The following is a 230,686-nucleotide window of genomic DNA, read 5'->3' on the forward strand; positions in this document are numbered from 1 at the left end:
CATCGTGCCCGCGGTCCGCAGCGGGGTGCGGGTGCCGCCGCGCTCGGCCAGGACGCCGACGACCGCGGCCGCCACGACGAAGCCCACGACGTAGCCGAACGACGGCGCGGCCACCCCCGAGGACCCCTCCGCGAACCACGGCAGGCCCGCAGCGCCGGCGACCGCGTACAGCAGCATCGCCAGCACACCGCGCAGCGAGCCGAGGGCCGCCGCGGACAGCAGCACCGCGAACGTCTGCCCGGTGATCGGGACCGGCGTGAACGGCAGCGGGATGGCGATCTGGGCGGACAGTCCGACGAAGACCGCGGCGCCGACCACGAGGGCGACCTGGCCGAGCCAGGCGCGGGGGACGACGTCGGCGATGACCCGGGGAGCGGGGGCGGTGATGGCCATAGCCCGAACCGTACCGGGTCCGGGACCCGGCCGAGCGGGCCGGTCGGGACCCAGCGCGACCTAGAACCGGAACGGCTTCGGCGGGGGGTTGAGGCTGGCGCGGGGGCAGTTCGCCAGGTCGAGGTTGCCGAACCCGAGGGCCTCGTCGCACAGCCGCACCACGGTCCAGCCCTGCTCTGTGCCGTAGCGGGTAATGGTCGCCCGGTACAGCGTGATCTCGTAGCGGGTGGGGGTCCCGTACGCGACCTGCATGGTGCCGATCAGCTGGGACTCGCCCGGGTCGTCCGGGCCCTGCCAGGGCAGGTCGTAGCGGGCCCAGCGGGACGGGTCGGACAGCCACAGCCCGCCGTTCTGCACGTCCCGGATGGCCAGCTCCACCAGGACGGCACGGGCCGCTTCCTCGGGCACGATCGCGGCCGGGCGGATGACCTCGGTGACGACGCCCTCGTCGTACATCTCGGTCATGAAGATCTCGGAGTCCGACACCGCCACCCCCTCGGTGGTCCCGACCGGCCGCGCGCGGGCCGGTCGCCTGCAGTAGACCGTACGCCTGTGGTGGGCCCGGTCGCAGCGGGACATCGGCAGCGGGGACGCGCGTCTTGACCGGATCGGACCCGGACCGGGCGAGTGCCGCGACGCGCCCGGGCCGGTCGAGGTGCTGGTACGGGTGTGACGGCTGGGGCTATCCTCCGGGCACGGCCGGGTTCGCGCCCGCCGACCGCTCGCTCGCAGGCCGCTGGGGAAGGCGCCCCTCGAGCGAAGGAGGTCGACGGTGCCCGTGCCCGCCACGACCGACCGCGCCACGCAGGCCCGTGGCGTGGTCTTCGTCCATGCCTGCCCCCGGGCGCTGAGCCCGCACGTCGAGTGGGCCCTGGCCGAGGTGCTGCGCCAGCACGTGGCGCTGGACTGGAGCCCGCAGCCGGTCGCGTCCGGTCAGGTGCGCTGCGAGCTGAGCTGGACCGGCGCCCCCGGCACCGGCTCCCGGCTGGCGTCCGCGCTGCGGCCGTTCCCCCAGCTGAGGTACGAGGTCACCGAGGAGCCGACCCCCGGCCGCGAGGGCGAGCGCTACTCGGTCACCCCGACGCTGGGCCTGTTCCGCGCCACCATCGGCGTCCACGGCGACGTGCTGGTCCCCGAGGACCGGCTGCGCGCCGCCGTGGTCGACAGCGCCGCGACCGGCCGCCCGCTGGAGGTGGCCATCGGCCGGCTGCTCGGTGCCGACTGGGACGCGGAGCTCGAGCCGTTCCGGTACGCCGGCGACGGCGCGCCGGTGCGCTGGCTGCACCGGGTCGGCTAGCACCCGCCACGAACCACTGCCGCCTCCGGTGGCGACGACCCCGGTCCGATCGGACCGGGGCCGTCGTCGTGGGCTACAGCGGGATGTTGCCGTGCGCGCCGCGCACCCCGGGGGTGTCGTGGATGACCCGGGCGACCGTGCTGCGGGTGACGTCGGGGGCGACGACCTCGTCGACCACGCCGATCTCCAGCGCGCGTCCGATGCCGCCGGAGATGGCCTCGTGCTCGGCGGCGAGCTCGAGCTCCACCTGGGCGCGGGAGTCCTCGGGCACCTCCGCGAGTCGGCGCCGGTGCAGGATGCGGACCGCCGCGACCGCGCCCATGACGGCGACTTCGGCGTCCGGCCAGGCCAGCACCCGGGTGGCGCCCAGGGACCGGGAGTTCATGGCGACGTAGGCGCCGCCGTAGGCCTTGCGGGTCACGACGGTGACGCGGGGGACGACGCACTCGGCGAAGGCGTGCAGCAGCTTGGCGCCGCGGCGGACGACCCCGTCCCACTCCTGGCCCACGCCGGGCAGGTAGCCGGGCACGTCGACCAGCACGACCAGCGGCACGGCGAACGCGTCGCACATCCGCACGAACCGCGCCGCCTTCTCCGCGCTGGCGGAGTCCAGGCAGCCGCCCAGGCGCAGCGGGTTGTTGGCGACGACGCCGACCGTACGGCCGCCCAGGCGACCCAGCGCGGTGACGATGTTGGGAGCCCAGCGCGGGTGCAGCTCGCGCACGGTGCCCTCGTCCAGGAAGCCCTCGACCAGGGGGTGCACGTCGTAGGCCCGCCGGGCCGAGTCGGGGAGCAGGGCGCCGAGGTCGCGGTCCTCGACCCGGTCGAGCCGCAGCGACCCCTGCCGGCCGAGCAGCGAGGCCAGCGCCCGTGCCTCGTCCAGGGCGCCGCGCTCGGTCTCGGTGACCACGTGCACCACGCCGCTGCGCCGGCCGTGCGGCTCCGGGCCGCCGAGGCGCAGCATGTCCACGTCCTCGCCGGTGACCGAGCGGACGACCTCGGGACCGGTGACGAAGATCCGTCCCTCCGGTCCGAGCACGACGACGTCGGTGAGCGCGGGCCCGTACGCCGCACCGCCGGCGGCCGGCCCCAGGACCACGGAGATCTGCGGCACCCGGCCGGACGCGCGCGTCATCGCGGCGAACACCCGGCCGACCGCGTCCAGCGAGGCCACGCCCTCGCGCAGCCGGGCCCCGCCGGAGTGCCAGATCCCCACCACGGGGGAGGAGTCGGCAAGGGCTCGGTCGTACGCGGTCACGATCGCGCGGCAGCCCTCGATGCCCATGGCCCCGCCCTGCACGGTGGGGTCGGTGGCGAACGCCACCACCCGGCCGCCGTCGACCAGGCCGACGGCGGCGATCACACCGCGGTCGTCCTCCGGCGTGATGGTCTCCATCGTCCCTGCGTCGAAGAACGCGGCGAGCCGGACCAGCGGGTGGCGCGGGTCGGCCGGGGGCTCGACGACCACCCGGGGGGTGTCGGTCACGGTCACGGGACGCTCCGGAAGGCCAGGGCGACGTCGTGGCCGCCGAATCCGAACGAGTTGTTCAGCGCGGCGATCGGCCCGTCCGGCAGCGGCCGCGGCGTGCGCGCCACGACGTCGAGGTCGATCTCGTCGTCGGGGTCGTCGAGGTTCGCGGTCGGCGGGACGAGGCGGTGGTGCAGCGCCAGCACGGTGAACACCGACTCCACGGCGCCCGCGCCGCCGAGCAGGTGCCCGGTCATCGACTTGCTGCCGGTCACCAGCGCGGCGTCGGCCGCCGGTCCGAGCGCGGACCGGATGGCGACCGCCTCGGCGACGTCGCCGAGCGGGGTGGAGGTGGCGTGCGCGTTGACGTGCGCGATGTCGGCGGGCGTCAGGCCCGCGTCCGCGAGCGCGGCGGTGATCGCCCGCGCCGCGCCGCGGCCCTCCGGCTCGGGCTGCGCGATGTGGTGCCCATCGGAGGTCATGCCGGCGCCGGCGTACTCGGCGTACACCCGGGCGCCGCGTGCCGCCGCGTGCTCGGCCGACTCCAGCACCAGGACGCCCGCGCCCTCGCCCATGACGAACCCGTCCCGGCCCTTGTCGTAGGGCCGCGAGGCGCGCTCGGGCTCGTCGTTGCGCGTCGACAGGGCACGCATCGCCGCGAACGAGGCGAGCGTGAGCGGGTGGATGCAGGCCTCCGTGCCGCCGACGACGACCAGGTCCGCCCGCCCGTCCCGGATCATCCGACCGCCCACGGCGACCGCCTCGGCGCCGGACGCGCAGGCGCTCACGGGGGTGTGCACCCCGGCGCGCGCCCCCGCCTCGAGACCGACCACCGCGGCCGGTCCGTTCGGCATGATCATCGTGATGGTGTGCGGCGACACCCGGGACGCCCCGCGCTCGCGCAGGGTGTCGTAGGAGTCCAGCAGCGACAGCACGCCCCCGACGCCGGTCCCGACGACGGTGCCGATCCGCTCGGGGTCCACCTCCGGGGAGCCCGCGTCGGCCCACGCCTCTCGGTGGGCGATCAGGGCGGCCTGCTGCGAGCGGTCCAGGCGCCGGGCCTCGTGCCGCTCCAGCACCTCGCCCGGCTCCACCGACAGCGTGGCGGCGATCCGGGCCGGCAGCTCCTGCGCCCACGGCTCGTCCAGGGCGCGGACGCCGGAGCGGGCCGCGAGCAGGGCGTCCCAGCTCGACGCCACGTCGCCCCCGAGGGGGGTGGTGGCGCCGAGGCCGGTGACGACCACGGTGCGGGGGCTGGTCATGGGTCTCCTCGTGGCGTGCGGCGGTGCTTCGTCAGCCGGCGCCGGTCAGACGGCGGCCTTCTGGATGTAGGCGACTGCGTCGCCGACGGTGCTGAGGTTCTTGACCTCGCTGTCGGGGATCTTCACGCCCCACCGGTCCTCCGCGGCCATCACGACCTCGACCATGGACAGCGAGTCGATGTCGAGGTCGTCGGTGAAGGACTTCGCGGGCTGCACGTCGGCCACGGGCACGCCCGCGACCTCGTTCACGATCTCGGCGAGGCCGCTGAGGATGTCCTGCTCGCTCATGCTGTGTCTCCTGTGGGGTGGTGTTCGGTGTGCGGTGCGGTTGCCCGCCGGGGCGGCGGGGGACTAGGGGAGGGTGACGACCTGGGCGGCGTACGCCAGCCCGGCGCCGAACCCGATGAGCAGCGCGGTGTCCCCGCTGCGGATCTCGCCGGCCTGCAGCATCCGCTCCATGGCCAGCGGGATGGACGCCGCGGAGGTGTTGCCGGTGGTCTCGATGTCGCGGGCGACGGGGACCCGGGCGGGCAGCCGCATCGCGCGGACCATCGCGTCGGTGATGCGCATGTTGGCCTGGTGCGGGATGAAGGCATCGAGGTCGTCCACCGTGACCCCGGCGCGGTCGAGCGCCTCGAGGGCGACCTTCGACATCTCGCCGACCGCCCAGCGGAAGACCTGCTGTCCCTGCATCTGCAGGGTGGGGAACCGATCGCCGCCGTGCCGGCGGTAGTCGGTCATGGACTGGGTCATGGTGATCGCGTCGCGCTGCGCGCCGTCGGCGCCCCAGACGACCGGACCGATCCCGGGCTCGTCGGACGGTCCCACGACAGCTGCCCCCGCCCCGTCGGCGAAGATGAACGCGGTGCCGCGGTCGGTGGGGTCGACCCAGTCGGTGAGCTTCTCCACCCCGACGACCAGGACGTGCTCGGCGGTGCCGGCCCGGACCGCGTCGCTGGCCAGCGCCAGTCCGTAGCAGAAGCCGGCGCAGGCGGCGCCGATGTCGAAGGCCCCGGCGCGGACGGCGCCGATCCGGTCGGCGAGCTCGGTCGCCGCTGCCGGGGTCTGGTACGGGTGCGTCACGCAGGCGACCACGACCATGCCGATGCGGTCCGCGGCGATGCCCGCGGCGGCGATCGCCTTCTCGGCCGCGACCTGGGCCATGTCGACGACCGTCTCGTCCTCGGCCGCGTAGCGGCGCTCGACGATCCCGGACCGTTCGCGGATCCACTCGTCGGTGGAGTCGATCCGCTCGCACACCTCGGCGTTGGTGACGACCCGGGCCGGCCGGTAGGCACCGACGGACAGGATCCGTGCGTGCGGCGCTCCGATGCTCGGGCGGAGGGCGGCGGTCACGCGGTCAGCTCCTCGTCGGCCCCGACCGGGTGCAGCCGGACCAGCGGCTGGCCGGGGGCCACCGGGTCGCCGTCCTCGACCAGCCACTCGACCACGACGCCGCCGTGCGGCGCGAGGACCGGGCGCTCCTCGCGCAGCGAGGCGACGACGCCCACCGGCTCGTGGTCGGCCAGCGCGGCGCCGGCCTGCGGCCGGTCGGCGGCCCGGAAGACGCCCTTGATCGGGGAGACCAGTAGCCGCCAGGTCGGGGCGGTGTCCAGCGGGCTCGGCACTCCGTGCCGCTCCACCAGCTCCCAGGCCCGGGGCAGGTCGTCGGGGGTCTTCAGCGCCAGCGTCTCGACGCCCGGCAGCACCCGCTTCACCAGCCCGGTCAGGGTGCCCGCGGGCGGGATCTCGATGACGGCGGTCACACCGAGGTCGGCCATGGTCTGCATGCACAGGTCCCAGCGCACCGGCGCGCTCACCTGGGTGACCAGGCGGCGCAGCACGTCGCGGCCGTCGTGGACCACGGCGCCGTCGGCGTTGGAGATCAGCCGGGTGCGCGGGTCGTGGGTGCTGATCGCGCGGGCGTAGCGCGCGAGAACGTCGACGGCCGGCGCCATGTACGGGGTGTGGAACGCGCCGGCGACCTGCAGCGGCCGTACCCGGGTGCCGTCCGGCGGTGACGCGGCGAAGGCCTCCAGGGCCTCGGTCGGACCGGCCACGACGACCTGCCCCGCACCGTTGCGGTTGGCGGCCACCAGCCCCGCTGCCTCGGCGGCGGCGGCCACGTCGTCGGCGTCCCCGCCGAGGACCGCGGCCATGCCGGTCGGCGTCTGCGCCGCCGCGTGGGCCATCGCCCGGCCGCGCTCGCGGACGAGCACCATCGCCTGCTCGGCGGAGATGACGCCGGCCGCCGCGGCGGCGGTGATCTCGCCGACGGAGTGCCCGGCGCCGGCGGCCACGCGGCCGAACGCCTCGGCGGGTTGGGGGAACAGCGACAGCAGCGACACCAGCCCGGCGCCGACGAGCAGCGGCTGTGCCACCGCGGTGTCCCGGATCGTGTCGGCGTCGGAGATGGTCCCGTGCCGGACCAGGTCCACCTCGGCCGCGGCGGACAGCCAGTGCAGTCGGTCCTCCACGCCCGGCAGCTCCAGCCAGGGCTCGAGGAATCCGGGGGTCTGGGCACCCTGACCGGGGGCGACGAGGATCAGCACGCGCCCAGCCTTCCCCGCCCCTGGGTCCTTCGACCCTGGGGACGCATCCAACGTCCTCGTCCGGTTCTTGTGGGATTCCTACAACTACGGGTCGGTCGCCTCGTGGTCGCCCCCCTGCGCTGCCGCGAGCCGTCCGAGCACCAGGCCCAGCCGCAGCGTCAGGGCGCCGCGCGGCTCGGTGGGCGGGTAGCCGGTGATCTCGGCGATACGACGCAACCGGTAGCGCACCGTGTTGGGGTGCACGAACAGCAGCCGGGCGCACGCCTCCAGCGACGAGGCGCGTTCCAGGTAGGTGGCGGCGGTCTCCAGCAGCGCCGGTTCGGCGACGAGCGGCTCGTGCACCGAGTCCACCAACCGGGAGATCGCCTCGGCGTCACCGGCGAGCGCCCGCTCGGGAAGCAGGTCGTCGGCCGCGACCGGGCGGGGCGCGTCGGGCCAGCCGGGCGCGGCGGCCAGGCCCGCCATGGCCTGCCGGGCCGACGGCGCCGCCGCGGCGAGGTCCTGCGCCAGCGGCCCGAGCACGACCGGACCGGGGCCGAAGTGGGGGACCAGGTGCCGCGCGGCCCGGACCGGGTCACGGGCACCTCCGACCACCGCGACCAGGACCGAGCCGTGGATGCCGGTGAGCAGGTCCAGGCCGTGGTGGTCGGCGGCCCGGCGCAGGATGTCCAGCGAGGCCTCCGGGTCGCCGGTGGGCGCTCCGCCGGCCAGGACCAGCACTCGGCCCACGCTGCCCCAGCCCAGGGCGGCGGCGCGGCTGGCGACGTCGTCGTCGACCTCGTCCCGCAGCAGCGCGTCGATGACGAGCGCCTCCAGCCGGGCGTCCCAGGCGCCGCGGGCCTCCGCAGCCCGGGCGTAGACCTCCGCCGCGGCGAAGGCGATCTCGCGCGAGTAGCGCAGCAGCGCCTCCCGCAGGTGGGCCTCGTCGCCGGGCGCGGCCAGTTCGTCGACCCGCTCCTCCACGACCGTGATGGTCGCGCGCACCATCTCGACCGTCTGCTGCAGGCTCACGGCACGGACCAGCTCCCGCGGCGCGGTCCCGAAGACGTCGGCGGTGATCGCGTGCGGCGCGTCCGGCGTACGGAACCAGGTCACGAACGCGGCAATGCCCGCCTGGGCCACCAGCCCGACCCAGGCCCGCTGGTCGGCCGACATCTGTCGGAACCACGGCAGGGTGGAGTCCATCCGGGCCGTGGCGGCGCTCCCGAGGCTGCCCATCGCGCGCTCCAGCCGGCGCGCGGTGGCGGCGTGGGCGCGAGCGGCGGCGGACACCTGCGCATCCTGCCGCACCGGGGAGGCAGGTTGGGGGGCCGATCAGATCCCGGTGTGCGCGGTGACCCGTCCCTCCCTGGTCGCCGTCACCAGCGCCTCGTAGTCGCGCTGGTTCTGGTCGGCGTAGGCGTTCGCGAAGCGCCGCATCGCCTTGTCGAACGCATTCGGCTTGTCCGCCGGGTCCTCGATCCCGGCGTACGCCGCGATCGCGATCCGGTCCCCGGTCCGGGCGTGCGCCTTCGCCAGTGTGCCGCCGCAGAACAGCGCGTAGGCCGTCATGGACTTGGGGTTCATCGTCTCCACCTCTGCGGACAACTTCCAGTCGCGCAGCTGGCGGAAGTAGTAGTCACGCTGGACTCCGTCCACGTCGGCCAGGCGCGTCCAGCCGAGGAAGATGTCGGAGCTGGACTGGATGAGTCGCTGCCCCTCGACGACCCGCTCGGCGTGGTTGGACCACACGCTCGGCCGCGTGAAGTCCTCCAGCACCGAACGATCGGCCTCCTTGAACTGAAGCAGCATCAGGTCGTTCTCGTCGCGGCCGGTGAGCAGCAGGATCCAGCAACGCGTCCCCACGCTGCCCACGCCGACGACCTTGCGGGCCAGGTCGACGGAGCGGAAGCGCTCCAGCAGGTGGCGGCGGTCCGGCTGCAGGGAGTGCCGGTAGCCCAGGAACGCCTGCTTGATGTTCTCGACGGTGGCCTCGATGTCGAGGTCGTGCTGGGCGGCCAGGTCGCGTGCCGGCACGACCAGGGGCGGGGTGCTCGCGATCTGCCGGTCGCCGTCGACCACGGTCGTCAGCTTGCCCACCGCCTGCAGTGCGCTGTGCCGCTGGGCCGTGGCGATCGCGGCATCGACCTTCTTGGCCGCCTTGCCCGACTTGCGGTCCTGGGACTGCCGCAGCGTGTCCGCCAGCGCCTGCACGTCGACGGTCTGGTACCAGACCTCCAGCTCACCGAGCCGGGCCATCTGCGCCATGGCGACCCGGTACGCCGCCGCCGCCGTTAGCACCACCCGGCGGCGCTGCTTCTCGGTGAAGTTCAGGACGCGACCCGCGATCTCGAAGCTGGTGACGAGGCGCTTGAGGTCCCACTCGAAGGGGCCGGGGTTGGTCTCGTCGAAGTCGTTGACGTCGAACACCAGCCGCCGTTCGGCGGACGCGTAGGCGCCGAAGTTCGACAGGTGCGCGTCCCCGCACAGCTGTGCCTCCAGCCCGGTTCGGGGCGTCGCATTGAGGTCCGAGGCCATGACCAGGGCCGCGCCGCGGTAGAAGGCGAACGGGTTGTCCACCATCCGCCCGTAGCGGATCGGCAGCAGCTCCTGCAGCCGCGACTGGCCCTGGGACTCCAGCAGCGCCACCGGGTCGGGACGATCCGGGGCGGGCTGGAACTCGGCCAGGTCCGCCCGCGAGGTGACGGAACGGGCGTCGACGCCCGCGGCGACCCGGTCGGCGGGGCTGCGGTACGGGGGTGCGGGCGCCGGCGGCAGGGGCGCCGCGGCCTTCGGGCGGGCGGGAGCGCGGCGGGCGGGAGCCTTCCGAGCGGGCGCGCTCTTCTTCGCCGGTGCTGCCTTCTTCGCCGGTGCTGCCTTCTTCGCCGGTGCCGGTCGTGCGGTCCGACGGGTCGAGGGGCTCAGCGAAGTCGAGCCGTCCGTCGTCGGCGTCTCGTCCTGGCTGCCGGGCATAGTGCCTCCTCCGGCCGCGTACGCACGACCGTCCGCTGAGATGTGCCGGTCAGTGAACCACGATCACCAGGGGATGGGTCGCCGGTCGCGGAACAACCCGCCGGACGGGCCGTCCGGGGGAAGCGTCGCGGCCCAGACGATCCCGTCGGCACCGGTGGCCAGGTCGCGCGGAGCGCCCTCGCCGCCCATGTCGGTGCGCACCCAGCCGGGGCACACCGCGTTGACCTTGACGTCGCGGGCGGACCGGACCTCTCGGGCGACCGATCGGGTCAGCGCGTTGAGCGCGACCTTGGACACCCCGTACGTCCCGAGGGTGGGTCCGTCCTCGCCGAACGAGCCCGCCCCGCTGGTCACGTTGACGACGCGTCCGTAGCCTCGCTCCACCATGCCGGGCACGAGGGCTCGCAGCAGCAGCCACGGGCCGAAGACGTTGGTGGAGAACGTCCGTCCTAGGTCCTCCTCCGCCACCGTCAGCGGTCCGTCGTCGATCAGGACGGCGGCGTTGTTGACCAGCACGTCCACGGTGATCCCGTCGGCGGCCAACGCGGACACGCAGCGGTCGATGCTGGCGGGGTCCGCGACGTCGAGCAGGTACGCCGCCGCACCGAGCTCGTCGGCGACGTCTCCGCCGACGTCGGGGTCGCGCACCCCCAGCACCACCCGCAGACCGCGGTCGCGCAGCGCCGCTGCGACCTCCCGGCCGATGCCGCGGGCACCTCCGGTGACCAGGGCCGTCCGCACCACGTCCATCTCGTACCCTCCGACGACTCGGCGACCCGTCCGACCTGCCCGCCGCGGGGCCCCGACTGCGCCAGGCTAGCCACCAGCCCGCCATCCGCTGGGCGTCACCTGAAGGAGACGAGAGGAACCATGGCCGACCGCCCCCTGACCGTGCTGTTCATGCCGGAGTCGGCGTACGGACCCACCAACCAGTGCATCGGGATCGGTGCGGTGCTGCGCGACCGCGGGCATCGGGTGGTGTTCGCGGCCGAGGCCAGCTGGAAGGGCAAGCTCGAGGCCCTCGGGTTCGAGGAGGACCTCGTCGACCTCGCGCCGCCCGCGGAGGACGCGGGCGAGCAGGACGCCGGGCAGTTCTGGAAGGACTTCATCCGGGAGACGGCTCCGGAGTTCCGCAAGCCCACCATCGAGCAGCTCGACACGTTCATGAAGCCGACCTGGCAGGCGTTGATCGACGGCGCGGTCTACTGCGAGCCGCACCTGCGCGAGATCGTCGCGCGCGTGAAGCCGGACGTCGTCGTCGAGGACAACGTGCTGTGCTTCCCCGCCCTGATGACCGCCGGGGTGCCGTTCGTGCGGATCGTCTCGTGCAACCCGTTGGAGGTGAAGGGGTCCGAGATCCCGCCGCCCTACTCCGGGCTGCCGATGGACGACCGGTCGGAGTGGGACGCGTTCCGCGACGAGTACGACCGTACGCACCGGAAGATGTGGCAGAAGTACAACGACTGGGTCGTCGAGTGCGGCTCGCCGGCACTGCCGGACCTGGAGTTCATCCACGAGTCCGAGCACGCGAACCTGTACGTCTTCCCGGAGGAGGTCGACTACACCGACGCGCGACCGCTTCCCGACACGTGGCACCGGATGGACTCCAGCGTGCGCGAGACCGACGAGCCGTACGAGCTGCCGGCCGGGGTCGCGGACCGGCCTGAGGGCAGTGCGCTGGTGTACCTGTCGCTGGGGTCCCTGGGCAGCGCCGACGTCGACCTGATGAAGCGGCTGGTCGACGTGCTCGGGCGCACCCCGCACCGCTACGTCGTCAGCAAGGGCCCGCAGCATGCGGAGTACGAACTCGCGGACAACATGGTCGGCGCGGAGTTCCTGCCGCAGACCCGGGTCATCCCGGAGGTGGACCTCGTCATCACGCACGGAGGCAACAACACGACCACCGAGGCCCTGCACTTCGGCAAGCCGATGATCCTGCTGCCGCTGTTCTGGGACCAGTACGACAACGCCCAGCGCATCGACGAGCTGGGCCTCGGGGTGCGGCTGCCCACGTACATGTTCACCGACGAGCAGATGACCGACGCCCTGGACCGGCTGCTCGGGGACGCCGATCTGCGAATGCGGCTGGCGGACATGGGGGAACGGATCCGGTCGCGGAACGGCATGCGGCACGGTGCCGACGTCATCGAGCAGGTCGGGCGCCGGTCGGCCGAGGCGCGGTGACCCGGCGGGTCGCCGCCCGAGACGCGCTGCCCGGCCGGTGGGACCGGGGCGCCCGGGCAGTGGCCGGTGACCTCGCCGTGGTCGCGGAGCTGCCCCTCGACGACGGCCTGGTCCTCGCCGTCCTGGTTGCCGAGGACGGGCGTCGCTTCGCAGCCCCGCTCGTGGTCGGCTCTCCGGCGTGGCGCCGGGCCGTCCCTGGCGACGGCGCCGCGGAGGCACTCACGCGCCTGCTGGCCCGGGCTGCGCAGGGCGAGCCGGGCACCGGCGACGACGTCACGCTGGTGTCATGGGGCGCCCGCCCGGTGGTCGGCGAGCGCCCGGTGGACGTCGACCAGACCCACGAGTCGGTCGTGGTCGGTGATGCGGCGGTCGTGAAGTGGGCCGTCGAGCTGACCCCGGGTCCGCACCCCGCGCCGCAGCGACTCGCGGCTTTGGTGGCCGCGGGGTTCGACGCGATGCCCCCTCCCTGGGGGCTGGTGGAGTGGCACGACCCCGATACGGGCGGAGCGGCGGTGCTCCTCGCCACGGTCGCCGGCTTCCTGCCGGAGGCCACCGACGGCTGGGAGTGGGCGGTCGGCGACCTTCGCGCGGCCGCGGCCGACGGCAGGCCGCTGCACGGGGCGACCGCGGCCCCGCGGGTGCTGGGCGCGACCACCGCGCGGCTGCACCTCGCCCTGTCGGCGGAGGGCGCCGTGCCGGCCTCGCCGCGCTGGGCCCAGGACCTGGCCGACGCCTCGATCGGGGAGGCGCGCCTCGCCCTCGACGAGGTGGACGGGATGGAGGGGGCGCGGCTGCGGGCCCGCGGGGAGGTGCTGCTGCGCGAGCTCGCCGGCCTGGGCGACTGCGCCGGCACGCCCTTGGCCCCGGTGCATGGCGACCTGCACGTGGGCCAGGTCCTCCGCCACCGGGCCGCGGACGGCGGCTGGGCGTACGCGATCACCGACTTCGACGGCAACCCGGTGGCCGACCCGGCCGAGCGGGCGTCGCCGCAGCCGCCGGCGCGGGACGTGGCCGGGATGCTGCAGTCGCTGGACCACGTCGGCCGGGTCGTGCTGCGACGCACCGACGGGGTCGACGCGGCGTACGTGACGGCCTGGATCCCCGCGGCGCAGCGGGAGTTCCTGTCCGCGTACGCCGCCACCCTCGACCGGAGCGGGCGGCCGGAGCTGCTGGACCACCGGCTGCTGCGCCCGCTGCGGCTGCTGCAGGAGGTGCGCGAGTTCCGCTACGCCGTCCACCACCTGCCGCACTGGCGCTACGTTCCCGACGGTGCCCTGCAGGACCTGATCCCCCTGACCGACGAGGACTGACGTGGACCCGACGCTGTTCGCCGACGACCTGGCCCGCAAGCCGGAGGTGCTCGGCCGCCTCGCCGACCGCCTGGTCGCCGACCCGGACCCGTGGCACGGCTTCGCCACGCAGGCGCCGCCGCCGCACCTGGTGCTCATCGGAATGGGCTCCTCGTACTTCGCGGCCGCGGTCGCCGCCGCCCGACTGCGGGCTGCCGGTGTCGACGCCGTCGCCGAACGGGCCGGATCCGGCCTGCTGCCCCGGCCGCGGGAGGGGACCCGGGTGGTCGCGGTGTCCGCCGGCGGTGGCTCGCGGGAGACCCGCTGGGCAGTCGGGCGCTACCACGGGCACTGCCCGGTGGCGCTGCTCACGAACACCCCCGACTCCCCGATGGCCGGGGAGGTCGACCTGGTCGTGCCGATGCACGCCGAGACCGAGGTCGGGGGAGTGGCCTGCCGGTCGTACCTGCACACCCTCGTGCTGCTGCTCGCGCTGGAGCGCGGGCTGACACGGTCGCCGGTCGACCTGGTCGGGACGCTGCGACGCAGCGCCGGGGCGATCGCGGACCTGCAGGACCGGGTCGGGGAGTGGTGGGACCCGGTGACCGAGCTGATCGCGGGTCGCGACGGCACGTACGTCGTCGCACCGGCCCGCCGGCTGTGCTCCGCGGAGCAGTCCGCGCTGATGCTGCGCGAGGGGCCGCGGCGTGCCGCGGTGGCGTGCGAGACCGGCGACTGGAGCCACGTCGACGTGTACCTGACCAAGACCCTGGACTACCGGATGCTGCTGCTGGCCGGCTCCCGGTGGCAGGACGAGCTGCTGCGGTGGACCGCCGAGCGCGGGTCCACCGTCGTCGCGGTCGGCGCGGACGTCGACGGGGCGGCGTACTCCCTGCGCTACGCCGGCGACGAGGACGACGACGTCCGGCTGCTGGCGGAGACGACGGTGGCCGAGCAGGTCGCTGCCGGCCTGTGGGCGGACGCCACTCCCGCGCCGGCGGAGCCCGGGTAGACCGTGACGACCGGACGAAGGGTCCTGCATTCTCTCCGACGGAATGAGTCCACGCGTCGCTAGGGCGCCCCGAAACGTGTCCTCAGCAACGCGGGGACTCATTCCGTCGCGGAGGGGGGTGTGGGTCGGTGCTAGCCGGAGCCCTCGGTGCTGCCGGCGTCGGCGGCGGCGGGGTCCCACAGCCGGTAGCGGTCGATCGCCTGCCGCAGCACCGCGTGGTCGACCTCGCCGCGCCGGGCCAGCATCGTCAGGGTCTGCACCGTGATGGACTCCGCGTCCACCAGGAAGTGCCGGCGCAGCGCGCCGCGGGTGTCGGACATGCCCCAGCCGTCGGTGCCGAGCGACGTGAAGTCCTGCGGCACCCACTCGCGGATCTGGTCCTGCACCGCGCGCATGTAGTCCGACACCGCCACCACCGGCCCGGGCCGGCCGTCCAGCCGCTGCCGCACGTACGGCACCCGCTGCTCGGCGTCCGGGTTGAGCAGGTTGTGCCGGTCGGCGTCCAGGCCGTCTCGGCGCAGCTCGTTCCACGACGTCACCGACCACACGTCGGCCTGCACGCCCCAGTCGTCGCGCAACAGCTGCTGGGCCTTCAGGGCCCAGTTGACCCCGACGCCGGACGCGAGCACCTGCGCCCGCGGGCCGGGTGCATCCGCCGGCGCGGGGGCGAACAGGTGCATCCCGCGCAGGATGCCCTCGATGTCGGCGCCCTCGGGCTCGGCCGGCTGGACGTACGGCTCGTTGTAGACGGTGAGGTAGTAGAAGACGTTCTCCGCGTCCTCGCCGTACATCCGACGGAGCCCGTCGCGGACGATGTGTCCGACCTCGAACGCGAACGCGGGGTCGTACGACCGCACGGCGGGGTTCGTCGACGCAAGCAGGTGGGAGTGCCCGTCCTCGTGCTGCAGGCCCTCGCCGTTGAGGGTCGTGCGTCCCGCTGTGGCGCCCAGGACGAAGCCCCGGGTGAGCTGGTCCATCGCCGCCCAGAACGAGTCGCCCGTCCGCTGGAAGCCGAACATCGAGTAGAAGATGTAGATCGGGATCATCGGCTCGCCGTGGGTGGCGTACGACGTGCCCGCCGCGATGAGCGACGCCGTGGATCCGGCCTCGTTGATGCCCTCGTGCAGGATCTGCCCGGACTCGCTCTCCTTGTACGACAGCATCAGCTCGCGGTCGACCGACAGGTAGGTCTGCCCCATCGGGGAGTAGATCTTCGCCGTCGGGAACAGTGAGTCCATCCCGAACGTGCGCGCCTCGTCCGGGATGATCGGGACGAACCGGTGGCCGATGTGCTCGTCCTTCATCAGGTCCTTGAGCAGGCGGACGAACGCCATGGTCGTGGCGACCTGCTGCCTGCCCGAGCCGCGACGCACCACGTCGTAGACCGCCTCGCCGGGCAGGGTCAGCGGCTTGGAGCGGTCCCGCCGCTGCGGCACCGAGCCGCCGAGCCGACGCCGGCGGTCCAGGGCGTAGCGCACGGTCTCGTGCGTGGGCCCGGGGTGGAAGTACGGCGGCAGGTACGGGTCGATCTCGCTGTCCGGGATGGGCAGGTGGAGGGTATCCCGGAAGGCCTTGAGGTCGTCGACCGTCAGCTTCTTCATCTGGTGGGTGGAGTTGCGGCCCTCGAAGTGCGAGCCCAGCGTCCAGCCCTTGATGGTCTTGGCCAGGATCACCGTCGGCTGGCCCTTGTGCTCGGTGGCCGCCTTGTACGCGGCGTACAGCTTGCGGTAGTCGTGCCCGCCGCGCTGCAGCCCCCAGACCTCCGTGTCGCTCCAGTCCGCCACGAGTTCCGCGGTCCGCGGGTCCCGGCCGAAGAAGTGCTCCCGGACGAAGGCGCCGTCCTCCGCCTTGTACGTCTGGAAGTCACCGTCGGGCGTGCTGTTCATCAGGTTCACCAGCGCGCCGTCGCGGTCCTTGGCCAGCAGCTCGTCCCACCGGCGGCCCCAGATGACCTTGATGACGTTCCAGCCGGCGCCGCGGAAGATGGACTCCAGCTCCTGGATGATCTTGCCGTTGCCGCGGACCGGGCCGTCGAGGCGCTGCAGGTTGCAGTTGATGACGAACGTGAGGTTGTCCAGCTCCTCCCGCGCGGCCAGGCCGATCGCGCCCAGCGTCTCGACCTCGTCGGTCTCGCCGTCGCCGAGGAACGCCCAGACCCGCTGCTGCGTGGTGTCCTTGATGCCGCGGGCGTGCAGGTACTTGTTGAACCGCGCCTGGTAGATCGCGTCCAGCGGGCCGAGGCCCATCGACACGGTCGGGAACTGCCAGAACTCCGGCATCAGCCTCGGGTGCGGGTACGACGACAGGCCGCCGCCGGGGTGGGACAGCTCCTGCCGGAACCCATCCATCTGCTGCTCGGTGAGCCGGCCCTCGAGGAACGCCCGTGCGTACATGCCGGGCGAGGCGTGACCCTGGAAGAACACCTGGTCCCCGCCGCCGGGGTCGTCGGGGCCGCGGAAGAAGTGGTTGAAGCCGACCTCGTACAACGACGCGGACGAGGCGTAGGTGGAGATGTGGCCGCCGACGCCGATCCCGGGCCGCTGCGCGCGGTGCACCATGATCGCGGCGTTCCACCGGTTGATACGGCGGATCTCCTTCTCGATGTGCTCGTCACCGGGGAACCACGGCTCGCGCTCCGGCGGGATCGTGTTGATGTAGTCGGTGCTGCGCAGGCTGGGCACCCCGACGTTGCGTTCGGCGGCGCGGCGCAGCAGCGACAGCATCAGGTAGCGCGCGCGGTACGGACCCTGCTCGTCGACGACCTGGTCGAGGGAGGTCGTCCACTCGGCCGTCTCCTCGGGGTCGACGTCGACGTACTGGGTGGGCAGGCCGCCGGCCAGCAGCGGCTCGCGTTCGCGTCCGGGTGCCACGGGGAACCCTTCGGTCGGGGCGCGCGCGGGGTCGCCGCCGCGCCGGAGGCTGGGTGTGTCGACCCATCCTCGCCTACCCGGGGCCGAGCCGCGCCGTGAACGGGGGGAGCGCGGGTCCCGGCGGCTCCACGGCCTGCCACGCTGTCCGGGTGGACAGCGTGGAGATCCGGGTGCGCACCGGCGACGCGGAGACCGTCAGGGACATCACCGGCGAGTGCGCCAGGTTCGTCGGGACGGCCGCGGCGGGCGGCGACGGGCTGCTGCACGTGTGGGTGCCGCACGCGACCGCCGGTGTCGCGGTGCTCGAGACGGGGGCGGGCAGCGACGAGGACCTGCTCGCGGCCCTGCGGGACCTGCTGCCCCCGGACGGCCGGTGGCGGCACCGGCACGGCTCGCCCGGCCACGGTCGCGACCACGTGCTGCCGGCGCTCGTCCCGCCGTACGCGACGGTGCCCGTCCTGGGCGGCCGGATGGCGCTGGGGACCTGGCAGTCGGTGTGCCTGGTGGACACCAACGGGGACAATCCCGAGCGCCGGGTCCGGCTGTCGTTCCTCGCCGGGTAGGGCCCGGGTGCTTGCGCGAGGCGGTGGGGTCCGCTGGACTAGGCGCCACGGTCCCGGGCGGGGCCGCCCGGGCAGAGGGGGTCGGTTGGCCCCGCGACGACACGGAGGGTGTTCGTGACCGCGACCGCGGACCACGCGGAGGGCCAGCGGGACGCCGCGGCCAAGCTGGGCGTCAAGGCCGGACACACGGTCCAGGAGATCGGCTTCGACGACGACTGCGACGCCGACCTGCGCGCCTCCGTCGAGGCCGCCTGCGGCTCGGAGCTGCTCGACGAGTACGCCGACGACGTCGTCGACGTGGTGCTGCTGTGGTGGCGCGACGAGGACGGGGACCTCGGCGACGCGCTGGTCGACGCGATCGGGCTGCTGGCCGAGAACGGCGTGGTCTGGCTGCTCACCCCCAAGCCCGGCCGCGATGGCCACGTCGACTCCGAGGACATCGCCGAAGCCGCGCCCACGGTCGGCCTGCAGCAGACCAGCACCGTGAGCGCCGCGCGCGACTGGCAGGGCACCCGGCTGGTCTCGCCGCGCCTCGGCCGTCGCTAGCCCGCAGCGGGCCCGACCCCGCAGCCCCGCCGAACGTCAGCGTCTGCGGCCGAACGGCAGCCGCGCCAGCGTGCCGCCCACCGCGTCCATCACCGTGATCGCCCGGCGCAGCGCGGTGCCGCCGGGCAGCCCCGGCACCGCGTCGACCACCCGGCCCATCCGCATCAGCCCGGTCAGGTCCGACACCCGCAGCGCGCCCGAGGCGTACAGCGCCGGCACGGCGGCCCGCCCCGAGGTCACGTCGAGCACCACCCGGACGTCGGCCTGGATGGCCGGTCCCACCTCCGCCTCGTCCGCGGGCAGGTCGGCGGTGCGCCAGGCGCTGCCGTCCGCACCGGTGCCGACCCGGGCCTGCGGTGTCAGGGCGGCCAGCGAGGCGGTCACGCCGGCGCGCCCGGCCAGCGCCCCGGCGGAGTCGACCAAGGACCGCAGCCCGCGCACCAGCAGGTCGTCGGGCACCTCGGCCCCCGCGGGCGCCAGGTCGAGGGCGGCGACCGACAGCTGGTAGGCCGTGGCATGCACCAGGGTCGCCACCGGCAGCGGTCCCAGCAGGGACGGGCTGACCAGGACCGCCTCCGCCGCCAGGTCCGGGGACGCGAACCAGGTCGCCGCCTCCTCCCGGGCGCGCCGCACCATGGCCAGGGCCTCGTCGTACGGGGCGGCCCCGTGGCGGGCCAGCAGTCGCTGCACTATCGCGTCGTGGTCCTCCGTCGTGGTGCGGCCCGCGCGGGCGTCGGCCAGGATGTCCGCCAGCCGGCGGCTGTCGTCCCACGCGCCGACGTGCACCACGACCTCGCGCACCGTCCACCCCTTCGCCCGGGCCGGCGCGTCGGGGTCGAGGCGCTCGACGGTGCCGAGGAACAGGTCCCACGCCGCGACCGTCGCCGCACCCAGCGCGGCGAGGTCGGCCGACAGCAGTCCCTGCTCCCCGGCCACCGGGGTCAGGGACGGGGGCAGCACGGGCACGACCGGCATCCTGCCGGTCCAAAGACCAGCGCACGAAACGGAGACGACATGGTCGAGATCGGTGAGGTCGCCCCGGACTTCGAGCTGCGGGACCAGCACGGGCAGACCGTGCGGCTGTCCGACCACCGCGGCCGGCACGAGGTCCTGGTGGTGTTCTTCCCGTTCGCCTTCACCCCCACCTGCACCGGGGAGCTCGGTGAGCTCCGCGACGAGCTCGCCGCCGCCCTCGACGACGGCACCGCGGTTCTGGCGGTCAGTTGCGACCCGGTGTCGGCGCTGCGGGTCTTCGCCGAGCAGCAGGGCCTGCAGTACCCGGTGCTGTCGGACTTCTGGCCGCACGGGAAGGTGTCTCGTGCCTACGGGGTGTTCCTGGAGCACCTGGGGTTCGCCACGCGGGGCAGCTTCCTGGTCGACCGTGCGGGCGTCGTGCGGTGGCGGGTCGTGAACGGCCCGGGGGAGGCCCGCAGCCTCGACGAGTACCGGTCCGCGATCGCCGCTCTGCGCGGAGGGGATGCGCGCGACGCCGAACGGGTGTGAGATATCCCTGGCCGCGGTCGCCGGAGGCCCGAGACTCCGGCGGCCGCGGCTCCTCATGTGGCGGCCCGGTAGGGTCCCGGCTGCAGCCGGACCCGTAGCTCAGTTGGCTAGAGCGGCTCCCTTACAAGGAGTAGGTCGCCCGTTCGAGTCGGGCCGGGTCCACCCGTCAGCCCGGCTCCCCGTCGGCCCGGCTGCCCGTCGGCCCGGCTCCCCATCGGTGGGGCCGCGCCGGTCGGTAGCCTCGGCGCCGTGCCCCACCCCACCGTCGCCGACGTCGTGGCCCTGCTGGAGCGCCGCTACCCGCCGCAGCTCGCGGAGTCCTGGGACGCCGTCGGCCTCACCTGCGGTGACCCCGCGGCGACGGTGCGTCGGGTGCTGTTCGCGGTCGACCCCGACCCGGTCGTGGCCGACGAGGCGGTCGGCAGCGGCACCGACCTGCTGGTCACCCACCACCCGCTGTTCCTGCGCCCGGTGCACTCGGTCGCCGCCACCGACGCCAAGGGTCGCGTGGTGCAGCGGCTGCTGGAGCACGGCTGCGCCCTGTTCAGTGCGCACACCAACGCCGACTCGGCCCGGCCCGGGGTGTCCGATGCGCTGGCCGACGCGCTGGGGGTCGTGGACGCCGAGCCGCTGCAGGCGCTGCCGGGCGACCCGGTCGACAAGGTCGTGGTGTTCGTCCCGCACGCCGACGTCGAGCGGGTCCTCGCCGCGATGGCGGCCGCCGGCGCCGGCGGGATCGGTGCGTACGAGGACTGTGCGTACGTGCTCGAGGGCACCGGTCGCTTCCGTCCGCGCGCCGGCGCCCGTCCCCACGTGGGCGAGGTGGGTCGCCTGGAGACCGTCGCCGAGCAGCGGGTCGAGATGGTCGTGCCCCGGTCGCGCCGCTGGGCGGTGGTCGACGCACTGCTGGCCGCCCACCCGTACGAGGAGCCCGCGTACGACGTCTACGAGCGCGCGCTGCCGCCCTCGGACCGGGGGCTCGGGCGCGTCGGCGACCTACCGCAGGAAGTCCTGCTGGGGGAGTTCGCGGCCACTGTCGCCACCGCGCTCCCGGCAACCAGCCACGGGGTCCGCGTGGCGGGCGACCCGGACCGCACGGTCCGCCGGGTCGCGGTGTGCGGCGGGGCGGGCGACTCGCTGATGGGGGCGGCCGACGCGGCCGGCGCCGACGTGTTCGTCACCGCGGACCTGCGCCACCACCGGGCCCAGGAGCACCTCGCCGACGGCGGCTGCGCGCTCGTGGACGTGGCGCACTGGGCCAGCGAGTGGCCGTGGCTGGACCGGGCTGCTGCCGCACTGGTCGAGGACCTCGCGGGCAGCGGCACTACGGTGGAGACCCGCGTCTCCACCCGGGTCACCGACCCGTGGAGCCTGCACCTGAGGAGCCCCCGCTGAACGTCGACCCCTTCGCCCAGCTGCGCCTGCTCGACCTGCAGGCCCTCGACACGCGCGCGGACCAGCTCGCCCATCGGCGCCGGTCGCTGCCGGAGGCGACCCGGCACGCGGAGCTGGAGCAGCGTTCCGCGGTCCTCGGCAACGAGATCGTGGCGGCGCGCACGCTGGTGTCGGACCTGGAGCGGGAGCAGGCGAAGGCCGATGCGGACGTGGACCAGGTGCGCCTGCGGGCCGCCAAGGACCGCGACCTGCTGGACTCCGGGACGGTCGGCTCGGCCAAGCAGCTGGAGAGCCTGCAGCGCGAGCTGGAGTCGCTGGCGCGGCGCCAGTCCGACCTCGAGGAGGTCGAGCTGGAGGTGATGGAACGCCTCGACGCGGCCCAGAAGGACCTGGGCCGGCTGAACGCCGAACGGGAGGCGCTGGACACCGACATCGCCGCGGTCGCGGCGGCGCGGGATGCGGCCTACGGCGACATCGACGCCGAGCTGGCGACCGTGACCGGCGAGCGGGCGTCGGTCGCGGGGGAGCTGCCCACCGACCTGGTCGCGCTGTACGAGAAGCTGCGCGGCGCCCACGACGGGGTCGGCGCCGCTGCGCTCTACCGCGGGCGCTGCGAGGGTTGCCGGATCCAGCTGACGCCGGTCGACATCGAGCGGATCAGGGCGGCGGCGTCGGACGAGGTCCTGCGCTGTGAGGAGTGCCGACGGATCTTGGTGCGGACCGCGGAGTCGGGCCTGTCGTGAGGCTGCTCATCGTCGAGGCCGACGGGGGCTCGCGCGGCAACCCCGGGCCGGCCGCCTACGGGGCGCTCGTCCGCGACGCGGAGACCGGCGAGGTCCTGGTGGAGCTGGCCGAGCACATCGGCGTCACCACCAACAACGTGGCCGAGTACCAGGGGCTCGTGGCGGGGTTGCGGGCCGCCCATGAGATCGACCCGGGGGCCCGGGTCGAGGCCCGGCTGGACTCCAAGCTCGTGGTGGAGCAGATGAGCGGCCGGTGGTCGATCAAGAACGCCACGCTGCGCGCGATCGCGCTGGAGGCCCGTGAGGTTCTGCCGTACGAGCGGGTCTCGTACCGGTGGGTGCCGCGCGAGCAGAACATGGCCGCCGACCGATTGGTCAACGAGTCGCTGGAGGCGATCGAGCGCGGCCGGTCCGGCTCGATCCGGCGCTGCCCGGAGGCGGCCCCGCCGCCGCTGGACGTGGTCGGTTCCGCGGAGGAGGACGAGGCCCGCGCCGAGGCGGCCGCCCGGCCGGCCAACAAGGTGCTCGGCTGGGCGCCCGACCTCGGGCCGCCGATGCTGACCCTGCTGGCCCGGCACGGGGCGTCGGAGTACAGCCTGGAGAAGCGTTTCTCCGGCCGTGGGGGAGTCGACGTGCCGCTGGCCCCGGTGGGCCGGGAGCAGGCGGAGGCGCTGGCGGTCGAGCTGGAGCGCCGCGGTGGTGCGGACGTCGTGGTGACGTCGCCGCTGCTGCGCACCCGTCAGACGGCGGGGATCGTCGCGCGCCGGCTCGGGCTGCAGCTGGAGGTCGAGGACGGCTTCGCGGAGTGCGCCTTCGGGGAGTGGGACGGCCGGACGTTCGCCGAGGTGCGCGACGGCTGGCCGGTCGAGCTTGAGGCCTGGCTGGCGTCCGCGGACGTCGCCCCGCCCGGGGGCGAGTCGTTCGCCGAGGTCCGTACGCGGGTGGACGCGGCCCGGCGCCGGCTGCACGAGCGGCACCCGACGCGCCGCGTGGTGGTGGTGTCGCACGTGAGCCCGATCAAGCTGGCGGTGGGACTGGCCATCGATGCGCCGCTGCACAGCCTGTACCGGATGGAGCTCGCGCCCTGCTCGCTGACGTCGGTGGCGTGGTACGCCGATGGCAACGCCTCGCTGCTCGGCTTCGCCGAGTCCGCGCACCTGCGCGACGTGCCGGTGCCCGACGGGGTCTAGGGGACGGCGGGCTCAGGTCACCAGGTCGAGGGTCCACGGCCGGTCCGCCCGGGCCGGGGCGGTCAGCTCGGCGTGGAACCCCAGCGCGCCGCACAGCCCGGCCAGGTCGTCCGGGGTGCGCGGGTCGTCGCCGGTCGTGACCAGCGCCCGGGCCAGCAGGCCCTTGGTGTGCTTGTTGTGGTGGCTGACGACGGTCCGGGTCCCGTCCCGTTCCTGCAGCACGCGGGCCACGACCGTGCGCGCCGCCCACGGTGCCGCCGGCGGGGCCAGGGCCACGTACGCCGACGAGCGCAGGTCCAGCACGACGCCGCGGCCGGCCGCCTCGCTGATGGCCGCGGTGAGGGGTTCGCGCCAGAGGCCGGTGAGCGTGCCGAGCGGGGGCAGCCGGGTGCCGCCGGACAGCCGGTACGCCGGGATCCGGTCGTTCGGGCGTAGCAGGCCCCACAGCGCCGAGGCGACCGCCAGCCGGCGCCCGGCCCGCCGCTTCGCCGCCGCGTCCAGCGTCGCGGCGTCCAGCGCCTCGTACAGGACCCCGGTGTAGACCCTCAGGGCCGGGGCGGCCGGGGCCGTCATCAGGTCGGCGTCCCGGGCCACCTCGTCGGCCTGACCGGCGGACAGGCCCAGGGCCGCACGGGCCGCCTCGGGTTCGCGGACGCACAGCGACACCAGCGCGTCCAGCACGGTGCGCCGCGCGTCGGTGAGGCCGGGGAACGACAGGGTGGCGAGGTCGACCGGCCGGCCGCGGCCGGGGGCCCGCTTGCCCTCGCTGGGCGGGAGCAGGATCAGCACGGACCCGATCCTGCCGGTCGCCGGCGCCATGATCGTCGCGAGGTCGCAGTCGTGGCGCGGTGGACCCGTGCTCCGCGCGCCACGACTGCGCTCTCGCGGTGATCTACCCTGGTGTCCGGCGGACGAGCCGGCCGGGCGACCGCGGCATCAGCCCCTCGTGGCGGGTGTCGAGGAAAGTCCGGACTCCACAGGGCAGGGTGGTGGGTAACGCCCACCCGGGGTGACCCGCGGGACAGTGCCACAGAAAGCAGACCGCCGGCGCGAGCCGGTCAGGGTGAAACGGTGGTGTAAGAGACCACCAGCGGCCGGGGTGACCCGGTCGGCTCGGCAAACCCCACCCGGAGCAAGACCAGGAGGGCGACGCGGCGACGCGGCGCCTGCGCAGGAGGGCGGCCCGCCCAGGTCCTCGGACCATCCTGCGGGTAGGTCGCATCAGGCCATCGGCAACGGTGGTCGCAGAGGGATGGTCGCCGCCCGGCTCCGGCCGGGCACAGAATCCGGCTTACAGGCCGACTCGTCCGCCCCACCCCCTCCGACTTGCGGAGCCGCGTCTCGGCGGCCTCGTGAGTCCGCACGGTCCCGGTTGGGGCGTTTGACTTCTTCACGGCGCCCTGAGGCCGCGCCGGATGGATCGCGGAAGGGTGGGAGCGGGCCGGTCAGGTGAAGGGCACTCGTGGAAGACGCATGGGCTCAGGACCCTGGCGGTCACCTCGGTGAACGGTGATCATCGAATTGGGGAGGCAGCGCGGCGAGGGGGGTGGCGTCGGTGACGCTGTGGAGGAGTGCCCCGCATACGCAAACCACCGGGCAGTTGGTGATCGTGGTGCTGGTTCTGGGTGCGATGGTGGCGGGCTTCTGGACCTTGTTCGTGGCCGGGGAGATGCTCAGCGACCCGGGCGGGTGGTACGGGCTGGGCCTGGTGCTCGCGTGGGTCGTTCCGATGCTCGGACTGGGTGCGCTGGCACTGCTGCGCCCGGCCTGGGCGGCCCCGTTGCTGATCGCCCTGGTCGCGCTGTGGGCTGCCGCCTCGGTGCTCACGGTCGTGTACGCGTCGACGTGGCAGGAGTTCGAGGACACCCACGGCCCGGTCGGCCTGATCGTCATGGTGGCGCTGTGCGTCCCGCTGGTCGCGCTGGGGCGCACCCGCTCGTTGCTGGCGGGAGTCCTGCTGCTGGTCGTCCTGGTGATACCGATGCTGGCCGGGGTGGCGTGGGTCGTGACCGGCGCGGGGCTGGGTGGGACGCTGGCCCTGGTCACGGTGGGGATGCCGTTCCTGGTGCTCGCCGGGCTGCTGATCATCGTCGGCGTCCTGGACCGGCGCAACCCGCCCGGTGGACTGCCCGCGCAGCCGCAAGTGCCCGGGCCGCTGGCACGAGGTTGACGCCGGCCGAGAACTGGCTGTCAGTCCGCTTGTCGCGTCCGGAGCTGCGTCAACGTGGTGTCGGCACCGTGTCGGGCTGGCCGGACGCCTTCAACGTTCCCCCGGTGCCGCACGGCACCGCCACCGCCAATGCAGAGGCCCCGCCTCGAGCGGGACGCTCAAGGCAGGGCCTCCTGGGTCTATCCGGCCGTCACGCGCTCTTGCCCAGCCAGCAGTAAGTCTCCGCGAGGTTGCCCTCGTTCGAGACAATGATGCTGTTAAGAATAGAGGTGTCCCAGCCGTCCGGCGCGCTCAGCAGGCACGCGGCAGTGGCCGCAGCGTACGCCGCGCGATACTCGGCCGTGAGGTTCCCTGAAGCGTCCGTGTAGGGGATCGCCAGCCCGACGCATCCCAGCCCCGTCGCTTCGGGGTAACGCGGGACCGGCCCAACCCCGGTGTAGGTCCCGCCGGCGCTCTTGCACCACTGCTGGTACGGGCTGCCCGGCGGCTCGTCGAGGATGACCCCGCCCTGCGCCCCGTAGGACACGCACTCGTCCTGGTTGGCGAACGTCGACCCGTCCTCCCGGTACAGAGACTCCCAGCCGCCCTTCTGACACAGCTTCGCGTTGCCGCTGTTGCCGCCATTGCCGCCGCCGGGTGCGGCCGACGCGGGCGCGGCCAACCCCAGCCCTGCCACCAGCGTCACCGCCGCCAACGCCGCGAGTGCGCGGCCTCGTACACGTCCACCCATGGAGTCCCCCTTGGAGGGCTGGTGCCCCGGTCCCTCACCGGGGCGAATCTCCGGACGTTAGATCCCGTCGGACGGCGTCCGCATCGGGCAACTGCCCTATGTGGCGTGGGGAGCCGGTGCGCCCCCAGCCGGTCGCCGTCACTGGCTCATGCGTGCTCTGCTCCGCCCACCGGTTCGACCGCGGGACGGACCGCGGTCACCGAGCCGAGGGCGGCGGAGGGCGGGCCCATGGGCTCCAGCGGCTCCGGCTCGAGGCCAGCCTCCCGGAGCTGGCCGACGAGCACCTCGGCGGCGGGCAGCTCCATGCGACCCTCCTGGGCCCGGAGGACCAGGTCGAGATGGCGGCTGAAGAACTGCGGCCCGGAGAACGTCGTGACGATCACGAGCGCACCCCCAGGACTCAGCAGTCCCGCGATGGAGCCCAGCAGCTCCACCCGCTCGTCCACCGGCTCGTAGTAGATGACGTTGGCCATCAGGGCCACGTCGATGCCGTCACGGAGGGCTGCCGGATGACCCGTGGCCAGCGCGGTCCGGAGGTCGGCGGCTGCGACCGTGGCCCGCCCGGCCTGGCCGCGATCCCTCAGGGTGCGCTCGGCCAGAGCCGCAGCGTCGGCGTCGGCATCCAGGCCGATCCCGGTCGCGGTCGGCGCCGCCTCCAGCATCGCCGAGAGGTACTGCCCTGTGCCGCAACCGATGTCGAGCACCCGACGTGGTCGACGCTCGTTGACGGTGCGGACCACACGGTCGCGGATGAACGGGGAGATGGCGGCCGACAGCCGTGCGATCACCTCGCCCTGCTCAGTCGTGTCGCGACGCCTGGGGCCACCGCGCAGCACCGGCGCCATGTCTCGATAGACGTCGGTGTGGTAGCTGCCGAATCCCTGGTACGACGCACGGACTGCGTCGTCCTCGACGACCGCCCGCCCGAACCGGGTCAACTGCCACCGGCCGTCCCCGGTGACCAGGCCGGCAGCGGCCAGGACCCGGAGGTACGCGTCCAACAGGTCGAGGTCCGCCACACCCAGGCGGCGGGCCAACTCCGCCGTGCTGCCCGCGCCCCCGGCCACCGCGTCGAGCAGCCCGATGTCGATCGCGGCGGCGATCGCCTGGACGCGGACCGCGGTGAGGCCGTCCCGTGCCGATCGCATCCGTGCGCGGAGATGCCCTCCGCGCATCAGCTCCGCGAGCACCCGCGGACTGGGAAGTCTCGCCATGGGCGCCTCCTCGTCCCGAGGGGCGGACGCCCTCCGTACCCGCCGCCTCGTCCCGGTGTCGGAGCACAGCACCGGTCCCCTCAGCCTGCCCCACGATCCGGCCTCGGCGGAACCCCGGACGCGCGCGCGGCGCGGTGGGGGGAGCACGGAAGGAGCAGCACGGCTCCGCGGAGAGCGAAGTGGATCTTCCGCGGAAGATCCACTTCGCGCGTCGGTCCCAGTGGGCGTGCCCCTCGCGCGGGAACCGCCGCCGGAGAGGCGCGATCCCGTACGAACGGGTGAGTCGTGCGCGGACCTTGTCCTCTGACCGAGGGCGGCGACGAACGCGAGCCTGACCGTGTCACGGCCCGCTCGTCCCGGTCGCGGACGCGGCCGCGCGGGCCGTCGGGAGCCGACGATGACACGACGGCGCGGTCGCCTGCTGCTGGCCCTCCTCCTCCCCGCACTGCTCCTGGTCCCGCTGGCGGCCGCCCCGGTCTCGGCCGCCGGTCGCTACGTGGCCTGCACGTGGTCGGCGTCGGACCACTCGGACTGGAAGTGCGGGAAGGCGTTCTCGTCCCTCGGCGCGGCGACCTACTCCACCTGCTGGAAGCACCGCCCCAGCAGCGCAAGCTACATCCAGGCGCGCTTCGGCGGTCGGTGGTACACCCAGACCGAGAACGCCACGGTGCGCATCTCCCGCAGTTCGACCTGCTCCAGCAGCTACCCGTGGCTCACGAAGCTGACCGTGGGGGTCGTGGCCGACGACCTGTACGCGAAGCAGGCGTACCGGCTCGTCATGCCGGCCACCTCGCAGTACACCCGCACGCTGTACCGGTTCTACGTGTGCGTCCTGCCCGCCAACTCCGACGGGACATGCTGGTAGGGGTGGTCGTGGCCGGCAGCGCTCGGCCACGCGGCGGCCCGTGACCTTCTCGGCGGCCGGGTGCTTCTTGCGTCGACACCTCCCGCCGAGCGCATCGCGAGCGTAGCGTCGTGGCCGGGGTCGGGAATCCGGCCTGTGATCACAAGGAGCACGCATGACCAACCTACGCAAGAGGCGCGGCGTCGCCGCGGCCGCAGCTGCGGTCGTCGTGGCCGCACTGATCCCGTTCACGGCCGGTCCCGCGTCCGCCGCGGTCACCCTCACCGGCCCGACCAACCCGGCAATTGACACGGGGCAGGTCTACGTGTTCAACACCGGGGCGAGCTTCATCATCGAGCCGGGCACCTACTGCCTGGCGGCGACCCCGTCGTCGCCCAGCCCCCTGGTCGCCGTACCGGCCACAATTCCGGCCAACCAGACATCGTGGAATCTCGTAGCGGCGTTCCCCGACCCGGGGACCTACACCATCGGCATGGTGCCGGCGTTGCTGGGTGGGACCCCCTGCCCGGGTACCGCGGATCAGTCCGAGTTCGTGTCCAGCGCGTCCTTCACCGTCAACCCGGTGACGACGATCGGCAACATCACGGTCACGCCGGTCCGTCCGACCCAGCCGGTCGGCGGCGTGCAGAGCTTCTCAGTCGCGGTCACCGGCCCGACCGGCACCGCCCTTCCGGGACGTCCCGTCGCCATCGGCTACTCCGGACGCGGGGCCGGGGTCCTTCCGGGCGGGTTCACCAACGCCGGTGGGACATACGTCTTCAACTTCCCCGACCCGAATCCGGCCAACACGACCAACTACTCGGCGACTCTGACGATTCAGAGCTCGGACGGCGGCGGCAACCCGATGGTGACGCAGGCTTACGTCACGTACGTCCCCACGGGGTCGATCACCGTAACTCCCACGACTGCAAGCGCTGCGCCGGGCGGCACGACGGGGTTCACCGTCACGGTGAAGGACCAGGTCGGCAACCCGGTCAACGGCGCCACGGTCTACGTCGCGTCCACGGGCCGTAACGTGTACGGCGCACGGGCTGTGGGCGTCACGAACGCCATCGGGCAGCTGGCCTACACGCAGACCGACACCGCCGGCGCGAGTTCGACGGTCTTCCAGGACACGCTGACGTTCAGCTCCAACGGCAAGTCCGTCACGGCGACGATCAACTACACCGGAGCGGGCACGCTGACCGCGAACCCGGCGACGGCCTCGGTGGCGTTCGGGGCATCGCAGCAGATCACCGTCACGCTGCTCAACGGCTCAGGCACCGCCGTGTCCGGCGCCGCCGTCACCGTGGCGGGGACCGGGCGGAACGCGTTCGCCTCGACCAGCGCCGGGACGACGAACGCGTCTGGCCAGGTGGTGTGGACGCAGAACGACGCCGCGGGCGCCGGGACGACCACGCCGGCGCAGTCGGTGCTGACGTTCACCGCGAACGGCCTCACCGCCTCGTCCACGCTGAACTACGGGGCGCCCACGGCCACGGTTACGGTCACGTCGCCCGCCGCGAGTGGTTCGCAGATCTCCAGCAACGGCTACTTCGGGGTCTCGGCGACGAGCAGCGGGGTTCCGGCGGGTACGACCGCGTACGTCACGCTGAACGGCGCCGCCAAGGCAAGCACCACCGTGCAGGCCGGAGGCAACATCCGCTTCGACGGCACCAGTATCGGTGGCGGGCAGTGGATCCCCGCCGAGGCCGGCAACTACGCCGTCCGCATCGGCGGCGGGGGCAGCCCGGTGCTGGCCACCAGTAGCACGTTCTCGCTGGTGATCATCCCGTTCGGGCTCAACGGTCGCTCTGGCAACCGGTTCAGCGTTCAGCCGGGCAACTTCTCGCCCGGGACCACGGTGTACCTGACCAGGAACTCCGCGACGGTGGCGTCGGGCAAGGTCCAGGTGAAGGAGCAGGCGTTCACCATCAAGGGGCCGATCACGCCCGGCACGTACCAGGTCTGGGTCGCGTCTAACCAGGGCCGCGTCTATGGCGACCACGCGGGAGTCATCACGATCCCTTAGCAGGCGGTTCGAGCACGACCCCGCGACGCACGGGGGCGTCACCCGGCTTTCGGGTGGCGCCCCCGTCGTCGACCCGTCGAGCGGTCTGGATGAGGGGTGTCCCCGAAGGACCCTGGGGGGAAGCCCCTGATTGCCTGCCCACTTCGGGGAAGTCCGCTGAGGCACACGGCCGACGCACGTAGGGTCCGGGGATCGCCGTCGTGGGGTGCGGGAGGGCTCCCCACGCGGTGCGGGGAGGTCCCATGGACGCCTGCGCGCACGTCGACGACCTGCCGGTCGTGACCCCGTCGAGCCTCGGTTGCGAGGACTGCCTGCGTACCGGGGGCACGTGGGTCCACCTGCGGATGTGCATGCACTGCGGGCACGTCGGGTGCTGCGACTCCTCGCCGTCCCGGCACGCTCGCGGCCACTGGACCGAGGTCCCCGACCACCCGGTGGTCCGGTCGTACGAGCCGGGCGAGGACTGGTGGTACTGCTTCGCCGACGACCTCCTGTTCGAGCTGGACGGGGCCGCGCCGGCTCCCTCGTACCGCTGAGCGTCGACCGGGACGGAGACGGGGACGTGTCGGAACGAGGCCTGGTCCACCTGGTGGTCGACCAGCTGTCGACCGCGGCGGAGCTGCGCGAGGTCCTGGAGGACGCCCACTACACGGTGCGCACCGTGCCCGGCCGGCCGGAGGACGTGCTGTCCGCGGTCGCCGATCAGCCGGACCTGCTCGTCGTCGACGCGTACCTGGACGGCGTCGACGCGTTCGACCTCGTCGCCCGGCTGCGGGACCACAGCCACGTGCGGGACCTGCCGGTGGTGTTCGTCGCGTCGGAAGGGGACTCCGACTCGCGCGTGCGCGGCCTGGAGTCGGCGGACGACTTGATCGTCACGCCGCTCGACCCTCGCGAGGTGCTGACCCGGATCGAGCGCCAGGTGACCGTGTCGAAGGTCCGGATGGCGCTGCGCGAGTCGGAGGCGAAGTTCCGCTCGGTCATGGAGTCCGCGATCGACGCGATCATCTCGGCGGACTCCGAGGGTGTCATCCGCAGCTGGAACTCGGCGGCCGCGGCGCTGTTCGGTCGGACCGAGGCCGAGATGGTCGGGCAGCCGATCGAGCTCATCATCCCCGACCGCTTCCGGGGGGCGCACCGCGCCGGCGTGCACCGGGTGACCTCGGGTGGCCCCACCCACGTCATCGGGCAGACCGTCGAGCTGAGCGCCCTGCGGCAGGACGGCTCCGAGTTCCCGGTGGAGTTGTCCCTGGCGACCTGGTTCCTCGACGAGGACCGCTACTACACCGGGATCATCCGCGACATCAGCGAGCGCAAGCAGGCGGAGCAGAAGTTCCGGTCGGTCACCGAGTCGGCGATCGACGCGATCATCTCGGCCGACCACGTCGGCGAGATCGTCACCTGGAACTCGGCGGCCACCCGGATCCTGGGCTACACCGAGGAGGAGGCGGTCGGACAGCGGCTCGAGCTGGTCATCCCCGAGCGCTACCACCAGCTGCACCGGGACGGCATGGCACGGTTCACCGCGACCGGTGAGCCGCACGTCATCGGCACCACCGTCGAGCTCTCCGCCCGGACCAAGGACGGCGAGGAGATCCCGATCGAACTGTCGCTGTCGACCTGGACCGTCCGGGAGGCGCGGTTCTACACCGGCATCATCCGCGACATCGGGGAGCGGAAGGCGGCCGAGGAGGCCCTGCGGCAGAGCGAGCAGGCGCTGCGGGAGAAGAGTGAGGAGCTGCACCGCAAGAACGCCGACCTGCAGGGGACGCTGGACAAGCTCAGCCAGATGCAGGACCAGTTGATCCTGCAGGAGAAGATGGCGTCGCTCGGCCGGCTGAGTGCGGGGATGGCGCACGAGCTGAACAACCCCGCGGCAGCCGCACAGCGAGGGGCGGCGCAGGCGTCGCACATCTTCACCCAGCTGCAGGAGAACCAGTTGCGGCTGGGACAGCTGCAGCTCGATAGCGAGGAGCGCATCCGGCTGGCCGAGTTGGATCGGATGGCGCGCGAGCGCTCCCGGGAGCCCGCCGAGCTGTCACCGGTCGCGAGGGCCGACCTGGAGGCGGAGTTCGAGGAGTGGCTCCAGGCGCACGGTGTCCGGGCGGTCGGCGACTTGGCCCCCGCGCTCGTCGGCCTGGGCTTCCGTCCCGACGAGATGGTGGAACTGGGACATCCCTTCGACGGGGCGGCGCTCGGGACCGTCGTGGAGTGGATGGGACTGAAGTTCCTCATCTACAGCGTCTTCGCGGAGATCGCGGTGGGCACCAACCGGATCGCCGAGCTCGTGAAGGCGATGAAGACCTACACCTACATGGACCAGGCGCCGGTCCAGGACGTCGACGTCCGCGACGGCCTCGACAACACCTTGATCATCCTGCACAACAAGCTCAAGCGGGGCGTCACGGTGAGGCGCGAGTACGACGACGACCTCCCGCGGATCCAGGCGTACGCGAGCGAGCTCAACCAGGTCTGGACGAACCTGATCGACAACGCGATCGACGCCATGGGGGGGACCGGGGTGCTCACTGTCCGGGCGCGACGGCACGACGACGCCGTGCAGGTCCATATCGAGGACGACGGCCCCGGCATCCCCCCGGACGTCGCCTCCAAGGTCTTCGACCCGTTCTTCACCACCAAGCCGCCCGGCGAGGGCACCGGTCTGGGCCTGAACATCTCGCGCAACATCGTGGTGAAGAAGCACCGGGGGACCATGACGGTCGAGTCCGAGCCGGGCCGGACCAGGTTCGTGGTCACGCTTCCGGTCGGGTCGATCGCCGACTCCGTCGAGTCCGACCCGGTCGCAACGGAGGCAGGATCATGACCACCGCCCCGGTGCTGCTGACGGTCGACGACGAGCCGCACGTCCTCAACGCGATCACCCGGGACCTGCAGGCCCGCTACCGCGAGGACTACCGCATCGTGCGGGCCGGCTCGGGCCAGGAGGCGCTCGACGCGGTGGAGGAGCTGGCGCGGCGCAACACTCCCATCGCCCTGTTCCTCGTGGACCAGCGCATGCCGGGGATGAGCGGGACGGAGTTCCTCGCCAAGGCGCTCAAGGTCTACCCCGAGGCCAAGCGGGTCCTGCTCACCGCGTACGCCGACACCGATGCCGCGATCACCAGCATCAACACGCTCAGCCTCGACTACTACCTGATGAAGCCGTGGGACCCGCCCGAGGAACGGCTCTACCCCGTCCTCGACGAGCTCCTCGACGACTGGCAGGCCGCCGCGCCGGCCCCTTACGACGGGATCCGCGTGGCGGGCACGCTGTGGTCGCCGGCCTCCCACGCCGTCAAGGACTTCCTGGCTCGCAGCCAGATCCCGTACCAGTGGCTGGACATCGAGAAGGACTCCGCGGCCAAGGAGCTCGTCGAGTCCTCCTGGGACGGGCCGGCTCGGCTGCCCGTGCTGTTCTTCCCGGACGGGACGACGCTGGTCGACCCCGACCTGCACGAGCTCGCTGCAAAGGTGGGACTCAGCGCCGCGCCGCAGCACCCCTTCTACGACCTGGTCGTCGTCGGCGCCGGGCCCGCCGGACTGGCGGCCGCGGTGTACGGCGCCTCCGAGGGCCTGCGCACCGCCGTCGTCGAGCGGGAGGTGCCGGGCGGCCAGGCGGGCACGAGCGCCCGCATCGAGAACTACCTCGGCTTCCCCAACGGCATCGGCGGGGCGGACCTGGCCCGCCGCGCCGTCGCCCAGGCCCGACGGCTCGGCGCGGAGATCCTGGTGGCGCAGCAGGTGTCCCGGCTGCGGGTGGAGGGCCCGTACAAGGTGGTCACCCTCGACGACGGCAGCGAGCTGCGCAGCCGCGCTGTCATCCTCGCGACCGGCGTCAAGGTGCGCACGCTCGACGTTCCGGGCGTCGAGCCGCTCCTCGGCGCGTCCGTCTACTACGGCGCGGCGTCCTCCGAGGCGGTCAACTACACGGACAAGACCGTGGTCGTCGTCGGCGGCGCCAACTCCGCCGGCCAGGGCGCGATGTTCCTGTCCCGCTTCGCCCGTGAGGTCGTCGTCCTGGTGCGGGGGGACTTGCTCACCAGGACGATGTCGCGCTACCTCATCGACCAGATCGAGGCCACGCCGAGCATCTCCGTGCGCACGCACTCCGAGGTGACCGCCGTGTCGGGGACGAACCACCTGGAGTCCGTCACGGTGCGGGACGCGCGGACCGGCGAGGAGGAGATCGTGCCCGCCGACGCGGTCTTCGTGTTCATCGGGGCGCAGCCCTGCTCGCAGCTCGTGCACGGGGTAGTCGAGACCGACGAGTCCGGCTTCGTGCTCACCGGTCAGGACCTGGTGCACGACGGCCGCCGCCCGAAGGGCTGGCGGCCGGCCCGCGACCCGTTCCTGCTCGAGACCAGCGTCCCGGGGATCTTCGCCGCGGGTGACGTGCGGCACGACGTCATCCGCCGGGTGGCCTCGGCGGTCGGCCAGGGGTCGGTCGCCGTCAGCCTCGTGCACAAGTACCTCGAGACCGTGTGACCGCCGTGCCCGCCGACCTGCCCGCCGACCTGCTGGCGGCCGGCACCGAGGTGCCGGCGTACCTCGGTCCGACCGCGGCCCTCGTCGTCGCCGCGGCCGTCATCGGCTACCTCGCGGTCCGGCTCCGGGTGGTCCCGATCGTGGGGTTCCTGCTCGCCGGCGTGGTGATCGGGCCGGCCCAGCTGGGCCTGGTGCCGCAGGTGGACACGGTGGTGGCTGCCGCCGACATCGGCGTGATCCTGCTGCTGTTCACCATCGGCCTGGAGTTCTCGCTCGAGCGCCTGGCGCGGCTGCGCACCTGGATCGTGGTGGGCGGTGGCCTGCAGGTGGTCCTGACGTCCCTCGCCGTGGCCGGCATCGCCCTGGCCCTCGACGCGACCGCAGCCGAAGCCGTGTTCACCGGCCTGCTGGTGTCCCTGTCGTCGACGGCGATCGTGCTGACGCTGCTCAGCGGGCGGGGGGAGTCGGGGAGCACGCGCGGGCGGATCTCGTTGGCCGTACTGCTGTTCCAGGACCTCGCGGTCGTCGTGATGGTCCTCGTGGTCCCGCTGCTCGGGCCCGAGTCATCGGGCGGATCACCCGCCCTCGACCTCGCCGTCGCCCTGGCGAAGGCGCTGGGGATCATCGCCGTCGTCCTCGTCCTGGCCCGCCGCGTGATGCCGCCGCTGCTGGAGCGGGTCGCGCGTACCTGCTCCACCGAGGTCTTCCTGCTGACTGTCCTGGCGATCTGCCTGGGGACGGCCTACCTCACCGCCCTGGCGGGGGTGTCGGTGTCGCTCGGGGCCTTCCTCGCCGGGCTGGTCGTCAGCGAGAGCCGGCACTCCACCCATGCGCTCGGCGAGGTGCTGCCGCTGAAGGTCCTCTTCACGGCGGTCTTCTTCGTGTCCGTCGGGATGCTGCTCGATGTGTCCTTCGTACTGGCGAACCTGGGCGGCATCGTCATCGCCGTGCTCGCGGTGCTCGTCGTGAAGGCGGTCCTCGGGGCGACCGCGGTCGTGGCCGTACGGCTTCCGTTCGGACTCGCGGTGGGGACCGGGCTGCTGCTGGCCCAGATCGGTGAGTTCTCCTTCGTCCTCGAGGGCGTGGGACGGCAGTCCGGGCTGACCCCGCTCGGCCTCGGCAGCGACGGCGTCCAGCTGTTCATCGCGGTCACCGTCCTGCTGATGATGGCCACGCCGGCGCTGTCGTGGGCGGGATCGCGGGCCGAGGCGGCCCTGTCCGGCCGGGCTCGGCGCCGGGGGTCCGGGTCCGGCGCCGACGTGCCGTCGGCCGGGATCCCCGAGCTCCCGGCCCTCGGGGCGGACTCGGACCTGCTCACCGGAGGTTCCGGCTCCGGCCTGGTCGTCGTCTCGGGATGGGGCCCGGTGGGACGCGACGTCGCCGACGTGCTGCGGACCGCGGGGGTGCGGGTGACCGTGGTGACCCTCAACCCCGACGGTGCCCGGGAGGCGGAGGCGGAGGGGCATCGCGTGGTGATCGGTGACTCCACCCGCCAGTCGGTCCTCGAGCACGCCGAGGTCCCCGCGGCACTGCTCTTCGTGGTGGCGGACGACGAAGAGGAGCAGGCCGCCCGCATCGTCGCCGCCGCCCGTCCCCTGGTCCGCGGGGACGTGGTCGTGCGCGTCGTCGACGAGGCGGATCCGGGGGACCTGGCGATGCTGGGGGCCGACGCGGTCATCGACGCGGAGCGGGGCGCACTGCTGGCCACGGTGCGGTCGGTGGTCTCGGGCCTGGGCCGCTCCGGGCCCGCGCCCCACCCGGACCCGTGGGCCCCGGTGGTCCTCGTGGCCCCCGACCCGGGCTGCCCGCACGTTCCGGCGCGCGCGACCGTGATGCCGAGCAGTGACGGGTGCGATGCATGCCGACTGGCCGGGCTCACCTGGGTGCACCTGCGGATGTGCCTCACCTGCGGCCGCGTGGGGTGCTGCGACTCCTCACCCGGTCGCCATGCCCGGGCGCACGCGGAGCACACCGGACACGACGTCATCGCGTCGGCGGAGCCGGGCGAGACCTGGGTCTACTGCTTCGAGGACGGGACGACGACACAGGCCCGACCGGACCTGCAGCGGGACTCCGACGCGTCCCGGATGTAGCCGGCGATGCGGGGAGTCCGTCACGACCCCGGGGGCTCGGGGACGTTGTACTCGATCGCGCCGATGAGCGGCGGGCCCTCCCAGGTGACCACGTAGTAGATCTGCTCCTGGGGCCCCCCGCCCCAGTCCTCCTCGACGGTGACCGCGACCGAGTCGCCGGCCGGCTCGGCATTGAGGATCCGGTACGACCGGATGCGCTCGGTCAGCGGACCGAGGGCCCCCATGTCGAGGAACTCCTGGGTGCAGAATCCCCACGCGGCCTCGAGGTCCCCCGCCTGCAGCGCGCCGAGGAAGCCGTCGACGACGGTGGCGGCGCGGCCCAGCTCGGCCGGGAACGTCGGTGTCGCCGCTCCGGTGGCGGACTCGCTCGACGGCGGTGTGGGCTGGGTCGTCGGCTCGGGTGCCGAGGAGGTCCCCGGGCTCGACGGAGGAGTGCTGGAGTCGGTTGTGGGGGTGTCGCTCGCCGACGGAGTCGCGCTCGTCGCCGCCTGGTCCGGGATGGCCACCCGGGTGCCGAGCCAGTAGGCACCGCCGGCCACCGCGACCGCGACGACGGCCGCGACCACCAGCCAGACCCAGGTACGCGGCCCCGGCGACCCACCGCTCGCGGGGGCCCCCGGGGTCGGCGCGCCACCCGTGGTCGGCACGCTTGCGGGCGGTGCCTGCGGCACCCACCGGGTGCCGTCCCAGTACAGCCACTGCTGTCCGTCCCAGTACGGCTCCGGGGTGCTCATCGGACGTGTCCCTTCCCGGGCGCCGTCCGGCCGCGGGTCGACGCCCGTCACACCCAGGGTAGGAGCCGTGATGCCCCGGATGCGCGGTGGCGCAGACGGTTACGCGGCCTGCGTCGCCACGGGGCAGGCCCCGTCGGCCAGGTGCCCGGTACGCGAGTCCCAGTGCCACGACCGTCCCAGCGCCGTGTGGGTCGCCGTGGCGCAGAACCAGTCCTCGGAGCCGGAACCCGTGGTGGGACCGCTCTGCGCCGTGCCGTCCGAGGACGTGTCGGGGCCCTCCGGCGTCACCGCCGTCTCGGGTGACGCGGGCGTCGCCGGGGTGGCCGGGGTGGCCGGGGTCGCGGGCGTGCCGGGGGTGGCCGGCGTGGCTGGCGTCGCAGGCTGCTGGGGCTGCTCGGTCTCGACGTAGGGGCGCCTCGGGACGTCGATGTCGCGCCGGGTCGAGTAGCCGAGGGCCGCGAGCTCGTCCTTGTCGAGCTCGTCGCCGCGCTCGACCTCTACCGTCACCTGGCGCAGCCGCTTCTTGCCCTTGTAGGTGTAGGTCTCCCAGTACGAGAACACGACGGTTCCGTCCTCGGTGTACGTGCAGGTGTTGGGGGACACCACGCCGGAACGGCAGAAGTCCAGGAACGCGAGGAACTCCTCGCTCGCGTCGGTGGAGCCGGTGCGCAGCGACGCCTGCTCCAGCACGACGGCGGACGTCCCTGCCGCGACGGCAACGTCGCGGCACGCGGCTGCGCCGGACGGGTTGTCCGCGGTCGCGATGTGCATGGACACGTCGGGAGAGCAGGCCAGCCCGTCGGGAGCCGACGGGTAGCGACCGGCGTCGGTGCGCCCGGACTCCATCGCGATGGCCGCCGACCGCAGGTCCGACTCGGCGGCGGCCTGCATCGCCGACTCCCGCTGGTGCAGGTACACCGGGATCGCGATCGAGGCCAGGATCCCCAGCACGATCACGGTGACCAGCAGTTCGACGAGGGTGAAGCCGTGGTCGGCGGTTCGGTTCCGGCGGGGCATCGGGTGGTTCCTCCGGGCAGTGGGGACGGCGGGCAGGCGCGGCGAACTCGAGAGTGCCGGGCGGTGGCGGCCGCTGAGCACCCACGAACGGGCTGCCTCCGCGACGGTCCGGGCCACCGGGACTCGACCCGGGTGCCGCGCGCGCTGGTCCGAAGGTGCCGGTGGTGACCCCGGGCGGGTGACGAGCGTCGCGAGGGGTGAGTACCCCCGTACCGTCCGTAGCGGTCCGGACCGGACCGGTCCGGACCGCGTCGACGTCCCCGGGTGCGCGCTCGCGTCATCTCGGCCACCCTGGGCGGGTGCCCCCGTCGACCCCGTCCTCTCCGCGTCCGTCCGCCGCGGCCCACGTCGCGTCGTCATCGCCCGCCGCAGTGTCGACTCGGGTGACGTCGACCCTGATGACCCGGGAGGTCCTCGGGCAGGGGTCCGCCGACGGTCCGGCGCGGCGGTGGCCGTGGGTCGTGGCCGCCGTGCTCGCCGCGCTGCTGGGCGCGGGCTGGTACGCCGACGGCGCCGCCCGGGACCGCACGGCCGACGCGCTCGTCGCCGCCGCACTCAGCGGCGAGCAGGTGGCCGACGCGGCCGACCTCGAGGTCGGCGCCGCCATCGCCTACTCCCAGCCGCTGCTGCTGTCCGCGGCCGCGCCGGCCGACGTGTCCCGTGACCTCGACGCGCTGGTCCGCTCGGCAGCGGACCGGGCCGCACCGCGAGCCGCCACGGCCGCCACCACGGTCGAGGAGGTCCGGGTGCTGCCCTGGCACGGGTCCCTCGCCGACGCGCGGGACGCCCTCGCCGGCTACCTCGCCGCCCGCGCCGCGCTGCTCGATCGGGCCTCCGCCGACCTGTCCTCGTACTGGGTCCCGCGCGACGACCAACTGGTGCTGCGCGAGCGAGCCGCCACCGCGTTCGCCGTCGCCGGAGCCGACGTCGGCCGACCGGGCCTCGCCGAGGAGGCCGGCCTCGCGCCGTAGCGCCCGGGCCGAGGACCCTCCTCAGCCCTCGTCGGCGAGCGGCTCCGCGACGATCGCGCTGGCCTCGCCGAGCGCGGCGAACTGCTCGTCGGTGAGCCGGTCCACGAGGTGCCGACGGACGCTGGCCACGTGGTCGGGCGCCGCCTCGACGAGGGTGTCGAAGCCGTGCTCGGTCAGCACGGCCCAGGCGCCTCGACGGTCGACGACGCAGTGCTCGCGGACCACCAGCCCGTCCCGCTCCATCCGGTCGATCTGGTGGGACAGCCGGCTGCGCGAGTTCAGGGTGGCCTCGGCCAGGTCGCCCATCCGCATCCGGCGCCCGTCGCTCTCGGACAGGCGCACCAGGATCTCGTAGTCATGGATCGTCAGGCCGTGCGTCTCCTGCAGGTCGCGGGAGAACCGGTCCATGAGCAGCTTCGACGCGGCGAGCCAGGCGCGCCAGTGGCGCTGCTGCTCGTCCGTGAGCCAGTCGGTCACGGGCTCAGGATAGGCAGCCGGGTCAGATGTCCAGCTCCCAGATGCGGACCCCGCCGATGATGCCGGCCGTGTTGGGCACGATCGTGGCGTCGTGCCCGAGGTCGGCGACCGTGAGGTGCTTGGCGTTGCCACCGCCGATGTAGATGTGGTCGAAGTAGAGCATCTCGTGGAACGCGTCGATCGCCTTCCGGACCCGTCGGGCCCAGCGCTCGTTGCCGACCTTCTTCCGGGAGGCGTTGCCGAGTTGGATGTCGAACGACTCGCCCTTGCGGAACGGCCCGTGCGACAGCTCCAGGTGCGGCAGCAGGTGCCCCTCGTTGAACAGCGCCGTCCCGACACCCGTACCGAGGGTCATGACGAACTCCATGCCCTTGCCCTGCGCGACGGCGCAGCCCTGGACGTCGGCGTCGTTGGCGACCTTCACCGGGACGTGCAGCACCTGCGCCAGCGCGTGCGCGAGGTCGAACCCGTGCCACCGTGACACCAGCGCCGGGTCCGGCGGCCCGCCGTAGACCGCCCGGGACAGGGACGGCACCTCGATCACGCAGCCGCCGCGCACCAGCCCGGGGAACCCGACCGACGCGCGGTGGTAGCCGCTGAACCCCGACACCAGGTCGTGCAGGGACTCCACGAGGGTGTGCGGAGGGCACGGGTACGGCGTCTCGACCCGCACCCGGTCCTCGACCATCTGGCCGTGCGGGTCGAGCACGGCCGCCTTCAGGCCCGTGCCGCCGATGTCGATCGACAGCGTCTGGACGTCGTGCGGCCACGTGGTGGGGTGGGCCCCGTGGCCGGATGCCGTGGTCATGCGTTCCTCCCGGTCGTCCCGGACGGTGGGGACGGCGCCCAGCCTGGCACGCGGACTACGGCAGCGTGAGGATCTCAGCACCCGAGTCGGTCACCAGGACCGTGTGCTCGAACTGGGCCGAGCGACGCCGGTCCTTCGTGACCACCGTCCAGCCGTCGTCCCACAGGTCGTAGTCGTAGGTCCCCAGGGTCAGCATCGGCTCGATGGTGAACGTCATCCCCGGCTCGAGCGTCAGGGTCAGGGAGGGGTCGTCGTAGTGCGGGACGATCAGCCCGGTGTGGAACGCGGTCCCGATCCCGTGCCCGGTGAAGTCGCGTACGACGCCGTAGCCGAAGCGTCGGGCGTAGCTCTCGATGACGCGGCCGACCACGCTGAGCGGACGTCCCGGCGCGACCGCCTTGATGCCCCGCATGGTCGCTTCGTACGTGCGCTCCACCAGCAGGCGCGACTCCTCGTCCACGTCCCCGACGAGGAAGGTCCGGTTGGTGTCGCCGTGGACGCCGCCGATGTAGGCGGTGATGTCGACGTTGCAGATGTCCCCGTCCCGCAGCCGGGTGCTGTCGGGGATCCCGTGGCAGATGACCTCGTTCAGCGACGTGCACAGCGACTTCGGGAAGCCGCGGTAACCCAGGGTGGACGGGTAGGCGCCGTGCTCGACCAGGAAGTCATGGCCGACGGCGTCCAGCTCGTCGGTCGTGACGCCGGGCCGGACGTGCCGCCCGACCTCGTCCAGCGCCTGGGCGGCGATCCGACCCGCCACGCGCATCCGCTCGATCGTCTCGGGGTCCTTGACCTCGGGGCCGTCATACGGCCGGGGGCCGGGGCGGCCGACGTACTCGGGTCGCGCGATCGACGGGGGGACGGTCCGCTCGGGGCTGAGGGTCCCGGGGGAGAGGGGCATGCGCGGATTCTAGGTGGGACGACCGCCCGGCACCTCCGCAGCGAATCAGCCGCCGCGTGCTGGCACGATGGGCACAGGAACGCGACGGCAACGCCGAGGAAGGGCGACGCGATGAGCTGGTACTACTGCCTGGTGCATCAGCGGGTGGAGCCGGAGGAAGGCTGCGCCAACGCCGAGCGCATGGGCCCGTACGACACCGAGGACGAGGCGGCGCACGCGCTGGAGCGCGCGGCGGAGCGCAACGAGCAGTTCGACGCGGACGAGGACGACTAGCAGCAGCGCAGACGACGAGGGCGGTCGCACCCGGTGGTGGGTGCGACCGCCCTCGTCGTCTGCTGAGGTGGATCAGGCCTTGCGGGCGGTGCGACGAGCCGGCGCCTTGCGGGCGGGAGCCTTCTTGGCCGGTGCTGCCTTCTTGGCGGCGGTGCGCTTGGCGGGTGCGGCCTTCTTGGCCGGTGCGGCCTTCTTGGCGGCGGTGCGCTTGGCGGGTGCGGCCTTCTTGGCCGGTGCGGCCTTCTTGGCGGCGGTGCGCTTGGCGGGTGCGGCCTTCTTCGCCGGTGCGGCCTTCTTGGCGGCGGTGCGCTTGGCGGGTGCGGCCTTCTTCGCCGGTGCGGCCTTCTTGGCGGCGGTGCGCTTGGCGGGTGCGGCCTTCTTCGCGGGTGCGGCCTTCTTGGCGGCGGTGCGCTTGGCGGGTGCGGCCTTCTTCGCGGGTGCGGCCTTCTTGGCGGCGGTGCGCTTGGCGGGTGCGGCCTTCTTCGCGGGTGCGGCCTTCTTGGCGGCGGTGCGCTTGGCGGGTGCGGCCTTCTTCGCGGGTGCGGCCTTCTTGGCGGCGGTGCGCTTGGCGGGTGCGGCCTTCTTGGCCGGTGCGGCCTTCTTCGCGGGTGCTGCCTTCTTCGTGGCGGCGGCCTTGCGAGCCGGCGCCTTCCTCGCGGTGGTCTTTCGTGCGACCGCCACTGGTGCCTCCTAGGTGTCGTCTCCCGGTCCGGTGGCGGGAGCTGGTCGTGTCCAACTGCCGCACAGCGTGCCAGAAACGACGCGAAACGTCGCGCTCTGCCAAGCGATCGCAGGTCGCGCGCGCTGCCGTCGACGACATCGCAGTTCGCGGCCGGTCGCCAACGCGTCCGGGCTGCTTCGGATGCTGCACTTTCGCACTCCCGCCGGTATGCACTGCGCGGCAACGACTACGGTGTCTCGACTGCTGATCCGTCAGCGAGTGCCGAGCGACGTGCGCGTTCGCGCACCGCGTTCGGATCGGTGCGGTCGTCGTACTTCCACAGACTCGGAAGACACGCCGCGAGAACGCCACTGGCGACCACGCACAGCACGCCGCCGCTCGCGAGCGACATGCGCAACGACGTCAACTGAGCGACGGTGCTCGCGCGCACCTGACCCAGCAGCGGGCCGATGGAGTAGCTCAACAGCTCCACTCCCGCGAGCCGTCCGCGCATCTCGTCCGGGATCGTCTGGTTCCACATCAGCAGCCGGAACTGGCCGCTGACCATGTCCGCCGCACCGGCCACGACCAGGAAGCCCAGCACGAACCAGATGGTCGGTGACAGGCCGACGGCGGCGATGGCCAGCCCCCACACCGCGGCGGCGAGGACGATGGCACGTCCGTGTCGATGGACCCGTGGCACCCAGCCGCTCGTGGCCGTGATGAGCAGTCCGCCGACGGCGCCCGCGGCATACAGCAAGCCAAGCGACCACGGCGCGTCGAACTCCGCGGCCACGAAGGGGAACAGCGCGTAGGGGAACGCGAACGTCATGGCCGCGATGTCCACCGCGTAGGTGCCGAGCAGGTCGCGGCGACCGGCCGCGTAGCGCAGGCCCTCGGCGATGTGGCGCAGCGACGGTCGTTGCGTCCGGTCGGCCGTCGGCGGGACCGGCCGCAGCCGGAGCAGGAGCGCGAGGGACAGCGCGAAGGTGACGGCGTCCACCGCGTAGACCGATCCGACCCCGATCCAGGCGATGAGCAGCCCGGCGACGGCCGGCCCCAAGATGCTGCCGGTGTTCCACTTCAGGCTGGACAGGATCCCGGCGGCTGCGAGCTGGTCGTGCCGCACGACCCGCGGAACGATCGCCTCAAGCGACGGGCGCTGCAGGCCATCGACGACGGCGAACAGCATCGCCACCACATACAGCAGCAGCAGCGAGGGTGACGGCAGGGCGGCGTTGAGCAGCAGGACGAGTGCGAGCAGCAGGGCGCCGAGCTCGGTGATGACGGCGATCCGCCGGCGGTCCACCGAGTCGGCGAGCGCGCCGCCGTACAGCCCGAAGGCGACCAGCGGCACCAGCTCCGCGAGACCGATCAGACCCACGGCGACGTAGGAGCCCGTCTGCTCGGCGACCTGGAAGGGCAGCGCGACCATGGTCATGGTCGAGCCCAGGTAAGTGACCATCCCGCTGGAGAACAGCAGCCGGAAGTCGCGCGACGTGCGGAGGGGTGAGACGTCCACACCCCAGCGGCGCAGCAGCGAGCGGGAGGCGATCGACACGGGATCCCATGCTCGGCATCCGCAGCTCGCCGTGCAACGGCGATTCCGACCGGACGGGCCGGCGGGGGGTCTCAGTCGCGGTCGGCGGGACCGCCCTGGAGTCCGTCGAGCAGACGGGCCAGCCGGTCCCGGAAGCCTCGTCGCGCCTGCCCGTCGGCCCCGATGGTGACGCGTTCGACGTCGCCCGCCGCGGACGACACCAGGTGCTGCACCACGTCGAAGGACACCGCGGGGGTCTCCAGGTCGACGCGGCCGAGGTCGCGCCACACCGGCAGTGCCAGCCCCGACGGTTCGCCCGGGGCGGTGATGCCCTCGGCGGGCACGACGAGCGACTCGTGCGCCAGGCCCGAGAGCTCGCCGTCGCCGCAGTCGAGGGCGAAGACGGTCGCGCCGACGCGGCGGGCGTCGTCGACGCGCTCCAGCAGTGGCACCGGGGCAGCGTCCTGGGCGACGACGAACAGCGTCTCCCCGCGCCGGGCCGCCTCGAGCCGCTGCAGCCCGACGGACAGGTGCGCGGGCGCCCCCGGCGGCGGGTCCCAGCGGACCAGCGTCGGGCTCAGCCCCGGGAGACCGGAGTAGCGGGACTCGTCGTCGAGGTGCGCGGCCAGGTGCCAGGGCTCCTCCTCGGGAGTCCCGACCAGCAGCAGCCCCTCCTCGTTGCTGGTCGAGCGCCGCAGCCCGCGGCCGAACTCCCGGGTGCGGTCGACCCATCCGGTGCCGGCGAGCAGGTCGCGCAGCAGGGCAACCCGGGTCTGGTCCACGGGCCCATCGTGCCGGACGCGGCCCCGGCTGCCAGGATTGCCGGTCATGACCGAGCCGACGCGTCGCGACCCGTACGACCTGCCCGACGTCTCCGGCCTGGTGGTCGGCGTCCTTGGGGGCACCGGCGACCAGGGCCGCGGCCTGGCGGTGCGGCTGGCCGGTGCCGGCCAGCGCGTCGTCATCGGGTCTCGCAGCCCGGACCGGGCCGAGAACGCCGCCGCCGAGGTCGGCCACGGCGTGACCGGCGCGTCGAACGAGGACTGCGCGCGGTCGTGCGACCTCGTCATCGTCGCAGTCCCGTGGGAGGGGCACGGCGACCTGCTCGCGCAGCTGCGCGAGCCGCTGGCCGGCAAGGTCGTCGTCGACTGCGTCAACCCGCTCGGCTTCGACAAGCAGGGACCGTTCGCCCTCCGCCCGGAGGAGGGCTCCGCGGCCGAGCAGGCGGCGTCGCTGCTGCCCGACAGCCGGGTCGTGGCCGCGTTCCACCACGTGTCGGCCGTCCTGCTGCTCGACCCCGAGATCGCCGAGGTCACGACCGACGTGCTCGTCCTCGGCGACGACCGGGACGCCACCGACCAGGTGCAGGCCCTGGCGGCCCGCATCCCCGGCATGCGCGGGGTGTACGCCGGCCGGCTGCGCAACGCCCACCAGGTCGAGTCCCTCACCGCCAACCTGATCGCGGTGAACCGGCGCTACCGCGCGCACGCCGGCCTGCGCGTCACCGACGTCTGACCGGGCCCGACGTCTGACGGAGGACCGTCCCCCTCAGGGTCCGATGACCCTGACCGGCGACCAGGTCGCCGCCTAGCGTCCTTGACGACGGGCCCGTGGCGGGCCCGTCGTTGAGGAGGTACGGCGTGACGGCGTCCGACGGGTCCCGGTGGGCCTGCATCGACGGCAACGAGGCGGCGGCGCTGGTGGCGCACCGCCTCAGTGACGTGTGCTCGATCTACCCGATCACGCCGGCGTCACCCATGGGCGAGCTCGCCGACGCCTGGAGCGCGGCCGGACGGACCAACCTGTGGGGGGCCGTCCCCGAGGTCGTGGAGATGCAGTCCGAGGCCGGGGCGGCGGGTGCGCTGCACGGAGCGGTGCAGAAGGGCGTGCTCGCCACCACCTTCACCGCGTCCCAGGGCCTGCTGCTCATGCTGCCGAACATGTACAAGGTGGCCGGCGAGCTCACCCCCGCGGTCATCCACGTCGCGGCCCGCGCGCTGGCCACGCACGCCCTGTCCATCTTCGGCGACCACAGCGACGTGATGGCCGCCCGCAGCACCGGCTGGGCGATGCTGTGCGCGTCCAGCGTCCAGGAGGCGCACGACTTCGCCCTCGTCGCGCACGCGGCGACCCTGCGCTCCCGGGTCCCGTTCCTGCACTTCTTCGACGGCTTCCGCACCTCGCACGAGGTCGACAAGGTCGCGCTGCTGTCCGACGACGACCTGCGGGCCCTGGTCCGCGACGCCGACGTCCTCGCGCACCGCACCCGGGGGCTGTCGCCCGAGCGACCGGTCCTGCGCGGCACCGCTCAGAACCCGGACGTGTTCTTCCAGGCGCGCGAGGCCGCGAACCCGTTCTACGACGCGCTGCCCAAGGTGGTCGCGCGCTGCTTGGCCGACCTGGGCGAGCGCACCGGACGCCACTACGGGCTGGTGGACTACGTCGGCGCCCCCGACGCGGAGCGGGTCATGGTCATCATGGGCTCCGGTGCCGGTGCCGCCGAGGAGACGGTCGAGGACCTGGTCGCCCGCGGCGAGCGCGTCGGGCTGGTCAAGGTCCGGCTGTACCGGCCGTTCCCGGCGGCCGCGCTGGCGGCGGCCATCCCAGCGACCGCCCGTCGGGTCACCGTGCTCGACCGGGTCAAGGAACCGGGCGCCCCGGCGGAGCCGCTGCACCTCGACGTCGTCAGCGCGCTGTCGGAGTACCGGCTCGGCGACGGCACCCCGTACGACCAGGGTGACCGGCGGACGCCGCCGCTGGTGGTGGGCGGCCGCTACGGACTGGGCTCCAAGGAGTTCACCCCCGCGCACGTCAAGGCGGCGTTCGACGACCTGGCGGAGGAGCGTCCCACGCCGCGGTTCACGGTCGGCATCACCGACGACGTGACCCACCTGTCGCTGGCGGCGGACCCCGACTACCGGATCCCCGGACGTGCGGTGCAGGCGGTCTTCTTCGGGCTCGGCAGCGACGGCACCGTGGGCGCGAACAAGACCTCGGTCAAGCTGATCGGCGAGCACACCGACCAGTGGTCGCAGGGCTACTTCGTCTACGACTCCAAGAAGTCCGGCTCGGTGACCGTGTCGCACCTGCGGTTCGGGCCCGACCCGATCCGTTCCACCTACCTGGTCGACCACGCCGACTTCGTCGCCTGCCACCAGTTCGGGCTGCTGGAGAAGATGCCCGTCCTGGACGGCGCCCGTGAGGGCGCCACCGTGCTGCTGAACAGCCCGTACCCGGCGGCGGAACTGTGGCAGCACCTCCCGGTCGAGGTGCAGCAGCAGATGATCGACAAGCGGCTCGAGGTGTGGACCGTCGACGCCGGGCGCGTCGCCCGCGAGGTCCGCCTGGGCAACCGCATCAACACCGTGATGCAGCCGTGCTTCTTCGCGTTGTCCGGCGTGCTTCCGCAGGAACACGCGGTCGAGCTGATCAAGGCGAGCGTCGAGAAGACCTACGCCAAGCGCGGTCGCGTCGTCGTCGAGCGCAACCATGCCGCCATCGACAAGGCCATCGAGGCGATGGAGCGCGTCGTCGTCCCCACCGCGGTGGTCGGGGACATCCACCGGATGAGGCCGCTGCCCGACGATGCGCCGGACTTCGTCCGCACGGTCACGGCGCGCATGCTCGCCGGGGAGGGCGACCTGCTGCCGGTCAGCGCGCTGCCCGTGGACGGCACGTTCCCCACCGGCACCGCGCGCTGGGAGAAGCGCGAGCTGGCGAGCGACATCCCGGTCTGGGACCCCAGCCTGTGCATCGACTGCGGCAAGTGCGCCGTGGTGTGCCCGCATGCCGCGATCCGGATGAAGGCCTTCCCCGAGGACGACCTGGCCGGGTCGCCGTCGGGGTTCAAGAGCAAGCCGTACGGGGGCAGGGACCTGCCCTCGGGCACCCGGCTCACCGTGCAGGTCGCGCCTGACGACTGCACCGGCTGCGGCATCTGCGTGGACGTGTGCCCCGCGCGCAGCAAGGAGGAGGTCAAGCACAAGGCGATCGACCTGCTCCCCGCCGCCGAGCACCGCGACACCGAGCGGCCCTGGTACGACTTCTTCCTGCAGATCCCCGAGATCGACCGCGCGACGGTCCGGCAGAACACGGTCAAGGGATCGCAGCTGCTCGAGCCGCTGTTCGAGTTCTCCGGAGCCTGCAGCGGCTGCGGCGAGACGCCCTACGTCAAGCTGGTGACCCAGTTGTTCGGCGACCGGATGGTCGTGGCGAACGCGACCGGCTGCTCGTCCATCTACGGCGGCAACCTGCCGACGACGCCGTGGGCGGCCAACGGCGCCGGTCGCGGCCCGGCCTGGAACAACTCGCTGTTCGAGGACAACGCCGAGTTCGGCCTCGGCATCCGGCTGGCCGCCGACCAGCAGCGCGAGGATGCGCGGCGACTGCTGCACGACCTCACCCACGAGGTCGGGGAGGGGCTGGCCCGCTCGCTGCTGGACGCCCAGCCCGGTCCCGAGGACGAGACCGGCGTCGCGGAGCAGCGGGTGCGCATCCAGCACCTGCGTGAGCGGCTGGAGACGGTCGACGACCCGCGGGCGCGGCAGCTGGAGTCGCTCGCGGACGCCCTGCTGCCGGTGACCGTCTGGATCATGGGCGGCGACGGCTGGGCCTACGACATCGGCTTCTCCGGCGTCGACCACGTGCTGTCCAGCGGCCGGGACGTCAACCTGCTGGTCCTCGACACCGAGGTCTACTCCAACACCGGAGGCCAGGCGTCGAAGTCGACGCCGCGCGGCGCCGTCGCCAAGTTCGCCTCTGGCGGAAAGGCCACCCGCAAGAAGGACCTCGGCGCGCTCGCCCGGGCCTACGGCAACGTCTACGTCGCCCAGATCGCACTGGGGGCCAACGAGACCCAGACGGTCCGCGCCCTCCGCGACGCTGCCGCGTACCCGGGCCCGAGCCTGGTCATCGCCTACTCCACCTGCATCGCGCACGGCATCGAGATGTCGACGTCGATGGCGCACCAGAAGACCGCGGTGGCGTCCGGGTACTGGCCGCTGTACCGCTACCACCCGAGCCCGGAGCTGGGCACGCACCCGTTCAGCCTGGACTCCAAGCGGCCGACCGTGCCGCTGCACGACTTCACCCAGCACGAGACCCGCTTCGCGATGCTCGCCCGCACCGAGCCGCAGCGCGCGGAGCACCTGCTCGCCCTGGCCCAGGCCGACGTCGACGAGCGCTGGCGCTACTACGAGCAGCTGGCCGAGGTCGAGCGCAACGTGCCCCACGACCCGGGAACCGTGGACGACGGTGACGGCGAGGACGCCGGCCCCGAGGGGAAGGAGTAGCCGTGAGCGACCTGACGACGTCGTACCTCGGACTGACGCTGAGGTCCCCGATCGTGGCCTCGCCGTCGCCGGTCACCGGGCGGCTGGAGTCGCTGCGGGCGCTCGACGAGGCGGGCGTGGGTGCGGTGGTGCTCCCCAGCCTGTTCGAGGAGGAGGTTGAGTCGGAGTCCCTCACCCTCAACGACCGGCTGGAGGAGGGCGCGGGGGTCTTCGCCGAGGCGGCGGACTACTTCCCCGACCTCGACTTCGGCAACCTCGGGCTGGACCGGCACGTCCGGCTGGTCGAGCAGGCCGCCGAGGAGCTGTCCGTGCCGGTCATCGCCAGCGTCAACGCGCGCACCGTGGGCGGCTGGCTGGACTACGCCCAGATGATGGTCGACGCGGGCGCCGAGGCCATCGAGCTCAACATGTACGACGTCGCCGCCGACCCGGACCTGTCCGCCGCGGACGTCGAGCAGGGCTACCTGGACCTGGTGGCGCAGGTGAGCGCGTGCATCTCCGTGCCGCTGTCGGTCAAGCTGTCGCCGTACTTCTCCTCGTTCGGGCACATGGCGCGCGAGGTCGTCGACGCGGGTGCCGACGGGCTGGTGCTGTTCAACCGCTTCTACCAGCCCGACCTGGACCTGGAGAGCCTCGACGTGACCCCGCGGCTGGAGCTGTCCACCTCGGCGGAGCTGCGCCTCCCGCTGCGCTGGATCGGACTGCTGCGTCCGCATCTGGCGCACACCAGCCTGGCGCTCACCAGCGGCGTGCACGACGGGCTGGACGTGGCGAAGGGCCTGCTGGCCGGTGCGGACGTGGTCATGGCCGCGTCGGCGCTGCTGCACCACGGACCCGACCACGTCCGGACCATGACCGAACAGCTGCAGGGCTGGCTGCAGGAGCACGAGTACGTCTCCGTCGACCAGCTGCGCGGCAGCGTCGCCCGGCACGCGGCCGCCGACCCGTCCGCGTACGAGCGCTCGCAGTACCTGCGGGTGCTGTCGTCCTGGCGGCGGTAGCCCGCGGTAGGTGGCGCGCGTCAGCGGTAGGCGTGCTCGGGACCGGGGTAGGTCCCCGCGACGACCTCCTCGGCCCACTCCTGGACCGCGGACGTCAGCACCCCGCGCACGTCGGCGTAGCGCTTGACGAACTTCGGGCCCGGGCCGGGGGTCAGCCCGGCCATGTCCTGCCACACCAGGACCTGCGCGTCGGTGGCGGCGCCGGCGCCGATCCCGATCGTGGGGATCGACAGCATCGCGGTGACCCGCTCGGCCAGCTCGGCCGGCACGACCTCGAGCACCACGGCGAACGCGCCCGCGGCCTCGAGCGCCTTGGCGTCGCGCATGAGCATCTCGCCGGACTCGCCGCGACCCTGGACCCGGTAGCCCCCGAACACGTTGACCGACTGCGGGGTGAGCCCGAGGTGGCCCATGACGGGGATGCCGGCGGACACCAGCGCCTCGACCTGGGGCAGGACGCGGGCCCCGCCCTCCAGCTTCACCGCGTGCGCCCCGGACTCCTTGAGGAAGCGGGCGGCGGTGTGCAGGGCCTGCTCGGGGGAGGCCTGGTACGAGCCGAACGGCAGGTCCGCCACCACCATCGCCCGCTGCGAGCCGCGCACGACGGCCCGGGTCAGCGGGATGAGGTCGTCGACGGTGACGGGGACGGTGGAGTCGTAGCCGTAGACCACCATCGCGGCGGAGTCGCCGACGAGCAGCACCGGGATCCCGGCCTCGTCGAAGACGCGCGCGGTGAGCGCGTCGTAGGCGGTGATCATGGGCCAGCGCTCGCCGGCGGCCTTGGCGGCGGCGAGGTCGCGGACGGTGACGCGACGGCCGGTGGCCCCGCCGTAGAGCGTGGGCTCCGGAGCGCCCGAGGGGCGCGCGGACAGGTCGGACATGGTGGTTCTCCCATCTCGAGGCTCCCTGGCGGAGTCCCCGGACGGGTCCATGGTGACATGCGGCACCTCCCGGCGCGCGGCTGCGTCCCGTCGGCGGGACAACGAAACGGAACGGTTGCGTTTCGGATTAGGGCGACCTAGCCTCGGCGACCATGACCCCCGCCACCACCGACGACCACCGCTGGATGACCTCGGGAGAGGGACACCCGCGGCGCTGGGCGATCCTCGGCGTCCTCGTCGTCAGCCTGCTCGTCGTCGTCCTCGACAACACCGTCCTCAACATCGCGCTGCCCACGATCCAGCGCGACCTGGAGGCGACCCCCAGCGAACTGTTGTGGGCGGTCGACTCCTACATCCTGGTCTTCGCGTCACTGCTGTTCACCTGGGGCGTCCTCGGCGACCGCTTCGGCCGCAAGCGGGTGCTCGTCGTGGGCCTGGTGGTCTTCGCGGTCGCGTCGGCGGTGTGCGCCTTCTCGGTCAGCTCGGCCATGCTCATCGCGTTCCGCGCGCTCATGGGCGTCGGTGGCGCCGCGGTCCTGCCCGTGACGCTGGCCATCATCACGGTCGTGTTCCCCCCGCACGAGCGGGGCAAGGCCATCGGCGCCTGGGCCGGGGCCGTCGGCGCCGCCGTCGCACTCGGCCCGGTCCTCGGCGGCCTGCTGCTCCAGAACCCGCAGTGGTCCAACTGGCTGACCGGCAACGACTGGGGCTCGGTCTTCCTCATCAACCTGCCGATCGTCGCGATCGGCCTGCTCGGCATCTGGCGCGTCGTCCCGGAGACCCGCAACCCGCACCCGCAGCGACTGGACCTGACCGGCCTGGTCATGTCCGCGGTCGGGCTGTTCCTGTTCGTGTACGGCATCATCCACGCCGCCTCCACCAAGGACTGGCTGGCGCCGTCCGTGATCGGGCCGATGGCCGCCGGCGTCGCGTTCATCGTGCTGTTCCTCGTGCTCGAGGCCCGAAGCGACCACAAGAGCTTCGACGTGTCCCTGTTCCGCAACCGCGGCTACGCCGTGTCGCTGACCGCCGTCAGCCTGGCGTTCTTCGCGCTGTCCGGGATCACGTTCACGCTGCCGTTCTACCTGCAGATCCTCCGCGGCTACGACACCCTGCAGGCCGGGCTGTGCTTCCTGCCGTTCGCCATCGGTCAGATCCTCGCGGCGCCGCGCAGCGCCGCCATGGTCGTCCGGTTCGGCTACCGGCCGGTGATGGGCGGCGGCCTGCTGATCGTGGGCGTCTCCCTGATCGGGCTGACCAACCTCGCGCTGGACTCGCCGCTGTGGCTGATCCTCACGACGTTCTTCTTCTTCGGCTTCGGCATGGGCAACGTGATCGCCCCCGCCTCCACGGTGATGCAGAACGTGCTGCCGCTGGCCCGCGCCGGCGCGGGGTCCGCGGTGCAGAACACCGTGCGCCAGGTGTTCGGTGCGCTCGGCGTGGCCATCATCGGCACGGTGCTGGCCAACCAGTACGCCCGCAACCTCGCCCCCGCCCTCGACGCGCTGCCCCCTCAGTTCCCGGCGGGGGCCAAGGACGTGGCGTCGGAGTCCATCGTGTCCACGGTGGGCGTGCTGCAGCAGGCGACCGAGCAGGGCCTGCCGGCCTCGGTCGCGGGCCAGGTCCAGGCGGGGGCGTACGACGCCTTCCTCACCGCCTCCCACCTGACCTCGATCGTGTCCGCCGTGATCGTCTTCATCGCGGCGGCGGTCGTGATCTTCGTCCTGCCGCACATCGACCCGCCGCGCAAGGACGCCCCGATGGCCCCGCCGGCCGACGCCGCCGACGCGCTGGTCAAGGAGCACGAGACCACGTACGCCGACGAGCTCCTCGAGGAGCTCGGGAGTGAGGACGAGCTCGGGACGGAGAACGAGCCCGCCCCCGATAAGACGACCCCGGCCCCGTCATGACGTCCGGAGCGGTCGTCCGGGCGCCGGGTCGGCCCCGCAGCGAGCGGGCCGACCGGGCGATCGTCGACGCCACTTTGGACCTGCTCGCGGAGGTGGGACCCAGCGCGTTGACGGTGGAAGAGGTCGCCAGCCGCGCGGGCGTCGGCAAGGCGACGATCTACCGGCGCTTCTCCGGCAAGGACGAGCTGGTCCTGGAGTCGTTGGTCACGCTCAACGACGACCTCGTCGACGTGGACGACGCGCTGACCACCCGCGACGCGCTCGTGCTGCTGCTGGAGCAGATGCTGTCCCAGCAGGCCTCCTGCCACTGGGGCCGGATCCTGCCGCGCGTCATGGGCCACGCGCGCAGCCATCCGGAGCTGTTCGGGGCCATCTACGACGCGGTGATCGAGCCTCGGCGCGAGCGCTTCCGCGCCGTGCTGCGGCGTGGGGTCGGGCGCGGTGAGATCCGGCCCGACGTCGACGTCGACCTGGCGGTGACCCTGCTCGTCGGCCCGGTCCTCTACCGCTCCATGGTCGCGGCCGGTGGGCGCGACCCCGCTCCGGCCGTCACCGTCGCGGACGTGGTGGACACCGTGATCGCGGGCCTCAGACCAAGCGGTCGCTCGACCGGCGGCTGAGCCCTCAGCCATCCGGGCGCCCGGGCCGTCAGCGGACCGTCTCCCGCCAGCGGTTCGTCACCGGCAGCCGGCGGTCCCGGCCGAACGCGCGGAACGAGATCTTCGTCCCCGGCGGGTACTGCCGCCGCTTGTACTCCGCGGCGTCGGTCATCCGCAGGATGCGCTCCACCAGGTGCGGGTCGAACCCGGTGGCCACCAGGTCCGCGGCCCCCCGGTCCTGCTCGACGTAGTCGTCCAGGACGTCGTCGAGCAGCTGGTAGTCCGGCAGCGAGTCGGCGTCCAGCTGACCCGGCCGCAACTCCGCCGACGGCGGCTTCTCGATGCTGGACGGCGGGATCGGCCCGGTCCCGCCCTGCTCCTCGGCACACGCGTTGCGCCAGCGGGCCAGGCCCCAGACCAGCGTCTTGGCCACGTCCTTGATCGGGGCGAACCCGCCGACCGCATCGCCGTAGATCGTGGAGTAGCCGACCGAGAGCTCGCTCTTGTTCCCGGTGGCCAGGACCAGCTGGCCCTCCTGGTTGGAGATGCCCATCAGGGTCGTGCCCCGCACCCGGGCCTGCAGGTTCTCCTCCGCGAGGCCGGTCAGGTGCAGCTGGGCCTGGTAGGCGTCGACCATCGGCGCGATGGGGACGGTGCGCAGGTGCAGCCCGGTCCGTTCGGCCAGGTCCCGCGCGTCGTCCCGGGAGTGCTGCGACGAGTACGCGCTGGGCATCGAGACGCCGAACACGTGTTCCGCGCCGAGCGCGTCGCACGCGAGCGCCGCGACCAGCGCCGAGTCGATGCCGCCGGACAGCCCGAGCAGGACCGAGGTGAAGCCGTTCTTGCGCACGTAGTCCCGCAGTCCGACGACCAGGGCGGCGTAGACCTCGGCCTCGTCGCCCAGGCGCGGTGTCAGCACCGGCAGCAGCGGGTCGCGCGGGGCGGGCGGGTCCGTGGCGACCACGACGACCGACGTCCCGTCGGGCAGGGTGTCGGACCCGTCGGACTCCGGCAGGTCGACGTCGACGACCAACAGGTCGTCCTCGAACTGCGGTGCGCGCGCGAGCAGCGTGCCGTCCGCGGCCACCACCAGGCTGTCACCGTCGAAGACCAGCTCGTCCTGACCCCCGACCATGTTGACGTACGCCAGCGCGCAGCCGGCCTCGGCCGAGCGTCGCGCGCACAGGTCGAGCCGGACGTCATCCTTGTTGCGCTCGTACGGCGACCCGTTGAGCACCAACAGGAGCCCCGCGCCGATCCGGGCCACCTCGGCCACCGGGCCGCCGTCCTGCCACAGGTCCTCGCAGATCGCGAGCGCGACGTCGACCCCGCGGACCCGGACGACGCAGGACCGCGAGCCGGGGACGAAGTAGCGGAACTCGTCGAAGACGCCGTAGTTGGGCAGGTGGTGCTTGGCGTAGCGGGCCACCACCGCGCCGCGGTGCAGCACCGACGCGGCGTTCAGCGGCGCCCCGCGCGGCCGGCCCAGGCGGTCGGCATCGTTGTCGAGCCGGTCCAGGTGGCCCAGCACGACCGGCAGGTCGCCCAGGCCCTCGGCGACCAGCGTCGCGGCCAGCGCGTGCAGCGCCTCGCGCGAGGCCTGTTGGAAAGAGGGCCGCAGCGCGAGGTCCTCGACGGGGTAGCCGGTGAGCACCATCTCCGGGCACGCGAGCAGGTCGGCGCCCGCGGCCGCGGCCGCGCGGGCGGCGTCGACCACCAGGGCGGCGTTGCCGGACAGGTCCCCGACGGTGGGGTTCACCTGGGCGAGGGCGAGGCGCAGCGTCGGCACGCGCGCGAGGCTACCGGCCGGCATCGGGGGGTCGGGCCGCGCGGGCGGCGCACGGGCGGCAGGATGCCCTCATGGACAAGCAGACCGAGTTCGTGCTGCGCACCATCGAGGAGCGCGACATCCGGTTCGTACGGCTGTGGTTCACCGACGTCCTCGGCACGCTGAAGTCGGTGGCGGTCGCCCCGGCCGAGCTCGAGGGCGCGTTCGCGGAGGGCCTGGGCTTCGACGGCTCCGCGATCGAGGGCTTCACCCGGGTCTACGAGTCGGACATGCTCGCCAAGCCGGACCCGTCGACGTTCCAGGTGCTGCCCTGGCGGGCCGAGTCGCCCGGTGTCGCGCGGATGTTCTGCGACATCCTGATGCCGGACGGCTCGCCGTCGTACGCCGACCCGCGCTGGGTGCTCAAGCGCACGCTGGGGAAGGCGGCCGACCTCGGGTTCACCTTCTACACGCACCCCGAGATCGAGTTCTTCCTGTTCCGCAACCACCCCTCGGACGGCTCCGAGCCGGAGCCGATGGACCGGTGGGGCTACTTCGACAACTCGCCCAGCAACGTCGGCTACGACTTCCGCCGCCAGGCCATCCAGATGCTGGAGTCGATGGGCATCTCGGTGGAGTTCAGCCACCACGAGGGCGGCCCCGGCCAGCAGGAGATCGACCTGCGCTACGCCGACGCGCTGACCACCGCCGACAACATCATGACGTTCCGCCTCGTGGTGAAGGAAGTCGCGCTGGAGCAGGGCGTCTACGCGTCCTTCATGCCCAAGCCGTACCGCGACCACCCCGGCTCCGGCATGCACACCCACCTGTCGCTGTTCGAGGGCGACCGCAACGCGTTCTACGAGGCGGGGGCGCCGTATCAGCTGTCCGCCGTCGCGCGCAGCTTCATCGCCGGCCTGCTGCAGCACGCGCCGGAGATCACCGCGGTCACCAACCAGTGGGTGAACTCGTACAAGCGGCTGGCCGGTGGCGCCGAGGCGCCGGCGCAGATCTGCTGGGGGCACAACAACCGGTCCGCGCTCATCCGGGTGCCGATGTACAAGCCGTCCAAGGGGAACTCGACCCGGATCGAGTACCGCGCCCTGGACAGCGCCACCAACCCCTACCTCGCGTTCGCGGTGCTGCTCGCGGCCGGCCTCAAGGGCGTCGAGGAGGGGTACGAGCTCCCGCCCGGCGCGGAGGACGACGTCTGGGCGCTGACCCAGGCCGAGCGGCGGGCGCTGGGGATGAAGCCGCTGCCCAGCAGCCTGAACCAGGCCATCAAGGAGATGGAGCGCTCCGAGCTGGTGGCGGAGACGCTGGGGGAGCACGTCTTCGAGTTCTTCCTGCGCAACAAGCAGGCGGAGTGGGAGGACTACCGCCGGCAGGTCACCCGGTGGGAGCTGGACCGCTACCTCCCGCTGCTGTGACGCCTACCCTTCCGGGTGTGCCCGACTCGACGACCGTCCTCGCGATCCAGAGCGACCCGACCGACCCGCCGGGCCTGGTCGGGGAGTGGCTGGCGGAGGTCGGGATCGCGGTGACGGTGGTCCACGCGCACGCGGGCGAGCCGGTCCCGTCGACGGTCCCCGACGGGATCCACGGCCTGCTGCCCCTCGGCGGCGCGATGGCCGCGTGGGAGGACGAGGTCGCCCCGTGGCTGCCGGACACCCGCGCGCTGCTCGCGGACGCAGTGGACCGTGGCGTGCCGGTCCTGGGCCTGTGCCTGGGCGGCCAGCTGCTCGCCGGCGCCACCGGTGGCCGGCTGGGCGTCGCGCCGGTCGCCGAGGTCGGCGTGGTGACGGTCGGCCCGACGGCCGACGCCGCTGCCGATGAGGTGTTCGCCCGGGTCCCGGGGTCCGGCGACCCGGCCACGCGACTGCCGGCTGCGCAGTGGCACGGCGACGCCATCCTCGACCTGCCCGACGGCGCGGTGCTGCTGGCCACCAACGAGGCGTGCCCGGTGCAGGCGTTCCGGGTGGGGGATAGCGCCTGGGGGCTGCAGTTCCACCCCGAGGTCGACGGGGCGATCATCGGCTCCTGGGTGGGGGACGACGACGGCCCGCTGCTGCGCGCCGGCAGGGTCGGTGTCGACATCGGTGCGGAGGTCGACGACGCCCTTGCCGGGCTGGTGCGCGCGTGGCGCCCGCTCACCCACGCCTGGGCCGACGTCGTCCGGCGCTACGCGGCCGGCCGGGAGGCGCGGCCGGCGTGACCGAGGGCAGCCCGCCGCGCGGCCAGTCGTCCCGAGGGCGGCTGGTCCGGGCCGGGTTCACCGACGCCACCCGGGCCGAGCGGCTGCTGTCGGACCCCGCGCTCGCCGCGGTGGCCGACGACGACGAGGTGCTGGAGTCCCTGGGGTCCGCCGCGGACCCCGACCGGGCCCTGCTGCTGCTCCTGCGGGTCGTCGAGGCCGCGACCCGGTCCGGCGCGGCCGACGAGGCCCACGCGATGCTGGCCGCGCTGCGCGACGACCCGGCCGTGCGGGACCGGCTGCTGTCCGTCCTCGGGGTGTCCGAGGCGCTCGCCGAGCACCTGGAGCGGCACCCGGACCAGTGGCGCGTCCTGGCGGACCCCGAGGCGATGACCGGCCGCCGGGGGCGGGACGAGCTGCGCGCCGCCCTGCTGACGGCCGTGGGCGCCGACCCCGACGACGAGGCCCCGGTGGCGCGCGGGCACGGCCCGGAGGTCCTGGTCGACCAGCGGGTCGCCTACCGCCGGGCTTTGCTCGCCCTGGCGGCCCGTGATCTCGAGGGCGTGCTGGCCTTCGAGGACGTCACCGGCGAGCTGTCCGACCTCGCCGACGCGGTGCTGGAGGCCTCGCTGGCGATCGCCCGCGCCGAGGTGCCCGAGGCCCGGGACGCCTGCCGGCTGGCCGTCATCGCGATGGGCAAGTGCGGCGGACGGGAGCTGAACTACATCAGCGACGTCGACGTCATCTTCGTCGCCGAGCCGATGCCGGGTGCCGACGAGGCACCGGCGCTGGCCGCCGCGACCCGGCTGGCCACCGCGCTCATGCGCGCCACCAACGCGAGTACCCCCGAGGGGACCATCTGGGAGGTCGACCCGAACCTGCGCCCGGAGGGCCGGCAGGGCGCCCTGGTCCGCACCCTGGCCAGCCACCTCGGCTACTACGACCGCTGGGCGACCACCTGGGAGTTCCAGGCCCTGCTCAAGGCGCGTGCCGCCGCGGGCGACGCCGACCTCGGCGCGGCGTACGTGGACGCCGTCGCGCCGCTGGTGTGGGCGGCGGCCGACCGCGACGGGTTCGTCGAGGACGTGCAGGCCATGCGCCGGCGGGTGGAGGACACCATCCCCAGCCGAGAGGCGGACCGGCAGCTGAAACTGGGCCGCGGCGGGCTGCGGGACGTGGAGTTCTCCGTGCAGCTGCTGCAGCTGGTGCACGGCCGCAGCGACGTGCTGCTGCGCAGTCCCACCACGCTGCCGGCGCTGGAGGCGCTGGCGACCTGGGGCTACGTGGGCCGTGAGGACGCCTCGACGCTGGGCGCCGCCTACCGGTTCCTGCGCACCCTGGAGCATCGGATCCAGCTGCAACGGCTGAGGCGGTCGCACCTGGTACCCGACGACGAGGCCGACATGCGGCGGCTGGGTCGGTCACTGGGGTTCCGTACCGACCCGGTGGGCGAGCTGACGGCCGAGTGGCGGCGGCACGCGCGCGAGGTGCGCCGCCTGCACGAGAAGCTCTTCTACCGGCCGCTGCTCAATGCGGTCGCGCGGCTCGGCGCCGGCGAGGCGCGGCTGACGCCCGAGGCCGCGCAGGAGCGGCTGGAGGCCCTGGGGTACGTGGACCCGGCCGGCGCACTGCGCCATCTGGAGGCGCTGACCGCCGGGGTGAGCCGACGGGCGGCGATCCAGCGGACCCTGCTACCGGTGATGCTCGGCTGGTTCGCCGACGCCCCGTCCCCGGACGCGGGGCTGCTCGCGTTCCGTCAGGTGAGCGACGCCCTGGGGGCGACGCCGTGGTACCTGCGGCTGCTGCGCGACGAGTCGGCGGCCGCGGAGCGGATGGCCCGGGTGCTGGCCAGCAGCCGCTACGCCTCCGCGCTGCTGCTGCAGGCGCCGGAGGCCGTGTCGATGCTGGCCGACCCCTCGGAGCTGGCGCCTCGACCGGTGGAGTCGCTGGAGTCCGAGGCGCTGTCCGCGGTCGGCCGCAGCACCGATGCCGAGGCGGCGGTGCGCGCGGTGCGCGGCATCCGCCGGCGCGAGCTCTTCCGCACCGCCGTCGCCCAGATCCTCGGCCTGCTCGAGGTCGAGGAGGTCGGGGAGGCGCTGTCCGACGTCACGACGGCCACGATCCGCGGTGCGCTGCAGGCCGCGGTCCGCTCGGTCGCGCAGGAGCGCGGCGGCAAGCTGCCCACCCGGTTCTGCGTGGTCGCGATGGGTCGTTACGGCGGGGCCGAGCTGGGCTACGGCTCCGACGCCGACGTGATGTTCGTGCACGACCCGTTGCCGGGTGCCGACGAGAAGGACGCCGCCGACGCCGCGCTCGCGGTCGCCACGGAACTGCGCCGGCTGCTGATGGCTCCGTCTGCGGACCCGCCGCTGGAGATCGACGCGGACCTGCGGCCCGAGGGCCGGCAGGGCCCGCTGGTGCGCACCCTCGCCTCGTACGCCGCGTACTACGCCCGCTGGTCCTCGCCGTGGGAGGCGCAGGCACTGCTGCGGGCCCGACCCGTGGCGGGCGACGGTGAGCTGGGGGAGCGGTTCGAGGCGCTCGTGGACCCGCTGCGCTACCCGTCCGACGGCGTGGACGAGGCCGCGCTGCGCGAGATGCGCCGGCTGAAGGCCCGGATGGAGTCCGAGCGGCTGCCGCGCGGGGCCGATCCCGCGCTGCACACCAAGCTCGGCCGCGGCGGCCTGACCGACGTCGAGTGGGTCGCGCAGCTGCTGCAGCTGCAGCACGCGCACGACGTCCCCGCGCTGCGCTCCACCCGCACCGTGCCGGTGCTCCGCGCCGCCGCCGCGGCAGGGCTGCTGGACCCGGCAGACCCGGACGTGCTGGCCTCCGCCTGGCGCACCGCGACCCGGGTCCGCGACGCCGTGATGCTCGTCCGCGGGCGAGCCGGGGACCAGGTGCCGGGCGACGTCGTCGAGCTGGCCGGGGTCTCGCGCCTGCTGGGCTACCCGCCGGGCGGGTCCGGGCGCCTGGTGGAGGACTACAAGCGCGTCACCCGCCGGGCCCGCTCCGTCGTGGAGCGCGTCTTCTACGGGGAGTAGCGCTCGCCCGGGAGGGTCCTTCGCTACTCGTGGCGGGCGAGGATCTGGAACGAGTCCCGCTTGTAGCGCAGCAGGAAGCGGTCGCAGCCCTCGAGGATGCTCGGGTCGACCTTGTGGCACACCGGCGCCCCCGACTCGTCGTGGGAGAAGTAGAACCCCGCGGTCCACCAGTTGTTCATGTCCAGCGTCATCGCCCGCTGCACCCCGGCGCTCACCAAGGTGTCCGCCAGCCCTCCGGCGGACAGGTAGGGCGACCCGATGTAGACCAGGCTGCCGTCGGCGCGGACCCCCACGGCCGAGCGCCAGGCGAGGCTCTCGCCGTCGGTCGTGGCTCCCCACTGCCACGAGTCGGAGGCGTTGGTGACCTGCGACCGCCCCTTGTCCACGATGAGCTGCAGGTTCTGCCGGACGACCTCGACGTGGGGCGTCATCCGCAGGTCCCGTCCCCATTCGCCGATGTCCAGCCGGCCGTCGTCGTAGAACACGGCGGTGGCCACACCGTCACGCAGAGGGGCGACCGTCGTGCCCCCGTAGTAGTAGCCGCCACCACTGTCCTGCAGGCGGAACGCGCCGTTCCAGTTCGCCAGGACGTCCGGCCAGTACTTCTCCGGCAGTGCCCCGTCGTACGGGTTGGGGCCGCCCGGTTCCTGGTAGCCGGGGACGAACAGGGCGCGCGTCAGGGAGGTGTCGACCCACAGCAGCGACGCCAGCACCGAGGTGTGCACGTCGTCGGCCCGGACCCGGGTCATGTACAGCGCGGGCATGCCGTCCACCGGGAAGCCCACCGGTTGCCAGACCCCCTCCTTGGGCAGCGGGTCCGACACGGGGGACACCAGGCGGGCCGGGGGGTCGAGGTGCTGCCGCCCGGGGGCCGGACGGGGCGTCGGGCTGCCCGCCGCCACCGGCACCGTCGTGGCCGTGGCGGACGGCGGTGCGGTGGTGGGTGATGCGGTCGCGCTGGGTGTGCCGGCGCCGCGTCCCGTCACCGTGGTGGACGTCCCCGCCGGGACCGGGCTCGCGGTGAACCCGCCCTCGGCGGACAGGTCGGTGCTCAGGGTCGGCGTGCCCCCCACCGGCGCCCGGTCGAGCACGCGGTAGTAGACGTCCTCCGCCCGGGCGACGAACCAGCCGAGGCCGTGGTCACGGCCCCAGGTCGCGACCAGCACCTCGAACGGCTCGCCGTCGGACTCGCGCACCGTCCGGGCGAACGTCCAGCCCGCGGCGAAGCTGAGCCCGCCGAGCACGGCGACCACGACCCACGCGACCACGCGAAGGACCGGTCGCGACGAGGTGGCCACGTGGCTCATCGGGGGCACCGTACGCCTCAGTCCCCGCCCCGACGGTCAGCGACGCCCGACTCGCTGCGCAGTCTCCTCGGGCGACCGATCGAGGGCGGACCGCTCGCGATCCACCGTCGACGCCCGGGGCAGCTGCACCGACACGCACGCACCCTGGCCCGGTGCTGAGACCAGGTCGACGCTGCCCCCCCTGGGCGAGCACGAGGGCGCGGACGATGGGCAGGCCCAGTCCCGATCCGCGGGTCCCGTCCGCCGAGCTTCCGCGCCAGGCGCGGTCGAAGGCGTGGGGCACCTCCTCCGGACGGAATCCCGGGCCGGTGTCGCAGATGTCCAGCCGGCCGGCTCCCTGGTAGGGGCTGACCCGGACCGTCACGCGATCCCCACGACGGCAGTACCCGGCGGCGTTGGCCAGCAGGTTGCCCGCGACCTGCTGCACGCGGTCGGGGTCTGCGTGGACGATCACCCCCGGTGAGAAGTCCCGTACGACCTCGAGTCCCGCCGCGTCGAGAGCGCCCTGGTAGGCGCGCACCGCTCGCTCGGCGATCCTCGCGAGGTCCACGTCGCGCAGCTCCAGCTGCAGGTCGGGCGACTCGGCCGCAGCCAGCTCGGACAGGTCGTGGACGACCCGGCTGAGGCGGCGCACCTGGTCGTGCAGCGAGGCCAGGATCGCGTGGTCGGCGGCGACATGCCCGTCGCGCAGCTCCTCCAGCGTCGCCTGCAGCACGGTCAGGGGTGTCCGCAGCTCGTGCGCGATCTCGGCGGTGAGCTGCCGGCGGGCCTGCTCCGAACGGTCGATCTCGTCCGCCGCCACGGTCAGCGCCTGGGCGAGGTCGGCCAGCTCCGGCGGTGTCGGGCCGCTCGGACGGACCGAGTGGTCGCCCGCGGCGAACCGCTGCGCGGTGTCGATGTAGTCGTCGAACGGACGGGTGATCCGCCGTGCCATCGCCCACGCCAGGACCACGGCGGTCACCGCCGCGACCGCCGTCGCGGTGAGGAGCCAGCCGGTGGAGACGGCGTCCTCCGGGCTCGGCGGGACCGCCAGCAGGTGGGGCACGACGGTGCCCACGAACAGCACCGCGAGGGACAGCCCGGTCACCAGCAGGATGGCCCCGGCCAGTCGTCGGGCGAGCCGGTTGAGCCGCCAGTTGTTAGTCGCCATCGCGGTCGAGTCCCAGCCGGTAGCCGAAGCCGACCACCGTCTCGATCACCTCGTGCCCGTCGGGGCCGAGCTTGTGCCGAAGGTTCTTCACGTGCGAGTCGATCGCTCGTTCGTACCCGTCGAAGGTGTATCCGTTGACCCGCTCGATGAGCTCGCCGCGGGTGAAGACCTGGCCTGGGCGGCTGATCAGCGCGAGCAGCAGCTCCCACTCGCCCGGGGTGAGGTTCAGCTCCGCCTCGTCGAGGACCACCCGGTGACGGGCCTCGTCGACGCGCAGTCTGCCGGCGCCGAAGGACTGCACCGTGGGCTGTGCGCGGGGTCCGCGGGCCAGGATCGCCTGCGCCCGCAGCACGACCTCCGTCGGGCTGAACGGCTTCACCACGTAGTCGTCGGCGCCCATCCGCAGCCCGGCGATCCGGTCGTCGAAGCCGGACCGCGCGGTGAGGACCAGCACCGGTATCGACGGGACCGTGGCCGCGAGGACCTCGGTGCCGTCGATGTCGGGAAGCCCCAGGTCGAGCAGCACCAGGTCCGGTTGGTCCTCCTCGATGATGCGCAGTGCGGCGGCCCCGGTGGCAGCGGTCAGGACGGACAGGCCCTCGCGCTCCAGGTAGCGGCGCAGGACCTCCCGAATGTCGACCTCGTCCTCGACCACGAGAACGGTTCTCACACATACAGTTTCGGGTCCCGCGCACCCGAGTGCCAGGGACCTAGGGACCGCTGCGGGGTCGGCCGAACGGGCCGACCCCGCAGCGTAGACACCTGTTCTACGGACGGTGTCCGCCACCGCCACCCCCGCCTCCGCCGCCCACCGTGATGGTGAGGGTGAGGCTGTGGCCGTCGAGGCTGATGACACCCGCGTCCGCTCCGCTGAACGTCACCCCCGGGAACGTGTACGTGATGTCGTAGTCACCCGGCTCGGTGACCCGCAGGTTGTAGCCGTACACGACGCGCCCCGTGGCGTTGATCTCCGACCGAGCGGCCGGCTCCACCAGCTCTCCGTCGATGGTGAGGCTTCCCGGGGCCGCCACCCGTGTCTCGGGGTACGGCGTGGCCGAGACCGCCTTGAAGCCGCCGGCCCCGTCATCGACCGCCAGCGTGCCGTAGGCGGACTCGCGGTCCAACTTCGACGGCTCGAGCTTCATCACGCTCCAGCCGGTCATCTCCGGCACCGTCATGATCGCGGCGTCCGGGAAGAGGCCGAGCTCCACCCGGATCGGGCTGCCGGCCTTGAGCTTCGCGTCACCGGTGAGGTTGTCGCCCCATGCCCCGGTCACGGTGGCCGACGTCAGGCCCTGCACGCACCCGGCCTGCCACTTGTGGATGCCTTGGACGTAGTAGTAGTTCGCATCGATCTCGTATCCGGCCAGAGGGGTGCCGGACGGTGGGACTGAGGTCACGCCGTCGCAGGTCAGACCAGTGATTGCCGGGCCGACGAACAGCGTGGGGACCGACAGGCTGTTCGACGTGGTCTCCTCGCCGGGACCACCGCCACCGCCGCCGCCACCTCCACCACCTCCACCACCACCGGGACCGCCACCTCCACCGCCACCGCCGGGACCGCCCCTGGCGAAGGCCGCCCCGGGAGCGGCGAGGACCGCCGCTGTCGCCACCGCTGCGATGCCGACCAGGACCCGCCTCACACTCCGTGCAGTCATCGCAACTCCTTTCCCCGTCACCGCTACCACCTCCACTGTTCCGCGGGGCGATGGCCGGAATGTGGTCGCGGTGTGGGGATCTGGTGATGACGGCCCGGGACGGGCGAAGGCCCCGGCACCGACGGGCGCGTCGGGTACCGGGGCCTCCGCTTGCGAGGCGATCCACCGGATGACTCCGGTGCCTGACGGACCGAGGTGGGTCCGCAGGTCCTGTGGGCCTCGCGGGTGATCCCTGCGGATCAGAGTCGCGACTCAGATGTCGTAGTAGAGCTCGAACTCGTGCGGGTGCGGGCGCAGCCGGATCGGGTCGACCTCGTTCGACCGCTTCCAGTCGATCCAGGTCTCGATCAGGTCGGCCGGGAAGACCCCGCCGGCCTGCAGGTACTCGTTGTCCTTCTCCAGCTCGTCCAGGACGGCGCCGAGCGAGCCGGGCACCTGCGGGATCGCGGCGTGCTCGTCCGGCGGCAGCTCGTACAGGTCCTTGTCGACCGGTGCCGGCGGCTCGATCTTGTTCTTGATGCCGTCCAGACCGGCCATGAGCATCGCCGAGAACGCCAGGTACGGGTTGCTCGACGGGTCCGGCACCCGGAACTCGATCCGCTTCGCCTTCGGCGAGGTGCCGGTGACCGGGATGCGGATGCAGGCGGAGCGGTTGCGGGCCGAGTAGACCAGGTTGACCGGCGCCTCGAAGCCGGGGACCAGCCGGTGGTAGGAGTTCACCGTCGGGTTGGTGAACGCCAGCAACGACGGCGCGTGGTGCAGCAGGCCGCCGATGTACCAGCGGGCCAGGTCGGACAGGCCGCCGTAGCCGAGCTCGTCGTAGAACAGCGGGTCCCCGCCCTTCCACAGCGACTGGTGGCAGTGCATGCCGGAGCCGTTGTCGCCGAACAGCGGCTTGGGCATGAAGGTCACGGTCTTGCCGTTGCGCCAGGCCACGTTCTTGATGACGTACTTGAACAGCATCACCTGGTCGGCGGCGTGCAGCAGGGTGTTGAACTTGTAGTTGATCTCGGCCTGCCCGGCGGTACCCACCTCGTGGTGCGCGCGCTCGACCTCCAGGCCGACCTGCTGCAGCGTCTGCGTCATCTCGTCGCGCAGGTCGGCGTAGTGGTCGACCGGCGGGACGGGGAAGTAGCCGCCCTTGTACGGGGTCTTGTAGCCCAGGTTCGGGCCCTCGTCCCGACCGGAGTTCCACTTACCCTCGATCGAGTCGATGTAGTAGTAGCCGGCGTTCTGCTTGGTCTCGAACCGGACGTCGTCGAAGATGTAGAACTCGGCCTCGGGGCCGAAGTACGCGGTGTCCGCGATGCCGGTCGACTGTAGGTAGGCCTCGGCCTTGGCCGCCACCGTGCGCGGGTCGCGGGAGTACGGCTCACCGGTGAACGGGTCCACGATCGAGAAGTTCATGACCAGCGTCTTCTCGGTCCGGAACGGGTCCAGGTAGGCCGTCACGGGGTCCGGGATGAGCTTCATGTCCGACTCGTGGATCGCCTGGAAGCCGCGGATCGACGAGCCGTCGAACATCAGCCCGTCATTGAACGCGGCCTCGCCGAACGATCCGGCCGGCACGTTGAAGTGCTGCATGACGCCCGGGAGGTCCACGAACCGGACGTCCACGAACTGCACGTCGTTGTCCTTGACGTACCCCAGCACCTCGTCAGCGTTGCTGAACATCACACCTCCACTGGTCCCCGCGTCCCACCTCGGACCGACCGGGGTCGCTATCGCCTCGCCGGCGGCCGACTGCCGCCCACGTCGGGGACGCTAGGGAGGGGCGATTTCTCGACGGTGTCCCGATTGTTTCCGCCGTGTTACGCGGGTGACGCCGCGCCGGCAGGTGCCCCCGGAGGCGGGTGTGGGCACCCCGGATACGGTGACTCGCATGGCCGACCGGCGTGCTGACCTCGGCGCGGACGAGCCGCGCGGGGTCCGGCTGGGGCTGCCGGCCGAGGGTCCGGGCGCGGTCGCCGGCCTGGGCCGACGGTTCGCCGCGCTGGCGGTGGACTGGATCGCGGCCATCCTGCTGTCGCGGCTGTTCTTCCCTCAGTTGGAGTACGGCGGGCCGGAGAGCGCGGCGGCGATCCTCACCATCTTCGGCGCCGAGGTGTTCCTGCTGACCTGGCTGACCGGGGCGTCCTTCGGCCAGCGGATCCTCGGGGTCGCGGTCATCCGGGTGCCGGTCATGGCGCCGCGGGATCCGTCGGGCCAGCCGGTCCGTCACCTCGGCGTGGGCCGAACGGCGCTGCGCACGCTGCTGCTGTGCCTGGTCATCCCGGCCGTCGTGATCGACCGGGACGGACGCGGCCTGCACGACCGGGCCGCCGGCTCGGTCGTGGTGCGGGCACGGTCCTGACGGCTCCCTCGCGGATCGGAGCCCTCCGGTTTAGTCCTGGTGGTCTCGGCTCCCCGGGCCGACCACGATCACCGGGCACCGGGCGTTTCGGACCAGGTGGTCGGCGACCGAGCCCAGCAGGGCGCGCCTCAGCGACCCTCGTCCCCGGGTCCCCGCGACCAGGACGCGGGCCGAGACGTCGTCCGCGTGCGCGCACAGGGCCGGGCCGGGATCTCCCTCCAGCGCGACCGTCTTCAGGTTCCCCCCGACGACCGGCCTGAGCGCGTGCGCGGTCGCGTCGAGCGCCGCTCGTGCCCCCTCGTCCCGCTCGGCCTGCATCCGGCGTTGCTCCTCGGACGACGTCAGGACATGCTCGAGGCCGCTTCCGTCGTAGGGGACCGGAAGCCGGAGCGGGGCCACCACGGTCGCGATCTCCACCGGTACCGCTGTGAGCAGCGGGATGCTGACCCCTCCTGCGTGCAGGGCGAGGTCCGAGCCGTCGGTGCAGAGCACGGCCGGTCCGATCCGGTCGTGCTCTGCGTCCGGCCCGACGGTCAGCACCGGGCACGGCGCGTTGCGTACGACATGGTCGGTGACGGAGCCCAGGACCGCTCGCGCGACGCCCCCGCGACCGCGGGTACCGACGACGATGAGGCCCGCGTCGGAGTCCCGGGCTGCGTCGCACAGCGCTGGTCCGGCGGGCCCGGTCAGCACGAGGGTGTCGACCGACGGGAGACCGAGCTGTTCGCGTGCCGTCTGCAGGAGGTCCGCGCCGGCAACCCGCGATGCGCGGACGTCCTCGGCGTACTCCTCCTCGGTGAGGACCCTGCCCGCGAAGCCGGCCCCGGTCACCAGCGTGGGGTCCGGCTCGGGGACGGCGGTCACCAGGACCACCCGGGAGCGGTCGAGGTCGAGCAGAGCCAGCCCCGTGGAGATCGCCCGGAGGGACGCCTCCGATCCGTCGGTGGCGCACAGCACCCTGATCACGGCGAACCCGTCCCCGTGCCCGCCGGCCTCAGGGCCGCGGGGTCTTGGGCATCCGGGCGTTCTTGGGCAGCGGGCCCTTGGGCACCGGCAGCGGGGCCTTGGTGACGGCGTCCAGCCGCTGCCGCACCGCGGTGACCTCGCCGGGACGCAGCGCCTTGGGCATCTTGGTGAGTTCGCGCTGGAGCTTCTCCAGCGGGACCTGGCCCTCCTCGTTGCCGACCTGCACCTCGTAGATCGGGGTCTCGGGCAGGAAGCGGGCGGTCTTCTTCCGCTCGTTGGCCAGCAGGTGCGTCACCCGGCTGCTCGGGCCCTCCGACACCAGGATCACGCCGGGGCGGCCGACCACGCGGTGCACCAGGTCCTGGCCCTTGGTCACGGCCACCGCGGGGGAGACAAACCAGCCGCCGCGCAGGCTCTGTACGACGGCGGCGGCGGCACCGGGCTGGCCCTCGATCTGCCGGTACGCGGCCCGCATCGCCCGCCGGCTGAAGATGTAGGTCGCCGCCAGCAGGCCGGAGGGGATGGCCAGCAGGATCGCGGTGGGCCAGTTGAGCAGCAGGCTGATCGGGACGAAGACCAGCGCGCCGACGCCCACGAGCCAGGCCAGCAGGATCCACCCGATCCGCGGGTCGGACTCCCGCGTCATCCGGTAGTTCTCCATCAGCTGGCTGATCCGCCCGCCGCCGGAGCGACGGCGGCGCCGCTTCGTGGGGGCGCCGCTGTCGGGCGCGTTCGTCTTCGCGGGGTCCTCGGCCATGGCGGTCAGCCTAGGACGCGGGCAGGGCCGCCCGGAAACCGCGCCGGACCACGGCTGCGGCCGGGGCTCGGTGGGTCAGGCGTGCGGGAGCCGGACCTCGATGCCGTCCCCGGGGCGCACCGGGCCCGGGTGCTCGACCCAGCCGGTGACCCCGCGCAGGCCCATCGCCGCCTTGGGGAACGCCTCCGGCCGGGTGCCGTAGCGCTCCGACACCATCGCGCCGGCGATGGTGCAGGGCGTGTTCTCGCCCCACAGGAGCAGGACCGCGCCGCTGGCGAACACCAGCCGGGTCAGCGGCGGGAGGCCGGTCAGGTCCGGGATGCCCTCGGTGTAGACGTTGTCCGCGATCAGACCCGGGTCCATCCGGGGGATGCCCAGCGCGGCCGCGACCCGTTCCATCTCCGCGGCGTCGACCAGCGACACCTGGCGGTGGTTGCGGATCTCGGTGCCGCGTTCGTAGTGCTCGCGTTGCCGGCTGTCCGAGCGCATGGTGAGGCCGTGGTGCCGATCCCCGACCGGGCCGCCCCAGTCCAGCTCCAGCGGGTCGGCCGGGACCGGGACGTCCGCGCCGGAGGGCCACACGTGGGTGGCGACGACCCGGGCCGTCCGGTGCGGACTCACCGGCTCACTCGCCGGCCGGGGACATGGCCCCGACGGTGATCGTGGCCGCACCGCCGGACTCCCGGGCGGCCAGGGCCTGACGGTAGAGCCGGCCGGCGCGGTACGAGGAGCGGACCAGCGGGCCGGACATGACGCCCGCGAAGCCGAGTGCCGTGGCGGTGTCGGCGAGCGCGACGAACTCCTCCGGCCGGACCCAGCGGACCACCGGGTGGTGTCGGGGGGTGGGTCGCAGGTACTGGGTGATGGTCACCAGGTCGCAGCCGGCCGCGTGCAGGTCGGCCAGCGCCTGCTCGACCTCCTCCGGCTCCTCGCCCATGCCGAGGATCAGGTTGGACTTGGTGACCAGGCCGACGGCGCGGGCCTGGGTGAGGACGTCCAGCGACCGCTCGTAGCGGAAGGCCGGCCGGATCCGCTTGAACAGCCGGGGCACCGTCTCCAGGTTGTGCGCCAGCACCTCCGGGACCGAGTCGAACACCTCGCCGAGCAGGTCCGGTTTCCCGGAGAAGTCGGGGATGAGCACCTCGACGCCGGTGCCGGGATTGAGGTCGTGGATGCGCCGCACGGTCTCGGCGTACAGCCACGCGCCCTCGTCCGGCAGGTCGTCGCGGGCCACCCCCGTGACGGTCGCGTACCGCAGCCGCATCGACGCCACCGACTCGGCCACCCGGCGCGGCTCGTCGCGGTCCAGTGGCGCGGGCCGGCCGGTGTCGATCTGGCAGAAGTCGCAGCGACGGGTGCACTGCTCGCCGCCGATGAGGAAGGTGGCCTCGCGGTCCTCCCAGCACTCGTAGATGTTGGGGCAGCCGGCCTCCTGGCAGACCGTGTGCAGGCCCTCGCGGGTGACCAGGTCGCGGATCTCGCGGTACTCCGGGCCGGTGCGCAGCCGGGTGCGGATCCACTCCGGCTTGCGCTCGATCGGGACCTCCGCATTGCGTGCCTCCACCCGCAGCAGCCGGCGGCCGTCGATGCTGGCGCCGGTGTACGGGGAGGCGGGGTCGGTCACGAGGGACGAGCCTACGCCGGACCGGTGCGGACCGCGTCCGCGGCGGAGCCGGGGGTACGGGGTGCCGCGGCGGGTCCGAACACCTCGGCCAGATGGCCCCGCACCAGAGGCAGCGCCTCGGCGACGGTGACCCGGCGGCCCAGCTCGGCGGTGAGCGAGGTGACCCCGGCGTCCGCGATACCGCACGGCACGATCCGGTCGAACCAGGTCAGGTCGCAGTCGCAGTTGAGGGCGAAGCCGTGCATGGTGACCCCGCGGGACACCCGGACCCCCACGGCGGCGACCTTGCGCTCCGGACGGCCGGGGCGGGCGACGCCGATGCCCGCGGCGATCCGGGGCGCGCTCGGGGCCGTGTCGTCGGCGGGCACCCACACCCCGCTGCGCCCGGCGACCCGCTCGGTGGCCAGTCCCAGGTCGGCGCAGGTCCGGATCAGGACCTCCTCCAGCCGGCGCACGTGCGCGACGACGTCGACCGGCTCGCCGAGCCGCACGATCGGGTAGCCGACCAGCTGGCCCGGCCCGTGCCAGGTGATCCGGCCGCCGCGGTCGACGTCGACGACCGGCGTGCCGTCCGTCGGCCGGTCGCCGGGCTCGGTGCGTCGACCGGCGGTGTAGACCGGCGGGTGCTCCAGCAGCAGCACGGTGTCGGACTCGATCCCGTCGGCGACCGCCGCGTGCAGACGGCGCTGTTGCTCCCAGGCGTCCTCGTACCCGACCGGGTCGGGCCCGAGCGGGACGATGCGCAGCGGCGGCATGGCGCCAGCGTAGGCGTCAGCCGACCGGGCCCACCGGCAACCGCGTCTCGACGACCTCGGCGCCGACCCGCTCGACCCGGTACGCGGCCGGACCGCTTGCCGGATCCGCCGCGTCCCGGTCGGACAGCACGGCGACCGGCTCGGTGCCCTCGTACAGGATCCCGACGCCGTCGTCCGTGGCGTACGACGTGGGGAGCGTCCCGTCGCCGACCAGGCCGTGCAGCAGCGGGCGGCGTTGCTCCTCGGAGTCGTAGTGGACACCGTTGCCGTACGGCAGGAACGCCAGGGCGTCGGTGACCGCGCGCAGCTGCGGGCCGAAGGAGTCGGTGGTGCCGCCGACGTGCCAGCAGATCGAGCCTGCGGACACGCCTGCGAGCACGGCGCCGCGCTCCCACGCCGCTCGGAGTGCGGTGTCCACTCCGTGCAACCGCCACAGTGCCAACAGGTTCGCGACGCTGCCACCACCGACCCACACCACGTCCGCGGCCGCGATCGTCGCCTCGACGTCCGCGTTGGGCTGCGGGAAGAGGGCCAGGTGCGTCACGTCGCAGGACAACGACGACAGCGCGGCGTAGCTGCGGGCGAGGTAGGCAGGATCGTCCCCGGCCGCAGTCATGACCAGGCACACCGTCGGTCGCTGGGAACCGCTGAGCCGCAACGCCTCCCGGATGAGTCCGCCGGGCGCGGCCACCCCCCATCGATCCGTGGGGACGAACCCTCCGCTGGTCGCGAGGATGCGTCGGGTCGGTGCCGTCATGCGGGTGCCTCCGTGGTTCGAGGTGACGCCGAGGACCCGTGCGGGACCCGGAGGTCCGCGAGGACGGCGTCCGCCGTGCGGCGGCCGCTGACCAGGGCGCCCTGGATCGACGCGGTGTCGCGGTGGTCGCCCGCCACGTACACGCCGTCGCCCAGCCTGACCTCGCGTCGCACGTCCAGCGGCGGCGTCATCGCGGGCAGCGCGTACGGGATCGGGTAGCGGGCGACCTGCTCCCACCGTGAGGTGTCGACGCCGTACAGCAGCGACAGGTGAGCGCGCACCGCGAGATCGTCGTCGGGCGAGTCGTGCAGCCCCAGCGCGGACGACGACACCAGCACCCGGCCGTCGGAGGCGTAGCCCGGTGCGGCGTTGGTCACCACGACGGTGTTGACCAGTGGGCCCCGCCGCTGACCGTCCACCACGAGGATGCCGCGGCCGCCGGTCAGGTCGCCGGGGTCGGTGTCCGCCAGGTGGTACCAGGTGGTGACGGGGTGCCCCTCGGGCACGTCGAGTCCCGGCAGCAGTGCACCCGCGGTCGCCGGGTCGGTGGCGACAACCACTGCGTCGCAACGGATCTCATCGCTCTCGGCGGGTCGTACGACACCCGCTCCGACGGACTCCACCGGGACGCCGAGATGGACTGTGCCCTCGGGCAGGGCGGCAGCGATCTGCGCCGGGATCGCGCCCATCCCGTCCGCGGGGACCGAGGGGACGCCGCGGACGAATGACCGGAGCACCAGGTCCAGGAACCGTCGCGACGTCGCCAGCTCGTCCTCGAGGAAGACCCCGGCCAGGAACGGACGCAGCAGGCGATCGACGAGTGCATCGTCGGCCCCGGCGCGGCGCAGCGCGGTGAGCGCGTCCACGTCGGGCTCGGTGCGCAGGTGCGCGAGGCTGCTGCGGGCGCGGGACGCGGCGTACGCGGCGAACCTCAGCCGGGCGACCGGGGAGCCGACCGGGGCGAGCGCGCCGTCGAGGGCCCAGGTCGGTCGGCGGCGGGGGTCCGCCAGGCGGTGCCGCCGGTCCCCGAGGGCCACCTCGACCCCGGGCTCGAACGGGCGCAGCGACAGCGCCTCGTGGTCCAGCAGCCGGGCACCCTCGGGGTAGGCGGGGTTGTAGAGCTGGAACCCCCTGTCGAGCAGCAGGCCGTCCACGGTGTCGGTGCGCACCCGGCCGCCGACCCCGTCCGAGGCCTCGAGCACGCGGACGTCCACGCCGTGGATCGCGAGCTGGCGGGCGGCGGCGAGCCCGGCCAGGCCGGCCCCGACGACGACGACCTGCGCGGAGGTGGGCGGTTCGGGCACGGGAGGACGCTACCGGCCGCTCGGTGTCAAGGCCTCCGGGCGCAGGCTGTGGACGAGCCGGGTCTGTGGACGGGCCCGTGCGCGCTCCGCCCGGCGGGGCGCAGCATCGGCCGCATGCGCCCGCCCGCCACCGCGTCGTCGCCGGGTCCCCGCGTGACCCGCCTGCTGCCCCAGCCACCGGACCTGGTCGCTCGCGACGCACTGCGCCGCCGGCTGCGACGGCTGTCGCGCACCAGTTCGCCCGGACTGCCGCGGATCGTGGGCGTCGGCCTGGACCCCTCGGGGGTGACCGTCGAGTACGAGATGCCGCGCGACCCGGTCCACGGCGCGTCCCTGGCCGTCGCGCCCGGTGGCCCGGGCGAACCGGTCCGCGACGTGGCAGCATCGGCTGCCGCGGTGGCGGCGGTGTCGTCGGCCCTGGCCGCGGTGCATGCGGCGGACCTGCACCTCGGGGGGCTGGTGGCCCCGGCCGTGCGGGACCTCGGGCACGGCGCCGTGCTCCTGCTGCCGGACGGGCTGCGGCCCCAGTCCGACGACGCGACGGCCGCGCGGACCGAACGGTCCACCGACGTCACCGCGCTCGCCCGCTGGTCCCTCGGCGTCCTGCCGGCCGGGGGGCTGCAGGACGACGACGACACCGCGCTGCTGGTGGACCTGCTGCTGCGCGGACGGCGTCCGGGCACGACCACGGCGGCCGACCTCGCCCAGGCCGCGATCGCGGTGGCCGCGCGCTACCGGGCGCCGACCCGCGTGGTCGGCGAGGCGACCCCGGCGGCGCGTGCGGTCCCGTCACCGCCAGCGTCGCCTCCTGCCCGGCGTGGCAGCGGCCGCGGTCCCGAGGGTCCGGTCGACCCGTCCCGACCCGGTGACCGGTCCGGGACCTCGCGCCCCGGGGTCGTCCGGACGGACCGGCCGCCCCGCACGCGGGCCCGCTCCACCCGGGCAGCGACCGCGGACCCCGGGCCCGGGCGTCGCTGGCCGTGGCTGCTGCCGCTGGCCCTGGCCTTCGTCGTGGTCGCGGTCGCCGGCGCCGCGCGGGTCAGCCGCGACGCCACCCAGGAGGCTGCCACTGAGGAGATCGCCGCCCCGGGGGCAGCCGACGCGGCACGGTCCGCTGCGGACGTCGCGGCGCCGCCACCCGCTCCACCCGTGCCGGCGTCGGCGCAGCCGCTGCCCGCACCGGAGTCCCTGGCGGCTGCCGAGGCCTGGGTCACGGAGACGGCACCACCAGCGCCGACGACCGCGCCGACGACCGTCGCGCCGGCAACGCCTCTCACGACGGTGGCCCCGACCGCGGCCACGACCGCGGCGGTGTCCACGGCCCCGTCCCGTGCCGGCGAGTGGAGAGCGGTGCTCGAGGAACTGGACCGGGCGCGGCTCGCGGCGTTCGCGGCCGCGGACCCCACCCTCCTCTCCGGCGCCGATGCGCCCGGCTCCCCGGCCTGGGACCGCGACCGGACCGCGGTGCAGGACCTGGCCCGCCGTGGCCTGTCCGTGGCCGGCCTGTCGACCCGCCTGCTCCGGGTGTCGCCGGTGCGGTCCGGGGTCGGCACCGACCGGGTCCTGCTCGAGGTCCGGGACCGCCGGTCGGCGTACGCCCTGGTGGACGAGCTCGGCACACCGGTGGTCCGCCGTCCCGCGGGGCCGCCGCGCGCCTGGCGCGTGACGCTGGTGCGGACCGGGGACGGGTGGCGCTACCACGATGCCGTCCCCGCCTGACCACCGCGCGTCCTCAGCAGTGGATCTTCCGCGGAAGATCGACACGAGCGAGTACTACGATCTACTACGATGTAGTGCATGGCCGGTCCTCGCTCCGTGCGGTTCGACCCTGCGACCGAGTCGCGTCTGGAGTCGTTCGTGTCGCGGCGCCCCGGCCTGACCCGGTCGAGCGCGGCGGCCCTCCTCGTCGAGGAGGGTCTGCGCATGGACGCGCATCCGGGTGTCCTGTTCCGCGACGGTCCCGCGGGGCGACGCGCGGTGCTGGCGGGGGGGCCGGACGTCTGGGAGGTCGTGCAGGCGATCCGGTCCGCGAGGCAGGCCGAGCCGGGGCTGACGTCACAGGAACTGCTGGCGCTGGTGACGGAGACCGCCGCGGTGCCCCTGCGGCTGGTGCAGGTGGCGGTCAGCTACTACGCCGACTACCCGGACGAGATCGACGACCTCGTGGACGGCGCGGACCGTGCGGAGGCCGACGCTGCGCGCGCGGTCCAGCGCCGGCGCGATCTGCTCGGCGCCTAGCCGGTGCTGCTCCTGGACGAGATGCTGTCGCCCGTCATCGCGGACCGGCTGACCGAGTCCGGCTGCGACGCCCTCGCGATCAGTTCCAGCCCGGACCTGCGCGGCGTCCCCGACGTGGACGTCCTCGCGCTCGCGGCCGAGCACGGCCGGGTCCTGGTCACCGGCAACATCCGGGACTTCGTCCCGCTCGCCTCCTCCTGGGCGGCGCAAGGCCGCACCCACCCGGGGATCCTCCTGGTGAGCAGCAAGACCTTCCCCATGTCGCGGGGCCGGTCGGGCCGGATCACGGCGGCGCTGCTGACCCGGTTCCGCGCCGGATCCTGGCCCGCGCCGGGCCAGGTCGACTTCCTGCGCCCGTGACCGACGGCAGGGGCTTGTCAGGCGGCGGCGAGGGCGGACTCCAGGGCCTGGTCGATGGTGGGGTCGCGCCACACGAACCCGGCCCCCTCCAGCGCCCGGGGGAGCACCCGCTGGCTGCCGAGGACGTCGCCCGAGAACTCCCCGAGCACCGCCTTGAGCGCGAGCGACGGCACCGGCAGCAGGGTCGGGCGATGCAGCACCCGCCCCATCGCCGCCGTCACCTCGGCGTTGGTGACCGGGTTCGGGGCGGTGAGGTTCACCGGGCCGGCCAGGTCGTCACGGTCCAGCAGGAACTGCAGCGCCCGTACCTCGTCGCGCAGCGAGATGAACGACCAGTACTGCCGTCCCGACCCCAGCCGGCCGCCGCCGCCGAGCTTGAAGATCGGGAACAGTCGGGCCCAGGCGCCCCCCTCGGCACTGACGACCAGGCCGGTACGCGGGTGCACGACGCGGATGCCCGCCTCGCTGGCCGGGTCGGCGGCGGCCTCCCACTCGCCCACGAGCTCGGCGAGGAACCCCGATCCCTGCGGCCCGGACTCGTCCACGGCGCGCTCGCCGGTGTCCCCGTAGTAGCCGATGGCCGACCCCGACACCAGCACGCCCGGCCTCGGGGAGAGCCCGGCCAGCGCGGTCGCGAGCGTCCGCGTGCCCAGCACCCGGGAGTCCCGCAGGACCTTCTTGTACGCGTCGGTCCAGCGCCGGTCGCCGACGCCGGCACCGGCCAGGTGCACGGCGGCGTCGACCCCGGCCAGTGCCGCGGTATCGACGTAGCCGGCCGCCGGGTCCCAGCGGACCTCGTCCGGGGTGGACGGGGCACGGCGGACCAGGCGCAGCACGTCGTGCCCGTCGGCGCGCAGCGCGGGGACGAGCGCGGACCCGATCAGCCCGGACGCCCCGGTGACGGCGATCCTCATGCGGACATCCTCACGGGGGACATCGTTCTCATGGGGACATCGTCGCCGGACGGCACCGCCTCGGCCACTCGGGAGGAGCCGCTGCTACGGCGACGGCGTGGGCACCGGGACGACGGACTCGTCCGGAGCGTCGGCGGTGTCGGACGGCACCGGTGACGGTGTGGCGGCCTGCGACGGCAGCGCGAGCCCGATCAGCTCGCTCGGCACCCACCGCACGGTCACCGCCTGGTCCGGCAGCGCGACCCGCAGCCCCTCGATCAGGCCGGTGGCGTCCGGTGCGGTGGGTCCGACCAGCGTGACCAGCACGCCGCCGTTGCGGACGTCGACGTCGAGGACGGCGACCCCGGGGACGGTCTCGGCCCACTGCCTCGCGGTCTGGTCGGCAACGGCCAGCAGGTCCGTCGTGCCGTCGCCCGGGGCCTCCGCCAGGGTCCAGGACAGGCTGATCCGCGGGCGGACCCCCACCGCCGCCTCGACCGCGTCCTCCAGCGTCACCGGGTCGCCCGGCGCCACGGGGCCGACGGCCTCCACCACCAGCGCGCCGTCGGCGTACGACAGTCCCACCAGGGTGAGCGACTGGGGGGCCAGCCACTCCTCGACCACCGGGCGCACGGCGTCCAGCGGCACCGGCGCCGCGATCGGCTCCTCGTCGGCCCCGTTGCTCACCGGGGTCCAGCGGACCGCCACGGTGACCGGCCGGCCAAGGGCGGCGGTCAGCGCCTCGGTGAGTTCCTGCGCCGGCGGCGGCGGGGTGGGGCCGTTCACGTTGACCTCGATGGTGTCCCCGACGAGGGTCACCGGGCCCAGTTCGTCGCCGGACGCCGGGGCCAGCCAGGCCAGCGCGGTCTCGGTGGCGGTGCGCAGCGTGCGCGCGTCCTCCGCGGTGTGCGCGAACCGGATCGAGAGCAGCACCGCCAGCGCCAGCACCGGTATGGAGATCACGACCATCGCCGCGACGATGGTGGGCCGGGCGCGCTGCCGGCGCCGGGTCGGGACGAACCCGGTGATGAGGAACACCACCGCCGCGGCCAGCAGGATGCCGAAGAGGTTGGCCGCGAACAGCAGCCCGGCGCCGCGGGCCAGGTCCGGCTGCCCCAGGCCGAGCAGCACGCCGACCGCCGCCAGCGGCGGTACCAGGGCGACCGCCACGGCCACGCCGGGCAGCGCCCCGGAGACGTCCTTGCGCACGGTCGCGTACGCGCCCGCGGCGCCGGCCGCGAGCGCCACGACCAGGTCCCGGATGTCGGGGCTGGAGCGGGCGATGGCCTCCTGCGGCAGCACCGAGTTCGCCACCGGGATGAACCGTGCCAGCGCCCAGGACAGCGCGATCGAGCCGGCGATGGACAGGCCGACGATGATCGAGGTGTTGAGCAGCCGGGAGCCCCAGCCCATGACGATGGACGCGGCCATGCCCATGATCGGAGCCATCAGCGGCGCGATCATCATGGCGCCGATGACGACGGCGGTGCTGCTCTGCAGCAGCCCCATGGTGGCGACGATGATCGACAGGGTGAGCAGGACCGCGTAGCGGTTCTTGGAGTGCAGGGTCGGCCGCAGCATGAGCGCGTCCATGGCCGACCGGCGGTCCTCCGCCGACAGGTGCAGGCGGTGGAGGCCGCGCGCGGACGCCGGAGGCCCCTCGCGCGGCAGCGTGCCCACCCCGCCCTCGGTCACCGGCTCAGCCTGCCGCACCGCACCGCCCGCCGCGGGCAGGACCCGCGGACGGCCCGCGCCGGTGCTACAGGCCCAGGTCTGCGTCGAAGGCCGCGTCCTCCAGCCGGGCCTTCAGCGTCGCCAGGAACCGGGCCGCGTCCGCCCCGTCGACCAGGCGGTGGTCGTAGGTGAGCGCGAGGTAGACCATCGACCGGATCGCGATCACGTCGGCGCCGGCGTCGTCGCTGATGACGACCGGGCGCTTGACGACCGCGCCGGTACCGAGGATGCCGACCTGCGGCTGGTTGATGATCGGGGTGTCGAACAGCGCGCCCCGGCTGCCGGTGTTGGTGATCGTGAACGTGCCGCCGGACAGGTCGTCCGGGCTCACCTTGTTGGTGCGGGTCCGCTCGGCCAGGTCGGCGATGCGCCGGGCCAGCCCGGCGATGTTGAGGTCACCGGCGTCCCGGATCACGGGGACCAGCAGTCCCCGCTCGGTGTCCACGGCCACGCCGAGGTGCTCGGCGTCGTGGAACGTGACCGTGCCTGCCTCGGCGTCGATCGACGCGTTGACCATGGGGTACGCCTTGAGCGCCTCCACCGCGGCCTTGGCGAAGAACGGCAGGAACGACAGCTTCACGCCCTCCCGTGCCTCGAACTCGCGCTTGACCCGCTGCCGCAGGGCGGCGATCCGGGTCACGTCCACCTCGATGACCGTGGTCAGCTGCGCGGAGACGTGCAGCGACTCGACCATCCGGGTCGCGATGACCTTGCGCAGCCGGGACATCGGTTCGGTCCGCCCACGCAGCGACGATGCGGGCGCGGCCGCAGGGCGGGCAGCGGCGGCGGCGGTCGGGGCGGGCGTCGCGGGCGGAGCCGCAGGGGTCGCTGCGGGGGTCGCCGCAGCCGCGCGGGCGGCCGTGGCCCGCTCGGCCGCGGCGAGCACGTCCTGCTTGCGGATGCGGCCGCCCACGCCGGTACCGGTCACGGTGGTGAGGTCGACGTCGTGCTGCGCGGCGAGCTTGCGCACCAGCGGGGTGACGTACGGGCCCGACTCGCCCTCGTCCTCCTCGGCCGCGGCCGGCGCGGGTGCGGCCGCAGGAGCAGGAGCCGCGGGTGCCACGGGTGCGGCCGGCTCGGCGGCAGCGGGCGGCGGGGTCGCGGGAGCGGGTGCGGGGGCGGGGGCGGCAGCCGCCGGCTCCGGTGCGGGCGCGGGAGTGGCAGGGGGAGCCGGCGCGGGAGCGGGCGCGGCGGCGGCACCGGCGGACCCGATCACCGCGAGCTCGGCACCGACCTCGACGGTCTCGTCCTCGCCGACCCGGATGGCCACCAGGACGCCGGAGACGGGGGCGGGGATCTCGGTGTCGACCTTGTCGGTGGAGACCTCGAGCAGCGGCTCGTCGGCGCTGACGGTGTCGCCGACCTGCTTCAGCCAGCGGGTGACCGTGCCCTCGGTGACGCTCTCGCCGAGCTGGGGCATCGTGACCTGGACCGACATGACGGGGCCTCGGCTCCTCGTGTAGTTCGAGTGACTCGTGCTGTTCGGTGGCTCGGGGGTGCCAGTCTCGCGCGTCAGGCGTGCGCGTGCAGCGGCTTGCCGGCCAGGGCGAGGTGGGCCTCGCCGAGCGCCTCGTTCTGCGTGGGGTGGGCGTGGACCAGCGCCGCGACGTCGTCGGGGTAGGCCTCCCAGTTCACGATCAGCTGGGCCTCGCCGATCTGCTCGCCGATGCGGGAGCCGACCATGTGCACGCCCACCACGGGACCGTCCTTGACCTGGACCAGCTTCACGAACCCGGTGGTCGCCAGGATCTGGCTCTTGCCGTTGCCGCCGAGGTTGTACTCGTAGACCGCGACGTTGTCGGCCCCGTGCTGCTCCTTGGCCTGCGCCTCGGTGAGGCCGACCGAGCCGATCTCGGGCTCGCAGTAGGTGACCCGGGGGATGTTGATGTCGAGCACCGGGTGCGGGTCGAGGCCGCCGATCTGCTCGGCGACGAAGATGCCCTGCGAGAAGCCGCGGTGCGCCAGTTGCAGGCCGGGGGTGATGTCGCCGACGGCGTACACGTTCGGCAGGTTCGTGCGCTGCCGGTCGTCCACGAGCACCCAACCGCGGTCCATCGCGACGCCCTGCTCCTCGAAGCCCATGCCGGTGGCGTTGGGGCCGCGGCCGACCGCGACGAGCAGTAGGTCGGCGTCGAAGGTCTTCCCATCCTCCAGCGACACGTGGACCCCGGAGTCGTCCTGGGTGACGCCGGCGAACCGGACGCCCGTGCTGAACGCGATGCCCCGCTTGCGGAACGCGCGCTCCAGCGCCTTCGAGCAGGCCTCGTCCTCGGCCGGCACCAGCCGAGGGAGCGCCTCCACGATCGTCACGTCAGCGCCGAACGACTTCCAGACGCTGGCGAACTCCACCCCGATGACGCCGCCGCCGAGCACGACGACGCTGGAGGGGATCCAGTCCAGCTGCAGCGCCTGGTCGCTGGTCATCACCCGGCCACCGATCTCGAGGCCGGGCAGGCTGCGGGCGTACGACCCGGTCGCCAGCACCACGTTGCGGCCGGTGTAGCGGGTGCCGTCGACCTCGACCGTCGTGGGGCCGACCAGCCGGCCGGTGCCCTCGACGTAGGTCACCGCGCGGCTCTTCACCAGCCCCTGCAGACCCTTGTAGAGCCGGCCCACGACGCCGTCGCGGTAGGCGTTGACCTTGCCGATGTCGATCCCGTCGAGGGTCGCGTGGACACCGAACGACTCGCTCTCGCGGGCGGTGTCCGCCACCTCGGCCGCGTGCAGCAGGGCCTTGGTCGGGATGCAGCCGCGGTGCAGGCAGGTCCCGCCGAGCTTGTCCTGCTCGATCAGCGCCACGGACAGGCCCAACTGGGACGAGCGCAGCGCGCAGGCGTAGCCGCCGCTGCCGCCGCCGAGGATGACCACGTCGTAGACGGTCTCGGACACGGGCCACTCCTGTCGGTGCTCGGGAACCTGATGCTCGGATGCCGGGCACATCCTTCCATCGTCCGGCGCGGCGCGGGCAAGCGCGCCGCAGCACCCGTCCGGCGCGGCGCGGGCAGGCGCGCCGCAGCGCCCTCGCCTACGGTGGGAGCCCGGAGGTGGGTGGTGGGCTGGTTCCGCAGGAAGCGGTCGGCGTCCGGCGGCGGGTCGTCCGCGGGCCGTGGCGCGGCCGCGATGGACCGCGGCGCGACCAAGGACGACGTACGGCACCTCGAGGAGTTCGTCCGGACCCGGCACGGGGTCGAGGCGTTCGTCGAGCCGCAGACGATGGCGACGCAGACGACGGTGGTGCTCGTCGCCGCGGACGGGGAGTGGACCCGGCGCCGCGTCGACAGCGCTCGGGAGGCGCACCGGCTGGCCGAGAAGTGGGCGATCCCCGCCTACGACGCGGCCGTCGTCGGCTACCCGCAGCGGATGCGGGACTGGACCGCCCGGCAGAAGGGCCAGCGCCCCGAGGTGTGACAGGACCGCCGACCCGCGCGGCCCGCGCGGATCAGACCTCGAGCTCCCCGGTGGCCAGGTCCTCCGCGACCTGGACCAGGGTGCGCACTCCGGCCCCGGTGGCGCCCTTCGGCGTGTAGCCGTAGGCCGCCGACTCGTTGAACGACGGCCCGGCGATGTCGAGGTGCACCCACGGCTGGTCGCCGTCGACGAAGTCGCGCAGGAACAGCCCGGCGGTGAGCATGCCGCCGTTGCGGTCGCCGATGTTGGCGATGTCCGCGACCTGGGAGTCCAGCGAGGCGCGCAGGTCGTCCGGCAGCGGCATCGGCCACATCGACTCCCCGGCGCGGCGGGAGGCCTCCCACACGCCGTCGCGGACGTCGTCGCCGTTGCCCATCACGCCGGAGGTACGGCTGCCCAGCGCGACGATCTGCGCGCCGGTCAGGGTGGCGATGTCCACGATCAGGTCCGGGTCGTCCTCGGCGGCGCGGACGAGGGCGTCGGCCAGGATCAGCCGCCCCTCGGCGTCGGTGTTGAGCACCTCGACGGTCGTCCCGCCGTAGATCGTGATCACGTCGCTGGGGCGCTGGGCGGTGCCGCTGGGCATGTTCTCCGCCGACGGCGCCCACCCCGTGACCTGCACGGGCAGGCCCATCCGCGCGATGGCGGCCACCGCGGCGATGACGGCGGCCGCGCCGCCCATGTCCGACTTCATCGCCTCCATGGCCTTCGGCGGCTTCAGCGACAGGCCGCCGGAGTCGAACGTGATGCCCTTGCCGACCAGGGCCAGGTGAGTCGTGGCGCCCCGGGGCCGGTAGGCCATCCGGACCAGCCGCGGCGGGTTCGCCGACCCCTGTCCGACGGCGAGGATGCCGCCGAAGCCGTCGCGGCGCAGCGCCTTCTCGTCGAGCACGTCCACGGTGACCGGCAGCCCCTTCATCGCGGCCCGGGCGGCAGCGGCGAGGTCGGCCGGGTGCAGGTGCGACGGCGGCGTGTTGACCAGGTCCCGGGCCCGGTTCACCTCGGCCGAGACGATCTCCGCGCGGGTGGCGGCGTCGCGCAGCGCCCGGTCACGAGGCTTGCCGACCACGACCGTGACGGCCGCGACGGGCGCCTTGCGGTCCTCCGCGGTCGTCCCGCGGAAGCGGTCGAACGCGTACGCCCCGAGCAGTGCGCCCTGCGCCACGGCCTCCACCTCGGCCGGGGTCGTGGCCGGGAACGACAGCGCGACCCGGCGGGTGCCTGCCAGGTCCCGGACGGCGGCACCGGCGGCCCGTCGCAGGCTCTCGGCGTCATGCGTCCCGCGGCCCGTGGGCGCGCTCCCCAGTCCGACGGCGACCACCAGCGGTGCCTTCACCGCGCCGCCGCCGGGGACCCGGACCACCTCGCCGGCCTTGCCGGTCGCACCGACCGCGGCCAGCGTGTCCTCGAGGGCCGTGCGGGCGGCGGGGGCGAGGCCGCTGTTCGGCGCGGCCACGGACACCGGCCGCTTGCCCGACCCCTGGGTGGTGCCGACGACGTACGCGTCGACCGTGAGCGAGCCGGCGGGGGACGAGGACAGCGAGAGCGTGGTCACGGCGTGCACAGTAACCCGCGGGGTGTCCCCGGCCGGTACCGTCCCGACCCATGACGCAGACCGACGCGGCCGCCCTGCGGCGCACCCCGCTGTACGACCGGCACGTCGCCCTGGGAGCCAAGACGGCGGACTTCGGCGGGTGGGACATGCCGATCGAGTACGCCGGGGGCGGCGTGGTCGCCGAGCACACCGCGGTGCGCACCGCGGTGGGGCTGTTCGACGTGTCGCACATGGGCAAGGTCCGGGTCCACGGACCGGGCGCCCGGGACTTCCTGAACGGCCTGCTGGCCAACGACCTCGGCCGGATCGGACCGGGCCAGGCGCAGTACACGATGCTCTGCGACGGGTCCGGCGGGGTGCTCGACGACCTGATCGTCTACCTGGTGGCCGACGACGAGCTGATGATCGTGCCCAACGCCAGCAACGCCGCGGCCGTGCTCGCCGTCCTGCGCGAGGAGGCGCCCGACGGCGTCGAGGTCCAGGACCTGCACACCGACCTGGGCATCATCGCGGTGCAGGGTCCGTCGTCGGCCGCACTGCTGGACGCGATGGGGCTGCCCACGTCGCAGGACTACATGGCGTTCGCGTCCACCGAGTGGGGTGGCGGGCCGATCTCGGTGTGCCGCACCGGCTACACCGGGGAGCACGGGTACGAGCTGATCGTGGACTCCGACCGGCTGGGCGCGGCGTGGGACGACCTGCTGGCGCTGGGGCGGCCGTACGGCGTGCGCGCGGCGGGGCTGGGGGCCCGGGACACCCTGCGCACCGAGATGGGCTACCCGCTGCACGGGCAGGACCTGTCGCTGCAGATCAGCCCGGTGCAGGCCCGGCTCGGCTGGGCGGTCGGCTGGGGCAAGCCGTCCTTCCGCGGTCGCGAGGCCCTCGTGGCCGAGAAGGAGGCGGGGCCGCGACGGCGGTCGTGGGGCCTGCGTGCCGTGGGCCGGGGCATCCCCCGCCCGCACATGGCCGTGCGCGCGCCCGGGTCCGACGAGGACCCGCTCGGTGGCGCGTTTCTCGGTGAGGTGACCAGCGGCACGTTCTCGCCGACCCTGCGGACCGGGATCGGGCTGGCACTCCTGGACCCCTCGGTGGCCGAGGGTGACGAGGTGGTCGTCGACGTCCGGGGCAGGCCGGAGCGGTTCGCGGTCGTCAAGCCCCCGTTCGTACGGCCGTCGACGCGCTGACGGGTCGCTCCGCGAGGTCGGTCTCGGCGCGCAGCAGCTCGGCCGCCCGGGCCGCGTCGACGGGGGTTCCGAACAGGAAGCCCTGCCCGAGCCGGAACCCGACGTTGACGAGCTCCTGCCGCTCCTCCGGCGTCTCCACGCCCTCGATCACGACGCCGATCCGGAGCGCCTCGGCGAGGTGCTGCACCGCCCTCAGCACCTCCCGCTGCTCACCGGCCTGCTCGGCCAGCGGGGTCACGAAGCTGCGGTCGAGCTTGATGAAGTCGACCGGCAGCTGCCGCAGCTGGGTGAGCGACGAGTACCCGGTGCCGAAGTCGTCGAGAGCGACGCGGACTCCGACCGACCGCAGCCGGTCGAGCGCCTGGTGCGCGTCGGCCCCCTCGATGAGGGTGTGCTCGGTCAGCTCCAGGATGAGCGCCTGGGGCGGCACGTCGTACGCGACCAGGGCCGACAGGACGTCGTCGTGGAACCCCGGGTCGTGCAGCTGGCGGGCGGCGACGTTGACGGACACCACGCGGTCGCCGGCCACCCCCTCGTCGCGCCACCGGGCGAACGTGCGCAGCGCCTCCTGGAGGACCCACCGGCCGATGTCGACGATCTGGCCGTTCTCCTCGGCCGTCGACAGGAACGAGTCGGGCATCGAGATCCCGTCCGTGGCCCGGTCCCAGCGGACGAGCGACTCGAAGCCGGAGATCCGGTCCTGGTCGGACATCCAGACCACCGGCTGGAACTCCAGGGTGAGCTCCTGCCGCTCCACGGCACGGCGCAGCGCGGAGTCCAGCTCCAGCCGCCGGGCGGCGGCCACCTCCATGGCGTGGTCGAACACCGCCCACCCGTGGCCGGTCCCACCCTTGACGGAGTACATGGCCAGGTCGGCGTCCCGCAGCAGCGACGCGGCGGTGCCGCCGGGCCGGTCCGCCATCGCGATCCCGATGCTGGCCCCCACGAACACCTCGCGGCCCTCGAGCGCGAACGGCTCGCGGAACGCGGCGACGACCCGCTGGGCGAGGTGCTCGGCGCCACTCCGGCCGCCGACGGAGCGGCACAGGACCGCGAACTCGTCGCCCCCGAGCCGTGCCACGACGTCACCCTCCCGGGTCTGGCCGCGCAGCCGCTCGGCCGCCTGGCGCAGCAGGCGGTCCCCGGCCTTGTGCCCCAGGGAGTCGTTGACCACCTTGAACCGGTCCAGGTCGCAGAAGAGCACGGCCACCTGCTCACGCTCGTCACCGGCCATCGCCAGGTCGAGGTCGCGCAGCAGCGGCGTCCGGTTGGCCAGCCCCGTGAGGGGGTCCAGCTCGGCCCTCTCCACCAGCTCGCGGGACGACCGGTCCCGGTCCACTCCGATCGTCGCGAGGTCGACGCACCGACGCAGCACGCGCACCTCGTCCTCGGACAGGGGCAGGCGGTCGGCGCCGAGAATCTCCAGGTGTCCGTGCGGCTGGCCGTCCGTGCCCGGTCCGAACGGCCAGGTCCACAACGAGACGCACTCGGCCGCGGGCGGCAGTCCGGCGGAGTCGGGGGGGTCGACGCGCAGCATCCCGTCCGCGCAGGCGACGACGGTGCGGCGGCCCGTGGCGAGCGCGGCCAGCCGGGCGACCGCCTCGCACACGTCCGGCAGCGGCGCGCCGGTGGCGATCAGTTCCAGCACCTCGGACTGGCCGCCCTCGAGCGCGGACGCCGCCCGCAGTGCCCGGCGGTGGCCGTCCAGGGCCACTCGCTCCTCGGCCAGCAGCCGGCGCCCGACCCGGTGGGCGCGCGCCACCGTCCAGGACACCCACAGGCCCAACGCGAGTCCGACCAGCAGCACGAGCACGATGACGGCCAACTGCCGCTCCTCGGTCGTGCGGCGCTGCTGGGAGGCCGCGGCGGCCGCGTCCGACGCCGACCGCTGGTAGTTCGAGATGACCGACCGGGTCTCCCGGGCGAAGTCGGCGAGCAGCGGGGCGAGGCGGGCCTCGTACGCGGCGGCCCGGTCCGCCGGGACGGGCCCCTGCGGGAGCAGAGCAAGTTCCTCGTCCAGGGCCCGCAGCGACGACAGGTACAGGGGTCCGGCCGCGTCGGCGGCATCCCCGCCGGTCGCATCCCGTACCGCGAGCCGCTGGGCCAGCAGGGCGCGCGCCAGCTGGACGTCCCGCCGACTGCTGCGGCCGGACAGCCACGAGTCGACGGCCGCCGCCAGCCCGACGGACTCGGTGTACGTCGAGACCGCGTTCGACTCCTGGCTCTCGTGCCCGTCCAGGACCTGGGCGTACTCCGCCTCGACCGCCAGCCGCTGGAACACCGACACGGCCAGCAGGCCGAGCAGCAGCGCGAGCACCGCCGCCAGCACGGCCTGGCCGAGGAGGAGCGCCCGCGGCGGCTCCCCGGGCTGCGGGGGCCCGTCGGCCCTCATGCCTGGCGGACCTCGGCCAGCGACCAGTTCCAGGCGTCGAGGTTCGTCGCCAGGGCGCTGCCGTCGGGGAAGACCAGCCGGATCGGGCCGCCCTGGTCGAACGGGATCGCCGCCCCGTCTCGGGACGTCGCGATGAGGGCGTCGGACCCGACCAGGTCGGCGACCGTGTCGGCGTACTCGTAGTCGTTGAGGGCCCGCGTGACGACCTCGGCGGACGCGGGGATGCCGGCCTGCTCGACCACCGTCGCCAACGGCACCCCGGTGAACTCCTGCCGCTGGTGGACGAACGGCTCGTCGAGAGTGACCGAGCGGGTCCCGAGGGACTCCAGCTCGGCCATCGTGAGCGCGACCTCCGGACCGGAGGACGGGATCACCACGAGCACGGCCTCTCCCGGCCCCGGCGGGTCCACCGGCGCGCCGCCGTACGGGTTCTCCGTGGCGGTGGCGGTCGCCACGGGCGTTGCGGTCGCGGTGGGGGAGTCGGTGGCGGGTGGGCTGGCGCACGACGCGGTCGCGAGCGCGGCGACCAGGCCCATCAGCGCCGCGGCCCCGGCCCGGGCTGCGCGTGGGTACATGAGATCGGACGATCCCGGCCGCACCTCAAGCGCGGCTCAAGTCAGGCTCAGGACCGGCTCACCGGAGGGCTCCGGCTCAGGCGCAGGCCAGGACGAGCAGGGCCGCCAGCGTCGCCGTCTCCACCACCGCCCCGAGGACGTCGCCGCTGATGCCTCCGAGCCGACGACGCGTCCGGCGCACCAGCAGCACCGCGGCGACACTGCCGGCCAGGACTGCGAGCGGGGCGAGGACGAGCAGCCGGGTGCTGGCGTCGTCGTCGAGGGACGCGACGGCGAACGCCACTGCGGCGAGGAGCGCCGTGGCCGCGGCGGCGGCGGCGACGGGCACCGTTCCGGCGACGCCGGCGCCGAGCCCGTCGGGGCGGGCCGCGGGCACGCCCCGACGGCAGGCCCACGCCAGGCCCAGTCGGCCGGCGGCGACGGCGACCACGGCGGCCGTGGTCCCGTGGTGGTCGGCGGCGGCCACCGCCAGCGCCGCCACCTGGGCGAGCAGCACCAGGACCAGCGTCGCCACCCCGGCCGGCCCGATGTCCGACCGGCGCATCACGGCGAGCGCCTGCTCCCCGCGCCGGCCGCTGGCCAGCCCGTCCGCGGTGTCCGCGAGCCCGTCGAGGTGCAGGCCCCGGGTGGCCCAGGCCACGGCACCCAGCGCGAGCGCCGCGGCGAGCAGGTCGGTGAGGGCGACCGCGGGGGCGGCGCCGGGGGTGCCCACGACCTCCGCCGCGGGGCCGGCCAGGGTCCGTACCGACCACAGCACCACCGCGGCCACCACGCCGAGGGCCACGCCGACCAGGGGAGCCGACAGCATCGCCGCGCCGGCGGTTCGGCGCGTGACCGCGCGCGGGGCGGGGACCGGCAGCGCGGTGAGGGTGCCCACCGACAGCCGAAGCCAGTCGGGCACTAGGCCTCGTCCCGGTCGCTGACCCCGGCCTCGCCGAAGGTGGCCATCTCCCGCAGGGTCGCGCCCGCGGCCCGGAGCACCGGCAGCGCGACCAGCGCGCCCGTGCCCTCGCCCAGGCGCATCCCGTAGTCGACGACGGGGTCCAGCCACAGCCGCTCCAGCGCGAGGGCGTGGGCGGGCTCGGTGGACCGGTGCCCGGCCCGCCACCAGCCGCGCGCCCGGAAGGCGATCCGGTCGGCCACCAGGGCTGCTGCCGCCGTCACCGTCCCGTCCAGCAGCACCGGCGTCCGCCGGGCGGCGGCACCGAGGACGAACCCGGTCATCGCCGCCAGGTCCGGACCGCCGATTCGGGCGAGGAGGACCAGTGGCTCCGAGCGCACGGTGCGCCCGCGGCGCATCGCGTCCCGCACCGCGCCGGCCTTGCGCATCCAGCCGGCGTCGTCGATCCCGGTGCCCCGGCCCACGACGAGCGAGGCGTCCTTCCCGGTGAGCAGGCCGACCAGCGCGGACGCGGGGGTCGTGTTGCCGATCCCCATGTCCCCGGGGATCAGCAGGTCGGCACCGGCGTCGACCTCCTCGTCGGCGACGGCCACCCCCGCCCAGAACGCGCGCTCGGACTCCTCCAAGGTCATGGCGTCCTCGCGGTCGATCGAGCCGGTGCCGCGCCTCACCTTGTGCCGCAGCACCTCCGGCGCCACCTCGGCGACGTACGAGTCATCGGCGTCCACGCCGAGGTCGAGGACGCGCACGCCCGCGCCGACCTCCCGCGCGAGCACGTTGACTGCCGCGCCGCCGCGGACGAAGTTGAGGACCATCTGCGCGGTGACCTCGGGCGGGTAGGCGGACGTGCGCGCGGTGCGGGCGACGCCGTGGTCGCCGGCGAAGATCACCACGCGGGGACGTTCGAGGGGACGCGGCGGGCAGGCGCCCTGCACCGAGCACAGCCAGCCGGCCAGGTCCTCCAGCCGGCCGAGGGCGCCGGTGGGCTTGGTGAGCGTGAGCTGCCGCGCCGCCGCGGCGGCCTCCGCCGCCTCGTCCGGGACCACGACACGGTCGGCGAGCTCGGACAGGTCGGAGACCTCGGACAGGTCGGTCACGGTGCCCTCCGGGCGACGTCGGGGGCCGCGCCGGTCGGGTCCGTCAGCGGCAGCAGGCGGCCGGCCACGACGAGCACCACCTCGTCGCAGGCCGCCGCGACGGCGGTGTTGAGCCGGCCGAGCAGGTCGCGGTAGACGCGGCCGGACGTCGTCGCGGGCACGACGCCGGAGCCGACCTCGTTGGTCACCAGCACCACCCGGGCGCGAGTGGCGCGCAGTGCGGCGGTGAGGTCCTCGGCGAGCTTCTCCACGAGGGCGACCGCGGCCGGGTCCACGTCCGCGACATCGTCGCCGGCCTGCGCGTCGCCGGCCGGCCAGGCGCCGGCGATGTCCAGGGCGTCGGCGAGCCACAGCGACAGGCAGTCGACCAGCAGGGTGCGACCCGGGCGTGCCTCGGCCACGAGGCGAGCGAGCGCGGTCGGGTCGCCGGCCGTCTCGACCGTCGCCCAGCCGGCCGGGCGCCGGGCGCGGTGGGCCTCCAGCCGCCCGACCCACTCCGCGTCGTCGGGCCGCGCGGGCGCGGTCGCGACGTACACGACGTCGGGGTCGCCGGCGCAGCGGCGCTCCGCCTCCGTGGACTTCCCGGACCGTGCCCCGCCGACCAGCAGGGTGCGCCGCGCGGCCCGCGCGGGGGCGCCGTCGGCCGCGCCACCGCTCACCGTGAGCACGGTCAGGTCGGGGACCGCGCGTGCGCCGACCCGCGCCAGCCGGCGGTCGAGGTCGGGCGGCGCTGGGTTGTGGTGGCCGAGGTGGACGGCGACCACGTCGATCCGCTCGTCGATGGCCCCCACCGCCCGCAGGCGGTCCAGCTCCCGCGGGAGGGAGGCGAGGTCCAGGTGGTCGCTGGGGCCGCCGTCGGCGTCGCCGAAGGTCTCCTCCACCAGCAGCAGGCCGAGCGGGGTGCCGCGCAGCGCGTCGACCGTCGGCTGCGGAAGTGGTCCGGTGTCGGTGGCCAGCAGCAGCGCCTCGCCGAGCGGCCCGGTCACCCGGTACAGCAGCGCGTCCCGCGGGTGCGTGGCGGCCAGGGCGAGCACCCGGTAGTGACCGCGGTCGGTGACCAGCCCCACCTCGTCGCCGGGGGCCAGCGGACGAAGCGTCACCGGGTCGTCGGGCCCGATCCACGCGGCGCAGGCCTCGACCGCGGACGCCGGGCCCCAGACCGTGAGCGGCGCGCGCGCGCCCGCCCAGGACCGCCACAGCAGCGCGATCGGGCCGAGGTGGTCGGGGTGGTCGTGGGTGAGCAGGAGGTGCCGGACGCCCCCGAGGCGGCGGCCGGCCCGGGCTGCCGACCGGGGGGCCTCCGGCCCGCAGTCCAGCAGCAGCACGTCGTCGACCAGGGCCGCGGTCTGGCCCCGGGTCTGTCCCTGCGACCGCATCGCTGCGCAGGACTTGCAGTCGCAGAACGGGTTCGGCCATCCGTCGGCGGACCCCGTGCCGAGCAGCAGGACCTCCATCAGGCCCGTCCCGCCGGGTCGAACCGGACCGCGGCGTCGAACGCTGCCCGCCGGACCGCGCGCCGCAGCGCGGCGAGCACCGGCCGGCCGGCGACCAGGACGAGCACCGCCGTGAGCAGCGCGCGGGGGAGGTCGTAGCCCAGCGAGGTCGTCAGGGAGAACAGCAGCCAGTGGCCCAGGTTCTCGGTGACCGCCGCGCCGGGGACGAAGGCGACCTGGCTGGCCAGTCCAGCGGTGAACGGCCAGAACCACAGGTTGAGCAGCAGGCCGTACGCCAGCGCGGCGGCGCCCCCGTAGCCCGCGCACAGCCACAGCTCGCGCCGGCCGGTGGCGCGCGGCAGCAGCCCGGCGCCGAGCCCGACCCAGGCGGCGCCGAGCATCTGGAACGGCAGCCACGGTCCGACTCCGCCGGTGAGGAGTGCGGAGGCGAACATCGACACCGAGCCGAGCGCGAACCCGAACCCGGGCCCGACCGCTCGGCCGGCCAGCACCAGCACGGCCCACATCGGCTCCAGCCCGGCGACCCCGGCTCCCAGCGGCCGCAGCGCGGTGATGACCGCCGACAGCACCCCCAGCAGTGCGACCGCCTTGGCGTCCATGCCCCCGTCGGACAGCGACGCGAGGACGACCCCAAGGACCAGCGGGAGCAGCGCCGCGAACAGCCAGGGTGCGTCGGTGGCGTGCGACACCGCGGCCGAACCCGGGTCGGCCACGAACGGCCAGAAGAAGGCCGCCAGGCCCACCGTCGACGCCAGCGCGACGGCGACCAGGGTGCGCGGCCCCAGCCGCACCGCCCGGACCCTGCGGGGTCGGCGTGCGACGGGGACCGTCGCCGGGGCCGTCACCGGGTGCCCGCCAGCGCGTCGGCGACGGCGGAGACCGTCAGCCAGGGCTCGGGCGCCAGCACCTTGGCCACCTGGGGGGCGAACATGGGCGAGGACACCACGACCTCGGCGGTGGCGCCGTCGGCGACCACCTCGCCCTCCGCGAGCACGACCACCCGCGTCGCGACCTCGGCCACGAGCTCCACGTCGTGGGTCGCGAGCACGACCGCGTGCCCGCGGGTCGCGAGGGCCCGCAGCGCGTCCACCAGCCGGGACTTGGCGCTGTAGTCCAGGCCCCGGGTGGGCTCGTCGAGCAGCAGCAGGGGCGGCTCGCCGGCGAGCACCACGGACAGCGCGAGCGCGAGCCGCTGGCCCTCGGACAGGTCCCGCGGGTGCTGGTCGTCGTCGACCTCCGGCGCCAGCAGGGCCAGCAGCGCCCGGGTGGTGCCGGTCGGCACGCCCGCGTCCCGGTCGGCGGCGCGGCACTCCTCGGCGACGCGGTCCGCGTAGAGCAGGTCCGTCGGGTCCTGCGGGACCAGGCCGACGCTGCGCACCAGCTCCGGACCGGACAGCGAGGCCGGCTCGCGGCCGCCGACGCTCACCCGCCCGGAGGAGGGCCGGCGCAGCCCCACGAGGGCCGAGAGCAGGGTCGACTTGCCCGCGCCGTTGCGGCCCATGACCGCCACGACCTCCCCGGCGCGCACGTCCAGCGACGCCTCCCGCAGGGCCACCAGGTCGCCGTACCGGACCACGAGCCGGTCGGTGGCCGCGACCGGTCCGGCTGCGGGCGCCTCGCCGGGGACGCTGCCCGGATCGGGGTCGGCCGCCGCCGGGGCGACCGCGTCGGCCAGCGCGGCTCGCAGGTCGCCCGCGGCCCGGCGGGCGTCGCGTACCGACAGCGGCAGCGGCGTCCAGCCGAGCAGCCGGCCGAGCTGCACGACCGGCGGCGCCACCGGCGCATCCCGCATGACCGCCTCGGGGTCGCCGACGACCAGCGGCGCGCCCCCGCCCGGCACGACGACGACGCGGTCGGCGTACTGCACCACTCGCTCGAGCCGGTGCTCGGCCAGCAGGACCGTCATCCCGAGGTCGTGCACCAGCCGCTGCAGCGCTGCCAGCACCTCCTCGGCCGCACCGGGGTCCAGCGCGCTGGTCGGCTCGTCCAGGACGAGCACCCGCGGGTGGCTGGTGAGCACCGCACCGATCGCGACCCGCTGCCGCTGGCCGCCGGACAGCGACAGCAGCGGGCGGTCGCGCAGGTCGGCCAGGCCGAGCAGGTCCAGCGTCTCCTCCACCCGGCGGCGCATGACCGCGGGCGCGACGCCGAGGCTCTCCATGCCGTACGCGAGCTCGTCCTCCACGACGTCGGTGACGAACGCGCTCATCGGGTCCTGGGGCACGACGCCCACGAGGTCGGCCAGCTCGCGGGGCGGGTGGGTGGCGGTGTCCCGACCGCCGACCGTGACCCGGCCGGTCAGCGTGCCGCCGGTGAAGTGGGGGACCAGGCCGTTCACGGCGCCGAGGAGGGTGGACTTGCCGCTGCCCGTGCGGCCCACGACCAGCACCAGCTCGCCCTCGGGCACGTGCAGGTCGACGTCGCGCAGGACCGGCGCGGACGCGTCCGGGTACGTGATCGACACGCGGTCGAAGGTGATCACGCGGCGACCTCCTCGAGCGGGGTGGACCGGTCCGGCCGCGCAGCACCGGCACGTGCCAGCGGGCGGGGGACCGGGGGAGCGACCAGGGCGGGTAGCAGGGCCACGAGCACGGCCAGTGTGGGGACGGCCGGCAGCGTCGGCCACGCCGGGGGGTCGACCGGGCCGACCAGCCCGGGGACGGCGGCCACCGCGGCCGCGACCAGCACCGCGGCCGGCACGACACCGGACGCGGACACCAGCCACTCCGGCAGCCGCCACGGGTCGGGGCGGTAGCGGGTGCGGACCGATCGCCGGCCGGACAGCCCGACCCCGACGACCGCGGCGGTCAGCCCGACCAGCAGCGCCGGCAGTCCGAGCACGCCGGGCGACCCGGCGTCGAGCAGCCCGTAGACCCCCAGGCACACCCCGAGCAGGCCGCCGAGCACCAGGGCCTGCGTCACCCGGCGGGTGCGCCGCGGCACCGCGGCCGTCCGGCCGTAGCCGCGGGAGTCCATCGCCGCGGCCAAGGTCACCGACCGCTCCAGCGCCCCCTCGAACACCGGGACCGCGGCGCCGGCGATGCCGCGCACGCCGGAGGTGGGCCTCCCGCGCAGCCGCCGCGCGGTGCGCACCCGTCCGACGTCGGCGACCAGCTGCGGGGCGAACGTCATCGCCACCACGACCGCCACGCCGACCTCGTACAGCGCGGCGGGCAGGGACTTGAGCAGCCGGCTCGGCGAGGCCAGCGAGTTCGCCGCGCCGACGCAGGCCAGCAGGGTGGCCAGCCGCATGCCGTCGTACAGCGCGAACAGCAGCGACTCCAGCGTCACGTCCCCGCCGAGCCGCACCCCCGCGGCCCAGTCGGGCAGCGACACCGACGGCAGGCTGAGCAGCACGGTGTCGCCGCTCGGGGCTCCCAGCAGGACCTGGAACAGCACCCGGATCGCAATGACCACCAGGCCCAGGCGCAGGAACAGCGCGAACGAGCGCGACCACGGGGCATCCGGCCGACGCGCGGCCACGACGACTCCCGCGACCGCGACGATCAGCGCGAGCAGCAGCGGGTTGGTGGTGCGGCTGGCGGCGGTGGCCAGCCCCAGCGCCCACAGCCACCAGGCGCCGGCGTGCAGCCAGCGGGGGAGGCGGTGCGCGGTCCCGGTGCGGGGGAGAGCCGCGGGTCGCGCGGTCACGTCGACCGCCGGGCCCGGGTCAGGCCCACCGCGACCGCCGCCAGCGCGGCGACGGCGGCGACGCCGAGGACGAGCGGCAGCGGTGAGCCCGAGTCGCCCGCGCTCGTCGGCGCCGCCGCGTCCGCCGTGCTGGACGACGCCGGTGCGGCCGCACCGGTCGTACCCGCTGCGGCGGGCGCGTCCTCGACCAGGACCGCGCACTCGCCGGCCGGGTAACCGTCGATGCCGCACACCAGGCCGTTCTCGATCCGTACGTCGGCGACGGCGCGCAGCAACTCCCCGCCGTCGGCGTCCGGCTCGGCGACGACGCAGACCGTCCGCGCTGGTCCGGGCGCCTGGCCCGGCGGTGCGGCCTCCGGGACGCCGGGGTCCAGCACCATGGCGACGCGCTTGCGGCCCGCCTCCGCCGGCGATCCCGCGCAGGCCGCCTCGAACGCGTCGGCCGGGTCCTGCCGCGGGGCGTCGGTCACCGAACCGGCCTCGGTGGTGACCGCGAAGCGCCAGCCCTCCACCGACCCGTCCGGCGGGGTGCGGAACGCCGGACCGCTGGACGCGAACACCCACTCCCCGTCCGCCACCGTCCAGTAGGTCCAGTAGCGGTACGCGGCCGCCTCGGCGGCCGGCGCGGCCATGACCGCGCCGACCAGCACGGCGCAGACCAGTCCCGCCAGCGCGGGGAGCGCGGCACGCGGGATGGTCATCGGATCGGTCCGGTCGGGTCCGTGGGCGTGGCCGGCTAGGGCCGCTCGGTGGCGCGCAGCCGCGCGACCAGGTCGGTGCCGCCGAAGCGCCGCGGGTTCACCCCCGTGGCCCGGGCCACCAGCAGCAGGGTGCCGAGCGCCGCCGGCCGGTCCCGCCCGGAGTCGTCCACGACGTACGCGTTCACGTTGCGCTGCAGGGCCGTCGTCGCGGTCCGCACCGCCGAGCGGCCCCACCCGGCGCCCACCAGGGCCAGCACCGCGGTGGCGGTGGCGTTCCAGTCGTCGCCGGGCCCGAACGCGTTCGGCAGCCGCCCGTCCCGACCCAGGGCGCGGGCCAGGAAGCCGGACGCCGCGGCCGTCATCGTCAGGGGACGCGTCTGCCGCCCGTTCGAGCAGCGCATCGTCGGGCTGGTCGCCGACGGGGTGCGGCGGGCCACCGGGAGCCCCGTCACCGAGCCCAGCAGGCCCTGCGTGGTGGCAAACCCGTTGGCCTGCAACGGCTTCTGGTACGACAGCGCCCCGCGGTCCGCGGTCTTCGCGGGGCAGCGCAGCTGCAGCGACGACACCAGGGTGACGCCCGTGCGCCGCTGCGCGCTGCGCACGGTCCGCGGGTTGATGCCGACCGTGCGCAGCGCGGCCATCACCAGGCCCGTGGAGTTCGCGTCGGAGGGTGCGCCGGTGACGTAGCCCCAACCGCCGTCGGTGTTCTGGGCGCGACGCAGCCAGCCGATCGCCCGCGCGGCCTCCGCCCGCCGGCCGACCCGGTGCAGTGCCATCGCCGCGGTCGCGGTCGAGTTCGTGTCCTCGCCGGTGAACGCGCTGACGTCCGTGGGGGAGCAGAACGCCCCGCCACCTGCGCGGTACGCCTGGAACCCGCCGTCCGGGCACTGCTGGCCCAGCAGCCAGGAGACCGCCGACGCCGGGACCCGGCTGCCGACGGCCCGCAGGCCGAGGATCGCGGTCGCCTGCCGGTAGACCCCGTCGTAGGTGGGGTCCTGGACCCCGTACAGGCCTGAGCTGGCGGTGGCGGCCGGCCGGACCGTCGGGGCCATGGCGGGCACGGTGGTGGGGGAGGCGGGCGTGGCGGAGGCGGCCGGGAGCCCGGCGGCGAGGGTGGTGGCCGCGGTGACCGCGGCGGCGAGGGCGGTGAGCGCGCGACGACGCCCCGCGCTCCGGCTCGAGGTGGTCCTCGAGGTGATCATGGGTACCCCAGGTGGTGAGCGGTCCTACAGAGGGAGCCGTGGGTGGGTACCCGCGCCCCGTCCCGCAGACCTCGACGGATGGAGCCGCTCGCGTCCGCCAGGTGCTCCGGCTCGCCGCGGGACGGACCATCGGTCCGCGCGGCCTACGGTTGCGGGTCAGCGCCGGGATTCGACCGGCTTCCCCTGGACTCGGGCGCGTCGATTCAGTTGTGCGCCTGGCAGGCTATCGCCCGCGCGGGGGCATCCGGAACGGGAGGTCGCGGTGGACTGGACCTGGCGGTACGAGCGCGCGGACGGCACGGTCGTGACCGACCTGCCCGAGGCCGCGGTGACGGAGGGCTTCCCCAACCAGAGCGAGGCCGAGTCCTGGGTCGGCGAGACCTGGCGGGACCTGCTCGACGGCGGCGTCGACGCCGTCACCCTGCTGGAGGGCGACCGGGTCGTCTACGGCCCGATGAGCCTGCACCCGCCGCAGGCCTGACCGGGGCGTCGGCCTACGGCCGCTGTGCCCCTTGGGCGGCCTACGGCCGCTGTGCCCCTTGGGCGGCCTACGGCCGCTGTGGGGGCGAGACGGTCTTCGCCGGGTCGCGCTCCACCACCGGGTCCAGCGCCTCATCGATCGCCGCCAGCGCCTCCGGCGGCAGGCTGACCCCGGCGGCCCGGACGTTCTCGGTGACCTGCTCCGGCCGGGACGCCCCGATGATCGCCGCGGAGACGTTGGGGTTCTGCAGCACCCAGGCCACCGCCAGCTGGGACATGGTCAGGTCCAGGTCCGCCGCGATCGGCCGCAGCAGTTCCACGCGCTCCAGCACCTCGTCGCGCAGCCAGCCCTGGATGAAGTTGGCGCCCTCACCGCCCGAGGCGCGCGAGCCCTCCGGGTGCGGCTGCCCGGGCCGGTACTTGCCGGTGAGCACCCCCTGGGCGATCGGGGACCACACGATCTGGCCGACGCCGAGCTCCTCGCTGGTGGGGACCACCTCGGCCTCGATCACCCGCCACAGCATCGAGTACTGCGGCTGGTTGGACACCAGCCGGTCGAACCCCATCGAGTCGGCGATGTCGACCGCGGCCCGGATCTGCTCGGCGGTCCACTCGGAGACGCCGACGTAGAGCACCTTGCCCTGCCGGACCAGGTCGTCGAAGGCCCGCATCGTCTCTTCGAGCGGCGTCTCGTAGTCGAACCGGTGCGCCTGGTACAGGTCGACGTAGTCGACGCCCAGCCGGCGCAGCGAGCCGTGGCAGCCCTCGATGATGTGCTTGCGGGACAGGCCCCGGTCGTTGCGGCCCGGGCCGACCGGCCAGTACACCTTCGTGAAGATCTCCAGGCCCTCGCGCCGCTGCCCGCGCAGCGCCCGGCCGAGCACTTCCTCGGCCTGCGTGCCGGCGTACACGTCCGCGGTGTCGAAGGTGGTGATGCCGCCGTCGAGCGCGGCATGGACGCACGCCCGGGCGGCGTCCTCCGCCACCTGGCTGGCGTGCGTGATCCAGTTGCCGTACGCGATCTCGCTGATCTTCAGGCCGCTGCGGCCGAGGGCGCGGTGCTCCATGCCGACGACCCTACGGCCGCACGGGTGGATGCGCCGCCCGGGTCAGCGCCGCGGCTTCTTGGGGGCGACCGGCTTGCCGCCGGCCTTGACCTTCGGCGGGGGGAGCCGCAGGCGGCGGATCTGCAGGCAGCGCAGCACCGCGTAGAACGTGGTGCCCTTGCGGTCGGCCTTGTCCGGCCACTGCTGCTTGAGGGCCCGCTGCAGCCGCCACATCAGGTAGACGGTGTCGAGGATGATCAGCGCGGTCATCGCGAACCAGGTCAGCGACACGGCCACCTGCAGCTGCGGGTTCTGCACGAACCCGAGCAGGAGCACGCCGAGGGCGATGAAGACGAAGTACTCGGCCAGCGTGCGCCTGCTGTCGATGAAGTCGCGGACGAAGGCCCGGACCGGGCCCTGGTCCCGCGGGGGCAGCGAGCGCTCGTCGCCGGCCAGCAGCCCCGCGCGCTGCTCGGCGCGCGCCTGGCGGTCCCGCTCCCGGGCCGCCTTGCGGGCGGCCTTGGGGTCGGACGGGATCTTCAGCGACTGCTTGCGGGCGGCCTCGGCGTCGCGCCGGGACGGCGTCGGCCGCCCCTTGGTCGCCTTCGGGTCGGGGGCCTCGTCGGCGCCGGGCGTGGCGGCGGCGCCGGCCTTCGCGGCAGCGTCATCGGAGGAGGAACGTCGGAACACCATGGTGGGCGGAAGCCTAACCCGGGGGAAGGGTCGCCCCCGGCGGCACGGGCACCCTAGGCTCGTCCCCAGGAACCGGGTCCCCGAGAAGGAGCGAACGGATGGGTCTCTGGCAGCGCTTCACCATGATCTTCAAGGCGAAGGCCAACAAGGCCCTCGACAAGGCGGAGGACCCGCGCGAGACGCTGGACTACTCGTACGAGAAGCAGCTGGAGCTGCTGCAGAAGGTCCGGCGCGGTGTGGCCGACGTGGCCACCAGCCGCAAGCGGCTGGAGCTGCAGATGCAGGGCCTGCAGCAGCAGTCCGACAAGCTCGAGGGGCAGGCGCGCGCCGCGCTGGCCGGCGGCCGCGAGGACCTGGCCCGCGAGGCCCTGACCCGCCGCAGCGGCCTGCAGCAGCAGATCGGCGACCTGCAGGTGCAGTTCGCCCAGCTGCAGGACCAGGAGGAGAAGCTCACCCAGGCCTCCCAGCGGCTGCAGGCCAAGGTCGAGGCGTTCCGGACGAAGAAGGAGACCATCAAGGCCACCTACTCCGCGGCCGAGGCGCAGACCAAGATCAACGAGGCCTTCTCGGGGATCTCCGAGGAGATGGGCGACGTCGGGCTGGCGATCCAGCGGGCCGAGGACAAGACCGCGCAGATGCAGGCACGCGCCGGCGCCATCGACGAGCTTCTCGCATCCGGCGCGCTGGACGACCAGAGCGGGCTCACCAAGGACAACCTGACGCTGGAGCTGGAGCGGATGGCCAGCTCCACCGACGTCGACTCCCAGCTGGCGGCACTCAAGGCCGAGGTCACCGGGGCCCCCGCGGCGCCCGCGATCGAGTCCACTCCCGCGCCGGCCGCGCCGGCCGAGTCCGCCACCACCACCGAGCAGCAGCCGAACGCCTGAGGGGTCGTCATGATCGTGCGCATCCAGGGCGAGGGGCAGTTCCGGCTGCCCGACGAGACCCTCGACGAGATCAACGTGCTGGACGCGGCGCTGGAGGCGGCGCTGGAACAGACCGACGAGGCCGTGTTCGCCGCGGCGCTCGACGCCCTGCTCGACCGGGTCCGCGTGGTCGGCGTGGCCCTGGACCCCGAGGAGATCGTGGAGAGCGACGTCATCCTCCCGGCGGCCGACGCCACCGAGGAGGAGGTGCGGTCGATGCTGACCGAGGAGGGCCTGCTCCCCGGCTGACCGGGTCGACCGGCCGGTCGCGCGGACCGGCCGGTCCGCGGAGGCGCCCGGGTCCCGCCCGGGTGAGAATGAGGCATGGCCAGGACGAGGTACGCGCCCGACCGCGGGCTGACGGTGCGCATGGTCGGGACGATGTTCGGTCTCGGTGTGCTGTACGTCATCTTCGCGGCGGTGCTGCTGGCGCTGGGCGTGTCCGCGGTCTTCGTGCTCGTGATCTCCGCGGGCATGCTGTTCTTCCAGTGGTGGTTCTCCGACTCGCTGGCGATGCGGTCGATGAGGGCGGTGGTCGTCACCCCGGAGCAGGCACCGCAGCTGCACGGGCTGGTCGACCGCCTGGTCGCGCTGGCGGACATGGAGAAGCCGCGGGTGGCGATCGCCGACACCGACGTCCCCAACGCGTTCGCGACCGGGCGCAGCCACAAGCGCGCCGTGGTCGTGGTCACCACCGGGCTGCTGAAGCGGCTGGACCGCGACGAGCTCGAGGGCGTCCTCGCGCACGAGCTGTCCCACGTGGCGCACCGCGACGTGACCGTGATGACCATCGCCTCGTTCGCCGCGATCGTGGCCGGCGTGCTGGCCCGGACCCTGATGTGGGGCGGGCTGTTCCGCGACCGGCGCGACCAGAACACCGCGCTGGTGTTCCTGGTCGTGCTCGCGGTGACCGCGGTCGTCTACGTCCTGTCCTTCCTGCTGACCCGGGCGCTGTCGCGCTACCGGGAGCTGGGTGCGGACCGGGGCGCCGCGCTGCTCACGGGCCGGCCGACCGCCCTCGCCTCGGCGCTGCAGAAGGTCACCGGCGAGGTCGCCCGGATCCCGACGAAGGACCTGCGCGCGATGGAGCCGGTGAGCGCCTTCGCCTTCGCGCCCGCCCTGGGTGCCGGCCGCGGGGTGGACCTGGCCCACCTGTTCTCGTCCCACCCTCCGCTGGAGCGCCGGCTCGAGCAGCTGGCCCAGATCTCCGCCCAGCTCGGGCAGCGGTAGCCGGCGGTGGGCTTCCTCGACGGCATCCTCGGCCGCCGCAAGGCGGTGGCACCGGACCTGGACTCGCTGTTCGCGCTGCCCGCGGCGGCGCTGACCCTGCAGGCGGCGCTGGACCTGGTCCCGACCGGGCGCGGCGCGGTGGCCTTCCGGGTGGCCGAGGGCCGCGCGTTCGCCGACGTGGAGGCGGAGGTCCGCGGCCTGCTGGAGGCCGGGGGAGGGCCGCCGGTCGAGGTCGCCGGCGACGAGTTCGGCTTCACCTGGCTGGTCGTGCGGACCGAACCGGCGGACCTGCCGAAGGTGGTCACCGACCTGCACGCGGTGAACATCACCCTGCAGGAGCACGGGTTCGGTCCGCTGCTGCTGTGCTCCCTGGTGTCGTTCCGTGGTCCCTCCGACCGCCCGGTCGCGCTGGTGTACCTGTACAAGCAGGGCACCTTCTACCCGTTCGCGCCTGCCGCCGACGGGTCGCAGAACCGCGACAACGTGTACGAGCTGCAGGTGCGCGACACCCTCGGGAGCGACCTGCGGGTGGAACCGGAGCTGTCCCGCTGGTTCGCCCTCTGGGGCGCCCCCGGCCTCTAGCCCCCAGTTCCCTCACACGTGTGGTGCCGCTTTCGTGAGCCCTGGCTCACGAAAGCGGCACCACAGCAGGAACGCCCGCCCCCCGGACCCAGGGAGCGGGCGTTCCAGGAACTCTGTGGATCAGGGCGTCGGCAGCGGGTACACCTTCCCGTTCACCCTGCTTCCGGCGAAGACGTCCACGGTGTCCTTGCCGGCGCCGGTCACGACCTTGTCCGCGTCGCCGTTGCCCCAGATGCTGTCGTCACCCGAGCCCCCGAACAGCGCGTCGACCTTCGAGCCGCCGTAGATCGCGTCGTTGCCGCCGAGGCCGTAGATCCGGTTGGGGACGCTGTCCAGCCCGCAGATCGTGTCGTTGCCCCGGTAGCCGTGGATGACCACCTGGACGAGGGTCACTCCCTCCGGGAGCGGCGCAGGAGCAGCCACGATCACGTCGTCGCCCTGGGTGCCGCGGATCCGCAGGACGGCCGTCTTGTCGTCCCGGACCACGACCCGTGACGTCACCCCTCCGGAGGAGGAAAGCGCTGCCGGACAGGGGGTGGCACTGGTCACGACGGCGACGGTGTTCCTGACCGGCTTCGGGGGCTTGTGGGGCTTGGGGCCATTCGGCTTGGCCAGGGCGGGTGAGGCGGCGGCGAGCAGGCCGGCCGCCAGCCCGACGGCGACGGTCGCCGCGAAGGCGCGCCTCGTGGTCGTGGTCCTCGTCATCGTGATTCCCTCACTCCTCACCGGTCGGCCCGAGCAGGCCCGGCGCGGACGGCGGAGCCCCGCGCACGTCTCATGCGTCCCGTACGCCTCCACGGTGTCACGCGGACACGGCCCCGCGCAGCGGACCACCGGCCCCTCCCGCCGGAGTTGGCCCGATCGGGTGACCCCACGCGCCAGTGGAACGTACGACCAGCGCGGAGCCCGTGGCGAGTGGCGGGGCGTTCCACCGGGGGTGACGGGTGGGGCCGGTGAGCCCCGTGGTTCGGGTGGGTGCGCGGGGTCGCACTCAGTCCTTGGCGCCGACGCCGGGGAGGGCGAGCATCCGGTCCAGCGCGACCTTGGCCCAGTGCGCGACCTCGGGGTCCACGCTGATCCGGTTGACGACGCGGCCGTCGACCAGTCCCTCCAGGGCCCACACCAGGTGCGGCAGGTCGATCCGGTTCATCGTGGAGCAGAAGCACACGGTGTCGTCGAGGTAGGTGATCTGCTGGTCCGGGTGCTGCAGCGCCAGCCGCTTCACCAGGTTGAGCTCGGTGCCGATCGCCCAGGCCGTGCCGGGCTCCGCCTCCGCCACGGCCTTGATGATGAACTCGGTCGACCCCACCAGGTCGGCCTTGGTGACGACCTCGTACTGGCACTCCGGGTGCACCAGGACCTTCACCCCGGGGATCCGCTCGCGGACCTGGTCGACGTTGTGCGGGGTGAACCGCCCGTGCACCGAGCAGTGCCCGCGCCACAGGATGACCTTCGCGGCCCGCAGCTGCTCCGGCGTGAGGCCGCCGGACGGCTTGTGCGGGTCGTACAGCACGCAGTCGTCCAGGGACAGCCCCAGCTGCAGCACGGCGGTGTTGCGGCCCAGGTGCTGGTCGGGCAGGAACAGCACCTTCTCGCCCTGGGTGAACGCCCACTCCAGCGAGCGCTGAGCGTTGGACGAGGTGCACACGGCGCCGTCGTGCTTTCCGACGAACGCCTTGATGTCGGCCGAGGAGTTCATGTACGTGATCGGGACGGTGACGTCGGCGACTCCCGCGTCGGTGAGGACGTCCCACGCGTCCTCGACCTGCGCAATGGCGGCCATGTCCGCCATCGAGCAGCCGGCGGCGAGGTCGGGCAGGACGACCTGCTGGTGGTCGCCGGTGAGGATGTCCGCGCTCTCGGCCATGAAGTGGACGCCGCAGAAGACGACGTACTCCGCCTCGGGGTGCGCGGCGGCCTGCTGCGCCAGCTTGAAGGAGTCGCCGGTGGTGTCGGCGAACTGGATGACCTCGTCGCGCTGGTAGTGGTGACCGAGGATGTAGACCCGCTCGCCGAGGGCCGCCTTCGCGGCCGCGGCCCGGGCCACCAGGTCCGGGTCGGATGCCGCCGGGAGGTCGCCCGGGCACTCCACGCCGCGCTCGCTGTCCGGGTCGGACCGGTGTCCGAGCAGCAGCAGCGCCAGGGGGGTCGGCTCCGGCTCGACGAACGTGTGGCTCATACCGGGCAGTCTCGCATGCGACGGCCACCCTCACATCGGCGCGAGCCCGGCCGACGACAGCCCCCAGACCGCCATCCAGAACAGCACCGCCGCGTACACCAGGGGCATGCCGATCGACAGCAGCGGGTTGCGGGTGTAGGCGGCGCCCTTGCGGCGCCGGTCGAGCACGTGGACGAGCGTCGCCCCGGCCATGTACGTGCCCATCGTCACCAGGACCGCGACCTGGGCGCCGACCCCCCAGTCGAGCAGCCCGGTGAGGACCGCGGCGACCGCGATGGCGAGGTTGGCGAACCCGACCTCCCACATCCACGACGGGTCGGGGGTGGCGAAGCCCAAGCGGGCCGAGTCGCCCCGCCAGAGCAGCACGTGCCGCACGAACCCGGCCACGGTCGGACCGCCCACGCCGAGCAGGACGGCCCACTCCAGCGAGGGCGGATCCAGCAGGCCGGTGAGGAAGAAGCCGACGCCCGCGACGGCGTACGACACCCCCATCAGCAGGGCGGACCAGTGCTGCTGCCGGGCCACACCGGCGTCGACGGTCGTCATGCCGCCATCGTCCTGCCACGGGGTCGGCCGTCGCGCGGTGACGAGGCGGTCCCCACGAACGGCCTCGGCTACCGTCCGGGGATGCGCGTCGTGGTGGCCCCGGACAAGTTCGCCGGGACCCTGTCCGCAGACGAGGCCGCGCGGGCGATCGCGGCCGGGTGGCACCGGACCGCCCCCGACGACGAGGTCGACCTGGTGCCCCTGTCCGACGGCGGCCCGGGGTTCGTCGAGGTCCTGCACACCGCGCTGGGCGGCGAATGGGCGGAGGTCTTCGTCACCGGGCCGCTCGGGGAGCCGGTGCCCGCCCGGGTGCTGCTCGTCCCCGGGGACGGGGGGCCGACCGGGTACGTCGAGTCCGCCCAGGCCTGCGGGCTGCACCTGCTCGCGCCCGACCGCCGGGACCCGACGCGGACGACCACCTACGGAGTGGGCGAGCTGGTCGCCGCCGTGGTCGACGCGGGCGCCCGCCGCGTCGTGGTGGGCCTCGGCGGCTCCGGTACGAACGACGGGGGCGCCGGGATGCTGGCCGCCCTCGGCGCCACCGCCCGCTCCGGCGACGGTGCCGACGCGACGGCCCTGCTCGCGCGGGGCGGCCGCGCGCTCCGCGAGGTCGCCTCCGTCGACCTGGGACCCGCGCGCGAGCGGCTGCGCGGGGTCGGGCTGGTGGCCGCGACCGACGTCGACGTGCCGCTGCTGGGGCTGCGCGGCGCTGCGAACGGCTTCGCCCGGCAGAAGGGCGCGGACGACGCGGCGGTGATGGCGCTCGAGGGTGCCTTGGAGGGCTGGGCGCGCGCCGTCGGGCGCACGGCCGACGGCAAGGATCCGGCCGTCGCGCTGGGCGCGGGCGCCGCCGGGGGCCTGGGCTACGCGCTGCTCGCCCTGGGAGCCACCCGGGTCCCCGGCGCGGAGACCGTCCTGCGCACCGTGCGGCTGGCGGAGCGGGTGGCCGTCGCCGACCTGCTCGTCACCGGCGAGGGGGCATTCGACTGGCAGTCGCTGCGCGGCAAGGTCGTGGCGGGGGCGGCCGCGGCCGCACTGGCCAGCGCCCGGCCGGTCGTGGTGCTCGCCGGCCGGGTCGAGGTGGGCCGCCGGGAGTACGTCGCGATCGGGGTCACCTCGGCCTACGGCGTCGTCGACCCCGAGGAGCCGGAGGCGGCCGGACCGGACCCCAGCGCCGACCACGCCGCCCGGCTGGCGGACCTCGCCGCCCGGGTGGCGAGGTCCTGGTCGGCGTGACCGGCGCGCGGGGTCACCGCTCGCCGCCCGAGTCGGGGCTGTGTCACCATGGGGCAGCACGAGGGACGTTCGGAATGCGACGAGGGCCGCGCCGGTTGTAGCCAGCATCGGCCCGTGCGCCCAGACCGGGACCCTCGGGCACGGCCAGGATCCGTCCGACATCGATGGGGAGCACCGCATGACCGCAGACACGACCGCCAGCGAGACCCAGACCAGTGGGGTCGTCCTCACCGACACGGCGGCCGCGAAGGTCAAGGGCCTGCTCGACACCGAGGGCCGCGACGACCTCGCGCTGCGCGTGGCCGTGCAGCCCGGCGGCTGCTCCGGCCTGCGCTACCAGCTGTTCTTCGACGACCGCAGCCTCGACGGCGACACCCGGCTGGACTTTTCCGGCGTCGCGGTCGTCGTCGACCGGATGAGCGCCCCGTACCTCACCGGCGCCGTCATCGACTTCGTCGACACCATCGAGAAGCAGGGCTTCACGATCGACAACCCCAACGCGACCGGCTCCTGCGCCTGCGGCGACTCGTTCCACTGAACCTCCGCTGATCCCGCTACCGAAGGCGGCCGCCCCTCCGGGTCGGCCGCCTTCGGCGCGTCCGGGCGCCGGTATCCTCAGCGCGCCCGTCCGCCCCGTACCGGAAGGCCAGACCGTGCGCCTGTGCGTCACCGGCTCGATCGCGACCGACCACCTCATGACCTTCCCGGGGCGGTTCTCCGACTCCCTGGTCGCGGACAAGCTGGACAAGGTCAGCCTGTCGTTCCTGGTCGAGGAGCTGGAGATCCGCCGCGGCGGGGTCGCGGCCAACATCGCGTTCGGGCTCGGCTGCCTCGGGCTGCGGCCGGTCCTGGTCGGTGCGGTCGGGCCCGACTTCGCCGACTACCGGTCGTGGCTGGAGCGGCACGGCGTCGACACCGACTCGGTCCACGTGTCCGACGTGCGGCACACCGCCCGGTTCGTGTGCACCACCGACGAGGAGCAGAACCAGATCGCGTCGTTCTACCCCGGCGCGATGAGCGAGGCCCGGGACATCGAGCTCAAGCCCGTCGCCGACCGCCTCGGCGGCGGCCTGGACCTGGTCGTGATCGGCCCGAACGACCCCGAGGCGATGATGCGGCACACCGACGAGTGCCGCTTCCGCGAGTACCCGTTCGCCGCGGACCCCTCCCAGCAGCTGGCCCGGATGGACGGTGCGGAGATCCGGCTGCTCATCGACGGCGCGGCGTACCTGTTCACCAACGAGTACGAGGCAGCGCTCACCGAGCACAAGACCGGCTGGTCGTCCGAGCAGATCGCCCGCCGGGTCGAGTGCCGCGTGACGACGCTGGGGCCCGACGGTGCCCGGGTCGAGCGCCGCGGCGAGCCGCCGCTGGTCGTCCCCTGCCCGGAGGAGGAGCTCAAGGCCGACCCGACGGGGGTGGGGGATGCGTTCCGCGCGGGCTTCCTCGCCGGCGTGGCGTGGGGCCTGTCCGACGAGCGGTCCGCCCAGATCGGCTCGCTGGTGGCGACGTACGTGATCGAGACGGTGGGCACCCAGGAGTACGAGCTGGCCCAGAAGCACTTCCTGGAGCGGGTCGGGCGCACCTACGGCGACGACGCCGCCGCGGACGTCGAGCCGCACCTGGCCTGCCCGCGGCCCTGACGCCCCGCGCGACCCGACCGCTGCCGTGCCGGCGCTCCCGCCGCCCACCGCCTGGGCCCTGCCGGACCCGGCGGACGCGGAGCCGGGCGAGGAGCTGCTGGCCGTCGGCGCGGACCTCGAACCCGGGACCCTGCTGGCCGCGTACGCCCGCGGGCTGTTCCCGATGGACGTCGGGCGGCGCGGCCCGGTGGGCTGGTGGTCGCCGGACCCGCGCGGCGTCGTGCCGCTGACGCAGTTCCGTCCCAGCCGCTCGCTGCGCCGGTCGATGCGTCGGTACGACGTCACCGTGGACACCGACTTCGCGGGGGTGGTCGCCGGCTGCGCGGACCCCGGGCGCCCGCACGGGTGGATCACGCCGGCGTTCGCCGCCGCGTACGGCGAGCTGCACCGGCTCGGGTGGGCGCACTCCGTCGAGGTCCGGGACGACGACGGCCGGCTCGTGGGCGGGTTGTACGGCGTGGAGGTCGGGGGCCTGTTCGCGGCCGAGTCGAAGTTCCACCGGGCGACCGACGCGTCGAAGGTCGCGCTCGCCGCCCTGGTGGCGGTGATGGCCGGGGCGGGGGATCCCGCGGACCGGGTCCTGGACGTGCAGTGGGTCACCCCGCACCTGGCCTCGCTGGGCGCGGTCGCGATTCCGCGACCGGAGTACCTGCGACGGCTCGCGGTGGCCCTGCGGCTGCCTCCGGCGGTGGCCGGTCTCGCCGGTCAGGGGGCACCCGGGGGGAGCCGGACCAGGTAGGCGGTGCCCGGGCCGCCGTCGCGCGGCGCAGTCGTGCCGAGCAGCTCGGCCCCCTTCAGCCGGCACCACGCCGGGACGTCGGCCTGCGCGCCCGGGTCATCGGCGACGAGGGCGACGACGCTGCCCGGCGGGTAGGCGCGGCGGGCCCGCGCCAGCGTGACGATCGGGATCGGGCAGCGCTGGCCGCGCTGGTCCAACCAGGCGACCGGCCGGTCGCCGGCCGTCGGGCCGCCCGCCGGGGAGTCGGTCACGGGACACCTCCGGGGTCGATGCTGGCGCGGACCTCCGCGACCACGCGCGGCAGGACGTGGATGAGCCGGTCGACGGTCTCGACCGGGCAGCCGTGGGGGAGGGACACCCGTAGGTTCCCCTGGGTGAGCGCCCCCATCGCGGCCAGCACGTGGCTGGGCCGGCGGGTGTCGGAGACGCAGGCCGACCCGCTGGTCACGGCCAGCCCCTCGCGGTCCAGCGCCAGGACCAGCGACTCGCCGTCGGCGTACAGCACGGAGAACGTGACCAGGTGGGGGAGGCGGTGGACGGGGTCGCCCAGCAGGTCCACGTCGTCGATCGCGGCCGGGACCGCCGACCGGAGCCGGTCCACCAGCGCGGACAGCCGGGCGGACTCGGCGTCGCGGTCGCGATCGACGTCCTCCAGTGCCGCCGCTGCGGCGACGATCAGCGGCACGGGCGCGAACCCGGGCACCCGACCGCCCTCCCGCTCGTCCGCGGTGCCGTCGGCCCGCCACCGGACCCCGGTGCGTACGGCCAGCACGCCCACGCCGGGCGGCCCGCCCCACAGCCGCGCGGACGCGGTCAGGGCGGACCAGCCCGCGGCGACCGGGACCCGGCCGACGGCCTGACCGGCGTCGACCAGCAGCGGCACCCCGCGCTCCCCGAGGAGGCCGCCCACCTCCGCCACCGGCTGGGTGGTCCCGACCTCATGGTTGGCCTGCTGCAGGCACGCGGCCGCGGTGCCCTCCCCGCAGGCGTCGACGAACGCGTCGGCGTCCACCCGGCCGAGGCGGTCCACGCCGACCGTGGCCACCTCGCCGCCTGCCGCCGCGTGGACGTCGGCGGCCCGCAGCACCGCGGAGTGCTCCACGGCGGACACCACCAGGCGCCGGCCGGCCCTGATCCGGCCCCGCAGCAGCCCCTCCACGCCGCGGTGGATCGCCTCGGTGCCCGAGGCGGTGAAGCTGACCTCGTCGGGCCGGGCACCGATCCGGGCCGCCACCGACTCGCGGGCGGCGTCGAGCAGGGCCCGGGCCCGCCGGGCGTCCCGGTAGAGGCGGGCCGGGTCGGCCCAGCCGGCATCCAGTGCGGCCAGTAGTGCGTCCCGCCCCGCGGGACGCATCGGCTGTCCGGAGGCGGCGTCCAGGAAGCCGTCCGGGGCCGCGAACCGGGGGTCCGACATGCCCCGAAACGTACCTGTGCCCCCGCCCGTACGGCACCGCTCCGCTGCGCTAGTCTCACCCCGACGTCCGGCCCGCCCGGAGGAGGGCGAGCGTGCTTGGCACGCCGATTCCCTCCTTCACGACACCCCCGGAAGGCGACACGTGGGTCCCACCCGTACCGCTGCCCCCCGCACCCGGCTGCGCCGACGTGTGGGCGTGGGTGCCGCAGCGGCGCTCGTGCTCCTCACCGCGACCGGCTGCACGGCCAACGAGGCCTTCTTCTTCGACCTGCCGGACCCGGCGTCGGAGCAGGCGCCGATCACGCAGAACCTCTGGAACGGCGCCTGGATCGCCGCCTGGGCCGTCGGGGTCCTGACGTGGGGCCTGATGCTCTTCGCGTTCTTCGTCTACCGGCGTCGCAAGAACTCCCCGGAGCTGCCGGAGCAGACCCGCTACAACATCCCGATCGAGGTCCTCTACACCGTTGTCCCGCTCATCCTGATCATCGGGCTGTTCTACTTCACCGCCCGCGACCAGGCCGAGCTCACCGCGGTCCGCAACGACGAGGACCTCACGGTCAACGTGGTCGGCTGGCGGTGGAGCTGGGGCTTCAACTACCTCGACGAGGACGTCTACGAGGCCGGCACCCCCGGCGTCCCGCCGACCCTGGTCCTGCCGGTCGACGAGAAGGTGCGGTTCGAGCTGACCTCGCCCGACGTCATCCACTCCTTCTGGGTCCCGGCCTGGCTGTTCAAGATGGACGTCATCCCCGGGCGCACCAACGTCTTCGAGGTGACCCCCAACAAGATCGGGACCTTCGCCGGCAAGTGCGCGGAGCTGTGCGGGGTGGACCACTCCCGGATGCTGTTCAACGTCAAGGTGGTGGAGCGCGCCGAGTACGACGCCTTCATCGCCGAGCTGAAGGCCAAGGGCCAGACCGGCCTGCTCGAGACCGGCCGCACCACCGATGAGGGCATGACGGAGCAGGAGAAGCAGCTGTGACGATCCTCAACGAGCGCCCGTCGACCTCGGAGCCGGCGCGCGCGCCGCTGCCCCCGCCGACCCCGAAGCTGGGGCGGATCATCGTCAACTGGGTGACGTCGACCGACCACAAGGTGATCGGCCACCTCTACCTCATCACGGCCTTCGTCTTCTTCGTCATCGGCGGCGTGATGGCGCTTGTCATCCGCGCCGAGCTGGCGGTGCCGGGCCTGCAGATCGTGTCCAACGAGCAGTACAACCAGCTGTTCACGATGCACGGCTCGATCATGCTGCTGCTGTTCGCGACGCCGCTGTTCGTCGGGTTCGCGAACGTGCTGATGCCGCTGCAGATCGGCTCCCCGGACGTCGCGTTCCCGCGGATGAACATGCTGGGCTACTGGCTGTTCCTGTTCGGCGGCATCATCGTCATGACCGGGTTCTTCACCCCCGGCGGCGCGGCGTCGTTCGGCTGGTTCGCCTACACCCCGCTGTCCGACGCGGTGAACTCCCCGGGCGTCGGCGCCGACCTGTGGCTGCTCGGCTTCACCCTCGGTGGCCTGGGCACCATCCTCGGTGGCGTCAACTTCATCACCACGATCTTCTGCATGCGCGCGCCGGGCATGACGATGTTCCGGATGTCGATCTTCACCTGGACGATCCTGCTCACCAGCGTCCTGGTGCTGATGGCCTTCCCGGTGCTCGCCGCCGCCCTGGTCGTGCTGTTCATCGACCGGCACTTCGGCGCGGTGATCTTCGCCCCGGAGAACGGCGGGGTGCTGCTGTGGCAGCACCTGTTCTGGTTCTTCGGCCATCCCGAGGTCTACATCCTGGCGCTGCCGTTCTTCGGTGTCGCCAGCGAGATCATCCCGGTGTTCAGCCGCAAGCCGATCTTCGGCTACAAGGGCCTGGTCTTCGCCACGATCGCGATCGCCGGCCTGTCGGTGGCGGTCTGGGCCCACCACATGTACGTGACCGGCGGGGTGCTGCTGCCGTTCTTCGCGTTCATGACGATGCTCATCGCGGTCCCGACCGGAGTGAAATTCTTCAACTGGATCGGCACGATGTGGCGAGGAACGGTCTCGTTCGACACGCCCATGCTGTGGACCGCGGGCTTCCTCGTGACGTTCCTCTTCGGCGGTCTGACCGGCATCATCCTGGCCTCGCCGCCGCTGGACTTCCACGTCTCCGACAGCTACTTCGTGGTGGCGCACTTCCACTACGTGATCTTCGGGACGGTCGCCTTCCTGATGTTCGCGGGCTTCTACTTCTGGTGGCCCAAGATGACCGGGAAGATGCTCGACGAGCGCCTCGGCAAGCTGCACTTCTGGGTGCTGTTCGTCGGCTTCCAGACCACGTTCCTGGTCCAGCACTGGCTGGGCGTGCAGGGCATGCCCCGCCGCTACGCCGACTACCTGGCCAGCGACGGGTTCCAGACCCTCAACGTGGTGTCCACGATCGGGGCCGCGGTCCTCGGCCTGTCCACGCTGATCTTCGTCTGGAACGTGTGGAAGACGCACAAGACCGCGCCCAAGGTCGAGGTCGACGACCCGTGGGGCTGGGGCAACTCGCTGGAGTGGGCGACCTCGTGCCCGCCGCCGCGGCACAACTTCACGTCGCTGCCGCGGATCCGGTCCGAGCGGCCGGCGTTCGACCTGCACCACCCCGAGTACGCCGCCGTGGACCTCCCGGTCCGCAAGAACGTGCTCGACGACCTCGTCGGCGGTCCGGACCTGCACGGCCTGGAGGAGAAGAAGTGAAGATCGAGGGCGGGCTGTTCGTCGGCGGCACGGTCTTCTACCTGCTCACCGCGACCGTCTACTGGTTCTGGTCCGGGGACGTCATCGGGACCACGGTGCTGGCCCTGACCGGCGGTCTGGCGTTCCTGGTGGCCTTCTACGTCCTCGCGACCTCCCGCCGGGTCTACCCCCGCCCGGAGGACCGCCTGGACGCCGAGGTCGAGGACGCCGACCCGGAGTACGGCTTCTACAGCCCGCACTCGTGGTGGCCGCTGGTGACCGCCTTCGGGGCCGGCCTCACCGTCCTGGGTCTCATCTTCGCCGCCTGGCTGGTGGTGCTGGGTGCGTCGGTCGTGGTGCTCGCCCTCGTCGGGTGGCTGTTCGAGTACTACCGCGGCGACTTCGCCCACTGACCCGGCGAGCCCACCCGTCGTAGCCCCGCGACGCTCCGACCGGAGCGTCGGGCTGGACGGATCGGGGATCCTCACGGACACTGGATGCGTCGGAGGGACGTCACGGCGTACGCATGCCGTGACTGACGACGTCCACGGGAGGTAGCGGTCGTGCCGGTTCGGTCCCTTCGTGCTGCGCGCCCCCGCTCTCGGCGCACCGCCGCGGTCGTCGCCGCCGGAGCCGCCGCGACACTGGTCGTCACCGGGTGCGCCCCGGGGCTGTCCCTGGTGTCCGCGCCGGTCGCCGCCCAGTCCCGCGCCGTCATCAGCAGCGAGCTGGTGGGCGGCACCAACGTCGACGTCGCGCAGCCGATCGTGGTGACCAGCACCGACGGCCGCCTCACCGACGTGGTCGTGACGGGGCCCAAGGGACCGGTGCCCGGCTCGGTGTCCGACGACGGGTCCGCGTGGGCGTCCGACGCGCAGACGATGGCCTTCGGCGCCACCTACACGGTCCAGGCGTCCGCGGTGGACTCCCGTGGCGTCCCCACCACCCTGGACGGCTCCTTCACCACCCTGGTGCCCGAGGAGCGGCTGTCCGGTGCGGTGAACCCGTCCGAGGGCTCGACGTTTGGCGTCGGGATGCCCATCTACGTGCGCTTCAACCACGACGTGAAGAACAAGAAGGCCGTCGAGCGCAACCTCAAGATCCTCACGTCCAACCCGGTCGAGGGGGCGTGGAACTGGACGTCGGACGACGAGGTCGTCTTCCGGCCCGCGACGTACTGGCCGGGCAACACCCAGATCGTGGTCAAGCTGGCGCTCAAGGGCGTCAAGGCCGCCCCGGGGCTGTACGGCACCAAGACCGAGAAGACCCGGTTCCAGACCGGTGACTCGATGGTGAGCAAGGTGAACGCCGCGGCCCACACGCTCACGGTGGTGAAGAACGGGCAGGTCGTGCGCTCCTTCCCGGTGACCACCGGCAAGTCCGGCTTCGAGACCCGGTCCGGCGTCAAGGTCGTCCTCACCAAGGAGCGCTCCCGGATCATGGACGCCGCCACCGGCGGCACCAGCGAGGGCGACCCGGAGTACTACCGGGTCGAGGCCGAGTACGCCATGCGGATGACCTGGAGCGGGGAGTTCCTGCACGCGGCCCCCTGGTCCGTGGGGTCGCAGGGCAGTGCCAACGTCAGCCACGGCTGCGTCGGCATGAGCACCGCCAACGCGCAGTGGCTGTACGACCAGACCCTGGTCGGCGACGTCGTCGAGGTGACCGGCACCAGCCGGACCCAGGACGACGGCAACGGCATCACGGTGTGGAACGACTCCTTCGAGGAGTGGCAGGAGGGTTCGGCGTTCGCCGGCACCCCCAAGGCCGTCGTCACCACGATCCCGCTGACCACCAACGGCTGACCCGACTCCCCACCCCCACCCCTGTGGTGCCGCTTTCGTCACCCAGGGCGCACACAACCGGCACCACAACAGGGGGCGGGTGGCCGCTAGCCGACGTCGAAGGGGTCCAGCAGGGTCCCGATCGGGCCCAGCCACCAGCGCACGGTCCGCTCGGCCCAACAGCGCCCCCGGTGCCCCAGCGCCAGCTGGACGGCGGCGCTGAACGCCAGCGCGAGCGCCGCCAGGACCAGCAGCACCGCCGCGACGACGGGCGGGAGCAGCCAGGCGGTGACGCCGACGGCCAGCACGAGGACGACCAGGCCCACGATCGCGTTCGACAGCGACGGGACCATCCCCAGCCGCGGGTGGATCACGGGGGAGCGGGTCGGGGCGTGGCCGTGCCGGCAGCCGGTGCCGCCCGCGTCCGACGTCGGCTCGTCACCCGCGGCCGACCCGGGGCCGCCCGAGCGCTCCGGCTCGGGCAGCGGCAGCGTCGGCCGCGGCTCACCCATGCCGGCAGCCTAGGCCCGCCCGCAGCCGACTCGAGCGGACCGGCCCCCGGTCGACCGGCGGGGAGAACGGACGGGGCCGGCGACCCCGGAGGGTCACCGGCCCCGGCACGGGTCCGCAGCCGCGGCGGCTAGTGCTGCTCGTCGCGGTTGTAGTCCGGCTTGCCGGGGTCGTGGTAGACCGCCGGGTGACCGAGCATGGTCATGGCCTCCTCGTGCTCGTGCAGAGGACGCTCGATCTCCATGTCGTGGTGCAGGTGCTCCTCCGCCTCGGCGATCTCCTCGTCGGTGGGGCGCGGCACGTTGTCGGCGTAGAAGAAGTGCGAGAGCTTGGCGCGCAGTCGGCCGCTGCGGGCCTTGGGGTTCGCGACGCCGTTCTCGTCCTCGGCGGGCGGGAGGGCCAGCGGGGCGACGTCGTGCTTGGACAGCAGCACCGCCTTCTCCTCCTCGGAGACCGACTCGTGCACCTCGATGAACTCCCCGTGGGGGAGCCGCAGCACCCGGCCGGTCTCGTACCCGTGCAGCAGCTTGTCGCGGTCCCGCCGCTGCAGGCCGAGGCAGATCCGCTTGGTGATCACGAACATGATCGGCGGCAGCACGAAGATGAGGATCCGCAGCGTCCAGGTGATCGCGTTGATGGACAGGTCGAACGTGGTGGCGATGATGTCGTTGCCGCCGCCGATCCACAGCAGTCCGTAGAACGTGATCGCCATGACGCCGATGCCGGTGCGGACCGGGGCGTTGCGCGGGCGGTCGAGCAGGTGGTGCTCGCGGTGGTCACCCGTGGCCCAGGCCTCCAGGAACGGGTACAGGCCCAGCGCGGTGAACACCAGCCCGGGGATCACCATGGCCGGGATGAACACGTTCCAGCTGATCGTGACGCCCCAGATCACCGTCTCCCAGTTGGGCATCAGGCGCAGCGCACCGTCCAGCCACCCGATGTACCAGTCCGGCTGCGAGCCGGCGGTGACTTGGTCGGGTGTGAAGGGCCCGAATATCCAGATCGGGTTGATCGTCACCAGCCCCGCGATCAGCGTGGCGATGCCGAACACGACGAAGAAGAAGCCGCCGGCCTTGGCCATGTAGACCGGCATCAGCGGGAAGCCGACCACGTTGTCGTTGGTGCGCCCGGGCCCGGGGAACTGGGTGTGCTTCTGGTACCAGACCAGGATCAGGTGCGCCGAGACCAGGCCGAGGATCAGGCCGGGTATGAGCAGGATGTGCACGGCGTACAGCCGACTGATGAAGTCGGTGCCGGGGAACTCACCCCCGAACAACAGGAACGCCGCCCAGGTGCCCACCAGGGGCACCGCCTGCACGATGCCGCGGGCGATCTGCAGGCCGGTGCCGGACAGCAGGTCGTCGGGCAGCGAGTAGCCGGAGAACCCGGCCAGCAGCGCCAGCGACGCCAGGCCCACTCCGATGATCCAGTTGAACTCGCGCGGCTTGCGGAAGGCCCCGGTGAAGAACACCCGGAACATGTGCACCGAGATCGCGGCGACGAAGATCAGGGCGGCCCAGTGGTGCAGCTGCCGGATCAGCAGGCCGCCCCGGACGTCGAAGGAGATCGTGAGCGTCGAGGCGTAGGCCTCGGACATCTTCACGCCCTTGAGCGGCACGTACGACCCGTCGTAGATGACCTCGACCATCGACGGCTTGAAGAACAGCGTCAGGTAGACGCCGGTCAGCAGCACGACGATGAAGGAGTACAGCGCGATCTCACCCAGCATGAACGACCAGTGGTCGGGGAAGACCTTGCCCAGGTTGCGCTTCAGCCAGGTGTTGGTGGTGACGCGCTCGTCGACGTAGGTCGCGACCGATCCGCCGACCTTCTCCGTGGTGCTCATCCGCGCTCCCAGAAGCTCGGTCCCACCGGCTGGGCGAAGTCGCCCTTGGCCACGAGGAAGCCTTCCTCATCCACACCGATCTGCAACTGCGGCATCTCGCGTGCCGCGGGGCCGAACACCACGTTGCCCGAGTCGGCGAGGTCGAACGTGGACTGGTGGCACGGGCAGAGCAGATGGTGCGTGCGCTGCTCGTACAGGGCGATCGGGCAGCCCACGTGGGTGCAGATCTTGGAGTAGCACAGGATGCCCTGGTAGTCCCAGCCCTCGCCCTGCTGCGAGCGGATCTCGTCCGGCTGCATCCGGACCAGGATCACCGCCGCCTTGGTGCGGGCGTTGAGGTTGCCCTCGGCCTCCTCGACCTCCAGCAGGTCCTCGGGCACGCCGGAGACCAGGCCGCCGACCGGCAGGTCCTCCGGCTTGATCGGCTTGTACGTGACGTCGGTGACGATGCGCAGGCCGTCGCGCCACAGCGTCGTGCTGAGGATCTCGGCGGGGGAGGGGGAGCCGGGCGGGGTGATCCACAGGTCGCGCAGGACCACGACCAGCGGGATCGGGAACAGCGCCAGCGCCCCCAGCAGGGAGCGCCGCACGATGGTGCGCTGGGCGAAGCCGGACTCGGCCTTGCCGCGCTCGTACTGCGCGATCGCGCCCTCGGTGTTGGCCTCGGTCGACACCAGCTCGTGCCGCTCGGCGACCACCTCGACGTCGGGCATCAGCTTCTTGGCCCACTGGATGGCGCCGGTGCCGATCAGCAGGATGGCCAGGCCCATGGTCAGGCCGAGGGCCACCTGCTGGGCACCGACCTCGCCCATCACCGGGATGTAGACGACGGCGTACTTGTCGATGGCCACGTACGCCACGACGAACAGCACGACCATCACGGCGGACAGGCCGAACATGGTGGCGACCTGGCGCTCGGCGCGCCGGGCCGCCTTGGGGTCCACGTCGGCCCGGCGGGGCTTGTGCGGGATGGGGGCGACCGGCAGGGCTCCGGGCGCCCCGACCTGCTCGACCGCCCCGTGGCCGTGGGTGTCCTGGCTGGTGTCGCTCATCGCGCCTTGATCCCGATCCAGACGGCCCCGGCGATCAGCGCGGCCAGGGCGGCGGTCCACAGGAAGAGTCCCTCCGAGACCGGGCCGATGCGGCCCAGGCTCAGGCCACCGGGGCTGGGCGCGTCCTGCAGGGTGACGATGTACTTGATGATGGCCTGCTTGTCCTCGACGCTGAGCGTCCCGTTGCCGAACACCGGCATGTTCTGCGGGCCGGTGAGCATCGCCTCGTAGATCTCCTGGGGCGTGGCCTGCATGAGGTTGGGCGCGTACTTGCCGTGGGTCAGGGCGCCGCCCTGCCCGGCCGCCTGGTGGCACTGGGCGCAGTTGGTGCGGAACAGCTCGCCGCCCTCGGCGACGTCCGCGCCCTCGTAGCTCAGCTCCTCCTCGGTCGGGATGGCCGGGCCGGGACCGAGTGAGGCGATGTACGCGGCGAGCGCGGCGATCTCCTCGTCGTTGTAGATCGGCGTCTTCGCCGGTGCCTGCGCCCCGGGGGCGGCCAGCGGCATCCGGCCGGTGGCGACCTGGAAGTGGACCGCGGCGGCACCCACGCCGATGAGCGTCGGGCCGTCCGAGGTGCCCTGGGCCTCCAGCCCGTGACAGCTCGAGCAGCCCTCGAGGTACAGCTTGCGGCCCTCCTCGACCTGGGTCTGCGACCCCACCGCCGGCGCGGCGTCGGCGGAGTCGGAGGAGGAGAGGACGGCGTAGACGACGCCCATGGCGACCAGCGCCAGGAAGAGCAGGACGTACGGCACCGCGGGGTGCCGTCGCCGTGCTGCCAGGTAGTTCACCTGAGGACCTCGATCGTGTCGTGGGTGGGCACGGTCATCGTCGGGCGGCCGATCTCATCCGCGGGTGGCGCTCACTTCAGGACGTAGATCATGAAGAACAGGGCGATCCACACCACGTCGACGAAGTGCCAGTAGTACGAGACGACGATGGCCCGGGTCGCCTGGTCGTGGGTGAAGCGCTTGGAGATGTACGTGGTCGCCAGCACGAACAGGAACGCGACCAGGCCGCCGGTCACGTGCAGTCCGTGGAAGCCGGTGGTGAGGTAGAACGCCGAGCCGTAGGCGTTGGAGGACAGCGTGATGCCCTCGCGGACCAGCTCGGTGTACTCGGTGATCTGGCCGCCGATGAAGAAGGCGCCCATGAGGAACGTGATGATGAACCAGCGCCGCAGGCCGGCCCGGTCGCCGCGCTCGGCGGCGAACACGCCGAGCTGGCAGGTCACCGACGAGAGCACCAGGACCGTGGTGTTGACCGAGGCGAAGGGGACGTTGAGGAGCTGGGTCTCCTCGGCCCACAGCTCGGGGTTGACCGCCCGCATCGTGAAGTACATCGCGAACAGCCCAGCGAAGAACATGAGCTCGCTGGACAGCCACACGACGGTCCCGATCGCCACCATGTTGGGGCGGTTGGCCGGCGCGTGGGCATAGGCCTTCTCAACAGCGGATGCGGTCGCCACGCGCGGGATTCTGGCAGATGGGGCAGGCGTCGTGGGCCCGACCCCCCGGATACCGGCCGCGTGTCCGGAAGACCGCGGCGATTCCCGCATGACGGGACGCCGGGGCCGCGCGTCCCGCGCGGCCCCGGACCGTCAGTCCCCGTCCGCCAGGTCGGACAGCAGCCCGTCCGCCAGGTCGGACAGCAGGGCGTGGCGGGTGGCCCCGTCGATGGACGTCGACGCGCGGTACTCGGGGTGGTCGATGACCGCGAGCAGCGGGATCTCGGGGTCGCGGAGGGCGTCGCGGCCGGCGTCGTCGAGGGTGAACCGGAGGAAGTGGACGGCGTGGGTGACCTCGCTGGGGCCGTCCTCGTCGGGTCCGGGGACCTCCACGCCGGGCGCCACGGACAGCGGGGGAGCGCCCTGGACCGGGTCACCCCCGACCTCGAGCCGGACGGCGTGCTGGGCGCCGGTGAGCCGCAGCAGCTCGTCCTTGACCGTGGTCACGTCGTCGTGCTCGAAGAACAGCGTGGCGACGAGGGAGTGGGTGGTGGGGAGCAGCCGGGAGTAGGCGTGCAGCTCGTACGCCACGGCCGCCTCGTCCGTCACCCCCTCGACCATGAGCATCTCCTGCACCTGGTACTGCAGGGTCTCGGCGTTCTCGAACGCCAGGGCGAAGGCGTCCCCGAGCGGGACCCGCCGCTGCGCGCGCAGCGGGATCATCCGCGCGCGCAGGGCGGGGCGCACGTCGGCGTACGCCTCCCGGTCCAGGACGAGGGCCTCGCGGCTGAGCGTGCCTGCCATGGGAGGGCGCCGCTCAGCCCTGGCGGACCTTGTCCAGCGCCTTCTGGAACCGCCCGGCGTGGGTCTTCTCGGCGCGGGCCAGGGTCTCCATCCAGTCCGCGATCTCGTCGAAGCCCTCCTCGCGGGCGGTCTTCGCGAAGCCGGGGTACATGGCAGTGAACTCGTAGGTCTCGCCGGCCACTGCCGAGGCCAGGTTCTGCTCGGTGCTGCCGATCGGCTCGCCGGTGGCGGGGTCGCCGACCTCCTTGAGGAAGTCCAGGTGGCCGAAGGCGTGGCCGGTCTCGCCGTTCGCGGTCTCCTCGAACAGCTCGACGACGTCGTCGAGGCCCTCGGTCCTGGCCACGCGCGCGAAGTAGAGGTACCGGCGGTTCGCCTGGGACTCGCCGGCGAAGGCCTCCTTGAGGTTCTCGTGGGTCGTGGTGCCCTGCAGGGTCATCGGTGCGCCTCTCGGGTGACGTGCGGACTCATGGGTCTTCAGCGCCGGGACCGGGCCCCGGCCCGCCGGTGAGTATGCCGCCCGGCCGCGCCCGTGGCCCGGGCCGAGAGTCCCGACCTGCGCCGGCGGTAGCATCGCCGCCGTATGCCGTCTCCGAGCGACGAGGGACCCATGAGCAGCAAGTCCGAGGCGCCTGCGCGCACCCTCACGATCCTCGTCTACAGCGACGACGTGACCGTGCGCGAGCACGTGATGCTCTCGCTGGGGCGTCGGCCGGCCCCGGAGCTCCCCGAGGTGCGCTTCGTGGAGGTGGCCACCGAGCCGGTGGTGATCCGGACCATGGACGCCGGCGGCATCGACCTGGCGATCCTGGACGGCGAGGCCACGCCCGCCGGCGGGATGGGCATCTGCCGCCAGCTCAAGGACGAGATCTACCGCTGCCCGCCGATCCTGGTGCTCACCGGCCGGGTCCAGGACGCCTGGCTGGCGACCTGGTCCCGCGCCGATGCCGTGGTGCCGCACCCGGTGGACCCGGTGGTGCTGGCCGACGCGGTCGCCGCGCTGCTGCGCCGCCGCGTGGCCACCGTCCCCGCCGGATGAGGGACTGGCCCTCGGTCCTGGCCGCGCTGCTGCGGCACGAGGACCTCGACGCCGGGTCCGCCGCCTGGGCCATGGACCAGGTCATGTCCGGCGACGCCACCCCCGCGCAGATCGCCGGGTTCGTGGTCGCGCTGCGGTCCAAGGGCGAGACGGCCGCCGAGGTGTCCGGGCTGGTGGACGCGATGCTGGCCCACGCGGTCCGGGTCGACTGGGACGGCCCCGCCCTGGACGTGGTGGGGACCGGCGGCGACAAGGCGCACACCGTCAACATCTCCACCATGGCGGCCGTGGTCGCCGCCGCGGCCGGGGCGCCGGTGATCAAGCACGGCAACCGGGCCGCCTCGTCCCAGACGGGGACCGCGGACGTGCTCGAGCGGCTCGGGGTCGTGATCGCCCTGCCGCCCGACGGGGTGGCCGCGTGCGTGCGCGAGGCCGGGATCGGCTTCTGCTTCGCCGCCGCCTACCACCCGGCGATGCGGCACGCGGCGGTGCCGCGGCGCGAGCTGGGCGTCCCCACCGTCTTCAACGTGCTGGGGCCGCTCGCCAACCCGGCCCAGCCGTCCGCGGCGCTGGTCGGGTGCGCCGACGCCCGGCTGGCCCCGATCCAGGCCCGGGTGCTCGCCGACCGACGGGTGCACGCCCTGGTCGTGCGCGGCGAGGACGGGCTGGACGAGGTGACCACGTACGCGCCGACCCGGGTTCGGGACGCGTCCCGAGGCGACGGAACCGTGGTCGAGGACGTGCTGGACCCGGCGACCCTGGGCATCCCGGCGCCGGCGCCGGGCGCGCTGCGCGGCGGCGAGGCGGGGGAGAACGCCGCCGTCCTCGAGGCGGTGCTGGGCGGGTCGACCACCGGGCGCGACGCCGCGGTCCGCGACGCCGTCGTGCTCAACGCCGCGGCCGCGCTGGTGGCGTACGACGCGGCCACGGGTGTCGCCGGCGCGGCCGACGGGCCGGTCACCGCCCGGGTGGGGGAGCGGCTGGACCGGGCCCGGGCCGCGATCGACTCCGGTGCCGCGGCCGACGTGCTGCGGCGCTGGGTGGCGGCGAGTTCGGCGGCGGCCGCGACCGGGGTCGAGGGCCCGTGAGCCGCCTCAGCCACGCCGGTCCCGCCAGGGGCTCCCGTGGCGGCGGTTGGTTCCCTATGCTGAGCCAGACTGGTACCCATGTGTCACATGAGTCACATGAGACTCGTGTGCGCGACGTTGGGGGGCACGGATGAGCAAGCACGCGGCGACCGGGGGCGCGCCCTGGGGCCGGGGCCGGTCCGGCCTGGCCATGCTGGCGGTCGCGCTGCTCGGCCTGGCGCTGGTGGCGGCCCTGCTCGTCAGCGCCCCCTCCGCGAACTCTGCCGAGGGCGACCCCACGGACACCGCCAGCCCTACCGCGTCGGGTCCGTTCCCCGTCTGGCCGGCCCCCCCGCCGGTGCAGTCCGCGCCCGCGAACAACGCCAACACGGCGCTGTCGGACATCCGCTTCGCGTGGAGCCTGGTGCCCGGTGCCCAGTCGTACGACATCGAGGTCAGCACCAGCGACCGCTTCACCGCGGCCTCGCAGGTCCTGCTCCAGCGCACCACCTCCACCCGGTTCACCCCGCTGTCGGAGTTCCAGCCCGGTGAGTACTGGTGGCGAGTCCGCGGCGTGTCCACGTCCGGTGTCAGCAAGTGGTCCGGTGCCTGGCAGTTCCGCCAGGCGTGGACCGATCCGCCCACCGGCAGCACCGTCGCCCGGCCGAGCGTGACCTCCGTCGCCGGATCGCAGCCGGTCAACGCGACGGTGCTGTCCTGGACGGCGATCGCCGGCGCCTCGTCGTACGAGGTGCAGTTCGCCAAGGACGCCACCTTCAAGGGCGACACCATCACCTGCACCACGCCGCACGCGACCCTGACGCCGTACCAGGACGGCGCCGTGGACTACAAGGGTGTGCCGGGCGGCGACCCCTGCAGCATCTACGACGCGGTGCCGCCGCCGGGCGCGCCGTTCGGGGTCACCGCGACGATCAGCGCCCCCGGCGAGGTGACGGTCTCGTGGTCGGCCCCCACCACCGGCGGCCCGGCGACCACGTACTACATCGAGAAGTCGACCAACAACGGCGGCACCTGGATCCAGACGGTCCCGGCGCAGTCGACGGAGACGTCGGTCAAGATCACCACGTGCCTCACCGTCGGGGTCCCGGTGGTGTTCCGGGTCGTGGCGACGAACGCCGGTGGGGCCGGCCCGTACTCGGGCACCAGCGCCCCCGTGGTCCCCACCGCACCTCCGACGCCCACCGCGACGGCCACCGGGACGGCAGCGCCCGGGCCGACGACCCCGACCGCGACGGCCGCCTGCCCGACCGGGCGGGTGACGCTGCCGACCTCGACGGTGTTCAACGTCGGTGACACGGTCTATTACCGAGTGCGCGCGGTCGACGCCCGGGTGACCCCGGCCGAGGACGGCCCCACCCCGGACATCTACTCGTTGTGGTCGGACCAGGCGCGCAGCGTCGGCGAGGTCCCGCCGGGTCCGGCGACCTACACCGTCACCGCCGCGCAGACCGGTCCCGGTGCGGCCCCTGGGGTGCCGTCGGGCCTCGCGACGTCCGGCACGACCCAGACGGCGTGCGTGACCAGTGGCGGGGTGGCGTGCTACGCGGACGCACCGGTGATGAGCTGGAGCCCGGTCGGAACCGCCAACTCCGTCTACACCGTCGTCCTGGCCACCGACCGGGACTTCGTCAACCGGATCGGCGCGTTCACCACGGGCAACACGCGTCTGATCCCGTCCCAGGTCCTGGTCGACAACAACAGCGAGTCGTACTACTGGTTCGTGCTGGCCTGCCAGAAGACCGACCAACGGCTGATCTGCCCCGCCGACCGTGACGCCATCAATCAGCCCGGCAAGTACGGCGTGTTCCGCAAGGTGGGGTCGGCGATCTCCGTCCCGTCCGGTCAGGCGAAGACGCAGAAGTCGAACATCACGTTCACCTGGAACGGCGCGGTGCCCGGCGAGGGCGGAACCTCCAACTACGTGCTGCAGGTCGCGACCGACGACCTGTTCGAGCCGGAGCTCAGCGGCGGGTCGATCGTCGAGGAGATCGTGACGGACAACCCGTCCTTCACGGTCGTCGACGACTCCCTCTACCCCGACGGCATCTACTACTGGCGGGTCGCCGCGGTCGACGGCGGCGACAAGCGGCTGCCGTGGAGCGCGACCCAGTACGTCAAGGTCACCACCACGGTGCCGCCGAACCCGACGGTGGTCTCGCTGACCGGGACGAAGAACGGCTTCCAGGTCCGCTGGACCGGCCCGGGCAGCGACGGCGGCTCGTACATCACCGGCTTCCGGGTGTCGTGGAAGTTCGGAAAGAACGGCAGCTGGAAGCGGCAGTCGGTCTCGCCGAGCGTCCGGTCGCTGCGGGTCACGGGGATCAAGACCGGCCGTGAGGTCCGGGTCGTGGTCCAGGCGCAGAACGCGAAGGGCTACAGCCAGAACCCGCCCGTCACGACCACGACCACCAAGCGCCGGTAGCGGCGCCGGCCGCGGCAGATGTGAGCCGAACGGTTGCTACCCGGCCGATCCGGCAGCGGGAAGCAACCACTCGGCTCACTTCTGTACGGGGTGCCCCGGCGCGGCGGTGGTCGGTCAGGGGCCGGCGCGCGGGCTCAGTCGGCGCCGAGGGAGAACGCGGCCTCGAGGTCGTGCCGGGAGTGGGTCCGGAAGGCGATGTGCGTCTCGGTCGCCAGCACGCCCGAAACCCGGCCCACTCCGTCGGTGACCACGCCGGACACGTCGTCGAGGGAGTGCACCCGCACCATCGCGACGAGGTCCAGGTCGCCGGTGACGCTGTAGACCTCGCTGACCCCGTCGAGCTCGGCGAGGGTGGCGGCCACGTCGTTGACCCGGTCGACGTCGGTACGGATGAACACGATCGCGGTGATCACGGGCGCGAGCCTAGCCCGGCCCCGCGCGCGTCAGGGGCCCAGTGCGATCCGGGTGACACCCCCGCGGCGTCGCCCCCGTCCGCCGGCGGTTCCGGCGGCCGGGCCGAGGTCGCCGCCGCCACCCAGCACCGGGCGCGCCACCGTCCGCCGGCCGCCCGCGTCCTCGCCGTACGCCGCCGGTCGGGTGTCGCGGGCGTCGCGCAGCCGCGCGACCAACCGCCCCGCGCCGTGGACCGGCAGCGCCAGCCCGTCCTCGCAGCGCACGAGACGGACCCCGGGGGACTCCAGCCAGCGCAGCAGCAGGGTGGCCTCCTCGGTCAGGCCCGCCGGCGCGGGTGGGATGCCGGGCACCACCACCTCCGCCGCGGCCACGACGGCCTCGACGTGCGGTCGCGGGTCGACGCCGGGGTCGACCAGGGCGGACCCGGCGAGCCGTCCGTGCCGCAGCACGTGCACCTCCCAGCCACCGGCCTCGGTGGGCCGTGCGGCGACCAGCTCCGCCCGGGCGGCCAGCATCGCCATCCGCTGGGCCCGGTCGGCGGCCCGGGCGAACGCCTCGAGCCGCTCCCGCCACACCGCGGCGTCCTCGAAGCGCTCCTGCATGGCCAGCATCGCCATCCGGGCCTGCACGGCGCCGGCGACCGGTCGCGCGTCCTGAGTCATGGCGGTGCGGGCCGCCGTCGCCACGGCGGCGTAGCCGGCCACGTCGATCCCGCCGTCGCACGGGCTGGAGCACCGGCCCATCTCGGCCAGGGCGCATGCCGACGAGGGACGCCGCGGCGACAGCCGGGTCGTGCAGGTGCGCAGCGGGGCCGCCTCCAGCAGCGCCTCCGCAGCCTGCTCCGCGCGACGTCGGCCACGGAACGGTCCCACGTACGCCGCTCCCGCGGCGGCATCGTCCCGGACCTCCCGCACCACGGACAGCCGGGGGAACGGCTCCAGCGTGAGCTTCAGCCACACGTCCCGCTCCGGGTGGCGGGACCTGCGGTTGTAGCGGGGGCGCCGCTCGGCGATGAGCCGCAGCTCGCGGACCTCCGCCTCCAGCGGGGTCGCGCACACGATCGGCACGACCCGCGCGGCGAGCCCGACCATCTCGGCCATCCGGGTCCGCTGCTCGGTGGCGGTGAAGTAGGTCCGTACCCGGCTGCGGAGGTTGCGTGACGTCCCGACGTACAGCGCGCGGCCGCGGTCGTCCTCGAAGACATAGACACCGGGCGCCTCGGGCAGCCCTTCGGCCAGCGTGCGTTTGCGGCGCTGGGCCGCGCTGACGCGCGAGGAGTAGGTCAGCAGCTCGTCCAGCGAGTGCACGCCGAGGTCCCCGACGCGCTCGAGCAGGGCGTGCAGCACGTCCACCGTGGCGCGGGCGTCGTCCAGCGCCCGGTGCGTCGGCCGGGTCGAGGCGTGCACGTGCGCGGCTAGCGTCGCCAGCTTGCAGTTGGGCACCTCGTCGCGATGCAGCACCTGCCGCGCGAGGCGAGCGGTGTCCACCACGGCGAAGCCGGGCCAGGCCGTGCCGGTCCGCGCGCAGGCGCCCTTGAGGAAGCCGATGTCGTAGGGCGCGTTGTGCGCCACCAGGACGCTGCCCCGGGCGAACTCCAGGAACGCCGGCAGCACGGCCGGGACCCGTGGTGCGCCGACGAGCATGGCGTCGGTGATGCCCGTGAGTGCCGCGACGAACGGGGGCACCGGGGAGCCGGGGTCGACGAGGGTCTGCATCTCGCCGAGGACCTCGCCGGCGCGCACCTTCACCGCTCCGACCTCGGTGATGCCCGCGTCGGCCGGGGAGCCGCCGGTCGTCTCCAGGTCGACGACGACGAACGTGACCTCGGTCAGCGGGGTGCCCAGCTCGTCCAGGCTGGCCTGCTGCGGCCCCGGCCGTGCGGAGGTCATGTCGGCGACCGTACGACCGGGGTCCGACGGTCCCGGGTCGCGACGCGCGGGGCGCCCGCGGGTACGTTGTGTCGGTCCCCACCGGCCCGGCGAAGGAGCCGACGTGCCCGTCCCCCTGCCCGATGCGACGACCCGCTGGCGCTGCTCCCACTGCGGCAACCTGACCCGGTTCGACGTGGTCCGGGTACGCCGGACCCGGGAGTTCTGGCACGTAGCGCTGTCCGGCGAGGCCGAGGTGGAGCAGGAGGAGGTCCTCGACGAGGTCGTCGAGGACGTGCGCTGCCGGTGGTGCTCGACCGGGGACTCGGTGGTGCTGGTACCTCGGCCCGAGGCGGGCGGTCCGACCGAGGAGGTCGGTCTGGGTGGCACCCCCTGAGGAGGGTCCTGACGTCGAGCACGGTCCTGTCGTCGAGGACGGCGCCGACGTCCTCCCCGGCGTGCTGCCCGCCCCGGCCCGTGACCGGGTGGTGGCGCTCGCGGCCGACACGCTGGGGGAGCTGAGCCCACCGGAGGTGCCGGCGTCCCTGCGGGCGTTCGTGCGCTTCCGGCCCGAACGCCGCGCCCGGCGGGCGGCCACACCTATCGCGGCCGCGCTCGAGTCCGACGACGGCTTCCGTCGGCGGGTGGCCGCTCGCCTGCGGGAGGGGCAGCCCGACCTGGCGGCGGCGCTCGACCAGGGCCGGGCACCCTCTGCCGCGGACCCGGCGGAGCTGGCCGCGGCCGCGTACCTGCTGCGCGGGCCGGACTGGCAGGCCGTCCTGGCGGCAGCCGCCGAGGCGCTGGCCGCGGCGGAACGGTCCCGCGCGCGGGACTCCGCGCAGGACGAGGTGGTCCGCCTGCGCGCCGAGCTCACGTCGGTGCGTACGGAGCTCGCGCGGGTCCGGTCCGAGGCGGACGAGGCGGTCGCGGCGGCTCGCGCGGACGTGACCCGGCTGCGGCGCGAGGTCCGCCAGCTGTCGGCCGACCTGGCCCGCGCCCGGTCGGCGGCGGAGGAGGCCGACCGGCTGCGGTCGTCGGTCGAGGCGTCGCGGGTCGAGGAGCGGCGCCGGCTGGAGGCCGAGCTGCGCCGCGCCACCGGGCGACTGGAGCAGGCGCAGGCGGACCTGGAGGACGCCCGCCGGTCGGATCGGGATGCCCGCTCGGCCCTGGACGTACGGGCCCGGCTGCTGCTGGATGCCGTGCTGGGCGCGGCCCGGGGCCTGGAGCGCGAGCTGGCCCTCCCGCCCGTGGGGCAGACCCCGGCGGACGCCGTCGCCGCGGAGGTGGCGGGCGAGGAGCGGGCGGCCGGCGGCCCCCGCCCGGCCCGTGGCCTGCCCGCGGACGACCCGGCGCTGCTGCACGAGCTGCTCGCGCTGCCCCGGGTCCACCTCGTCGTCGACGGTTACAACGTGACCAAGGCGGCGTACGGGGACCTGCCACTGGCGGACCAGCGCGGCCGTCTGGTGGCCGGGCTGGCCGGACTGGCCGCGCGGACCCGGGCCGAGGTGACCTGCGTCTTCGACGGTGCCGCCGTGGGCGGGGTGAGCGGGCCGCGGGCGCGCGGCGTCCGGGTGTTGTTCAGCGACCCGGGCGAGACGGCCGACGCCCTCGTGCTGCGGCTGGTCCGGGCGGAGCCCGAGGGCCGCCCGGTCGTGGTCGCGTCCAGCGATCGCGAGGTGGTGGACGGTGCCCGCCGCCTGGGGTCGCACGCCGTTCCGGCGACGGCGCTGGCCCGGCTGCTCGAGCGCGGGACGGCCTGACGACGTCGCGGCGGCCTGGCGGAGACGGCACGGCCGCACCCGACGCGCCTCCGGTGTGTCGGACCCCCCTCCTAGCGTTCCCGACGCCGGCCCGTGGGGGCCGGTGACCCGTGGGGGGTCGAGCGAACGGACCGGCGCGCACGCGTCGGGCGAGGAGGTCGTCATGGCCGCAGGTGCGCACGGCTCGGTCGCCGGGGGCTGGAGCCGGAAGCCCATGCGCGGGGGCGGTCGGCCGGCCGAGGGGCCGACCGACCTGGTCATCGACTGCGCGACCTGCGCGGTGCGCTCTCCAGCCACCTGCGCCGACTGCGTCGTCAGCGTGCTGCTGGGCCCGCCGTCGGAGGCGATCGGGGCGATCGGAGCCGACGGGGAGGGCCCGGACCTGGTCGAGGCGGTTCCGGTGCCCTGGACGGCGGTGGAGGCGCTGCCGGGGGACCCGGCCGACCCGGCGCTGCCGGGGGAGACGACCGTGCTGCCGGGGGAGACGGCCGTGCTGCCGGGGGAGACGACCGTGCTGCCGACGACGGTGACGACACGGCCCGACGCGTCGGGGGAGGGCCCCGTCGTGCTGGACGAGGTCGAGCGGGCCGCCCTGGCCGCGCTGGCGGACGGCGGCCTGGTGCCGCCGCTGCGGCTCGTGCCGGGTGACGCCCCCTCCACCGACCGCGACGGGTCGACCGGGCGTGGCCCGCGCCGACCACCGATCTCCCCGCGGCACCCCGCGGGGCGGGCCCGCCGCGGCTGACCGACCTCGGCCGTGGTGCCACCCGGGCCGGCACCGGCGCGGCGACGGGTCCCGTCCGACGCCCTTGTCCGACGCCGAGCCCGTGCGACGCCGAGCCCGTGCGACGCCGAGCCCGTGCGACGCCGAGCCCTGGGACAGCGAGCCCGTGCGACAGCGAGCCCGTGCGACAGCGAGCCCGAAAGACACGGGACCGTCCGGTTCGGCGTGGTCTGTCCGGGACCAGTGAGGTCAATGGGACGGACGTGGCGAATGGGGTGGTGACGAGGGGCTGACGGTGCGACGGGTCGCTGTTAGCGTGACGGCCGATCCCCGATCCCCGATCCCCGATCCCGATCCCAGATCCCCGCCGTCCCGGGGACGGACGCCGCCCGGAGGGAGACGACCCTGGTCCCGCAGCCGTCGTCCCGTGGCCGCGGTCGCCCCCTGCTAGTGGGAGCGGCCGCGGGTCTCATGCTCGCCGCCGGGCTCGTCGTCCCGACCACGGCCGCCGCCGAGCCGGACCCGCGGCTGGCCGAGGTCGAGGCCCAGGTGCTGGCGCTGGAGGCCGAGGCCGACTCCGCCACCGAGCAGGCCAACGGGGCCGCGCTGCAGCTCGCCGAGGTGGAGCAGCGCCTGGTGGGTCTGCGCGGCCGGGTCTCCTCCCAGCAGAAGGCCCTGGGCGACACCCAGCGTGCGATGGGCCAGTTCGCCCGCGCGACGTACGTGGGCGCCGGTCTCGACACCACCCTGCGAGTGCTCCTCGCGGACAGCCCGGAGGAGTTCCTCGCCCAGGCCGCCGCCGCGGACCAGGTGGCCCGGACCCAGAGCGCCGTCCTGCGCCGCACGCAGACCGCGCGGCTGCGGCTGCTGCAGGCCCAGGCCGCCGTGCAGGAGCAGGAGCAGGCCGCCCAGCGCGCCCGCGACGAGATGGCCGGCGCCCAGGAGCAGGCCCAGCAGCGGCTGCAGCAGGCCCAGGACCTGCTGGCCACGCTGCAGGAGGAGGAGCGCCTCCGGCTGGAGGAGGAGGCCCGCAAGCGGCGCGAGGAGGCCCTGCGCGCGGCCCAGGAGGCGGCGGCCGCGGCGGCCGCCGCGGCGGCGCAGGCGCGTGACACCGCCGCCTCCCGCGACGATGCCCCGGGCCCGGCAGCTCCCGGCCCGGCAGCTCCCGGTCCGGACGCCCCCGGCCCGGCGGCCCCGGACCCGGCCCGGCCGAGCCGGCCCTCGCCCGCGGATCCGGCCGACCGCCCCTCGCCGCAGCAGTCGCAGGATGAGCGGCCGCAGCAGTCCCAGGACCAGCAGCAGCCGCAGTCCGAGCCCCCGGCGCCCCGGCCCACGAAGCCGACCACCGCGCCCCCGTCGGAGAAGCCCACCCCCAAACCCACGCCCAAGCCGACCCCCACGCCGACCGAGGAGGAGCCGCCGTCCGGCGGCGGCGGAGGGTCGGTGCGCGCCGCCGAGGCGGTCGCCTACGCCCTGGCCCAGGTGGGCGACAGCTACGTGGCGGGGGCCGCCGGGCCGAGCGCCTTCGACTGCTCCGGGCTGACCATGGCCGCCTGGCGGGCGGCCGGGGTCTCGCTGCCGCACTACAGCCGCGCGCAGTACTCCGTCACCCGCCGGGTGAGCGTCAGCCAGGCGCAGCCTGGCGACCTGGTCTTCTACTTCGGCCGCGGCGCCCACCACGTCGGGATGTACATCGGCGGCGGCCGCATGGTGCACGCCGCCAACCCGCGCACCGGCGTCTACATCTCGGGGATCTTCGACCCCTGGTACGGCGAGCGGTTCAGCGGGATCGGTCGGGTGGGCTGACCAGCGCGGGAACCGGGTCGTCGGACCGCTCCGGGCGCAGCACCGCCGTGACCGCCAGCACCGTCCCCGCGAGCAGCAGACCGAGCCGGACCACCTGCACCGCCACCGCGGGGGGCGTCCCGTCCTGCATCGACCCGTACGCGAAGGGGTAGATCACCTGCCCCAGCAGCGCGGACCCGGCCAGCAGCCACAACGCCCGCCGCATCCGGGTGGCCGGGTCCAGCAGGCACACGGCCGCGATGCCGGCGACCCACACGCCGTACTGCGGGGAGATCACCCGGCTGGTCACGATCGAGACGAGCACCACCGCCAGCGCCACGTCGGCGGGCGGGACCCGCTCCAGCCGTCCGCGCAGCCGCTGCACCAGGACGACTGCGTACATCAGCAGCCCGAGCAGCGTCAGCGTGAGCCCGACCGCCTCGGCGCCGGCCATCGCGATCTCCTGCGCGCCGTACCGGAACTCCTGCGCGATGACGACCGGTCCGAAGGCGCCGGCCACCAGGTACGGCAGCGCGCCCACCGACTCCACCTGCAGCCCGCGGTCGCCCTGCTCGGCCAGGAAGGCCCCGGTCCCGTCGGCCCACAGCGCCAGCACGGCCCAGCCGGCGGCCACGGTCACGGCGGCCACGGCGGCCGCCGGTCCCAGCACCCGGCGCGGGGCCGCGAGCAGCAGCAGCCCCGGCCACACCTTGAGCAGCACCCCGACGCCCACCGCGGCGCCCGCACGCACCGGCCGCCCGATCCACAGCAGGGCGACGACCGCCGCCAGGGTGGGGAACACGTCGAACCGCCCCAGGGTCACCGGACCCACGAGCACCCCGCCCAGCACCCACGCCCACGCGGCCTGCGGCCGATCCACCCGGCGGCCCCGGGCGAGCAGGAGCAGCAGCACCGCGAGGTCCGCGAGCGCGGCGAGCACGAGGAACCCCGTCACCGGGTCGGTCGCGGCGTAGCGGGCCAGCACGAAGACCACTCCGGCCAGCGGCGGGTACTGCCAGGTCTCGTCGCCCACCGGGAACTGGCCGGACGCCAGGAGTTCCGACCACTCCGCGTACAGCCGGACGTCGTTGATGAGCAGGTCTGCGTCGGGGTACGGGACCGAGTCGGTCGCGATGAGGACGAGGAGGACCCGGCTCAGGCCCCAGGCGACCAGCAGCGCCCCGGGCCGGCGGGCCCAGCGGCCCCAGGACACCGCGCTCAGGGCGTGGGGTCGCCGGGCTGGGGGAGCAGGCCGAGCCGCAGCGCCGTCATCAGCGCCTGCGCCCGGTTGGCCGCGCCCAGCTTCTCGTACAGCTTGGAGATGTGGGTCTTCGTGGTCGACTCGGAGATGTACAGCTGCCGCGAGATCTGCGCCACGCCGAGGCCGTCGGCGAGCAGCTGCAGCACCTCCTTCTCCCGGCCGGACAGCTGCGGGCCGCTGGGCGTCATCCGCCGCTTCATCGCCTCGGCGAGGTCGTTGGCCGTGAACGCGCGCGGGGAGGAGGCGGCGTGCCGGGCGGCGGCCACCACGTCCTCGCTGGGGGCGTTCTTGGGCACGAAGGCGCTGGCGCCGGCATCCAGCGCCGCGAAGAGCTGGTCGTCGCCGGCGTACATGGTGAGGACCACGATGCCGAGCTCGGGGGCGTCCTGGCGGGCCTGCCGGGCGGCATCGATCCCGCTGCCGTCGGGCAGCCGCACGTCGAAGATCACCACGTCCGGGGTCAGCAGCTTGAGCAGCCGGAGCGCGTCGGCGACGGTGCCGGCCTCCCCGACGACCTCGAACTCGCCGTCGCGCTCGAACGCGCGGCGCAGGCCCTGCCGGATGAGCTCGTGGTCGTCGACCAGCAGCACCGAGATGGGCATGGCGCTCGTCCCCTTTCCGCCCCCCCGACGACCGGGCGGGCTGCCCGCGCGGCCGTCCGGGGACGACCCTAGCCGAGCGAGCCGGTCAGGCTGACGTCACCGCGCCCTGCGGCTGCCGGGTCCCCATCTCCGGACCCAGCGTGGTCTCCACGACCGTGCCGCCGCCGACCCGGGGCCGGATGGTCAGCGTGGCGCCGAGCCGGAGGGCCCGTTCCCGCATGATCTCCAGGCCGTAGCTGTCCGGCCGGGCCGACCCCATGCCCCGCCCGTCGTCGGCGATGCGCAGGAAGGCCCGCGGCGGGTCGACCCGGCAGGTGACCCACAGGTTGCGGGCCTCGGCGTGCTTGCGGGCGTTGGTGATGGCCTCCTGGGCGATCCGCAGCAGCTCGGTCTCGGCCTCGACCCCCAGCCGGGTGGCCGACTCCTCCAGCACCAGGTGGACGGTGATGCCGGAGCCGGTGCCCATCGACCGCAGGTACGACGACAGCGCCGCGCCGAGGCCGGTCGACGGCTGCACGTCGCTGCGCAGGTCGAAGATCGACAGTCGCAGCTCGGTGACGATCCGGGTGAGCTCCCCGCGCAGGGTCGCCAGGTCCTCGCGCAGCTCCGGGTCGTCCTTCGCCCGGGCGCTGAGGTCGTCGACGACGTAGCCGAGGGACGCCACCTCCTGGGCCACGCCGTCGTGGATCTCCCGAGCCACCCGTCGGCGCTCCTCCACGGTGGCCAGGGCCCGGACCTCGCTGAACATCCGCCCGGTGTCGATCCGCAGCGCCGCGTCGTCGGCGACGGCCTGGGCCTGGGCCAGCTCCTGGATCGTCCAGGCCGGGCCCTCGCGCTCCAGGCCGATGAGTCCGGTGCGCCGCTCGCCGACGCGCAGCGGGATTACCGCGGACACCCCGCGCACCGGCCGGCTGAAGGACCCGAGCCGCTGGACGGCGACACCGGAGGACCACGCCTGGCCCCAGATCGTCCGCCCCAGCCGCGGGTCCCAGTCCAGCCGGTCCGCGCCGGAGAAGGCCAGCGGGACCAGCGACTCGTTCTGGCCCAGGCCGATCAGGGCGGCCCGGTCGAAGTGCAGCACCTGCCGGATGCGACTCAGCGTCGACTGGGCCAGGCTCACCTCGTCCAGGCCGGTGGGCAGCTGCCGGGCGATCTCACGCAGCTCGGACAGCAGCCGGTTGGCGGCCTCGTACGTCGCCCGGCTGCGGCCCGCGCGCTCCTGCACCGAGCGGACCGCGATGCCGACCAGGCCCATCGCCAGCCCGAGGAGCAGCCACAGCGCGAGGTCCGCGACGTCCGGCGGCTCGGCCGACCCCTCGACCAGGAACGACCCCACCACCAGCACGCTGGCCGAGACGACGGCCGCGGCCAGGGCGGCGAGCAGACCGACCTGCAGTCCGGCGACCAGCGGCGGGACGATGAGGTACGGCAGCACCGGCTCGTTCGACCCCGGGACGAGGACGAGGACGGCCGCGACGCCGCCGGCCTCCGCCAGCAGCAGGAGCGTCCGGACCAGCAGGCTGCGGCTGGGGAGGCTGGCCACTCCGGCGATGCCGGCCAGCGCGACCAGCTGCGGCCACGTCTCGCCGAGGTTGCCGGTGAGCGCGGCGATGCCGACGCACAGGGTGACGACGCCGGCCCGGATGGCCACGACGACCGGGGGCGGCCCGCCCGCCGGGCCGGGGGCCGTGTGCAGGGACACCGTCACGATCCGACCGTGGCATACGCGCACCCGCGACTCCACCCGGCGCGCGGCGGGCTGCCGGGCGGGGCGCCCGCGGGTCAGCCGGTGGCCACCGTGGAAGCCACCCGGGCCCGTACCCGCGGGTCCCGCCAGCGGCGTCGGGTCCCGGCCCAGGACCAGGCGCTGGCGGCCGCCACGAGGAGGGACACGACCAGGACCCCGGGGACCGAGTCCGCCTGCAGGCAGACCCCGTACGCCGTGCCGGTCACCGCGGCGATGACGGCCAGCCGGGCGGAGTACCAGGCCAGGGTCCCCGGTGGTGCGGGGGTGTCCCGGGGCCCGCGCAGGTCCGCGCGGTACGGCCGGGTCACCGACCACCGCAGCGCGCGGGTGACGACGAGCGCGACGCAGCCCACCGCCGACCCGGCGATGGCCAGCGCCCCGGCGACCGTGAGCGGGTCGCGCATCCGGACCAGGCCGCAGGCGACGGTGACCAGCACGGCGCCGAGGACGACCTCGGTCGAGACCCGGGCCTTCGCGGACAGCGCCAGCCCGGCCTGCCCGGGCAGGGACGCCCGCCACAGCGCGCCGCTGCCGTCGAGGCAGAACGCGTTGATCGGGAACAGCAGGGCGGCACCGGTGGCCACCAGCGGCGGCAGCAGCGTGAGCACGGCCCCGTCCAGCGGCGCCAGCAGCGCCAGTACGCCGGGGGTGATGCCGATGACCAGCGCGCCCCGCCGCAGGGGCACCGAGCGCCACACCCCGGCGCGGTCGACGGCCACGAGGTCCGCGAGCGGGCTGCGCCCGGGGGAGCGGCGCCGCACCGGCCGGTCGTCGTCGCGGGCCAGCCGGACCACCTGACGGCGCAGCGACCACCCGCACGCCGCGACCGCGACCTCGTGGGCGACCACGGCCACGACCACCAGCCCGGCCGCGATCGCCGCAGCAACCTCGGCCCGCTCCGCGGCGGTGCCCAGGACGGCCGCCAGCCGGTCCGCCCCCAGGGCCGCCGCCACGTCCACCAGCGCCAGCTCGCGCAGCCGCAGCACCGCGACGGTGACTACCGCCGCCACCACGGCGGCCGCGGCCGCGCGCCGCCACGGCGTCCGCGCCCACCCCAGCAGCAGCCACGCGGCCGCGTGGCCGAGCACGGACAGCGTCGCCGCCAGCAGGATGACCAGCAGCCCCGGCACCCAGGGGGCCAGCGGTCCCTCGGCGACGTACGCCGTCGCCGCCGCCAGCGCGCAGGTCTGCAGCGACCAGGCCAGGTTGAGGGGGGCCAGCAGCAGCGAGGAGTCGACCCGGGTCCGCGGCCGCAGCGGGTACGCCGTCAGCTGCGAGTCGGGGATCAGCTCGAACCCGCCGCCGACCAGCATCGGCGACAGCACGGAGGTGACCAGCAGGCCGGTGATCGCCGCCGGGAGCAGCAGGGCGGCCTCGGCCACGTAGTTCCGGGGCAGACCGGACCCGACCCAGATGGCCACCAGGGGGGCGGCCAGCAGCAGCAGGACCGGGACCGCCAGCAGTGGCCGGGCCCCGGCGGGCCGGATCATCCGCCAGCGCGCGCGGACCAGGGCCCGGACCCGCCCGCGGGCCGGGGACCCGCGGGTGCCCGCGACGGTGGTCACGCGGCCGTCCTCATGCCGTCACCCTCACCCCAGCAGGGCCCGGTAGCGCGCCGCGCCCTCCTCGCCGCGCAGTTCCTCCGCCGGCGCGGCCGCCGCGACCGCTCCGCGCCGCAGCACGACCGCCTCCTGGCAGGCCTCGACCGCCAGCGGGAGCAGGTGGGTGGACACCAGCACGGCGGCCCCGCGCAGCCGGGCCGCGCGGATCTCCTCCAGCGTGGCCTCCACCCCGAGCGGGTCGACGCCGTCGAACGGCTCGTCCAGCAGCAGCACCGCCGGCTCGTGGAAGGCGGCCAGCAGCACCGACAGCCGCCGGCCCATGCCGTGGGAGAAGCCGGCGGTCACCCGGTCGGCGGCGCCGAGCAGGTCGAAGCGGTCCAGCAGGCCCTCGGCCCGCTCCTCCCACCCGGGGGGCATCCCGCGCAGCCGCGCCGCCAGCGCCAGGTGCTCCCAGGGCGTGGCCCGCGGGATCAGCCCGCCCACGTCGGGGCAGTAGCCCACGACCTCGCGCGCGTCCTCCGGGTGCCGTACGGCGTCCACCCCCGCCACGCGCACCTCGCCGGACGTGGGCGGCAGCACGCCGCCCAGGACCCGCAGGCTGGTGGACTTGCCGGCACCGTTGCGGCCGACGAGGGCGACCGCCCGACCCGCGGGAACCCGCAGGTCGAGGCGGTCGACCGCGACGACACGTCCGAACGAGACGACCAGGCCGCGGACGTCGACGACTGCCACCGGCCGGGCGGCGGCGTCAGCCGTTGTAGAGGGCGTCCACGTCGGCCGCGTACTCCTTCATGACCACGGCCCGCTTCAACTTCATCGACGGGGTGAGCTGGCCGCCCTCCTCCGTCCAGTCCTCGGCCAGGATCCGGAACTTCTTGATCGCCTCGGCGTTGGACACCGCCTTGTTGGCCTGGTCCACCGCCTCCTGGATGTCGGCGACGAGGTCCGGGTCGTTGACGAGGTCCGCGACGGTGGCCGACTCCGGCTTGCCCTTCTGCTTCTTCCACTGCGGGAAGGAGTCCGGGTCGATCGTGACCAGGCAGGCGATGAAGGGCTGGGCGTCGCCGACGACCATGCACTGGCTGACCAGCCAGTTGGCGCGCAGCCGGTCCTCCAGCACCGCGGGGGCGACGTTCTTGCCGCCGGCGGTGACCAGGAGCTCCTTCTTGCGGCCGGTGATCTTCACGTAGCCGTCGGTGTCCATCTCCCCGATGTCGCCGGAGTGGAACCAGCCGTCGGCCTCGAGGATCTCGGCGGTGGCCGTCGGGTTGTTCCAGTAGCCGCGGAAGATGTGCGGCCCCTTGAGCAGCAGCTCCCCGTCGTCGGCCACCATGACCGACGCGCCCGGGAACGGCTTGCCGACGGTGCCGATCTTGACCTTGTCCGGTCGGTTGACGGTGGTGGCGGCGCTGGTCTCGGTCAGGCCGTAGCCCTCCAGGATCGTCACGCCCATGCCGCGGAAGAAGTGGCCGAGGCGCTCGCCCAGCGGCGCGCCACCGGAGACCGCCCAGGCGACGTTGCCGCCCATCGCGGCGCGCAGCTTGCCGTAGACCAGCTTGTTGAACACGCCATGCTTGATCTTGAGGATGAAGCCGGGGCCGCCGGTGTCCAGTGCCTTGCTGTAGTCGATGGCCGTCTGCGCCGCGGTGTTGAAGATGTTGCCCTTGCCCTCGGCGGTGGCCTTCTGCTGGGCGCCGTTGAACACCTTCTCGAACACTCGCGGCACGGCCAGCAGGAAGGTGGGCTGGAACGACTGCAGGTCCGGCAGCAGGTTCTTGATGTCGGCGGAGTGGCCGAGGCGGACGCGGGCCCGCACGGCGCCGAGCTGGATGGCGCGGCCGAAGACGTGCGCGAGCGGGAGGAAGAGCAGGGTGGAGGACCCGGGCGCCAGGAACACCTGGGGCATGCCCTGGACGATGTTGTCGACCTCGAACATAAAGTTGGAGTGGGTGAGGTCGCAGCCCTTGGGCCGGCCCGTGGTGCCCGAGGTGTAGATGATCGTGGCCGTGCTGTCCGGCCCCAGGCTGGCGCGGCGCGCCTCGAGGTCCTCGTCGGACACGCTGACGCCGTCGGCCTTCAGCTTGTCGAGGGCGCCGTCGTCGATGACCCACACGCGGGAGGTGTCCGGGACGGAGGCCGCGACCTCCTCGAAGACCGCCTTGTGCTTGCCGGTCTCGACGAAGATGCCGACCGCGCCGGAGTCGCTGCAGATCCACTCCACCTGCTCGGCGGAGGAGGTCTCGTAGATCGGGACGGGGACGCAGCCGGCGTACCAGCAGGCGTAGTCGATGACCGTCCACTCGTAGCGGGTCCGCGACATGATCGCCATCCGCGACCCGGCCTCGACCCCGGACGCGACGATGCCCTTGGCGACCGCCTTGACCTCGTCGAGGAACTGCTGCGCGGTCACGCCGGCCCACGCGTCGCCGCGGCGTACGGAGAACACGACCTTGTCGGGAACCTGCTGCGCGTTCTCGACGATGTGGTCGCTGAGGTTGCCCGACGTCACCGGCGCGACGATGGCGGGCTCGTGGAACTCCTTCACCGTGGTCCTCCCTGGACGGTTCCCGAGTGGTGTTCCGGGAGACGCTACGGGATCCCCGTCGTCCCGGCGACCGGAACCCTACTTCGGGTATTCCGTTTCCCGCCCCGGGGGGAGCCCCACCCGCAGGGGCTGCGTGGCATCCTGCACAGGTGCCCGGAGTGGACCTCGTCGACGAGACCTACCTCGTGGTGGCGCCCGCCCGGGTGGCCGCGGTGGTGGCCGACCCGGTGCGCTGGCGGGCCTGGTGGCCGGGCCTGGAGTTGACGGTGTTCATGGACCGCGGGCTGCAGGGGATCCGTTGGTCGGTGACCGGGGACCTGGTCGGGTCCAGCGAGATCTGGCTGGAGCCGTACTCCGACGGGGTGATCCTGCACTACTACCTGCGCGCCGACCCGACCGAGCCGGGCAGCCGCACCTCGGCCCGCATGCTGCCGGACAGCCCCCGGGGACGCCGCCAGCAAGACCGGCTACGACGCCGGCACGCGCTGGCCTGGAAGCGCACCGTGTGGGCCCTCAAGGACGAGCTCGAGGAGGGTCGGCCGGCCGGCGTGCCGCGCCCTCCGGACGCGTGACCGCGACCCGCGGTGGGTGACAATCGGGCCGTGGCCGAGCACGAGCGCTGCCCCAACTGCGGGGCGAGCCTGCCCGCGGGGGCGACCTGGTGCTCGCTGTGCTTCGCCGACCTGCGCAGCGCGCCGCAGCCGGAACCCGAGCAGCAACTCTCGCCGGACACCGAGCCGGCCCGGGTCCCCGAGGCGGCGGCGGACGAGGCCCGGGCCGAGACGGCCGGAACCGCGGCCGCGTCGGGGGCGGACCCCGGGGTGGACTCGCTGCTGGCCGAGCTGGCCGCCCAGGAGTCCGCGACCACGCCGGCCTTCGTGCGGCACTTCTCGTCCCGGGGCACCCGCGTGCTGGTCATGATCCTGGGCACCGTCGGCCTGGCCGCCCTGCTGTTCCTGCTCCTGGTCGTCCTCGGCGCGCTGTTCTGAGGCGGGGCGCCGAGCGATGACCCGGGTGCACGTCGTGAGCGACGTCCACGGTGCCGCGGATGCGCTGGCCCGCGCGGGCGACGGCGCGGACGTCCTGGTCTGCCTCGGGGACCTGATCCTGTTCGTGGACTACGAGGACCCGTCGCAGGGGATCCTCGCCGACCTGTTCGGCGCGGAGCGGGCCGCGCACTTCATCGCCCTGCGCACCGCGGACCGCTTCGAGGAGGCCCGGGCCTACTCCGCCGAGCTGTGGCGGGAGGTGCCGGGGGACCGGTGGGAGGTCATCCGCGACCGCGTCGACGCGCAGTACGAGGCCCTGTTCGCGGCGCTGCCCTCACCCGCCTACCTGACGTACGGCAACGTCGACATCCCGGCGCTGTGGCCGCGTCACCTGCGCCCCGGCCACACCGTGCTCGACGGCGAGGTCGTGGAGATCGACGGCGTCTCCGCGGGTTTCGTCGGTGGCGGGCTCACCAGCCCGATGCGCACCCCGTTCGAGGTGTCCGAGGAGGAGTTCGCCGCCAAGGTGGACCGAATCCGCGGCTGCGACGTGGTCTTCTCTCACATCCCGCCGGCCGTCCCGGAGCTCTGCTACGACGTGGCGGCGCGGCGATTCGAGCGGGGCAGTCGGGCACTGCTGGACCTGGTGCGCACCACGGCGCCCCGGCTCCTCGTGCACGGGCACGTGCACCAGCCGCTGGTCGCGCGCACCCGGATCGGCCGGACCGAGTGCGTCAACGTCGGTCACTTCCGCGCCCGCCGCCGCCCGTACGTGCTGGCCTGGTGAGGCCCGGGGGTACCCTCCGGACCCATGGCCGACCAGACCGAGTCCCACATCGTGATCGACTCCGCACCGGGGCCGATCATGGACGTCATCGCCGACCTCGAGGTCTACCCCGAGTGGAGCGAGGGGATCAGCCAGGTCGTGGTCCTGTCCGAGTTCGAGGAGGACGGCCGGCCGGCGGAGGCGCGCTTCCACCTGGAGTCCGGGCCGATCAAGGACACCTACGAGCTGGAGTACGACTGGGACGGCGATCGCGAGGTCTCCTGGTGGCTGACCCGTGGCGACATGCTCAAGGCCATGGACGGCACGTACCTGTTGGAGGACAACGGGGACGGGACGACCACGGTGCGCTACCGGCTCGCGGTGGACGTGAAGATCCCGATGATCGGGATGATCAAGCGCAAGGCGGAGCGGGTCATCGTCGACACCGCGCTGAAGGGCCTGAAGAAGCGCGTGGAGGACGGCTCCTGACGGTGCGCGTCGTCCTGTTCACCGGCAAGGGCGGGGTCGGCAAGACGACCCTGGCGGCCGGGACCGCGGCGCTCGCCGCCGAGCGCGGGCTGCGCGCGCTGGTGCTGTCCACCGACGCGGCGCACAGCCTCGGTGACGCCCTCGGGCTGGAGCCCGAACCCGGTGTGCCCGTACAGGTCTCGGACGGCCTGTTCGTCGAGCACGTGGACACCAGGCGGCGGCTGGACTCGGCCTGGGGCGGCATCCAGGACTACCTGCTGACGGTCATGGACGCGGCCGGGGTGGACCCGCTGGAGGCCGAGGAGCTGACCGTGCTGCCCGGCGCCGAGGAGGTCCTGGCGCTGATGGAGGTGCGCGACCGGGTCCGCTCCGGCCACTACGACGTCGTCGTCGTCGACTGCGCCCCGACCGCCGAGACGCTGCGGCTGCTGGCCCTGCCCGACGCGCTGACCTGGTACATGGACCGGATCTGGCCGACCGAGCGCCGGGTGATCCGGGCCCTGCGCCCGGTGCTGTCCAAGGCCACCGGCGTCCCGATGCCCGGCGACCCGGTGCTGGACGCGCTGGAGACCCTGCACGCGGAGCTCACCGACGTGCGGGAGGTGCTCACCGACGAGCACGCGAGCGTCCGGTTGGTCCTCACGCCGGAGTCCGTGGTCGTCGCCGAGTCGCGCCGCGCGCTGACCCTGCTGTCGCTGTACGGCTACCGCGTCGACGCGGCGCTGGTGAACCGGCTGGTCCCCGAGGGTGACGACCCCTGGCTGCGCGCCTGGGTCGCCTCTCAGAGGGTCCGGCTGGCGGAGGTCGAGGCCGACCTGGACCCGGTTCCCGTGCTGCGGGTGCCCTACCGGGCCGGGGAGCCGGTGGGCCGGGCGGACCTGCTGGCGCTGGCGGCCGAGGCCTACGGCGACGTCGACCCCGTCGCACCGCCACGGCTGCCGCCCCCGCTGGACGTCCGGCGCGACGGGGACCGCTACCTGCTGCGCCTGGCGCTTCCGCTGGTGGCGCGCGGCGAGGTCGACCTGGCGCGGCGCGGCGACGAGCTGCTGGTGTCAGTGGGGCCGCACCGGCGGGCGCTGGCCCTGCCCAGTGCGCTGCGGCGTTGCCACCTGCGCGGGGCGTCGGTGGAGGATGGTGTCCTCACCGTCCGCTTCGTCCCCGACCCCGAGGCCAGGAGGAGCACGTGACCGGCCAGCCGTGGTGGCACCAGCCCGCCGACGACCCGTCGGACGGCGACGGCAGCGAGGGCAGCGGCAGCGGCGCCGGCGCGGCGCCCGACCCGGCGCAGGCGGCCGCCGCGCTGCTCGGCACGGTGATGACCGAGGCGGGCCGCTTCCTGTCCACGGTGCAGGGCCGGATCTCTCTGCCGGGGGAGTCCCTGCCGATCGCGACCGGCAGCCAGGAGTGCCTGGCCTGCCCGGTCTGCCGGGCCATCGCGGCGCTGCGCGCCGTCGACCCCGACGACGTCGACCGGTTCGCCGCGGGCCTCACCGCACTGCTGGACAGCCTCACGCCTCGTGCCACGGACACCGACGCGGAGGGGGCCGCCGGTGCCGATCCCGCGGCGGCCGCGGAGGGGGAGGGACCGACCGGGGGCGAGGCCGGACCACGGCGGACCGGGCCGCACCGTGCGCGCCGGCCCACCCGGCCGCGGACCCACGTGGAGCACGTACCGCTCGACGAGGACGGCCCACGGGACGAGGACGACGAGCGCGGCGAGCCGGCGGGCGACCCCGAGTCCTAGGCTGCAGGGAACGCATTCGCGCACGCGACAGGGAGGCCCGATGGGGCTCACGCTCGGCGTCGACGTCGGCGGCACCAAGATCCTCGGCGGGGTCGTGGACGAGGACGGCGTCATCCTGGCCACGACCCGGCGACCCACGCCGCGCAACGACGCGGCCGCGGTCGTCCAGACGATCGTCGACGTGGTGGAGGAGCTGCGCGCCGACCACGAGGTCGAGGCGATCGGCGTCGGCGTCGCCGGACTGGTCGACGCCGACCGGTCCCGGGTCATCTTCGCCACCAACCTGGGCTGGGCCCAGGAGCCGCTGCGGGCCGACATCGAGTCCCGCACCGGCCTGCCCGCCGTGATCGAGAACGACGGCAACGTCGCCGCGTGGGGGGAGTTCCGGTTCGGTGCCGGCCGCGACCTGGACGACATGGTCGCGGTGACGGTGGGGACCGGCATCGGCGGCGGCCTGGTGCTCGACGGGCGGCTGCGCCGGGGGGCGATCGGCGTCGCCGCCGAGATCGGCCACATGAACGCGGTCCCGGACGGGCGCCCGTGCGGCTGCGGCCGCAACGGCTGCTGGGAGCAGTACGCCAGCGGCAACGCGCTGGTCCGGGAGGCGCGGATGCTCGCGGCGGACCGGCGCCCGGAGGCCGGCATCCTGCTCGGCCTCGGGGACGGGACGCCCGAGGGCGTCCAGGGCCTGCACGTGACCGAGGCCGCGCGGGCCGGGGATCCCGTGGCGCTCGAGGCGTTCCGGATCGTCGGCGTCTGGCTGGGCCGCGGCCTGGCGGACCTCGCCGCCTCGCTCGACCCGCGGGCGTTCGTGGTGGGCGGGGGGGTCTCGGAGGCGGGGGACCTGCTGCTCGTCAGCGCCCGGCAGACCCTCGGCGACAAGATCATCGGTGCGGACTACCGCCAGCCGCCGCCGATCCGGGTCGCCGAACTCGGCAACCGCGCCGGCCTGGCCGGCGCGGCGGACCTGGCCCGGCACCGGGACTGACGCCGGGGCTACCGCCCGAGGTGCTCCGGTGCCAGCTCCACCGCCAGCTGCTCCAGGAACAGGCCGATGTCGGTCACGACACCGACCGCCTGGGCCGACCCGCGGTCGGACAGCTTGGTCACCGTCGCGGGGTTGATGTCCACGCACAGCAGCGGAATCGACGCGGGCAGGATGTTGCCGGTCGCGATCGCGTGCAGCATCGACGCCACCATGATCGCGTAGCCGACGTCGTGCAGCTGGGCGCGCATCGCGCGCTGGCCGGCGACCACGTCGGTGTAGACGTCCGGCAGCGGGCCGTCGTCACGGACCGAGCCGACCAGGACGAACTCCCTGCCGGCCTCCACCATCGCGTGCATGATCCCCGAGGTCAGGACGCCCTGCTCGACCGCGCCCGCGATCGTGCCGCACCGGCGGATCCGGTTGATGGCGCGGATGTGGTGCTCGTGCCCGTGCTCCACCCCGGAGCCCTTGGACAGGTCCACGCCGAGCGATGTGCCGTACATCGAGGACTCGATGTCGTGCGTGGCCAGCGCGTTGCCCGCGAAGAGCACATCGACGTAGCCGGCCCGCACCAGTGCGGTGAACGCCGGGGCCGCACCGGTATGCACGATGGCCGGGCCGCCGACCCACAGCACCCGCTGACCCGCGGCCTTGACCGCACGCAGCTCGTCCGCGAGCTGCCGGACCTGCAGCGCCTGCGGCTTCTCGGAGGACACCACCGAGTTCATGAACTCGAACGTCGACTCGTCGGCGGCCTGCTCGCGCGGAGGCATGATGACCCGCACGCCTGCGGCGCCGCAGACGACCAGGTCGCCGGTGCTGATGTCGCTCATCGGGACGGTGCGGGCGCGACCGTCGGCGACGACGATGCCGCAGTCCATCTCGGGCTGCTCGACCTGGACCCAGCGGCCGTCCACCCGCACCTGGGTCTCCAGGTTGGTGGTGGAGTAGAACTCCTCGGGGAACACCCCATCCATGTCCGCGGCGACCAGGGTCGCCTCGCCCGGCTCCAGCAGGTTGGCACCGAAGGCGTTGAGGCGGCCGATGAGGTGGGCCAGCTCCTCCTCGGTCTCGGCCCGGACCTCCAGCCGCAGGTACGACGAGTCCTCCGGCCGCTTGCCCACGTCGAAGCGCTCGATGACGTAGTCGGCCCCGGTGCCGAGGATCTCGTCGAGCACGTGCGCCAGCTGTCCGCTGTCGAGGACGTGACCGGTCAGCTCGACCTTCTCGGTGGCCATCCGCGGCTCCTTCCGCCGGTGTGGGCGGCGTCAGCCTAGGGCCTGCGTCCCCCGCCGGAGCCCGCGCCGCTCAGACCACCGCGCCGTCGTCCCAGCCGTCGTCGTGGTGGTCCTTCATCCGGGCGATCAGGGTGACGAACCCGGCGATGAACGCCGCGACCGCGAGCCCGTTCACCCACGCCTCCAGGCCCAGCACGGTGCTGAGCAGCAGCAGCAGCGGCCCGCCGAGGACCCCGGCCCAGGCGAACCGGGCAACGGTGTCGGCCGGGCGGGGCAGCGGCGGGGGGTGCGGGGGCACGTAGTGGTCGGACGGGTCCTCCGCAGGCTCCTCCGGCTCCGGCTCGTGATCCCGGTCCTCCAGCGCGGACAGGTCCAGCGGCACCGCGCGCCGGACCAGCCGGGCGGACAGGCCGGAGCCGGGCCGGTCGGTCGCGGGGTCCTCCTCCGGCTGCTCGCCGGAGTCGTCCACGTCCTCCTGCGCCGGCCACCGGGGCACCGGGTCGGCGGTGGTGGTGTCGAAGCCGGCGACGATGCCGGCCCAGGCCTCGTCGACCTCCCGGTCCTGGATGTCGCGCCGGTCCGCGCGCAGCGCGGCGTCGGCCAGGAAGTCGGCCCGGATGCCCGGCAGCGTGCCCCCGACGACGTCGCGGGCACGGTCGACCGCGGTGCGGTCCACGAAGATCCGCGCCGTGGGCCGGTCCGGCGGGCGCACGTCGCGGTAGGGGCCGGGGTCGCCGGCCAGCGGCTCGCCGTACGCGGCGATGCCCGCCTCGCGCAGGGCGTCCAGGACGTGCTCGGTCAGCGGCTCGTCGACGTCGGCGAGCCGGACGTACGACGACGCCGGCAGACCGTTGTCCCGACGCGCCACTGTGGTCTCAGCGCTCGGCGACCTGCGGGGCGAGCCGCTTCACGAAGGCCAGGCTGCGCTCCTCGATCAGGGGGGCGTCGTTGTCCAGCGTGGCGACGTGGAACGAGTCCTCCAGCCAGACCTGCTCCTTGTCCGCGCTGCCCACGTGTGCGAACACGTACTCGGAGTTGGAGGTCTCCACGATGTGGTCCTCGCGGCTGGTGAACAGCAGGAACGGCTGCTCGATCCGGGCCAGATCGGGCTTCACCACGCCCCAGGCGTCCATCAGGGTGGCCAGCGCCTTCACCGCCATCTTGGGGTAGGCGACCTCGTCCTGGCCGGGCTTCTTGATGTCGTTGCGAATGCCGGGCCAGGACGGGACCACCCGGCGCAGGATCGGCATCAGGAAGCGGTCCGGGCGTTCGGTGTGCACGGCCGGGTTGACCACGACGACGCCGGCGATGTCGTCGCCGTGCTCCTCGGCGAGCCGCAGCGTGAGCGTGCCGCCCATGGACAGGCCCATGACGAAGACCGACTCGCAGCGACCCCGCAGCTCGGCGAGGTTGCGCTCGCACTCGGCGTACCAGTCGTCCCAGGTCGTCAGGTTGCAGTCCTGCCACTTCGTCCCGTGACCGGGCAACCGCGGCACGCGGACCGTGAGCCCGGCATCGGCCAGGGACCGGCCCCAGGGCTTCATCGAGGCGGGGGATCCGCCGAAGCCGTGGATGAGCAGCACGCCGACCGGCCCGCCGTCGTGGGACCAGGGCTCGGCACCGGGCATCAGGGGCACGGGTACTCCTCGGGGGCGGGACGCGGGTGGCGTCGACCGGGACTTGGGCTGCGTCGATGGTCGCACACGCGGTCGCCGGCGCGGTCCTTGGCGGTGCCCCGCCGGGGCCCCTAGGGTGGCGGTCCTGGACCGGCGTCGACGCACGGAGGGGCGGGCGTGTTCTACCTGTTCCTGAAGCACGTGCTCATTGGTCCCTGGCTGCGGATCCTGTTCCGCCCCTGGGTCGAGGACGTGGACAACCTGCCCGACACCGGCACCGCCATCCTCGCCAGCAACCACGTGTCCTTCTCCGACTCGTTCTTCCTGCCCCTGGTGGTCAAGCCGCACGTCACGTTCCTGGCCAAGAGCGACTACTTCACCGGCCGCGGGATCAAGGGCTGGCTGACCAAGATGTTCTTCTCCGGCGTGGGCCAGGTGCCGGTGGACCGGTCGGGTGGCCGGGCCTCCGAGGCGGCGCTGCGGACCGGACTGCGGATCCTGGGGGAGGGTGAGCTGCTCGGGATCTACCCCGAGGGCACCCGCTCCCCGGACGGCACCCTCTACCGCGGTCGCACCGGGGTGGCGCGGATGGCGCTGGAGGCCCAGGTCCCGGTCCTGCCGGTAGCCATGATCGGGACCTACGAGATCCAGCCTCCCGGCCAGGTGCTCCCGCGGATCCGGCGGGTCGGGATCCGCTTCGGCCGGCCGCTGGACTTCCGCCGCTACGAGGGGCTCGAGGGCGACCGGTTCGTGCTGCGGTCGACGACCGACGAGATCATGTACGAGTTGATGACGCTGTCCGGCCAGCAGTACGTCGACATCTACGCGACCAAGGCCAAGGAGCTGCTCAAGGCCCAGCGCGCGGAGGCCGTCGTCACGGCCGGCTGACCCCGGCCAGGGTGCGCAGGTGCGCCAGCACCACCGGGTCGAGCAGGCCCGGACGCATCCGCTCCTCGAGGTTCTCCACCCCGGCGCAGGCCTCCAGCGCACGGCCCAGGTCCGGGTCGTCGTAGCCGAGCCGGACCAGCAGGTCCCGCAGCTCCGCGGCGGTCTCGCCCTCCAGCGGCAGGCAGTCCTCCTCGGGCGTCTGGCCGAACAGCAGGTCGTGCAGGTCCAGCAGCCGACCCAGCTCGGCCACCGGGTCCGCGTGGTCGTCGACCCGGAGGTCCACCACGACGTCGCTGCCGCCGCCGTAGCCCCCGCCGGGCCGCACCACCAGCACCGCCGCGCTCTGCCGCCCGCGCCGGTCGCCGCCGGCCCGGTCCCCGGCCAGCAGCGCCGCGTGCAGCCTGCGCGCCAGCGGGGCCCCGGGGTCGGAGGACCGCCACGCCCCGGCCACCGCGTCCACGACCTCGGGGCCGGTGAGGATGTTGCCCTGGGCGGCGAACCCGTCGCCTGCGACGCCCCCGGCCCACGGGAAGCAGGCGGGCCCGGTGTAGGTGGCGCTGCGGCCGCTGGCGTCCACCACTCCCGCCTGGCGGTCGGCCGCGCCGGGGTCGGCGGACACCAGCCGGTCCAGCGTGCGCTCGGCGTCGTGCCCGGATCGCAGCAGGGCCAGTCCGTCCGGGCGGTAGCGCAGGTTCGCCAGCGCCTGGGTCGCGATCGCGCCCGCGCCCGGTTCGGCGGCGGGGACCACTGCCCCGACGGCGAGGAACTTCGAGGCGACGGCCACGCCGAGCTCGGTGCCGTCGTCACTGCGGGCCACGATCGAGAAGGTCATACGCGGGACGGTAGGCGATCCGATACGTTGTCGGCGACGACAAAGTCGGTGTCGAGGAGTGCAGCATGAGGGTCGGAGTCCTGACCGGTGGCGGCGACTGCCCCGGGCTCAACGCGGTCATCCGTGGTGCGGTGCGCAAGGGCGTCGCCGAGTACGGGTTCGAGTTCGTCGGGTTCCGCGACGGCTGGAAGGGGCCGCTGGAGGCCTTCACCATGCCGCTGGGGATCGAGCAGGTGCGCGGCATCCTGCCCCGCGGCGGCACGATCCTGGGGTCGTCCCGCACCAACCCGATCAAGATCGAGGGCGGGGTCGCGCGGATCGAGGAGAACCTCGCCGAGCTCGGCATCGACGCCCTGATCGCGATCGGCGGCGAGGACACCCTCGGCGTCGCCACCCAGCTGCACGAGCACGGCGTGCACGTCGTCGGCGTCCCCAAGACGATCGACAACGACCTGAGCGCGACCGACTACACGTTCGGCTTCGACACCGCGGTCAACATCGCCACCGAGGCGATCGACCGCCTGCACACGACGGCGGAGTCGCACCACCGGGTGCTGGTCATCGAGGTCATGGGCCGGCACGCCGGCTGGATCGCCCTGCACTCCGGACTGGCCGGCGGTGCCAACGTGATCCTGATCCCCGAGGTCCCCTTCGACCTCGACGAGGTGTGCGCGCTGGTGGAGCGCCGGTTCGAGTCCCACTACGCGCCGATCGTGTGCGTCGCCGAGGGTGCGCTCCCGACCGACGGCGACCTCATCACCAAGGACGCCACGCTGGACGCCTTCGGCCACGTGAAGCTGTCCGGCATCGGCGACTGGCTGGCCAAGGCGATCGAGGAGCGGACCGGCAAGGAGTCCCGCGCCGCGGTCCTCGGCCACATCCAGCGGGGCGGCACGCCGACCGCGTTCGACCGGGTGCTCGCCACCCGCTTCGGCCTCGGCGCCATCGACGCGGTGAAGGACCAGGACTGGGGGAAGATGGTCGCGCTGCGGTCGACCGACATCGTCCGGGTCCCGCTCTCCGACGCCACCGGGACGCTCAAGACGGTTCCGCGCTCCCTGTACGACGAGGTGAGTGTGCTCTTCGGCTGAGGGGCGACGTACCCTCCTCCTCGTGCCCGAAGCCCTCACCTGGCCGGACCTGCCCGCGGCGCAGCAGCCGCCGTGGCCCGACCCCGACGCGGTCGCGCGCGCCCGGGCGGAGCTGGCGACCCTGCCGCCGCTGGTGTTCGCGGGGGAGTGCGACCTGCTCACCGAACGGCTCGCGTCGGCCGCCCGTGGCGACGCGTTCGTGCTCATGGGCGGGGACTGCGCCGAGACCTTCGCGGCCAACACGGCGGAGTCGATCCGCGCGCGGCTGAAGACCGTGCTGCAGATGGCCGTCGTGCTCACGTACGGCGCGTCCCTGCCGGTGGTCAAGGTGGGCCGGGTGGCGGGGCAGTACTTCAAGCCGCGCAGCAAGCCCAGCGAGACGCGCGACGGCGTCGAGCTGACGTCCTACTTCGGCGACGCGGTCAACGCGCTGGGGTTCACCCCGGCGGAGCGGGCGCCCGACCCGGCCCGGCTGGTGCAGGCCTACCACGCGTCCAGCGCCGCGCTGAACCTGGTGCGCGCGTTCACCCAGGGCGGCTACGCCGACCTGCGCCAGGTGCACACGTGGAACCGCGACTTCGTCCGCGAGTCGGCGGCGGGCCTGCGCTACGAGCGGATGGCCGCGGAGATCGACCGGGCGCTGGCGTTCATGCACGCGTGCGGGGCGGACCCGGAGGAGTTCCGCCGGGTCGAGTTCTACGCCGGGCACGAGGCGCTGTCGCTGGACTACGAGCAGCCGCTGACGCGCATCGACTCCCGCACCGGCCTTCCGTACGACGTGTCCGGGCACTTCCTGTGGATCGGGGACCGGACGCGCCAGGTCGACGGCGCGCACGTGCACTTCGCGGCCACGATCCGCAACCCGCTGGGGGTCAAGGTGGGTCCGTCGGCGTCGGCGGACGAGCTGCTGGAGATCCTCGACCGGGTGGACCCGGACAAGGTGCCCGGCCGGGTGACGCTGATCTCGCGGATGGGTGCCGGCAAGGTGCGCGACCTGCTGCCCCCGCTGGTGCAGAAGGTCGACGCCAGCGGCCACCCGGTGCTGTGGGTGTGCGACCCGATGCACGGCAACACCCGCGAGGCCGCCAGCGGGCACAAGACCCGCTCGTTCGACGACGTGCTGGAGGAGGTGCGCGGGTTCTTCGAGGTGCACCGCGACCTCGGCACGATCCCCGGCGGCCTGCACGTCGAGCTCACCGGCGACGACGTGACCGAGTGCGTCGGCGGGACCGAGGGCGTGCCCGAGGACGGGCTGGGGCTGCGCTACGAGACCGCCTGCGACCCGCGGCTGAACCGGGTGCAGTCCCTGGAACTGGCCTTCCTCGTGGCCGACATGCTGCTCGCCCGCTGACAGCGCACCCGGGTCAGGCGGGTGGCGGGAGCAGGGCGTTCTCCAAGGTGTGCGTCAGCCAGTCGGTGTACTGCTCCGGCGACCAGCCCCACACGTCGCGCAGCATCCGGTGCACCTCGGGGCTGGTGAGCGTCCAGATCACCGCGGCCGCCCGGTCGACGTCGACCCCGTCCCGCAGCGGGCCGTGAGCGGCGATCCAGCCGGCCACCGTCGCCATCCCCTCCCTGCGCTGCCGCAGCTGCAGGTCGTCGCGGAGGGCCCGGGCGTCGACGTCGACGGCCGCGGCGCTGACCAGGATGTCGTCCATCGGCCGGACCCGCTCGAGCTGGCCGGACATCCCCCGGGCGAGCATCGCGACCTGACGGCGCTGGTCGGTCTCGGCGCGCATCCGCTGCGGTTCCTCCCGGTCGAGCACCCGGACGTCCTCGTCGTCGCCCCCGATGACCTCGTCGAGGACCCGCGTCAGCAGGGCGCCCTTGCTGCCGAACACGTGGAACACGGTGTCGGCGGAGACCCCCGCACGGTCGGCCACGTCCGCGACCGTGGTCACGGGGTAGCCCTGCTCGAGGAACAGGTCCCGAGCGGCATGCAGGATCCGGCGCCGGGTCTGCCGGGCCTGCTCCTCCCGCTTCGGGGAGCGATACCGCCTCTTGACCTGCTCGTCCACGGGGTGCACCCTATCCTCTATTCGTTCCAGTCAGACTGGAGCGAAATGAGGAGGAGTCATGGACGTGCAGGAGTTCAAGCGGCGTGCGGTGGCCGTGTTCGAGCGGGGGTTCGGCGAGGGGGACCTGTCCGTCGTCGACGAGGCGGTGGCCCCGGAGGGGGTGGACCGGCACCCGTTTGGTCCCGACGAGCCGGACATGGTGGCGCACCTGAAGGGCGCGATCACGATGTTCCGGGCGTCGTTCCCCGACCTGCAGCCCCGGGTCGAGCAGGTCATCGCCGAGGGTGACCTGCTGGCCTGCCGGGTCGTGATGACCGGCTCCCACACGGGTGCGCCGTTCCTCGGGGTGCCCGCCCAGGGCCGGCCGATCTCGGTCGAGCAGTTCCACTTCGTCCGGTTCGACCCGGAGACGGGTCGCGGCCAGGTGCACTGGGCCAACGTGGGCCTGGCCGAGCTCATGCAGCAGCTGGCCGCACCCGCGGCCTGACCGCGAGGTCCGAATCCCGCGAGTCCGGGTGGGCGGGGCGTGCGAGGCTGACGCCCGTGACCGCAACCAGCGCCCCGTCCGGGGCCGACGCCCCGTCCGGGGCCGACGCCCCGGCGGGCGCCGGTCCCGTCGACGAGCAGCGTGCCTACCGGGCGCTGGCGTCGCGGGACCGGCGCTTCGACGGCCGGCTGTGGTTCGGGGTCACGTCGACCGGCATCTACTGCCGGCCCGTCTGCCCGGCCCGGACGCCGCGGCCGGAGAACGTCCGGGTGTTCGCCGCGCCCGCGGCCGCGGTGGCGGCGGGGTTCCGGGCCTGCCGTCGCTGCCGGCCCGACGCCGCGCCGGGGACCCGGGACTGGGACCACCGTGGTGACCTGGCCGGCCGGGCGGTGCGGCTGATCGCCGCGGGCGCGGTGGACGAGGACGGGGTGGCCGGCCTGGCCCGCCGCCTGCACGTGTCCGAGCGCCACCTGCACCGCACCCTGGTCGCGGAGGTCGGCGCCGGGCCGCTGCAGCTGGCGATGTCCCGCCGGGCGCAGACCGCGCGGCTGCTGGTCGACCAGACCGACCTGCCCCTGGTGGACGTCGCGTTCGCGGCCGGCTTCGCGAGCCTGCGGCAGTTCAACGACGTGATGCGCCGGGAGTTCGGGATGCCCCCGTCCCGGCTGCGCCGCACCGCGCAGGAGCCGGACGGCCGCGCGCCGGCGTCCGACGGCGGCCGGGTCGTGCTCCGCCTGCGCCGCAGGCTGCCGTACGACACCGACGCGCTGCTGCAGCACCTCGCCGGCCGCGAGGTCGAGGGGCTGGAACGAGTCGACGGGACGGCCGGGGAGGTCGTGCGCAGCCTGCGCTCCGACGGCGCCGAGCCGGCCGTCCTGCGGGTGAGCGTGCCCCGCGAGGGCGACCACGTGACCGTGGTGCTGGCCGGGGCCGGCCTGGACCGGGTCGCCCCGGTCGTCGCCGGGGTGCGCCGGTGGCTCGACCTCGACGCGGACCCCGAGATGGTGGCCGACGTCCTGGGGCGCGACCCGGTCCTGGCCGCGTTAGTCACCCGGCGCCCCGGGCTGCGGGTGCCCGGCACCGTGGACCCCTGGGAGGTCGCGGTCCGCGCGGTCGTGGGCCAGCGGGTGTCGGTCGCGGCCGCGCGGCGGGTCCTGGCCCGGCTGGTGGCGGCCCATGGTGCGCCCGTCGCGGGTCCGGACGGGCTCACCGCGATGCCGGGGCCCGAGGCGCTGGCCGCGGCGGACCCGGCCGACGTCGCCCGGGCCGGGCTGCCGGCGGCCCGCGCGGCCGCACTGGTCGCGCTGGCGACGGCGGTGGCCGACGGGTCCGTCGTTCTCGACCCCGCCGGCGACCGGGACGCGGTCCGGCAGGCCCTGCTCGCGGTCCCCGGCATCGGCCCCTGGACGGCCGACTACGTGGCGCTGCGCGGGCTGGGGGACCCGGACGCGTTCCCGGCCACCGACCTCGGCCTGCGCCGGGCGGCGGCCGGCCTCGGGCTGGACCCGGACCGACTGGCCGACCGCGCCGCGCGCTGGTCGCCGTGGCGGGCGTACGCCGCCGAGCACCTGTGGACCCACGACCGAGAATCCCGAGAGGACACCCGACCATGAGCGCACCGCTGCGCGCCGCCGTGCTCCCCACCGTCGCCGGCCCGCTGGCCGTCGTCGTCGACCCGGAGGCGGTCGGCGACCTCGGCCCCACGCCGTACGGCGCCGTGGTCGCGTCGGGGTTCAGCCCGCTGGACGACATCGTGGCCCGGCTGGAGCAGCAGGGCCGGATGCGCGGGGTGGTCGAGGATGCCGACCTCGGCGAGGTGGCGACCGCCGTCGCGGCCTGGGACGCGGGGGACCTCGACGCCCTGGACCGGGTGTCGGTGGCCCAGCCCGGCGGGCCCTTCCTGCAGCGCGCCTGGACCGCGCTGCGCGGGGTGCACGCGGGGGAGACCGACACCTACACCGGACTGGCGGCCCGGGCGGGGAGCCCGACCGCGGTCCGGGCCGCGGGCAGCGCGTGCGCGCGCAACCGGGTGGCGCCGTTCGTGCCGTGCCACCGGATCCTGCGCAGCGACGGGACGCTGGGCGGCTACTACTACGGGCTGGACGTGAAGCGGGCCCTGCTGGCGCAGGAGCGGGCTACTCCGACGGGGAGCCCATGAGCCGGGAGGTGTAGAGCTCCAGGCCGATCCGCTCGATCAGCTCCAGCTGGGTCTCCAGCCAGTCGATGTGGTGCTCCTCGTCGTCGAGGATCTGCTCGAAGATGCGGGCGCTGGTGACGTCCCCGACCTCGCGCATGTAGGCGATCCCGGCGCGCAGCCTGTCCACGGCCTCGTACTCGATGGCCAGGTCGCCGCGGAACTGCTCGGGCAGCGTCTGGCCGATCCGCAGCGGGTACAGCCGCTGGAAGTTGGGCAGCCCCTCGAGCAGCAGGATGCGGTCGGTGAGCGTCTCCGCGTGCCGCATCTCGTCGATGGACTCCGCGCGGGTGTAGGCCGCCAGCGTGTCCAGGCCCCAGTTCTCCTGCATCTTGGCGTGCAGGAAGTACTGGTTGACCGCCGTCAGCTCGGCGGTGAGGTGGTCGTTGAGGAACTCCAGGACGCGCGGGTCACCTTGCATGGCGGGCAGCGTATCCGTCGCCGGGTCAGGCCGCCGAGCCCGACGCGACCAGGTCGTCCGAGGTCCGGTCGGGGCCGTCGGTGAGCAGCCCGACCAGGGCGCACAGCCGGTCCTCGCAGGTGCCGCAGCCGGTGGAGGCCCCGGTGGCCTCGGCCACGTCCTCGGCGGTCCGGGCGCCACCGTCCTCGACCGCGGCGCGCACGTCTGCGGCGGTGACGGCGTGGCAGATGCACACGTACACGGGGGACCTCCGAGGTCGGGTTAGGACACCCTAACCTTACCCGGGTCGGGATCCCCGGAAACCCATGTTCCTCCGGACGGAACGGCCGCTACCGGAGGGGCGCGGCCGGGCGGCGGCCCAGCAGCGGCGGCAGCTGGCGCACCGCCGCGGCGAGCGCCCGCAGGTCGCCGTCGACGAGGGCCTGCGCGCCGTCGACCAGCGCGGTGTCCGGGTGCGGGTGGACGTCGACGATGATCCCGTCGGCGCCGACGGCGATGGCGGCCCGCGACAGCGGCACCACCAGGTCCCGGCGGCCGCCGGAGTGGGAGGGGTCGACGACCACGGGCAGGTGGGACAGCCCGTGCGCCACCGCCACCGCGGCCACGTCCAGGGTGTTGCGGGTCGCGGTCTCGAACGTCCGGATGCCCCGCTCGCAGAGCACGATCTCCAGGTTGCCGCGCTGGGCGATGTACTCCGCGGCCATCAGCCACTCCTCGATGGTCGAGGACATGCCGCGCTTGAGCATCACCGGCTTGCCCGCGGACCCCACGGCCTGCAGCAGGGCGAAGTTGGCCATGTTGCGGGTGCCGACCTGGAGCATGTCGGCGTACGAGCCGACCAGGTCGACGTCGTGCGCGTCGACGACCTCGGTCACCACGGGCATCCCGGTCTCCGCGCGCACGTCGGCGAGGATCCGCAGGCCGGTCTCGCCCAGCCCCTGGAACGCGTACGGGGAGGTCCGCGGCTTGAACGCCCCGCCGCGCAGCAGCGTCGCCCCCGCGGCCTGCGCCATCTGCGCCGCCTCGAGGGTCTGCTCCGCCGTCTCGACCGCGCACGGGCCGGCGATGAGGGTGAACGTGTCCGGTCCGATCGGCACCCGGGTGCCCGCCGGGCCGACCCACACGGTGGACATCTCGGGGTGGTGGATCCGCGACACGAGCTTGTACGGCGTCGACACCCGCACGACCTCGCCCACGCCGGGCAGCGCCCGCAGGTTGAGGTCGTGGAAGTGGTCGACGTCGCCGACCAGGCCGACGATCGTGCGGCTCTCTCCGCGCGAGACGAAGGCCTTGCCACCTGCGTCCTGCACGCGGGCCACGACGGCCTCGATGTCGGCGTCCGTCGCGCCGGGGGACATCACGACGACCATGGCTGCTCTCCGGTGGGGTGGGGCCGGGGCTGGCCCGGACATGCCACGAGCCCCGGCCGCTCGGCTCAGGGCTCGCGGGAATGGTACCCGGGGACCGCGCGCACCCCCGGACGCAGGGCGCCGGAACGCCTTTGCGACGATGCCGCCGTGGCGCGGGAGGCGGGGCTCGGCGAGCGCAGCGGGGTGGCCGACCGGCTGCCGCCGGGGCAGTACGCCGCGCGCGGCTGGCCGGTCCAGCACTACGGCCGGGTGCCCCGCTTCGACCCCGCGACGTGGGACTTCCAGGTCGCCGGCGCGACCCGCTCCGGGGCGCCCGTGCGGTGGACGTACGAGCGGTTCGCCGCCCTGCCGCGGGTGCGGACGGTGGCCGACTTCCACTGCGTCACGAAGTTCTCGATCCTCGACGTGGAGTGGACCGGCGTCCCGGTGACGGCCGTGCTGGACGCGGCGCCGCCGGCCGACGACGTGAGCCACGTGCTGGTCTGGGCCGAGTACGGCTACTCCACCAACCTGCGGCTGTCGGACCTGCGGGCACCGGCCGCGCTGCTGGCGACGCACCGCGACGGCGAGCCGCTGGCGCCCGAGCACGGCTGGCCGCTGCGGCTGGTCGTTCCGCACCTGTACGCCTGGAAGGGCGCGAAGTGGGTGCGGGGGCTGGAGTACCTCACGCAGGACCGGCGCGGCTTCTGGGAGGAGCGGGGCTACCACAACCGCGCGGAGGTCTGGGCGGAGGAGCGGTTCTCCTACCAGGAGGAGCCCGGAGACGGGCCGCCGCTCGCCCCGGCGCGGTCCTGAGCTCAGACCAGCGAGATGGTGATGGTGCTGCCGGCCGGCACCACGTCGCCGCCGCCCGGGGACTGCGAGTAGACCAGGCCGAACTTGATCACCGGGACCAGCTGGTCCTCCTGGACCCGCAGCCCGGCGGCCTCGAGCTTGGCCCGGGCGTCGTCGGCGCCGAGGCCGACCACGTTGGGCACGGTGACCGGCGGCGGGCCCTTGGAGATGACCAGGGCGACCGTGGTGCCCTTCTTGACCACGGTGCCGGGGGTCGGGTTGGCGGAGACCACCAGGCCGGTGGCCACCGACGTGGAGTACTCCTCGCTCGACGTCGCCTTCAGCCCGACCTTCTCCAGCGCCTTGGTGGCGCTGGAGAGGCTGGTGCCGAGGACCTTGGGGACCGGCACCGGCTTGGGGCCCTTGGACACCACCAGGTCCACCGGGGTGTCCGGCTTGAGCGCGGTGCCCGCCTTGGGGTCGGCCGACACCACGAGGCCGGCCTTGATCTTCTCGTCGTACGCCTCGGTCACGTCGCCGACGCGCAGGTTGCCCGACGTCAGCAGCGACTTCGCCTTGTCCAGCGGCTTGCCCTTGAGCGCGGGGACGTCGTAGCGCTCCGGGCCGCGGGACACCACGACGGTGACCGTGTCGCCCTCGCTCAGCTCGGTGCCCGGGGTCGGGTCGGCGGAGATGATCAGCCCGGACTTGACCGTCTCGCTGTAGGCCGGCTCGCCCTCCTCCAACGCCAGGCCGACCTCGTTGAGCGCCGCGGTGGCGGCCGCCGGCTGCAGGCCCACGATCCCGGGTACGGGGATCGAGCGGCCGGGGCCGGCGGCGAGGTACCAGGCGGCGAACGCCGCCCCGGCGATCGCCAGCAGCACGAACACGATGCCCACGACCAGCCCGCGACGCCGGCGGCGACGCCGCTTCGGGGCGGGCTGCGGCGCGGTGTCCGAGGGGTCCTTCGGCGTGGCCGGACCCGCGGGGGCCGCCGCCTCCGCGGCCACGGCCAGCTCGCCGGTGTCACCCGTGACCACCAGGGTGTCCTGGGACTGCGACAGGGGGGTGGCCGCCGGCAGCCCGGCGCGCACCCGCCGCACGTCGTCGAGGAACGCCTCCGCGGAGGGGTAGCGCTCCTGCGGCGAACGTCGCGTCGCGCGGGTCACCAACGCGTCGACGTCGTAGGGGATGGCCGGGCGGATGGTGGACGGCGCGGGCACGTCGGCGTTGACGTGCTGGTAGGCCACCGCCAGCGGCGTCTCCCCGGCGTACGGCACCTGGCCGGTGACCATCTCGTACAGCAGGATCCCGGCGCCGTAGACGTCGGAGCGGATGTCGGCCACGCCCCGCTCGACCTGCTCCGGTGACAGGTAGGCCACGGTGCCGATGAGCATGCCCTGCGTGGTGCTGGACGTCGTGTCCGCGACGGCGCGGGCCAGGCCGAAGTCGGCCACCTTGATCTTGCCGTCGTCGGAGATGAGGACGTTCTCCGGCTTGACGTCCCGGTGCACGAACCCGGCCTGGTGAGCGGCCTCGAGGGCCTGCAGCACCGGCTCGAGGATCACCAGGGCCTGCTCGGGGGTGAGGGGGCCGTGCTCGCGCAGCACGTCGCGGACGGTGCGGCCGGGGACGTACTCCATCGCCAGGTAGACCGTGCCGTCGTCGTCACCCTGGTCGAACACGCCGACCACGTGCGGGTCGGCCAGCCGGGCCGCCGCCTTGGCCTCGCGCTGGAACCGGGAGACGAACCCGGGGTCCTCGGCCAGGCCGGGGTGCATGACCTTCAGGGCGACGGTGCGGTCGAGCCGCTCGTCGACGGCCTCGTAGACCGTCGCCATGCCGCCGCGGGCCAGCCGGCCCACGATGCGGTAGCGCCCGTCGACCGTCCGGCCGACCAGCGCGTCGCGGACGGTCGTCTCCACGGCGTCGAGTGTACGTTCCGGCCGGTGAACCCCCCGTGAGCGCGGCCGGGCGGGTCGGCGCCCCTGCTCGCGGGGCGCTGCGCCACCCGCCAGGATGGGTCCATGGCGAACGAGCGGGCCGACATCGCGATGACCGAGGACGAGGTCCGCGGGTTCCTGGCGGCCGGCCGGACCCTGGTTCTGGTCACGATCGGCCCGGACGGCGTGCCCGACCCGGTGCCGATGTGGTTCGTGCTCGATGACGACGGAGACGTGTGGATGCGCACGTACGCCGCGTCGCAGAAGGTGGTCAACCTCCGCCGGGACCCCCGGGTGGCCGTCCTGGTCGAGACCGGCGACCGCTACGTGGAACTGCGCGGGGTCCAGGTGACCGGCCGGATCGAGCTCGTCGACGACGTGGACCGCATCTGCGCGGTCTTCGCCGACCTGATGGTCAAGTACGAGGGGGTCGACCCGGCGCACCGGGCCGCGGTGATGGAGGGCTACCGGGCGAAGGCCGCCAAGCAGGTCGCCCTGCGGCTGGTGCCCGAGCGGGTCGTGTCCTGGGACCACCGCAAGCAGGCCGCCGTCCGCGCGGCCCCGGCCGGGTGACGTCGGGCGTGTCAGGTCCGGGACAGCTCGCCTACCTGGGCGTGCTCGCGTTCGTGCTGATCGGGACCGGGTGGCTCGAGGTCGTGCTGCGGACCCGTGTCTACCGGCGCTGGAAGCGCCTGCTGCTGTCCGTGCTGCCCGCCGCCGCGGTGTTCGTGGTGTGGGACCTGTACGCCATCGCGTCGGCGCACTGGGACTTCGACCCCCGTTGGACCACCGGGGTGCTGCTGCCCGGGTCGCTGCCGCTGGACGAGCTGCTGTTCTTCCTGGTGATCCCCATCGCCTCGGTGCTCACGCTGGAGGCCGTCCGCTCGGTGAAGCGCTGGCCGGCCGGGGACGAGGCCCCGGGCGACGCCGACGAGGGGTCGCGGTGACCTACACCCAGCTCGCCCTGCTCGGGGTCGCCGTCGTGGCGGTCCTCGACCTGGCCGTGTTCCGGACGACACTGTTGCGTCGCAAGGTGTTCTGGACGGCGTACGCCATCATCGTCTTCTTCCAGCTGCTGACCAACGGCGTGCTCACTGGCTTCCGGATCGTGCGGTACGACGGCGACGCGATCCTCGGGTCGTCCACGCCGGTGGACGGTCCGCCGCCGTTCCTCGGGGACGGCCGGATCGCGTACGCGCCGGTCGAGGACCTGCTGTTCGGGTTCGCGCTGGTCCTGCTGACCCTGGTGCTGTGGGTGTGGTGGGGGCGCCGGGGGGTGCAGCGCACGCCGTCCGCCGGACCGCCGCGCTGGTGGCTGCGTCGCGGCCCGCTGGCGGGCCCGGACGAGGGGTCGGGGGCGGGTCAGGCCTCCGGCGCCGACGGCACCGGCTGAAGCCCCTCGACGTGGCCGGGGCCGACCCGGCGCCGGGCGGCGACGGCGCGGGCCCAGGCGGGCAGCGCCACGGCCAGGCGGCGCCCGGTCGACACCGTCGCCCGCCGGTCGAACACCTGGTAGTCGATGTCCTCCACGGCCTCCACGATCCCGCAGTACAGGACGTCGGCGGCGCGGATGCACGGCTGCGACGAGGGGTGCAGCAGGGCGATCCCCGGCTCGGCCCGCTGCTGCAGCTGCCGGACGCGGGCGATCTCGAACTGCAGCACCGCGCGGATCTCGGGCGTGACGACCCGTCGCTCCAGGTCGGCCCGGGTGACGCCGAACCGGTCGAGGTCCTCCAGCGGCAGGTAGACCCGGCCGCGGTCGAGGTCCTCACCGACGTCCCGGATGAAGTTGGCCAGCTGGAACGCCACCCCGAGGTCCATCGCCCGCGGATAGGCCTGCGGGTCCGACGGCTCCAGGACGGGCACCATCTGCAGCCCGATCACCGCCGCGGACCCGTACACGTACTCGAACAGGTCGTCGTACGTGGGGTACTCGGTGACGGTCAGGTCCATCCGCATCGAGTGCAGGAACGCCTCGAAGTGCTCCCGCGGGATCTCCCAGCGCAGCACCGTGTCGACGACCGCCTTGGCGACCGGGTCGTCGGACCTTCCGCGCCGCACGTCCGCGAGGAACTCGTCGCCCCAGCGGCCGAGCCAGTCCGCCTTCTCCTGTGCGGTGAGCGTGGAGGCCAGGTCGTCGACGATCTCGTCGGCGTAGCGGGCGAACCCGTACAGCGCGTGGACGTACGGCCGCTTGCCGGCGGGTAGCAGCAGGGTGGCCAGGTAGTAGGTCTTGCCGTGCTGGGCGTTGAGCTCGCGGCAGCGCTCGTAGGACGCGCGCAGGGCGGGGTCGGTGATCCCCGCCGCATCCAGCTCGCGTCCGCTCACGGGGCGCCATCCTGCCACCGGGCGCGGACGTGGCCACGCCGTGCCACGATGCGCGGGTGCCGACCGTCGCGCGCCCGACCGCGCCCCGCCCCCGGTCCCGGCGACTGCGTGCCCTCCTGGCCCTGGTGCTCGGGCTGGCGGTCCTGTCCGGGCTCCTCGGCGGCTGCGCGGCAGCGGGCGGAGCGACGAGCACGTCGTCGGCCCCCGCCACCGACGGCGCGGTCACCGGATCGGCCGAGCTCGCGCCGGCCGAGGCCACCACGAACCTGCCGGTGGTGCGGGTGGACCGGCTGCCGCCCGAGGCCGTGGACACCCTGGTCCTGATCGAGGCCGGCGGCCCGTTCCCGTACGACAAGGACGGGAGCGTGTTCGGCAACCGGGAGGGGCTGCTCCCCCCGCAGCCGAACGGGTTCTACCGCGAGTACACCGTGGTCACGCCCGGGTCGTCCGACCGCGGCGCCCGCCGCATCGTCGGCGGCGACGACGGCTCCCGGTTCTGGACCGAGGACCACTACGCGTCGTTCGAGGAGATCGTGCAGTGAACGAGGAGGAGCGCTGGTTGCTGGCGGCGATCGGACGCGGTGACCTCGACGGCGTACGCCGTTGGGTGACCCGCGCCGACGGCCTGGACCTGTCGGCGGAGGTCGAGTCGGTCGCGGACGACACCGACTGGCGGGTGGTCGAGCTGGCGACCGAGGAGGCCGACGGGAAGGAGGGCTTCCTGGAGGCGTGCGCGGACGCGTTCGCACTGCCGGACTGGTTCGGCATGAACTGGGACGCCCTGGAGGAGTGCCTGCGCGACCTCGACCTCACCGGCGTCAGCGGGGTGCTGGTGGTGTGGACCGGCTGGGAGGAGCTGGCCGAGGGGGCGCCGGAGACCGTGGCGACTGCGGTGGACGTGCTGCGGTCGGCGGTCCGCTCGTGGGTCGACGATGGCTCCCCGGGGGCGGTCCTGCTGGCCGGACCGGCGGAGGAGGACGAGCCCGCGGTGATCCGGGGACTGCCCCCGCTGTCGGCGGACTAGGTCCGGGCGGGCCCGCTCACCAGCATCTGCCGGGCCCGGGCCTCGCCCGGCGGGTCCTCCGGGTGTAGGCCGTGGCTGACCGCCTCGCCCAGCACGAGCCGCCGCTCGCGCGGGCTGGCGAGCAGCACGACGCCCACGATCGCGAACGCGGCCACGATCGAGATCCCGTCGGTGAGCTCCAGCAGCGTGTCCGACGTCGAGCTCGACTCCGACATGCCGTGCACTGCGAAGGCGGCCGTCAGCAGGATCGTCCAGCGCAGCTCGCGCCGGCCGAGCCCGGTGGCGGCGAACAGCGGCAGGAACCACAGCAGGTACCACGGCTGCACGACCGGCCCGAGCACGACGACGGCCAGGAACGCCAGCGCGGCCCCGCGCACCGGGCTGCGGCCCTCCGGCCGCAGGCACAGCCAGGCGACCACGACCAGTGCCGCCGCGGTCCCGATCAGCCGGAACACCCCGACCAGAAGGTCCTCCGCCCCGGTGACACCGAACCACTCCAGCGTCTTGCCCAGCGCCATCCCCAGCGCCGTCGGCGGCGACAGCCAGGTCCGCACCTCGCCGGGCGTGCCGAGGGCGTTGACCCACCCGAAGCCGACGCCGGCCACCAGGGCCGTGGCGGCGAACGCCGCGCCCGCGACGAGGACCGTCCAGACCCACGAGACGATGCGCCGGCCCCAGCCCGCCCGGGCACCGGCCCACAGCAGGCCGACGAACGGCAGCGCCAGCAGCGCGATCGGCTTGACCGACGCCGCCATCGCCACGAGCACCGCACCCCAGATGGGGTGGCGCTCGGCCGCGACGGCGAGACCGGCGACGACCAGCCCGGCCATGAGCGCGTCGTTGTGCCCTCCGGCGACGAAGTGCATGACGACCAGCGGGTTCAGCACGCCGAGCCACATCGCCTTGGACGGGTCGATGCCGTGCAGGAACGCCAGCCGCGGCACGTACACCGCCAGCAGCGCCACCCCGACCAGCGCCACGACCCGGAAGACCAGGACGGCCAGGAAGGGCTGGCCCTGGGCGAAGTTCGCCACCCCGCGCTCGATCAGCAGGAACAGCGGGCCGTACGGGGTGGGCGTCTCCGACCACATCGGGTCGACGCCGTCCTGGAACCAGCCGGGGATGACCGCGACGCCGCTGGCGTACGGGTCGAACCCGGCCGCCATCAGCTTGCCCTGCGCGTAGTAGGAGTACATGTCCCGGCTGAACAGCGGCGGTGCGGCCACCAGCGGCAGGCACCACGCGACCAGGACCGTGCCCACCTCGACCACGCCGTGCCGGACGCCGGACAGCAGGTCGTAGCCGAGGACCAGCCAGGCCTGCAGCAGCAGGGCGATCCCGACGAAGATCAGGCCGCGCGAGATGAGCAGCCCCGCGGTCGATGCCCGCAGCACGTCGACCACCGGCCAGTCCAGCAGGTCGGTGGTGAGCGGGAGCCAGCCGACGCCGAGGGAGCCCACCGCGACCAGCGCGGTCCCGGCGAACCCGGGGAGGGCGTACCGCAGCAGGAAGGCGAGCGTGATGCCGGTGCCCGCGATCCCGCCCCGACGGTCGGGCGTCACCGGCCCAGGGTAGCCCCGGGCCGGGTCACCACCGAGCGGCGCGGGACCGGTACGAGGGGTCGCGGCCGGTCACCCGCTCGGCCGCCAGCCGGCCGGACACCAGGACCATCGGGACGCCGACTCCGGGCTGGGTGCCGGACCCGGTGAACACGACGTTCTGGCCCCACAGGTTGCCCGGGCGGAACGGCCCGGTCTGCAGGAACGAGTGCGCCGAGGCGAACGGGGCGCCGTACGCCATGCCGCGCGCCTCCCAGTCCAGCGGCGTCGTGACGTGCTCGACCTCGATGCCGTCGCCGAAGCCGACGTAGCCGCGCTCCTCCAGCACCCGGACGACCTCGTCGCGGTAGCGCGGGCCCTCGCGGCGCCAGTCGATCGGCGCTCCGGTGTGCGGGGTGGGGAACAGCACGTAGTAGACGTGCTTGCCCTCGGGCGCCAGCGACGGGTCGGAGTGCGAGGGGTTGGTGACCAGCAGGCTGGGGTCGGACATCAGTCGCTGCTCGTCGATGAGCTCGCGGAAGACCCCCTGCCACGACCGGCCGAAGTGGATGTTGTGGTGGGCGATCCGCGAGTACGACGCCGACGAGCCGGCCAGCAGCAGGAAGCACGAGGGGGAGTAGTCCAGCCGGCGCACCGACCACGGGGATCGGCCGAGCAGGTCGCGGTAGGCGACCGGCAGGTCCGGGTTGAGCACCACCACGTCCGCGGGGATCCGGTCCCCGTCGGCGGTGTGGACCGCGACCGCTCGGTCGCCCTCGGTCTCCACCCGGGTCACGGTGGTGGAGTAGCGGAACCGCACGCCGTGCTTCTCCGCGGCCGCGGCCATCGCGGTGGGGACCGCGTGCATCCCGCCGCGGGGGAAGAACACCCCGGCGACGGAGTCCATGTACGCGATGACCGCGTAGATCGCGAGGGCGTCGTACGGCGACAGACCGGCGTACATGGCCTGGAACGAGAACACGCGCTCGGTGCGCGGGTCCTTGAGGTACTGCCGCACCTTCGGGGCCAGCTTGCGGAACCCGCCCAGTGCCACCAGGCGCGCCAGGTCCGGGGTCACCAGGTCCAGCGGGGAGTCGATGTTGCGGTCGATGAAGTCCTTCATCTCGAAGCGGTACAGCTGCGAGACGAAATCGACATAGCGGCGGTAGCCGGCGGCCTCGTCCGGGCCGATGACCTCGGCGATCTCGTCCGCCATCGCGTCGACGTCGCTGTGCACGTCGAGCTGGGAGCCGTCCGGGTAGTACGCGCGGTACAGCGGGCTCACCGGGTCCAGCGTCAGCCAGTCCGCCATCGACTCGCCGACGCTGTCGAACGCGTCCGCGATCAGGTCCGGCATCGTGAGCACGGTCGGGCCGGTGTCGAACTCGAAGCCGGAGTCGGAGATCCGCCCGGCCCGGCCACCCGGAACGGCTTCGCGCTCCAGCACGGTGACCTCGCGGCCGGCGCCGGCCAGCCGCATGGCCGCGGAGAGTCCGGCCAGGCCAGCGCCCACGACGACGACGTGCTCGGTCGGTCCGGTGACGGTTCGGGGGGAGCCGCCGGGCAGCCAGCGGCGCAGATCCGGTGCCATCGACGTCCTTCCTCGGAATCGGCTCAGACCGAGCGACGGGTGGCGGCGAGCGCGAGCCCGCGCAGCACGTCGCGCGCCGGGTCGGCGATGACGTCGGCGTCGGCGGCGGCGAGCGACTCGTCGGTGAAGCGGGTGATGAGCGTCTCGACCTCGGCGAGCGCCCCGGTCTCCACGATCACGTCGCGCAGCGCGTCGATGCCGGCGGCGTCCAGGGCGGGGTCGCCGAGGCGGCCGCGGAGCAGGGCGGCCTGCGCGGGGGTGGCGCGCTCCAGCGCGGTCGCCACCAGGACCGTGCGCTTGCCCTCGCGCAGGTCGTCCCCGGCCGGCTTGCCGGTCTCGGACGGGTCGCCGAAGACGCCGAGGACGTCGTCGCGCAGCTGGAACGCCTCGCCCAGGGGCAGTCCGTACGCGGTGTAGGCGGCCACCACCTCGGGGGAGCCGCCGGCGAGCGCCGCGCCGAGGTGCAGCGGTCGCTCGATGGTGTACTTGGCCGACTTGTAGCGGACGACCCGCAGCGCCCGGTCCACGGAGCCGCCGCCGCGGGCCTGCTCGAGCAGGTCGAGGTACTGCCCGGCCATGAGCTCGCTGCGCATCCCGTCGTACACCGGCTTGGCCCGGCGCACGGAGTCGCCGGGCAGGCCGCACTCGAACAGCAGCTGGTCGGCCCAGGACAGGCACAGGTCACCGAGCAGGATGGCCGCGCCGACGCCGAACGACTCCGACGAGCCCAGCCAGGAGTTCCCGCGGTGCAGCGTGGCGAACCGGCGGTGCGCCGCGGGCAGGCCGCGCCGGGTGTCCGACCCGTCCATCACGTCGTCGTGGATGAGCGCACAGGCCTGGAGGAACTCCAGCGCCGTGGCGGCCACCATCGCGGGCTCCTCGTCGGCGCCGCCCGCGCCGCGCCAGCCCCAGTAGCAGAACGCCGGCCGCAGCCGCTTCCCGCCTGCCATCAGCTCGACCAGGGCCTCGGTCATCGGGCCGAGGTCCTCGCTGACCTCCTCCAGCACGCCGGTCTGGCGGGCGAGGAACACGTCGAGGGTCTTCTGGACCCGGCTGCGCAGGTCCTCGACGTCGAGCGGGGAGGCGGAGTCGGTCACGGGATCACGGTACGGGGGGCTGGCGGGACCGGCATCCGCGGCCGTCCGTAGCCTTGGGCCCCATGCCGGGGGCTCACCAGTCTCGTACCGGCGGCCCGTCGCTCGGAGCGCACCTGGCCGCCGGGGACCGCTCGTTCTCGTTCGAGTTCTTCCCGCCGAAGACCGATGAGGGCGAACGTCAGCTGTGGACCGCTCTGCGGGAGCTGGAGCCGCTGCGGCCGACGTTCGTGTCGGTGACCTACGGCGCGGGCGGCTCGACGCGGGACCGCACGGTCCGGGTGACCGGGCGGATCGCGGCGGAGACGACGCTCACGCCGGTCGCGCACCTGACCTGCGTGGGCGCCAGCGTCGACGACCTGCACGACGTGGTCGCGCAGTACGCCGACGCCGACGTCTCCAACATCCTGGCGCTGCGCGGGGACCCGCCCGGCGGTCTCGGTGCCCCCTGGGAACCGCACCCCGGGGGCCTGGAGCACGCGGTCGACCTGGTCCGGCTGGTCCGGCGGCTCGGCAGCTTCTCCGTGGGCGTCGCGGCCTTCCCGGAGGGGCACCCGGAGGCCCCGGACCTGGAGACCGACGCACAGGTGCTCGCCGCCAAGCAGGACGCCGGGGCGGAGTTCGCGATCACCCAGTTCTTCTTCCGCGCCGAGGACTACTTCCGGCTGGTCGAGCGGGCCGCGCGGCACGGGTGCGACCTGCCGATCGTGCCGGGGCTGATGCCGGTGACCAACGTCGGCCAGATCGAGCGGTTCGCCGCCCTGCAGGGGTCCGAGCTGCCTCGTGAGCTGTCCGAGCGGTTCCACGCGGTGGCCGACGACCCGGCCGCCGTCCGCGCGCTCGGGGTCGAGGTGGCCACGGACCTGGCCCGCCGGCTGCTCGACGGGGGCGCGCCCGGGCTGCACTTCTACACGCTCAACCGGTCCACGGCGACGCGGGAGATCTACCAGGCGCTGGGGCTGGGCGCGCTGTCCGGCTGACCGGGCTGTCCGGCTGACCATGGCGCCGGGGCTTGGCAGGATCGCGCGCATGCCCGGCCGGGAGCGTGCGCGGTGAGCCTGGAGCAGCTCGCCGTCACCCTGCTGGTCGGGGCCGCCATCGTGCTGGCCGCCGTGGTCGGGGTCCGGCTGGCCGACCGCCTCGGCGTCCCCGGCCTGCTGCTGTACCTGGGCCTGGGCATCCTCATCGGCGAGACCGTCCCGGCGCTCGACCTCACCGACGCCGAGCTGGCCACCGTGCTGGGCTATGCCGCCCTGGTGGTGATCCTGGCCGAGGGCGGCCTGACCACCCGGGTGTCCGAGCTGCGTCCGGTGCTGTGGCCGTCCCTGGTGCTGGCCACGGTGGGAGTGGGGGCGAGCATCGCCGCGGTCGCCGTACCGCTGGTGCTGCTGCTCGGCCTGGACTGGCGCTCGGCGCTGCTGCTGGGCGCGGTCCTGGCGGCCACGGACGCGGCGGCGGTGTTCTCGGTGCTGCGGCGGCTGCACCTCGCGCCGCGGCTGAAGGGGCTGCTGGAGGCGGAGGCCGGCTTCAACGACGCGCCCGTCGTCGTGCTGGTGGCACTGATCTCCAGCGGGTCGTTCGGCGAGTCGCCGTGGTGGACGGTGCCGCTGCTCGTGGTGGGGGAGATCGCCGGGGGCGCCGTGGTCGGCGTGCTGGTCGGGTTCGCCGGTCGGTGGCTGATGCCGCGGCTGGCCCTGCCCTCCGTGGGCCTGTACCCGATCGCTGCGATGGCGCTGATCGTCGGGGCCTACGGGGTCGCGGACCTCGTGCACGCGTCCGGCTTCATGGCGGTGTACGTGTCGGCCGTCATCATCGGGTCCTCGCAGGTCCCGCACCGGCGCTCGGTGGTGGGCTTCGCCGAGGCGCTGGCGTGGACCGCGCAGATCGGCCTGTTCGTGATGCTCGGCCTGCTGGCCGACCTGGGGCGGCTGCCGTCGGCGGTCGGCGTGGCGGCGGTGGCGGGGGCCGCGCTGATCGTGCTGGGGCGGCCGCTGGCGGCGGTGGTGTCACTGGTGCCGTTCCGATGGCCAGGGCGCTGGGTGGCGTTCGTGTCCTGGGCGGGGCTGCGCGGGGCGGTCCCGATCGTGTTCGCCGCCATCCCGCTCGGCGCTGCGGTGCCCGGGGCGGAGCGGGTGTTCGACGCCACGCTGCTGCTGGTCCTGGTGCTCACCGTGCTGCAGACCCCGACCCTGCCCTGGTTCGCGCGGCGGCTGGGGGTGGCGCAGGCGGCCGAACCGGATGAGCTGGAGGTGGAGTCGGCCCCGCTGGACGGGGTGAACGCCACCGTGCTCGGCATCGACGTGCCCGCGGGCTCGAAGCTCGTCGGGGTCTACGTGGAGGAGCTCGGCCTGCCGCACGGGGCGGTGGTGTCGCTGGTGGTGAGAGGCGACGAGGTCGTGGTGCCGAGCACGACGACGCGGTTGCGGGCAGGTGACCGGATGGTGGTGGTGGCCGCGGCGGGCGCCCGCGAGCAGGCGGAGCGGCGGCTGCGCGCGGTGAGCCGGCGCGGCCGGCTGGCCGGTTGGCTGGGGGACCGGGGCGCCCCCGACTGAGCCGGGCGAACCCCGACTGGTCCTCGTCGGGTTGGTGTCTGGTCAGGTCGGGCCTTCGAAGCGCCAGGACGCCAGCACCCCGTCCACCTCGGCGTTCAGCTCCAGCGCCAGAGCGGGTCGGGGTGACACCGCGACCAGGGCCGCGTACGAGTCCCGGTCCGGCACCAGGGCCACCCGGGCGCGGGAGCCGGCGGGCAGCACGAGGGGCTCGGATCCCGGTCCGGAGCGGCCGGCCAGCCGGACGTCCGTTCTCCCCACGCGGACGTCGACGAGGAGTGTGGGACGGCCGCCGACGGTGGTCCGCTGCGTCTGGATGACGTCCAGCCCGGGCCGTCGGCCCAGGGTGGCGCCCGGGCGGTCGGGGTCGAGGCCGTCGAGCTCGCCGAACCACAGCACCTCCGCGACGCCGCCGGTCGCGTCGCCGCGCTCAACCCGCTGGGGGACCCGCAACCGCCAGCCGTCCCCGAGGGTGACGCGGTAGCCGGTCAACCGGTAGGTGGCCGACGGCCGTACCAGGTAGTCGCCCGGGGGTACCGGGCGGCGGGCCAGCTCCTCCATCGACGCCAGCGTGAACACCTCGCCGGGCTCGAGCAGGGCGAGCGAGTCCAGGATCCGCTGGTGCTCGGAGAAGAGACCGGAGGGCCGGGCGGCGGTGGTCCGGGTCACCGCCACGACGGCGGGGGCGACCGGGTCGCCGACGAACGCCCAGCGGACCCGGCTGCCGGGGCGCAGCCGCCAGCGGTCGCCGTCGGGCTCGCGGGCGAGGTCGACCGGGTCGGCACCGGTGGAGCCGGCCACCGTGGCGTCCACGACGGTGAGGGGCATTCCCGCGACGGTCCCGGTGTCGACGGTGACGCCGCGCAGCGCGGGGTGCTCGGCGATCCAGCGAGCCTGATCCGAGGTGACCTGCGTGGCCGGGAGCCAGTTGCCGTCGGCGGTCCGCAGGCTCGACCAGCCGGGGGACACCTCCAGCAACTCCAGCGAGCCGTCGGCGTCCGACCCGCGGCCGAACCGCAACGGCCGGCCGGCGGAGCTCCAGCCACCGGCCAGGTCGAGTCGGAACTGCGGGTACGCCGACGCCACCCGGTAGGTCCCCAGCGGCACGCGGCCGACCACCAGGTCGTTGAGCAGACGAGCGGTGCTGCCCGGGCGGCCGACTCCCGTCCCCGGGCCGGGGTTGCGGGGGACGTCGGCCACCGCGGCCCCGTCCTCGGTGTCTACCTCGGTGTCTACCTCGGTGTCTACCTCGGTGCCCGCCTGCGTGGCGCCGTCGGTCGGCCGCCCGGGTGCGGTGGTGTCAGCTGGGTTCGTACGGTCGTCCGGGTTCGTGCTGCCGCCCGGGTTCGCGCTGCCGGCGGGGTCAGCCGCGATGTCGGCATCGTCAGAGGGCGTGTCGTCCTCGGCGGGAGAGGCGTCGGCCGACGCGGCAGGCGCGTCCGCCGTGCCGTGAGGGGCGTCGCCCGAGCCGGTCCGCATCGCCACCAGGAGGCCCGCTGCGACGGCCGCCGCGAGCCCCACCCCGAGGACCGGCCGCGCCCAGCTCGGCACGCGGGGCAGCCGGAGTCCCGGGCCGGTCGGCCCCAGCTCCAGCAGTTCCCGCTCGTGCATCCTCGGCAGCGTCGCACGCCTGGGCATGCACAGCGACCGGGCGCAGGTCTCAGAACGGCGGGAGGTCGTCGGGGTCGGGCGGCGCGTCCGTGTCCTGCGGCGGGGGCGGGGGCCGTCCGGGCGGTGAGGCGGGCAGTAGCGGGGACCTGAGGGTGGCGTACCGCTGCCCCAGCGGGCTGGTCCACACCGGCGCGGGTCCGCCGGTCAGGTCGACGGCGGGGTGCGGCTCGGCGAGCCAGCCGGCCTGGTCGCGTCGGCGGTTGTGCCGCGGGCAGGCCACCGCGAGCTGGTCCATGTGGGTGCGTCCGGTGCGCCGGTAGGCAGGGACGTGGTCCACGTCGCAGCCCGCTGCGCGGCGCCCGCAGGTGGGGTGCGAGCAGCGGGCGTCGCGGGCCCGGACCTGCCGGGCCATCGCCGGGGTGGGCAGTCGACGGGTGCCGGCGTCCAGCAGGTGCCCGGTCACCGGGTCGCTGACCCAGCGGACCCAGTCCGCATCCGCCGCCAGCGCACGCGCCAGCTCGGGGTCGATCGGCCCGTAGCCCTCCAGCTCCGCGGGCGCGTCCACGAGACCGAACAGGGTGGCCAGGTCGATCAGGATCCGGACCTCCGGCCGCGGCGGCGCCGGATCCGCGACGTGTCCCGGTCGCGACGACGGGCCGTGGTCTGCCGCCGAGCCCGGGTCCGCGGACGCCCCGGGGGCCGTGGTCGAGCACTGGCCCACGGTCGTGGGCGCGGTCGCCCCAGGTGCTGCCGCCGAGGCCGTGGCCGCGGCCAGCGCCGGGTCGAGCGGGGTCACCCCGAACGCGGCCAGCAGCGCGCCGACGCGCCACTGACCCAGCGTGGGGGCCTCGCCCTCGCCCGCCCCGCCGGGCTGTCCGGCCTGAGCGTCGGGCTGTCCGGCCGCCGCGCCGGGCTGACCGTCCGCGGTGCGCTCACGGAGTCGGTCGGCTGCGGCGTGGATCCGGCCGCGCAGGGCCAGCAGGTCCGGGGCCAGCCCGCGCACGGCCAGGCACGCCATCCCGTCGGACTCCGCCCACCACTCCACCCCGGTGCGGTCCCGCGCCTCGCGGCGTCGGCGCTCGGCCGCCGCCTGCGGCGCCAGGCGCACCACGAACGCGGCGACCCGCTCGCGCAGCCGCGCCGGCGGGTAGCGGCCCGCGTCCGGCAGCAGCACCGACAACGCCACCTCGGCCAGGTCACGGCCCCGGTCATCGCGCAGGCCTCGCAGCGGCCGGACCCCCTGCCCCAGCACGCTGGCCTGGGTCCAGCTCAACGCACCCGACTCCACCGCCTCGCCCAGGCGGGGGTGCACCCGCAGCACCTCCTCGGCCGCCGCGGCCTTGCCCAGCGCGGTCGCCGGGGCCACCCGCAGTGCGGCGGCCAGCTCCTCACCCAGCCACGCGTCCCGGTCGCTCGACACCACGCCCGGCGCCGGCCGACTGGCCTCGGTCACCGCGTCGGACACCGCCACCATCGCCCGCCCCGCCTGCACCTGCGCCCAGCCCAGCAGCCGGTCGCAGGCCTTCAGCAGGCTGGCCGTCGCCTCCCCCGGCAGCGCGTCGACCTCGACGCCCGCCACCGCAGCGGCCAGCCCGGGTCCGGGCTCCACGCCCTCCCACGGCCAGCCCCCGCACGGGGTCTCATCGATCCATCCATCCGCCACACCCCACACGCTAGACAGGGGGTCCGACACTCCCCTCCGACCAAGCCCGAAGCCCTGTGGACGACTCGCCGGACCCGCGCCGAGCAGCTTCGGCGCGGCCGGTCGAGGCTGCCCCGCGCTAGGCGCGGCCAATGAGGTTGGCCACGATCTCGGCGCTCATCCCGACCAGCGGCAGTCCGCCGCCGGGGTGCGCCGACCCGCCCACCAGGAACAGTCCGGGCACCGGCGACGCGTTGGCGGGTCGCAGGAACGCCGCCCGCGGGCCGTTGCTGGACGTGCCGTAGATCGACCCGCCCGGCGCCCGGGTGGAGCGTTCGAGGTCCGCGGGCGTCCGGATCTCACGCCACAACAGGCGGTCCCGGACGTCGACCCCGCGGCGGCCCAGTACGGCGAGCACCTGGTCGGCGTACGACTCCGCCAGCCCGGGTGCGGTCCAGTCGATCGTTCCGGAGCCCGGCGAGCCGCTGCCGTGCCGGGGCGCGTTCACCAGCACGAACCAGGACTCGTGGTCGGCGTCCGGGCGCATCCGATCGTCGTCAGGGGCGCAGACGTACACGGCGGGGTCCGGCACCGGGCGAGGGTGTCGACCGAAGATGGAGTCGAACTCGTCGTCGTAGTCGGCGGGGAACCACACGTTGTGGTGCCGCAGCCCCTGGGTGCGACCACGGACGGCGAGCAGCAGGACGAACCCGGACAGCGAGGGCGTCGCCTTTCGTAGGCGCCGCAACGGTTCTCGGCCGCGCGGGTCCGAGACCAGGTCGGCGTACAGGTGTGTCGCGTCCGCGTCGGCAACGACCACGTCTGCGTCGATCCGCTCCCCGTCGGCCAGCGCCACCCCGGACACCCGGTCCGCGGTCGTCTCGACCCGCGCCACGTCCGCCCCGAACCGCACTGTCACCCGGCGCTCCTCCAGCCGACGGGCCAGGGCGTCCGCGAGCGTGCGGATGCCGCCGCCGAGGTGCCAGGCGCCGAACGTCTGCTCCACGTACGGGATCGTCGCGAGCGGCGCGGGGGCCCGGCGAGGGTCGGAGCCCGCGTACGTGGCGTACCGGTCCAGCAGCGTCGTCAGGCGTGGATCGTGGAAGTACTTGCGCCCCAGTGCTCTGAGGGAAGTCAAGGGCGCCACGGTCCGGATGTCGGCCGGTCGCTTCGCCAGGGACACCAGGTCGCGGGTACCGGACAGCGGCGACTCCAGGACCGGGCGGCGGGTGATCCGCCAGATCTCGCCGGCGCGGGCGATGAAGCGGCGCCAGTCGTCGTACGCGGTGCCGCCCAGCGCGTCCCCGAGGGCGCGGGCGCAACGACCTGGGTCCACGCCCGGCATGTCCAGGTCCGTGCCGTCGGCGAAGTGGTAGCCGAAGCCCGGCTCCACCGGCTGCAGGTCGACGTTCTCCTCCAGTCCGGTGCCGGTCTTCAGGAAGAGGTCCCGGTAGACCGCCGGCAGCGTGAGCAGGCTGGGGCCGGTGTCGAAGACGAAGCCGTCGCGAGCGTAGGTGCCGAGCTTCCCGCCGTACGTGGGCGCCTGCTCCAGCACCGTCACGTCGTGCCGTTTGACCGATAGCCGGGCGGCCACAGCCATGCCGCCGACCCCGGCACCGATGACGACGACTCTGGCCACGTCCAGCGACCCTAGCCAGTCGGCAGGGTCAGCCGAGGCGACGGCCCTTCCAGGTCAGCGTGCCGCGCGCCCTTCGCCGCCAGGACGCCGCGGTGAGGAGCCCGAACGCGGTCACCGACAGCGGATGCGCCAGTGCGTCGGGCCACGCGCGCTCCCCGGTGCGCCGGGCAACGAGGACACGGCCCGCCACGCCGGCCGCGTAGCCGACCGCGCCCACCGTCCGCGCCACCCGGTCGCGCGAGGTGACCGCGACGACCGCGGGCGCCACGTACGCCAGCCCCAATGCGGCCACGACGGCGGCCGCGCCCGCGCGGCTCCCGAACGCCGACCACAGCGACTTGGTGTAGCCGTCGTACACGTCCCGGGGACCGTCGTACATCCGGCAGGACGCGACGGCGCTCCCCACGGTCGGAACGCCGCGGAAGCCGGCCCGCTTGAACGCCCGCAGCAGGGCGATGTCCTCGAGCACCTCGCCGCGCACGGCGGCGTGGCCGCCGACCGCGCGGTACGCGGCGGCATCGACGGCGAGCAGCTGGCCGTTGGCGGCGGCGAGAGACGGTCGTCGGGACCGCTCGGTGGGTCCGAGCGGCAGCGTGGTCAGCCAGGACCACACGACCAGTGGCTGCACCAGTCGTTCGGCGGGGGAGACGGCGACGAGCCTCGGGTACGGGGACAGCAGCTGAAGACCGTTGTCCCGCAACGCATCCACCGTGGCGGCGATCGCATGCGGCTCGAGCACCACATCGGCATCCACGAACACCAGAACGTCGCCGGTCGCCAGGTCGGCCAGTCGGGCGCAGGCCCAGGGCTTGCCGAGCCAGCCCGGCGGCGGTGGCTGGGGACCGCCGTCCACCAGGGTCAGGCGCGGGTCGTCACCTGCCACCGCCCGGACGACATCGGCGGTCCCGTCGCTGGAGCCGTCGTCCAGGACGAGGATCTCGGCGTTCGGCAGCCCGCGCTGGTCGAGCACCGCCCGCAGGGTCGGGGTGACCCGCGTCGCCTCGTCGCGCAGCGGCAGGAGGATCGAGACCCGTTGCGGCACAGTGGTTGGGGTCGACGGCAAAGGCTTCAGCCGTCGGATGTTGAAGGCCGCGTGGAGCGTCCCCGCGGTCGCCATCGCGGTGCCGATCGCCGCGACCAGGCGCGGGGCCGACCGCACGGACCCGCGGATCAGGGGCGATCGACCCACGTGCGCCACAGCCAGGGCAGGACTGCGATTCCCATGGCGACGCCGCCCCAGACGGCGACCCACGGCCGGCCGAGGAACACCGCGTTGGCCACGATCCCGCCGACGTAGGTCCACAGCAGCAGCAGTGCGGGGACGCCGTCGGGTCCCGGTCGGCGGGGCAGCCGGTCCAGCAGCGCCATGATGGCCAGCGCCACGAGCAACCAGCCCAGGTAGTTCTGTGCCGGGATTCCGGGGATGCCCGGCAGCGCGGGCTCGGGGCTGGCCCAGGTCCAGTAGCCCTCGCCGACCATCTGCGGGTCGAGGAAGAGGTCCCAGGTGGCCAGCAGCCACATCCCGACCAGCGGGGTGAGCACCGCGGACCGTGTCAGCGCGCGGGCCGCGAGCAGGCAGGGGTAGGCCATCATCGCCCAGGCCAGCGGGATCACGAAGGGGACGCCGCCGACGGTGGGCCCGAGCGCGTCGGAGTACGCGTAGTCCCCGAACGGGAGTCCGGTGCTCGTGCCCACGGCCTCCGCCGCCCAGCCGAGAACGAGCGTGACGGCCAGGTAGCCCAGCGTCCAGGCGACACCGCGGGTGAGCAGTGCGTGCGTACTGCTCGCGAGGAAGAACGTCAGGACGGTCGCCACGGTGAGCAGTCGCCGACCGTCCGCGTCCGCGAGGACCCACCAGATCTGGCCCAGGACCGTGACGACGGCGAACAGCCACGGGACCGACATGAGCAGCGGGCCGGGAGACGTGCTGCGCCGGCTCGCGTGCGGACCGGTGTAGACGCGGACGCTCACGCCGGACCCGCGGTCGTCGGGTGCGGCTCGGGCGGCACGGGACGGCTCACGGCGGGCACGCCCGCGAGTCTAGGTCGCGGCCGCGACCGTCTCGTGCACCAGTCGGACCACGTCGGACGGGCGGTCCCACATCGGCGCGTGGCCGCAGCGCCACAGCACCTCCCAGCGCGCGTGCCCGGGGGCGAGGTCGCGCAGCTGCATGCCCGGGCGGGGCAGCAGCCGGTCCCGGTCCCCGAAGACCACCGTGACGGGGACGTCGAGGGATACGTCGCCACCGCGGTCGAAGCGCTCGCCCAGGACGCCGAGGTGGGCAGCCTCGTACCCGCTCGCCCGGGCCTGTGCCAGCGCCGCGTCGACGGCCACCGGGTACGGCAGCGACTCGGGCCGCTCCACCCCCGCGGCGAAGGCGGTGCGCCGCACCGCCGCGACCCGCATCACCGCGGGGACGACCGGTCGGGTCAGCACGGCCAGCCGGTGGTTGGCGTCCAGCAGTCGGCTACGGCGCTGCGCCGGCACCCAGAGACCCGCCGGGGCCAGCGCGGTGACCGACAGCGCCCGGCCGTCGGCCGCGGCCTCCAGCGCGGTCCACCCGCCGAGGGAGTTGCCGACCAGGTGCGCCGAGGGCAGGTCCAGCTCGTCGAGCAGCCGTCCCAGCGCCGCTGCCATGGCGCGCGGCGTGGAGCGGGAGCCGGGCAGCGCGGGGGAGTCGCCGTGGCCGGGCAGGTCCACGGCGTAGGTCGTGAACGACGTCGCCAGGTCCGGGACGACGAGGTCCCACGCCTCGCGGGACGAGGCCAGCCCGTGCACGAGCACCAGCGGCGGCCCGGAACCCCGGACCTCGTACGCCAGCCCCCCGGCGCGACGCGCGGGTGGCCGAACCGCGCGGATGCCGCGGGTCACCGCGGGTCGTCGACCTGCGCCGGGATCTCGCCGACCTCGGCCGCGGTGCCGGCGGTGACGCGCAGCAGCTCGTCATACGTCGTCGGGAACACGTAGTGCGGGTGGCCGCCCGCCGCCCAGACCTCGTCGTACCGGGCCAGCTCGACGTCGACGAGGGTCCGCAGCGGGTGCGGGTGCCCGACCGGGGCGACGCCGCCGATCGACTGACCGGTGTGGTGCTTGACGAAGCGGGCGTCCGCGCGGCGGACCTGGTGGGCCTCGACCAGCGCCGCGAGCTTGAGCGGGTCGGCTCGGTGCGCCCCGGAGGTGAGGACCAGCAGCGGATGGCCGTCGGCATCGAAGACCAGCGAGTTGGCGATGGCCCCGACCGGGATGCCGAGCTGCGCGGCCGCGGTGGCGGCGGTGGGTGCGGGCTCGGGGAGCTCGCGCACCTGGCCGGGGACGCCGAGGGCGGCCAGCGCCCGGCTCACGGCGCGGACGCTGGGGTGGCGGCGGTCCTCCTCATCCGACATGTCCCGGAGGGTACCGGCGGACGGCCGGACCGGCTGCCGGTCAGGTCGGCGGGCACATCAGACCGGCTGCAGCTGCGCCGCGCCGAACGGCACGTTGAACCGGTCGCACCACAGGATCACGCTGGCGTACGCGTCGAGGTCGGCGTCGGCCGGCACGGCGTAGTTCTGGTTGCCGAGGTTGCCCTTGAGCGCGCCGAGGCCCAGGAAGCCGGCGGCCTCCGCGTCACCCGCGCGGTCGACCGGCTGGGCGGACAGCCAGACGCGGACGTCGGGGCCGTTGTCGGTGGCGAGGTCCTCCAGCCGCAGCACGGTCGAGCCGTCGGGCAGGCGCACCAGCAGCACCGTGCCGGTCGTCGGGTGCTCGAACGAGCGGAACTCCCCGCGCGCCAACACGACCGGGGCCGTGTCCTCACCGGTCGAGCTCGCGACGTCGGCTGCACCTGCGGTCTCGCCGGTCCCGGCGCTCCCGGCCGCCGCGACCGCGGTCCCGGGGAGGGCCTCGTCGACGGTGGTGTCGACGAACAGCAGCCAGGGCTGGAACAGCGCGAGGGCCCCGGCCAGCAGCACGGCGCCGACGACGCCCACCGCCCACCACAGCCGACGGCGGGACCGCGCCCTGCGGGAGCCCGGGGTCCCGGGGTCGGTGGCGGGGGCGGGGGTGCCGGTGGTGGTGCTCATGGGGTCCTCCTGGCGGGGTCGCGGTCGGTCACCGTGTCCTGGTCGTCAACCGCCCGGGGGCCGCCGGGCGTCCCGGATCCGGCCGTGTGCGGCCTTACGAGGTGGTGACGGCGCCCGCGATGGTGACGGCGGTGGATCGGGGTGGGACGGCGGTGGATCGGGTGTTGACGTACGTCGGACCCCGGGGCTACCGTGGTGGTGTTCGAACAGGCGTTCGAGTTGCCGCCACGGTGACTCGCTCGCCCGTGGCGAGCGGTGCCGCCGGGACTCGCGCCTCGGCGGCACGGAGATTCCCGTCTCCGGGTGCGGCCTCGACCCCCGTGCCCGGAGCCGGGCCGCCGGCCCGTCGGTGTGGGGAAGCACCTTCGGGCCGGCGGCCCCGTCGCCGTCTTCCCCCGGCTCGCGGTCGTAGGCCACCGGCGCCCGGCAGGGCGTCGTCTCGAGGACGAGGGGACCCGCATGAGCCGTCGTTACACCGATCCGGTCGAGGTCCGGCTGCGCGCCGACGAGCCGGTCCAGTTCCTGTGGCGCGGACGGCTGTACGTCGTCCGCGGCGTCCTGGCCCACTGGGTGGAGGTGGGGGCCTGGTGGCGGGGGGACCCGGGCCGCCGGGAACCGGGCGAGGCCGAGCGTCAGGTCTGGCGGGTCGAGGCGGCGGCCGGGCGCGCGTCCGCCCCCGGGATCTACGACCTGTGCCGGGAGGGCGTCCCGTCCCGGGACGTCCCGGGCCAGGAGGGCACCCCGGGCCAGGAGGGCACCCCGGGCCAGGAGGGCGCCCCGGGCCAGGAGCCCGCGGGGGTCGCTGCGCCCGTGGGGAGCGCTGCGCCCGTGGGGAGCGCCGCGCCTGTGGGGAGCGGTGCGCCCGTGGGGAGCGGTGCGCGCTGGAGCCTGGCCCGGTCATGGGACTGAGTCCGGTCGTGGATCCCGACCAGGTCACGGAACGCAGAGGAGGGGGTCCGATGGGTCGTCCTGCGCCGTTGCCGGCGGCCAGCCGGGACCTGCTGGCCGCGGCCGCCCGCGGCCTGGCCGAGGCCAGCGTCGCGGTGACGCCGGGGGAGCGCTACGCCCACGCCCACCTGGCTGCCCTGCGGGCGGCGGCCGCGGTGCTGGCGGCCCGGGCCCGCCCGGCCTCGAGCCGTGCGCGGATCCGCAGCGTGTGGGTGCTGCTGCCCGCGGTCGCACCCGACCTCACCGAGTGGGCCGCGTTCTTCGCCGCCGGCGCGGGCAAGCGGGCCGCGGCCGAGGCGGGCCTGGCCGGTGCCGTCACCGAGCGGGAGGCCGACGACCTGGTCCGCGACGCCGAGACCTTCCTGGCGCTGGTGGCCACCGCGCTGGGGCTCAGCCATCAGCTCGGGCTGCCCTCCGCGTCGCGGCTGCGCTCGGCCGGCTGAGCGCGGCTGTGCTTCCTGGCGTCGCTGACTCCCGGCCTCGCTGACTCCCGCGCATCCCTGACTTCCGCGCATCGCTGACTTCCGCGCATCCCTGACCCGGGTGCGGCTCCCCGCGCGCCCCCGTCGCGGGGAGCCGCACCCGCCCGACCCCTCCCCGGGACAGCCCATGACCTCGACCGCCCGCCCGACCCCGGCCGCCCGGGCGGACCCGTTCGTGCACCTGCACGTGGCGTCCGGGTACTCCCTGCGCTACGGGGCCTCCGCGCCCCCGGCGCTGGTCGCTCGGGCCGCCGCGCTGGGCCAGGACACCCTCGCGCTCACCGACCGCGACGGCGTCTACGGTGCGGTCCGGTTCGTGCTGGCCTGTCGCGACGCCGGGATCCGGCCCGTGCTCGGCGTCGACCTCACGCTGCTGCCCACCGGAGCGCTGCCCACCGGAGCGCTGCCCACCGGGGCGCTGCCCACTGGCGGGACCCGGCCCGCCGGAGCACCGTCGGGGTCCGGGGGCGACGGCGCGGTGCCGGCGGCGGCGCGTCGTACCCCGGCCCGTGGCGGGGCCTGGGTGGACCCGCGGCACCCGCGGGTGGTGCTGCTCGCCCGCGGCGCCCGCGGCTGGGCGTCGCTGTGCCGCCTGGTGTCCGCGGCGCACCTCGACGGCGAGCGCGGCAGCCCGGGTGCCACGGTGGCCCGGGTGCTCGAGCACGCTGACGGCCTGGTGGCCCTGCTCGGGCCGGAGTCCGAGGTCGGCCGGGCCCTGCACGCACGCCGCCCCGACCTCGCCGACGCCGCGCTGGCGCCGTGGCGGGAGGCGTTCGGCCCGGACGCGCTGCGGATCGAGGTGGTGTCCCACCTCGCCCCCGACCGCGACGCGGTGCCCGGGGTGCTGTCCGGCGGCCCGGTGCGCGGGCTGCCCGCCTCCAGCGCCGCGGCGGCCCGGATGCTGGGCTGGGCGCACGAGCGCGGGGTGACCCCGGTGCTCACCAACGCGGTCCGGCACGCCGGGCCGGAGGCGGCCCCGGTCGTCGACGTCCTCGACGCGATCCGCCGCCTGGTCCCGCTGGACTCCCGGCACCTGGACCGGGCCAACGGCGAGGGCTACCTCAAGGCCGGCCCCGCGATGGCCCGGGTCGCCCGCGAGGTGGCCCGGCTGTCCGGCGTCGGCCGCGAGGAGCGGGTCGCCGACGCGCTGCTGCGCGGCACCCGGACGCTGGCCGACTCCTGCGCGCTCGACCCGCACGACGACCTCGGCCTCGGCGGGATCCACGTCCCCGAGCTCGACGTGCTGCTCGAGGGCCGGGACGCCGCGGACGCCGCCCGTCGGGCCCGGGGCGGCGCGCCCCGCGACCTGGCCGCGGAGGCGGTGGCCGCCGACGCGGTGCTGCGCCGGCGGTGCGAGGACGGCCTGGCCCGCCGCGGCCACACCGGCCGCGGCGCCGAGGCCCGGGAGGCGCGGCAGCGGCTGGAGGAGGAGCTCGCCACCATCGCCACCCTCGGCTTCGCCGCCTACTTCCTCACCGTCGCCGAGGTCGTCGACCTGATCCGGGACATGGGGGTGCGGGTCGCCGCCCGCGGCTCCGGGGCCGGCAGCCTGGTCAACCATCTGCTCGGCATCTCCGGGGTCGACCCGCTGCGGCACGGCCTGATCATGGAGCGGTTCCTGTCGCCGCTGCGCCGGGCGCTGCCGGACATCGACGTCGACGTGGAGTCCTCCCGGCGGACCGAGGTCTACCAGCGGATCCTGGACCGTTTCGGCGGGGAGCGCTGCGCGTGCGTGTCGATGATGGACACCTACCGGGTCCGGCACGCGGTCCGCGACGTCGGCGCCGCCCTCGGCATGCCGCCGGGGGAGATCGACGCCTTCGCCAAGGCGTTCCCGCACATCCGCGCCCGCGACGCCCGGGCCGCACTGGCCGAGCTGCCCGAGCTGCGCTCCTCCGGCCTGGGCCGGCTGGCCGCGCAGGGCCGGCTGGACGGCTTCCTGTCCCTGGTCGAGGGCCTGGACGGCCTGCCCCGGCACGTCGCCCTGCACCCGTGCGGGGTGCTGCTGTCCGACGCGACCCTGCTCGACCGCACCCCGGTCGAGGCCTCCTGGCTGGGCTTCCCGATGAGCCAGTTCGACAAGGACGACGTGGAGGAGATGGGGTTCCTCAAGCTCGACGTCCTCGGCATCCGGATGCAGTCGGCGATGGCGCACGCCCTCGACGAGATCGCCCGGGTCGACGGCGCGGCCGCGCACGGCGCCGGCCCCGACGGCCGGGTCGACATCGACGCCGTCCCGCTCGACGACGACGCCACCTACGCGCTGGTCCGCTCCACCCACACCCTGGGCTGCTTCCAGATCGAGTCGCCCGGGCAGCGCGAGCTGGTCGGCAAGTTCGCGCCGGAGACGTTCGACGACCTCATCACCGACATCTCGCTGTTCCGCCCCGGCCCGGTGAAGTCGGACATGGTCACGCCGTTCCTGCGCGCCCGGCAGGGCTGGAACGCCCCCGCCTACCTGCACGAGGACCTGCGCCCGGCGCTGGCGGAGACCTGCGGCGTCGTCGTGTTCCACGAGCAGGTCGTCCGCGTCGTCGCGATCATGACCGGCTGCACCCTCGCCGAGGCCGACGAGACCCGGCGCAGCCTGGGCTCGCCGGAGGGCCAGGACGACGTGCGCGCCTGGTTCTACCCGGCGGCGCTGCGCCGCGGCTACGACCTGCCGACCGTGGAGCGGGTGTGGGACGTGCTGCGGGCGTTCGCGTCGTTCGGGTTCTGCAAGGCGCACGCGGCCGCGTTCGCGCTGCCCACCTACCAGTCCGCCTGGCTGAAGGCGCACCACCCGGCCGCGTTCCTGGCCGGAGTGCTCACCCACGACCCGGGCATGTATCCCAAGCGGCTCATCCTCGACGACGCGCGCAACCTCGGCATCGCCGTGCTCGGCCTGGACGTCAACGCCTCCGATGCGGTCTACCGGGTCGAGCGGGTCTCCCCGTACGACGAGCCGCCCCCGCAGATCCTCGGCGAGACCCCGCGGCGGGCCCCCGACGTGCCCGGCCTGCCGGACGCCCGCGGCTACGGCATCCGGCTGTCGGTCGCGGAGGTCAAGGGCATCTCCGACGCGGAGGTCGCGCGGATCGTCGCGGGGCGTCCGTACGCCTCGCTGGCCGACTTCTGGTACCGCGCCGGCGTCAGCCGGCCGGTGGCCGAGCGGCTGGTGGTCGCCGGCGGGTTCGACTCCCTGTACGGCATCGGGGCGGCCGCGCCGGTCCGCCGCCGCGGCCGGGTCACCCGCCGCGACCTGCTGCTCCAGGTCGCCGACCTGGACCGGCACTCCCGCGCCCTGGCCCGCGGCACCCGACCGCCCGGGAGCGCGCGTCGCCGGGCCCAGCAGGAGCTGCGGGAGTCCCAGGACAGCGCCTCTCGGGACAGCGTCGGGGCGGCGCGCGCCCAGTCCCGCGCCCCCGCCCCCGCGGCCGGGCCCGACGACCTGCCGGTGCAGCTCGCCCTCGACCTCGGCGACGCCCCGGGGGAGGTGACCGCCAGCGGGCTGCCGGAGATGACCTCGGGGGAGCGGGTCCGGGCGGAGCTGGAGGTGCTCGGCCTCGACGTGAGCCGGCACGTCGTCGACTTCTACGAGCCGATGATGGCCGCGCTGGGCGTGGTCCGCTCCCGCGACCTGCTGGGCTGCCGGTCCGAGCAGGAGGTGCTGCTCGCCGGGGTGAAGGTGGCCACCCAGACCCCGCCGGTGCGCAGTGGCCGCCGGGTCGTGTTCCTCACCCTCGACGACGCCACCGGCCCGGTCGACGCGACGTTCTTCGAGGACGCGCAGGGTCCCTACGCGGCCACCCTGTTCCACTCGTGGCTGCTGCTCGTCCGCGGCCACGTGCGGCGGACCGGACCGCGCGGGGTCTCCGTCCGCGGCACCGGGTGCTGGGAGCTCGGCACGGTGCACCTGGCCTGGACCGAGGGCGGGGTGGACGCGGTGCGGGCGATGCTCGCGGCCGACCCGATGGTCGACCCCGACCACCCCACCGACGAGGCGGTGGCCGGGCAGGCCGGCAGCCGGGCGACCCGGCCGGTGCTGGCGGCCCCGGTCCTGGCCGGCCGACCGGAGGCGTCCACCGCCGGCGGGATGGGTCAGCGGCGTCGGGTGCTGGTGCACGCCAGCGGGTTCCGCCAGTCGCCCTACGCCGACATTGCGCCCGCGGGCGACCCGGTCACCAAGGTCCCCCCGGCGCGCGAGGAGCGCGACCGCGACCGGGAGCGCGACCGCGACCGGGAGCCACCGGCCAAGCTGTGGCACGCCAGCCCGGGGAGCAGCGGGTGGTGATCGCGTCGGGCCCGGCGGGGAGGATGCCCCCGTGAGCCGCAGCCAGATCCGCCGCCCGCAGGGCCCGGTCGAGATCGGCGACGACGACGAGGGCTGCACCGTCCTGCACGTGGACATGGACGCCTTCTACGCGTCCGTCGAGCTGCTCACGCGCCCGGAGCTGCGCGGCCGACCGGTCGTCGTCGGCGGGTCCGGGTCGCGCGGCGTGGTGCTGTCGGCCACCTACGAGGCGCGAGCGCTCGGCGTGCACTCCGCGATGCCGATCGGGCGGGCCCGCCGGGTCGCGCCGCAGGCGGTGTTCCTCGACCCCGACCACCGCCGCTACGCCCGCGTCAGCGCCGGGGTGATGGAGGTGTTCCGTTCCGTCACCCCGCTGGTCGAGCCGCTCAGCCTGGACGAGGCGTTCCTCGACGTCGCCGGGGCGCGCCGCCGGCTGGGCTCGCCGCGCGAGATCGGCGAGCTGATCCGGGCCCGCGTCCACGACGAGCAGGGCATCACCTGCTCGGTCGGCGTCGCGCCCACCAAGTTCGTCGCCAAGCTGGCCTCCACCCGCGCCAAGCCCGACGGCCTGCTCGTCGTCCCCCGGGACGCGGTCGTGGCGTTCCTGCACCCGCTCCCGGTCGCGGCGCTGTGGGGCGTGGGGGAGCGCACCGAGGAGCAGCTGCTCCGCCTGGGCCTGCGCACCGTCGGCGACCTCGCGCACACCCCCACCGCCACCCTGCAGCGCGCCCTGGGCCACGCGGTCGGCACCCACCTGTCCGACCTGGCCTGGGGCCGTGATCCGCGCCGGGTCGAGCCGTACGAGCCGGACAAGAGCATCGGGGCGGAGGAGACGTTCTCCCGCGACGTCGACGACCCGGAGGTGATCCGGCGCGAGCTGCTCCGGCTGGCCGAGAAGGTGGCCAGCCGGCTGCGCGCGCAGGGCTACCTGGGCCGCACCGTGCAACTGAAGGTCCGGTTCGCCGACTTCACCACCATCACCCGGTCCCGGACGCTGGGCGCCCCGTCGGACGTCGGCCGGGAGCTCTACACCACCGCCCGGGACCTGTACGACGCGCTCGGGCTGCAACGAGCCCGGCTGCGCCTGGTCGGGGTCCGGGTCGAGGGGCTGGTGGACGCGGACAGCGCCCCGCAGCAGCTGGTGCTGGGGGCCCGCGAGCACGGCTGGCGGGACGCGGAGGTGGCCGCGGACCGGCTCGCCGACCGGTTCGGACCGGGCAGCGTGCGCCCCGCCCGGCTGGTCGATCCGGCCCGTCGGGAACCCCCGGCCGGGTCCGGCCGTCAGCCCTGACGACCGTGTGGGACCATCCCGCGGACACCAATGACCGGACTCGGGTTTCCAGCCGGGCTCCGGCTGCCTATCCTGGCGTTAGTCAACGAGCCGGGAGGAGGGACCGCCGTGCCGCTCTCCGAGCACGAGCAGCGCCTGCTCGAGCAGATGGAACGGGCCCTCTACGCCGAGGACCCGAAGTTCGCGACCACCCTGCGCAGCGGGGGACCGCGGACCGCCCACCGTGGCCGCGCCGCACTCGGCGTCGTCGCACTCCTCGCCGGCATCGGCCTGCTCATGGCCGGCGTCATCACCTCGCTGCCGCCGCTGGGCGTCGTCGGGTTCTTGGTCATGCTGGTCGGCGCGTTCGTGTCGTACTCCGCGTTCCGCAGCGGCGGTGCGGCCGAGGGTGAGCAGGTGGCCGAGGGCCAGGAGGCGGGGTCCGCCACCCCCGGCGCCGGCGGGAAGCCGACCCGGGCCCAGGCCAAGGCGGCCAAGTCCGGTGGGTTCATGGACCGGCTCGAGGACCGCTGGCGCCGTCGCCGCGACGAGGGCATGCAGTAGGCGTCGCACGACACCCAGGCGGCGGCGCTACTCCCGCGTCCCCGCCCCCACCAGCTCCGCCCCCCGTTCCACTCCCTGGTCCCCGCGCGCGCCGTCCTGCGCGGACGTGACCAGCGCCCCGCTGTCGCGGCGGCGGCGCCGCAGCACCGACGGCGGCAGCAGCGTCGCGCGCAGCCGGGTCCGCCACGCGGCCCGGTGCAGCAGGGCGCGCCGGACCAGCCGCACGTCGTGGCCGGTCCCGTCCGCGGGGTCCGCGGCCCGGCCGTAGCGGGCCTTCTCCAGCCGCAGCACGATCCGGCGCAGCGCGTCCGCCGGCTCCTGGTCCAACCGGGCGTCCCGGTACAGCCAGGCGCCCATCCGGCGGGGTGTCGCCGCGTCGGACCAGGTCCGGCCCACGTCCCGGGTGCTGTCGCGGACCTCCGCCCACGCCCCCTCCGCCAGCGCCACCGGGTCGTCGCCGGCCAGCCGGCGACGGCGGCGCACGAACCGGACCGTGACCGGGACGAGTAGGACGACGACGACCACGACGCCGAGGCCGAGCAGGGTGGATCGCCGCCATGCGTCGGCGTCGGAGGCCGACTGGCTGCGCTCGAGCTCGGCCAGGATGCGGGCCACCTCGGAGGCCTCGACCTCGCGCAGGCCGCGGCGCTCGGCCGGGTCGGCGACCGGCTCCTGGGCTGATCCGTCGCCGGTGTCCACGTCCACGTCGCCGGCGACGTACGGGGGAGCGACGACGCCCGCGCCGGCCTCGGTGCGCGGGGTGGGCTCGAACCGCACCCAGCCGACGTCGGCGAACCACAGCTCCGGCCAGGCGTGCGCGTCCCGGACCGTGACGCTCCACGCGCCCTCGGCGTTCTGCTCGCCGCTGGTGAAGCCGACGACCACCCGGGACGGGATGCCGAGCGTGCGGGCCATCAGCGCCATCGTGGCCGCGAACTGCTCGCAGTAGCCCACCCGCTCGGTGAGGAACTGGTCCAGGTAGGCCGCGTCGTTGCCCGACTCCACCGACGTGCTGTAGGTGAAGCCGCCGTCGTTGGTGAACCAGCGCTGCAGTGCCAGCGCCTGGTCGTAGCGGGTCGTGGCGTCCCGGGTCACCTGCTCGGCTCGCAGCGTCAGGCTGGACGGCAGGTCCTCCGGCACCTCGAGCAGCGGGACCAGCTCGGGCGCGACGTACGACGACGCCGCGCGCAGGACGTTGGGGTCGGGCTGCTGGTCGTAGACGTCCACCGCGTACGTGAGGTCCAGGCTGGAGTCGTCGTCGGCGGAGGCGGTGCGCAGGGTGGGCTGCCAGGACCAGTCGCCCTGCAGCAGCCGCTCGTTGTCTCCCTCGGCGTACACCTGGCGAGCCGGGAACGGCAGCGGCAGCTCGCTGTTGTCGAGGTCGCCGACCGCGATGTCGTAGCGGATGGTCTGGGACTCCGACACCCCGGCGGCCGGCGGCGGCAGGACCTCGGACAGCGGCACCCGTCCGGGGAAGTCGGCGGCCCGCCAGGTGGTCCCGTCGAAGGTCTCCAGCGTCGCCAGGCGCAGGTAGGAGGGGTTGGGGTCGGCCGTCACGTAGCGGATCAGCTCGCGGTCGTTCTGCTCGACGATGCCGCGGCGCAACGACACGAACGGGTCGAGGGTGACCGCTCCCTCCTCCGGAGCCACCCCGCCGGCACCGTCCCCGCCGCCGCGCCCGGTGCCCCAGATCGGCTCGGTCAGGCCGGGGATGACGGCCGGGATGAGCAGGGCCGCCGCCAGCGCCGCCACCGCCATCCAGCGGGCCTGGCCGGACAGCCCGGACAGCCGCGGCGGCCGCGGCCGGGTCGGGTGCGCCCGTGGACCGGCGCCGGCGCGGCGGACCACCTCCCGCGGCGAGGTCAGGACCCGGCCCCAGCCGCCCAGCTGCTCCTTCTCGTCGACGACGAGCATGAGCAGCCAGCCGGCGGCGGGGAGCACGATCAGCCACCAGGGTGCGCCACCGCGCAGCACGGCCACCGGCACGGCGTAGACCGCCAGCAGCGGGATGCCCGCGATCGCCGGCTGGCGCAGGCCGACGCTGACGGTGTCCACTGCCAGCGCCGCCAGCCCCAGGCCGCCGACGACCAGGGCGGTGAGGCCGATCGACTCCGGCGCCGGGGAGGTGTACTTCTCGGCGTCCGCGAGCCCGGCCTGCACCACGGCGCGCAGGTCGGCCAGCGCCACCGGCCCCGGCAGGAAGCCGCCCCAGGCGTGCTCGGGGGCGAACATCCGGGTCATGGTCGCGAGCAGGGCCGCGGCCTGCAGCAGCGGGTGCAGGACGCCGGGCAGCCGGGCCAGCCGGGCCAGCCAGCCGACGACGCCGACCAGCGCGATGACGAGGGCGGTCGGCGGTATCCAGCCGGCCTCCTGGAACACCGGGGTCAGCGTCAGAGCGGCCAGGAACGACGCGAAGGCCGCCGCCGTGGCCCGCGGCCGCCCCCCGACCAACGGGCCGCTGGGCTCCCAGTCCGCCGTGGAGGTCGTCCGGCGCGGCGCGGCGGGCGCGACCGGCGGGAGGGTGGCGGTCACGGCGCACCCCCCGGCCCGGGGGTCGGGGCTGCGGTCGGGGTCGGGACCGCCCGGCCGGCCGAGCCGACCGTGGTGGTCCCGATCGCGCCGACCCCGCGCACCGCCTGTGGCCACAGCGTGCCCAGCGGGTCGCCGGGCCCGGCCAGCACCACCCGCCAGCCCGCCTGCCGCAGCAGGGCCGCGGCCGCGACGCTGCCGGCGTGGTCGGCGTCCCGGGACGGTCCGGGGTGCGGTCGCCAGGCGCCGACGTCCTGGACCAGCGCGATCGCGGTGCCGCCCCCCGGCTTGACCCGGGCCAGGGACTCCGCCGTCGCCGTGTCCAGCGCCCCCAGCACCGCCACCACGACGCCGTCGGCGGTCTGCCGCCGGGCCTGCGGGTCCGCGGCACCCAGCCGGGTCGACTCGGACGGCCCCGCCACCGCCAGGGCGTCGAGCACCTGCCCCTCGGTGTCGGCGCCGGCCTCCGCGCTGTCGGCCACCAGGGGAACCCCGTCGCCGTCGACGAGCCGCAGGCTCCAGCCGCGCCGGGCCAGGTGGACGCACACGCTCGCGGCCGCGGACAGCGCCCACTCGAACGACGACTCCGGCCCGGTGCCCCGATGCGCCGACGCGCGGGTGTCCACCAGCACGGTCGCCCGGCTGCGCCACGGCTGCTCCTCGCGGCGGACCATGAGGTCCCCGTACCGGGCGGTCGCCCGCCAGTGCACCCGGCGCAGGTCGTCCCCGGTGCGGTAGTCGCGCGGCACCACGTCGTCCTCGCCGCTGCTGGCGATCGAGCGCGGCCGGCTGTCGCCCTGTCCGGACCAGTCGCCGCCCAGCGGCGCGGCGGGCAGCGGGTGGACGACCGGCGTGACCAGCAGGGTGTCGCGCGCGGTGAAGGCACGGGTCATCGCGACCAGCCCGAACGGGTCGACCATCCGCACCGACACCGGCCCGACGGTGTAGCGGCCGCGGACCAGGCTGGCCACCGCGTAGTCGACCTCGCGGGTCCCGGTCGGCTCGACCCGGTCCAGCACGAACCGGGGCATGGGTCCGAGCTCCCACGGCAGTGCGTCCTCGACCAGCAGGAGACCGGAGGGCAGCCGCGACACGTTCTCCAGGACCACGGTCACCTCGGCGGTGCCGCCGACGGGGATCCGGTGCGGGGTCACCGAGCGCGCGCAGGCCAGCCGGTAGCGGCCGCGCGCGACCACCAGCACGGACAGCACCGGCAGCGCCAGGATCAGCACGGCGACCTGCAGCAGGTCACGCTGGCCGAACACGATCGCCCCGAGCAGCAGCCCGACCCCCACGGCCACCAGGCCGCGGCCGCGACCGGTGAGCCCCCGGATGGTCTGGCGCACGGCGCGTCGCAGGTCAGCCGGTGGCGGTCGGGAGGGGCACCCGGCGCAGCAGGTCGGACACGACCGCCTCGGGGGTGCGGTGGGCGATCTGGGCCTCGGCGGTGAGCAGCAGCCGGTGCGCGAGCACCGGGACGGCCAGCGCCTGCACGTCGTCGGGCAGCACGTGGTCGCGGCCGTCGAGCGCGGCGGCGGCCTTGGCGGCGCGGACCAGGTGCAACGTGGCGCGAGGGGAGGCACCCAGCCGCAGCTCGGGCGTCTGCCGCGTGGCGTTGGCCAGGTCCACGACGTAGCGGCTCACCGCAGGGGAGACATGGATGTCACGCACGACGTCGACCAGCCGGGCGACCAGCGCCGCGTCGGCCACCGGCTGCACGTCCTCCAGCGGGTCGCGGCCCCCGTGCGCGTCCAGCATGTCCAGCTCGGCCTGCGGATCGGGGTAGCCCATCGAGATGCGGGCCATGAACCGGTCCCGCTGCGCCTCCGGCAGCGGGTAGGTCCCCTCCATCTCGATCGGGTTCTGGGTGGCGACCACCATGAAGGGGCGGGCCAGCAGGTAGGTCGTGCCGTCGACGGTGACCTGGCGCTCCTCCATGCACTCCAGCAGCGCCGCCTGCGTCTTCGGCGAGGCGCGGTTGATCTCGTCGCCGAGCAGGATGTTCGCGAACACCGCGCCCGGCTTGAACTCGAAGTCGCGGGTCTCCTGGTTGAAGACGCTCACCCCGGTGACGTCGCCCGGGAGCAGGTCGGGCGTGAACTGGATCCGCCGGACGGAGCAGTCCAACGAACGGGCCAGCGTCTTGGCCAGCATCGTCTTCCCGACGCCCGGGACGTCCTCGATGAGCAGGTGGCCCTGGGCCAGGAGCACGGTCAGCGCCAGCCGGACGACATCGGACTTGCCCTCGATGACCGTCTCGACGGACTCCCGGATCCGCGCGGCCGTGTGGACCAGCTCGTGCATGGTGGCCGGGTCGTCGGAGCGCACGCCGGTCACCGGGTAGGTGGTCACGTCGACTGCCTCCTCGTCGGGGCGGGCGCCCGGCCGTCCCCAGGATTCTCACCCGGCAGGCGTCCCCGCGCACCCAGGACCCCGTACGCGGCCGGAACCGGGCACTCCCTGGAGGGGACGAGCCGCGGCGCCGGGGCGTCCGACAACTGTTCATGTAGGAGTGCGTGTCAGTTATCGTACGCGCGTTCTAGTGCGCGGTAGGCTGGGTGCGTGAACTTGAAGGAATGGGCGCTGTCGCAGGGGATTCACCCGCAGACGGCGTACCGCTGGTTCCGGGAGGGGACGCTGCCCGTGCCAGCGGTGCGGGTGAACCAGCGCACCGTCCTGGTCAACCCCGACGCCCCCGTGCAGCCATCGCGTGAACGGGTCGGCCTGTACGCGCGGGTGTCCTCCCACGACCAGAAGCCCGACTTGGACCGGCAGGTCGCGCGCCTGACCCGCTGGGCCGCGGACGCGGGCATGTCCGTGACCCGGGTGGAGGCCGAGGTCGGGTCCGGGATGAACGGCCGCCGCGCGAAGTTGCGGCGGATGCTCGCTGACCCCGACGTGGACGTGGTCGTGGTTGAGCACCGCGACCGGTTCGGCCGGATGAACACCGAGCTCGTCGAGGCCGCGCTCGCCGCCCACTCACGGCGTCTGGTCGTGGTCGACGACGGCGAGGTCGACGACGACCTGGTCCGCGACATGACCGAGGTGCTGACCTCGTTCTGCTCCCGCCTGTACGGCCGCAGGTCCGCGCGCAACCGGGCGGAGAAGGCGCTGCGCTGCGCGGCCGCCGACGTCGGGACCCGGTCGCGGTGACCCGGCCGCGCCAGCTGGCGGACCCGTTCGTGGTCGCACCCCCCAAGGGCGTGCGGACCCGCACCCGCATCCCCGTCACCGACGACGAGGCCGCCCGCCTGGACCAGATCGGGCAGTTCCTCGGGTCCCGCTACCGGGCCGACCTGGTTGAGCGGGTGATGCTCGGCGCGGTGAAGGACCCCGAGCGGGCGCGTCGGAAGAAGACCCTGACCGTCGACACGTCGTCACGCTGGGCGGGTGCGATCACCCGCACCACCGAGGACCAGTACCGGTTGGCGATGCGGGCCCTGCGCGACGAGGTCGCCACGCTGACGTCCGCCACCGCGACCATCCGCGCCCGACTGGCGGTCACTCCAGGAGCGAGCAACAGCCTGTCCGGCAGGGCACGGGTGAGCGGGTACCGCGACCAGGCAGAACGGTTCGCCAAGTCCCGCCGGCTGACCGTCCTGCAGGCCCGCCTGGACCGGGCCCGGCAGCGCCTGGCCGACGGCCGGCCGGTGATCGTGGTCGGCGGGAAACGCCTGTGGCGCAACCGGCACCACCTCGACCGGGCCCGGATGACCGAGCAGCAGTGGCGCGCCGCGTGGACCGCCGAACGGTCGTTCCTCACCGCCGACGGGGAGACAGGCAAGAGGCACGGCAACGAGACCATCCGGGTCACCCCCGACGGGACCCTCACCCTGAAGGTCCCCGCCGCGCTGGCCCCGACGCTCGGCACCCACCTGACCGTCACGGCCCCGGTCAACCTCGACGTGCACCGCGGCGGGGAGTGGACCGACCGGATCACCGCCCACCAGGCGGTCCGGTACGACATCACCCACGACCCGGGCAAGAACCGTTGGTACCTCGACGCGTCCTGGTCCTACCCCGACATCCCGGTCCCGCCGTTGCAGGCCCTGCGCGCCCGGCGGACCCTGGCCGTGGACCTCAACGGCGACCACCTCGCCGCCTGGGCCGTCGACCCGTCCGGCAACCCCCTCGGCGACCCGGTCACGGTCCCGCTGGACCTGGCCGGGCTGCCCCGCTCGACCCGTGACGCGCACCTGCGCCACGCCGTGAGCACGCTGTTGCGGCACGCCGAAGCTCATGGCTGCGCGTCGCTGAGCGTTGAGAACCTCAACTTCGCCGATGCTCGCACCACCGGCCGGGAAACCATGGGCCGCGGACGGCGAGGCAAACGGTTCCGCCGCACCGTCGCCGGCATCCCCACCGCCCAGTTCCGCGACCGGCTGGCCGCGATGGCCGCCACCGCGGGACTGTGGATCGTCGCCGTCGACCCCGCGTACACCAGCCGCTGGGGCAAGCAGCACTGGCTGCAGGCCCTCACCACCCATTCTTCCGACGCGACCGGCCACCATGCGGCCGCCGTCGCAATCGGCAGGCGCGCCCAGGCGCACCCGATCCGGCGCAAGCCCGCGCGCCCCCGGCACGGACAGAGGACCGTGCCGGGCCAGCCTGCGGGACAGTCGGAGAAGGCCACCCGGGCACGCACCCGCGGCAGGACACCGGCACCCCGCGCGCACCCCAGGCGCCCGGGTCCCGGTGACGAACCCTGCCGCGGCGCTCCCAACACCGTTCGGGGAGCAACCGGGCAGGAATCACTCCCGCTCACTACTTAGGCACGGTTCCCCGCTGCGGCAGAGTGGGCCCATGGCCGACCCGATCGCGCTCGCCGCCGCCCTGCCCCGACCGCTGGCGTACGTCCTCGGCGGCGGGGCGTCGTACGGGGCGGTCCAGGTCGGCATGCTGCAGGCCCTCGCGGAGACCGACCTGCGCCCGGACCTGGTGGTGGGCACGTCCGTCGGGTCGCTGAACGGCGCCGTCCTGGCCGAGGAGCCGCACTCCGCGGGGCACCGGCTGCCCTACCTGTGGAGCGGGCTGAACCGCGACACGGTGTTCCCCACCAAGGTGCGCGACGCGTACGCCACCGTGCGGGGGCGCCCCTACCTGGTCGACCCCGGGCCGCTGACGTCGCTGCTGGTCGGCTCCCTGCAGGCCCGTACGTTCGCGGACCTCGACGTGCCCCTCGTCGCGGTCACGGCGGACCTCGACACCGGGACCGTCGTCCCCGTGGACCGGGGTGACCTGGCCACCGCGCTGCTGGCGAGCGCCGCCATCCCCGGCGTCTTCCCCTGGGTCGAGCGCGACGGCCGGCGGCTGGTCGACGGCGGCGTCCTGGCCAACGTGCCGGTGTCGGTCGCCCTGGACCGGGGCGCCCGGTCGGTGGTGGTGCTGGACTGCGGCTTCGTCGTCAGCCAGCCGCGGCGCACCGACACGTTCCTCGGGGTGCTGCTGCAGACGGCCGCGGTGATGACCGCGCACCAGGTGCGCTACGACCTGCGCCGGGCCGCGGACGCCGGGGTCCCGGTGCTCTACCTGCCCGGGCCGTGGCCGATCGGCTCGCCGCCGTACTCGTTCGAGCGGACCGCCGAGCTGGCGCAGGCCGCGTACGCACTGTCGTCGGAGTTCCTGCGCACCCTGCGGGTCGACGGCGGCCGGGTGTACGGGACCCCGCCCGGCACCGTCACCTGACCGGCGCGGCGGAGATCACGCCCCGGGAGGTGAGGGGGCGACCGGCGGGGGAGTGTCGCAGGTCCTGCCTGCCGGGCGGTCCGCGAACCGGTCCGCGATCCACGGGACCACGGCGGGCCCCGACGTGGTGGCCGCCGCCAGGTGCCCGATCCCGCCCATCCAGAGCATGGTGAGCGCCGAGCCGCTGTCGCACCACTGCTGCTGCAGCAGCGCGTTCGGGCCGGGAAGGACGACCTCGTCGGCGGTGCCCTGGGCCACCATGACCGGCATCGACGCCGGCAGCGGCGGGACCGTCTGCGCGGTGGCGGCATCGCGCCAGCCGGCCACGGTGGTCGGGTCGACGTCGAAGAACGTCTGGCCGACCTTGGTGCGGGCCAGGCCCTCCAGGCCGGCGGCGTCGATGCACTCGTCGGCCAGCCGCTGGTAGCTGTCGATCCCGTTCCCGCTGACGACGCCATCGAGGGCCACGTCCGGGTAGACCGGCGGCCAGGAGATCGCGACCTCGGGTCCGATCGCCCAGCCCACGGCCGTCGCCCACTGCGCGCTCATGATCGGGACCAGGTTGGCCGCCGGGGCGGCCGCTGCCACCCCCAGCAGGTCCAGCTCCGGCGCCAGCTCCTCCGCCAGGTGGCCCGACCACAGCGACGTGTGACCGCCCTGGGAGTGGCCGAACACGACGTAGCGGCTGCCAGCCTCCGCGTCGGGGAACTCCCGGGCGGCGCGCACCGCGTTGACGACGTCGCGGACCTCCGCGCCAGCCACCAGGTACGCCTCGGGTCCGGGCGTACCCAGGCCGACGTAGTCCGTGGCGGTCACGACCCACCCGAGCGCCATCATCTGGTCCAGCCAGTTGTCCGTGTCCTGCAACGGGTTCGACGAGCGGGACGGGGCGCACTGGTCGGCCATGCCGAGGGTCCCGTGCGCCCACGCGACCACCGGGCGCCCACCTGCGGGCGCCGGTGCCGTCGGCAGGTAGACGATCCCGCCCGAGGCCGCAGGAGTCCCGTCCAGGCGCTCGGACACGTAGAGGATCCGGTGGGCGGTGCCGCCGGGCACGTCCACGTCCAGCGGCTCGGAGCGGATCAGCGTGCCCGGCGGCCCCGGAAGTGGGTTCGGCGGGGTGTAGAAGGGCTGCAGCGCGTCCTGCGCCCGGGTGGTCGACACCACGCTCGCCGTCGCGCCCGCGGCGACCGCCAGCAGGCCCGCGACCAGCACCCCGGCCACGACCAGGAACAGCGTCCTCAGCGCCCTCACGGTCCGAGGCTAGGGAGCGCAGTCACGCGGAGTCCTGTCGAAGCTCCTCCCGCGGCGACATGATGTGCGCGTGGACGAGACCGGCGAGACTCCCGGCGGCGCGGAGGGCCTGCCCGCCCGCGAGGTGCGGGCGACCGTGCTGGTCCTCGCACCGCCGCCCGCGGACGGTCTCGCGGTGCGGGGGGCACGCGCCGGCATCGGCGCGGTCGGCCTGCTGGTCCAGGGCCTGGACCGGGCGACCGGGGGCAGCGGCCGGGTGCCGGCGCCGGTCGACGTCGCCCTGGGGGCGGCAGCGTCGGCCGCCGACGCTGCGGTGGTCGTCGCCGGCGTGGCAGCGTCGGTCGCCGGCCGGGTCACCGGCCCGGTCACGTCGTGGCTGGCCCGTCCCGCCCCGCTGCCGTCGTCGTGGTGGCCCCAGCGGGCGCTGGACTCCTGGCGGGTGCGGGGCCAGGAGCTGCGCCGGTCCCAGGCCGCGGATCTCGAGGTGGCGCTGCGGCGCGCGGGGGACCCGGCGGTCGCCTGGGTCCTGGACCGGGTCGACGTCGGCGGCCTGGTAGCGCGCCACGTCGACCTGGAGACGGTGGTCGTGACCGCCCTCGACGACCTGGACCTGACCGAGGTCGTGCTCACCCGGGTGGACCTGAGGGCGGTCGTCGACGGGGCGCTGGACCGGCTGGACCTGACCGAGGTGGTGCTCGGCCGGGTCGACCTGCAGCGTGTCGTCGTGGCCGTCCTCGACCGGCTGGACCTGACCGACCTGGTGCTGACCCGGGTGGACCTGGAGCGGGTCGTGACCGCCGTTCTGGACGGGATGGATCTGACGCAGCTGGTGCAGTCGCGCGTGGACATCGACGCGCTCGCCGCGACGATCGACCTGGACGCGATCATCGACCGGTTGGACCTGATCGGGCTGGCCGACTACATCATCGACGAGATCGACCTCCCCGCGATCATCCAGCAGTCGACCGGATCCGTTGCGTCCGAGGCGGTCCGAGGGGTCCGGATGCAGACCATCGACGCCGACCGCAAGGCGTCGTCCGTGGTCGACCGGCTGTTGCTCCGGCGGAAGGGGCGCCGGACCGACGCCCCGGGGGACCCGGAGTCGCTGCAGCGCGGTCCGGAGGAGGGTGACTCGTGACCACCTTCCGCGAGTGGCAGCAGAAGCAGGCGGCTGCGCGGGCGGCCGAGGAGGCGCTCGCCGCCGGCGAGGCGACGGCCGACGTCGACCTGCACGCGGAGTCGGCGCGGGCCGCCGTCCCTCGGGCGGCCCGGCCCTACCAGGGGCTGCGAGCGGGCATCGTCAGCCGGCTGGTGGCGAACTCGATCGACTTCGGCGTGGTGATCGTCGTCCTGTTCGGCGGTTTCGCGGGGTGGCAGGCGCTGCAGTTCGTCGTGAACCCCACTGCCTACTCGTTCCACATGCCGCACTTCGGGTTGTGGATGGTGTTCGGTGCGTTCGTGTTCGTCGTCTACTTCACCGGGTCGTGGGCCACGACCGGGCGCACGTACGGCGACCACGTCATGGGCCTGCGGGTGGTGAACTTCCGCGGCAACAAGGTCGCCTGGCCCGGCGCCTTCCTGCGCGCACTGTTCTGCACGTTCGTGATGGTGGGCATCCTCTGGGTCGCGGTCAGCCGGGAGAACCGCTCGGTGCAGGACGTCGTCCTGCGCACGAACGTCATCTACGACTGGTAGGCGGACCTGCCCCGGTACGCCCGGCTCAGTAGTCCGCCCAGATCGAGGACGCGATCTTCCCGAGGTCCTCGTTCGCCGCGAAAACGCCCTGGATGTCGTCGAACACGGACTGGTTGACGATGATCGCGACCGCCAGCCAGCGCCCGGACTTCGCCTGCACGTAGCCGGACAGCGCCTTCGTCTCCAGCCGCAGTCGGGAGTTCAGCAGGTCGGCCGCACCGAGGGTCCCGGTCTTGGCGAAGACGTGCCCCGCGGCCGGGCTGTCCGCCTGGACGTTGACCAGCGACCCGTCCCTGCCCATCACCGGGAGCGCGTCGCGCCACACCGCCCAGTCGGGACGGGCGGCGAACGCCACCATCAACTCGGTCGCCGACCGCGCGGTGACGTAGTTGCCCGGGAGTCCGGAGCCGTCGACGAGGGTGGCCTGCGCGGGGTCCACTCCCAGATCCGCGAGCCGCATCGCCAGCACCGGGAAGCCGGCGTCGCAGTCCCGGCTGCCCGCCGCGACCGCAAGGAGGCACACGAACGTCTGCGCGCCGCGGTTATAGCTGACCTTCAGCACGTAGCGGGCCTGCTCGCTCAGCGGGAGGCTGCGCAGCCGGGCGACGACGGGCAGCTTCCGCACCGCCGCGGAGGACGGGAGCGAAGCGGCCGGGTTGGGTCCGACGGTGGCGGCGCGGACCCGCACGCCGGCCCGCTCGAGCTCCTGGATCAGTGCGGAGCGCGCGAACCGCGCGGGCTCGCGCAGGTGGTAGACCCGGAGTACCGGGTCCGCGTCGGCGGCGACCGTCCCGGTGACCCGCAGGACCCCAGCGGGGGTTGCGGCGACGTCGACCTGCGTCGCACCGCCCGCCTTCACGGTCCGGGTCCGGTTGTCCACGGTCCACGGCGCGACGACGGGTCGGATCACGACCTTCGCCGTGCGACCGACGGTGGTCGGCGTCGTCAGGACGTCGATCAGGTTGTTGTTGATGACGATCGGCGACACCGGTCCGTCGATGCCGAGGGCCTCGGTGCGGAACAGGCGGTCGTCGATCACGACCTGCCCGGTCACCGAGCGGATCCCGGCCGCGCGCACCTGCCGGGCCAGGTCGCGCAGCCCGGCGAGCGGCCGGTTGTCCGCCAGCTGCATCCCCGGGATCGAGTTGGCGTCGTTGTGGTCCCAGTTCGCGAAGACCACCCGACCGTCCGAGCCGGTCTGGCCGCCCATCGTGATGTCGCCCTTGGCCACCAGCACCAGGTCCCCGCGAAGGTCACCGTCGACGACCCGACCGGTCCGCACGACCGGTGTGACGGTGCGCCAGTCCGGGCCGAACTGCGTCCAGACGCCGGCGGAGCTGTAGGTCTTGGTGACCGAGGCCGGCTCCAGCAGCACGTCGGTGTTGTAGCCGACCAGCTGCTCGCCGGTCTGCGCGTCGGCGACCGACACCGCCCACTGGCCGCGCTCGTACGGCGTCGAGTTCATCACCGCCACGGCGTCCGTCGACAGGTGGGGGCTGATCCTCTCGGGCGTGGGAATGGAGAAGAAGATCGCCCGCGAGCCCATGCTCGCCAACCGCGTCACCCTGCGCATCCACTTCGCGCCGCTGACCGACGAGGAACTCATCCCTGTCCGGGCGCAGATGCACCCCATCCTGGCGGCGACCCCCGAGCGGCTCCTCGTCGCGGCCGACACCGCCTACCGCCACGGCGTCCTGCGGCCCTGGTCCCACCTGCTGCGGTGGCTGATGAGCCTGGGCAGCACCCCCGACAACCCGCCGACCAAGCAGCAGCTCGAGCAGGCCCTGACCCTCATGGCCGGCCGCAAGATCCGGCTCTGACCATGGCCATCCACCTCGTCGTCGCCGACCCCCCCGTCCGGCTGTGGTCGGCGACGACAGCGCCGACGGCGCGTGTCTCACGCTCGCGCGCGACACCCACGCCCTAGCGCCCCACATGGCCGCCGTCGTCGCAGCCCAGCGCGCAATCCGACTCGCCGACGGGTTCGCGCCGCGACACGAACTGCTGCGCGTCAGCGAGACAACCGTGCACCGCTACCTGGCCACCGACCCGATGCCCGTCACGCGACCCGTACCCCGTCGCCCCGCCGAGTTCCCGACCGCAGCCTGACCGCGCCCCAGATAGCCCACGACGTCCGGCGCGCGTACGAGATGCGGTGCAGCGACCGTGGTTGTGAGCCCATGTGGCGACGCTGCCGCATCTCGACCGACACCTGGACGGCGCCGGCGTCGGCGGTCACGCGGCGAGGTTGGCCGATGACGTTGCGGCGTCGAGCGTGATGGTGCGAGTGCGGTTGGCGCGGCGAAGGTAGGTGTAGCCGATGGCGCAGGCGATGAGCAGGATGACGGTGCCGACGATGCTGGCCTCGACGCCGAAGTCGCCACCGGTCATCAGGTCGCTGGAGCCGCTGGCCGGTCCGATGGCGAACAGGCTGCTGGCCTCGGTGTTGCCGCTGACGGGAAGCCCGTAGATGTTGCCCTGGAAGTAGTTCCAGCCGGCGTGGATGCCAGCGATGAGCCACAGGTTGCCCTGCCCGAGGGCGATGAACGACGCGAACACCGCGTACAGCGCGATGTTGAGCAGCACGATCGGGCGGAAGTCCATGTGGATGACGGAGAAGAACACCGAGGTCCCCAGGATCGCCGCCCAGCCGGGGATCTGCCGGCCGGCCATCTGCAGCATGTAGCCGCGGGTGACCGCCTCCTCCGTGGAGGCCTGCCAGAGGAACACCAGCAGCAGCGGGATCACCGCGACGAGCGCCGACGAGCCGACGTTGGTGTGCTCGGACGCGCCCGACTTGTAGGCGCCGAGCGCCCACGGCACCAGCACGCCGACCGTCATCATCACCGCGCCCACGAGGAAGCCGAGGGCCAGCTTGCCGACGGGATTGGAGCCGCGGAAGCCGACCGAGGAGAACGGCCGGCCCTCCTTGAACCGCAGCCACAAGAACAGCAGCAGCAGCGTCACGCCGAAGATGAAGAACTCCTTGAACTGGAACAAGGTGTCCGCGTGGCCGGGGTTGCCCAGCAGCAGCGACCCGACGGCGTCACCCGCAATGGAACCGCCGACGATCATCACGGCCCCGACGATCCACGCCAGCCACCAGCTCGTGGGCCGCTTGGCCTCGTCGGCCATCTGCACCAGCGGCGACGTACGGATGTTCATGTCGGAGGCTCCCCACGCGTGTCCAAGTCGGGCTCGTGACGTGTCCTGACGTCCCTGTCCCAACGCGCTCCGCTCGGCAGCCAGGAACGCGGAGCAAGGCTAGGGCGCGCAACCTCGTGCTCAGCCCACCCGAACGCCGCCACCGAGGCTGTAACCGTTACAGATCGCACTCCAGCCGCGAGCCGTTGACGAGCGCGCCGCCGCCGGCAACTTCTCTCGCCCGCGCCCGGTCACATACAGCACGCCGCTCGCGTGGGAACCGCGTTTCGCCGTGCGAACCCGTCAGCCAGCGGCGGCGGCTCGTGCCTTGTCGAGGAGGGTGAGGATGCGGTCGACCTGCTCGTCGGCGAGGTTGAGGTCGGCACGGAAGCGCGCTTCGGCTTCGTCAAGGAAGGCCGGCTCGGTCACGAGAAGCCGTGACAGTTCAGCGCCGGCCTCGTCGTCGTGGCCGAGACCTGACAGGGCCAGGCACCGGTACAGCGGCCCCCACACTTCGCCGCTGACGTCGACCAGCGTCGCCTCCGCCAGGGCGGTGGCGTAGTCGCCGGCGAGGACGCCTCCCAGCGCGGGCCACAGGTGGGCATGGCCCGGCAGGCCCGGGTTGATCGCCAGGGCGTCGCGGACCAGTTCGAGGCCGCGGGTCCAGTCGCCGGCGGCGCAGACGAGCAGGCCCGACGTGACCACGTTGATCGGCCGGTGCGGCGTCAACTGCGCCGCGGTCTCTGCGTGGGCGATCACGCCCGCCCACGACCTCCGAGTTCGCAGCGCCCCGGCGAGGACGAGGTGAGCGTGCGCGTTGCGTCCGTCGAGGGCCAGGGCCTCACGCGCCAGACCCTCGGCCAGGTCGGTGTCGGCGGCGCGGTCGAGGCTGTGGCCCTGGACCGCGGCGGCGTTGGCCAGCGCTCCCCGCATCGCAAGCATCGGCGCGTCGCGGGGACCGACGGCCAGGGCCTTCTCGACGGCGTCAGTGGCACGGGCGATCGCCTCGCCGGTCGGTGCCACCAGGTAGGCGTGGTAGGCGACGATCGCCCGCACCGTGGCGCTGGACGGCTCCCGATGCCGCACGTACGCGTCACTGAGCACAACCCCGTCAAGGTCCCCGACCCGCACCGCGACAGCCTCGGCCCAGCGGTCGACGACATCGAACCCGTGCCCGTCGGCTAGCGCCACGTCCTCGGTCCGAGACCACACCACGCCGCCGTCGGCCGCGGACAGCAGCCGCGCGACCAACCGCACCGAGTCTCCTCGGCGGGCGACGCTGCTCTCCAGGACAGTGGTCACCCCGACGGCGCGAGCTCGGGCGGCAGAATCCGCGGGTACCGCCGTGGGTCCCACGATGCGCAGCGGTGGGTGCTCGGCAAGCCGTTGCACCAACGCATCCGCGGTGGCTGCCGCGATGGCCTCCCCGTCGCCACCAGCAGCGGTCGACAGCACCAGGATGCCCGGAACCGACGACGACGCGCCTCGGTCGACATGGGACACCTCGGGCACGTAACGGCCGGGGCGAATCACGATCCGGATGCGCTCCTCCTCGCCCTCCTGCTCGTAGTAGCGCTCCAACGCCTCGCGCACCCGTGCTGCGCGGACGCGTACTGAAGCGTCGTGACGGCCGTCGAAGTCGGAGCCGCGACTCAGCGCATACCGCCCGACCGTGCGCTCGGAGATCTGCTCCGCCCGCCCCGCGAGCCACTCGCTGACGACGTAGGACAGGAACGCCCGGGACTGCTCCGAGCGGCGAAACGCGTCACTCGCCAGCACGCGCGAGAGAGCCTCGACCACCTCGCTCCCCGGGAGACCACCGACCTCGGGAGGACCCGCGACCTCCTCAGTCACCTGACAACCCCCATCCGACGGCCCGCAGACGCGCCCACACTCCGTCCCTGCTGGACGAGTGTCCTCGCTCCCGGTTCAGCCCCAACAGGAGCAGGCACGGATACCTCCCCGATGGCCAAGCGTCCGCCCCCGCCGAGCCGGTCGGGCGGCCTCAGGCCCGGCCCCGCCAGGCAAGTGCGCAAGCGCCAACCGACGCTCCCGGCGGCGACAGCGCCTTTGCGCAGACCCGTAGGGCACCACCACCTCGCTTTGCGCGCGGACGGATGCGCGACTGCGCAAACGCCGACGCCTCTGCGGAGTACCCAACGACGAATGCAATCCCCGGGCCAATGAACACGGTCGACCGGGAGCGGCGGGGACGGACACGGGCAGGAAGTGGTTGACGGTGGAGCAAAGTGGAGTACTGTGGCGCGCCATGGAGGGCGAGGGCCCCCGGGGGTGGAGCGCAGGGGAGGTGGCCGGGTGTTCCTGGGGACGCACGCGCCTCGCCTGGACGACAAGGGCCGCCTGGTGCTGCCGGCCAAGTTCCGCGACGGTCTCGCGGAGGGCGTCGTGATGGCCAAGGGCCAGGACCGCTGCGTGGTGCTGTGGCCGTCCGCGGAGTTCGAGGCCTACGCGGCCCGGCTGAACGAGGTCTCGCGCAGCAACGCGGCGGTCCGCTCCTACCTGCGGGTCCTCTTCTCCAGCGCCTTCGACCAGGTGCCCGACAAGCAGGGCCGGGTCAGCGTGCCCCCGGCGCTGCGCGACTACGCCGGGCTCGAGCGCGACGTCATCGTCGCGGGCAACGGGCCCACCTGCGAGATCTGGGAGTCGTCGGCCTGGGAGGCGTACCTCGCCTCGCAGGAGGACGCCTTCTCCGAGCTGTCCGAAGAGGTGGTGCCCGGAGTCCTGTGACGCACGTCCCGACCTCCGGCGAGGCCTCCCCCCGCTCATCCGCCACCTGGCGCACCTTCCCCGGTGCCAGGCGGTCTTCCCCCTCAGGTGAGCGGGCGGGGACCTGGCCGGAGGTCACCGGAAGGACTTTCCGCGCGAGCTCCGCCACGGCGGAGGAGGTCAGGGTCGAGATGGACGTCATGCTCCCGCCGGCGCCCGCCGAGGCGCACCGGCTGCGCCGCACCGCTCGCGCGGCGCGGCCCGCGGCAGTCCTCGTCATCGCCTCGCTGCTCACCGCCGCCGCGCTCGTCGGGCTGGCCGCGCTCACCTCCGGCTGGGCCTGACCGATGCCCGCCCCCGCCCACGTCCCGGTCCTGCTGGAGCGCTGCCTGGCCCTGCTGGGGCCCGCGCTGCAGTCACCGGGCGCCGTCCTGGTGGATGCCACCCTGGGCCTCGGCGGGCACAGCGAGTCGGTGCTCACCCGCTTCCCGGCGGCCCGCGTCGTCGGGCTGGACCGCGACCTCCACGCGCTGGCGCGTTCCGGCCGTCGACTGGCGCCGTACGCCGAGCGCACCACCCTCGTCCACGCCGTCTACGACACCCTCCCCGACGTGCTCGAACGGCTGGGACTGCCTGCGGTGCAAGGGGTTCTCTTCGACCTGGGCGTGTCGTCGCTGCAGCTGGACGAGGCCGGCCGCGGGTTCGCCTACGCCCAGGACGCGCCGCTCGACATGCGCATGGACCGGTCCACCGGGGTGACCGCGGCCGACGTGCTCAACACCTACGCCGCCGCCGACCTCGCGCGAGTGCTGCGCGAGTACGGCGAGGAGCGCTACGCGCGACGGATCGCCGACCGGATCGTGCGCGAGCGGGCGCAGCGGCCGTTCACGGACAGCGCGCGACTGGTCGAGCTGGTCCGCGAGTCGATCCCGGCCCCGGCCCGCCGCACCGGCGGCAACCCGGCCAAGCGCACCTTCCAGGCGCTGCGGATCGAGGTCAACGGCGAGATCCCCGTGCTGGAGCGGGCGCTGCCCGCCGCGCTGGACGCCCTCGCCGTCGGGGGTCGCATCGTGGTGCTGTCGTACCACTCGCTGGAGGACCGCCTGGCCAAGCGCGCGCTGGCGGCGCGCACCGAGGCGGACGTGCCGCCCGGGCTTCCCGTCGTGCCGGACGAGCTGGCTCCGACGTTCCGACTGCTCACGCGCGGCGCCGAGCGGCCGTCGGAGGCGGAGGTGGCGGACAACCCGCGGGCCGCCTCGGCTCGGCTGCGGGCCGCCGAGCGGGTCCGGGTGGCGGCATGAGCGCCCTGGCCCGGCCGCTGCCGGACGCCGACCGTCGGGGCCGCGACCGGTCCACCCGCCCCTCGGGACGCCGCCGCCGGCTGTCCCTCGTGGCGCCGCTGAGCGTCGCGCCGCCGGTGCGCGCCGGGCGGGGCGCGTTCGTCGTGCTCGTCTGCCTGATCCTGGCGGTCGGCCTGATCGGCCTGCTGGTCATCAACACCTCCCTGGCGCAGGGCGCGTTCGTCGTCGGTGAGCTGCGGCAGCAGCAGGCCGCGCTGGGGGAGCAGGAGCAGAAGCTGGCCCAGGCGGTCGAGGCGGACGCGGCGCCCCTGCGGCTGCAGCGGGCCGCGAAGGCGCTGGGCATGGTGCCCAGCGTGACCCCGGTGTTCCTGCGGCTGGAGGACGGCAAGGTACTCGGCCGGCCCGAAGCCGCCGCCGGCGTCCCGGCCCCGACGCCGGGAGTGCCCTCCGCCGACCCGGCCGACGCCGCCGACGCCGCTGCTGCACCGGTCGAGGCCGCCGAGGCCGAGGCCGCCGGGGATCCGGCGGCCGCTGAGGGAGGCGCAGCGGCGGCCGGCGCCGCCGCTGCCACCGTCGGTGAGGCCGGTCCCGGCGACACGGTCGACGCCGCCCCGGGAGAGGCCACGGCCGGCGCCGGCGCGGCGGCCGACGGAGCCGCCGGGGACGGCGCGGCATCCGACGGAGCCGCCGGGGACGGCGCAGCCTCCGGCGGGGCCGCCGGCGACGGTGCGGTGTCCGACGGTGCGGTGTCCGACGGTGCGGTGTCCGACGGTGCGGTGTCCGACGGTGCGGTGTCCGACGGTGCGGTGTCCGACGGTGCGGTGTCCGATGGTGTCGCGGCTCCGGCCGGCTCGGTCAACGACGGGGTCGCCCGATGACGACGTCGGCCCCGCCCCGGCCCTCCGGGCGACGTCCGAACCCGTACGACCGCCGCAGCCCGCACGGGCGCACGCCCGCACCCCGGCGCACGCCCCCGCGCGTCCCGCGCCGCCCCATCCCGCTGGCGGACCACCGCCGCCGCGCGACGGCGCTGCTGATCGCCGCGCTGATCGTGCTGTCGGTGTTCGCCGGCCGGCTGCTGGAGCTGCAGGCGGTGAAGGGCGAGGCGCTGGCGGCCGCCGCCCTGGGTTCCCGGCTGCGCACGCAGGACATCCCGGCCGAGCGCGGCTCGATCACCGACGTCCACGGCCAGCCGCTGGCCGTCACGGTGGAGGCCCGCAACGTCACCGCCGACCAGACCCTGGTCCTCGACCCCGCCGCGGAGGCCGCCGAGCTCGCCCCGTTGCTGGGCATGGACGTCGCCGCCGTGCAGGAGCGCCTCACCGGCGAGCGCCGATTCGTCTACGTGGCCAAGCAGATCACGCCGCAGACGTGGCGGCGCATCGCCGACCTGGAGCTGCCGGGGATCTTCAACGAGAAGACCACGCGGCGCGTCTACCCCGCCGGCAGCCTCGCCGCCAACGTGGTCGGTTTCGTCGGTGCCGAGGGTGAGGGCCTCGGGGGCATCGAGTTCGGCATGGAGGACCTCCTGCGCGGGGTCGACGGCAGCCTGACCTACGAGCGTGGCGGCGGCGGCAGCGCGATCCCGACCTCGGAGCAGTCACGGGTGGAGCCCGTGCCGGGCACCACCGTGCGGCTGACGCTCGACCGCGACATCCAGTGGGTGGCGCAGCAGGCGATCACCGAGGCCGTCCGCGGGGCCAAGGCCGACAGCGGGACCGTCGTCGTGATGGAGCCGTCCACCGGCCGCCTGCTCGCCCTGGCCACCGCGCCGACGTTCGACGCCAACGACCCCGGCGCCGCGCCGGCGTCCGACCGCGGCAACCGGGCCCTCAGCGAGGTGTACGAGCCCGGCTCGACGAGCAAGGTGATGACGATCGCCGCGGTGGTCGACCAGAAGAAGGCCGACCCGTACACCGCCATCACGGTGCCGCCGTCGCTCCCGCGCGGCGGCAAGGACTTCCACGACCACACCCCGCACGGCACGCTGAACCTGACCCTCGCCGGCGTGATGGCGAAGTCCAGCAACATCGGCACGATCCTGGCCGCCGAGCGGATCGGCGGCGACACGCTGTACGAGTACCTGAAGAAGTTCGGCATCGGCGAGTCCACCGGTCTCGGCTTCCCCGGAGAGAGCAGCGGCTACGTGCCCCCGCCGAAGGACTGGTCCGGCACGTCGTTCCCGACCATCGCGTTCGGGCAGGGCCTGTCGGTCAACTCGGTGCAGGCGGCCAGCGTGTTCGCGACGATCGCCAACGACGGGGTGCGCGTCCCGCCGCGGCTGGTCGACTCGTACGAGCTGCCCGACGGCACGGTGGAGCAGCCCGAGACGGGGGAGCCGGTTCCCGTGGTGTCGCGCAAGGCCGCCACCCAGGTCCGCAAGATGCTGGAGATGGTGGTCTCGGACCAGGGCACGGCGCCCATGGCGGCGATCCCCGGCTACCGCGTCGGGGGCAAGACCGGCACCGCCCAGTACGTCGACCCCGAGTGCGGCTGCTACCGGGGCGTCGTCGCGTCGTTCATCGGCATGGCCCCGGCCGACAAGCCCGAGCTGATCGTCGCCGTGTCCATCGTGAAGCCGCGGGTCGGCCGCTACGGCGGGCAGCTCGGTGGCCCGGTGTTCCAGCGGGTGATGACCTACGCCCTTCAGGTGCAGCGCGTTCCGCCGACCGGGAGCAAGCCGCCGTCGCTCCCCGTCGACCTCGGCGGGGCCGGGTAGCCTGCGGCCGTGTCACGCGCGCCGAGACCCGCACCGGTGCCGCGTCCCCTCGACGAGGCGGCCGGGATCCTCGGCATCCCGCTCTCCGGGGCCCCGTCCGTCACCGGCGTGACGCACGACTCCCGGGCGGTGGTCCCCGGCGACCTGTACGCCGCGCTGCCCGGGTTCGTGACCCACGGGGCTCGCTTCGCGGGTGACGCCGTCCGGTCGGGGGCGGTCGCGGTGCTGACCGACCCCGAGGGCCGGGTCGAGGCGGAGGCCGCCGGCGTCCCGGTGCTGGTGGTCCCGGACCCGCGGTCCCGGCTGGGGGAGCTGGCGGCCTGGGCGTACGGGCGGCCGGCCGACGACCTGCTCGTCCTCGGAGTGACCGGCACCAACGGGAAGACCACGGTCACCTACCTGCTCGATGCCGGCCTGCGCGCCGCGGGCCATGTGACCGGCATCGTCGGCACGGTCGGCACCCGGATCGCGGACACCGAGGTTCCGACGGTCCGGACCACGCCGGAGGCGACCGACGTCCACGCGCTGCTCGCCGTGATGCGCGAACGCGGTGTCACCGCGGTCGCCCTGGAGGTCTCGAGCCACGCGCTGGTGCTGGGCCGGGTCGACGGCCTCACCTTCGACGTCGCGGGCTTCACCAACCTCAGCCAGGACCACCTGGACTTCCACGGGACGATGGAGGACTACTTCGCGGCCAAGTCCGGCCTGTTCACCCCGCCGCGGTCACGGCGTGGTGTCGTCTGCGTCGACGACGACTGGGGGCGTCGGCTGGCCGGTGACGCGGACGTCCCCGTCACGACGTACGCCCTGGGCACGGACGAGGCGGAGTGGCGGGCGTCGGCCGGTCCCGTCGGCAGCGGTGGCGCGCGCACCCTGACCGTGTCCGGGCCGGGGGTCGACGGGCTGCGGCTGGACGTGCCGCTCCCCGGGGCCTTCAATGCCGCCAATGCCCTCGGCGCGCTGGCGATGCTGGTCTCCGCCGGGGTGGATCCCGCCCTGGCGGCCTGGGGGATCGGTCGCTGCCGTGGCGTCCCGGGCCGGATGGAGCGCGTCCCCCGGCCGGAGGGCAGGACGGCCCCCGCGGTGGCGATCGTGGACTACGCGCACACGCCGGACGCCGTCGCCCGCGCCCTGACCGCTGTGCGCGAAGGGACGTCGGGCCGGGTACTGGTCGTCCTCGGCTGCGGTGGTGACCGCGACCGGGAGAAGCGGCCGGTCATGGGCCAGACCGCGGCGCGACTGGCCGACGTGGTCGTCGTCACCGACGACAATCCCCGGTCCGAGGACCCCGCCGCCATCCGTCAGGCTGTGCTGGACGGCACGACCGCGGTCCCGGCCGGCGACCGCGCGGACGTGTTCGAGGTGGGGGACCGCCGCGCCGCGGTCCGCGCCGCCGTCGACCGGGCGGGTCCGGACGACGTCGTGCTGGTCCTGGGCAAGGGCCACGAGCAGGGGCAGGAGGTGGCCGGCGTGACCCATCCGTTCGACGACCGCCTGGTCCTGCGCGAGGCGCTCGAGGAGGTCGACCGGTGATCGCGCTGACGCTGGCCGAGGTGGCCGAGGCCGTCGGCGGTGCGCTGGCCGACGTCGTCGACCCGCAGGCGCGGGTCGGCGGTGCCGTTGCCGACTCCCGGCTGGTGCAGCCGGGGGACCTGTTCGTCGCCGTGGCGGGGGAGCGGGTTGACGGGCACGACTTCGCCGCCGGTGCGGTCCGGGACGGCGCGGTGGCCGTCCTGGGCACCCGTCCCCTGGGTGTGCCCACGGTCGTCGTCGACGACCCGGTGGCCGCCCTCGGGCGGCTGGCGGCAGCGGTTCTCGACCGGTTGCCGGACGCGACCGTGGTCGCCCTGACCGGCTCCAGCGGCAAGACCAGCACCAAGGACCTGCTCGCGCAGGTCGTGATCCTGCGCGGCCCGGTCGTGGCACCCGAGGGGTCCTTCAACACCGAGGTCGGCCTGCCCCTCACGGTGCTGCGGGCCGACGACGAGACCCGCACCCTCGTCCTGGAGATGGGTGCGCGCGGGGTCGGGCACATCGCCTACCTGTGCGGCATCGCGCGGCCGGATGTTGCGGCGGTACTGAACGTCGGCTCCGCCCACCTCGGCGAGTTCGGCGGGCGGGAGGCCATCGCCCGCGCGAAGGGCGAGATCGTCGAGGCGCTGCCGCCCGACGGGACCGCGGTGCTCAACGCGGACGACCCGCTGGTGGCCGCGATGTCGTCGCGCAGCGGGGGGCGCGTCCTCACGTTCGGCGAGTCCCCGGGTGCGGACGTCCGGGCCGAGGACGTCCGGCTCGACGACCTGGCCCGCCCCTCGTTCCGGCTCGTCGTGGGCGCGGACTCCGCGCCGGTGACGATGCGGCTGCACGGCGAGCACCAGGTCGCCAACGCGCTCGCCACCGCCGCGGCGGCGCACGCGCTGGGCATCCCGGTGGCGGACGTCGCCACGGCGCTGAGCGCCGCCACCACGCGCAGCCGCTGGCGGATGGAGGTCACCGAGACCGCCGACGGCGTCACCGTCGTCAACGACGCCTACAACGCCAACCCGGAGTCGGTCCGCGCCGCGCTGAAGGCGCTGGTGGCGATGGCCGGGGGCCGGCGGACCTGGGCCGTGCTGGGGGAGATGCGCGAGCTCGGCCCGGACACGCTCACCGAGCACGACGCGATCGGGCGCCTGGCGGTGCGCCTGGACGTGTCCCGCCTCGTGGCCGTGGGCGAGGGCGCCCGCGCCCTGCACCTGGGTGCCGCGCACGAGGGCTCCTGGGGCGAGGAGTCCACCTGGGTGCCCGACACCGATGCCGCGATCGCCCTGCTGCTCGAGCAGGTCCGGCCCGGGGACGTGGTCCTGGTCAAGGCCTCCCGCGCGGTGGGCCTGGAGCGCGTCGCCGCGGCGCTGCTCGAGCGGGAGGGACCCGCATGAGGTTGGTCGCCATCGCCGGCACGCTGTCGGTCCTGGTCTCCCTGCTCGGCACCCCGCTGCTGATCCGGTTCCTGCGCCGGCACGGCTACGCGCAGGCGATCCGGGTCTCCACCGACGACGAGGCGTACCCGGCCCACGAGGGCAAGCGCGGCACGCCCTCCATGGGCGGCCTGGCCATCATCGCCGGCGTCCTCGTGGGGTACTTCGGGACCCTGCTGATCGCCTGGCGGCCACCGACGGCGTCCGGTCTGCTGGCGCTGTTCCTCATGATCGGGCTCGGCCTGGTCGGCATGGCCGACGACTACCTGAAGATCTTCAAGCAGCGCAGCACGGGCATCCGGGCCCGCACCAAGCTGATCGGGCAGGCGGCGGTCGCCTTCGCATTCGCCTGGTTGTCGCTGCAGTTCCCCGACTCCGACGGCTACACGCCTGCCTCCGAGGCGATCTCGTTCGTCCGCGACACCTCGCTGGTGCTTCCGTTCGGGCTGTTCCTGCTGTGGGTCTGGTTCCTCGTCACCGCGACGACGAACGGGGTCAACCTCACCGACGGCCTGGACGGGCTGGCCTCGGGTGCCGCCGTCATGACGTTCGTGTCGTACACGGTCATGTCGGTGTGGCAGTACGGCCAGGACTGCTCGTTCAGCCAGACGGCGACCTGCTACGAGATCCGGGACCCGCTCGACCTCGCCGTGTTCGGCGCGGCGGCGGCCGGCGCCACCTTCGGCTTCCTGTGGTGGAACACGGCTCCGGCCCGGATCTTCATGGGGGACACCGGGTCCCTGGCGCTCGGTGGCGCCATCGCCGCCCTCGCCATCATGACCCGGACCGAGCTGTTGCTGCCGCTGACCGCGGGCCTGTTCCTCATCATCACGCTGTCGGTCATCGGGCAGGTCGGCTCGTACAAGCTCACCGGACGCCGGATGTTCCGGATGGCGCCGCTGCACCACCACTTCGAGATGCTCGGGTGGCCGGAGATCCAGATCGTCGTGCGCTTCTGGCTGATCCAGGGGCTGTGCGTCGGGGCGGCGATGGGGCTGTTCTACGCGGAGTGGGTCATCGCATGAGTGCGGTGGACGTCGGCGCCCTCCGCCGGGGCTCGGACTGGGGCGCGGTGCACGTGGGCGTGGCCGGCATCGGGGTGGCGGGCTTCGCGGCGGCGGACGCGCTGCTGCAGCTGGGGGCGCGGGTCAGCGTGGTGGACGCCTCGGAGTCCGAGCGCCAGCAGGAGCGCGCCGAGGTGCTGCGCACGCTCGGCGCGGAGGTCACCCTCGGGGACGGCGACCGGCTGCCCGAGGGGATCGACCTGCTGGTGGTCTCCCCGGGGCTGCGCCCGTCGGCGCCGGTCATCCGCGCCGCGCTCGGCTCGGGCGTACCGGTCTGGGGCGAGCTGGAGCTGGCCTGGCGGCTGCGCCCCGAGGACGACCCGCCCGCCTGGCTGTGCATCACCGGCACCAACGGGAAGACGACCGCCACTCTCATGCTGGCGTCGATGCTGAAGGCTGCCGGGCTGCGCGCCGCCGCCGCCGGCAACATCGGCGACTCGCTGGTCTCGGCGATGATGCACGACGACCTCGAGGTCGTCGCCGTCGAGGTGGGCGCCCCGCAGCTGCCGTTCCTGCACACGGTCAGCCCGCACGCCGCTGTCTGCCTCAACATCGCCGAGGACCACGTCGACCACTTCGGCGGCTTCGACGAGTACGTGGCCGCCAAGGCCCGGGTGTACGAGCGGGTCCGAGTCGCCGCGGTCTACAACGTGCAGGACCCGGTCACCGAACGGCTGGTCGCCGACGCCGACGTGGTCGAGGGCTGCCGTGCTGTCGGCTTCACCCTCGGCACCCCGGCGGTGTCCATGCTCGGCGTGGTCGAGGACCTGCTGGTCGACCGCGCGTTCCTGCCCGAGCGCAGGGACGCGGCACTCGAGCTGGCCTCGGTAGCCGACGTGCGGCCCGCGGCCCCGCACAACGTCGCCAACGCGCTGGCCGCCGCCGCCCTCGCCCGCGCGTACGGCGTCCCGCCGCTTGCGGTGCGCGACGGCCTGCGGTCGTTCGTCCCCGCGGAGCACCGCATCGCCGAGGTCGCCGTCGTCGACGGGGTCCGCTACGTGGACGACTCCAAGGCCACCAACACCCACGCCGCGCAGACCTCCCTGCTCGCCTACGAGCCGGTGGTGTGGATCGCGGGCGGCCTGGCGAAGGGGCAGGCGTTCGACGACCTCGTCGTCGCGGTCGGAGGCCGACTGCGGGCGGTGGTGCTGCTGGGCGTCGATCGCGGCCTGATCCGCGACGCGCTGGCGCGACACGCCCCGGATGTCCCCGTGGTCGAGGTCGACCGCACCGACACTGGTGCCATGGACGACGTCGTGCGCGCCGCCGCGGTCGCGGCACGCCCGGGCGACACCGTCCTGCTCGCGCCCGGCTGCGCCTCGTGGGACATGTTCCGCGACTACGGGCAGCGGGGGGACCTGTTCGCGCAGGCGGTCCTGGCGCTGTCCGGCGGCCGCCCGTGACACGGCGCACGACCGCACCGTCGCCGCCCGGCCAGACGGCCGCGCCCACGGTCCGGGCCCGCGTGCTCGAGCACCCGCTGAGCACCTACTACCTGTTGCTCGGCTCCACCCTGCTGCTGCTCGCCCTCGGCGTCGTCATGGTGATGTCGGCGTCCGCGATCGAGAGCTTCCGGATCTTCGGGTCGGCCTACACCATCGCCCAGCGGCAGGGCATGTTCGCGCTGATGGGCGTCGTGCTCATGCTGGCCGCGACCCGGCTGCCGGTCCGCTTCTACCGACGGCTGGCGTGGCCGGCGCTGATCGTGAGCGGCGTCCTGTTGGTCCTGGTGCTGATCCCCGGCATCGGCGTCGAGGTGGCCGGCCAGCGCAACTGGATCGACACCGTGGGGCCGTTCCGGCTGCAGCCGTCGGAGTTCGCGAAGTTCGCGCTGGTGCTGTGGTCCGCCGACCTGCTGGCCCGCAAGTCAGCCCTGCTCGACCGCTGGTCGCACCTGCTCGTCCCGGTGCTCCCGGTGGGCGGGCTGTTCATGGGCCTGGTCCTGCTCGAGGGCGACTTCGGCAACAGCCTGATGCTCGCGGTCATCCTCTGCGGCATCCTGTTCGCCGCCGGCGCGCCGCTGCGGCTCTTCGCCCTGCTCGGGGCCGTCGGCCTCGCCGGTGTCGCCCTGCTGTCGGTGACCGCGAGCTACCGGATGGACCGATTCCGGGCCTGGCTCGACCCGTCCGCCGACCGGCTGGATGCCGCCTGGCAGCTCACCCAGGGCCAGTACGCGCTCGGGACCGGCGGCTGGTGGGGGGTCGGCCTGGGGGCGAGCCGGGAGAAGTGGGGAGACCTGCCCGAGGCGCACACCGACTTCATCTTCCCGGTGATCGGCGAGGAGCTCGGCCTGATCGGGACCCTGGTGGTGCTGGCGCTGTTCGCCGGCCTGGCCTTCGCCTGCTTCCGGCTGGCCCGGTCCTCGGTGGACCGGTTCGTCCAGCTGGCCTCCGCCGGCGTAGGCAGCTGGATCGTGGTGCAGGCCGTCGTCAACATCGGGGCCGTCCTGGGGCTGCTGCCCATCACCGGCGTACCCATCCCGTTGGTCTCCTACGGCGGGTCGTCGCTGATCCTGACCCTGGCAGCGCTGGGCATGGTGATGGCGTTCGCCCGCCAGGAGCCCGCCGCCCGCGCAGCGCTGGACCGGCGCCACCGTGGCCGCCGACGCGCCGAGCCGGCCGCGCGCGCGAGGCGGTGACGCGGTGCACGTCGTCCTCGCCGGCGGGGGCACGGCCGGGCACGTGGAGCCGGCGCTCAATCTCGCCGATGCGCTGCGCCGCGACGACCCGGCGGTCGGCATCACCCTGCTCGGGACCGAACGCGGACTGGAGACCTCGCTGGTACCGGCTCGCGGCTACGACCTCGCCCTGGTCCCGGCGGTCCCCCTGCCGCGCAAGCCGAATCTCGACCTGCTCGCAGTCGGGCCACGGGTGTCCAAGGCGGTTGCCGCGAGTCGGGCCGTGCTGATGCGCGTCGGCGCGGACGTCGTGGTGGGCTTCGGCGGGTACGTCGCCCTGCCCGCCTACCTCGCGGCGCGGCGGGAGAAGGTCCCGATCGTCGTGCACGAGGCCAACGCGCGCGCCGGGCTGGCCAACCGCGTCGGTGCGCGGCTGACGCCGTACGTCACAGAGACGGTCATCGGTTCCATCCCCCGCGCCGAGCGGGTGGGGATCCCGTTGCGGCGCAGCATCTCCGAGCTGGACCGAGCCGACGAGCGGGCCGCCGCGCGCGCCTTCTTCGGACTGGACCCCGAGTTGCCCACCCTGCTGGTGTTCGGCGGCTCCCAGGGGGCCCGCAGGCTCAACGTGACCATGGCGGCGGCCGCTGCGCCGCTGCGGGCCGCGGGCGTGCAGGTGCTGCACGCGGTCGGACCGCGCAACGTCGACGACGTGGCCGCACCGCCGCCCGGCCCGGTGCCGTACGTCGCGCTGCCCTACGTCGATCGGATGGACCTCGCCTACGCCGCGGCCGACCTGGCGCTGTGCCGGGCCGGTGCGATGACGTGCGCCGAGCTGGCGGCGGTCGGGCTGCCCGCGGCCTACGTCCCGCTGCCGATCGGCAACGGCGAGCAGCGGCTCAACGCACTGCCGGTCGTCCGGGCCGGGGGCGGCCTCATCGTCGACGACGCGGACCTGGACGCCGACTGGCTGATGGCGCACGTGGCGCCGCTGCTGGCGGACCCGGTCGCTCTGGGCCGGATGGGGGCGGCCGCGGCCGCCCACGGCGTGCGGGACGCGGACCGGCGGCTGGTCGCCGTGGTGCGGCGGGCCGTGGCGGGGGTTCTCGAGGATGGAGGACACCGATGAACCAGGCGGCTGCGCCGCAGGCGGAGGGACTCACCCCCGTCGACCTGGGCCGGGTGCATGTGGTGGGGATCGGCGGGGCCGGGATGTCCGGCATCGCCCGGATCCTGCTGGCGCAGGGGGTCGAGGTCTCGGGCAGCGACGCCAAGGACAGCCGGCGTCTCACCGCGCTGCGCGCGCTTGGCGCCCAGGTGCACGTCGGGCATGCCGCGGAGCACCTCGGACCCGCCGGTGCGGGTGTCGACACGGTGGTCGTGTCCACCGCGATCCCCGAGAGCAACCCGGAGCTGGTGGAGGCACGGGCGCGTGGCTTGCGCGTCCTGAACCGAGCGGAGGCGCTGGCGGCGGTGATGCGCGGCCACCGCGGCGTCGCGGTGGCCGGCACCCACGGCAAGACCACCACCACGTCGATGCTCACCGTCGCGCTGCAGCACTGCGGGGCCGACCCGTCGTTCGCGATCGGCAGCGAGCTCAACGAGTCCGGCTCCAACGCCCACCTCGGCAGCGGCGACCTGTTCGTGGTGGAGGCCGACGAGAGCGACGGGGCCTTCCTGGCGCTGCCCGCGATCGCCGGCATCGTGACCAACGTCGAGCCCGACCACCTGGACCACTGGGGGACCTTCGAGGCGGTCGAGCAGGGCTTCCTCGACTTCGCCACCGGAATCCGGGACGCGGGCGGCTTCGTCGTGGCCTGCTCCGACGACCCCGGGGCGCGGCGGCTCATCGCCCACGCCGCCGAGGCCGGCGTCGACGTGCGCTCCTACGGGGAGGCCGACGGCGCGGAGTTCCGGGTCGTCGACGCCCGCCCGGGCGAGGGCGGCTACGAGTTCGAGGTCGTGCACCGGGGGGTCCGGCTCGGCGTGGTCTCCCTCGACGTCCCCGGCCGGCACAACGCTCTCAACGCGACCGCGGCGCTGGCCACCGGGATGGGCCTGGGGTTCCCGGCCGCGGACCTTATGGCCGGCCTGTCCGGGTTCCGCGGCACCCGGCGGCGGTTCGACTTCCGCGGCCAGGCCGACGGCGTGCGGGTCTACGACGACTACGCCCACCACCCCACCGAGATCGCGGCCACGCTGCGGGCGGCCCGCGACGTGGCCGAGGGGTCCCGGGTCGTGGTGGCGTTCCAGGCGCACCACTACTACCGCACCGCCCTGTTCGCCCGGGAGTTCGGCGAGGCGCTCGGTCTGGCCGACGCGGTCGTCGTGCTGGAGGTCTACGCGCCCGGGGAGGTGCCCATCCCCGGTGCCTCCGGGCGCACCATGGCCGACCACGTCCCGCTGCCGGCCGACCAGGTGGTGTTCGAGCCGTCCTGGTCGTCGGTGGCCCAGCGGTTGGCGGACCTGGCGCGACCCGGTGACCTGGTGATGACCCTGGGAGCCGGTGACATCGCGATGATCGGGCCCGAGGTGCTGGAGCTGCTGCGGGCCCGTGAGGAGCCGGGCGCATGAGCACCGGGACGAGCACCCGCGCCCCCCGCGGCCCGGGATCACCGGGCCGCGGACCGCGCCGGGCCCCGGGCGACCGGGCCGGACGCCGAGGGTCCCCGCAGGACCCCGGCGCCGGGGCGGGACCGCCCCGACGGGTGGGGGACACCGGGGGTCGACCCGACACGGACCGTCGGCGGACCCACCGCTGGGTGGTCGCGCTGGTGGCGCTGGCCGCGGCCGCGCTGGCCGCGCTGGGGACCTGGGTCGTGCTCGGCTCGGACCTGCTCGCGGTGCACGACGTCCGCGTCGAGGGGGTCAGCAGCATCCCGGCGGACCGGGTCCGCGCCGTCGCGGACGTCCCCGTGGGGACCCCGCTGGCCCGGGTCGACGTGGACGCCGTGGTGGCCCGGGTCGCCGCGCTCCCGGAGGTCGCCGGGGTCGAGGTGCGCCGCGGCTGGCCGCGCAGCCTGGTGGTCGTGGTGCGCGAGCGGGAGCCGGTCGCGGTCGTGGCGGAGCGCGCGGCCGGCTCGGCCGCAGCGGACCCGGCCGCCGACCCCGGCGGCTCGGCGGCGGCGACGTCCGCAGCGGCGACTCCGGCGGCGAGTCCAGCGGCGAGTCCAGCGGCGGGGGACGGCGGCTGGCTGGTGGACGCGACCGGCGTCGCCTACCGGCGGGTGGACCGGGTGCCCGCCGGGCTGCCCTGGATCACGGCCGACGAGGGGCCGGCCCGGCAGGCGGCCGCGGCCGTCGTCGCCGGCCTGCCGGACAAGATCGCCCGCCGGGTGATCGCCGCGTCGGCCACCACCCGGGACGACGTGACCCTCACGTTGAGGTCGGGGGCTGAGGTGCGGTGGGGGAGCGCCGAGCAGCCCGAGCTCAAGGCCGAGGTGCTGCGGGCACTCCTGCGGCAGGACGCGACCTGGTACGACGTGAGTGCGCCCGAGCTGCCGACCACCCGCGGCTGATCCGGGACCTCCGGGGGTTGCGCCCCCACGGATCGTCCCCCTAACCTCGCCCGCAGCCGCAGGTTGACATAACTCTCAGCCTCCACTAGAGGTTGATGCTTCCCCAACCTGCGGTCTCCGGGTCGGCGGGGAAGCGACCCGGACCGAGAACCGGGTCCGCGCACGGGTGGACCCGCGGCGAGAGGACGAACGCACCGTGGCGGCTCCGCAGAACTACCTCGCGGTCATCAAGGTCGTGGGCATCGGCGGGGGCGGCGTCAACGCCGTCAACCGCATGATCGAGGTCGGGCTCAAGGGCGTGGAGTTCATCGCCATCAACACCGACGCCCAGGCCCTGCTCATGAGCGACGCCGACGTCAAGCTCGACATCGGCCGCGAGCTCACCCGCGGCCTCGGTGCCGGGGCGGACCCCGACGTCGGCCGCAAGGCTGCCGAGGACCACGCCGAGGAGATCGAGGAGGTCCTCAAGGGCGCCGACATGGTGTTCGTCACCGCCGGCGAGGGGGGCGGGACGGGCACCGGGGGCGCCCCGGTGGTGGCCCGGATCGCCCGCGCGATCGGCTCGCTGACGATCGGCGTCGTCACCCGGCCGTTCGGGTTCGAGGGCCGCCGTCGCGCGGGCCAGGCCGAGAACGGCATCGACGCGCTGCGCAACGAGGTCGACACCCTCATCGTCATCCCCAACGACCGGCTGCTGTCGCTGGCGGATCGCAACATCAGCGTCATCGACGCGTTCCGGCAGGCCGACCAGGTGCTGCTGCAGGGCGTGTCCGGCATCACCGACCTCATCACCACCCCGGGCCTGATCAACCTCGACTTCGCCGACGTCAAGAGCGTCATGCAGGGCGCCGGGTCCGCGCTCATGGGCATCGGCTCGGCCCGCGGCGACGACCGCGCGGTCGAGGCGGCGGAGAAGGCCATCTCCTCGCCGCTGCTCGAGGCGAGCATCGAGGGCGCCCACGGCGTGCTGCTGTCGATCTCCGGCGGGAGCGACCTCGGCCTGTTCGAGATCAACGAGGCCGCCCGGCTGGTCTCGGACGCGGCCCACCCCGACGCCAACATCATCTTCGGCGCGGTCATCGACGACACCCTCGGCGACGAGGTGCGCGTGACGGTGATCGCCGCCGGCTTCGACGGCGGCGCGCCCCCGGCGCGGCGCGGTCAGCCGGTGACGAAGAAGGCGGTGGAGGAGACCCCGCTGGCCGTGGCGACCGCGGTGGCGAAGGCCGAGGAGACCGGCGAGATGCCGCAGATCCCGGTCCGACCCGCGACGCCGGAGCCGCGCCGCCCGGTGCAGCAGCCGCGCACCATCGTCTTCGACGACTCCGACGAGGGCGACGACCTCGACGTCCCCGACTTCCTGAAGTGAGCCCCCGGCGCGCCGGCACCGTCGGCGCGGCGCGGTGGCTGTTCACCGACCGCACCGGCGGCGTCAGCGCGCCGCCCTACGACTCCTTCAACCTGGCCACCCACGTCGGGGACGACCCTGACGCGGTGGCGACCAACCGGTCCCGGCTGGCGGCCGAGGTCGGCGTCGCCCCGGCCCGGCTGGTGCTCATGCACCCGACGCACGGCGCCGGGGTCGCCGTGGTCGACGGGCCCGTGGCCGACGGCGTGGCGGACGTGGACGCCCTGGTGACCGCCGTGCCCGGCTTGGCCCTGGTGGCCCTGGCGGCCGACTGCGTGCCGGTGCTGCTCCTCGAGCCGGACGCCGGCGTGGTCGCGGCGGTGCACAGCGGCTGGCGCGGGGTCGCCGTCGACGTCGTGGGCGCCGCGCTGTACGAGATGGCCACGCTCGGCGCCCGGCCCGACCGCACCCTCGCGGTCCTCGGGCCCTGCATCTGCCCGCGCTGCTACGCCGTGCCGGAGGAGCGCCGGGCCGAGGTGGCCATGGTCGCCCCGGCGTCACGGTCCAGCACGCCGGACGGGAGACCGTCGGTGGACCTGCGCGCCGGCATCGCCGAGCGGCTGGAGCAGGCCGGGGTGCACGTCCTGCACGAGGAGTCCTGCACGGCGGAGGACCCGGCGCTGTTCTCGTACCGACGCGACGGCCGGACCGGCCGCCAGGCCGGCGTCGTCCTGCTGGCGCCGTGACCGGTGACGGCGCCGTCGACCGGAGGGCGCAGATCGCTGCCGGCCTGGCCTCGGTCCAGGGGCGGATCGCCGCGGCCTGCGCGCGGGCCGGCCGCGACCCCGCTGGCGTCCGGCTCGTGGTCATCACCAAGACCCACCCCGCGTCCGACGTGCGGCTGCTCGCCGACCTCGGCGTGACCGACGTCGGGGAGAACCGGGACCAGGAGGCGGCGCCCAAGCACGCGGCGTGCGCGGACCTGCCCCTCGCCTGGCACTTCGTCGGTCAGCTGCAGCGCAACAAGGCCAGGTCCGTCGCCCGCTATGCCGACGCGGTCCACAGCGTCGACCGGGTCGCGCTGGCCGCCGCGCTGGGTCGCGGTGCCCGCGAGGCCGGCCGCACCGTGGACTGCCTGGTGCAGGTCTCGCTCGACCCCGGCTGGTGGACCGGTGGCGCCCCGCCGGAGGGGCGCGGGGGAGCAGCACCGGGCGAGCTGCCGGCGGTCGCGGATGCGATCGCCGCCGAGGAGGGACTGCGGCTGGCCGGGCTGATGGCCGTCGCCCCCCTCGACGGGGACGCGGAGGAGGCGTTCGCCCGGCTGGCGGACCTGGCCACGGCCCTGCGTCGCGACCACCCGGGCGCGGACTGGATGTCCGCGGGCATGAGCGGTGACCTCGAGGAGGCCGTCGCCGCAGGTGCGACACACGTGCGCGTCGGCAGCGCAGTGCTCGGAGCGCGGCCCCCGCTCCGGTAGCGTTCTCCCACGCAGGCGCCCGCCTGCGAGGTGTTCGCATGCGGTCCGCGCGACCCAGCGGGAGGTGCACGGCCATGGCCGGCGCGATGCGCAAGATGGCGGTCTACCTCGGCCTGGTCGAGGACGACTCCGACCTGCACGACGACTACGACGACGACTACGTCGAGACCCGGCGGGACAGCCGCAGCAGCGGCTACGAGTCCCGCGAGGTGCGCCCCGTGAGCCCGGTGCCCGAGACCCGTTCGGTGCGTACGTTCCGCGACGAGGCGCCGGCGGCCACGCCGGAGCGCCGCAGCGCCCCCGCCCCCGACCGACGTCCCGCCCCGGCCACGGCCGCCGCCGGCACCTCGGTCCTCGGCGAGCACTACCGCATCCACACCATCCACCCGCACAGCTACAACGACGCGCGGCGGATCGGCGAGGAGTTCCGCGAGGGCATCCCGGTGATCATGAACCTCACCGAGATGGAGGACGGCGACGCCAAGCGGATCGTCGACTTCGCTGCCGGCCTGGTCTTCGGGCTGCACGGGTCGATCGAGCGGGTGACCAACAAGGTGTTCCTGCTGTCCCCCGCCAACGTGGACGTGGCGGCCGAGGCCCGCGCCCAGCTGGCCCAGGACGGCTTCTTCAACCAGAGCTGATCCGGCGTGGCGCGGGACGGGTCTCCCGGGAGCGATGCGTACGGTGAGCAGCGATGAGTGCCGTCGGTCAGGTCGTCGCCACCGTGCTGTGGCTGTACTGGTTGGTGCTCATCGGTCGCCTGGTCTTCGACTTCGTCCAGGTCTTCGCCCGGTCCTGGGAGCCGCGCGGGGTCCTGCTCATCCTCGCCGAGGCGATCTACACGCTCACCGACCCGCCGCTGCGACTGCTGCGCCGCTTCATCCCGCCGCTGCGGATCGGTGGCATCGCCTTCGACCTGGCCTTCCTGATCCTGCTCATCGGCCTGCAGCTGCTCATCCAGTTCGCGCTGTTCCTGTGAACCTCACGTACCACTGAACCCGACCCGCGAGGGGTGACCGATGTCCACCACGTCCGACACCACGCCGGCCCCGGCCGCGGCGGACGCCGCCGCGACATCCCCGCCGTCCCCGGCCCCCGCGACCTCATCGGGGCTGACGCCGGAGGACGTCCACGCCAAGCAGTTCTCGACCGTGCGGATGCGCACGGGCTACGACATGGACGAGGTCGACAAGTTCCTCGACGAGGTCGAGTCCGAGCTCGGTCGCCGCAACGCCGAGGCCGAGGACCTGCGGGCCCGGCTCGCCGCGGCCGAGGCCCGCGCCGACGAGGCCGAGACCGCCGCACGCGCTGCGGCATCGACGCCGCGGCCCCCCGCCCCGGTGCCCGTCGTGCCGCCGAACGAGGCCGCGGTGCGGATGCTCGACCTGGCCCAGCGCACGGCCGACGAGCACGTCGCCCAGGCCAAGGCCGAGTCCGAGCAGATCGTCGCCGAGGCGCGCACCCGCGCCTCGGAGCTGGCCCGCGACGCGGAGAACCAGCGGGCCGGCCTGGAGCGCCGGGTGGAGGAACTGCGCGCGTTCGAGCGCGAGTACCGCGGCCGGCTGCGCCACTACCTCGAGGGCCAGCTGCGCGAGCTCGACGGCCGCGGCACCGACTCCGGCCCCCCGCCGGGGCCGGCCGCGTCCGGACCGGACGCGCCCCCGCCGCCCGGCGGCGACCTGGGCTGACGGCCGACGCTCACCCGTCCCGCCGGGTCACCGCCGGCGGGACGGTCAGCCGTCCGTGCGGCGCAGCCGGAACCGCAGGCCGAGGTCGTCGTCCGCGAGTTCCACCAGGTCCGCGTCCGCACCGCCGGGGGTGCCACGCTCCCAGCCGGTCGCGAGCACCTCGCCCGCGACCATGGCGCCGTGCTCGTCCAGTGCCGCCACCAGGTCGGGGTCCTCGCTGGTCCACCAGACCTCGATCCGGTCGCTGACGTCGAACCCGGACGACTTGCGCGCCTCCTGCAGGGTCCGCACCACCTCGCGCGCCAGTCCTGCGCGCCGCAGCTCGGGACTGATGTGCAGGTCCAGGGCGACGGTCTCGCCGGCGTCGGCGGCCACCGCCCAGCCCTCGCGCGGGGTCTCGGTGACCACCACGTCGTCGGGTCCGAGGTCGACCCGACCGACCTCGGGCACGTCGATCGCGGCCGATCCGGACCGCAGAGCCGCGGCCAGCTCGGCTGCCTCGTACCCGGCGATCGCCTGGGCCACCAACGGGGTCTGCTTGCCGAAGCGCTTGCCGAGCGCCCGGAAGTTCGCCTTCGCGTGCACGTCCACCAGCTCGGAGGCCGACTCGCCCAGTGACAGCAGCTCTCCGACGTTGAGCTCGTCCGACACCTGGTCGCGGAGCTCTGGTTCCAGCGCCGACCAGCCCGGGGCGGACACCAGCGCCCGGGCCAGGGGCTGGCGGGTACGCACGCCGGACGTGGCACGGGCGGCCCGCCCGAGCTCGACCAGCCGGCGGACCAGTGCCATCCGCTCGGCCAGCGCGTCGTCGACCACGCGCGGATCGGCCTGCGGCCACTCCGCCAGGTGCACCGAGTCCGGAGCTTCTGGCGTCGTGGCCACGACGAGGTCCTGCCACACCCGCTCGGTGACGAACGGGGTGAACGGCGCCATCACCAGCGTCAGCACCGTCAGCGCCTCGTGCAGGGTGGCCAGGGCGGCCGGGTCGCCGTCCCAGAAGCGGCGTCGGGACCGACGGACGTACCAGTTGGACAGGTCGTCGATGTACGCCGCGATGAGCCGTCCGGCGCGCTGGGTGTCGAAGTTCTCCAGGGCGGCGTCGACGTCACGCGCGAGTCGGTGCGCCTCCGACAGCGCCCAGCGGTCCAGTGCCGGTCGATCTGCGGGAGCGGGGGCCTGGGCGTCGCCGGGGCTCCATCCCGCGGCCCGCGCGTACAACGCCTGGAACGACACCGTGTTCCAGTAGGTCAGCAGAGTCTTGCGCACCACGTCCTGGATCGCCGCGTGGCCCACGCGGCGGGCCTGCCACGGCGACCCGGACGCGAGCATGAACCAGCGGACCGCGTCAGCGCCGTGCTCGTCCATGAGCGGGATCGGCTCGAGCACGTTGCCGAGGTGCTTACTCATCTTGCGGCCCTCGTCGTCGAGGATGTGCCCGAGGCAGACGACGTTGCGGTAGGACGAGCGGTCGAACACCAGCGTGCCCACGGCCATCAGGGTGTAGAACCACCCGCGGGTCTGGTCGATGGCCTCGCAGATGAAGTCCGCGGGGTAGCGCTCCGCGAACGTGTCCTGGCCACGGTGCGGAAAGCCCCACTGCGCGAACGGCATCGAGCCGGAGTCGTACCACGCGTCGATGACCTCCGGCACCCGGGCGGCGGTCCCGCCGCACTGCGGGCAGCCGAAGGTGACCTCGTCGACGTAGGGGCGGTGGGGGTCGAGCGCGGACACGTCGCGCCCCGCGAGCTCGCCGAGCTCGCTCAGGCTCCCGACGGCGGTGAGGTGGCCCTCGTCGCACCGCCAGATCGGCAGCGGGGTGCCCCAGTAGCGGTTGCGGCTCAGAGCCCAGTCGACGTTGTTGTTCAGCCAGTCGCCGTAGCGCCCCCACTTGATGGTCTCGGGGTACCAGGCCGTGGCCTCGTTCTCCCGCAGCAGCGCATCCTTGACCGCGGTGGTGCGGATGTACCACGAGGGCTGCGCGTAGTAGATGAGCGGCGTGTGGCACCGCCAGCAGTGCGGGTAGGCGTGCTCGTAGCCGACGTGCTTGAACAGCAGCCCCCTCTCCTCGAGGTCGCGCACCAGCGCCTCGTCGGCCTTCTTGAAGAACACCCCTCCGATGAGGGGGACGTCGTCCTCGAAGTGGCCGTCGCTGCGCACCGGGTTGACCACCGGCATGCCGTACTCCCGGGCGACCACCAGGTCGTCGGCGCCGAACGCGGGTGCGATGTGCACCAGGCCGGAGCCGTCGTCGGTGGTGACGTAGTCGCCGAGGATCACGTAGTGCGAGTCGGGGATCTCGACCAGCTCGAACGGACGCAGGTACGACGTGTGCTCCAGGTCGCGGCCGGTCAGCCGCTCGACGACCTCGGCCTGGTCACCCAGGGTCGCGTCGACGAGGTCCTCCGCGACCACCAGCAGCTCGCCGTCGCCCGTGCGCGCCACGACGTAGGCGGCATCCGGCTTCACCGCGACCGCGGTGTTGGACACCAGAGTCCACGGCGTGGTCGTCCAGACCAGCAGCGCGACGCCCGGGTGGCGCTGCGCCAGCGGGCCGCCGTCGACCCGGAAACGCACGTACACCGAGGGGTCGACGACCGTCTCGTAGCCCTGGGCGAGCTCGTGGTCCGACAGGCCGGTCCCGCAGCGCGGGCAGTAGGGGGTGACCCGATGGTCCTGCACCAGCAGGCCCTTGTCGAAGACCTGCTTCAGCGACCACCAGACCGACTCGACGTAGGACGGGTCCATCGTCCAGTACGCCTGGTCGAAGTCGACCCAGAAGCCCATCCGTCGGGTCATGTCGGAGAACTCGTCCACGTGCCGCAGCACGGACTCACGGCAGCGGGCGTTGAACTCCGCGATGCCGAACGCCTCGATGTCCTGCTTCCCCGAGAAGCCGAGCTCCTTCTCCACCGCCAGCTCCACCGGCAGGCCGTGGCAGTCCCAGCCGGCCTTGCGGGGGACGTGGTAGCCCTTCATGGTCCGGTAGCGCGGGAAGACGTCCTTGAACACGCGGGCCTCGACGTGGTGCGTGCCCGGCGTGCCGTTGGCGGTCGGAGGGCCCTCGTAGAAGATCCACGGCTGGCTGCCCTCGGTGCGTGCGAGCGACCGGTGGAAGACGTCGTGCTCGCGCCAGAACTCCAGCACGTCGCGCTCAAGGGCGGGCAGGTCGACCTGGGCGGGCACCGGGCGGTACATCGGGCCTCCGTCGCGCACGCGCCCCGCGGGGGACGCGCTCCGGCGGAGGGACGAGGAGCCCGGACCGTCCGGGACCCCGCGGTACCACCCTCCTTGGCGCGACCGTGGCCGCGCCCGCTCGTGGGTGCCCTGCTGCCGGTTCTACTGAGCCGCCCGGGTGCGGTCGGCCGTTCCTCCGGCGGCTCCGGGGTGATGACGCTCCCGCGCTGGCCCCCGGGCTCGCACCGTCCCCGGGTCGCTCCTGGCCGCGTACGGGGCGCCGTGTCCCCATCGGCGCCGTGCAGGCCCGCCGAGGATACCCGCACGTCATGCTGGACCCGACATGCGATACGAGGAAGCCTCCCGTGGCGCGGCGCGGGTCGCGGTCCGGGTCAAGCCCGGCGCCTCCCGGACCCGGGTGGGCGGCAGCTACGGCCCCGGGCGTGCCCTGGTGGTCGCCGTCACGGCCCGGGCCGTGGACGGGGCGGCCACCCGGGCCTGCCTGCGCGCGGTGGCGGAGGCCGTCGGGGTGCGGCCCCGGCAGGTCCGTCTGGTTTCGGGTCCCACCAGTCGGGACAAGGTGCTGGAGATCCTCGACCCGCCACCGGACCTCGACCGACGGTGGGGAATCCTGCTCGGCGTGGATCAGTAGCCGGTGACGGCGGGCTGCCTGCGCCGACCGGTCAGGCATCCGCCGTCGATGCGACTCGGGTCCGATCGCCCGTGCGGCGCGGGTGCCACCAGATCAGAGCCGCGATGAACAGCGGCGGCAGGACCGCGGCGGTCGTGACGTTGCGCAGGGCCAGCTCACCCGAGGCGAGGAACGCCAGGGTCGCCAGCCAGTCCAGCGCTTGGATTCCGATCATCGTGTTGATCCAGGAGAGATGGCGCTGCGGGTTGCCGGCGGCCAGCCACAGTCCGACGGCGTAGCCGAGGAACCGCGCGGCCATCATCGCGAACAGCCAGTTGACCCACCCCGGCTGCTGCTCGGTCAGGCCGAGGAGGTTCGGCGCCGCGGCCGGTGCGACCAGGAACAGCACGCCGAAGAAGGCCTGGACGACAGCGATCGTCCGGAGGGAGAGGCGGAGCGGACTCATCATGGTTTCCTTTCTGAAGTAGGATCAGAACGGAACCTAGGAGGGGCGGTGGATCGGTTGTCAACGCGGAACCTGGTGTCAGCAGGGGAACCGACCCCGGTGTTCCCGCGCTGCGACGATGGCACCTGCCCGGTGAGCAAGGCGGTCCGCGTGCTCGACGGGCGCTGGACGATCCTCGTCGTACGGGACCTACTCGGCGGCACCCGTCGGTTCAGCGAACTGCGCCGGTCGCTGGGCGAGGTCAGCCCGAAGACGCTGACCGATCGACTGCGCCAGCTGGAGGACGCCGGTCTGGTGCATCGGGAGATCTACGCGGAGGTTCCGCCCCGGGTGGAGTACTCCCTCACCGATGCAGGCCGCTCCCTCGAGCCGGTGCTGCGGTCCCTCGCCGCCTGGGGGCTGACCCTTCCGTGACCATCCCGTGGGGTCGCTCGCGGCGTGGGTCGTTGATCGGTCACGCTGAGTTGCCTATCCTCCCGCGGGACCCGGGAGCGCCGCCGCGCGCCCACCGCGTGGGGATCGGAGAGTCATGGCTGACAAGGGCACCGGGGTCGGGGGACGTCTGCGCCGGGCCGTGAGCGGTGCGGCCAAGGCGGTCTCGACCCGTGGGGGTGCGGCCCCGGCGAAGAAGACCGCGCCCGCGAAGAAGACCGCGCCCGCGAAGAAGGCGGCTCCCGCGAAGAAGGCGGCTCCCGCGAAGAAGGCGGCTCCCGCGAAGAAGGCGGCTCCCGCGAAGAAGGCGGCTCCCGCGAAGAAGGCGGCTCCCGCGAAGAAGGCGGCTCCCGCGAAGAAGGCGGCCCCCGCGAAGAAGGCGGCCCCCGCGAAGAAGGCGGCCCCCGCGAAGAAGGCCGCCCCCGCGAAGAAGGCCGCCCCCGCGAAGAAGGCCGCCCCCGCGAAGAAGGCCGCCCCCGCGAAGAAGGCCGCCCCCGCGAAGAAGGCGGCCCCCGCGAAGAAGGCGGCCCCCGCGAAGAAGGCCGCCTCCTCGAAGCGGCTGGTGGTTCGCGCCGACGAGAAGCCGTGGACCGCTGCGGAGCTGCGGGAGGTCGAAGCGGAGCTGCACGGCGAGGCCGACCGGCTGACGGAGGAGATCAGGATGACGGAGGCGGACATCGCCGACCTGATCCGCGACTCCGGCGACGGCGCGGGCGACGACCAGGCCGATGCGGGTACCAAGACGTTCGAGCGCGAGCACGAGATGTCCCTGGCCAACAACGCTCGGGAGATGCTGTTCCAGGTCGAGCGCGCACTCGGCCGCATCGACGACGGCACCTACGGCGTGTGCGAGTCGTGCGGCAACCCGATCGGGAAGCTGCGCCTGCAGGCCTTCCCACGAGCCACCCTGTGCCTGGCCTGCAAGCAGCGCGAGGAGCGGCGCTAGCACCCGCGGGCGCCGCGTACGCTGTCCCGGTGAGCGACGCCGCCGAGGAGGCCGCCCAGGAGGAGGCCGCCCAAGAGGACGAGGCCGCCGAGGAGGCCGCACCGACCGCATCGCCGGTGTCCCCTGACCGGCGCCGGCGCCTGCTCACCGTCCTGTTCTCGGTGGCCACGGGTGTCGTCATCCTCGACCAGGTCACCAAGGCGCTGGCCGTCACCTACCTCGAGCCGCGCATCCTGGCCGGCGACGGTCCGGTGCCGCTCCTCGGCTCGTTCCTGCAGCTGACCTTCACCCGCAACAGTGGTGCGGCCTTCAGCCTCCTGACCGGCTTCACCTGGATATTCACCGCGATCGCCGTCGCGGTCGCCGTCGTGATCGTGCGCACCTCCCGGCGACTGGCCAGCCTGGGCTGGGCCTTGGCGCTCGGCGGGCTGCTCGGCGGCTCGCTCGGCAACCTGATCGACCGGCTGACCCGCGAGCCCGGGTTCGGCACCGGCTACGTCGTGGACTTCCTCCAGCTGCCGTACTGGCCGGTGTTCAACGTGGCCGACATGTCGATCGTCGGGTCGGCGATCCTGATGGTCGTCCTGACGATCCGGGGCATCGAGTACGACGGCGGTGGGACCGCCGCCCCCGCGACGCCCGCGGAGTGAGGGTGGGCGAGCACCGCAGCCTGCCCGTGCCCGACGGCCTGGTCGGGGAGCGCCTCGACACCGCGCTCTCCCGGCTGCTGGGGCTGTCGCGCACCAAGGCCGCCGACCTCGTCGACTCCGGCGCGGTCACCGTCGACGGCGAGGTACCTCCGCGCAGCCTGCGACTGGTCGAGGGGTCCTGGCTGGAGGTCGCGCTACCCGATCCGCCGGTGCCGGCCGTCGAGGCGACACCCGAGCCGGTGCCGGGGATGCGGATCCTGTACGAGGACGACGACCTCGTGGTCGTGGACAAGCCCGTGGGCGTCGCGGCCCACCCGAGCCCCGGCTGGACCGGTCCGACCGTGGTGGGCGGCCTGGCGGCCGCGGGCCACCGGGTGTCCACCTCCGGCGCCGCGGAACGGCAGGGTGTCGTGCACCGCCTCGACGTCGGCACCAGCGGCGTCATGGTCGTCGCGAAGAGCGAGCGGGCGTACACGTCACTGAAGCGGCAGTTCCGCGAGCGCACGGTCGACAAGGTCTACCACGCCCTGGTCCAGGGCCACCCCGATCCGCTGCGGGGCACCATCGACGCCCCCATCGACCGGCACCCCACGCACGACTGGCGCTGGGCCGTGGTCGCCGGGGGAAAGCCGAGCGTCACCCATTACGACACCCTCGAGGCGTTCCCGCACGCGTCGCTGCTCGAGGTGCACCTCGAGACCGGCCGGACCCACCAGATCCGGGTGCACATGGCCGCGCTGCGGCATCCGTGCGTGGGCGACCTGACGTACGGCGCGGACCCGGTCCTCGCGCGCCGGCTCGGCATGGAGCGGCAGTGGCTGCACGCGGTGCGGCTGGACCTGGACCACCCGGACACGGGGGAGCGGATGTCGTTCACGTCCGCGTACCCGGACGACCTGCGCGCCGCCCTGGAGCGGCTGGCGGCGGACTGACCCCGGGCTGCGCGCCCGGACGCGGTGGGGTGTGATGTCCCCATGACCGCCATGACCGCACCCCCGCCCGCGCACGCCTCCGGCACCTTCGCCATCGGAGGCGACCTGACCGTGCACCGGCTCGGCTTCGGGGCGATGCGGATCACCGGGCCCGGCATCTGGGGCGACCCGCCGGACCGCTCGGAGGCGGTGCGGGTGCTGCGCCGCGCCGTCGAGCTGGGAGTGGACTTCGTCGACACCGCGGACTCGTACGGCCCGCACGTCAGCGAGGACCTGATCCGCGAGGCGCTGTGGCCGTACGACGGAGTCGTGGTGGCGACCAAGGGCGGGCTGACCCGGCAGGGTCCCGACCAGTGGCACCCGGTGGGCAACCCCGAGTACCTGCGGCAGGCGCTGGAGATGTCGCTGCGCCGGCTGGGCGTCGAGACGATCGACCTGTACCAGCTGCACCGCATCGACTCCCGGATCCCGGCGGAGGACCAGTTCGGCGTCCTGCGGGAGTTGCAGGAGGAGGGCAAGGTGCGCCACGTCGGGCTGTCCGAGGTGTCCGTGGCCGAGCTCGCGGCCGCGCAGCAGGTGCTGCCGATCGTCACCGTGCAGAACCTCTACAACCTGGTGACCCGGCAGAGCGAGGACGTGCTCGAGGCCTGCGCCGCCCAAGGGGTCGGCTTCATCCCCTGGTTCCCGATCGCCACCGGCCGGCTCGCGGTCCCGGGCGGCCCGCTGGACGAGCTGGCCACCCGCACCGGCCACACGCCGGCGCAGCTGGCCCTGGCATGGCTGCTGCGGCGGTCCCCGGTCATGCTGCCCATCCCCGGGACCGGCTCCGTGGCGCACCTGGAGGAGAACGTGGCCGCCGCCGAGGTCGTGCTCGACGACGCGACGTACGCCGACCTGGATGCCCTCGGGGCCGCCGCCGGCGAGGGCTGAGCTCGCGCTCCGGGACGACACGCCGCGACACGCCCGGGGACACGCCGGGGGCCCCGCGCGGCGACCCGGGACGGTCGGCCCCCCGCGTTAGGCTCGGACCCCTCCGGTCGACCGCCTTCCCCCGGCGTCCGGGGTCGTCCTGTTCGTCACCGCCCCCAGGAGGACCTCGTCGTGGGCAGCGCCGGCGACTCGTTCGTGCACCTGCACGTGCACACCGAGTACTCCATGCTGGACGGCGCCGCCCGGGTCAAGGACCTGTTCTCCGAGGCGTCCCGGATGGGGATGCCCGCGGTCGCGATGACCGACCACGGCAACCTCTACGGCGCCTACGACTTCTACACCCAGGCCCGCGCGCACGGGATCAAGCCGATCATCGGCCTCGAGGGCTACTACGCGCCGCAGGGCCGGTTCGAGCGGCGCCAGTTCGACTTCGGCGGCGGCTTCGACGAGGGCAACGGCGAGGACCCCACCGCCGGCCGGGGCAAGCAGAGCTACACCCACATGACCCTGTGGGCCGAGACCACGCAGGGCATGCACAACCTGTTCCGGCTGGCGTCGCTGGCCAGCCTGGAGGGCTACTTCTACAAGCCGCGGTTCGACCGCGACCTGCTGCAGACGTACGGACAGGGCCTGATCGCGACCACCGGGTGCCCCTCGGGGGAGGTCAACCGCTGGCTGCAGGCGGGCAACTACGACCGCGCGCTCGCCGCAGCGGCGGACTTCCGCGACATCCTCGGGAAGGGCAACTTCTTCGCCGAGGTGATGGACCACGGGCTGGCCATCGAGCGCCGCTACCGCGAGGACCTGCTGCGCATCGCCAAGGCGCTGGACCTGCCGCTGGTGGCCACCAACGACCTGCACTACGTCCACGCCGACGACGCCGACACCCACGACGTGCTGCTGTGCATCGGCACCCGCACCACCATGGACGACCCGAAGCGGTTCCGCTTCGACGCGCGGGACTTCTACCTCAAGTCGCCCGCGGAGATGCGGTCGGTCTGGTCGGAGCTGCCGGAGGCCTGTGACAACACCCTGCTCATCGCCGAGCGCTGCGACGTGTCCTTCGCCGAGGGCGCCAACCTGATGCCGCAGTTCCCGGTGCCCGAGGGCGAGTCGGAGGAGTCCTGGCTGGTCAAGGAGGTGGAGCGCGGGCTGGCCGCCCGGTTCCCCGGCGGCGTGCCCGACGAGCACCGCCGCCAGGCGGAGTACGAGGTCTCCGTCATCTGCCAGATGGGTTTCCCCGGCTACTTCCTGGTGACCGCGGACCTGGTGCGCTACGCGAAGGACAACGGCATCCGGGTCGGTCCCGGCCGCGGGTCCGCCGCCGGGGCCCTGATCGCGTACGCACTGGGGATCACCGAGCTCGACCCGCTGGCGCACGGGCTGCTGTTCGAGCGGTTCCTCAACCCCGAGCGCGTGTCGATGCCGGACATCGACATGGACTTCGACGAGCGCCGGCGCGGCGACATGATCCGGTACGCCACCGAGAAGTACGGCGAGGAGCGGGTCGCGCAGATCGTCACGTATGGCTCGCTGAAGGCGAAGGCCGCGCTGAAGGACACCACGCGGGTGCTCGGCTACCCGTACGCCCTGGGGGACCGCATCACCAAGGCCATGCCGCCGGCGGTCATGGGCAAGGACATCCCGCTGTCGGGCATGTTCGACAAGCAGCACCCCCGCTACGGCGAGGCCGCGGAGTTCCGAGCCCTGTACGAGTCCGATGCCGACGTGCGAGCCGTCGTCGACAAGGCCAAGGGGCTCGAGGGACTGAAGCGGCAGCCCGGGGTGCACGCGGCCGGCGTGATCCTGTGCCGCGAGCCGCTGCTCGACGTCATCCCCGTC

Annotated in this window: 216 protein-coding genes, 1 tRNA gene, 1 other RNA gene and 1 riboswitch (2 of these 219 only partly in view); of the genes, 114 read left to right on the forward strand and 104 right to left on the reverse strand. The window is 74.1% G+C overall.

Annotated features, from left to right (window positions below):
• Both R2737_03920 and R2737_03925 read right to left on the reverse strand, forming a co-directional pair.
• A protein-coding gene (locus tag R2737_03920) for a biotin transporter BioY (protein ID MEZ5115396.1) crosses the window boundary here: on the reverse strand, window positions 1–393 show its 5' portion. The gene continues 189 nt to the left of window position 1, outside the view; the window shows 393 of its 582 coding nt (coding positions 1–393); the start codon lies at window positions 391–393; the stop codon falls past the left edge of the window.
• Window positions 394–453: 60 nt separating this feature from the next.
• The gene (locus R2737_03925; GenBank protein MEZ5115397.1) at window positions 454–879 is read right to left on the reverse strand and encodes a hypothetical protein; all 426 of its coding nucleotides are present in this window, start codon (window positions 877–879) and stop codon (window positions 454–456) included.
• 292 nt (window positions 880–1,171) lie between these two features.
• Between R2737_03925 and R2737_03930 the strand changes: the two genes are divergently transcribed.
• Complete coding sequence (locus R2737_03930; protein MEZ5115398.1) at window positions 1,172–1,690, forward strand: DUF3145 domain-containing protein; 519 nt, start codon at window positions 1,172–1,174, stop codon at window positions 1,688–1,690.
• A 73-nt stretch (window positions 1,691–1,763) separates the two neighbouring features.
• On the opposite strand, the gene R2737_03935 is transcribed toward R2737_03930, so the two are convergent.
• The 8 genes from R2737_03935 to R2737_03970 form a co-directional block, all read right to left on the reverse strand.
• Complete coding sequence (locus R2737_03935; protein ID MEZ5115399.1) at window positions 1,764–3,176, reverse strand: carboxyl transferase domain-containing protein; 1,413 nt, start codon at window positions 3,174–3,176, stop codon at window positions 1,764–1,766.
• Window positions 3,177–3,178: 2 nt separating this feature from the next.
• Window positions 3,179–4,420 (reverse strand): beta-ketoacyl-ACP synthase II, encoded by a 1,242-nt coding sequence (fabF, locus tag R2737_03940; protein ID MEZ5115400.1) that lies wholly within the window; start codon window positions 4,418–4,420, stop codon window positions 3,179–3,181.
• Window positions 4,421–4,465: 45 nt separating this feature from the next.
• The gene (locus R2737_03945; GenBank protein ID MEZ5115401.1) at window positions 4,466–4,708 is read right to left on the reverse strand and encodes an acyl carrier protein; all 243 of its coding nucleotides are present in this window, start codon (window positions 4,706–4,708) and stop codon (window positions 4,466–4,468) included.
• Window positions 4,709–4,771: 63 nt separating this feature from the next.
• Window positions 4,772–5,776: a beta-ketoacyl-ACP synthase III gene (locus R2737_03950; protein ID MEZ5115402.1), complete on the reverse strand. Its 1,005-nt coding sequence runs from the start codon at window positions 5,774–5,776 to the stop codon at window positions 4,772–4,774.
• Window positions 5,773–6,972 (reverse strand): acyltransferase domain-containing protein, encoded by a 1,200-nt coding sequence (locus R2737_03955; GenBank protein ID MEZ5115403.1) that lies wholly within the window; start codon window positions 6,970–6,972, stop codon window positions 5,773–5,775. The genes R2737_03950 and R2737_03955 overlap by 4 nt, the downstream gene beginning before the upstream one ends.
• A gap of 84 nt (window positions 6,973–7,056) precedes the next feature.
• Entirely contained in the window at window positions 7,057–8,244 is a 1,188-nt protein-coding gene (locus tag R2737_03960; protein ID MEZ5115404.1) for a helix-turn-helix domain-containing protein, read from the reverse strand.
• A 42-nt stretch (window positions 8,245–8,286) separates the two neighbouring features.
• Window positions 8,287–9,924, reverse strand: coding sequence for a DUF2252 domain-containing protein (locus R2737_03965; GenBank protein MEZ5115405.1), 1,638 nt, complete (start codon window positions 9,922–9,924; stop codon window positions 8,287–8,289).
• 63 nt (window positions 9,925–9,987) lie between these two features.
• Window positions 9,988–10,674 (reverse strand): SDR family NAD(P)-dependent oxidoreductase, encoded by a 687-nt coding sequence (locus R2737_03970; GenBank protein ID MEZ5115406.1) that lies wholly within the window; start codon window positions 10,672–10,674, stop codon window positions 9,988–9,990.
• A gap of 120 nt (window positions 10,675–10,794) precedes the next feature.
• Between R2737_03970 and R2737_03975 the strand changes: the two genes are divergently transcribed.
• The 3 genes from R2737_03975 to R2737_03985 are packed head-to-tail and all read left to right on the forward strand — an operon-like array spanning window position 10,795 to window position 14,409.
• Complete coding sequence (locus R2737_03975; GenBank protein MEZ5115407.1) at window positions 10,795–12,108, forward strand: glycosyltransferase; 1,314 nt, start codon at window positions 10,795–10,797, stop codon at window positions 12,106–12,108.
• Window positions 12,105–13,418: a hypothetical protein gene (locus R2737_03980; GenBank protein ID MEZ5115408.1), complete on the forward strand. Its 1,314-nt coding sequence runs from the start codon at window positions 12,105–12,107 to the stop codon at window positions 13,416–13,418. The genes R2737_03975 and R2737_03980 overlap by 4 nt, the downstream gene beginning before the upstream one ends.
• 1 nt (window position 13,419) lies before the next feature.
• Window positions 13,420–14,409, forward strand: coding sequence for an SIS domain-containing protein (locus tag R2737_03985; protein ID MEZ5115409.1), 990 nt, complete (start codon window positions 13,420–13,422; stop codon window positions 14,407–14,409).
• Window positions 14,410–14,540: 131 nt separating this feature from the next.
• Here R2737_03985 and aceE read toward each other — a convergent pair whose 3' ends face one another.
• On the reverse strand, window positions 14,541–17,237 hold the full coding sequence (gene aceE, locus R2737_03990) for a pyruvate dehydrogenase (acetyl-transferring), homodimeric type (protein MEZ5115410.1): 2,697 nt from the start codon (window positions 17,235–17,237) through the stop codon (window positions 14,541–14,543).
• Between the two features lie 191 nt (window positions 17,238–17,428).
• On the opposite strand from aceE, the gene R2737_03995 reads away from it, so the two are divergent.
• Together R2737_03995 and R2737_04000 are read left to right on the forward strand one after the other, a co-directional pair.
• Complete coding sequence (locus tag R2737_03995) at window positions 17,429–17,842, forward strand: YjbQ family protein (GenBank protein MEZ5115411.1); 414 nt, start codon at window positions 17,429–17,431, stop codon at window positions 17,840–17,842.
• Between the two features lie 114 nt (window positions 17,843–17,956).
• On the forward strand, window positions 17,957–18,388 hold the full coding sequence (locus R2737_04000; GenBank protein MEZ5115412.1) for a DUF3052 domain-containing protein: 432 nt from the start codon (window positions 17,957–17,959) through the stop codon (window positions 18,386–18,388).
• A gap of 36 nt (window positions 18,389–18,424) precedes the next feature.
• Here the strand turns inward: R2737_04000 and R2737_04005 are convergent, their stop codons facing one another.
• Entirely contained in the window at window positions 18,425–19,354 is a 930-nt protein-coding gene (locus tag R2737_04005; protein ID MEZ5115413.1) for a maleylpyruvate isomerase N-terminal domain-containing protein, read from the reverse strand.
• A 48-nt stretch (window positions 19,355–19,402) separates the two neighbouring features.
• On the opposite strand from R2737_04005, the gene R2737_04010 reads away from it, so the two are divergent.
• From R2737_04010 to R2737_04030, 5 genes are all read left to right on the forward strand, one after another.
• Window positions 19,403–19,891, forward strand: coding sequence for a peroxiredoxin (locus tag R2737_04010; GenBank protein MEZ5115414.1), 489 nt, complete (start codon window positions 19,403–19,405; stop codon window positions 19,889–19,891).
• An 88-nt stretch (window positions 19,892–19,979) separates the two neighbouring features.
• Window positions 19,980–20,053 (forward strand) — tRNA-Val (locus R2737_04015).
• An 87-nt stretch (window positions 20,054–20,140) separates the two neighbouring features.
• Window positions 20,141–21,286, forward strand: a complete 1,146-nt coding sequence (locus R2737_04020) for a Nif3-like dinuclear metal center hexameric protein (GenBank protein MEZ5115415.1) — start codon at window positions 20,141–20,143, stop codon at window positions 21,284–21,286.
• A complete protein-coding gene (locus R2737_04025) occupies window positions 21,256–22,029 on the forward strand; it encodes a C4-type zinc ribbon domain-containing protein (GenBank protein ID MEZ5115416.1) in 774 nt (257 codons plus the stop codon). The genes R2737_04020 and R2737_04025 overlap by 31 nt, the downstream gene beginning before the upstream one ends.
• On the forward strand, window positions 22,026–23,219 hold the full coding sequence (locus R2737_04030) for a bifunctional RNase H/acid phosphatase (GenBank protein MEZ5115417.1): 1,194 nt from the start codon (window positions 22,026–22,028) through the stop codon (window positions 23,217–23,219). The genes R2737_04025 and R2737_04030 overlap by 4 nt, the downstream gene beginning before the upstream one ends.
• Before the next feature lie 12 nt (window positions 23,220–23,231).
• Here R2737_04030 and R2737_04035 read toward each other — a convergent pair whose 3' ends face one another.
• Window positions 23,232–24,008, reverse strand: coding sequence for a peroxide stress protein YaaA (locus R2737_04035; protein ID MEZ5115418.1), 777 nt, complete (start codon window positions 24,006–24,008; stop codon window positions 23,232–23,234).
• A 123-nt stretch (window positions 24,009–24,131) separates the two neighbouring features.
• Here R2737_04035 and rnpB point away from each other — a divergent pair.
• Together rnpB and R2737_04045 are read left to right on the forward strand one after the other, a co-directional pair.
• Window positions 24,132–24,529: RNase P RNA component class A (rnpB, locus tag R2737_04040), an RNA gene on the forward strand.
• 245 nt (window positions 24,530–24,774) lie between these two features.
• Window positions 24,775–25,389 carry a hypothetical protein gene (locus R2737_04045; protein ID MEZ5115419.1) on the forward strand — a complete coding sequence of 205 codons (615 nt, stop codon included), beginning with the start codon at window positions 24,775–24,777 and terminating at the stop codon, window positions 25,387–25,389.
• A gap of 190 nt (window positions 25,390–25,579) precedes the next feature.
• Here R2737_04045 and R2737_04050 read toward each other — a convergent pair whose 3' ends face one another.
• Both R2737_04050 and R2737_04055 read right to left on the reverse strand, forming a co-directional pair.
• Complete coding sequence (locus tag R2737_04050; GenBank protein MEZ5115420.1) at window positions 25,580–26,074, reverse strand: hypothetical protein; 495 nt, start codon at window positions 26,072–26,074, stop codon at window positions 25,580–25,582.
• Window positions 26,075–26,265: 191 nt separating this feature from the next.
• The gene (locus tag R2737_04055; GenBank protein ID MEZ5115421.1) at window positions 26,266–27,333 is read right to left on the reverse strand and encodes a methyltransferase domain-containing protein; all 1,068 of its coding nucleotides are present in this window, start codon (window positions 27,331–27,333) and stop codon (window positions 26,266–26,268) included.
• Window positions 27,334–27,730: 397 nt separating this feature from the next.
• On the opposite strand from R2737_04055, the gene R2737_04060 reads away from it, so the two are divergent.
• The 6 genes from R2737_04060 (at window position 27,731) to R2737_04085 (ending at window position 36,787) form a co-directional block, all read left to right on the forward strand.
• Window positions 27,731–28,198, forward strand: a complete 468-nt coding sequence (locus tag R2737_04060; protein ID MEZ5115422.1) for a hypothetical protein — start codon at window positions 27,731–27,733, stop codon at window positions 28,196–28,198.
• 154 nt (window positions 28,199–28,352) lie between these two features.
• Window positions 28,353–30,209: a hypothetical protein gene (locus tag R2737_04065; GenBank protein MEZ5115423.1), complete on the forward strand. Its 1,857-nt coding sequence runs from the start codon at window positions 28,353–28,355 to the stop codon at window positions 30,207–30,209.
• 242 nt (window positions 30,210–30,451) lie between these two features.
• Entirely contained in the window at window positions 30,452–30,745 is a 294-nt protein-coding gene (locus tag R2737_04070; GenBank protein ID MEZ5115424.1) for a UBP-type zinc finger domain-containing protein, read from the forward strand.
• 26 nt (window positions 30,746–30,771) lie between these two features.
• Window positions 30,772–33,033 carry a PAS domain S-box protein gene (locus tag R2737_04075; protein ID MEZ5115425.1) on the forward strand — a complete coding sequence of 754 codons (2,262 nt, stop codon included), beginning with the start codon at window positions 30,772–30,774 and terminating at the stop codon, window positions 33,031–33,033.
• Window positions 33,030–34,694: an FAD-dependent oxidoreductase gene (locus R2737_04080; protein ID MEZ5115426.1), complete on the forward strand. Its 1,665-nt coding sequence runs from the start codon at window positions 33,030–33,032 to the stop codon at window positions 34,692–34,694. Before R2737_04075 ends, R2737_04080 begins: the two co-directional genes overlap by 4 nt.
• A complete protein-coding gene (locus R2737_04085) occupies window positions 34,691–36,787 on the forward strand; it encodes a cation:proton antiporter (GenBank protein ID MEZ5115427.1) in 2,097 nt (698 codons plus the stop codon). The genes R2737_04080 and R2737_04085 overlap by 4 nt, the downstream gene beginning before the upstream one ends.
• A gap of 20 nt (window positions 36,788–36,807) precedes the next feature.
• On the opposite strand, the gene R2737_04090 is transcribed toward R2737_04085, so the two are convergent.
• Window positions 36,808–37,521 (reverse strand): hypothetical protein, encoded by a 714-nt coding sequence (locus R2737_04090; protein ID MEZ5115428.1) that lies wholly within the window; start codon window positions 37,519–37,521, stop codon window positions 36,808–36,810.
• A gap of 99 nt (window positions 37,522–37,620) precedes the next feature.
• Window positions 37,621–38,538, reverse strand: coding sequence for a prepilin-type N-terminal cleavage/methylation domain-containing protein (locus R2737_04095; GenBank protein ID MEZ5115429.1), 918 nt, complete (start codon window positions 38,536–38,538; stop codon window positions 37,621–37,623).
• A gap of 383 nt (window positions 38,539–38,921) precedes the next feature.
• Here R2737_04095 and R2737_04100 point away from each other — a divergent pair, with 383 nt between their 5' ends.
• Window positions 38,922–39,509, forward strand: coding sequence for a hypothetical protein (locus R2737_04100; protein ID MEZ5115430.1), 588 nt, complete (start codon window positions 38,922–38,924; stop codon window positions 39,507–39,509).
• A gap of 21 nt (window positions 39,510–39,530) precedes the next feature.
• Here the strand turns inward: R2737_04100 and R2737_04105 are convergent, their stop codons facing one another.
• Genes R2737_04105 through map form a run of 3 tightly spaced genes read right to left on the reverse strand, consistent with a single transcriptional unit; the run spans window position 39,531 to window position 41,695 of the window.
• Window positions 39,531–39,986, reverse strand: coding sequence for a MarR family transcriptional regulator (locus tag R2737_04105; protein MEZ5115431.1), 456 nt, complete (start codon window positions 39,984–39,986; stop codon window positions 39,531–39,533).
• Window positions 39,987–40,008: 22 nt separating this feature from the next.
• Window positions 40,009–40,794, reverse strand: coding sequence for an ROK family protein (locus tag R2737_04110; GenBank protein ID MEZ5115432.1), 786 nt, complete (start codon window positions 40,792–40,794; stop codon window positions 40,009–40,011).
• A gap of 55 nt (window positions 40,795–40,849) precedes the next feature.
• Window positions 40,850–41,695, reverse strand: coding sequence for a type I methionyl aminopeptidase (gene map, locus R2737_04115; protein MEZ5115433.1), 846 nt, complete (start codon window positions 41,693–41,695; stop codon window positions 40,850–40,852).
• A 111-nt stretch (window positions 41,696–41,806) separates the two neighbouring features.
• Here map and R2737_04120 point away from each other — a divergent pair, with 111 nt between their 5' ends.
• Window positions 41,807–41,968 (forward strand): hypothetical protein, encoded by a 162-nt coding sequence (locus R2737_04120; protein ID MEZ5115434.1) that lies wholly within the window; start codon window positions 41,807–41,809, stop codon window positions 41,966–41,968.
• Window positions 41,969–42,040: 72 nt separating this feature from the next.
• Here R2737_04120 and R2737_04125 read toward each other — a convergent pair whose 3' ends face one another.
• From R2737_04125 to R2737_04135, 3 genes are all read right to left on the reverse strand, one after another.
• Window positions 42,041–42,649, reverse strand: a complete 609-nt coding sequence (locus tag R2737_04125) for a hypothetical protein (protein MEZ5115435.1) — start codon at window positions 42,647–42,649, stop codon at window positions 42,041–42,043.
• 227 nt (window positions 42,650–42,876) lie between these two features.
• Window positions 42,877–44,190, reverse strand: coding sequence for an MFS transporter (locus tag R2737_04130; protein MEZ5115436.1), 1,314 nt, complete (start codon window positions 44,188–44,190; stop codon window positions 42,877–42,879).
• Window positions 44,191–44,261: 71 nt separating this feature from the next.
• A complete protein-coding gene (locus R2737_04135; GenBank protein MEZ5115437.1) occupies window positions 44,262–44,951 on the reverse strand; it encodes a hypothetical protein in 690 nt (229 codons plus the stop codon).
• A gap of 46 nt (window positions 44,952–44,997) precedes the next feature.
• On the opposite strand from R2737_04135, the gene npdG reads away from it, so the two are divergent.
• The 3 genes from npdG to R2737_04150 all read left to right on the forward strand — a co-directional run bounded on the left by npdG (window position 44,998) and on the right by R2737_04150 (window position 50,461).
• Complete coding sequence (gene npdG / locus R2737_04140; protein MEZ5115438.1) at window positions 44,998–45,684, forward strand: NADPH-dependent F420 reductase; 687 nt, start codon at window positions 44,998–45,000, stop codon at window positions 45,682–45,684.
• Between the two features lie 125 nt (window positions 45,685–45,809).
• Window positions 45,810–49,460, forward strand: a complete 3,651-nt coding sequence (gene nifJ, locus R2737_04145) for a pyruvate:ferredoxin (flavodoxin) oxidoreductase (GenBank protein ID MEZ5115439.1) — start codon at window positions 45,810–45,812, stop codon at window positions 49,458–49,460.
• A gap of 2 nt (window positions 49,461–49,462) precedes the next feature.
• On the forward strand, window positions 49,463–50,461 hold the full coding sequence (locus tag R2737_04150; GenBank protein MEZ5115440.1) for a dihydroorotate dehydrogenase-like protein: 999 nt from the start codon (window positions 49,463–49,465) through the stop codon (window positions 50,459–50,461).
• A gap of 20 nt (window positions 50,462–50,481) precedes the next feature.
• Here R2737_04150 and panB read toward each other — a convergent pair whose 3' ends face one another.
• Window positions 50,482–51,342, reverse strand: coding sequence for a 3-methyl-2-oxobutanoate hydroxymethyltransferase (gene panB, locus R2737_04155; GenBank protein ID MEZ5115441.1), 861 nt, complete (start codon window positions 51,340–51,342; stop codon window positions 50,482–50,484).
• A 152-nt stretch (window positions 51,343–51,494) separates the two neighbouring features.
• On the opposite strand from panB, the gene R2737_04160 reads away from it, so the two are divergent.
• Both R2737_04160 and R2737_04165 read left to right on the forward strand, forming a co-directional pair.
• Entirely contained in the window at window positions 51,495–53,252 is a 1,758-nt protein-coding gene (locus R2737_04160) for an MFS transporter (protein MEZ5115442.1), read from the forward strand.
• Window positions 53,249–53,872, forward strand: coding sequence for a TetR/AcrR family transcriptional regulator (locus tag R2737_04165; protein MEZ5115443.1), 624 nt, complete (start codon window positions 53,249–53,251; stop codon window positions 53,870–53,872). Before R2737_04160 ends, R2737_04165 begins: the two co-directional genes overlap by 4 nt.
• A gap of 28 nt (window positions 53,873–53,900) precedes the next feature.
• On the opposite strand, the gene R2737_04170 is transcribed toward R2737_04165, so the two are convergent.
• Complete coding sequence (locus R2737_04170; protein ID MEZ5115444.1) at window positions 53,901–55,640, reverse strand: NAD+ synthase; 1,740 nt, start codon at window positions 55,638–55,640, stop codon at window positions 53,901–53,903.
• Between the two features lie 71 nt (window positions 55,641–55,711).
• Between R2737_04170 and glnA (R2737_04175) the strand changes: the two genes are divergently transcribed.
• From glnA (R2737_04175) to R2737_04185, 3 genes are read left to right on the forward strand one after another with little or no spacing between them, the layout of a single operon-like run.
• Window positions 55,712–57,049 (forward strand): type I glutamate--ammonia ligase, encoded by a 1,338-nt coding sequence (gene glnA, locus R2737_04175; protein ID MEZ5115445.1) that lies wholly within the window; start codon window positions 55,712–55,714, stop codon window positions 57,047–57,049.
• Between the two features lie 17 nt (window positions 57,050–57,066).
• On the forward strand, window positions 57,067–57,834 hold the full coding sequence (locus R2737_04180; GenBank protein MEZ5115446.1) for a type 1 glutamine amidotransferase: 768 nt from the start codon (window positions 57,067–57,069) through the stop codon (window positions 57,832–57,834).
• Entirely contained in the window at window positions 57,831–60,857 is a 3,027-nt protein-coding gene (locus R2737_04185; protein ID MEZ5115447.1) for a bifunctional [glutamine synthetase] adenylyltransferase/[glutamine synthetase]-adenylyl-L-tyrosine phosphorylase, read from the forward strand. Before R2737_04180 ends, R2737_04185 begins: the two co-directional genes overlap by 4 nt.
• A gap of 23 nt (window positions 60,858–60,880) precedes the next feature.
• Here the strand turns inward: R2737_04185 and R2737_04190 are convergent, their stop codons facing one another.
• The 5 genes from R2737_04190 to glnA (R2737_04210) form a co-directional block, all read right to left on the reverse strand.
• A complete protein-coding gene (locus R2737_04190) occupies window positions 60,881–62,053 on the reverse strand; it encodes a phosphodiester glycosidase family protein (protein ID MEZ5115448.1) in 1,173 nt (390 codons plus the stop codon).
• A complete protein-coding gene (locus R2737_04195) occupies window positions 61,998–63,251 on the reverse strand; it encodes a HAMP domain-containing sensor histidine kinase (protein MEZ5115449.1) in 1,254 nt (417 codons plus the stop codon). Before R2737_04195 ends, R2737_04190 begins: the two co-directional genes overlap by 56 nt.
• A 52-nt stretch (window positions 63,252–63,303) precedes the next feature.
• Window positions 63,304–63,984, reverse strand: a complete 681-nt coding sequence (locus tag R2737_04200) for a response regulator transcription factor (protein ID MEZ5115450.1) — start codon at window positions 63,982–63,984, stop codon at window positions 63,304–63,306.
• A 97-nt stretch (window positions 63,985–64,081) separates the two neighbouring features.
• The gene (locus tag R2737_04205; protein ID MEZ5115451.1) at window positions 64,082–64,972 is read right to left on the reverse strand and encodes a hypothetical protein; all 891 of its coding nucleotides are present in this window, start codon (window positions 64,970–64,972) and stop codon (window positions 64,082–64,084) included.
• Window positions 64,973–65,224: 252 nt separating this feature from the next.
• The gene (gene glnA, locus R2737_04210; GenBank protein MEZ5115452.1) at window positions 65,225–66,646 is read right to left on the reverse strand and encodes a type I glutamate--ammonia ligase; all 1,422 of its coding nucleotides are present in this window, start codon (window positions 66,644–66,646) and stop codon (window positions 65,225–65,227) included.
• A 208-nt stretch (window positions 66,647–66,854) separates the two neighbouring features.
• Here glnA (R2737_04210) and R2737_04215 point away from each other — a divergent pair, with 208 nt between their 5' ends.
• A complete protein-coding gene (locus R2737_04215; protein ID MEZ5115453.1) occupies window positions 66,855–67,325 on the forward strand; it encodes an RDD family protein in 471 nt (156 codons plus the stop codon).
• Window positions 67,326–67,355: 30 nt separating this feature from the next.
• On the opposite strand, the gene R2737_04220 is transcribed toward R2737_04215, so the two are convergent.
• The 7 genes from R2737_04220 to R2737_04250 form a co-directional block, all read right to left on the reverse strand.
• On the reverse strand, window positions 67,356–68,291 hold the full coding sequence (locus R2737_04220) for a universal stress protein (protein ID MEZ5115454.1): 936 nt from the start codon (window positions 68,289–68,291) through the stop codon (window positions 67,356–67,358).
• Window positions 68,292–68,319: 28 nt separating this feature from the next.
• A complete protein-coding gene (locus R2737_04225; GenBank protein ID MEZ5115455.1) occupies window positions 68,320–69,048 on the reverse strand; it encodes a DUF4191 domain-containing protein in 729 nt (242 codons plus the stop codon).
• A 75-nt stretch (window positions 69,049–69,123) separates the two neighbouring features.
• The gene (locus R2737_04230; GenBank protein ID MEZ5115456.1) at window positions 69,124–69,669 is read right to left on the reverse strand and encodes a hypothetical protein; all 546 of its coding nucleotides are present in this window, start codon (window positions 69,667–69,669) and stop codon (window positions 69,124–69,126) included.
• Between the two features lie 4 nt (window positions 69,670–69,673).
• Window positions 69,674–70,672 carry a lipoyl synthase gene (lipA, locus tag R2737_04235; GenBank protein ID MEZ5115457.1) on the reverse strand — a complete coding sequence of 333 codons (999 nt, stop codon included), beginning with the start codon at window positions 70,670–70,672 and terminating at the stop codon, window positions 69,674–69,676.
• Between the two features lie 11 nt (window positions 70,673–70,683).
• Window positions 70,684–71,427: a lipoyl(octanoyl) transferase LipB gene (gene lipB / locus R2737_04240; protein MEZ5115458.1), complete on the reverse strand. Its 744-nt coding sequence runs from the start codon at window positions 71,425–71,427 to the stop codon at window positions 70,684–70,686.
• Between the two features lie 16 nt (window positions 71,428–71,443).
• Window positions 71,444–72,184 (reverse strand): peptidase E, encoded by a 741-nt coding sequence (locus R2737_04245; protein MEZ5115459.1) that lies wholly within the window; start codon window positions 72,182–72,184, stop codon window positions 71,444–71,446.
• Window positions 72,181–73,488, reverse strand: a complete 1,308-nt coding sequence (locus R2737_04250; protein MEZ5115460.1) for an NAD(P)/FAD-dependent oxidoreductase — start codon at window positions 73,486–73,488, stop codon at window positions 72,181–72,183. Before R2737_04250 ends, R2737_04245 begins: the two co-directional genes overlap by 4 nt.
• A gap of 114 nt (window positions 73,489–73,602) precedes the next feature.
• Here R2737_04250 and R2737_04255 point away from each other — a divergent pair, with 114 nt between their 5' ends.
• The 3 genes from R2737_04255 (at window position 73,603) to R2737_04265 (ending at window position 76,086) form a co-directional block, all read left to right on the forward strand.
• Complete coding sequence (locus tag R2737_04255) at window positions 73,603–75,207, forward strand: hypothetical protein (protein MEZ5115461.1); 1,605 nt, start codon at window positions 73,603–73,605, stop codon at window positions 75,205–75,207.
• 78 nt (window positions 75,208–75,285) lie between these two features.
• The gene (locus R2737_04260; GenBank protein MEZ5115462.1) at window positions 75,286–75,726 is read left to right on the forward strand and encodes a hypothetical protein; all 441 of its coding nucleotides are present in this window, start codon (window positions 75,286–75,288) and stop codon (window positions 75,724–75,726) included.
• 3 nt (window positions 75,727–75,729) lie between these two features.
• Window positions 75,730–76,086: a DUF5615 family PIN-like protein gene (locus tag R2737_04265; protein MEZ5115463.1), complete on the forward strand. Its 357-nt coding sequence runs from the start codon at window positions 75,730–75,732 to the stop codon at window positions 76,084–76,086.
• Between the two features lie 17 nt (window positions 76,087–76,103).
• Here R2737_04265 and R2737_04270 read toward each other — a convergent pair whose 3' ends face one another.
• The 4 genes from R2737_04270 to lpdA form a co-directional block, all read right to left on the reverse strand.
• Complete coding sequence (locus R2737_04270) at window positions 76,104–77,000, reverse strand: TIGR01777 family oxidoreductase (GenBank protein ID MEZ5115464.1); 897 nt, start codon at window positions 76,998–77,000, stop codon at window positions 76,104–76,106.
• A gap of 84 nt (window positions 77,001–77,084) precedes the next feature.
• Window positions 77,085–78,674, reverse strand: coding sequence for a DUF389 domain-containing protein (locus R2737_04275; protein MEZ5115465.1), 1,590 nt, complete (start codon window positions 78,672–78,674; stop codon window positions 77,085–77,087).
• Between the two features lie 64 nt (window positions 78,675–78,738).
• Window positions 78,739–80,343, reverse strand: coding sequence for a 2-oxoglutarate dehydrogenase, E2 component, dihydrolipoamide succinyltransferase (gene sucB / locus R2737_04280; GenBank protein MEZ5115466.1), 1,605 nt, complete (start codon window positions 80,341–80,343; stop codon window positions 78,739–78,741).
• Window positions 80,226–81,602, reverse strand: coding sequence for a dihydrolipoyl dehydrogenase (lpdA, locus tag R2737_04285; GenBank protein MEZ5115467.1), 1,377 nt, complete (start codon window positions 81,600–81,602; stop codon window positions 80,226–80,228). Before lpdA ends, sucB begins: the two co-directional genes overlap by 118 nt.
• Before the next feature lie 141 nt (window positions 81,603–81,743).
• On the opposite strand from lpdA, the gene R2737_04290 reads away from it, so the two are divergent.
• The gene (locus R2737_04290) at window positions 81,744–82,121 is read left to right on the forward strand and encodes a hypothetical protein (protein ID MEZ5115468.1); all 378 of its coding nucleotides are present in this window, start codon (window positions 81,744–81,746) and stop codon (window positions 82,119–82,121) included.
• Between the two features lie 31 nt (window positions 82,122–82,152).
• Here the strand turns inward: R2737_04290 and R2737_04295 are convergent, their stop codons facing one another.
• On the reverse strand, window positions 82,153–83,676 hold the full coding sequence (locus R2737_04295) for a leucyl aminopeptidase (GenBank protein MEZ5115469.1): 1,524 nt from the start codon (window positions 83,674–83,676) through the stop codon (window positions 82,153–82,155).
• 50 nt (window positions 83,677–83,726) lie between these two features.
• Here R2737_04295 and gcvT point away from each other — a divergent pair, with 50 nt between their 5' ends.
• Window positions 83,727–84,860, forward strand: a complete 1,134-nt coding sequence (gcvT, locus tag R2737_04300; protein MEZ5115470.1) for a glycine cleavage system aminomethyltransferase GcvT — start codon at window positions 83,727–83,729, stop codon at window positions 84,858–84,860.
• On the opposite strand, the gene R2737_04305 is transcribed toward gcvT, so the two are convergent.
• The 10 genes from R2737_04305 to R2737_04350 all read right to left on the reverse strand — a co-directional run bounded on the left by R2737_04305 (window position 84,826) and on the right by R2737_04350 (window position 96,833).
• Window positions 84,826–87,252 (reverse strand): EAL domain-containing protein, encoded by a 2,427-nt coding sequence (locus tag R2737_04305; protein MEZ5115471.1) that lies wholly within the window; start codon window positions 87,250–87,252, stop codon window positions 84,826–84,828. The genes gcvT and R2737_04305 overlap by 35 nt on opposite strands.
• On the reverse strand, window positions 87,249–87,827 hold the full coding sequence (locus tag R2737_04310) for a molybdopterin-dependent oxidoreductase (GenBank protein MEZ5115472.1): 579 nt from the start codon (window positions 87,825–87,827) through the stop codon (window positions 87,249–87,251). Before R2737_04310 ends, R2737_04305 begins: the two co-directional genes overlap by 4 nt.
• Before the next feature lie 76 nt (window positions 87,828–87,903).
• Window positions 87,904–88,728 (reverse strand): adenosylcobinamide-GDP ribazoletransferase, encoded by an 825-nt coding sequence (locus tag R2737_04315; protein ID MEZ5115473.1) that lies wholly within the window; start codon window positions 88,726–88,728, stop codon window positions 87,904–87,906.
• Complete coding sequence (gene cobT / locus R2737_04320; GenBank protein MEZ5115474.1) at window positions 88,728–89,825, reverse strand: nicotinate-nucleotide--dimethylbenzimidazole phosphoribosyltransferase; 1,098 nt, start codon at window positions 89,823–89,825, stop codon at window positions 88,728–88,730. Before cobT ends, R2737_04315 begins: the two co-directional genes overlap by 1 nt.
• Complete coding sequence (locus R2737_04325; protein MEZ5115475.1) at window positions 89,822–91,279, reverse strand: bifunctional adenosylcobinamide kinase/adenosylcobinamide-phosphate guanylyltransferase; 1,458 nt, start codon at window positions 91,277–91,279, stop codon at window positions 89,822–89,824. The genes cobT and R2737_04325 overlap by 4 nt, the downstream gene beginning before the upstream one ends.
• Complete coding sequence (locus R2737_04330; GenBank protein MEZ5115476.1) at window positions 91,279–92,070, reverse strand: ECF transporter S component; 792 nt, start codon at window positions 92,068–92,070, stop codon at window positions 91,279–91,281. The genes R2737_04325 and R2737_04330 overlap by 1 nt, the downstream gene beginning before the upstream one ends.
• 50 nt (window positions 92,071–92,120) lie before the next feature.
• Window positions 92,121–93,761: an ATP-binding cassette domain-containing protein gene (locus R2737_04335; protein MEZ5115477.1), complete on the reverse strand. Its 1,641-nt coding sequence runs from the start codon at window positions 93,759–93,761 to the stop codon at window positions 92,121–92,123.
• Complete coding sequence (locus R2737_04340; GenBank protein MEZ5115478.1) at window positions 93,758–94,930, reverse strand: energy-coupling factor transporter transmembrane component T; 1,173 nt, start codon at window positions 94,928–94,930, stop codon at window positions 93,758–93,760. Before R2737_04340 ends, R2737_04335 begins: the two co-directional genes overlap by 4 nt.
• Entirely contained in the window at window positions 94,927–95,631 is a 705-nt protein-coding gene (locus R2737_04345) for an SCO2322 family protein (GenBank protein MEZ5115479.1), read from the reverse strand. Before R2737_04345 ends, R2737_04340 begins: the two co-directional genes overlap by 4 nt.
• Window positions 95,632–95,666: 35 nt before the next feature.
• Window positions 95,667–96,833 carry a prenyltransferase/squalene oxidase repeat-containing protein gene (locus R2737_04350; protein MEZ5115480.1) on the reverse strand — a complete coding sequence of 389 codons (1,167 nt, stop codon included), beginning with the start codon at window positions 96,831–96,833 and terminating at the stop codon, window positions 95,667–95,669.
• 99 nt (window positions 96,834–96,932) lie between these two features.
• A riboswitch (cobalamin riboswitch) is annotated at window positions 96,933–97,018 on the reverse strand.
• A 77-nt stretch (window positions 97,019–97,095) separates the two neighbouring features.
• On the opposite strand from R2737_04350, the gene R2737_04355 reads away from it, so the two are divergent.
• Complete coding sequence (locus R2737_04355) at window positions 97,096–97,314, forward strand: hypothetical protein (protein ID MEZ5115481.1); 219 nt, start codon at window positions 97,096–97,098, stop codon at window positions 97,312–97,314.
• A 67-nt stretch (window positions 97,315–97,381) separates the two neighbouring features.
• Here R2737_04355 and R2737_04360 read toward each other — a convergent pair whose 3' ends face one another.
• Window positions 97,382–98,380 carry an aldo/keto reductase family protein gene (locus R2737_04360; protein ID MEZ5115482.1) on the reverse strand — a complete coding sequence of 333 codons (999 nt, stop codon included), beginning with the start codon at window positions 98,378–98,380 and terminating at the stop codon, window positions 97,382–97,384.
• A gap of 42 nt (window positions 98,381–98,422) precedes the next feature.
• The gene (locus R2737_04365) at window positions 98,423–99,052 is read right to left on the reverse strand and encodes a DUF3043 domain-containing protein (protein ID MEZ5115483.1); all 630 of its coding nucleotides are present in this window, start codon (window positions 99,050–99,052) and stop codon (window positions 98,423–98,425) included.
• Window positions 99,053–99,150: 98 nt separating this feature from the next.
• On the opposite strand from R2737_04365, the gene R2737_04370 reads away from it, so the two are divergent.
• From R2737_04370 to R2737_04385, 4 genes are all read left to right on the forward strand, one after another.
• On the forward strand, window positions 99,151–99,939 hold the full coding sequence (locus R2737_04370) for a PspA/IM30 family protein (GenBank protein MEZ5115484.1): 789 nt from the start codon (window positions 99,151–99,153) through the stop codon (window positions 99,937–99,939).
• A gap of 9 nt (window positions 99,940–99,948) precedes the next feature.
• Window positions 99,949–100,227, forward strand: coding sequence for a hypothetical protein (locus R2737_04375; protein MEZ5115485.1), 279 nt, complete (start codon window positions 99,949–99,951; stop codon window positions 100,225–100,227).
• Window positions 100,228–100,302: 75 nt separating this feature from the next.
• Window positions 100,303–101,208 (forward strand): zinc metalloprotease HtpX, encoded by a 906-nt coding sequence (gene htpX, locus R2737_04380; GenBank protein ID MEZ5115486.1) that lies wholly within the window; start codon window positions 100,303–100,305, stop codon window positions 101,206–101,208.
• Between the two features lie 6 nt (window positions 101,209–101,214).
• Window positions 101,215–101,790 (forward strand): hypothetical protein, encoded by a 576-nt coding sequence (locus R2737_04385; protein MEZ5115487.1) that lies wholly within the window; start codon window positions 101,215–101,217, stop codon window positions 101,788–101,790.
• A gap of 120 nt (window positions 101,791–101,910) precedes the next feature.
• Here R2737_04385 and R2737_04390 read toward each other — a convergent pair whose 3' ends face one another.
• From R2737_04390 to R2737_04400, 3 genes are all read right to left on the reverse strand, one after another.
• Complete coding sequence (locus tag R2737_04390; GenBank protein MEZ5115488.1) at window positions 101,911–102,495, reverse strand: hypothetical protein; 585 nt, start codon at window positions 102,493–102,495, stop codon at window positions 101,911–101,913.
• A gap of 286 nt (window positions 102,496–102,781) precedes the next feature.
• Complete coding sequence (nadA, locus tag R2737_04395) at window positions 102,782–103,969, reverse strand: quinolinate synthase NadA (protein ID MEZ5115489.1); 1,188 nt, start codon at window positions 103,967–103,969, stop codon at window positions 102,782–102,784.
• A 30-nt stretch (window positions 103,970–103,999) separates the two neighbouring features.
• Complete coding sequence (locus tag R2737_04400) at window positions 104,000–104,515, reverse strand: DUF6790 family protein (protein ID MEZ5115490.1); 516 nt, start codon at window positions 104,513–104,515, stop codon at window positions 104,000–104,002.
• A gap of 81 nt (window positions 104,516–104,596) precedes the next feature.
• On the opposite strand from R2737_04400, the gene R2737_04405 reads away from it, so the two are divergent.
• From R2737_04405 to aat, 4 genes are all read left to right on the forward strand, one after another.
• Window positions 104,597–105,751, forward strand: a complete 1,155-nt coding sequence (locus R2737_04405) for a glycerate kinase (GenBank protein MEZ5115491.1) — start codon at window positions 104,597–104,599, stop codon at window positions 105,749–105,751.
• A 178-nt stretch (window positions 105,752–105,929) separates the two neighbouring features.
• Entirely contained in the window at window positions 105,930–106,289 is a 360-nt protein-coding gene (erpA, locus tag R2737_04410; protein MEZ5115492.1) for an iron-sulfur cluster insertion protein ErpA, read from the forward strand.
• 115 nt (window positions 106,290–106,404) lie between these two features.
• Window positions 106,405–107,394 (forward strand): carbohydrate kinase family protein, encoded by a 990-nt coding sequence (locus tag R2737_04415; GenBank protein MEZ5115493.1) that lies wholly within the window; start codon window positions 106,405–106,407, stop codon window positions 107,392–107,394.
• Window positions 107,395–107,419: 25 nt separating this feature from the next.
• Window positions 107,420–108,133, forward strand: a complete 714-nt coding sequence (gene aat, locus R2737_04420) for a leucyl/phenylalanyl-tRNA--protein transferase (protein MEZ5115494.1) — start codon at window positions 107,420–107,422, stop codon at window positions 108,131–108,133.
• Here the strand turns inward: aat and R2737_04425 are convergent.
• Together R2737_04425 and R2737_04430 are read right to left on the reverse strand one after the other, a co-directional pair.
• The gene (locus tag R2737_04425; protein MEZ5115495.1) at window positions 108,100–108,384 is read right to left on the reverse strand and encodes a sulfurtransferase TusA family protein; all 285 of its coding nucleotides are present in this window, start codon (window positions 108,382–108,384) and stop codon (window positions 108,100–108,102) included. The genes aat and R2737_04425 overlap by 34 nt on opposite strands.
• Entirely contained in the window at window positions 108,381–109,547 is a 1,167-nt protein-coding gene (locus tag R2737_04430) for an aminotransferase class V-fold PLP-dependent enzyme (GenBank protein MEZ5115496.1), read from the reverse strand. The genes R2737_04425 and R2737_04430 overlap by 4 nt, the downstream gene beginning before the upstream one ends.
• Before the next feature lie 196 nt (window positions 109,548–109,743).
• Between R2737_04430 and coxB the strand changes: the two genes are divergently transcribed.
• From coxB to R2737_04450, 4 genes are all read left to right on the forward strand, one after another.
• A complete protein-coding gene (gene coxB / locus R2737_04435; protein MEZ5115497.1) occupies window positions 109,744–110,529 on the forward strand; it encodes a cytochrome c oxidase subunit II in 786 nt (261 codons plus the stop codon).
• Window positions 110,526–112,265 (forward strand): cytochrome c oxidase subunit I, encoded by a 1,740-nt coding sequence (gene ctaD / locus R2737_04440; GenBank protein MEZ5115498.1) that lies wholly within the window; start codon window positions 110,526–110,528, stop codon window positions 112,263–112,265. Before coxB ends, ctaD begins: the two co-directional genes overlap by 4 nt.
• Window positions 112,262–112,657: a cytochrome c oxidase subunit 4 gene (locus tag R2737_04445; GenBank protein ID MEZ5115499.1), complete on the forward strand. Its 396-nt coding sequence runs from the start codon at window positions 112,262–112,264 to the stop codon at window positions 112,655–112,657. The genes ctaD and R2737_04445 overlap by 4 nt, the downstream gene beginning before the upstream one ends.
• A 150-nt stretch (window positions 112,658–112,807) precedes the next feature.
• Window positions 112,808–114,049 (forward strand): Ig-like domain-containing protein, encoded by a 1,242-nt coding sequence (locus R2737_04450; protein MEZ5115500.1) that lies wholly within the window; start codon window positions 112,808–112,810, stop codon window positions 114,047–114,049.
• A gap of 86 nt (window positions 114,050–114,135) precedes the next feature.
• Here the strand turns inward: R2737_04450 and R2737_04455 are convergent, their stop codons facing one another.
• The 7 genes from R2737_04455 to R2737_04485 form a co-directional block, all read right to left on the reverse strand.
• Window positions 114,136–114,540, reverse strand: a complete 405-nt coding sequence (locus R2737_04455) for a hypothetical protein (GenBank protein MEZ5115501.1) — start codon at window positions 114,538–114,540, stop codon at window positions 114,136–114,138.
• 128 nt (window positions 114,541–114,668) lie between these two features.
• Window positions 114,669–116,384: a ubiquinol-cytochrome c reductase cytochrome b subunit gene (locus tag R2737_04460; protein MEZ5115502.1), complete on the reverse strand. Its 1,716-nt coding sequence runs from the start codon at window positions 116,382–116,384 to the stop codon at window positions 114,669–114,671.
• Entirely contained in the window at window positions 116,381–117,436 is a 1,056-nt protein-coding gene (locus R2737_04465; GenBank protein ID MEZ5115503.1) for a Rieske 2Fe-2S domain-containing protein, read from the reverse strand. Before R2737_04465 ends, R2737_04460 begins: the two co-directional genes overlap by 4 nt.
• A complete protein-coding gene (locus tag R2737_04470; protein MEZ5115504.1) occupies window positions 117,433–118,224 on the reverse strand; it encodes a c-type cytochrome in 792 nt (263 codons plus the stop codon). The genes R2737_04465 and R2737_04470 overlap by 4 nt, the downstream gene beginning before the upstream one ends.
• 71 nt (window positions 118,225–118,295) lie before the next feature.
• Window positions 118,296–118,901, reverse strand: a complete 606-nt coding sequence (locus tag R2737_04475) for a heme-copper oxidase subunit III (protein MEZ5115505.1) — start codon at window positions 118,899–118,901, stop codon at window positions 118,296–118,298.
• A gap of 132 nt (window positions 118,902–119,033) precedes the next feature.
• On the reverse strand, window positions 119,034–119,684 hold the full coding sequence (locus tag R2737_04480) for a DUF3501 family protein (GenBank protein ID MEZ5115506.1): 651 nt from the start codon (window positions 119,682–119,684) through the stop codon (window positions 119,034–119,036).
• A 13-nt stretch (window positions 119,685–119,697) separates the two neighbouring features.
• Complete coding sequence (locus R2737_04485; GenBank protein ID MEZ5115507.1) at window positions 119,698–120,120, reverse strand: rubrerythrin family protein; 423 nt, start codon at window positions 120,118–120,120, stop codon at window positions 119,698–119,700.
• Window positions 120,121–120,291: 171 nt separating this feature from the next.
• Between R2737_04485 and R2737_04490 the strand changes: the two genes are divergently transcribed.
• From R2737_04490 to R2737_04500, 3 genes are all read left to right on the forward strand, one after another.
• Complete coding sequence (locus tag R2737_04490) at window positions 120,292–120,720, forward strand: hypothetical protein (protein MEZ5115508.1); 429 nt, start codon at window positions 120,292–120,294, stop codon at window positions 120,718–120,720.
• The gene (gene trpD / locus R2737_04495) at window positions 120,717–121,808 is read left to right on the forward strand and encodes an anthranilate phosphoribosyltransferase (protein ID MEZ5115509.1); all 1,092 of its coding nucleotides are present in this window, start codon (window positions 120,717–120,719) and stop codon (window positions 121,806–121,808) included. Before R2737_04490 ends, trpD begins: the two co-directional genes overlap by 4 nt.
• A gap of 130 nt (window positions 121,809–121,938) precedes the next feature.
• Window positions 121,939–124,230 carry a fibronectin type III domain-containing protein gene (locus R2737_04500; GenBank protein ID MEZ5115510.1) on the forward strand — a complete coding sequence of 764 codons (2,292 nt, stop codon included), beginning with the start codon at window positions 121,939–121,941 and terminating at the stop codon, window positions 124,228–124,230.
• Between the two features lie 134 nt (window positions 124,231–124,364).
• Here R2737_04500 and R2737_04505 read toward each other — a convergent pair whose 3' ends face one another.
• Both R2737_04505 and R2737_04510 read right to left on the reverse strand, forming a co-directional pair.
• Window positions 124,365–124,643: an Lrp/AsnC ligand binding domain-containing protein gene (locus tag R2737_04505; GenBank protein ID MEZ5115511.1), complete on the reverse strand. Its 279-nt coding sequence runs from the start codon at window positions 124,641–124,643 to the stop codon at window positions 124,365–124,367.
• A gap of 30 nt (window positions 124,644–124,673) precedes the next feature.
• The gene (locus R2737_04510) at window positions 124,674–126,533 is read right to left on the reverse strand and encodes a DEDD exonuclease domain-containing protein (GenBank protein MEZ5115512.1); all 1,860 of its coding nucleotides are present in this window, start codon (window positions 126,531–126,533) and stop codon (window positions 124,674–124,676) included.
• A 103-nt stretch (window positions 126,534–126,636) separates the two neighbouring features.
• Here R2737_04510 and R2737_04515 point away from each other — a divergent pair, with 103 nt between their 5' ends.
• The 4 genes from R2737_04515 (at window position 126,637) to R2737_04530 (ending at window position 130,802) form a co-directional block, all read left to right on the forward strand.
• Window positions 126,637–126,909: a hypothetical protein gene (locus tag R2737_04515; GenBank protein MEZ5115513.1), complete on the forward strand. Its 273-nt coding sequence runs from the start codon at window positions 126,637–126,639 to the stop codon at window positions 126,907–126,909.
• On the forward strand, window positions 126,896–128,272 hold the full coding sequence (locus R2737_04520) for an NYN domain-containing protein (protein MEZ5115514.1): 1,377 nt from the start codon (window positions 126,896–126,898) through the stop codon (window positions 128,270–128,272). Before R2737_04515 ends, R2737_04520 begins: the two co-directional genes overlap by 14 nt.
• Window positions 128,273–128,435: 163 nt before the next feature.
• On the forward strand, window positions 128,436–129,017 hold the full coding sequence (locus R2737_04525) for a hypothetical protein (protein ID MEZ5115515.1): 582 nt from the start codon (window positions 128,436–128,438) through the stop codon (window positions 129,015–129,017).
• A gap of 429 nt (window positions 129,018–129,446) precedes the next feature.
• Window positions 129,447–130,802: a C40 family peptidase gene (locus tag R2737_04530; protein MEZ5115516.1), complete on the forward strand. Its 1,356-nt coding sequence runs from the start codon at window positions 129,447–129,449 to the stop codon at window positions 130,800–130,802.
• On the opposite strand, the gene R2737_04535 is transcribed toward R2737_04530, so the two are convergent.
• From R2737_04535 to R2737_04560, 6 genes are all read right to left on the reverse strand, one after another.
• Entirely contained in the window at window positions 130,777–131,994 is a 1,218-nt protein-coding gene (locus R2737_04535; GenBank protein ID MEZ5115517.1) for a glycosyltransferase 87 family protein, read from the reverse strand. The genes R2737_04530 and R2737_04535 overlap by 26 nt on opposite strands.
• Before the next feature lie 5 nt (window positions 131,995–131,999).
• Window positions 132,000–132,644, reverse strand: coding sequence for a response regulator transcription factor (locus R2737_04540; protein MEZ5115518.1), 645 nt, complete (start codon window positions 132,642–132,644; stop codon window positions 132,000–132,002).
• Window positions 132,645–132,729: 85 nt separating this feature from the next.
• On the reverse strand, window positions 132,730–134,352 hold the full coding sequence (locus tag R2737_04545; protein MEZ5115519.1) for a sensor histidine kinase: 1,623 nt from the start codon (window positions 134,350–134,352) through the stop codon (window positions 132,730–132,732).
• A gap of 74 nt (window positions 134,353–134,426) precedes the next feature.
• Window positions 134,427–135,956, reverse strand: a complete 1,530-nt coding sequence (locus R2737_04550) for a hypothetical protein (GenBank protein ID MEZ5115520.1) — start codon at window positions 135,954–135,956, stop codon at window positions 134,427–134,429.
• A 24-nt stretch (window positions 135,957–135,980) separates the two neighbouring features.
• On the reverse strand, window positions 135,981–136,685 hold the full coding sequence (locus R2737_04555; GenBank protein ID MEZ5115521.1) for an ABC transporter ATP-binding protein: 705 nt from the start codon (window positions 136,683–136,685) through the stop codon (window positions 135,981–135,983).
• 16 nt (window positions 136,686–136,701) lie between these two features.
• Entirely contained in the window at window positions 136,702–138,498 is a 1,797-nt protein-coding gene (locus R2737_04560) for a long-chain fatty acid--CoA ligase (GenBank protein ID MEZ5115522.1), read from the reverse strand.
• A gap of 149 nt (window positions 138,499–138,647) precedes the next feature.
• Between R2737_04560 and R2737_04565 the strand changes: the two genes are divergently transcribed.
• The 7 genes from R2737_04565 to R2737_04595 are packed head-to-tail and all read left to right on the forward strand — an operon-like array spanning window position 138,648 to window position 143,474.
• Complete coding sequence (locus R2737_04565; GenBank protein ID MEZ5115523.1) at window positions 138,648–139,070, forward strand: polyketide cyclase / dehydrase and lipid transport; 423 nt, start codon at window positions 138,648–138,650, stop codon at window positions 139,068–139,070.
• 30 nt (window positions 139,071–139,100) lie between these two features.
• Window positions 139,101–139,487: a hypothetical protein gene (locus tag R2737_04570; GenBank protein ID MEZ5115524.1), complete on the forward strand. Its 387-nt coding sequence runs from the start codon at window positions 139,101–139,103 to the stop codon at window positions 139,485–139,487.
• Window positions 139,488–139,521: 34 nt separating this feature from the next.
• Window positions 139,522–140,274 carry a metallophosphoesterase gene (locus R2737_04575; protein MEZ5115525.1) on the forward strand — a complete coding sequence of 251 codons (753 nt, stop codon included), beginning with the start codon at window positions 139,522–139,524 and terminating at the stop codon, window positions 140,272–140,274.
• Window positions 140,275–140,298: 24 nt separating this feature from the next.
• Entirely contained in the window at window positions 140,299–140,742 is a 444-nt protein-coding gene (locus tag R2737_04580; GenBank protein ID MEZ5115526.1) for an SRPBCC family protein, read from the forward strand.
• A 2-nt stretch (window positions 140,743–140,744) separates the two neighbouring features.
• Window positions 140,745–141,929: an ArsA family ATPase gene (locus R2737_04585; protein ID MEZ5115527.1), complete on the forward strand. Its 1,185-nt coding sequence runs from the start codon at window positions 140,745–140,747 to the stop codon at window positions 141,927–141,929.
• The gene (locus R2737_04590) at window positions 141,926–142,486 is read left to right on the forward strand and encodes a hypothetical protein (protein ID MEZ5115528.1); all 561 of its coding nucleotides are present in this window, start codon (window positions 141,926–141,928) and stop codon (window positions 142,484–142,486) included. Before R2737_04585 ends, R2737_04590 begins: the two co-directional genes overlap by 4 nt.
• A gap of 40 nt (window positions 142,487–142,526) precedes the next feature.
• The gene (locus R2737_04595; protein ID MEZ5115529.1) at window positions 142,527–143,474 is read left to right on the forward strand and encodes an ROK family glucokinase; all 948 of its coding nucleotides are present in this window, start codon (window positions 142,527–142,529) and stop codon (window positions 143,472–143,474) included.
• An 8-nt stretch (window positions 143,475–143,482) separates the two neighbouring features.
• On the opposite strand, the gene R2737_04600 is transcribed toward R2737_04595, so the two are convergent.
• From R2737_04600 to R2737_04610, 3 genes are all read right to left on the reverse strand, one after another.
• Window positions 143,483–144,712, reverse strand: a complete 1,230-nt coding sequence (locus R2737_04600) for a TIGR00300 family protein (protein MEZ5115530.1) — start codon at window positions 144,710–144,712, stop codon at window positions 143,483–143,485.
• A 70-nt stretch (window positions 144,713–144,782) separates the two neighbouring features.
• A complete protein-coding gene (locus tag R2737_04605) occupies window positions 144,783–145,580 on the reverse strand; it encodes a hypothetical protein (GenBank protein MEZ5115531.1) in 798 nt (265 codons plus the stop codon).
• 7 nt (window positions 145,581–145,587) lie between these two features.
• Window positions 145,588–146,340, reverse strand: coding sequence for an alpha/beta fold hydrolase (locus tag R2737_04610; protein ID MEZ5115532.1), 753 nt, complete (start codon window positions 146,338–146,340; stop codon window positions 145,588–145,590).
• 165 nt (window positions 146,341–146,505) lie between these two features.
• Between R2737_04610 and R2737_04615 the strand changes: the two genes are divergently transcribed.
• Window positions 146,506–147,216 (forward strand): lysophospholipid acyltransferase family protein, encoded by a 711-nt coding sequence (locus R2737_04615; protein ID MEZ5115533.1) that lies wholly within the window; start codon window positions 146,506–146,508, stop codon window positions 147,214–147,216.
• Here the strand turns inward: R2737_04615 and R2737_04620 are convergent.
• Window positions 147,203–148,048 carry a DUF1028 domain-containing protein gene (locus R2737_04620; GenBank protein MEZ5115534.1) on the reverse strand — a complete coding sequence of 282 codons (846 nt, stop codon included), beginning with the start codon at window positions 148,046–148,048 and terminating at the stop codon, window positions 147,203–147,205. The genes R2737_04615 and R2737_04620 overlap by 14 nt on opposite strands.
• A 65-nt stretch (window positions 148,049–148,113) precedes the next feature.
• Here R2737_04620 and R2737_04625 point away from each other — a divergent pair, with 65 nt between their 5' ends.
• Together R2737_04625 and R2737_04630 are read left to right on the forward strand one after the other, a co-directional pair.
• Complete coding sequence (locus tag R2737_04625) at window positions 148,114–149,139, forward strand: 6-phosphofructokinase (protein ID MEZ5115535.1); 1,026 nt, start codon at window positions 148,114–148,116, stop codon at window positions 149,137–149,139.
• A 22-nt stretch (window positions 149,140–149,161) separates the two neighbouring features.
• On the forward strand, window positions 149,162–150,490 hold the full coding sequence (locus R2737_04630) for a 3-deoxy-7-phosphoheptulonate synthase class II (protein ID MEZ5115536.1): 1,329 nt from the start codon (window positions 149,162–149,164) through the stop codon (window positions 150,488–150,490).
• A 13-nt stretch (window positions 150,491–150,503) separates the two neighbouring features.
• On the opposite strand, the gene R2737_04635 is transcribed toward R2737_04630, so the two are convergent.
• Window positions 150,504–151,157 (reverse strand): helix-turn-helix domain-containing protein, encoded by a 654-nt coding sequence (locus R2737_04635; protein ID MEZ5115537.1) that lies wholly within the window; start codon window positions 151,155–151,157, stop codon window positions 150,504–150,506.
• A gap of 58 nt (window positions 151,158–151,215) precedes the next feature.
• Between R2737_04635 and R2737_04640 the strand changes: the two genes are divergently transcribed.
• From R2737_04640 to R2737_04650, 3 genes are read left to right on the forward strand one after another with little or no spacing between them, the layout of a single operon-like run.
• Window positions 151,216–151,644, forward strand: coding sequence for an ester cyclase (locus R2737_04640; GenBank protein ID MEZ5115538.1), 429 nt, complete (start codon window positions 151,216–151,218; stop codon window positions 151,642–151,644).
• Between the two features lie 56 nt (window positions 151,645–151,700).
• Window positions 151,701–153,257 carry an AlkA N-terminal domain-containing protein gene (locus R2737_04645; GenBank protein MEZ5115539.1) on the forward strand — a complete coding sequence of 519 codons (1,557 nt, stop codon included), beginning with the start codon at window positions 151,701–151,703 and terminating at the stop codon, window positions 153,255–153,257.
• On the forward strand, window positions 153,254–153,802 hold the full coding sequence (locus R2737_04650) for a methylated-DNA--[protein]-cysteine S-methyltransferase (GenBank protein ID MEZ5115540.1): 549 nt from the start codon (window positions 153,254–153,256) through the stop codon (window positions 153,800–153,802). The genes R2737_04645 and R2737_04650 overlap by 4 nt, the downstream gene beginning before the upstream one ends.
• Here the strand turns inward: R2737_04650 and bfr are convergent.
• From bfr to aroF, 3 genes are all read right to left on the reverse strand, one after another.
• A complete protein-coding gene (gene bfr, locus R2737_04655; GenBank protein ID MEZ5115541.1) occupies window positions 153,780–154,259 on the reverse strand; it encodes a bacterioferritin in 480 nt (159 codons plus the stop codon). The genes R2737_04650 and bfr overlap by 23 nt on opposite strands.
• Window positions 154,260–154,284: 25 nt before the next feature.
• Window positions 154,285–154,500, reverse strand: coding sequence for a (2Fe-2S)-binding protein (locus R2737_04660; GenBank protein MEZ5115542.1), 216 nt, complete (start codon window positions 154,498–154,500; stop codon window positions 154,285–154,287).
• Window positions 154,501–154,588: 88 nt separating this feature from the next.
• Window positions 154,589–155,617 carry a 3-deoxy-7-phosphoheptulonate synthase gene (gene aroF / locus R2737_04665; protein MEZ5115543.1) on the reverse strand — a complete coding sequence of 343 codons (1,029 nt, stop codon included), beginning with the start codon at window positions 155,615–155,617 and terminating at the stop codon, window positions 154,589–154,591.
• A 159-nt stretch (window positions 155,618–155,776) separates the two neighbouring features.
• Here aroF and R2737_04670 point away from each other — a divergent pair, with 159 nt between their 5' ends.
• Window positions 155,777–156,424 carry a sulfite oxidase-like oxidoreductase gene (locus R2737_04670; GenBank protein ID MEZ5115544.1) on the forward strand — a complete coding sequence of 216 codons (648 nt, stop codon included), beginning with the start codon at window positions 155,777–155,779 and terminating at the stop codon, window positions 156,422–156,424.
• 2 nt (window positions 156,425–156,426) lie between these two features.
• Here R2737_04670 and pknB read toward each other — a convergent pair whose 3' ends face one another.
• Complete coding sequence (gene pknB / locus R2737_04675) at window positions 156,427–158,328, reverse strand: Stk1 family PASTA domain-containing Ser/Thr kinase (GenBank protein MEZ5115545.1); 1,902 nt, start codon at window positions 158,326–158,328, stop codon at window positions 156,427–156,429.
• Between the two features lie 102 nt (window positions 158,329–158,430).
• Between pknB and R2737_04680 the strand changes: the two genes are divergently transcribed.
• From R2737_04680 to R2737_04690, 3 genes are read left to right on the forward strand one after another with little or no spacing between them, the layout of a single operon-like run.
• Window positions 158,431–158,919, forward strand: a complete 489-nt coding sequence (locus tag R2737_04680) for a TIGR03618 family F420-dependent PPOX class oxidoreductase (protein MEZ5115546.1) — start codon at window positions 158,431–158,433, stop codon at window positions 158,917–158,919.
• Between the two features lie 8 nt (window positions 158,920–158,927).
• Entirely contained in the window at window positions 158,928–159,293 is a 366-nt protein-coding gene (locus R2737_04685) for a lycopene cyclase domain-containing protein (GenBank protein ID MEZ5115547.1), read from the forward strand.
• Complete coding sequence (locus tag R2737_04690) at window positions 159,290–159,739, forward strand: lycopene cyclase domain-containing protein (GenBank protein ID MEZ5115548.1); 450 nt, start codon at window positions 159,290–159,292, stop codon at window positions 159,737–159,739. Before R2737_04685 ends, R2737_04690 begins: the two co-directional genes overlap by 4 nt.
• On the opposite strand, the gene R2737_04695 is transcribed toward R2737_04690, so the two are convergent.
• The gene (locus R2737_04695) at window positions 159,709–160,674 is read right to left on the reverse strand and encodes a phytoene/squalene synthase family protein (protein MEZ5115549.1); all 966 of its coding nucleotides are present in this window, start codon (window positions 160,672–160,674) and stop codon (window positions 159,709–159,711) included. The two genes, R2737_04690 and R2737_04695, sit on opposite strands and share 31 nt — an antisense overlap.
• 56 nt (window positions 160,675–160,730) lie before the next feature.
• On the opposite strand from R2737_04695, the gene R2737_04700 reads away from it, so the two are divergent.
• Both R2737_04700 and R2737_04705 read left to right on the forward strand, forming a co-directional pair.
• A complete protein-coding gene (locus tag R2737_04700) occupies window positions 160,731–161,216 on the forward strand; it encodes a ribonuclease domain-containing protein (GenBank protein ID MEZ5115550.1) in 486 nt (161 codons plus the stop codon).
• A complete protein-coding gene (locus R2737_04705) occupies window positions 161,213–161,698 on the forward strand; it encodes a barstar family protein (protein MEZ5115551.1) in 486 nt (161 codons plus the stop codon). The genes R2737_04700 and R2737_04705 overlap by 4 nt, the downstream gene beginning before the upstream one ends.
• On the opposite strand, the gene mptB is transcribed toward R2737_04705, so the two are convergent.
• The 3 genes from mptB to R2737_04720 are packed head-to-tail and all read right to left on the reverse strand — an operon-like array spanning window position 161,695 to window position 165,924.
• Complete coding sequence (gene mptB / locus R2737_04710; protein ID MEZ5115552.1) at window positions 161,695–163,260, reverse strand: polyprenol phosphomannose-dependent alpha 1,6 mannosyltransferase MptB; 1,566 nt, start codon at window positions 163,258–163,260, stop codon at window positions 161,695–161,697. The genes R2737_04705 and mptB overlap by 4 nt on opposite strands.
• 25 nt (window positions 163,261–163,285) lie before the next feature.
• Complete coding sequence (crtI, locus tag R2737_04715; protein MEZ5115553.1) at window positions 163,286–164,827, reverse strand: phytoene desaturase family protein; 1,542 nt, start codon at window positions 164,825–164,827, stop codon at window positions 163,286–163,288.
• A gap of 23 nt (window positions 164,828–164,850) precedes the next feature.
• Entirely contained in the window at window positions 164,851–165,924 is a 1,074-nt protein-coding gene (locus tag R2737_04720; protein MEZ5115554.1) for a polyprenyl synthetase family protein, read from the reverse strand.
• A 62-nt stretch (window positions 165,925–165,986) separates the two neighbouring features.
• Between R2737_04720 and metF the strand changes: the two genes are divergently transcribed.
• Together metF and R2737_04730 are read left to right on the forward strand one after the other, a co-directional pair.
• A complete protein-coding gene (metF, locus tag R2737_04725) occupies window positions 165,987–166,901 on the forward strand; it encodes a methylenetetrahydrofolate reductase [NAD(P)H] (GenBank protein MEZ5115555.1) in 915 nt (304 codons plus the stop codon).
• Window positions 166,902–166,973: 72 nt separating this feature from the next.
• The gene (locus tag R2737_04730; GenBank protein ID MEZ5115556.1) at window positions 166,974–168,473 is read left to right on the forward strand and encodes a potassium/proton antiporter; all 1,500 of its coding nucleotides are present in this window, start codon (window positions 166,974–166,976) and stop codon (window positions 168,471–168,473) included.
• A gap of 42 nt (window positions 168,474–168,515) precedes the next feature.
• Here R2737_04730 and R2737_04735 read toward each other — a convergent pair whose 3' ends face one another.
• The 8 genes from R2737_04735 to R2737_04770 form a co-directional block, all read right to left on the reverse strand.
• Window positions 168,516–170,081: a hypothetical protein gene (locus R2737_04735; GenBank protein ID MEZ5115557.1), complete on the reverse strand. Its 1,566-nt coding sequence runs from the start codon at window positions 170,079–170,081 to the stop codon at window positions 168,516–168,518.
• Window positions 170,082–170,130: 49 nt separating this feature from the next.
• Window positions 170,131–171,744: a DUF222 domain-containing protein gene (locus tag R2737_04740; GenBank protein ID MEZ5115558.1), complete on the reverse strand. Its 1,614-nt coding sequence runs from the start codon at window positions 171,742–171,744 to the stop codon at window positions 170,131–170,133.
• A gap of 118 nt (window positions 171,745–171,862) precedes the next feature.
• Window positions 171,863–173,362: a phytoene desaturase family protein gene (gene crtI / locus R2737_04745; protein ID MEZ5115559.1), complete on the reverse strand. Its 1,500-nt coding sequence runs from the start codon at window positions 173,360–173,362 to the stop codon at window positions 171,863–171,865.
• 28 nt (window positions 173,363–173,390) lie between these two features.
• Window positions 173,391–174,551, reverse strand: coding sequence for a glycosyltransferase family A protein (locus tag R2737_04750; GenBank protein ID MEZ5115560.1), 1,161 nt, complete (start codon window positions 174,549–174,551; stop codon window positions 173,391–173,393).
• Window positions 174,533–175,333 (reverse strand): carotenoid biosynthesis protein, encoded by an 801-nt coding sequence (locus R2737_04755; protein ID MEZ5115561.1) that lies wholly within the window; start codon window positions 175,331–175,333, stop codon window positions 174,533–174,535. The genes R2737_04750 and R2737_04755 overlap by 19 nt, the downstream gene beginning before the upstream one ends.
• Window positions 175,334–175,402: 69 nt before the next feature.
• Window positions 175,403–176,233, reverse strand: a complete 831-nt coding sequence (locus tag R2737_04760; GenBank protein ID MEZ5115562.1) for an alpha/beta fold hydrolase — start codon at window positions 176,231–176,233, stop codon at window positions 175,403–175,405.
• Window positions 176,230–176,745 carry a YbaK/EbsC family protein gene (locus R2737_04765; GenBank protein ID MEZ5115563.1) on the reverse strand — a complete coding sequence of 172 codons (516 nt, stop codon included), beginning with the start codon at window positions 176,743–176,745 and terminating at the stop codon, window positions 176,230–176,232. The genes R2737_04760 and R2737_04765 overlap by 4 nt, the downstream gene beginning before the upstream one ends.
• Before the next feature lie 57 nt (window positions 176,746–176,802).
• Window positions 176,803–177,423 carry a DM13 domain-containing protein gene (locus R2737_04770; GenBank protein ID MEZ5115564.1) on the reverse strand — a complete coding sequence of 207 codons (621 nt, stop codon included), beginning with the start codon at window positions 177,421–177,423 and terminating at the stop codon, window positions 176,803–176,805.
• 459 nt (window positions 177,424–177,882) lie between these two features.
• On the opposite strand from R2737_04770, the gene R2737_04775 reads away from it, so the two are divergent.
• The 5 genes from R2737_04775 to R2737_04795 all read left to right on the forward strand — a co-directional run bounded on the left by R2737_04775 (window position 177,883) and on the right by R2737_04795 (window position 184,960).
• Window positions 177,883–178,332 carry a DUF6504 family protein gene (locus R2737_04775; protein ID MEZ5115565.1) on the forward strand — a complete coding sequence of 150 codons (450 nt, stop codon included), beginning with the start codon at window positions 177,883–177,885 and terminating at the stop codon, window positions 178,330–178,332.
• Between the two features lie 50 nt (window positions 178,333–178,382).
• The gene (locus tag R2737_04780) at window positions 178,383–178,814 is read left to right on the forward strand and encodes an SAV_6107 family HEPN domain-containing protein (GenBank protein MEZ5115566.1); all 432 of its coding nucleotides are present in this window, start codon (window positions 178,383–178,385) and stop codon (window positions 178,812–178,814) included.
• Between the two features lie 166 nt (window positions 178,815–178,980).
• Entirely contained in the window at window positions 178,981–183,126 is a 4,146-nt protein-coding gene (gene dnaE / locus R2737_04785) for a DNA polymerase III subunit alpha (protein ID MEZ5115567.1), read from the forward strand.
• A 31-nt stretch (window positions 183,127–183,157) separates the two neighbouring features.
• The gene (locus R2737_04790; GenBank protein ID MEZ5115568.1) at window positions 183,158–184,417 is read left to right on the forward strand and encodes a DNA polymerase IV; all 1,260 of its coding nucleotides are present in this window, start codon (window positions 183,158–183,160) and stop codon (window positions 184,415–184,417) included.
• Window positions 184,418–184,525: 108 nt separating this feature from the next.
• Window positions 184,526–184,960, forward strand: coding sequence for a DUF3040 domain-containing protein (locus R2737_04795; GenBank protein ID MEZ5115569.1), 435 nt, complete (start codon window positions 184,526–184,528; stop codon window positions 184,958–184,960).
• A 27-nt stretch (window positions 184,961–184,987) separates the two neighbouring features.
• Here R2737_04795 and R2737_04800 read toward each other — a convergent pair whose 3' ends face one another.
• The 3 genes from R2737_04800 to R2737_04810 are packed head-to-tail and all read right to left on the reverse strand — an operon-like array spanning window position 184,988 to window position 189,841.
• Window positions 184,988–187,492, reverse strand: a complete 2,505-nt coding sequence (locus R2737_04800; GenBank protein ID MEZ5115570.1) for a DUF3488 and transglutaminase-like domain-containing protein — start codon at window positions 187,490–187,492, stop codon at window positions 184,988–184,990.
• Window positions 187,489–188,835 (reverse strand): DUF58 domain-containing protein, encoded by a 1,347-nt coding sequence (locus R2737_04805; GenBank protein ID MEZ5115571.1) that lies wholly within the window; start codon window positions 188,833–188,835, stop codon window positions 187,489–187,491. The genes R2737_04800 and R2737_04805 overlap by 4 nt, the downstream gene beginning before the upstream one ends.
• 13 nt (window positions 188,836–188,848) lie before the next feature.
• Window positions 188,849–189,841 carry a MoxR family ATPase gene (locus tag R2737_04810; protein MEZ5115572.1) on the reverse strand — a complete coding sequence of 331 codons (993 nt, stop codon included), beginning with the start codon at window positions 189,839–189,841 and terminating at the stop codon, window positions 188,849–188,851.
• A 210-nt stretch (window positions 189,842–190,051) separates the two neighbouring features.
• Here R2737_04810 and R2737_04815 point away from each other — a divergent pair, with 210 nt between their 5' ends.
• Genes R2737_04815 through R2737_04825 form a run of 3 tightly spaced genes read left to right on the forward strand, consistent with a single transcriptional unit; the run spans window position 190,052 to window position 193,174 of the window.
• Complete coding sequence (locus R2737_04815) at window positions 190,052–190,642, forward strand: IS607 family transposase (protein ID MEZ5115573.1); 591 nt, start codon at window positions 190,052–190,054, stop codon at window positions 190,640–190,642.
• The gene (locus tag R2737_04820) at window positions 190,639–192,261 is read left to right on the forward strand and encodes a hypothetical protein (GenBank protein MEZ5115574.1); all 1,623 of its coding nucleotides are present in this window, start codon (window positions 190,639–190,641) and stop codon (window positions 192,259–192,261) included. Before R2737_04815 ends, R2737_04820 begins: the two co-directional genes overlap by 4 nt.
• Window positions 192,262–192,292: 31 nt before the next feature.
• Window positions 192,293–193,174 carry a patatin-like phospholipase family protein gene (locus R2737_04825; protein MEZ5115575.1) on the forward strand — a complete coding sequence of 294 codons (882 nt, stop codon included), beginning with the start codon at window positions 192,293–192,295 and terminating at the stop codon, window positions 193,172–193,174.
• 15 nt (window positions 193,175–193,189) lie between these two features.
• Here the strand turns inward: R2737_04825 and R2737_04830 are convergent, their stop codons facing one another.
• Window positions 193,190–194,428, reverse strand: a complete 1,239-nt coding sequence (locus R2737_04830; protein MEZ5115576.1) for a lipase family protein — start codon at window positions 194,426–194,428, stop codon at window positions 193,190–193,192.
• Between the two features lie 70 nt (window positions 194,429–194,498).
• On the opposite strand from R2737_04830, the gene R2737_04835 reads away from it, so the two are divergent.
• Complete coding sequence (locus tag R2737_04835; protein MEZ5115577.1) at window positions 194,499–195,566, forward strand: hypothetical protein; 1,068 nt, start codon at window positions 194,499–194,501, stop codon at window positions 195,564–195,566.
• The gene (locus R2737_04840) at window positions 195,563–196,123 is read left to right on the forward strand and encodes an RDD family protein (GenBank protein MEZ5115578.1); all 561 of its coding nucleotides are present in this window, start codon (window positions 195,563–195,565) and stop codon (window positions 196,121–196,123) included. The genes R2737_04835 and R2737_04840 overlap by 4 nt, the downstream gene beginning before the upstream one ends.
• A 25-nt stretch (window positions 196,124–196,148) precedes the next feature.
• Here the strand turns inward: R2737_04840 and dacB are convergent, their stop codons facing one another.
• The gene (gene dacB, locus R2737_04845; protein MEZ5115579.1) at window positions 196,149–197,669 is read right to left on the reverse strand and encodes a D-alanyl-D-alanine carboxypeptidase/D-alanyl-D-alanine-endopeptidase; all 1,521 of its coding nucleotides are present in this window, start codon (window positions 197,667–197,669) and stop codon (window positions 196,149–196,151) included.
• Between dacB and R2737_04850 the strand changes: the two genes are divergently transcribed.
• Together R2737_04850 and R2737_04855 are read left to right on the forward strand one after the other, a co-directional pair.
• The gene (locus tag R2737_04850; protein MEZ5115580.1) at window positions 197,635–197,943 is read left to right on the forward strand and encodes a hypothetical protein; all 309 of its coding nucleotides are present in this window, start codon (window positions 197,635–197,637) and stop codon (window positions 197,941–197,943) included. The genes dacB and R2737_04850 overlap by 35 nt on opposite strands.
• A gap of 43 nt (window positions 197,944–197,986) precedes the next feature.
• Window positions 197,987–198,232: a hypothetical protein gene (locus R2737_04855; protein MEZ5115581.1), complete on the forward strand. Its 246-nt coding sequence runs from the start codon at window positions 197,987–197,989 to the stop codon at window positions 198,230–198,232.
• Between the two features lie 126 nt (window positions 198,233–198,358).
• Here the strand turns inward: R2737_04855 and R2737_04860 are convergent, their stop codons facing one another.
• Both R2737_04860 and R2737_04865 read right to left on the reverse strand, forming a co-directional pair.
• The gene (locus R2737_04860) at window positions 198,359–199,288 is read right to left on the reverse strand and encodes a CPBP family intramembrane glutamic endopeptidase (GenBank protein ID MEZ5115582.1); all 930 of its coding nucleotides are present in this window, start codon (window positions 199,286–199,288) and stop codon (window positions 198,359–198,361) included.
• Between the two features lie 282 nt (window positions 199,289–199,570).
• On the reverse strand, window positions 199,571–201,121 hold the full coding sequence (locus tag R2737_04865; GenBank protein MEZ5115583.1) for a hypothetical protein: 1,551 nt from the start codon (window positions 201,119–201,121) through the stop codon (window positions 199,571–199,573).
• Between the two features lie 462 nt (window positions 201,122–201,583).
• Between R2737_04865 and mraZ the strand changes: the two genes are divergently transcribed.
• The 19 genes from mraZ (at window position 201,584) to R2737_04960 (ending at window position 220,683) form a co-directional block, all read left to right on the forward strand.
• Window positions 201,584–202,015: a division/cell wall cluster transcriptional repressor MraZ gene (gene mraZ, locus R2737_04870; GenBank protein MEZ5115584.1), complete on the forward strand. Its 432-nt coding sequence runs from the start codon at window positions 201,584–201,586 to the stop codon at window positions 202,013–202,015.
• A 170-nt stretch (window positions 202,016–202,185) separates the two neighbouring features.
• Window positions 202,186–202,338, forward strand: a complete 153-nt coding sequence (locus R2737_04875) for a hypothetical protein (GenBank protein MEZ5115585.1) — start codon at window positions 202,186–202,188, stop codon at window positions 202,336–202,338.
• Between the two features lie 3 nt (window positions 202,339–202,341).
• The gene (rsmH, locus tag R2737_04880; protein MEZ5115586.1) at window positions 202,342–203,295 is read left to right on the forward strand and encodes a 16S rRNA (cytosine(1402)-N(4))-methyltransferase RsmH; all 954 of its coding nucleotides are present in this window, start codon (window positions 202,342–202,344) and stop codon (window positions 203,293–203,295) included.
• Complete coding sequence (locus R2737_04885; GenBank protein MEZ5115587.1) at window positions 203,292–204,173, forward strand: hypothetical protein; 882 nt, start codon at window positions 203,292–203,294, stop codon at window positions 204,171–204,173. Before rsmH ends, R2737_04885 begins: the two co-directional genes overlap by 4 nt.
• Complete coding sequence (locus tag R2737_04890; GenBank protein MEZ5115588.1) at window positions 204,170–206,014, forward strand: penicillin-binding protein 2; 1,845 nt, start codon at window positions 204,170–204,172, stop codon at window positions 206,012–206,014. The genes R2737_04885 and R2737_04890 overlap by 4 nt, the downstream gene beginning before the upstream one ends.
• A 9-nt stretch (window positions 206,015–206,023) precedes the next feature.
• Window positions 206,024–207,547, forward strand: a complete 1,524-nt coding sequence (locus R2737_04895; GenBank protein MEZ5115589.1) for a UDP-N-acetylmuramoyl-L-alanyl-D-glutamate--2,6-diaminopimelate ligase — start codon at window positions 206,024–206,026, stop codon at window positions 207,545–207,547.
• The gene (murF, locus tag R2737_04900; GenBank protein ID MEZ5115590.1) at window positions 207,544–208,932 is read left to right on the forward strand and encodes a UDP-N-acetylmuramoyl-tripeptide--D-alanyl-D-alanine ligase; all 1,389 of its coding nucleotides are present in this window, start codon (window positions 207,544–207,546) and stop codon (window positions 208,930–208,932) included. Before R2737_04895 ends, murF begins: the two co-directional genes overlap by 4 nt.
• The gene (gene mraY / locus R2737_04905; protein MEZ5115591.1) at window positions 208,929–209,996 is read left to right on the forward strand and encodes a phospho-N-acetylmuramoyl-pentapeptide-transferase; all 1,068 of its coding nucleotides are present in this window, start codon (window positions 208,929–208,931) and stop codon (window positions 209,994–209,996) included. The genes murF and mraY overlap by 4 nt, the downstream gene beginning before the upstream one ends.
• Window positions 209,993–211,438, forward strand: a complete 1,446-nt coding sequence (gene murD, locus R2737_04910) for a UDP-N-acetylmuramoyl-L-alanine--D-glutamate ligase (protein ID MEZ5115592.1) — start codon at window positions 209,993–209,995, stop codon at window positions 211,436–211,438. The genes mraY and murD overlap by 4 nt, the downstream gene beginning before the upstream one ends.
• Window positions 211,439–211,500: 62 nt before the next feature.
• A complete protein-coding gene (gene ftsW / locus R2737_04915) occupies window positions 211,501–212,673 on the forward strand; it encodes a putative lipid II flippase FtsW (GenBank protein ID MEZ5115593.1) in 1,173 nt (390 codons plus the stop codon).
• Window positions 212,674–212,677: 4 nt separating this feature from the next.
• Window positions 212,678–213,781: a UDP-N-acetylglucosamine--N-acetylmuramyl-(pentapeptide) pyrophosphoryl-undecaprenol N-acetylglucosamine transferase gene (locus R2737_04920; protein ID MEZ5115594.1), complete on the forward strand. Its 1,104-nt coding sequence runs from the start codon at window positions 212,678–212,680 to the stop codon at window positions 213,779–213,781.
• The gene (murC, locus tag R2737_04925) at window positions 213,778–215,226 is read left to right on the forward strand and encodes a UDP-N-acetylmuramate--L-alanine ligase (protein ID MEZ5115595.1); all 1,449 of its coding nucleotides are present in this window, start codon (window positions 213,778–213,780) and stop codon (window positions 215,224–215,226) included. Before R2737_04920 ends, murC begins: the two co-directional genes overlap by 4 nt.
• A 188-nt stretch (window positions 215,227–215,414) precedes the next feature.
• Window positions 215,415–216,170 carry an FtsQ-type POTRA domain-containing protein gene (locus R2737_04930; GenBank protein MEZ5115596.1) on the forward strand — a complete coding sequence of 252 codons (756 nt, stop codon included), beginning with the start codon at window positions 215,415–215,417 and terminating at the stop codon, window positions 216,168–216,170.
• 196 nt (window positions 216,171–216,366) lie between these two features.
• Entirely contained in the window at window positions 216,367–217,539 is a 1,173-nt protein-coding gene (gene ftsZ, locus R2737_04935) for a cell division protein FtsZ (GenBank protein ID MEZ5115597.1), read from the forward strand.
• The gene (pgeF, locus tag R2737_04940; GenBank protein ID MEZ5115598.1) at window positions 217,536–218,264 is read left to right on the forward strand and encodes a peptidoglycan editing factor PgeF; all 729 of its coding nucleotides are present in this window, start codon (window positions 217,536–217,538) and stop codon (window positions 218,262–218,264) included. The genes ftsZ and pgeF overlap by 4 nt, the downstream gene beginning before the upstream one ends.
• Window positions 218,261–218,995: a YggS family pyridoxal phosphate-dependent enzyme gene (locus tag R2737_04945; GenBank protein ID MEZ5115599.1), complete on the forward strand. Its 735-nt coding sequence runs from the start codon at window positions 218,261–218,263 to the stop codon at window positions 218,993–218,995. Before pgeF ends, R2737_04945 begins: the two co-directional genes overlap by 4 nt.
• Window positions 218,996–219,069: 74 nt before the next feature.
• Entirely contained in the window at window positions 219,070–219,636 is a 567-nt protein-coding gene (locus R2737_04950; protein MEZ5115600.1) for a cell division protein SepF, read from the forward strand.
• Between the two features lie 53 nt (window positions 219,637–219,689).
• The gene (locus R2737_04955; GenBank protein MEZ5115601.1) at window positions 219,690–219,974 is read left to right on the forward strand and encodes a YggT family protein; all 285 of its coding nucleotides are present in this window, start codon (window positions 219,690–219,692) and stop codon (window positions 219,972–219,974) included.
• A gap of 40 nt (window positions 219,975–220,014) precedes the next feature.
• The gene (locus tag R2737_04960) at window positions 220,015–220,683 is read left to right on the forward strand and encodes a DivIVA domain-containing protein (GenBank protein ID MEZ5115602.1); all 669 of its coding nucleotides are present in this window, start codon (window positions 220,015–220,017) and stop codon (window positions 220,681–220,683) included.
• A 45-nt stretch (window positions 220,684–220,728) separates the two neighbouring features.
• Here the strand turns inward: R2737_04960 and ileS are convergent, their stop codons facing one another.
• Window positions 220,729–223,878, reverse strand: a complete 3,150-nt coding sequence (gene ileS, locus R2737_04965; GenBank protein MEZ5115603.1) for an isoleucine--tRNA ligase — start codon at window positions 223,876–223,878, stop codon at window positions 220,729–220,731.
• Between the two features lie 322 nt (window positions 223,879–224,200).
• Here ileS and R2737_04970 point away from each other — a divergent pair, with 322 nt between their 5' ends.
• On the forward strand, window positions 224,201–224,509 hold the full coding sequence (locus R2737_04970; GenBank protein ID MEZ5115604.1) for a DUF167 domain-containing protein: 309 nt from the start codon (window positions 224,201–224,203) through the stop codon (window positions 224,507–224,509).
• 31 nt (window positions 224,510–224,540) lie between these two features.
• On the opposite strand, the gene R2737_04975 is transcribed toward R2737_04970, so the two are convergent.
• Window positions 224,541–224,954, reverse strand: coding sequence for a hypothetical protein (locus R2737_04975; protein ID MEZ5115605.1), 414 nt, complete (start codon window positions 224,952–224,954; stop codon window positions 224,541–224,543).
• Window positions 224,955–225,002: 48 nt separating this feature from the next.
• Here R2737_04975 and R2737_04980 point away from each other — a divergent pair, with 48 nt between their 5' ends.
• The 6 genes from R2737_04980 to dnaE (R2737_05005) all read left to right on the forward strand — a co-directional run.
• Window positions 225,003–225,368 (forward strand): helix-turn-helix domain-containing protein, encoded by a 366-nt coding sequence (locus tag R2737_04980; GenBank protein MEZ5115606.1) that lies wholly within the window; start codon window positions 225,003–225,005, stop codon window positions 225,366–225,368.
• Window positions 225,369–225,483: 115 nt separating this feature from the next.
• Window positions 225,484–226,332 carry a TraR/DksA C4-type zinc finger protein gene (locus R2737_04985; GenBank protein MEZ5115607.1) on the forward strand — a complete coding sequence of 283 codons (849 nt, stop codon included), beginning with the start codon at window positions 225,484–225,486 and terminating at the stop codon, window positions 226,330–226,332.
• A 29-nt stretch (window positions 226,333–226,361) separates the two neighbouring features.
• Window positions 226,362–226,982 (forward strand): signal peptidase II, encoded by a 621-nt coding sequence (gene lspA / locus R2737_04990; GenBank protein ID MEZ5115608.1) that lies wholly within the window; start codon window positions 226,362–226,364, stop codon window positions 226,980–226,982.
• Between the two features lie 2 nt (window positions 226,983–226,984).
• On the forward strand, window positions 226,985–227,914 hold the full coding sequence (locus R2737_04995) for an RluA family pseudouridine synthase (GenBank protein ID MEZ5115609.1): 930 nt from the start codon (window positions 226,985–226,987) through the stop codon (window positions 227,912–227,914).
• Window positions 227,915–227,956: 42 nt separating this feature from the next.
• Window positions 227,957–228,844, forward strand: a complete 888-nt coding sequence (locus R2737_05000) for an aldo/keto reductase (GenBank protein MEZ5115610.1) — start codon at window positions 227,957–227,959, stop codon at window positions 228,842–228,844.
• Between the two features lie 171 nt (window positions 228,845–229,015).
• Window positions 229,016–230,686: the start of a DNA polymerase III subunit alpha gene (gene dnaE / locus R2737_05005; GenBank protein ID MEZ5115611.1), read on the forward strand. 1,884 nt of this gene lie beyond the right edge of the window; the window shows 1,671 of its 3,555 coding nt (coding positions 1–1,671); the start codon lies at window positions 229,016–229,018; its stop codon lies beyond the right edge, outside the window.

This window comes from Candidatus Nanopelagicales bacterium (genome assembly GCA_041393815.1).
Classification (GTDB): domain Bacteria; phylum Actinomycetota; class Actinomycetes; order S36-B12; family JAWKJK01; genus JAWKJK01.

Bases quoted from the DNA above. Each gene is read 5' to 3' on its own strand.
- R2737_04080 (MEZ5115426.1), top strand. From the start codon at position 33,030: ATGACCACCGCCCCGGTGCTGCTGACGGTCGACGACGAGCCGCACGTC.
- R2737_04270 (MEZ5115464.1), bottom strand. From the start codon at position 77,000: ATGAGGATCGCCGTCACCGGGGCGTCCGGGCTGATCGGGTCCGCGCTC.
- R2737_04825 (MEZ5115575.1), top strand. From the start codon at position 192,293: ATGGCCGACCCGATCGCGCTCGCCGCCGCCCTGCCCCGACCGCTGGCG.
- R2737_04260 (MEZ5115462.1), top strand. From the start codon at position 75,286: ATGGCCGGTCCTCGCTCCGTGCGGTTCGACCCTGCGACCGAGTCGCGT.
- R2737_04060 (MEZ5115422.1), top strand. From the start codon at position 27,731: ATGACACGACGGCGCGGTCGCCTGCTGCTGGCCCTCCTCCTCCCCGCA.
- fabF (MEZ5115400.1), bottom strand. From the start codon at position 4,420: ATGACCAGCCCCCGCACCGTGGTCGTCACCGGCCTCGGCGCCACCACC.
- trpD (MEZ5115509.1), top strand. From the start codon at position 120,717: ATGAGGGACTGGCCCTCGGTCCTGGCCGCGCTGCTGCGGCACGAGGAC.
- R2737_04465 (MEZ5115503.1), bottom strand. From the start codon at position 117,436: ATGAGCGACACCAGCCAGGACACCCACGGCCACGGGGCGGTCGAGCAG.
- R2737_04650 (MEZ5115540.1), top strand. From the start codon at position 153,254: ATGAGCGCACCGCTGCGCGCCGCCGTGCTCCCCACCGTCGCCGGCCCG.
- R2737_04540 (MEZ5115518.1), bottom strand. From the start codon at position 132,644: ATGCCCATCTCGGTGCTGCTGGTCGACGACCACGAGCTCATCCGGCAG.
- R2737_04070 (MEZ5115424.1), top strand. From the start codon at position 30,452: ATGGACGCCTGCGCGCACGTCGACGACCTGCCGGTCGTGACCCCGTCG.
- rsmH (MEZ5115586.1), top strand. From the start codon at position 202,342: ATGCCCGCCCCCGCCCACGTCCCGGTCCTGCTGGAGCGCTGCCTGGCC.
- dnaE (MEZ5115567.1), top strand. From the start codon at position 178,981: ATGACCTCGACCGCCCGCCCGACCCCGGCCGCCCGGGCGGACCCGTTC.
- mraY (MEZ5115591.1), top strand. From the start codon at position 208,929: ATGAGGTTGGTCGCCATCGCCGGCACGCTGTCGGTCCTGGTCTCCCTG.
- R2737_04430 (MEZ5115496.1), bottom strand. From the start codon at position 109,547: ATGTCGGACCCCCGGTTCGCGGCCCCGGACGGCTTCCTGGACGCCGCC.
- R2737_04310 (MEZ5115472.1), bottom strand. From the start codon at position 87,827: ATGTACCCACGCGCAGCCCGGGCCGGGGCCGCGGCGCTGATGGGCCTG.
- R2737_04975 (MEZ5115605.1), bottom strand. From the start codon at position 224,954: ATGAGTCCGCTCCGCCTCTCCCTCCGGACGATCGCTGTCGTCCAGGCC.
- R2737_04010 (MEZ5115414.1), top strand. From the start codon at position 19,403: ATGGTCGAGATCGGTGAGGTCGCCCCGGACTTCGAGCTGCGGGACCAG.
- R2737_03945 (MEZ5115401.1), bottom strand. From the start codon at position 4,708: ATGAGCGAGCAGGACATCCTCAGCGGCCTCGCCGAGATCGTGAACGAG.
- R2737_04400 (MEZ5115490.1), bottom strand. From the start codon at position 104,515: ATGACGACCGTCGACGCCGGTGTGGCCCGGCAGCAGCACTGGTCCGCC.
- aroF (MEZ5115543.1), bottom strand. From the start codon at position 155,617: ATGTCCCCCGGCGCGACGGACGCCGACATCGAGGCCGTCGTGGCCCGC.
- htpX (MEZ5115486.1), top strand. From the start codon at position 100,303: ATGGCCAGGACGAGGTACGCGCCCGACCGCGGGCTGACGGTGCGCATG.
- R2737_04950 (MEZ5115600.1), top strand. From the start codon at position 219,070: ATGGCCGGCGCGATGCGCAAGATGGCGGTCTACCTCGGCCTGGTCGAG.
- R2737_04205 (MEZ5115451.1), bottom strand. From the start codon at position 64,972: ATGACTGCACGGAGTGTGAGGCGGGTCCTGGTCGGCATCGCAGCGGTG.
- crtI (MEZ5115553.1), bottom strand. From the start codon at position 164,827: ATGGCACCGGATCTGCGCCGCTGGCTGCCCGGCGGCTCCCCCCGAACC.
- R2737_04510 (MEZ5115512.1), bottom strand. From the start codon at position 126,533: ATGACCTCCGCACGGCCGGGGCCGCAGCAGGCCAGCCTGGACGAGCTG.
- R2737_04595 (MEZ5115529.1), top strand. From the start codon at position 142,527: ATGGGGCTCACGCTCGGCGTCGACGTCGGCGGCACCAAGATCCTCGGC.
- R2737_04970 (MEZ5115604.1), top strand. From the start codon at position 224,201: ATGCGATACGAGGAAGCCTCCCGTGGCGCGGCGCGGGTCGCGGTCCGG.
- R2737_04625 (MEZ5115535.1), top strand. From the start codon at position 148,114: ATGAGGGTCGGAGTCCTGACCGGTGGCGGCGACTGCCCCGGGCTCAAC.
- map (MEZ5115433.1), bottom strand. From the start codon at position 41,695: ATGCCCCTCTCCCCCGGGACCCTCAGCCCCGAGCGGACCGTCCCCCCG.
- R2737_04110 (MEZ5115432.1), bottom strand. From the start codon at position 40,794: ATGACCACGGCATCCGGCCACGGGGCCCACCCCACCACGTGGCCGCAC.
- R2737_03975 (MEZ5115407.1), top strand. From the start codon at position 10,795: ATGGCCGACCGCCCCCTGACCGTGCTGTTCATGCCGGAGTCGGCGTAC.
- R2737_04640 (MEZ5115538.1), top strand. From the start codon at position 151,216: ATGGACGTGCAGGAGTTCAAGCGGCGTGCGGTGGCCGTGTTCGAGCGG.
- R2737_04245 (MEZ5115459.1), bottom strand. From the start codon at position 72,184: ATGACGGCACCGACCCGACGCATCCTCGCGACCAGCGGAGGGTTCGTC.
- R2737_04620 (MEZ5115534.1), bottom strand. From the start codon at position 148,048: ATGACCTTCTCGATCGTGGCCCGCAGTGACGACGGCACCGAGCTCGGC.
- R2737_04120 (MEZ5115434.1), top strand. From the start codon at position 41,807: ATGAGCTGGTACTACTGCCTGGTGCATCAGCGGGTGGAGCCGGAGGAA.
- R2737_05000 (MEZ5115610.1), top strand. From the start codon at position 227,957: ATGACCGCCATGACCGCACCCCCGCCCGCGCACGCCTCCGGCACCTTC.
- R2737_04885 (MEZ5115587.1), top strand. From the start codon at position 203,292: ATGAGCGCCCTGGCCCGGCCGCTGCCGGACGCCGACCGTCGGGGCCGC.
- R2737_04345 (MEZ5115479.1), bottom strand. From the start codon at position 95,631: ATGACCATCCCGCGTGCCGCGCTCCCCGCGCTGGCGGGACTGGTCTGC.
- R2737_04680 (MEZ5115546.1), top strand. From the start codon at position 158,431: ATGGCGAACGAGCGGGCCGACATCGCGATGACCGAGGACGAGGTCCGC.
- R2737_04770 (MEZ5115564.1), bottom strand. From the start codon at position 177,423: ATGAGCACCACCACCGGCACCCCCGCCCCCGCCACCGACCCCGGGACC.
- erpA (MEZ5115492.1), top strand. From the start codon at position 105,930: ATGACCGCAGACACGACCGCCAGCGAGACCCAGACCAGTGGGGTCGTC.
- murD (MEZ5115592.1), top strand. From the start codon at position 209,993: ATGAGTGCGGTGGACGTCGGCGCCCTCCGCCGGGGCTCGGACTGGGGC.
- R2737_04985 (MEZ5115607.1), top strand. From the start codon at position 225,484: ATGGCTGACAAGGGCACCGGGGTCGGGGGACGTCTGCGCCGGGCCGTG.
- R2737_04765 (MEZ5115563.1), bottom strand. From the start codon at position 176,745: ATGTCGGATGAGGAGGACCGCCGCCACCCCAGCGTCCGCGCCGTGAGC.
- R2737_04955 (MEZ5115601.1), top strand. From the start codon at position 219,690: ATGAGTGCCGTCGGTCAGGTCGTCGCCACCGTGCTGTGGCTGTACTGG.
- lipB (MEZ5115458.1), bottom strand. From the start codon at position 71,427: ATGCCGCCGCTGCGCATCGTCCCGCTCGGGCCCGACCCGGTCGGGTAC.
- R2737_04090 (MEZ5115428.1), bottom strand. From the start codon at position 37,521: ATGAGCACCCCGGAGCCGTACTGGGACGGACAGCAGTGGCTGTACTGG.
- R2737_04875 (MEZ5115585.1), top strand. From the start codon at position 202,186: ATGGACGTCATGCTCCCGCCGGCGCCCGCCGAGGCGCACCGGCTGCGC.
- R2737_04215 (MEZ5115453.1), top strand. From the start codon at position 66,855: ATGGCCGACCGGCGTGCTGACCTCGGCGCGGACGAGCCGCGCGGGGTC.
- R2737_04890 (MEZ5115588.1), top strand. From the start codon at position 204,170: ATGACGACGTCGGCCCCGCCCCGGCCCTCCGGGCGACGTCCGAACCCG.
- gcvT (MEZ5115470.1), top strand. From the start codon at position 83,727: ATGACGCAGACCGACGCGGCCGCCCTGCGGCGCACCCCGCTGTACGAC.
- R2737_04350 (MEZ5115480.1), bottom strand. From the start codon at position 96,833: ATGATCACCTCGAGGACCACCTCGAGCCGGAGCGCGGGGCGTCGTCGC.
- R2737_04485 (MEZ5115507.1), bottom strand. From the start codon at position 120,120: ATGACCCTGCAGGGCACCACGACCCACGAGAACCTCAAGGAGGCCTTC.
- R2737_04255 (MEZ5115461.1), top strand. From the start codon at position 73,603: ATGCGCCCGCCCGCCACCGCGTCGTCGCCGGGTCCCCGCGTGACCCGC.
- bfr (MEZ5115541.1), bottom strand. From the start codon at position 154,259: ATGCAAGGTGACCCGCGCGTCCTGGAGTTCCTCAACGACCACCTCACC.
- R2737_04360 (MEZ5115482.1), bottom strand. From the start codon at position 98,380: ATGGAGCACCGCGCCCTCGGCCGCAGCGGCCTGAAGATCAGCGAGATC.
- R2737_04370 (MEZ5115484.1), top strand. From the start codon at position 99,151: ATGGGTCTCTGGCAGCGCTTCACCATGATCTTCAAGGCGAAGGCCAAC.
- R2737_04160 (MEZ5115442.1), top strand. From the start codon at position 51,495: ATGACCCCCGCCACCACCGACGACCACCGCTGGATGACCTCGGGAGAG.
- R2737_03965 (MEZ5115405.1), bottom strand. From the start codon at position 9,924: ATGCCCGGCAGCCAGGACGAGACGCCGACGACGGACGGCTCGACTTCG.
- R2737_04305 (MEZ5115471.1), bottom strand. From the start codon at position 87,252: ATGAGGGCCGACGGGCCCCCGCAGCCCGGGGAGCCGCCGCGGGCGCTC.
- murC (MEZ5115595.1), top strand. From the start codon at position 213,778: ATGAACCAGGCGGCTGCGCCGCAGGCGGAGGGACTCACCCCCGTCGAC.
- R2737_04860 (MEZ5115582.1), bottom strand. From the start codon at position 199,288: ATGAACATCCGTACGTCGCCGCTGGTGCAGATGGCCGACGAGGCCAAG.
- R2737_04580 (MEZ5115526.1), top strand. From the start codon at position 140,299: ATGGCCGACCAGACCGAGTCCCACATCGTGATCGACTCCGCACCGGGG.
- glnA (MEZ5115445.1), top strand. From the start codon at position 55,712: ATGGACAAGCAGACCGAGTTCGTGCTGCGCACCATCGAGGAGCGCGAC.
- ileS (MEZ5115603.1), bottom strand. From the start codon at position 223,878: ATGTACCGCCCGGTGCCCGCCCAGGTCGACCTGCCCGCCCTTGAGCGC.
- R2737_04055 (MEZ5115421.1), bottom strand. From the start codon at position 27,333: ATGGCGAGACTTCCCAGTCCGCGGGTGCTCGCGGAGCTGATGCGCGGA.
- R2737_04165 (MEZ5115443.1), top strand. From the start codon at position 53,249: ATGACGTCCGGAGCGGTCGTCCGGGCGCCGGGTCGGCCCCGCAGCGAG.
- glnA (MEZ5115452.1), bottom strand. From the start codon at position 66,646: ATGTTCAGCAACGCTGACGAGGTGCTGGGGTACGTCAAGGACAACGAC.
- R2737_04095 (MEZ5115429.1), bottom strand. From the start codon at position 38,538: ATGCCCCGCCGGAACCGAACCGCCGACCACGGCTTCACCCTCGTCGAA.
- R2737_04735 (MEZ5115557.1), bottom strand. From the start codon at position 170,081: ATGCACGAGCGGGAACTGCTGGAGCTGGGGCCGACCGGCCCGGGACTC.
- R2737_04325 (MEZ5115475.1), bottom strand. From the start codon at position 91,279: ATGGAGGTCCTGCTGCTCGGCACGGGGTCCGCCGACGGATGGCCGAAC.
- R2737_04460 (MEZ5115502.1), bottom strand. From the start codon at position 116,384: ATGAGCACCACGGAGAAGGTCGGCGGATCGGTCGCGACCTACGTCGAC.
- nadA (MEZ5115489.1), bottom strand. From the start codon at position 103,969: ATGAGCCACACGTTCGTCGAGCCGGAGCCGACCCCCCTGGCGCTGCTG.
- R2737_04225 (MEZ5115455.1), bottom strand. From the start codon at position 69,048: ATGGCCGAGGACCCCGCGAAGACGAACGCGCCCGACAGCGGCGCCCCC.
- R2737_04405 (MEZ5115491.1), top strand. From the start codon at position 104,597: ATGCGCGTCGTGGTGGCCCCGGACAAGTTCGCCGGGACCCTGTCCGCA.
- R2737_04960 (MEZ5115602.1), top strand. From the start codon at position 220,015: ATGTCCACCACGTCCGACACCACGCCGGCCCCGGCCGCGGCGGACGCC.
- R2737_04455 (MEZ5115501.1), bottom strand. From the start codon at position 114,540: ATGGGTGAGCCGCGGCCGACGCTGCCGCTGCCCGAGCCGGAGCGCTCG.
- R2737_04375 (MEZ5115485.1), top strand. From the start codon at position 99,949: ATGATCGTGCGCATCCAGGGCGAGGGGCAGTTCCGGCTGCCCGACGAG.
- R2737_04490 (MEZ5115508.1), top strand. From the start codon at position 120,292: ATGAGCAGCAAGTCCGAGGCGCCTGCGCGCACCCTCACGATCCTCGTC.
- R2737_04065 (MEZ5115423.1), top strand. From the start codon at position 28,353: ATGACCAACCTACGCAAGAGGCGCGGCGTCGCCGCGGCCGCAGCTGCG.
- R2737_04365 (MEZ5115483.1), bottom strand. From the start codon at position 99,052: ATGGTGTTCCGACGTTCCTCCTCCGATGACGCTGCCGCGAAGGCCGGC.
- R2737_03970 (MEZ5115406.1), bottom strand. From the start codon at position 10,674: ATGGACGTGGTGCGGACGGCCCTGGTCACCGGAGGTGCCCGCGGCATC.
- R2737_04610 (MEZ5115532.1), bottom strand. From the start codon at position 146,340: ATGCCCGGTGCCGAGCCCTGGTCCCACGACGGCGGGCCGGTCGGCGTG.
- R2737_04480 (MEZ5115506.1), bottom strand. From the start codon at position 119,684: ATGGCAGGCACGCTCAGCCGCGAGGCCCTCGTCCTGGACCGGGAGGCG.
- dacB (MEZ5115579.1), bottom strand. From the start codon at position 197,669: ATGGGCTCGCGGGCGATCTTCTTCTCCATTCCCACGCCCGAGAGGATC.
- R2737_04780 (MEZ5115566.1), top strand. From the start codon at position 178,383: ATGGGTCGTCCTGCGCCGTTGCCGGCGGCCAGCCGGGACCTGCTGGCC.
- npdG (MEZ5115438.1), top strand. From the start codon at position 44,998: ATGACCGAGCCGACGCGTCGCGACCCGTACGACCTGCCCGACGTCTCC.
- R2737_04500 (MEZ5115510.1), top strand. From the start codon at position 121,939: ATGAGCAAGCACGCGGCGACCGGGGGCGCGCCCTGGGGCCGGGGCCGG.
- R2737_04390 (MEZ5115488.1), bottom strand. From the start codon at position 102,495: ATGACGAGGACCACGACCACGAGGCGCGCCTTCGCGGCGACCGTCGCC.
- R2737_04775 (MEZ5115565.1), top strand. From the start codon at position 177,883: ATGAGCCGTCGTTACACCGATCCGGTCGAGGTCCGGCTGCGCGCCGAC.
- R2737_04600 (MEZ5115530.1), bottom strand. From the start codon at position 144,712: ATGGCCACCGAGAAGGTCGAGCTGACCGGTCACGTCCTCGACAGCGGA.
- panB (MEZ5115441.1), bottom strand. From the start codon at position 51,342: ATGTCCGACCTGTCCGCGCGCCCCTCGGGCGCTCCGGAGCCCACGCTC.
- metF (MEZ5115555.1), top strand. From the start codon at position 165,987: ATGCCGGGGGCTCACCAGTCTCGTACCGGCGGCCCGTCGCTCGGAGCG.
- R2737_04525 (MEZ5115515.1), top strand. From the start codon at position 128,436: ATGGCCGCAGGTGCGCACGGCTCGGTCGCCGGGGGCTGGAGCCGGAAG.